At 39.8% G+C, this 230,686-nt stretch carries 200 protein-coding genes, 4 tRNA genes, 1 pseudogene and 1 riboswitch (1 of these 206 cut by a window edge); of the genes and pseudogenes, 117 read left to right on the forward strand and 88 right to left on the reverse strand.

What is annotated here, in order from left to right:
• Positions 1-86 precede the first annotated feature (86 nt).
• The 4 genes from OSH00_RS07110 to OSH00_RS07125 all read left to right on the forward strand — a co-directional run bounded on the left by OSH00_RS07110 (position 87) and on the right by OSH00_RS07125 (position 4,210).
• Positions 87-659 carry a hypothetical protein gene (locus tag OSH00_RS07110; RefSeq protein ID WP_266129860.1) on the forward strand — a complete coding sequence of 191 codons (573 nt, stop codon included), beginning with the start codon at positions 87-89 and terminating at the stop codon, positions 657-659.
• Between the two features lie 474 nt (positions 660-1,133).
• On the forward strand, positions 1,134-2,297 hold the full coding sequence (locus tag OSH00_RS07115) for a PQQ-dependent sugar dehydrogenase (protein ID WP_266129861.1): 1,164 nt from the start codon (positions 1,134-1,136) through the stop codon (positions 2,295-2,297).
• 168 nt (positions 2,298-2,465) lie between these two features.
• Positions 2,466-2,861 (forward strand): tautomerase family protein, encoded by a 396-nt coding sequence (locus OSH00_RS07120; RefSeq protein WP_266129862.1) that lies wholly within the window; start codon positions 2,466-2,468, stop codon positions 2,859-2,861.
• A 104-nt stretch (positions 2,862-2,965) separates the two neighbouring features.
• Positions 2,966-4,210, forward strand: a complete 1,245-nt coding sequence (locus OSH00_RS07125) for an esterase-like activity of phytase family protein (protein ID WP_266129863.1) — start codon at positions 2,966-2,968, stop codon at positions 4,208-4,210.
• 88 nt (positions 4,211-4,298) lie between these two features.
• On the opposite strand, the gene OSH00_RS07130 is transcribed toward OSH00_RS07125, so the two are convergent.
• Both OSH00_RS07130 and OSH00_RS07135 read right to left on the reverse strand, forming a co-directional pair.
• Positions 4,299-5,066 (reverse strand): hypothetical protein, encoded by a 768-nt coding sequence (locus OSH00_RS07130; protein ID WP_196077274.1) that lies wholly within the window; start codon positions 5,064-5,066, stop codon positions 4,299-4,301.
• 427 nt (positions 5,067-5,493) lie between these two features.
• Positions 5,494-8,985, reverse strand: coding sequence for a hybrid sensor histidine kinase/response regulator (locus tag OSH00_RS07135; RefSeq protein ID WP_266129864.1), 3,492 nt, complete (start codon positions 8,983-8,985; stop codon positions 5,494-5,496).
• Positions 8,986-9,171: 186 nt separating this feature from the next.
• Here OSH00_RS07135 and OSH00_RS07140 point away from each other — a divergent pair, with 186 nt between their 5' ends.
• The 4 genes from OSH00_RS07140 (at position 9,172) to OSH00_RS07155 (ending at position 14,308) form a co-directional block, all read left to right on the forward strand.
• The gene (locus OSH00_RS07140; protein ID WP_004825640.1) at positions 9,172-9,504 is read left to right on the forward strand and encodes a DUF485 domain-containing protein; all 333 of its coding nucleotides are present in this window, start codon (positions 9,172-9,174) and stop codon (positions 9,502-9,504) included.
• A 1-nt stretch (position 9,505) separates the two neighbouring features.
• Positions 9,506-11,221 carry a cation acetate symporter gene (locus OSH00_RS07145; RefSeq protein ID WP_266129865.1) on the forward strand — a complete coding sequence of 572 codons (1,716 nt, stop codon included), beginning with the start codon at positions 9,506-9,508 and terminating at the stop codon, positions 11,219-11,221.
• Positions 11,222-11,493: 272 nt separating this feature from the next.
• Positions 11,494-12,171: an ion channel gene (locus OSH00_RS07150; RefSeq protein WP_266129866.1), complete on the forward strand. Its 678-nt coding sequence runs from the start codon at positions 11,494-11,496 to the stop codon at positions 12,169-12,171.
• A gap of 169 nt (positions 12,172-12,340) precedes the next feature.
• Positions 12,341-14,308, forward strand: coding sequence for a BCCT family transporter (locus OSH00_RS07155; RefSeq protein WP_266129867.1), 1,968 nt, complete (start codon positions 12,341-12,343; stop codon positions 14,306-14,308).
• 388 nt (positions 14,309-14,696) lie between these two features.
• Here the strand turns inward: OSH00_RS07155 and omp33-36 are convergent, their stop codons facing one another.
• Entirely contained in the window at positions 14,697-15,581 is an 885-nt protein-coding gene (omp33-36, locus tag OSH00_RS07160; RefSeq protein ID WP_196077268.1) for a porin Omp33-36, read from the reverse strand.
• A gap of 907 nt (positions 15,582-16,488) precedes the next feature.
• Between omp33-36 and blaOXA the strand changes: the two genes are divergently transcribed.
• Together blaOXA and OSH00_RS07170 are read left to right on the forward strand one after the other, a co-directional pair.
• Positions 16,489-17,307, forward strand: a complete 819-nt coding sequence (gene blaOXA, locus OSH00_RS07165; RefSeq protein ID WP_266129868.1) for a class D beta-lactamase — start codon at positions 16,489-16,491, stop codon at positions 17,305-17,307.
• 281 nt (positions 17,308-17,588) lie between these two features.
• The gene (locus OSH00_RS07170; RefSeq protein WP_266129869.1) at positions 17,589-19,301 is read left to right on the forward strand and encodes a GGDEF domain-containing protein; all 1,713 of its coding nucleotides are present in this window, start codon (positions 17,589-17,591) and stop codon (positions 19,299-19,301) included.
• 271 nt (positions 19,302-19,572) lie between these two features.
• Here the strand turns inward: OSH00_RS07170 and uvrA are convergent, their stop codons facing one another.
• On the reverse strand, positions 19,573-22,404 hold the full coding sequence (uvrA, locus tag OSH00_RS07175) for an excinuclease ABC subunit UvrA (RefSeq protein WP_266129870.1): 2,832 nt from the start codon (positions 22,402-22,404) through the stop codon (positions 19,573-19,575).
• Between the two features lie 454 nt (positions 22,405-22,858).
• Between uvrA and OSH00_RS07180 the strand changes: the two genes are divergently transcribed.
• Together OSH00_RS07180 and OSH00_RS07185 are read left to right on the forward strand one after the other, a co-directional pair.
• The gene (locus tag OSH00_RS07180; protein ID WP_266129871.1) at positions 22,859-23,626 is read left to right on the forward strand and encodes a hypothetical protein; all 768 of its coding nucleotides are present in this window, start codon (positions 22,859-22,861) and stop codon (positions 23,624-23,626) included.
• 109 nt (positions 23,627-23,735) lie between these two features.
• Positions 23,736-24,077, forward strand: a complete 342-nt coding sequence (locus OSH00_RS07185; RefSeq protein ID WP_266129872.1) for a GlpM family protein — start codon at positions 23,736-23,738, stop codon at positions 24,075-24,077.
• A 154-nt stretch (positions 24,078-24,231) separates the two neighbouring features.
• On the opposite strand, the gene OSH00_RS07190 is transcribed toward OSH00_RS07185, so the two are convergent.
• Entirely contained in the window at positions 24,232-24,864 is a 633-nt protein-coding gene (locus OSH00_RS07190; protein ID WP_266130149.1) for an LOG family protein, read from the reverse strand.
• 440 nt (positions 24,865-25,304) lie between these two features.
• Between OSH00_RS07190 and OSH00_RS07195 the strand changes: the two genes are divergently transcribed.
• From OSH00_RS07195 to OSH00_RS07225, 7 genes are all read left to right on the forward strand, one after another.
• The gene (locus tag OSH00_RS07195; RefSeq protein ID WP_266129873.1) at positions 25,305-26,885 is read left to right on the forward strand and encodes a TerC family protein; all 1,581 of its coding nucleotides are present in this window, start codon (positions 25,305-25,307) and stop codon (positions 26,883-26,885) included.
• Between the two features lie 341 nt (positions 26,886-27,226).
• Positions 27,227-27,694, forward strand: coding sequence for a YchJ family protein (locus OSH00_RS07200; protein ID WP_266129874.1), 468 nt, complete (start codon positions 27,227-27,229; stop codon positions 27,692-27,694).
• A gap of 61 nt (positions 27,695-27,755) precedes the next feature.
• Entirely contained in the window at positions 27,756-28,400 is a 645-nt protein-coding gene (locus OSH00_RS07205; protein WP_009583997.1) for a trimeric intracellular cation channel family protein, read from the forward strand.
• Between the two features lie 209 nt (positions 28,401-28,609).
• Positions 28,610-29,929, forward strand: a complete 1,320-nt coding sequence (gene niaP, locus OSH00_RS07210; protein WP_266129875.1) for a niacin transporter NiaP — start codon at positions 28,610-28,612, stop codon at positions 29,927-29,929.
• Between the two features lie 179 nt (positions 29,930-30,108).
• Complete coding sequence (locus OSH00_RS07215; RefSeq protein ID WP_266129876.1) at positions 30,109-30,411, forward strand: hypothetical protein; 303 nt, start codon at positions 30,109-30,111, stop codon at positions 30,409-30,411.
• Positions 30,412-30,655: 244 nt separating this feature from the next.
• Entirely contained in the window at positions 30,656-32,875 is a 2,220-nt protein-coding gene (gene parC / locus OSH00_RS07220) for a DNA topoisomerase IV subunit A (RefSeq protein ID WP_266129877.1), read from the forward strand.
• A gap of 149 nt (positions 32,876-33,024) precedes the next feature.
• On the forward strand, positions 33,025-34,698 hold the full coding sequence (locus tag OSH00_RS07225) for a long-chain-fatty-acid--CoA ligase (RefSeq protein ID WP_266129878.1): 1,674 nt from the start codon (positions 33,025-33,027) through the stop codon (positions 34,696-34,698).
• A gap of 77 nt (positions 34,699-34,775) precedes the next feature.
• On the opposite strand, the gene OSH00_RS07230 is transcribed toward OSH00_RS07225, so the two are convergent.
• Complete coding sequence (locus OSH00_RS07230) at positions 34,776-35,204, reverse strand: hypothetical protein (RefSeq protein ID WP_266129879.1); 429 nt, start codon at positions 35,202-35,204, stop codon at positions 34,776-34,778.
• 67 nt (positions 35,205-35,271) lie between these two features.
• On the opposite strand from OSH00_RS07230, the gene OSH00_RS07235 reads away from it, so the two are divergent.
• Positions 35,272-35,670: an MAPEG family protein gene (locus OSH00_RS07235; protein ID WP_266129880.1), complete on the forward strand. Its 399-nt coding sequence runs from the start codon at positions 35,272-35,274 to the stop codon at positions 35,668-35,670.
• 121 nt (positions 35,671-35,791) lie between these two features.
• Entirely contained in the window at positions 35,792-36,316 is a 525-nt protein-coding gene (gene ppa / locus OSH00_RS07240; RefSeq protein WP_004825594.1) for an inorganic diphosphatase, read from the forward strand.
• A 96-nt stretch (positions 36,317-36,412) separates the two neighbouring features.
• Here ppa and OSH00_RS07245 read toward each other — a convergent pair whose 3' ends face one another.
• On the reverse strand, positions 36,413-37,714 hold the full coding sequence (locus OSH00_RS07245; protein ID WP_266129881.1) for an OprD family outer membrane porin: 1,302 nt from the start codon (positions 37,712-37,714) through the stop codon (positions 36,413-36,415).
• 310 nt (positions 37,715-38,024) lie between these two features.
• Between OSH00_RS07245 and OSH00_RS07250 the strand changes: the two genes are divergently transcribed.
• Together OSH00_RS07250 and OSH00_RS07255 are read left to right on the forward strand one after the other, a co-directional pair.
• Positions 38,025-38,795: a TorF family putative porin gene (locus tag OSH00_RS07250; protein ID WP_266129882.1), complete on the forward strand. Its 771-nt coding sequence runs from the start codon at positions 38,025-38,027 to the stop codon at positions 38,793-38,795.
• Positions 38,796-39,293: 498 nt separating this feature from the next.
• Positions 39,294-40,064: a TorF family putative porin gene (locus OSH00_RS07255; RefSeq protein ID WP_266129883.1), complete on the forward strand. Its 771-nt coding sequence runs from the start codon at positions 39,294-39,296 to the stop codon at positions 40,062-40,064.
• A gap of 58 nt (positions 40,065-40,122) precedes the next feature.
• Here the strand turns inward: OSH00_RS07255 and OSH00_RS07260 are convergent, their stop codons facing one another.
• The 4 genes from OSH00_RS07260 to OSH00_RS07275 form a co-directional block, all read right to left on the reverse strand.
• Positions 40,123-40,638 (reverse strand): GNAT family N-acetyltransferase, encoded by a 516-nt coding sequence (locus tag OSH00_RS07260; RefSeq protein WP_266129884.1) that lies wholly within the window; start codon positions 40,636-40,638, stop codon positions 40,123-40,125.
• 71 nt (positions 40,639-40,709) lie between these two features.
• The gene (locus OSH00_RS07265) at positions 40,710-41,426 is read right to left on the reverse strand and encodes a hypothetical protein (protein ID WP_266129885.1); all 717 of its coding nucleotides are present in this window, start codon (positions 41,424-41,426) and stop codon (positions 40,710-40,712) included.
• Between the two features lie 96 nt (positions 41,427-41,522).
• A complete protein-coding gene (locus tag OSH00_RS07270; protein ID WP_266129886.1) occupies positions 41,523-43,010 on the reverse strand; it encodes a YifB family Mg chelatase-like AAA ATPase in 1,488 nt (495 codons plus the stop codon).
• Between the two features lie 71 nt (positions 43,011-43,081).
• Entirely contained in the window at positions 43,082-43,309 is a 228-nt protein-coding gene (locus tag OSH00_RS07275) for an accessory factor UbiK family protein (protein WP_196075604.1), read from the reverse strand.
• 291 nt (positions 43,310-43,600) lie between these two features.
• Here OSH00_RS07275 and glnK point away from each other — a divergent pair, with 291 nt between their 5' ends.
• From glnK to ftsW, 9 genes are all read left to right on the forward strand, one after another.
• Positions 43,601-43,939 (forward strand): P-II family nitrogen regulator, encoded by a 339-nt coding sequence (gene glnK, locus OSH00_RS07280; RefSeq protein WP_004725283.1) that lies wholly within the window; start codon positions 43,601-43,603, stop codon positions 43,937-43,939.
• A gap of 67 nt (positions 43,940-44,006) precedes the next feature.
• Positions 44,007-45,407: an ammonium transporter gene (locus tag OSH00_RS07285; RefSeq protein ID WP_266129887.1), complete on the forward strand. Its 1,401-nt coding sequence runs from the start codon at positions 44,007-44,009 to the stop codon at positions 45,405-45,407.
• 159 nt (positions 45,408-45,566) lie between these two features.
• On the forward strand, positions 45,567-46,031 hold the full coding sequence (gene nrdR, locus OSH00_RS07290) for a transcriptional regulator NrdR (RefSeq protein WP_004825545.1): 465 nt from the start codon (positions 45,567-45,569) through the stop codon (positions 46,029-46,031).
• Positions 46,032-46,063: 32 nt separating this feature from the next.
• Positions 46,064-47,176, forward strand: coding sequence for a bifunctional diaminohydroxyphosphoribosylaminopyrimidine deaminase/5-amino-6-(5-phosphoribosylamino)uracil reductase RibD (gene ribD / locus OSH00_RS07295; protein WP_420909509.1), 1,113 nt, complete (start codon positions 46,064-46,066; stop codon positions 47,174-47,176).
• Positions 47,173-48,477: a DNA adenine methylase gene (locus OSH00_RS07300; protein ID WP_266129888.1), complete on the forward strand. Its 1,305-nt coding sequence runs from the start codon at positions 47,173-47,175 to the stop codon at positions 48,475-48,477. Before ribD ends, OSH00_RS07300 begins: the two co-directional genes overlap by 4 nt.
• A gap of 90 nt (positions 48,478-48,567) precedes the next feature.
• On the forward strand, positions 48,568-49,227 hold the full coding sequence (locus OSH00_RS07305; RefSeq protein ID WP_004825536.1) for a riboflavin synthase: 660 nt from the start codon (positions 48,568-48,570) through the stop codon (positions 49,225-49,227).
• A 110-nt stretch (positions 49,228-49,337) separates the two neighbouring features.
• Complete coding sequence (locus OSH00_RS07310) at positions 49,338-49,883, forward strand: VTT domain-containing protein (RefSeq protein WP_004825534.1); 546 nt, start codon at positions 49,338-49,340, stop codon at positions 49,881-49,883.
• Positions 49,884-50,131: 248 nt separating this feature from the next.
• Positions 50,132-51,478, forward strand: coding sequence for a UDP-N-acetylmuramoyl-L-alanine--D-glutamate ligase (murD, locus tag OSH00_RS07315; RefSeq protein ID WP_266129889.1), 1,347 nt, complete (start codon positions 50,132-50,134; stop codon positions 51,476-51,478).
• 23 nt (positions 51,479-51,501) lie between these two features.
• The gene (gene ftsW / locus OSH00_RS07320; RefSeq protein ID WP_196075601.1) at positions 51,502-52,698 is read left to right on the forward strand and encodes a putative lipid II flippase FtsW; all 1,197 of its coding nucleotides are present in this window, start codon (positions 51,502-51,504) and stop codon (positions 52,696-52,698) included.
• Between the two features lie 109 nt (positions 52,699-52,807).
• On the opposite strand, the gene gluQRS is transcribed toward ftsW, so the two are convergent.
• From gluQRS to OSH00_RS07355, 7 genes are all read right to left on the reverse strand, one after another.
• The gene (gene gluQRS, locus OSH00_RS07325; protein ID WP_266129890.1) at positions 52,808-53,725 is read right to left on the reverse strand and encodes a tRNA glutamyl-Q(34) synthetase GluQRS; all 918 of its coding nucleotides are present in this window, start codon (positions 53,723-53,725) and stop codon (positions 52,808-52,810) included.
• A 5-nt stretch (positions 53,726-53,730) separates the two neighbouring features.
• Positions 53,731-54,258, reverse strand: coding sequence for an RNA polymerase-binding protein DksA (gene dksA, locus OSH00_RS07330; protein ID WP_196075599.1), 528 nt, complete (start codon positions 54,256-54,258; stop codon positions 53,731-53,733).
• A 208-nt stretch (positions 54,259-54,466) separates the two neighbouring features.
• Positions 54,467-55,276: a 3',5'-cyclic-AMP phosphodiesterase gene (gene cpdA / locus OSH00_RS07335; RefSeq protein ID WP_266129891.1), complete on the reverse strand. Its 810-nt coding sequence runs from the start codon at positions 55,274-55,276 to the stop codon at positions 54,467-54,469.
• Positions 55,277-55,285: 9 nt separating this feature from the next.
• Entirely contained in the window at positions 55,286-55,906 is a 621-nt protein-coding gene (locus OSH00_RS07340; protein WP_266129892.1) for an NUDIX domain-containing protein, read from the reverse strand.
• Between the two features lie 74 nt (positions 55,907-55,980).
• Positions 55,981-57,876 (reverse strand): phosphomethylpyrimidine synthase ThiC, encoded by a 1,896-nt coding sequence (thiC, locus tag OSH00_RS07345; protein ID WP_266129893.1) that lies wholly within the window; start codon positions 57,874-57,876, stop codon positions 55,981-55,983.
• A 136-nt stretch (positions 57,877-58,012) separates the two neighbouring features.
• Positions 58,013-58,146, reverse strand: a riboswitch (TPP riboswitch).
• 47 nt (positions 58,147-58,193) lie between these two features.
• On the reverse strand, positions 58,194-59,255 hold the full coding sequence (locus tag OSH00_RS07350) for a hypothetical protein (RefSeq protein ID WP_266129894.1): 1,062 nt from the start codon (positions 59,253-59,255) through the stop codon (positions 58,194-58,196).
• Between the two features lie 66 nt (positions 59,256-59,321).
• The gene (locus OSH00_RS07355) at positions 59,322-60,401 is read right to left on the reverse strand and encodes a hypothetical protein (protein WP_266129895.1); all 1,080 of its coding nucleotides are present in this window, start codon (positions 60,399-60,401) and stop codon (positions 59,322-59,324) included.
• 387 nt (positions 60,402-60,788) lie between these two features.
• Here OSH00_RS07355 and phoU point away from each other — a divergent pair, with 387 nt between their 5' ends.
• On the forward strand, positions 60,789-61,511 hold the full coding sequence (phoU, locus tag OSH00_RS07360) for a phosphate signaling complex protein PhoU (protein ID WP_009584000.1): 723 nt from the start codon (positions 60,789-60,791) through the stop codon (positions 61,509-61,511).
• A gap of 94 nt (positions 61,512-61,605) precedes the next feature.
• On the opposite strand, the gene OSH00_RS07365 is transcribed toward phoU, so the two are convergent.
• Positions 61,606-62,883: an O-acetylhomoserine aminocarboxypropyltransferase/cysteine synthase family protein gene (locus OSH00_RS07365; RefSeq protein WP_266129896.1), complete on the reverse strand. Its 1,278-nt coding sequence runs from the start codon at positions 62,881-62,883 to the stop codon at positions 61,606-61,608.
• Between the two features lie 236 nt (positions 62,884-63,119).
• Between OSH00_RS07365 and OSH00_RS07370 the strand changes: the two genes are divergently transcribed.
• From OSH00_RS07370 to ettA, 3 genes are all read left to right on the forward strand, one after another.
• Positions 63,120-64,691 (forward strand): esterase-like activity of phytase family protein, encoded by a 1,572-nt coding sequence (locus OSH00_RS07370; protein ID WP_266129897.1) that lies wholly within the window; start codon positions 63,120-63,122, stop codon positions 64,689-64,691.
• Between the two features lie 70 nt (positions 64,692-64,761).
• Entirely contained in the window at positions 64,762-65,634 is an 873-nt protein-coding gene (locus tag OSH00_RS07375; RefSeq protein WP_266129898.1) for a hypothetical protein, read from the forward strand.
• Between the two features lie 177 nt (positions 65,635-65,811).
• Entirely contained in the window at positions 65,812-67,473 is a 1,662-nt protein-coding gene (gene ettA, locus OSH00_RS07380) for an energy-dependent translational throttle protein EttA (protein ID WP_196075590.1), read from the forward strand.
• Positions 67,474-67,515: 42 nt separating this feature from the next.
• On the opposite strand, the gene OSH00_RS07385 is transcribed toward ettA, so the two are convergent.
• Both OSH00_RS07385 and hisF read right to left on the reverse strand, forming a co-directional pair.
• Positions 67,516-67,875, reverse strand: a complete 360-nt coding sequence (locus tag OSH00_RS07385) for a tetratricopeptide repeat protein (protein WP_266129899.1) — start codon at positions 67,873-67,875, stop codon at positions 67,516-67,518.
• A 568-nt stretch (positions 67,876-68,443) separates the two neighbouring features.
• The gene (hisF, locus tag OSH00_RS07390) at positions 68,444-69,202 is read right to left on the reverse strand and encodes an imidazole glycerol phosphate synthase subunit HisF (RefSeq protein WP_196075588.1); all 759 of its coding nucleotides are present in this window, start codon (positions 69,200-69,202) and stop codon (positions 68,444-68,446) included.
• Between the two features lie 113 nt (positions 69,203-69,315).
• On the opposite strand from hisF, the gene OSH00_RS07395 reads away from it, so the two are divergent.
• The 3 genes from OSH00_RS07395 to OSH00_RS07405 are packed head-to-tail and all read left to right on the forward strand — an operon-like array spanning position 69,316 to position 71,348.
• Positions 69,316-70,266 (forward strand): homoserine kinase, encoded by a 951-nt coding sequence (locus OSH00_RS07395; RefSeq protein WP_266129900.1) that lies wholly within the window; start codon positions 69,316-69,318, stop codon positions 70,264-70,266.
• Between the two features lie 19 nt (positions 70,267-70,285).
• Positions 70,286-70,921: a DUF1294 domain-containing protein gene (locus OSH00_RS07400; RefSeq protein ID WP_266129901.1), complete on the forward strand. Its 636-nt coding sequence runs from the start codon at positions 70,286-70,288 to the stop codon at positions 70,919-70,921.
• A 34-nt stretch (positions 70,922-70,955) separates the two neighbouring features.
• A complete protein-coding gene (locus OSH00_RS07405) occupies positions 70,956-71,348 on the forward strand; it encodes a DUF4870 family protein (protein ID WP_196075585.1) in 393 nt (130 codons plus the stop codon).
• A 62-nt stretch (positions 71,349-71,410) separates the two neighbouring features.
• Here the strand turns inward: OSH00_RS07405 and OSH00_RS07410 are convergent, their stop codons facing one another.
• Positions 71,411-72,334: a DMT family transporter gene (locus tag OSH00_RS07410; protein WP_266129902.1), complete on the reverse strand. Its 924-nt coding sequence runs from the start codon at positions 72,332-72,334 to the stop codon at positions 71,411-71,413.
• A gap of 155 nt (positions 72,335-72,489) precedes the next feature.
• On the opposite strand from OSH00_RS07410, the gene OSH00_RS07415 reads away from it, so the two are divergent.
• Positions 72,490-72,783, forward strand: coding sequence for an antibiotic biosynthesis monooxygenase family protein (locus OSH00_RS07415; RefSeq protein ID WP_266129903.1), 294 nt, complete (start codon positions 72,490-72,492; stop codon positions 72,781-72,783).
• A 71-nt stretch (positions 72,784-72,854) separates the two neighbouring features.
• On the opposite strand, the gene hisA is transcribed toward OSH00_RS07415, so the two are convergent.
• Both hisA and OSH00_RS07425 read right to left on the reverse strand, forming a co-directional pair.
• Complete coding sequence (hisA, locus tag OSH00_RS07420) at positions 72,855-73,586, reverse strand: 1-(5-phosphoribosyl)-5-[(5-phosphoribosylamino)methylideneamino]imidazole-4-carboxamide isomerase (protein WP_266129904.1); 732 nt, start codon at positions 73,584-73,586, stop codon at positions 72,855-72,857.
• A gap of 102 nt (positions 73,587-73,688) precedes the next feature.
• Positions 73,689-74,324, reverse strand: a complete 636-nt coding sequence (locus tag OSH00_RS07425; protein ID WP_266129905.1) for a 3'-5' exonuclease — start codon at positions 74,322-74,324, stop codon at positions 73,689-73,691.
• 167 nt (positions 74,325-74,491) lie between these two features.
• On the opposite strand from OSH00_RS07425, the gene OSH00_RS07430 reads away from it, so the two are divergent.
• A complete protein-coding gene (locus tag OSH00_RS07430; RefSeq protein WP_266129906.1) occupies positions 74,492-74,893 on the forward strand; it encodes a helix-turn-helix domain-containing protein in 402 nt (133 codons plus the stop codon).
• A 2-nt stretch (positions 74,894-74,895) separates the two neighbouring features.
• On the opposite strand, the gene OSH00_RS07435 is transcribed toward OSH00_RS07430, so the two are convergent.
• From OSH00_RS07435 to hisB, 3 genes are all read right to left on the reverse strand, one after another.
• Positions 74,896-75,423 carry a DUF805 domain-containing protein gene (locus OSH00_RS07435; protein WP_266129907.1) on the reverse strand — a complete coding sequence of 176 codons (528 nt, stop codon included), beginning with the start codon at positions 75,421-75,423 and terminating at the stop codon, positions 74,896-74,898.
• 150 nt (positions 75,424-75,573) lie between these two features.
• Complete coding sequence (hisH, locus tag OSH00_RS07440) at positions 75,574-76,191, reverse strand: imidazole glycerol phosphate synthase subunit HisH (RefSeq protein ID WP_266129908.1); 618 nt, start codon at positions 76,189-76,191, stop codon at positions 75,574-75,576.
• Positions 76,191-76,784 (reverse strand): imidazoleglycerol-phosphate dehydratase HisB, encoded by a 594-nt coding sequence (hisB, locus tag OSH00_RS07445; RefSeq protein ID WP_004825477.1) that lies wholly within the window; start codon positions 76,782-76,784, stop codon positions 76,191-76,193. The genes hisH and hisB overlap by 1 nt, the downstream gene beginning before the upstream one ends.
• Before the next feature lie 102 nt (positions 76,785-76,886).
• Here hisB and OSH00_RS07450 point away from each other — a divergent pair, with 102 nt between their 5' ends.
• The 5 genes from OSH00_RS07450 (at position 76,887) to OSH00_RS07470 (ending at position 79,028) form a co-directional block, all read left to right on the forward strand.
• Positions 76,887-77,264: a GNAT family N-acetyltransferase gene (locus tag OSH00_RS07450; protein ID WP_005034402.1), complete on the forward strand. Its 378-nt coding sequence runs from the start codon at positions 76,887-76,889 to the stop codon at positions 77,262-77,264.
• 301 nt (positions 77,265-77,565) lie between these two features.
• A tRNA-Phe gene (locus tag OSH00_RS07455) sits at positions 77,566-77,641 on the forward strand.
• Positions 77,642-77,773: 132 nt separating this feature from the next.
• Positions 77,774-77,849 (forward strand) — tRNA-Phe (locus OSH00_RS07460).
• Positions 77,850-78,042: 193 nt separating this feature from the next.
• Positions 78,043-78,804, forward strand: coding sequence for a class I SAM-dependent methyltransferase (locus OSH00_RS07465; protein ID WP_266129909.1), 762 nt, complete (start codon positions 78,043-78,045; stop codon positions 78,802-78,804).
• An 86-nt stretch (positions 78,805-78,890) separates the two neighbouring features.
• Positions 78,891-79,028, forward strand: a complete 138-nt coding sequence (locus OSH00_RS07470; RefSeq protein ID WP_266129910.1) for a hypothetical protein — start codon at positions 78,891-78,893, stop codon at positions 79,026-79,028.
• Between the two features lie 139 nt (positions 79,029-79,167).
• On the opposite strand, the gene OSH00_RS07475 is transcribed toward OSH00_RS07470, so the two are convergent.
• Entirely contained in the window at positions 79,168-79,587 is a 420-nt protein-coding gene (locus tag OSH00_RS07475) for a GNAT family acetyltransferase (RefSeq protein WP_266129911.1), read from the reverse strand.
• Between the two features lie 208 nt (positions 79,588-79,795).
• On the opposite strand from OSH00_RS07475, the gene OSH00_RS07480 reads away from it, so the two are divergent.
• Positions 79,796-81,442: a GMC family oxidoreductase gene (locus OSH00_RS07480; protein WP_266129912.1), complete on the forward strand. Its 1,647-nt coding sequence runs from the start codon at positions 79,796-79,798 to the stop codon at positions 81,440-81,442.
• A 129-nt stretch (positions 81,443-81,571) separates the two neighbouring features.
• On the opposite strand, the gene OSH00_RS07485 is transcribed toward OSH00_RS07480, so the two are convergent.
• The 3 genes from OSH00_RS07485 to ompR form a co-directional block, all read right to left on the reverse strand.
• On the reverse strand, positions 81,572-83,092 hold the full coding sequence (locus tag OSH00_RS07485; protein ID WP_266129913.1) for an acetyl-CoA hydrolase/transferase family protein: 1,521 nt from the start codon (positions 83,090-83,092) through the stop codon (positions 81,572-81,574).
• Between the two features lie 205 nt (positions 83,093-83,297).
• On the reverse strand, positions 83,298-84,758 hold the full coding sequence (locus OSH00_RS07490; protein ID WP_266129914.1) for an ATP-binding protein: 1,461 nt from the start codon (positions 84,756-84,758) through the stop codon (positions 83,298-83,300).
• Positions 84,759-85,092: 334 nt separating this feature from the next.
• Positions 85,093-85,857, reverse strand: coding sequence for an osmolarity response regulator transcription factor OmpR (gene ompR, locus OSH00_RS07495; protein WP_004825449.1), 765 nt, complete (start codon positions 85,855-85,857; stop codon positions 85,093-85,095).
• A 156-nt stretch (positions 85,858-86,013) separates the two neighbouring features.
• Here ompR and OSH00_RS07500 point away from each other — a divergent pair, with 156 nt between their 5' ends.
• The gene (locus tag OSH00_RS07500; RefSeq protein WP_266129915.1) at positions 86,014-86,460 is read left to right on the forward strand and encodes a carboxypeptidase-like regulatory domain-containing protein; all 447 of its coding nucleotides are present in this window, start codon (positions 86,014-86,016) and stop codon (positions 86,458-86,460) included.
• 108 nt (positions 86,461-86,568) lie between these two features.
• Entirely contained in the window at positions 86,569-88,938 is a 2,370-nt protein-coding gene (locus tag OSH00_RS07505; protein ID WP_266129916.1) for a Tex family protein, read from the forward strand.
• A 42-nt stretch (positions 88,939-88,980) separates the two neighbouring features.
• Here the strand turns inward: OSH00_RS07505 and OSH00_RS07510 are convergent, their stop codons facing one another.
• The 4 genes from OSH00_RS07510 to OSH00_RS07525 all read right to left on the reverse strand — a co-directional run bounded on the left by OSH00_RS07510 (position 88,981) and on the right by OSH00_RS07525 (position 92,245).
• A complete protein-coding gene (locus OSH00_RS07510; RefSeq protein WP_266129917.1) occupies positions 88,981-90,027 on the reverse strand; it encodes an RES family NAD+ phosphorylase in 1,047 nt (348 codons plus the stop codon).
• A 2-nt stretch (positions 90,028-90,029) separates the two neighbouring features.
• The gene (locus OSH00_RS07515) at positions 90,030-90,938 is read right to left on the reverse strand and encodes a sce7725 family protein (protein ID WP_266129918.1); all 909 of its coding nucleotides are present in this window, start codon (positions 90,936-90,938) and stop codon (positions 90,030-90,032) included.
• Positions 90,904-91,773 (reverse strand): sce7726 family protein, encoded by an 870-nt coding sequence (locus OSH00_RS07520; RefSeq protein ID WP_266129919.1) that lies wholly within the window; start codon positions 91,771-91,773, stop codon positions 90,904-90,906. The genes OSH00_RS07515 and OSH00_RS07520 overlap by 35 nt, the downstream gene beginning before the upstream one ends.
• 94 nt (positions 91,774-91,867) lie before the next feature.
• Positions 91,868-92,245, reverse strand: coding sequence for a MerR family transcriptional regulator (locus OSH00_RS07525; protein ID WP_266129920.1), 378 nt, complete (start codon positions 92,243-92,245; stop codon positions 91,868-91,870).
• Positions 92,246-92,343: 98 nt separating this feature from the next.
• Between OSH00_RS07525 and OSH00_RS07530 the strand changes: the two genes are divergently transcribed.
• Positions 92,344-93,426, forward strand: coding sequence for an SDR family oxidoreductase (locus tag OSH00_RS07530; protein ID WP_266129921.1), 1,083 nt, complete (start codon positions 92,344-92,346; stop codon positions 93,424-93,426).
• 54 nt (positions 93,427-93,480) lie between these two features.
• Here OSH00_RS07530 and OSH00_RS07535 read toward each other — a convergent pair whose 3' ends face one another.
• Complete coding sequence (locus tag OSH00_RS07535) at positions 93,481-94,236, reverse strand: SDR family oxidoreductase (RefSeq protein ID WP_266129922.1); 756 nt, start codon at positions 94,234-94,236, stop codon at positions 93,481-93,483.
• A 104-nt stretch (positions 94,237-94,340) separates the two neighbouring features.
• Between OSH00_RS07535 and OSH00_RS07540 the strand changes: the two genes are divergently transcribed.
• Entirely contained in the window at positions 94,341-95,237 is an 897-nt protein-coding gene (locus OSH00_RS07540; RefSeq protein WP_266129923.1) for a LysR family transcriptional regulator, read from the forward strand.
• A 2-nt stretch (positions 95,238-95,239) separates the two neighbouring features.
• On the opposite strand, the gene OSH00_RS07545 is transcribed toward OSH00_RS07540, so the two are convergent.
• Positions 95,240-96,127, reverse strand: a complete 888-nt coding sequence (locus OSH00_RS07545) for an SDR family NAD(P)-dependent oxidoreductase (protein WP_266129924.1) — start codon at positions 96,125-96,127, stop codon at positions 95,240-95,242.
• Positions 96,128-96,485: 358 nt separating this feature from the next.
• On the reverse strand, positions 96,486-96,839 hold the full coding sequence (locus OSH00_RS07550; RefSeq protein WP_266129925.1) for an SEL1-like repeat protein: 354 nt from the start codon (positions 96,837-96,839) through the stop codon (positions 96,486-96,488).
• A 308-nt stretch (positions 96,840-97,147) separates the two neighbouring features.
• Between OSH00_RS07550 and OSH00_RS07555 the strand changes: the two genes are divergently transcribed.
• Genes OSH00_RS07555 through OSH00_RS07570 form a run of 4 tightly spaced genes read left to right on the forward strand, consistent with a single transcriptional unit; the run spans position 97,148 to position 103,446 of the window.
• Positions 97,148-97,576, forward strand: a complete 429-nt coding sequence (locus OSH00_RS07555) for a cation transporter (RefSeq protein ID WP_266129926.1) — start codon at positions 97,148-97,150, stop codon at positions 97,574-97,576.
• 57 nt (positions 97,577-97,633) lie between these two features.
• The gene (locus tag OSH00_RS07560) at positions 97,634-98,998 is read left to right on the forward strand and encodes a TolC family protein (RefSeq protein ID WP_266129927.1); all 1,365 of its coding nucleotides are present in this window, start codon (positions 97,634-97,636) and stop codon (positions 98,996-98,998) included.
• 1 nt (position 98,999) lies between these two features.
• The gene (locus OSH00_RS07565) at positions 99,000-100,277 is read left to right on the forward strand and encodes an efflux RND transporter periplasmic adaptor subunit (protein WP_266129928.1); all 1,278 of its coding nucleotides are present in this window, start codon (positions 99,000-99,002) and stop codon (positions 100,275-100,277) included.
• On the forward strand, positions 100,267-103,446 hold the full coding sequence (locus OSH00_RS07570) for an efflux RND transporter permease subunit (RefSeq protein WP_266129929.1): 3,180 nt from the start codon (positions 100,267-100,269) through the stop codon (positions 103,444-103,446). The genes OSH00_RS07565 and OSH00_RS07570 overlap by 11 nt, the downstream gene beginning before the upstream one ends.
• Positions 103,447-103,528: 82 nt before the next feature.
• On the opposite strand, the gene OSH00_RS07575 is transcribed toward OSH00_RS07570, so the two are convergent.
• Entirely contained in the window at positions 103,529-104,329 is an 801-nt protein-coding gene (locus OSH00_RS07575) for a DUF4198 domain-containing protein (protein WP_266129930.1), read from the reverse strand.
• A gap of 145 nt (positions 104,330-104,474) precedes the next feature.
• Between OSH00_RS07575 and OSH00_RS07580 the strand changes: the two genes are divergently transcribed.
• Positions 104,475-105,428 (forward strand): cation diffusion facilitator family transporter, encoded by a 954-nt coding sequence (locus OSH00_RS07580; protein ID WP_266129931.1) that lies wholly within the window; start codon positions 104,475-104,477, stop codon positions 105,426-105,428.
• Between the two features lie 39 nt (positions 105,429-105,467).
• Here OSH00_RS07580 and OSH00_RS07585 read toward each other — a convergent pair whose 3' ends face one another.
• The 5 genes from OSH00_RS07585 to OSH00_RS07605 all read right to left on the reverse strand — a co-directional run bounded on the left by OSH00_RS07585 (position 105,468) and on the right by OSH00_RS07605 (position 108,157).
• Positions 105,468-105,809, reverse strand: coding sequence for a hypothetical protein (locus OSH00_RS07585; protein WP_004825419.1), 342 nt, complete (start codon positions 105,807-105,809; stop codon positions 105,468-105,470).
• A gap of 153 nt (positions 105,810-105,962) precedes the next feature.
• Positions 105,963-106,038, reverse strand: a tRNA-Glu gene (locus OSH00_RS07590).
• A 26-nt stretch (positions 106,039-106,064) separates the two neighbouring features.
• Positions 106,065-106,140 (reverse strand) — tRNA-Ala (locus OSH00_RS07595).
• Between the two features lie 58 nt (positions 106,141-106,198).
• Positions 106,199-107,707 (reverse strand): glutamate--tRNA ligase, encoded by a 1,509-nt coding sequence (gltX, locus tag OSH00_RS07600; RefSeq protein ID WP_266129932.1) that lies wholly within the window; start codon positions 107,705-107,707, stop codon positions 106,199-106,201.
• A 138-nt stretch (positions 107,708-107,845) separates the two neighbouring features.
• Positions 107,846-108,157 (reverse strand): DUF4179 domain-containing protein, encoded by a 312-nt coding sequence (locus tag OSH00_RS07605; RefSeq protein ID WP_266129933.1) that lies wholly within the window; start codon positions 108,155-108,157, stop codon positions 107,846-107,848.
• A gap of 377 nt (positions 108,158-108,534) precedes the next feature.
• Between OSH00_RS07605 and OSH00_RS07610 the strand changes: the two genes are divergently transcribed.
• From OSH00_RS07610 to OSH00_RS07655, 10 genes are all read left to right on the forward strand, one after another.
• Complete coding sequence (locus tag OSH00_RS07610) at positions 108,535-109,527, forward strand: sulfate ABC transporter substrate-binding protein (protein WP_266129934.1); 993 nt, start codon at positions 108,535-108,537, stop codon at positions 109,525-109,527.
• Positions 109,528-109,904: 377 nt separating this feature from the next.
• Positions 109,905-110,921, forward strand: a complete 1,017-nt coding sequence (locus OSH00_RS07615) for a sulfate ABC transporter substrate-binding protein (protein WP_266129935.1) — start codon at positions 109,905-109,907, stop codon at positions 110,919-110,921.
• Between the two features lie 331 nt (positions 110,922-111,252).
• Positions 111,253-111,435, forward strand: a complete 183-nt coding sequence (locus OSH00_RS07620) for a hypothetical protein (RefSeq protein ID WP_266129936.1) — start codon at positions 111,253-111,255, stop codon at positions 111,433-111,435.
• Positions 111,436-111,628: 193 nt separating this feature from the next.
• The gene (gene rsmH, locus OSH00_RS07625) at positions 111,629-112,555 is read left to right on the forward strand and encodes a 16S rRNA (cytosine(1402)-N(4))-methyltransferase RsmH (RefSeq protein WP_266129937.1); all 927 of its coding nucleotides are present in this window, start codon (positions 111,629-111,631) and stop codon (positions 112,553-112,555) included.
• Positions 112,552-112,884 carry a cell division protein FtsL gene (gene ftsL, locus OSH00_RS07630; RefSeq protein ID WP_266129938.1) on the forward strand — a complete coding sequence of 111 codons (333 nt, stop codon included), beginning with the start codon at positions 112,552-112,554 and terminating at the stop codon, positions 112,882-112,884. The genes rsmH and ftsL overlap by 4 nt, the downstream gene beginning before the upstream one ends.
• A gap of 9 nt (positions 112,885-112,893) precedes the next feature.
• The gene (gene ftsI, locus OSH00_RS07635) at positions 112,894-114,729 is read left to right on the forward strand and encodes a penicillin-binding protein PBP3 (protein WP_266129939.1); all 1,836 of its coding nucleotides are present in this window, start codon (positions 112,894-112,896) and stop codon (positions 114,727-114,729) included.
• A gap of 7 nt (positions 114,730-114,736) precedes the next feature.
• Positions 114,737-116,245, forward strand: coding sequence for a UDP-N-acetylmuramoyl-L-alanyl-D-glutamate--2,6-diaminopimelate ligase (locus OSH00_RS07640; protein ID WP_266129940.1), 1,509 nt, complete (start codon positions 114,737-114,739; stop codon positions 116,243-116,245).
• A gap of 9 nt (positions 116,246-116,254) precedes the next feature.
• Positions 116,255-117,664: a UDP-N-acetylmuramoyl-tripeptide--D-alanyl-D-alanine ligase gene (locus tag OSH00_RS07645; protein ID WP_266129941.1), complete on the forward strand. Its 1,410-nt coding sequence runs from the start codon at positions 116,255-116,257 to the stop codon at positions 117,662-117,664.
• Entirely contained in the window at positions 117,664-118,782 is a 1,119-nt protein-coding gene (gene mraY / locus OSH00_RS07650; protein ID WP_266129942.1) for a phospho-N-acetylmuramoyl-pentapeptide-transferase, read from the forward strand. The genes OSH00_RS07645 and mraY overlap by 1 nt, the downstream gene beginning before the upstream one ends.
• 73 nt (positions 118,783-118,855) lie before the next feature.
• Positions 118,856-119,659, forward strand: coding sequence for a putative RNA methyltransferase (locus tag OSH00_RS07655; protein WP_266129943.1), 804 nt, complete (start codon positions 118,856-118,858; stop codon positions 119,657-119,659).
• Between the two features lie 59 nt (positions 119,660-119,718).
• Here the strand turns inward: OSH00_RS07655 and ponA are convergent, their stop codons facing one another.
• Positions 119,719-122,259: a penicillin-binding protein PBP1a gene (gene ponA, locus OSH00_RS07660; protein ID WP_266129944.1), complete on the reverse strand. Its 2,541-nt coding sequence runs from the start codon at positions 122,257-122,259 to the stop codon at positions 119,719-119,721.
• Positions 122,260-122,422: 163 nt separating this feature from the next.
• Between ponA and OSH00_RS07665 the strand changes: the two genes are divergently transcribed.
• The 11 genes from OSH00_RS07665 to OSH00_RS07715 all read left to right on the forward strand — a co-directional run bounded on the left by OSH00_RS07665 (position 122,423) and on the right by OSH00_RS07715 (position 137,778).
• Positions 122,423-123,481 carry a pilus assembly protein PilM gene (locus OSH00_RS07665; protein WP_009587163.1) on the forward strand — a complete coding sequence of 353 codons (1,059 nt, stop codon included), beginning with the start codon at positions 122,423-122,425 and terminating at the stop codon, positions 123,479-123,481.
• Complete coding sequence (locus OSH00_RS07670; protein ID WP_266129945.1) at positions 123,481-124,122, forward strand: PilN domain-containing protein; 642 nt, start codon at positions 123,481-123,483, stop codon at positions 124,120-124,122. Before OSH00_RS07665 ends, OSH00_RS07670 begins: the two co-directional genes overlap by 1 nt.
• Positions 124,119-124,871, forward strand: a complete 753-nt coding sequence (locus OSH00_RS07675; protein ID WP_266129946.1) for a type IV pilus inner membrane component PilO — start codon at positions 124,119-124,121, stop codon at positions 124,869-124,871. The genes OSH00_RS07670 and OSH00_RS07675 overlap by 4 nt, the downstream gene beginning before the upstream one ends.
• A complete protein-coding gene (locus tag OSH00_RS07680; RefSeq protein ID WP_266129947.1) occupies positions 124,868-125,398 on the forward strand; it encodes a pilus assembly protein PilP in 531 nt (176 codons plus the stop codon). The genes OSH00_RS07675 and OSH00_RS07680 overlap by 4 nt, the downstream gene beginning before the upstream one ends.
• 20 nt (positions 125,399-125,418) lie before the next feature.
• Complete coding sequence (locus OSH00_RS07685; protein ID WP_266129948.1) at positions 125,419-127,596, forward strand: type IV pilus secretin PilQ; 2,178 nt, start codon at positions 125,419-125,421, stop codon at positions 127,594-127,596.
• A gap of 36 nt (positions 127,597-127,632) precedes the next feature.
• Positions 127,633-128,175 (forward strand): shikimate kinase AroK, encoded by a 543-nt coding sequence (gene aroK, locus OSH00_RS07690; RefSeq protein WP_004825383.1) that lies wholly within the window; start codon positions 127,633-127,635, stop codon positions 128,173-128,175.
• A 36-nt stretch (positions 128,176-128,211) separates the two neighbouring features.
• Positions 128,212-129,291, forward strand: a complete 1,080-nt coding sequence (gene aroB, locus OSH00_RS07695) for a 3-dehydroquinate synthase (protein ID WP_266129949.1) — start codon at positions 128,212-128,214, stop codon at positions 129,289-129,291.
• Between the two features lie 18 nt (positions 129,292-129,309).
• Positions 129,310-130,179: a hypothetical protein gene (locus OSH00_RS07700; RefSeq protein WP_266129950.1), complete on the forward strand. Its 870-nt coding sequence runs from the start codon at positions 129,310-129,312 to the stop codon at positions 130,177-130,179.
• A 422-nt stretch (positions 130,180-130,601) separates the two neighbouring features.
• On the forward strand, positions 130,602-135,077 hold the full coding sequence (gene gltB, locus OSH00_RS07705; protein ID WP_266129951.1) for a glutamate synthase large subunit: 4,476 nt from the start codon (positions 130,602-130,604) through the stop codon (positions 135,075-135,077).
• A gap of 88 nt (positions 135,078-135,165) precedes the next feature.
• Complete coding sequence (locus OSH00_RS07710; RefSeq protein ID WP_266129952.1) at positions 135,166-136,587, forward strand: FAD-dependent oxidoreductase; 1,422 nt, start codon at positions 135,166-135,168, stop codon at positions 136,585-136,587.
• Between the two features lie 300 nt (positions 136,588-136,887).
• Positions 136,888-137,778 carry a metal-dependent hydrolase gene (locus tag OSH00_RS07715; protein ID WP_196075537.1) on the forward strand — a complete coding sequence of 297 codons (891 nt, stop codon included), beginning with the start codon at positions 136,888-136,890 and terminating at the stop codon, positions 137,776-137,778.
• 43 nt (positions 137,779-137,821) lie between these two features.
• Here the strand turns inward: OSH00_RS07715 and OSH00_RS07720 are convergent, their stop codons facing one another.
• The 9 genes from OSH00_RS07720 to OSH00_RS07760 form a co-directional block, all read right to left on the reverse strand.
• Positions 137,822-138,448, reverse strand: a complete 627-nt coding sequence (locus tag OSH00_RS07720) for a riboflavin synthase subunit alpha (RefSeq protein WP_266129953.1) — start codon at positions 138,446-138,448, stop codon at positions 137,822-137,824.
• Positions 138,449-138,713: 265 nt separating this feature from the next.
• Positions 138,714-139,094: a Na+/H+ antiporter subunit G gene (locus OSH00_RS07725; RefSeq protein WP_196075611.1), complete on the reverse strand. Its 381-nt coding sequence runs from the start codon at positions 139,092-139,094 to the stop codon at positions 138,714-138,716.
• 23 nt (positions 139,095-139,117) lie between these two features.
• Positions 139,118-139,393 carry a monovalent cation/H+ antiporter subunit F gene (locus OSH00_RS07730; RefSeq protein ID WP_004825367.1) on the reverse strand — a complete coding sequence of 92 codons (276 nt, stop codon included), beginning with the start codon at positions 139,391-139,393 and terminating at the stop codon, positions 139,118-139,120.
• Positions 139,390-139,911 (reverse strand): Na+/H+ antiporter subunit E, encoded by a 522-nt coding sequence (locus tag OSH00_RS07735; protein ID WP_266129954.1) that lies wholly within the window; start codon positions 139,909-139,911, stop codon positions 139,390-139,392. The genes OSH00_RS07730 and OSH00_RS07735 overlap by 4 nt, the downstream gene beginning before the upstream one ends.
• The gene (locus OSH00_RS07740; protein ID WP_266129955.1) at positions 139,912-141,711 is read right to left on the reverse strand and encodes a monovalent cation/H+ antiporter subunit D; all 1,800 of its coding nucleotides are present in this window, start codon (positions 141,709-141,711) and stop codon (positions 139,912-139,914) included.
• Positions 141,711-142,076 carry a Na+/H+ antiporter subunit C gene (locus tag OSH00_RS07745; protein WP_004825361.1) on the reverse strand — a complete coding sequence of 122 codons (366 nt, stop codon included), beginning with the start codon at positions 142,074-142,076 and terminating at the stop codon, positions 141,711-141,713. The genes OSH00_RS07740 and OSH00_RS07745 overlap by 1 nt, the downstream gene beginning before the upstream one ends.
• Before the next feature lie 3 nt (positions 142,077-142,079).
• Positions 142,080-144,917 carry a monovalent cation/H+ antiporter subunit A gene (locus OSH00_RS07750; protein ID WP_266129956.1) on the reverse strand — a complete coding sequence of 946 codons (2,838 nt, stop codon included), beginning with the start codon at positions 144,915-144,917 and terminating at the stop codon, positions 142,080-142,082.
• A 447-nt stretch (positions 144,918-145,364) separates the two neighbouring features.
• Entirely contained in the window at positions 145,365-146,738 is a 1,374-nt protein-coding gene (locus OSH00_RS07755; RefSeq protein ID WP_266129957.1) for an AAA family ATPase, read from the reverse strand.
• Positions 146,739-146,830: 92 nt separating this feature from the next.
• Positions 146,831-148,324, reverse strand: coding sequence for a UvrD-helicase domain-containing protein (locus OSH00_RS07760; RefSeq protein ID WP_266129958.1), 1,494 nt, complete (start codon positions 148,322-148,324; stop codon positions 146,831-146,833).
• A 285-nt stretch (positions 148,325-148,609) separates the two neighbouring features.
• Here OSH00_RS07760 and OSH00_RS07765 point away from each other — a divergent pair, with 285 nt between their 5' ends.
• Positions 148,610-150,598 (forward strand): PhoX family protein, encoded by a 1,989-nt coding sequence (locus OSH00_RS07765; protein ID WP_266129959.1) that lies wholly within the window; start codon positions 148,610-148,612, stop codon positions 150,596-150,598.
• A gap of 97 nt (positions 150,599-150,695) precedes the next feature.
• On the opposite strand, the gene hisIE is transcribed toward OSH00_RS07765, so the two are convergent.
• From hisIE to OSH00_RS07800, 7 genes are all read right to left on the reverse strand, one after another.
• Entirely contained in the window at positions 150,696-151,481 is a 786-nt protein-coding gene (gene hisIE, locus OSH00_RS07770; RefSeq protein ID WP_266129960.1) for a bifunctional phosphoribosyl-AMP cyclohydrolase/phosphoribosyl-ATP diphosphatase HisIE, read from the reverse strand.
• Between the two features lie 535 nt (positions 151,482-152,016).
• Positions 152,017-153,309, reverse strand: coding sequence for an FAD-dependent oxidoreductase (locus OSH00_RS07775; protein WP_266129961.1), 1,293 nt, complete (start codon positions 153,307-153,309; stop codon positions 152,017-152,019).
• Positions 153,310-153,418: 109 nt separating this feature from the next.
• A complete protein-coding gene (locus OSH00_RS07780) occupies positions 153,419-154,501 on the reverse strand; it encodes a patatin-like phospholipase domain-containing protein (RefSeq protein ID WP_266129962.1) in 1,083 nt (360 codons plus the stop codon).
• A 130-nt stretch (positions 154,502-154,631) separates the two neighbouring features.
• Positions 154,632-156,251, reverse strand: coding sequence for an ABC1 kinase family protein (locus OSH00_RS07785; RefSeq protein ID WP_266129963.1), 1,620 nt, complete (start codon positions 156,249-156,251; stop codon positions 154,632-154,634).
• A 3-nt stretch (positions 156,252-156,254) separates the two neighbouring features.
• The gene (locus OSH00_RS07790; protein WP_266129964.1) at positions 156,255-156,926 is read right to left on the reverse strand and encodes a ubiquinone biosynthesis accessory factor UbiJ; all 672 of its coding nucleotides are present in this window, start codon (positions 156,924-156,926) and stop codon (positions 156,255-156,257) included.
• 31 nt (positions 156,927-156,957) lie between these two features.
• Positions 156,958-157,902: a bifunctional demethylmenaquinone methyltransferase/2-methoxy-6-polyprenyl-1,4-benzoquinol methylase UbiE gene (ubiE, locus tag OSH00_RS07795; RefSeq protein ID WP_266129965.1), complete on the reverse strand. Its 945-nt coding sequence runs from the start codon at positions 157,900-157,902 to the stop codon at positions 156,958-156,960.
• 153 nt (positions 157,903-158,055) lie between these two features.
• Positions 158,056-158,763, reverse strand: coding sequence for a DUF8198 family protein (locus OSH00_RS07800; protein ID WP_266129966.1), 708 nt, complete (start codon positions 158,761-158,763; stop codon positions 158,056-158,058).
• Between the two features lie 201 nt (positions 158,764-158,964).
• On the opposite strand from OSH00_RS07800, the gene pap reads away from it, so the two are divergent.
• A complete protein-coding gene (gene pap, locus OSH00_RS07805) occupies positions 158,965-160,383 on the forward strand; it encodes a polyphosphate:AMP phosphotransferase (protein WP_196075521.1) in 1,419 nt (472 codons plus the stop codon).
• An 89-nt stretch (positions 160,384-160,472) separates the two neighbouring features.
• Here pap and OSH00_RS07810 read toward each other — a convergent pair whose 3' ends face one another.
• Entirely contained in the window at positions 160,473-160,985 is a 513-nt protein-coding gene (locus tag OSH00_RS07810; RefSeq protein WP_266129967.1) for a hypothetical protein, read from the reverse strand.
• Positions 160,986-161,169: 184 nt separating this feature from the next.
• On the opposite strand from OSH00_RS07810, the gene OSH00_RS07815 reads away from it, so the two are divergent.
• The 3 genes from OSH00_RS07815 (at position 161,170) to recD (ending at position 170,528) form a co-directional block, all read left to right on the forward strand.
• Positions 161,170-164,898 (forward strand): exodeoxyribonuclease V subunit gamma, encoded by a 3,729-nt coding sequence (locus OSH00_RS07815; RefSeq protein ID WP_266129968.1) that lies wholly within the window; start codon positions 161,170-161,172, stop codon positions 164,896-164,898.
• A 2-nt stretch (positions 164,899-164,900) separates the two neighbouring features.
• Entirely contained in the window at positions 164,901-168,695 is a 3,795-nt protein-coding gene (locus OSH00_RS07820) for a UvrD-helicase domain-containing protein (RefSeq protein WP_266129969.1), read from the forward strand.
• Positions 168,696-168,782: 87 nt separating this feature from the next.
• Complete coding sequence (gene recD / locus OSH00_RS07825) at positions 168,783-170,528, forward strand: exodeoxyribonuclease V subunit alpha (protein WP_266129970.1); 1,746 nt, start codon at positions 168,783-168,785, stop codon at positions 170,526-170,528.
• Between the two features lie 670 nt (positions 170,529-171,198).
• Here the strand turns inward: recD and OSH00_RS07830 are convergent.
• On the reverse strand, positions 171,199-172,497 hold the full coding sequence (locus tag OSH00_RS07830; protein WP_266129971.1) for a serine hydrolase domain-containing protein: 1,299 nt from the start codon (positions 172,495-172,497) through the stop codon (positions 171,199-171,201).
• A gap of 387 nt (positions 172,498-172,884) precedes the next feature.
• On the opposite strand from OSH00_RS07830, the gene rpsO reads away from it, so the two are divergent.
• From rpsO to OSH00_RS07845, 3 genes are all read left to right on the forward strand, one after another.
• Positions 172,885-173,154, forward strand: coding sequence for a 30S ribosomal protein S15 (rpsO, locus tag OSH00_RS07835; RefSeq protein ID WP_004725514.1), 270 nt, complete (start codon positions 172,885-172,887; stop codon positions 173,152-173,154).
• A 255-nt stretch (positions 173,155-173,409) separates the two neighbouring features.
• Positions 173,410-175,497 (forward strand): polyribonucleotide nucleotidyltransferase, encoded by a 2,088-nt coding sequence (pnp, locus tag OSH00_RS07840; protein WP_266130151.1) that lies wholly within the window; start codon positions 173,410-173,412, stop codon positions 175,495-175,497.
• Positions 175,498-175,618: 121 nt separating this feature from the next.
• Positions 175,619-176,842: a magnesium transporter CorA family protein gene (locus OSH00_RS07845; RefSeq protein ID WP_266129972.1), complete on the forward strand. Its 1,224-nt coding sequence runs from the start codon at positions 175,619-175,621 to the stop codon at positions 176,840-176,842.
• 7 nt (positions 176,843-176,849) lie between these two features.
• On the opposite strand, the gene OSH00_RS07850 is transcribed toward OSH00_RS07845, so the two are convergent.
• From OSH00_RS07850 to OSH00_RS07880, 7 genes are all read right to left on the reverse strand, one after another.
• Complete coding sequence (locus OSH00_RS07850) at positions 176,850-177,119, reverse strand: HP1242/YdcH family protein (protein WP_196075514.1); 270 nt, start codon at positions 177,117-177,119, stop codon at positions 176,850-176,852.
• 119 nt (positions 177,120-177,238) lie between these two features.
• Entirely contained in the window at positions 177,239-177,577 is a 339-nt protein-coding gene (locus OSH00_RS07855; RefSeq protein ID WP_009587211.1) for a chaperone modulator CbpM, read from the reverse strand.
• A gap of 40 nt (positions 177,578-177,617) precedes the next feature.
• Positions 177,618-178,586 carry a DnaJ C-terminal domain-containing protein gene (locus OSH00_RS07860; protein ID WP_266129973.1) on the reverse strand — a complete coding sequence of 323 codons (969 nt, stop codon included), beginning with the start codon at positions 178,584-178,586 and terminating at the stop codon, positions 177,618-177,620.
• A 287-nt stretch (positions 178,587-178,873) separates the two neighbouring features.
• Positions 178,874-179,323 carry a DUF2147 domain-containing protein gene (locus tag OSH00_RS07865; RefSeq protein WP_196075512.1) on the reverse strand — a complete coding sequence of 150 codons (450 nt, stop codon included), beginning with the start codon at positions 179,321-179,323 and terminating at the stop codon, positions 178,874-178,876.
• Between the two features lie 125 nt (positions 179,324-179,448).
• Positions 179,449-180,324 carry an Hsp33 family molecular chaperone HslO gene (gene hslO / locus OSH00_RS07870; RefSeq protein ID WP_196075511.1) on the reverse strand — a complete coding sequence of 292 codons (876 nt, stop codon included), beginning with the start codon at positions 180,322-180,324 and terminating at the stop codon, positions 179,449-179,451.
• A gap of 83 nt (positions 180,325-180,407) precedes the next feature.
• A complete protein-coding gene (locus OSH00_RS07875; RefSeq protein WP_266129974.1) occupies positions 180,408-182,303 on the reverse strand; it encodes a monovalent cation:proton antiporter-2 (CPA2) family protein in 1,896 nt (631 codons plus the stop codon).
• 629 nt (positions 182,304-182,932) lie between these two features.
• Positions 182,933-185,158 carry a primosomal protein N' gene (locus OSH00_RS07880; protein ID WP_266129975.1) on the reverse strand — a complete coding sequence of 742 codons (2,226 nt, stop codon included), beginning with the start codon at positions 185,156-185,158 and terminating at the stop codon, positions 182,933-182,935.
• 168 nt (positions 185,159-185,326) lie between these two features.
• Here OSH00_RS07880 and gspF point away from each other — a divergent pair, with 168 nt between their 5' ends.
• From gspF to OSH00_RS07895, 3 genes are all read left to right on the forward strand, one after another.
• Positions 185,327-186,532, forward strand: coding sequence for a type II secretion system inner membrane protein GspF (gene gspF, locus OSH00_RS07885; protein WP_266129976.1), 1,206 nt, complete (start codon positions 185,327-185,329; stop codon positions 186,530-186,532).
• A 35-nt stretch (positions 186,533-186,567) separates the two neighbouring features.
• On the forward strand, positions 186,568-187,005 hold the full coding sequence (gene gspG / locus OSH00_RS07890; RefSeq protein WP_266129977.1) for a type II secretion system major pseudopilin GspG: 438 nt from the start codon (positions 186,568-186,570) through the stop codon (positions 187,003-187,005).
• 287 nt (positions 187,006-187,292) lie between these two features.
• Positions 187,293-187,634, forward strand: coding sequence for a hypothetical protein (locus OSH00_RS07895; protein ID WP_266129978.1), 342 nt, complete (start codon positions 187,293-187,295; stop codon positions 187,632-187,634).
• Positions 187,635-187,720: 86 nt separating this feature from the next.
• Here OSH00_RS07895 and OSH00_RS07900 read toward each other — a convergent pair whose 3' ends face one another.
• The gene (locus OSH00_RS07900; RefSeq protein WP_266129979.1) at positions 187,721-187,984 is read right to left on the reverse strand and encodes a DUF2798 domain-containing protein; all 264 of its coding nucleotides are present in this window, start codon (positions 187,982-187,984) and stop codon (positions 187,721-187,723) included.
• A gap of 358 nt (positions 187,985-188,342) precedes the next feature.
• Between OSH00_RS07900 and OSH00_RS07905 the strand changes: the two genes are divergently transcribed.
• Positions 188,343-188,681, forward strand: a complete 339-nt coding sequence (locus OSH00_RS07905; protein WP_196076991.1) for a tRNA-binding protein — start codon at positions 188,343-188,345, stop codon at positions 188,679-188,681.
• Positions 188,682-188,756: 75 nt separating this feature from the next.
• On the opposite strand, the gene lnt is transcribed toward OSH00_RS07905, so the two are convergent.
• Complete coding sequence (gene lnt, locus OSH00_RS07910) at positions 188,757-190,316, reverse strand: apolipoprotein N-acyltransferase (RefSeq protein WP_266129980.1); 1,560 nt, start codon at positions 190,314-190,316, stop codon at positions 188,757-188,759.
• Positions 190,313-191,152: an HlyC/CorC family transporter gene (locus OSH00_RS07915; RefSeq protein WP_266129981.1), complete on the reverse strand. Its 840-nt coding sequence runs from the start codon at positions 191,150-191,152 to the stop codon at positions 190,313-190,315. The genes lnt and OSH00_RS07915 overlap by 4 nt, the downstream gene beginning before the upstream one ends.
• Positions 191,153-191,343: 191 nt before the next feature.
• Here OSH00_RS07915 and tusA point away from each other — a divergent pair, with 191 nt between their 5' ends.
• From tusA to OSH00_RS07935, 4 genes are all read left to right on the forward strand, one after another.
• Positions 191,344-191,601, forward strand: coding sequence for a sulfurtransferase TusA (tusA, locus tag OSH00_RS07920; protein WP_266129982.1), 258 nt, complete (start codon positions 191,344-191,346; stop codon positions 191,599-191,601).
• A gap of 400 nt (positions 191,602-192,001) precedes the next feature.
• Positions 192,002-194,773 carry a type VI secretion system Vgr family protein gene (locus OSH00_RS07925; protein WP_266129983.1) on the forward strand — a complete coding sequence of 924 codons (2,772 nt, stop codon included), beginning with the start codon at positions 192,002-192,004 and terminating at the stop codon, positions 194,771-194,773.
• 2 nt (positions 194,774-194,775) lie between these two features.
• Complete coding sequence (locus OSH00_RS07930; RefSeq protein WP_266129984.1) at positions 194,776-195,651, forward strand: hypothetical protein; 876 nt, start codon at positions 194,776-194,778, stop codon at positions 195,649-195,651.
• A gap of 84 nt (positions 195,652-195,735) precedes the next feature.
• Positions 195,736-196,233 (forward strand): hypothetical protein, encoded by a 498-nt coding sequence (locus OSH00_RS07935; RefSeq protein WP_266129985.1) that lies wholly within the window; start codon positions 195,736-195,738, stop codon positions 196,231-196,233.
• Between the two features lie 24 nt (positions 196,234-196,257).
• Here the strand turns inward: OSH00_RS07935 and OSH00_RS07940 are convergent.
• Positions 196,258-196,519: pseudogene (locus OSH00_RS07940) on the reverse strand (4Fe-4S dicluster domain-containing protein); the annotation flags it as partial.
• A gap of 45 nt (positions 196,520-196,564) precedes the next feature.
• Positions 196,565-196,978: a hypothetical protein gene (locus tag OSH00_RS07945; RefSeq protein ID WP_266129986.1), complete on the reverse strand. Its 414-nt coding sequence runs from the start codon at positions 196,976-196,978 to the stop codon at positions 196,565-196,567.
• 246 nt (positions 196,979-197,224) lie between these two features.
• Here OSH00_RS07945 and OSH00_RS07950 point away from each other — a divergent pair, with 246 nt between their 5' ends.
• Entirely contained in the window at positions 197,225-197,665 is a 441-nt protein-coding gene (locus OSH00_RS07950) for a hypothetical protein (RefSeq protein ID WP_266129987.1), read from the forward strand.
• Between the two features lie 44 nt (positions 197,666-197,709).
• Here the strand turns inward: OSH00_RS07950 and OSH00_RS07955 are convergent, their stop codons facing one another.
• Entirely contained in the window at positions 197,710-199,422 is a 1,713-nt protein-coding gene (locus OSH00_RS07955; RefSeq protein WP_266129988.1) for an electron transfer flavoprotein-ubiquinone oxidoreductase, read from the reverse strand.
• Positions 199,423-199,625: 203 nt separating this feature from the next.
• On the opposite strand from OSH00_RS07955, the gene OSH00_RS07960 reads away from it, so the two are divergent.
• The 5 genes from OSH00_RS07960 to OSH00_RS07980 all read left to right on the forward strand — a co-directional run bounded on the left by OSH00_RS07960 (position 199,626) and on the right by OSH00_RS07980 (position 204,145).
• Entirely contained in the window at positions 199,626-200,237 is a 612-nt protein-coding gene (locus tag OSH00_RS07960) for a DUF1285 domain-containing protein (protein WP_266129989.1), read from the forward strand.
• A gap of 47 nt (positions 200,238-200,284) precedes the next feature.
• The gene (gene murI, locus OSH00_RS07965; RefSeq protein WP_266129990.1) at positions 200,285-201,163 is read left to right on the forward strand and encodes a glutamate racemase; all 879 of its coding nucleotides are present in this window, start codon (positions 200,285-200,287) and stop codon (positions 201,161-201,163) included.
• A gap of 107 nt (positions 201,164-201,270) precedes the next feature.
• Positions 201,271-202,287 carry a DUF4062 domain-containing protein gene (locus OSH00_RS07970; protein ID WP_266129991.1) on the forward strand — a complete coding sequence of 339 codons (1,017 nt, stop codon included), beginning with the start codon at positions 201,271-201,273 and terminating at the stop codon, positions 202,285-202,287.
• 98 nt (positions 202,288-202,385) lie between these two features.
• Positions 202,386-203,396 (forward strand): ferrochelatase, encoded by a 1,011-nt coding sequence (gene hemH / locus OSH00_RS07975; RefSeq protein WP_266129992.1) that lies wholly within the window; start codon positions 202,386-202,388, stop codon positions 203,394-203,396.
• Positions 203,397-203,500: 104 nt separating this feature from the next.
• On the forward strand, positions 203,501-204,145 hold the full coding sequence (locus tag OSH00_RS07980) for an MBL fold metallo-hydrolase (RefSeq protein WP_266129993.1): 645 nt from the start codon (positions 203,501-203,503) through the stop codon (positions 204,143-204,145).
• A gap of 107 nt (positions 204,146-204,252) precedes the next feature.
• Here the strand turns inward: OSH00_RS07980 and OSH00_RS07985 are convergent, their stop codons facing one another.
• Complete coding sequence (locus tag OSH00_RS07985; protein WP_266129994.1) at positions 204,253-204,435, reverse strand: hypothetical protein; 183 nt, start codon at positions 204,433-204,435, stop codon at positions 204,253-204,255.
• A gap of 446 nt (positions 204,436-204,881) precedes the next feature.
• On the opposite strand from OSH00_RS07985, the gene pqqA reads away from it, so the two are divergent.
• The 6 genes from pqqA (at position 204,882) to OSH00_RS08015 (ending at position 209,214) form a co-directional block, all read left to right on the forward strand.
• Positions 204,882-204,956 (forward strand): pyrroloquinoline quinone precursor peptide PqqA, encoded by a 75-nt coding sequence (gene pqqA / locus OSH00_RS07990; protein WP_009584944.1) that lies wholly within the window; start codon positions 204,882-204,884, stop codon positions 204,954-204,956.
• A gap of 75 nt (positions 204,957-205,031) precedes the next feature.
• Positions 205,032-205,943: a pyrroloquinoline quinone biosynthesis protein PqqB gene (gene pqqB, locus OSH00_RS07995; RefSeq protein WP_266129995.1), complete on the forward strand. Its 912-nt coding sequence runs from the start codon at positions 205,032-205,034 to the stop codon at positions 205,941-205,943.
• An 11-nt stretch (positions 205,944-205,954) separates the two neighbouring features.
• Positions 205,955-206,713: a pyrroloquinoline-quinone synthase PqqC gene (gene pqqC / locus OSH00_RS08000; RefSeq protein WP_266129996.1), complete on the forward strand. Its 759-nt coding sequence runs from the start codon at positions 205,955-205,957 to the stop codon at positions 206,711-206,713.
• A complete protein-coding gene (gene pqqD / locus OSH00_RS08005; RefSeq protein WP_266129997.1) occupies positions 206,710-206,994 on the forward strand; it encodes a pyrroloquinoline quinone biosynthesis peptide chaperone PqqD in 285 nt (94 codons plus the stop codon). Before pqqC ends, pqqD begins: the two co-directional genes overlap by 4 nt.
• Positions 206,991-208,136, forward strand: a complete 1,146-nt coding sequence (gene pqqE / locus OSH00_RS08010; RefSeq protein ID WP_266129998.1) for a pyrroloquinoline quinone biosynthesis protein PqqE — start codon at positions 206,991-206,993, stop codon at positions 208,134-208,136. The genes pqqD and pqqE overlap by 4 nt, the downstream gene beginning before the upstream one ends.
• Before the next feature lie 22 nt (positions 208,137-208,158).
• A complete protein-coding gene (locus OSH00_RS08015; protein ID WP_266129999.1) occupies positions 208,159-209,214 on the forward strand; it encodes a dipeptidase in 1,056 nt (351 codons plus the stop codon).
• Between the two features lie 4 nt (positions 209,215-209,218).
• Here OSH00_RS08015 and OSH00_RS08020 read toward each other — a convergent pair whose 3' ends face one another.
• Entirely contained in the window at positions 209,219-209,410 is a 192-nt protein-coding gene (locus OSH00_RS08020; RefSeq protein ID WP_196074441.1) for a DNA gyrase inhibitor YacG, read from the reverse strand.
• Positions 209,411-209,484: 74 nt separating this feature from the next.
• Here OSH00_RS08020 and OSH00_RS08025 point away from each other — a divergent pair, with 74 nt between their 5' ends.
• From OSH00_RS08025 to OSH00_RS08035, 3 genes are all read left to right on the forward strand, one after another.
• Entirely contained in the window at positions 209,485-210,147 is a 663-nt protein-coding gene (locus OSH00_RS08025) for a class I SAM-dependent methyltransferase (RefSeq protein WP_266130152.1), read from the forward strand.
• Positions 210,137-211,345, forward strand: coding sequence for a TIGR03862 family flavoprotein (locus OSH00_RS08030; RefSeq protein ID WP_266130000.1), 1,209 nt, complete (start codon positions 210,137-210,139; stop codon positions 211,343-211,345). Before OSH00_RS08025 ends, OSH00_RS08030 begins: the two co-directional genes overlap by 11 nt.
• A gap of 88 nt (positions 211,346-211,433) precedes the next feature.
• A complete protein-coding gene (locus tag OSH00_RS08035) occupies positions 211,434-211,844 on the forward strand; it encodes a GFA family protein (RefSeq protein WP_266130001.1) in 411 nt (136 codons plus the stop codon).
• Positions 211,845-211,949: 105 nt separating this feature from the next.
• Here OSH00_RS08035 and OSH00_RS08040 read toward each other — a convergent pair whose 3' ends face one another.
• A complete protein-coding gene (locus tag OSH00_RS08040; RefSeq protein ID WP_266130002.1) occupies positions 211,950-212,282 on the reverse strand; it encodes a HopJ type III effector protein in 333 nt (110 codons plus the stop codon).
• 146 nt (positions 212,283-212,428) lie between these two features.
• On the opposite strand from OSH00_RS08040, the gene OSH00_RS08045 reads away from it, so the two are divergent.
• Both OSH00_RS08045 and crcB read left to right on the forward strand, forming a co-directional pair.
• On the forward strand, positions 212,429-213,301 hold the full coding sequence (locus OSH00_RS08045; protein ID WP_266130003.1) for a DUF2071 domain-containing protein: 873 nt from the start codon (positions 212,429-212,431) through the stop codon (positions 213,299-213,301).
• Between the two features lie 84 nt (positions 213,302-213,385).
• A complete protein-coding gene (crcB, locus tag OSH00_RS08050; RefSeq protein WP_196074437.1) occupies positions 213,386-213,766 on the forward strand; it encodes a fluoride efflux transporter CrcB in 381 nt (126 codons plus the stop codon).
• 59 nt (positions 213,767-213,825) lie between these two features.
• Here crcB and OSH00_RS08055 read toward each other — a convergent pair whose 3' ends face one another.
• Both OSH00_RS08055 and OSH00_RS08060 read right to left on the reverse strand, forming a co-directional pair.
• The gene (locus tag OSH00_RS08055; protein ID WP_266130004.1) at positions 213,826-214,074 is read right to left on the reverse strand and encodes a type B 50S ribosomal protein L31; all 249 of its coding nucleotides are present in this window, start codon (positions 214,072-214,074) and stop codon (positions 213,826-213,828) included.
• Positions 214,075-214,395: 321 nt separating this feature from the next.
• Positions 214,396-215,694 carry an ABC1 kinase family protein gene (locus OSH00_RS08060; protein ID WP_266130005.1) on the reverse strand — a complete coding sequence of 433 codons (1,299 nt, stop codon included), beginning with the start codon at positions 215,692-215,694 and terminating at the stop codon, positions 214,396-214,398.
• Between the two features lie 199 nt (positions 215,695-215,893).
• Here OSH00_RS08060 and OSH00_RS08065 point away from each other — a divergent pair, with 199 nt between their 5' ends.
• Positions 215,894-216,109 (forward strand): DUF1737 domain-containing protein, encoded by a 216-nt coding sequence (locus OSH00_RS08065; RefSeq protein ID WP_266130006.1) that lies wholly within the window; start codon positions 215,894-215,896, stop codon positions 216,107-216,109.
• A gap of 159 nt (positions 216,110-216,268) precedes the next feature.
• On the opposite strand, the gene OSH00_RS08070 is transcribed toward OSH00_RS08065, so the two are convergent.
• Both OSH00_RS08070 and OSH00_RS08075 read right to left on the reverse strand, forming a co-directional pair.
• Positions 216,269-217,627 carry an MATE family efflux transporter gene (locus tag OSH00_RS08070; RefSeq protein WP_338150153.1) on the reverse strand — a complete coding sequence of 453 codons (1,359 nt, stop codon included), beginning with the start codon at positions 217,625-217,627 and terminating at the stop codon, positions 216,269-216,271.
• Positions 217,628-217,668: 41 nt separating this feature from the next.
• Positions 217,669-218,130 carry a DMT family transporter gene (locus tag OSH00_RS08075; RefSeq protein WP_046760855.1) on the reverse strand — a complete coding sequence of 154 codons (462 nt, stop codon included), beginning with the start codon at positions 218,128-218,130 and terminating at the stop codon, positions 217,669-217,671.
• 78 nt (positions 218,131-218,208) lie between these two features.
• On the opposite strand from OSH00_RS08075, the gene hemW reads away from it, so the two are divergent.
• Positions 218,209-219,405, forward strand: coding sequence for a radical SAM family heme chaperone HemW (gene hemW / locus OSH00_RS08080; protein ID WP_420909510.1), 1,197 nt, complete (start codon positions 218,209-218,211; stop codon positions 219,403-219,405).
• A 92-nt stretch (positions 219,406-219,497) separates the two neighbouring features.
• Positions 219,498-219,986: a hypothetical protein gene (locus tag OSH00_RS08085; protein ID WP_266130007.1), complete on the forward strand. Its 489-nt coding sequence runs from the start codon at positions 219,498-219,500 to the stop codon at positions 219,984-219,986.
• Between the two features lie 71 nt (positions 219,987-220,057).
• Here OSH00_RS08085 and OSH00_RS08090 read toward each other — a convergent pair whose 3' ends face one another.
• Positions 220,058-220,945: a LysR family transcriptional regulator gene (locus OSH00_RS08090; RefSeq protein ID WP_266130008.1), complete on the reverse strand. Its 888-nt coding sequence runs from the start codon at positions 220,943-220,945 to the stop codon at positions 220,058-220,060.
• 109 nt (positions 220,946-221,054) lie between these two features.
• On the opposite strand from OSH00_RS08090, the gene OSH00_RS08095 reads away from it, so the two are divergent.
• Positions 221,055-221,975 carry an alpha/beta hydrolase gene (locus OSH00_RS08095; RefSeq protein WP_266130009.1) on the forward strand — a complete coding sequence of 307 codons (921 nt, stop codon included), beginning with the start codon at positions 221,055-221,057 and terminating at the stop codon, positions 221,973-221,975.
• Between the two features lie 21 nt (positions 221,976-221,996).
• Positions 221,997-222,119, forward strand: a complete 123-nt coding sequence (locus tag OSH00_RS08100; RefSeq protein WP_266130010.1) for a hypothetical protein — start codon at positions 221,997-221,999, stop codon at positions 222,117-222,119.
• A gap of 277 nt (positions 222,120-222,396) precedes the next feature.
• Here the strand turns inward: OSH00_RS08100 and OSH00_RS08105 are convergent, their stop codons facing one another.
• Positions 222,397-224,220 (reverse strand): acyl-CoA dehydrogenase C-terminal domain-containing protein, encoded by a 1,824-nt coding sequence (locus tag OSH00_RS08105; RefSeq protein ID WP_266130011.1) that lies wholly within the window; start codon positions 224,218-224,220, stop codon positions 222,397-222,399.
• Between the two features lie 231 nt (positions 224,221-224,451).
• Here OSH00_RS08105 and OSH00_RS08110 point away from each other — a divergent pair, with 231 nt between their 5' ends.
• Positions 224,452-226,857 (forward strand): hypothetical protein, encoded by a 2,406-nt coding sequence (locus tag OSH00_RS08110; RefSeq protein ID WP_266130012.1) that lies wholly within the window; start codon positions 224,452-224,454, stop codon positions 226,855-226,857.
• Between the two features lie 85 nt (positions 226,858-226,942).
• Here OSH00_RS08110 and aroE read toward each other — a convergent pair whose 3' ends face one another.
• The 3 genes from aroE to hemF all read right to left on the reverse strand — a co-directional run bounded on the left by aroE (position 226,943) and on the right by hemF (position 229,285).
• Positions 226,943-227,731, reverse strand: coding sequence for a shikimate dehydrogenase (aroE, locus tag OSH00_RS08115; protein ID WP_266130013.1), 789 nt, complete (start codon positions 227,729-227,731; stop codon positions 226,943-226,945).
• Between the two features lie 155 nt (positions 227,732-227,886).
• Positions 227,887-228,093, reverse strand: a complete 207-nt coding sequence (locus OSH00_RS08120) for a hypothetical protein (protein ID WP_004825243.1) — start codon at positions 228,091-228,093, stop codon at positions 227,887-227,889.
• A gap of 250 nt (positions 228,094-228,343) precedes the next feature.
• Positions 228,344-229,285 (reverse strand): oxygen-dependent coproporphyrinogen oxidase, encoded by a 942-nt coding sequence (gene hemF, locus OSH00_RS08125; RefSeq protein ID WP_266130014.1) that lies wholly within the window; start codon positions 229,283-229,285, stop codon positions 228,344-228,346.
• Positions 229,286-229,560: 275 nt separating this feature from the next.
• Between hemF and hemN the strand changes: the two genes are divergently transcribed.
• Positions 229,561-230,686, forward strand: the 5' portion of a protein-coding gene (gene hemN, locus OSH00_RS08130) for an oxygen-independent coproporphyrinogen III oxidase (RefSeq protein ID WP_266130015.1). 239 nt of this gene lie beyond the right edge of the window; 1,126 of the gene's 1,365 nt are visible here — the first part of the coding sequence; it begins with the start codon at positions 229,561-229,563; its stop codon lies off the right edge, out of view.

Below are 230,686 nucleotides of genomic sequence, written 5' to 3' on the forward strand. Positions count from 1 at the left end.
ATCTCTCTAGAGAACGGGGTGTTTTTTTATGTCTTTAAAAAAAATGATGTTGATAATCAGCTCAATACAAGAACAGAGGTATTAAAATGGAAAAAGAAATATATATACTTTTAGGCGCTACGATAACTGCTTTGTTCGGTTATATCATTGCGCGTTATACTAGTGGAATTCAATTAAAAATAGCTCAAAAAAATTCCGAGAAAGACATTAAACTTCAATCAGATCGTTTAGCTAATGATCGATTAAAGGATGAAGTTTCTCTAGAACGAGAAAAATTAGAGAAATTGCATAGAATTCTCTCAATCATTTCTTTTGAAAATTCACAAACCATGAGCTATATCAAATTAGCAGAAACTGAACTTACAGATTTCCGTAAAAGATATATTGCAAACTGTAATCGTCTTCATGATGCACATGCAATAACGGATTTATATTATCCAGAGATGTCGGATTCAATAAGAAAAATATTTGGTCAAGCAAACTGTTTCTGGGGTTATCAGGAAAGTGTCATGCGAATTGATATGAAAGCAAATAACCGAGGATGGCATGAAAATCTATCCAAAGTTTTAGAGGCTGGTCAGGAGATTAATCAACTCGTACAAAATCTACAATATAGGATTGCTGAAAGAGGCAGAGAGCTTAACAAAGCTTTAAGATAGGTAGACTTTTAAAAATGTTCAATTTTAATTTTCATAAATATTTAGTGATTATGGATAGTCCTTCATCCTAACTTTTTCACAACAGTAAAGGGGATTTTCAACATGAATATGATGGTGATTCATTCTCATTCATGATCTATGAAAGATGATTAATAAGTAATTGAATATAAAAGAAAACCCCATCATCCTGATGGGGTTTTCTTCGTATTGGTTGGTTAGATCTGACTCCTGTCTAATCTCACGTTCCTGATGCTAAGACAATTTGTTATTGTTGTTTTGTCTGGGAAACTTCCTGTTCCCTATGAGTATAGAATAGGTGAATTTTGATCAGTCGTATATTCGCTAATTTCGGCAGGTGCTGTAGGCAAATGCTTACATTGATCTGTTCAGAACATTGCTGTTAACAATATAAAATAGTACAACACAGTCTTTTCTTTACAATAAATAAAACACCTAAGTATTGAGGAACAAGAAATGGAAGGATTACGACAGAAATTTTTTTATTTACCTCTACTCATCAGCTGTACATTGCTCAGTGCATGCAATGCTCAAAGCAATTCATCATCCGAAGTAAAACAAGCCACAGAAAATAAAACGGCATTGATTCATCAAAGCTACCGTGTTGAAAAAGTCGCTCATTTTGATGAACCTTGGGCAATGGCTGAGTTGGCAGATGGACGATTATTGATTACAGAGAAAAGAGGGAAATTAAAGCTCTATAATCCTTCTTCCTCGCAAAGCATTGATATTTTAGGTGTTCCGCCAGTAGCCTATGGGGGGCAAGGTGGCTTAGGTGATATTGCCTTGCATCCTGACTATAAAAATAATCATCAAATCTATTTGAGTTATGCTGAAAAAGGCAATGGTGGTTATGGTGCAGTGGTGGTTCGTGGTGAATTAAACCTGCAAGAAAAAAATCCTCAAATCCGCAATATAAAAAGAATATGGGAGCAGGTTCCAAAGGTTTCAGGACAAGGACATTATGCGCATCGCATGTTGTTTGGGAAAGACGGAAAACTTTGGATCAGCTCAGGAGAACGTCAGAAATTTGATCCTGCACAAGATATGAATTCAAATTTGGGTAAAGTCATCAGACTGAATGATGATGGTACTGTTGTTGTAGATAATCCATTCACCCAACAAGGAGAAATCGCAAAACAAGTCTGGTCTTTGGGGCATCGTAATCCCTTAGGTATCGCTTTTGATCATAAAGATCAACTCTGGGTTGTTGAAATGGGCCCTAAAGGAGGTGATGAATTAAATCTGATTCATAAAGGTGAGAACTATGGTTATCCCATTGTTTCCAATGGGAATCATTATTCAGGAAAAGAGATTCCTGATCATGTCACCCGTCCTGAATTCAAAGCACCTGAGATCAGTTGGACACCTGTTATTTCTCCATCAAGTTTGATGTTTTATCAAAAACAATTGTTCCCTCAATGGACGAACAAGGCGCTCATTGGTGGATTGTCTTCAGAAGCAGTTATTGTGGTCGATACTGAGTCAAAGCCAGTTCGTGAAGTACAGCGTTTGAACATGAAACAGCGGATTCGAGCTATTTATCCAGCCCATGATGGTTCGATTTGGGTATTGGAAGATGGAAAAAACGCTGGACTATTAAGACTGTTACCGAAATAAAAAAACTGTTTAATTCAATATATTGTTATATCTTAAGCATCTGTGAGCGAGCGAACTCGTATGTTGAGAAGATGTTAAAGCCCTTTAATCGATGTGAGGTTAATTGGTATAGCCCTATATAAATCATGTTATGCTTTCGATTTAAAATAATATAAATCGAGAACAAAAGTGCCAGCAACGACAATTGATGTTCGATATCAATATTCCATTGAGCAAGAAGTGGAATTAATTGGAGCTGTTCAAAATGCTTTAGTCAGTGCATTTAAAATTCCTGATGATGATTGTGATATTTGTTTAATCGTACATGAACCGCATCGCTTCTTGTGTCCTCCGAATAAGCTTCATCCCGAAAAGTTTACTCGCATTACCATTGATTGCTTTGTTGGTCGCACGTTGGACACAAAAAGAAATTTATATCTTAAAATTGTAGACAACCTTTCTGTATTCGGAATTCCTAAAGATCATATTAAAATTATAGTAAGAGAGATCTCAACGGAAAATTGGGGAGTGCGTGGTGGTCAAGCTGCTTGTGATATTGATTTGGGATTTGATATTCAAATCTGATCCAAAATCAAATTTACTTGACTCCGTATTGTCATTGAACTGACTTAAAGGCGTCATGCTGATTGGTTTAAATAAGGGACATTTAAATCAATAAAAAGACCTTTATGAAAAAATTAGCCTACTCACTTTTAACTTTCAGTATATTGGGTTTGACAGCGTGTAATGATGATGACAGCGATTTCTCGTTCGAGCCATCTGTTACAGTGCCGACATTGGTCTCATTTGCAAAACTTGATGTTGAAACTTATGCTGCTGGTCCAAACTCAGGTGCCTTTGTCAAAGGTGCAAATGGTATATTTCCCCCATTTAAAGGACAGCCAGTACAAGGTTTTTCTGGTGCCTTAAAAAATAATGACGGTACTTATATCGTCATGGCAGACAACGGCTTTGGTACTCAAGACAATTCATCAGATTTCTTATTGCGTTTATATCAGATCAAACCTGACTTTCGAACCAAGTCCTCTGGAACAGCGAAAGTTCAAGTGATGAGCTTTGTTCAACTTCGTGATCCCAACAAATTAATTCCCTTTAATATCATCAATCAAAATACCACCGATCGTTTGCTCACTGGGGCTGATTTTGATCCTGAATCTATACAGCGTACTGCGGATGGGACATATTGGATCGGTGATGAGTTTGGACCTTATTTACTGCATTTTGATAAAGATGGAATTCTTTTGGATGCGCCCATTCCATTGCCTAATCCATTAAAAGCAGGCTCTGAATTACGCTCACCACAAAATCAGTTCAACAAAATGAATATGAACTATGTGGAACCATTGGTTCAGCAAAGTGGTGGGTTCGAAGGCATGGCATTGTCTAAAGATGGACAATATCTATACCCATTGCTAGAGAAACCATTAAAAGGCGAGACCACGCAACAATTACTGATTTCTCAATTTGACGTGAAGAAAAAAGCCTATACTGGGCGTTATTATTATTTCACTTTAAATACTAAAGCGACCAATATTGGTGACTTCCAGATGTACGATGACAAGTCCGGTATTATTATCGAACGTGATGCGAGTCAGAATAAGCTTGATGGTTATAAAAAGCTGATTCAAATTGAATTTGGAGATTCTGGTAAAGCAGTAAAACGCTCGGATCTGGTCGATTTAATGAATGTTGCCAACCCAAATAATTTATATGGTGCACCACGTGATGGTGATATCGGTACAGGAACTACATTCGCTTTTCCATTTGAAACAATTGAAGATATTATTATTGAAAACAAAAATACTTTGACGGTTTTCAACGACAATAATTTTCCGGGCTCTTCAGGACGAAATGCAAAGCGTGCAGATGACAATGAAATCATTCAGGTTAAGTTGCCTAAATCTTTATATTAATCGTTATGAAAGTTTCTAATTACGATGCTTTAATCTGATTAAAAAAGCCAGTCCCATGACTGGCTTTTTTATCTTCTTAGTTTAGGAATTAGGCCAAGCAATCTTGTTTAGAGACTTGATCTGGACAACCCAGTGGGTTTAAAGCACATTTTAAATCTTCGATCTGATCATGGGTGACATAGCCTTTTGATTTGAGGTAATCTGCAACACGATCATCACGTAAACTTAAAAATGCAGCATCATACACCCCTAAGTCAACAAAGAGCGCTGCTGTTTCTAAACTATTAAAACGATCTAGGAACACATCATTGCCATACATCAAGAACACATGATCATAGTCTGCATGAGCATCTACTTTTAATCGCTGTGCCAAGGTGGTTGGCGAGGTTTTGATGAATAGTAGATCCGATAGCTCATCGAATTGGGTCATGTCTAAACTGTTTTCCCCAGTTTTGACTTTACCTAGCCATGCTTTAAATACCAGTACAGCACCCCCACGAAGTAACATGCTCCAGACTTGATGGCGGACCTCATCATTCAGGCACTCGCATTCATCTTCCAAGCGTTGAACCAGTTTTTCTTCTTGTTGTGCCAGTTTATCAAACAGGCCTAAACCTTGTGGATGAAATGCAACAGGTGCAAATACATCAAATTTTAATTCTTCAAACACCTGTAAAGCTAAAGGTACAGCAGCTTGATAGATTGTATTTAATGCTTGAATTTGAGCATCTTGAAGTTTGCTATGTTTAAAAATCGCTTGCCAATCAATTTCAGGCAGGATCGCATTAACACCATATTGACGATGGAATTGTTGAGCTTGGTGTAGCCCATGTGGAACAGTTTCTGAAATATTCATAGCTAAAATCCTATTTAAAATTGAATTCAAACGCTGTTTTTGTTTCCCTGAACATGAGCGCGATTTTGTCTTGAATTAATTTTTGATTTATCTGAGATGCAATAGGAATACGACTAAAGTTGTAGGTGTGGTAGAAAGTAGTTTTTTATTATTTAAAATCATATAAATATAAAATTGTAACTAACTATACAAGTGTATATTTACTATTTTGATGTTATTTGCCATAGAAAATAAAGCTTTGGAATCTTTCGCCAATAAACAGGGGAGTCTTTGGGTACATTTTGAATGCTTTTGCACAATCTTTAAAAAAAATTGCTATTTCTCTTAAAAAAATATGTAACACACGCGCTAAAACACAAAGCTTTAGAGCGTGTAAATGTTTCAAAACATTAAAGAAGAATATTCTATATTCATCATATAGGCAGCACTATTTTGAAATTTTCAATCCAGATAACCATGCACGCAGTGAGGCAGGTTTAAGTGGTTTCTTTAAAAGCACTACATTTAAATCTTTGACACGTTGTGGTAATTCAGGATCGGAATCCGCGGTAATCAATGCTGCAGGAACATTCTCCTGACGATTTTCAATAATGAAATCCAACCCAATTTTGCCATTGTTTAAATGTTGATCCACTAACCAGACTTGAATGTTTTCTCTTTGAATGATGTCCAGCGCCTGTTCAGGTTCTGTGGCTTTAAAGACTTGATAACCCCATTTGGTCAGCAGGGTGGTCATGCCTTCCAAAATTGTATCGTCATTGTCTAAACATAAAATCTTATATGCTTTTGCTTTTAAAGGAACAGCTTGCACTGGTGTAGCAATAATTTTTGGTGCTTCTACCACAGGAACATCAATCATAAAGCAGGAGCCTTTACCGAGCTCTGAATAGACATGTACAGGATAATCTAACAGGCTGGTCATTCGTTGCACGATTGCAAGACCAAGCCCTAAACCTTGTTCACCCCATGGTGATGTATGCCCACAACGCTCAAATTCCTGAAATAGTTTAATGCGTTGTTCTTCTGCAATCCCTGGACCTGTATCCCAAACCCCAATACGAATATGCTGTGGAAGATGCGAAGCACGCAGTACTCCCACTACTACACGTCCACGTGCTGTATAGCGTAAGGCATTGCTGACAAAGTTTTGAATGATGCGACGAATCCATTGTGGATCAGTGTCAATCCAGAATTGGGCATCATGGACATGTAATTGGATCTCACGTTGTGCAGCAATGGATTTAAACTGCAGTTCCAAATCACTGAGTAAATCATGTAATGGATAGGCTTGGCGTTTGGGTTGAATTGAGCCACCTTCCAAGCGTGCAATATCCAAAAGTGCAGATAACATGCTTTCTGCACCATGCAAAGCGCGATCAAGCTGTTGTAATGTTTTACGATCCTCATCCGACTGAACGCTTTGTTCCAAGGCGGTGCTGAATAGACGTGCGGCATGCATGGGCTGTAGCAAATCATGACTGGCGGCAGCAATAAAACGACTTTTTGACATATTCGCCTTATCGGCTTGTTCACGTGCAAGCTGTTGTTCTTCAAGTGCATCAGCCAACTGTTGGGTACGATCAGAGACACGGGCTTCAAGTACAGCTTCATTTTCACGGAATGCAGTAATATCAGCAAACGTTGTGACGAAACCGCCGCCTTCAATTGGATTCCCACGCATTTGAATGACACGGCCATCTTTACGGATTCGTTCAAACTCATGCGCACTTCCCACTTTCATCCAGTGAATTCGTTTGCGCACATGTTCTTCTACAGAACCAGGGCCACATTCACCACGCTCAGCGTTATAACGAATCAAGTCTGCAATTGGGCAACCGACATAAACCAAATCTTTGGGATAATCAAAAAGTTTGAGGTATTGATTGTTCCATGCCACCAGACACATATTTTCATCCACCACACTGACCCCTTGGGTCATATGGTCGATCATGGTCATGATAAGATTTTGATTAAAACGCTGCCATTGAGAAGCTTGGTCAAGAATGTTGGCAACCTGCCCTAAGGCTAAGCCGTTATTTACCATTGCGGTGGTTAATAAGGTACGTGCGGATGCTGCACCAATCGTTCCAGCAAGATATTGTTCAGTAAAACGCCACCACATCCCATTAGCACTGCTATTTTCGTTTAAAACCACATTATTCATGGCACAGAACTGCTGAAATGCGTGTGTTGCAGGCCCTTCCCCAGTAATACGTTTAGCCAGTGCGATTAAATCGCCAACTTTGAGCTTGGCAACATCGTGGTGCAAATAGTTAATATCAGTTGAAGTATTTTGCGCAGGTAAAGGTTTGGTTTCGTAATAGAAAAAGCTTTCTGCCTGAATTTGTTCTGCAATGCTTGGACGATAAATTCGAGATACCCAGATATACAAGGTAATGTTTAAACCGAGTGCCCAAATCACACCATGTGTTAATGGTGCAAATGATTCAAAACCAAACAATGCTTCAGGTCTTAACCATTCGATATTCAAAGGACCAAACATCAAAAATTGATGGGCAAATTGGCTATATTCAACGGGGAGACTACGCAAAATCGTTGGCAGCAGCAGCGTATATGACCACAGGATAAAACCCACCACTAAACCGGAGTAAACCCCTTGGCGACTCCCGCCACGCCAATATAAACCACCGATCAATGCAGGGGAAAACTGTGCAACCGCGCTGAATGCTAAAAGACCAAAGGTTGACAGTTGGTCAATATCATTAAAGAAGTGGAAGAATAAAAAGCCAAGTAGCATCACCGCTAAAATACACACGCGACGCGTGAACTTGAGCACTTGTGGCAAGCGTTTATCATGGCGGGAAAGAATCCCAAACTTCCATAAGGCAGGCATGATCAAGTCGTTGCTCAGCATGATGGATAATGCTACAGAGGAGACTAAAAGCATACCTGTAGATGCAGAAAAGCCCCCTAAAAATGCCAGTAAAGATAACCAGTCTTGGTTATAACTAATCGGTAAAGAAAGTACGGCAACATCAGGAATGGTTAAATATTTCGGTGCTGCGTGAAGTGCCCAGCTGGCAATTGGAATAATGGCAATAATGGTAAGAATTAAATAAGCAGCAAACCAGCGTCTAGCGCCTCGAATATGCTTTTCATCCCGTAACTCAACCACAGCCACATGAAACTGGCGGGGTAAACAAATAATAGCTAAAGATGCCAGTAAAGTTTGAATCCAAAAAGTTTCTGGGACGCCAAATAGTTGTACCTCATGAAATGTTTTTTGTACATCATGTGAGATTTGTACAATATTTTGAGGATGGTCAAAAATAAAAAAGAAGGCAACACAGAGCAGGGCAAACAGTTTAACAAAAGATTCAAACGCAACTGCAAGCATTAAACCGCCATGCTGTTCAGTATTGGCGATTTGCCGAGTACCAAACATCATTGCCAAGATTGCAAGCACTGCTGTGAGTCCGAGTACACCATTGGTTGTGGTCGAGACGACTTGTGTATTGTGATCCAGCATGACCGATGCACTGAGTGCAATTGCACGTAACTGCAAAGCCAAATAAGGAATAATCGCAATGACTGCCAAGATCGTGACTAAAGAAGCAAGTGTTCCACTTTTACCATAGCGAGCAGCGACAAAGTCGGCAATCGATGAAATGGCATGATGTTGCCGCACACGACCTAAGCGACGCCAAATGTCATACCCCAACCAGACAAATAATAAAGGCCCCAAATAAATCGGGAGGAAAATAATCCCTTCTCTTACTGCTGCTCCTGTTGCGCCATAAAAAGTCCAAGATGAACAATAAACACCCAATGTTAGACTAAAGAGAAGCATGCGGCCACGAGTGCTTAATCGACTGGCATGCTTCTCTCCAAAGAAGGCACAAACGAAGAGAATGAGGATGTAAAGGGCCAGAACCCCTATAATTAACCAACTGTTCATAAGGACTACAGTATCAAAATCTACCCCCTATCATACCGCATCCATGAATTGACTCGCGCACTTTGCTCAAAATTTAACGACCAAAGTCTAAGTTACGAGAACCCCACAATATTGTTAATTTTGACCATGTAAAAAAAGATTAAAAAAAGCAACCAGGGTTCTGGTCGCTTATCAAGGAGCATGGTTATGGATGAGAGACAAGTAGAGGCGATTCTACAAAATCCAAAATTCAAAGAAATGGTTGCTAAAAAAAGTAGATTGAGCTGGACATTAACTGCAATTATGTTGTTCGTTTATGTTGGATTTATGCTTTTAGTTGGCTATAACAAAGAATTTTTGATGACTTCATTTAGTGGTGGAGTCACCACTTGGGGTATTCCTTTGGGTCTAGGCATTATTGTTTTATCTTTCATTTTGTGTGGTGTGTATTCATATATTGCCAACAATAAATTGGATCAATTGAATGAAGATGCAATGAGAGAAGTAGAAGCTATTGCTCATGAAAAAGGACTTCACTAAGATGAAATGGAACTCTTTAAAGATTAAAGCAGCACTTGCATCTACTGCACTGCTTTCTACTGTTGCACAAGCTGGTCCAGATTTAGGTGAAGCTCAGCAACAAGCGACCAATTGGCATGCGATTATCATGTTCGCAATTTTCGTTGGTCTTACCTTGTTCATCACTAAATGGGCTGCAAAACAAACCACCAATACAGCAGACTTCTATACCGCTGGTGGTGGCATCTCAGGTTTCCAAAATGGTTTGGCGATTGCTGGTGACTATATGTCCGCAGCATCGTTCTTGGGTATTTCTGCAATGGTGTTTAGCTCAGGTTTTGATGGCCTGCTTTATTCACTAGGTTTCATGGTTGGTTGGCCAGTTGTACTGTTCTTGGTTGCTGAACGTCTGCGTAACTTAGGTAAATATAACCTTTCTGATGTGGTTTCATTCCGCTTAGAAGAAAAGCCGGTACGTACACTTGCTGCGATCAGTTCTTTGGTTGTTGTTGCATTCTATTTGATTGCACAGATGGTGGGTGCAGGTCAGCTGATCAAACTTCTTTTTGGTTTGAACTATAACATTGCAGTGGTGATCGTTGGTCTTCTGATGATGGCTTATGTGATCTTTGGTGGCATGTTGGCAACGACTTGGGTACAGATCATTAAAGCAGTGATGTTACTTTCAGGTGCAACATTCATGGCGTTCATGGTGATGCATTCTGTAGGCTATAGCTTCTCTGAAATGTTTAAACAATCTATCGATGTATTTGCAAAAGTGCATGATGTGAGTCTTGAAGATGCCACCAAGATCATGGGTCCAGGTAGCTTGGCGAAAAACCCATTAGATGCATTATCGCTTGGTTTAGCATTAATGTTTGGTACCGCAGGCTTACCACATATCTTGATGCGTTTCTTTACTGTTAAGGATGCAAAAGAGGCACGTAAATCAGTTGTTGTGGCAACAGGCTTCATTGGTTACTTCTACTTATTAACCTTCATTATCGGCTTCGGTGCGATTCTGTTCGTATCAAACAACCCACAATTCATTGATGTCGCAAAAATGGCTGTAACTGGCAAACTAGAATTGGTTGGCGGTAACAACATGGCAGCGGTACACCTTGCTGATGCAGTGGGTGGCGATCTGTTCATGGGCTTTATTTCAGCAGTAGCGTTCGCAACTATTCTTGCGGTAGTTGCAGGTTTGACACTTTCAGGTGCTTCTGCAATTTCACATGACTTATATGCAAACGTAATCAAAAAAGGTCAAACTACACCTGAGTCTGAATTACGTATGTCTAAGATCGCAACTTTAGGCCTAGCAATTTTCGCAATGATCTTAGGTATTTTGTTCGAAAAACAAAACGTTGCATTCATGGTTGGTTTGGCATTCTCTGTAGCGGCGTGTGCAAACTTCCCAGTGTTGGTACTTTCTATGTTCTGGAAAGGCTTAACTACACGTGGTGCCGTAATCGGTGGTGTGGTTGGACTGGTAACCGCAGTGACTTTGATTATCTTATCTAAAGCAGTTTGGGTGGATACATTAAAAATTTCTGATACCCCAATCAACTCATTCAACGGTCCTGCAATCTTCGCTATGCCGTTAGCATTCATTTGCTGCTGGTTATTCTCTGTGACTGATAAATCAGCACGTGCGCAAGCTGAACGCAAAGCATTTGATGCGCAGTTTGTACGTTCACAAACTGGTATCGGTATCTCAGGTGCTTCGGATCACTAATTGATTTCGGGGCAATCAAAAAAAACACCTTTTCGAAGGTGTTTTTTTATGGGTTTTCAATATGAAAGCCTTAATGTGTCTTTTATAACAGGATTCAGCATTTGAATAATTTAGAGTCGCGATAAAGCTTGAAAAGTGCATAATTAAGCATGCTGTAAATAGAATGAATTACCTCAATTTAAGAATTGAACAATAAGGTAAAATTTAAACAATTTATCAAATTGAATGAATATGTTAATTTGAAGTTTTAAAACAATAACCAGAAATTATTTATGCAATCAATCGTCGAATTTTGGAAAGGTTTCAAGCAACTGCCTTCGGCATGGCTATTGTTGGTGCAATTGCTGATTTTGGTTTTGTCTGTGTACACCAATGCCAGTAGAAGCTATCAAATTCTGACATGGTTATTGGGTGTTTCTGCATTATTGATTATTGCTAAAGTCATTCGACAAACGCCTACTTTTACAGTGTTGGGGCTGAGTTTTGTGCTGGGTGCTTTCTCGTTATCATTTCTCATGCTGCTCGGTTTTCATTCGGTGACTTTGCAAATTTTTGCCCATGCTTTTGAGGCCGCTGCTTATTTCTGTGCAGCATATGGATTAATCCGTTATATGTTTGCAGATCGTTATCTTACCAAAGATGAACTGTTTGCGGCAGGAGCCGTCTTTACTCTGATCGCATGGGGATTTGCTTTTCTCTATAGTATTTGCCAGTTATTGGTTCCACAAAGCTTTCAAAACCCTAATCATGTTGCAGATTATCAGTCTTGGCTGGATTTGCTGTTTATCAGTTTTAGTTTGCAATCGGCAACAGGATTATCGGATTTAATTCCTGTAGCTCCTGCTGCTCGTGTGCTTTCAATGTTGCAAATGTTTTGTGGTGTGATGTATTTTGCACTGATCGTTTCACGTATGATTGCACTGCAATACATTGAAAATAAACCAAAATAACGTGAAAACTATCTTGTTACATTTACTAAATTGTTGAAAATATTAATTTAAATTATAATAAATACCGAATCTAATCGCTGTTCTACAGGGTTCGTCTTTTTTCACATTTGTGAATGCCTTTTTTGACCTTGAAAGGTCTGTCCATTGAATATAAAAACCTGGGGGAAATATGCCTTCCAAAAAAATCACTTGGTTTGATAATATCAATCCAAATGTTTTCTTGAGCACTGTTGGAATAATTGCGCTTTTTTTAGCGGTGGTTATCTTTGCACCAAATGCCTTCGAACTGATGACCAAAGAGATGAATAAATGGATCACGGATTCATTTAGTTGGTTCTATGTGCTGTCAGTGGCAATATTTTTAATTGTGCTGATCTTTATTGCCTTTTCTGACATGGGCAAAATCAAACTGGGACCCGACCACAGTCAACCTGAATATAGCAATGGATCATGGTTTGCCATGCTGTTTACTGCAGGGATGGGAATTGGTTTAATGTTCTTTAGTGTGGCTGAACCAGTCATGCATTATGTCAATCCACCTACGGGAGATCCTCAAAGCATTGACGCTGCCCAACAAGCGATGAGAATTACTTTCTTTCATTGGGGCTTACATGCTTGGGCGATTTATGCTGTGGTTGGTTTAACGCTGGCTTATTTCGCTTTCCGTTATCATTTGCCGCTCAAAGTCCGTTCAGGTCTATATCCAATTATTGGACGAAGAATCTATGGACCGCTTGGAGATGCAGTAGATACTTTTGCCACCATTGGTACAGTATTTGGTGTTGCCACGACTTTAGGCTTTGGGGTCACCCAAATTAATTCTGGCTTGAATTATTTATTCGGCTGGGAAAGTAATATTACCACGCAAATTATATTGATCATCATCGTCAGTACACTTGCTTCATTGTCCGTGTTTTTAGGCTTGGATAAAGGGATCAAAAGGCTTTCCGAGTTGAATCTCGTTCTGGCTTTGCTATTGCTTGGTTTTATTTTTTTAGCCAGTTCAAGTATTTATATTTTACAGGCCACCATTCAAAATGCTGGACAGTACATTTCCAATTTGTTCACCATGACCTTTAATCTATATGCCTATCAATCCAATGGCTGGATCGGTGGGTGGACCATTGTGTATTGGGCGTGGTGGATTTCATGGTCGCCATTTGTGGGAATGTTTATTGCACGGGTCTCGAAGGGACGTACGATTCGAGAGTTTATCGTGGGCGTGTTGCTGATTCCGACAGGTTTTACCCTGATTTGGATGGGTTTTATTGGTAATGCCGCATTGTTCAGTATTTTACAACAGGGTCAAGACAGTTTAATTGCTGCTGTGCAACAAGACTCCTCAGTTGCATTGTTTGAGTTTCTCGCTCATTTACCTTTTGCAGGAATTTCAAGTCTAATCGCAACAGTGCTGGTGGTTCTGTTTTTTGTCACCTCAGCAGATTCTGGTGCATTAGTGACCGATTATTTGACTGCAAAATCGGATAACTCACCGACATGGCAACGTTTGTTTTGGACCGTTTTAATGGCAGTACTCTCGATTATTTTATTAATGGTCGGTGGGCTTAGTGCATTACAATCTGCGACTATGATGAGTGCATTGCCATTCACATTTATTATGCTCTTGCTATGCTGGGGCTTGGTGAAAGCGCTTCGTGTGGATGTCACCAAAATGCAGGCTTTACAAGTTGCTAGAATTACCCCAAGAGCTGTACAAAATCCACGAAGCTGGCAACAGCGTCTAGGCTTGATTATGCATTATCCACATACTCAAGCTGAGGTGCGTGAATATATTCAATCTCATGTGATTAAAGCTTTTGAAAGCATTCGCTATGAATTCAAACGCCGTAATTTGAATGTTGTTATCAAAGAGTTGGAAGATGGTGTTCAGTTGAGTGTAGACCATCATGACGAACTCAACTTTATTTATAAGGTGATGGTGCGTGAAATGGTTGCCCCAAGCTTTATGATGAATGAACAGCATCAAGAAACAGATGACTTCTATCAAGCCGAAGTGTTTTTAAGAGAGGGTGGTCAAAACTATGATGTGATGGAGTGGACACAGGAAGACTTGATTCAGGACATCATTGATCAATATGAACGTCACTTGCATTTTTTAAATGTACTGAGAAGCTAAGTTATTTATTTTAAGTAACGTGAGTTCGACGCAATCACTGATTTAACTTATTGAAAAAAATAAACTGTGCGGAGTCATACTGAGTTTTCACCCAATTTCAGGATCAGCCTGGGGCTAGCCCTACTTTTCTTTCGGGATGAGGTGCGAAGCTCCGCAAGGGCAACCATCTTGCACAGCGGTATCGCTGCTCACCGCAAAACTCGTCAGCTACCAGCAACATATTTAATCAGTCGCAGAAACAATGCATTATAGAAGTGGTCCTGCCTCAGACAGTTGCGGATGACGTTTCCGAGTATCATATTTTATCAAGATTTTTATATTGAACTCAGGTTGAGCAATAAAAAAGGACTCTGATGAGTCCTTTTTTATTCATTCGATTTCTTAGAACTTAGAAACGGAATTTAGCATTTAAGCCAACAGTTTGCGTATCACCAACATAAGCGATTGCTTGACCTTTATTCGCTTCGTAGTTTGCATTTACGTAGCTTGCACCAACTGCAATTGCAGGAGTGATGAAGTAGTTTACGTTCGCGCCCCAAGCTGAATCTGGAGTACCTTCGTAGCTAGAAGCTGCGTAAGAAGCACCAACGCTTAATTGTGGGTTCAAATAGAAATCAGTTTTGAATTGGTAAGCAGTCGCATCACCATACACAATACCTGATTCAAAAGCTAAAGACATGTTCGTACCGTCAATACCGCCAACGTATTTAGCACGTGCAGTGATTGCGTCTTGGTCTTCGTTAATTGTTGCAGCTTCAGCAGTTGCTTTAGCAACGCCGTTACCCATTACATTGAATGCATCTAAAGCAACTTGGTCAGCAACGTTTGTATAACCTACAGCAACCAAGAAGTTTTGAGTAGGTAAAGCACCTAATTCTAAAGCAAAACGGTCGCCTTGATCGTTAGATAAGCCGTGTTTGCCGTCTAGAATTGTGTGGCTATAAGATACACTTGCATAAGCAGGTACATATGGTGTTGGAACATAAGCTTCAGCTTTAGCGCCATAGTTGTGTGCAGTTACGCCAGCATCTAATTCGCCATAGTTGTACGCTAAAGATACGTTAGAAGCTTGGTTTAAGAACGCTGCTTCAGCCAAAGGACCTTTAGAAGAGTCAACATTTTTGAAGTAGAAAGTACCTTGAAGACCACCAGTGAAGTCTTTGTCATTTTCAGTTGTATCGATATACTCTGATTGACCTTGAACTTCAAATTGGTATGCTTGTGCGCCGGTCATGGCTAATAATAGAGCAGTGGCTAAACCGAGTTTTTTCATAATCTTTTCCAATAGGAGAAATTGGTGAAACACACGGCATTGTATTGTAACAAGATATTAAGTCAATGATGTTTAAGACGTATGTTTACAAAGCAGATACATGAAAAAAACACTGTTTAAAAAACGAACATTTGTTTAACTTCAAGTCAACCTGAAAAAAAGTTTAATCAGAACAAGTAAATAAAACTAAAGAGCAGGGATATTCACAAAAAAAAGAATGCTAAAACACGAATTTTATTTATTTATTTTTTCTATTGTATTTTGTTATTAATTTGTATTTTCGATGGTATTTTTGCAATCCATGTCAAGAAAATGTCATTAAAATCTGTTTAGTGAGCTAAAAATATGTGATCTGATATTCATTTTATTTTAAAAAATGTTGAATGTGGCGCAATTATTAGTAAAAACGATAATATCTCTATATCCGATCAATTTAATAGGTTTTACAAAGTGTGATGGATTTTGGATAATAAGTCTATAAAGTTCATTGCTAATCAATGAGTTTTTTTAAATTCGCAGTTTATATGCCCAGCTTTCCCCAAGGTTGGGCTTTTTTTTGTTTAAAAAACAATAAACTTAATTATTGAATAAAGTAGGTTTAAAATTATGCACCACTATGATGCATATAATGCTGCTTTGATAGAATGTTGGCATAATTTTTGCCAAAAAAAATCCCAATTTTCAAAGAAAATTGGGATTTTTCGCCAAAATCTGGAGCAAAGCTAAAGTTTCTGCTGAGGAAAACTCAATTTTTGCCCTAATGAGGTGCATTATGCACCAATATATGGCACTTGTAAATATTTACTTACATTCTTGGCACAATATATATTTTTTAACCCTCTACACGATTTCAATTTTGCAACATGTTAGAGTGGTATTTAAGGTTATCAATATCATGAAGTTTAAAATGAAGGGTTTGTTTTGGGTCATCCTCAGTAGTTTGCTATTTTCAGGTTGCGTTTATGATTCAAAACTGCAACGTCCAGTCCTATCAGAACGAGAAAGTGAAATTCCTTTATTGTTTAATCAGGCACAAACTCAGGCTGTGTTTGTCACTTATGATGGGATTCATCTAAAAAGTTATGGTAATGATCTAAACCGAGCAAAGACAGAATATATCCCTGCTTCAACATTTAAGATGCTGAATGCTTTAATAGGTTTGCAAAATGCCAAGGCGACCAACACTGAAGTATTTCAGTGGAATGGCGAAAAGCGCGCTTTTTCAGCATGGGAAAAAGATATGACTTTGGCAGAAGCGATGCAAGCTTCTGCTGTTCCCGTATATCAAGAGCTTGCTCGACGTATTGGCTTAGATCTTATGCGTAAAGAAGTTAAGCGTGTAGGTTTTGGCAATATGAATATCGGTCAGCAGGTTGATAATTTCTGGTTGGTCGGTCCTTTAAAAATTACCCCTGAACATGAAGCCCAATTTGCCTATCAACTGGCTCAAAAGCAGTTGGCTTTTGATCAAACCGTACAGCAACAAGTCAAAGATATGCTTTATATCGAGAGACGTGGTGACACTAAACTGTATGCTAAAAGTGGTTGGGGAATGGATCTTGAACCTCAAGTAGGTTGGTATACTGGATGGGTTGAACAGCCTGATGGGAGGGTGACTGCATTTGCGTTAAATATGAACATGCAGACAGGTGATGACCCAAATGAACGTAAACAATTGACCTTGAGTGTTTTGGATAAATTAGGTCTGTTTTTTTATCTAAGATAAATGCACTAGATAAAAAAATGCCCAGTTTATTGGGGGTAACTGGGCATTGAAAAGGGAATATTTTCAAAATGTGATAATTCACTTGATTTTTATATTTTATGGATATTCTATTTATATGTAAAATGTTAATTTTCAATATAACTTATCTATAAAAACGATAGTATAGCGAATGCAGTAAGTAAACTGAGGTTTAAATACTTGGGTAGAATTGCTTCAGATGCCCTATAATATAGCCAAATTTTTTAGATTCATTCGACATTACTTCCCATAGGGTCATGACGATGGTGCAGGAACTCCGATCAGAACAAATAAGCACCCGTTTGCTTATCCTCATGTCAGTCATCATTTTGTCTGTTTTATTGATCGCTGTTCCTCAAATTATCAGTAATTATCAAGAATACGTTCGTTCAAAAAGAATTCTGGTCGATATTCAAACCCTACAAATATTTGCAGAAACATCCAATAAAATATCTCGAGAAAGAGCGCCAACCAATAAGGCTATGTCGAGTTCAGCACAAGATTTTTCTGAAAATATGAAAGCCTTGCGAGATTATCGTAAGGGTGTGGATCGGCAGATTGATCTAACCGTTGAATCTTTAAAACAGACAGGCTTCAATGCTTTAGCGGATCAGGTGGATGTCCAATTAAGACATGATTTAGCTGTCGCACGGGGGCAGGTAGATGCTTATTTGGCATTACCCGCAAAAGAACGAACTTCTGTCCAAATGGATCAAGCAATTCAAGGTATGTTTGCTGCATGGGACAGCGGTAGAGCCATGTTGCAGCGATTGATCAATGACTCTAAAAAAATAAATAGTGATGTGACGGATTATGCATCCATCGTATTGATCTTGGCTGATTTACGTGATCAATCAGGTCGTGTGGCTTCTAATATTATGGCACCACTGAGTTTTTCGGAGCCTATTCCTGAATATAACAAAGCGCGCTCACTACAAACTCAAGAGCAAGTAAAATACTTATGGCGTTTAATAGATACCATGCAAATGGAGACTTTAAAAACGCCAGTATATCTGCATCTATATGCTCAAGTAAAAAGCCAATTTATTGATCAAGGATTACCGACAGTCAATCGTCTGATTGAGGAAAGTTCACATCAGCAAGCTTATTTTCTAACTGCAAACCAACTGACCGATGTAGTTGTGGGTAAATTTCATTCAGTGATTGATTTACAAAAGTACTTGCTTGAAACGCATGCATTGAGTGCTCAAGCACAAATGGAATCGGAGCAACGTCAGTTTTTGATCAACTTATTTATCTCATTTCTGTCATTGGCTGTGGCGATTTTTACTATGGTGTATACCAGAAAAAAACTCTTTGAACCTTTGATCTATGCCAGAAATATGATTTTAGAGTTGTCACAGGTTCAAGAGCGAGATTATATGGGGGCTGTTTCTGTGCAAAACAAAGAAGTGCGCACATTGACAGATGCGATTGAGAAATTAAAAGAGATGTTAAAACAGCGTGATGCCTTTGAATTTCAATTACAAAACAGTGCAAATACCGACATTTTAACCGGAGTTTCTAATCGCCTGGCATTAGAAGATTATTTAAAAAATATTGCCAATCAAACAGAACGTTTTGAAAAACTTACTCTCATTATGGTGGATATTGATAACTTTAAATATGTAAATGATCAATTTGGGCATATCTTAGGCGATTCCGTCATTGTTGAAATTGCTCAATGCCTGAAAGCCAATATTGCCCAGTCAAATTTAATTGTACGTTTTGGGGGAGACGAGTTTCTGATTTTAATTGATCAGGTGGAGTGGGATTGGGCGTTGCAAATTGCTGAAAGTATTTTGGCCGATGTTTCACAATTAAAATTTAATCATGCGCCTTCAACAGATCACTTGAATGTTTCCGTGAGTATTGGCGTGGCAACTGGAGCGAAGAATTGGGAAGATTTGTTTGCTCAAGCGGATGCATCTTTATTCAAGGCAAAAGCACAAGGTCGCAATAAAGTCGTAGGATAGTACAATCAAGCGGCTATTTGAGATACACTTTTTTGATTCTCGATTTATACAGATAAATTGGATAACAAATGGAATCGCTTTAAAAGATCTTCTCTGGATACATGAGAGGTTGATCGAAATAGATGAAGAGAAAGGACAGGAATCTGAGTTTTATAAAAATTATATGAATGATTTAATTTCAAGATGAGATGATGAATCTCCTTCTAAGCTCTGTCGTATCAAGAAAGAAACTCCCCCCTTATCTAAAGGAGGGAGGATAAGAGGTAGTCACTTACTTTAACAGCGGTTTTAAGAATTTCGCTGTATGTGAAACTTTCGATTTAACCACATCTTCTGGTGTGCCTTCAGCAATAATTTGACCGCCGCCTGAACCACCCTCAGGACCTAAGTCAATCACCCAGTCTGCAGTTTTAATCACGTCCAGATTATGCTCAATGACCACAATAGTATTGCCCTTATTACGCAGCTCATGCAGGATGTCTAAAAGTTTGGCAATGTCATGGAAATGCAAGCCAGTGGTGGGTTCATCAAGCACGTACAAGGTTTTACCTGTATCTCGTTTGGCGAGTTCACGTGCTAATTTAACACGCTGTGCTTCACCACCCGACAAGGTGGTTGCTGACTGACCTAAACGAATATAGCCCAAACCGACTTGATTTAAGGTTTCTAAGCGACGGTGAATCACAGGAATCGCATCAAAGAAATGCATAGCATCTTCAACTGTCATTTCCAACACATCAGAAATATTTTTACCTTTATAACCTACTTCCAATGTTTCACGATTATAACGTTGACCATGGCAGGCATCACAAGGGACATACATATCAGGCAAGAAGTGCATGGCTACTTTGATCATGCCATCACCTTCACAGGCTTCACAGCGACCGCCTTTGACGTTGAAAGAGAAACGACCTGCGGCATAACCACGCGCCTTGGCTTCAGGGGTTTGGGCAAACAATTCACGAATCGGGGTGAATAAACCGGTATAGGTTGCGGGATTGGATCGAGGTGTGCGTCCAATCGGGCTTTGATCAATATCTACCACTTTATCGAGGAATTGCAAGCCGTCAATGGAGTCAAACTTCTCTGCCGTTAAGGTGGTTGCACCATTCAGTTGAGTTGCAGCCAAAGGCAATAGTGTACGGTTGATCAGTGTGGATTTACCTGAACCTGAAACCCCTGTCACACACGTCATCACACCCAAAGGAATCGTCAGATCAACATTTTTAAGATTATGACCTGCTGCACCTATCAGTTTAATTTGCTCTTCAGGTTTTGGCGGAGTTACACGTTGTTTAGGCACTTCGATTTTTAATTTTCCAGATAAGTATTTACCTGTTAAAGAATTTTCATTGCCTGCCAACTCGTCATAAGTTCCTTCGGCAATGACATGTCCACCATGTACACCAGCACCTGGACCAATATCAATAATATGATCAGCTGCCCGAATAGCATCTTCATCATGTTCAACCACCAATACCGTATTGCCCAGATCACGTAAGCGAACCAATGTCTCAAGCAAACGGTCATTATCACGTTGATGTAAACCAATAGACGGCTCATCTAAAACGTACATCACGCCCATTAAACCTGCACCAATTTGTGAAGCAAGGCGAATACGCTGTGCTTCACCTCCAGAAAGGGTCTCGGCAGAACGTGAAAGGCTTAAATAATTTAAACCAACGGAAACAAGGAAATGTAAACGCTCACGAATTTCTTTAAAAATTTTATCTGCGATTTCACCTTTTGCACCTTCAAGGTTTAAATCTTGATAATAACTCTCTGCGTCACCAATCGACATTTTGGTAATTTCAGCAATGGTTTTATCTTTGACACGAACATGGCGTGAAATCTCATTTAAACGTGAACCACCACAAGCATCACAAGCGGCATTTGATAAATATTGTGCCAAATCATCACGAACATAGTTCGATTCAGTTTCTCGATAGCGACGCTCTAAATGTGGCAAAATTCCTTCAAAAGGTTGCACACGATTGTGTTTACGCCCACGTTCATCGATATAGCTTAAATCAACTTTTTCCTTGCCTGTTCCATATAGAAATTTCTTTTTGGTCTCTGCATCCAGCTCATTCCAAGGAGTGTCCAGAGAGAAACCAAAATGATCTGCAACTTTTTGAATCATGCTGTAGTAGTAGGGGCGTTGTCTATCCCAGCCACGTATCGCACCTTGGCTAATCGAGACATCTGGGCTAGGAATTAATTTTTCAGCACTAAAATGGCTACGCGTCCCTAAGCCATCGCAGACAGGACAGGCACCAAAAGGATTATTGAACGAAAACAGGCGGGGTTCGAGTTCTGCTACTGCACGATCACATTCAGGGCATGAGTGCTTGGCGGAAAATACACGATCAGGTTGTTCACCACTCATCCACGATAAAATTGCAATGTCACCGCCTAGACGTAGTGCTGTTTCAAAGCTTTCAGCAATACGGTTGCCCAAATCATCACGTACTTTAAAGCGATCTACTACCACTTCGATGGTGTGTTTTTTCTTTTTATCCAGCTCAGGTGGAGTATCAATATCAATCACTTCACCATCTACACGCGCACGGACAAAACCTTGACTCTGCAATTGTTCAAAGAGATTGGTATATTCTCCTTTACGCTCCCGAACTACAGGCGCAAGTAGCATTAATGCAGTACCTTCTTCCAAGGCTTTTACTGCATCCACCATTTCTGAAACAGTTTGTGCAACCATCGGTAAGTCATGTTCAGGGCAATAGGGTGTCCCTACACGCGCATAGAGTAGACGCAAATAGTCGTAAATCTCAGTGATGGTTCCGACTGTTGAACGCGGATTATGGCTGGTTGACTTTTGTTCGATGGCAATTGCAGGGCTTAAACCTTCAATTGAATCAACTTCAGGCTTTTCCATTTGTGAAAGGAATTGACGTGCATAGGCAGAGAGGGATTCAACATAACGACGTTGACCTTCAGCATATAAGGTATCAAAAGCCAGTGAGGATTTTCCTGAGCCTGAAAGTCCCGTGATCACCACAAACTTATCACGTGGAATATCGAGTGACACATTTTTTAAATTATGGGTGCGTGCGCCTCGAATACGGATATGACTTTGACTCATAAAACTTTCTCGAAATTATGCGAATTAAAGTGCTATATGATAGCGATTTAATTTTGTTCAAGCTGTAAAAAATAGTTTTTAAGCGACAAATTGTGTCATCTAACTGACTATTTTTAAAAAGTTACGACAATCAATGTTTTATATAAAACAATAAGATTCATAGCATTAGGCTGATTATGATTTATTTTCATGGTCTAATTTTTATACTTTCAATATGACAATATAATTTATTTAAAATGAACTGTTTATGAAACAACTAGTTTCACCTATGAAAAATTTAGTCTGCATTTTTTATCAAACGGCTGGGGCTGTTTTGAATGTTTGATTATGACAACTGAATTGGCTGAAAAACCATTTATCTAAAAACTGAGATTGTAAGACAACTATTCTGAGATTGGTTGTTATTTTTACTGTAAAATATGTGATGTGGATCGCATTTACAGGGGGCTTGAAAATGAATATACATAAACTCATATGTGTCCTTTGTTTGGTATTTTCGTGCAATGTTTTTGCAGAAGATGCTACGCCCGTCCTCTTTGACCAAGTTATACAGCTTAAACCGAATCAACTGTATGAGTTGGAATTAGACGATGTTCAACCTGGTGATCAGATTTGGACCGCTGTATATCTGGTTGGGCGTCAGAACTACCCTGGATTGACTTCAAAGGCAGTTTTCATACTGCAAAATCAGGGCTTATTAAATAAAGCGAAGCCAAGCGAACATTCCACACAACAGACCTTGATTGCCGAACAACTCACGCAAACCCATCAGTATTCATTTCATCAATTTAAAGCGTTAACCGCATTGCTGGATGAAAGTGTTGTTCAACTGATTCAAGACCCAAAATTAGAAAAGACCGATACAATTCGTATTTATAGTCAGCTGAATGATTGGATTCCTGAATACAATACTTATGAACCGATTAAAGTCAAATTTGGCATTCAAAATGCAGTCGATTTTGATGTTGTTGCTGCTTATGTTTTGGTGGGGAAAGGTGAAAAACCAGCTGCGCTGACTGAATTAAATTTTAAAAATAGCAAACGCTCTGATCTGATGACAACTATCCCTCCTGTACAAGCCGATTTTACCCAGACGGAAACCAATAAATCTGAATACCATTTGAATCGAAGTGAAATTAAATTCATTTTTTTCTTCGGTGCATTGGCAGTAATGGCTTTTTTTGCTTTTATTCATCGTGGCAAATTGAAACGTGCATTTTAATTCAACATTGTGCTGAGTTTGGAAGAAAAAGCTGATTTTTTAGATTTCAAATAGATGATGTTGGCGTAAAATCTTGCGCAGATCAGCTATTTTGTTTGAGTGGTATTCAATGTTGTCTCTATTTTTGAAATGCAGTATTGGTGCGGCAGTCGTTTTACTGATCTCAGTTCTTTCAAAAAGCAAGGCATTTTATATTGCGGGATTGGTTCCGCTGTTTCCGACCTTTGCCCTGATTGCGCATGTGATTGTGTTGCAAGAACAAGGCGCAGAAGCACTAAAACAAACCGCTTTATTTGGAATATGGTCACTCGTTCCTTATTTTATTTATTTGTTGGTGGTTTATTTATTGGCAACAAAACTTTCCATGTGGTCTTGTTTTGGCATTGCCACATTATGCTGGATTGTGGCTGCCGCAGGATTGATTTATGGATGGCAGATATTTCATCAGTAATGTCAATGCGGGGTTCTGATTTGAAAGATTTTCATCTGTATTCATGTGATTGATTCAAGCTAAACCGCTTGATCAAAAGTTGAATTTGATCAGACTGAATAAGAGGAGCTTTGTAAGCTCCTCTTATTCATTCGATACCTTGACGATGTAAAATTTAGACTACGAATTGCTTCGGTGCTTCTAAGTTTTTAATTGCATTGTAGATTTGATCAGCATGGTTGCACACAATCAGTTTGGCACGATGCTGTGGCGGTAAAAAGCCCTCAAGCACAGCATGATCTAATTGAGCAATCAAATGGTCATAAAAGCCATTCACGTTATAGAGCATCATAGGTTTTTGATGTTGGTTGAGCTGTCCCCATGTGGCGACTTCTAAGATTTCTTCAAAGGTTCCAAAACCACCCGGAAGGGCCACAAAGGCGCTGGCACGATCTGCCATCATGGCTTTTCGTTCATGCATACTTTGGACAATATGCAGTTCTGTCAGTTGATTATGTGCAATTTCATAATCCAGCATAAATTCGGGGATCACCCCTACCACATCACCGCCGTGCTCAGTTACGGTATCTGCAACTTGTCCCATCAAACCAATACTGGCACCACCATAGACAATACCAAAGCCATGCTCTGCTATGCCTTGAGCCAATTGAATTGCTTTTTCTCTATAGGTCGGATTATTTCCAGGTCGGGAGCCACAATACAGTGCAATTAAACATTGAGTTGCTTTATGCGCTTGCTGATCTAATTCTAACGATTCATTTATCATTACAGACAATACACTATTCATCATTTATTTTTTCACCTTAACTTATCATGTTCTTATGTATTTCGACTACCTTAAGCAAGAAATATGACAGAAACATGTTGTGTTATAGGCACTTTTGCAATGTTTTGTAGCGTTGAAGGATTACTTTTGATGGAAGAGTGATCAAATCGTAAAAATCACCAATCTCCCATGCTATAACAATAAAGTGATTTACAATCCATCATTGAAGCAAATAAAAACCCATACAAATAAGATGAAATTTTTATCAAAACTGCCTATAATTGAAGCCTGTTTATCAACAAATGAATCATCATGGGTAGTGGTTGTAGTCGCTCCGAAAATGCACAATCTTTAGACAAAAAAATATTTCAAAATAAACTAAAGTTTTCTTCTCAGTTTCGAAATTTACAGTTATCAAATGCTGAAAATATCAATTGCACACCTGCAATGGAGCAAGATCAATGATACTTGAATGGATGTCCGATCCTTCGGCATGGGTTGGTCTGGCGACTTTGGTTGTTTTGGAAATAGTTTTAGGTATTGATAACCTCGTCTTTATTGCAATTTTGGCAGAAAAGCTTCCTCCTGAACAACGCAATAAAGCACGAATTCTAGGTTTATTGCTCGCGCTGTGTATGCGTATGGTGTTATTGGCCTCCATTGCATGGGTGGTTACGCTCACCGCACCGTTATTCCATATTTTTGATCATCCGTTCTCTGGGCGTGACCTGATTCTGTTGTTTGGTGGGGTATTCCTGCTCTTTAAAGGCACAATGGAACTACATGAACGTCTGGAAGGTGGGCCGGATTTAAAAGAAGAAAATCCTGTTCATGCGGCTTTTTGGATGGTGATTGTTCAGATCGTCATTCTAGATGCCGTATTCTCCTTAGACAGTGTGATTACTGCTGTCGGTATGGTGAAAGAGCTCTCAGTGATGATGATCGCAGTAGTGATTGCTGTCGGGATTATGTTGTGGGCATCTAAACCTTTGATGGATTTTGTCAACAAACATCCAACGGTCGTCATTTTATGTCTGGGCTTCCTGATGATGATTGGTTTCTCACTGATCGTTGAAGGCTTTGGCTATCATATTCCGAAAGGCTACCTCTATGCTGCGATTGGTTTCTCTGTATTGATTGAATTCATGAACCAAACCATGCGTAAAAATCAAGAGAAAATGGTGACTACTACCGATCTGCGTTTCCGTACAGCTTCAGCAGTATTGAAAATGCTTGGAGGCAAAAGTACGGATAGTCAGAATAGTAAAGCGGATGATGTGATTGCTACTCAGGCTTTAGCCGATGAAATCTTTGATGATGAGAATGGTGCCTATCACAGTGTCATGGTACAAGGCGTATTGGGTTTATCTGAACGTCCAGTGAAATCGGTGATGACACCACGACCTGAATTAGAATGGTTGGACTTGGATGAAGATGAAGCCACCATCAAAGAAAATTTAATGGCAATGTCGCACTCAAGACTGATCTTGGCACATGGTGAATTAGACAATATTGCAGGTATTGTGCTCACCCATAAAGTGCTCAATGATTATATTGAAACCGGTGTTTTAAATTTTGATAAACATTTACGTGAACCCGTCATTGTCCATGAAAATGCACAAGTATTGATGGTGATGGAACAACTTCGTCAGGCACCATTGCAGATGGCGATTGTGCTCAACGAATATGGTTCAATTGAAGGGATTGCCACACCGATTGACGTACTTGAAGCGATTGCAGGTGAATTCCCAGATGAAGATGAGTTGGAAGCTGCTGCTGAAAGTTTGGAAGATGGCTCATTGATGTTGGAAGGTTCAACCGATATTCGCCATGTTTCATTGCTGCTAGGTCGAGACCTGGTCGATGAATCCGAGCAATATTCAACGCTTTCGGGTTATATCTTGTTCCATCTTGGTCGCTTGCCTGAAAATGGTCAGAAACTACAAGCAGATGGTTATGAGTTTGAAGTGGTGACGATGGATGGTCACAAGATTGAAAAAGTCCATATTGTGGCATTATCACAAGCTAAAGATTCAGAATAAGCGATGTTTTATCCAGTGACATTGAAAACAAGCCAGTTGAAAAACTGGCTTGTTTATTTTCTATTATAAAAAGTAGTCTTCATTCGTTTTAAAGAAATGTCTGAACTCAGCAACCCGTCTACGATTGATCAACAATCAGCTTGATTCAAAATAACCCAGGTGAAAGAGGGAGCAACTGCGCAATTCAAAAATGAGAATGAAGAAGGGGTTTATGCAGATGAATGCTTCTGGGATCTGATTGAATAGGATGCTGCGACTGGCATATCTGATTCAAAGAATAAATTTCGATTTCAAGCAGGCTTGCATTATCATTTAAGTCTATTTAGATGTTGAGTTTTTTCATGTCCAGTCAATCTTGTCCATGTGGTTCTGCACAATATAGTCAATGTTGTCAGCCCTTGCATTCGGGGCAAAAAAAAGCCCTGACAGCCGAGCAATTAATGAAGTCTCGCTATAGTGCATTTGCCAAACAGGAGATCACTTATATTGTAGCAACTACTGCATTGGGGCAGCAGCAGGCATTGGATGTACAGGCTATTGCGGAATGGAGCAAGTCCAATCAATGGTTAAAGTTGGATGTGATTCAAGCCAACGAAAAGCTCGATAAAAATCATGCACAGGTTGAATTCAAAGCATATTTTCATGACGGTCAGCAAGCACAGATTCATCATGAAATTTCACATTTTGCCTATCATGCAGGTCAGTGGTATTTTTTAGATCCAACCACAGATCAGCAGGTTACAATGAAACAGCCTTGTATTTGTGGATCAACCAAAAAATTTAAGCAATGTTGTGCGCAATACTTGTAGATTTTAGCTCGTTTTGACTTAAAATAGCGCGCATCTTTTACCCATCAGTGGATGAAGGGCAATGTTACTCACCATTATTTATATTATTGCAATTACAGCCGAAGCCATGACGGGGGCGTTGTCAGCAGGACGACGTAGTATGGACTGGTTTGGTGTGGTGCTGATTGCCTGTGTAACCGCACTCGGCGGTGGTTCTGTCCGTGATGTCTTGTTGGGACATTATCCGCTGACTTGGGTGAAACATCCTGAATATCTTGTACTCACATGCTGTGCAGCTTTTGTTACGATTCTTATCGCCAAATGGATGAAGCATTTACATTCTATTTTCCTGTTGTTAGACGCTCTGGGCTTAATTGGTTTTACCATTATTGGCTGTCAGATTGCATTGCAGATGGGGCATGGTTTTGTTGTTTCGGCAGTTGCGGGTGTTCTGACAGGTGTGTCAGGTGGTATTTTACGGGATATTTTATGTAATGATGTTCCGTTGGTATTCCGTCGAGAGTTGTATGCCTCAATTTCCTTTGTCGCTGTTATTTTCTACTGGTTCTGTATAGACTTTGGTTTATCGTTGGAAATCACCGTAATTTCGACATTGGTTTTTGGTTTTGCACTACGTTGTATTGCCATTTATTTTGGTTTGGAAATGCCAAAATTCATTTATAAAGATGATGATGAGCAATCGGCATCCTCTAAAGATGAAAGCTGAATTCCAGAAAATGATGTGGTTTTATCAAACTTGATGAATTACCACATATTTGAACTTCCATAATTCAGAGAAGAGCAACAGCAAGTAGATTGCTGTTGCTTTCACCGGTAATTTGTCTTTTTAGTCAAAGGATCGACCGATAATAATTCAAATCAACATCCCGATTGTGCTCGCCGCATGATAATTTTCACCTTATTCGAGACATTATTATGGATTTAGTATCACGTGTACAACGTCTACCCATTGGAAAGTTTCATTATACTTTGCTGTGGGTGATCGGACTGGGGTGGATGTTCGACGCGATGGATACAGGTCTGATTTCATTTATTTTGACCAAGATGGCAGACGAGTGGCAGATGACACCTGCGGAAAAGGGCTGGGTGGTTTCGATCGGCTTTGTCGGTATGGCGATTGGTGCTGTCTTTTCAGGGGCTTTGGCTGATCGGATGGGGCGAAGAACCGTATTCGCCATGACCTTAGTAACTTATAGTGTTGCAACAGCTTTATGTGCAATTGCGCCCAATTTGACATGGCTGTTGATTTTCCGTTTTATTGTCGGTTTAGGTTTAGGTGGACAATTGCCTGTTGCGGTGACGCTTGTCAGTGAATATATCCCGGCTCAGGTTCGAGGTCGGTTCATTGTTTTGCTTGAGAGTTTCTGGGGTTTAGGTTGGTTAGTTGCAGCACTGATTTCATATTTTGTGATTCCTGATTATGGTTGGCATATTGCATTTTTGATGGGTGGATTGCCGGCTGTTTATGTCTTTATGATTCTGAAAAAAGTTCCGGAATCGGTGCCTTATCTGATTAATCGGGGACGTATTGATGAAGCACATGCATTGGTACAAAAACTTGAGCGTCAATGCGGTGTAGAAGTTATCACCACAATTGAAGTCAAACCTGTTGCTGCGAAACAGAACCTTTCATTCACCCAACTGTGGTCAAGCACTTTTGCTCGCCGTACCCTGATGTTGTGGTTGATTTGGTTTGGTATTGTCTATTCTTATTATGGCATTTTTACCTGGTTGCCAAGTTTACTGGTTAAACAGGGCTATACCATTGTGCAGTCCTTTGAATATGTCTTGGGCATGATTTTGGCGCAGTTGCCGGGTTATGTTGCTGCCGCTTGGTTGGTTGAAAAGTTGGGGCGTAAAGCGACTCTGGCTGGCTTTATTGCGATGTGTGCTGTATCTGCATATTTTTTTGGTCAAGCCACTTCAGTCAATACGATCATGTTTTGGGGCTGTTTAATGTCTTTCTTTAATCTGGGTGCATGGGGGGTATTATATACCTATACGCCTGAACAATATCCAACCAATATTCGCGCTTTTGGCTCAGGTTGGGCATCTGCGATTGGGCGTATTGGAGGAATTGTTGCACCACTGGTCGTTACGCATATGATGGTGGCAAGCAATGGTTTTAGTTCAGTCTTTATGATGTTTACAGCCGTACTTTTAACAGTGGCAGCTGTTGTACTGGTCTTAGGTGAAGAAACCAAAGGCAAGACCTTAGAAGAGATTGGGTTATAGCCGTTAAATGGAAAATATTGAAAGTAACGTGCAGGAAAAGCCATAACAAGGAAAAAGTATGCAATGGTGGCTATAGCGTTAATCTTGCTGATCATCCATATTAATTTCTAGAACGTCGAATTAAAAAAACAACAATTCACAGCGATATGATGAAATAGAACAGTAACGAGGGCAAAATAATGAAAAGTAAAATAGGATTAAGCTTTTGTATTATTTATCTTTTGCTTACCGCATTTTGTCTTTATATTGCGTTAGATCCAATGACGGATAACAAAGGAAACTTTGTTTTCTTACAGTTACCCATAAGTGTTCAAATCTCGGCATTGAATGTAATTGGGTTAGGTCCTGTATTCGATCAGCTGTCTTGGACGGCAGCGTATAGCTTGGTGGTTCCTGCTACTTTGCTGTTTTTATATGGGATCGGATGGTTATTGAGTTCAAGCATCCATTGTATAAAAGCACGAATTGGACCACGCCAATAAGTTTCCGTATCTATAAAATGTATTTGAAACAAAGTACATATCTCAATTTAAAAATAGCCGTTTAAATAAAAGTTGCTCATTTCTTAAAAAATGGATAATTTTACGTCATTAGAAACAACTAAAGACGCAATTTGTCGTTGTGGCGTACACTTGTGCTTGTGTCGTCAGACGCTGCGACTTAGCATAAGAATGTAGATACATCAGCATTTATTTAGAACGAATTTAATTAGGATAAAAGGTTGTTATGACAAGCCTTGCGCATCATGCGACAGAAAACCGTTCCGTAGCAGAATTTACTGAACAAGCTTACCTGAACTATGCCATGTACGTGATCATGGATCGTGCATTACCTCATATCAGTGATGGTTTAAAACCCGTACAGCGCCGTATCGTCTATGCGATGAGCGAGTTGGGATTAAAGCCTAGTGGTAAGCCAAAGAAATCTGCACGTACAGTCGGTGACGTACTGGGTAAATATCATCCTCATGGTGATTCTGCTTGTTATGAAGCGATGGTGCTGATGGCTCAGCCATTCAGTTATCGTTATCCATTTATTGAAGGTCAAGGCAACTGGGGGTCACCAGATGACCCTAAATCTTTCGCTGCAATGCGTTATACTGAAGCTAAACTTTCATCTTATAGCGATTTGTTACTTTCTGAATTAGGACAGGGGACTTGTGATTGGCAAGATAACTTTGATGGCTCAATGAAAGAGCCAGTGAGTTTACCTGCGCGTGTACCGAATATTTTGCTGAATGGTACAACAGGTATTGCTGTCGGGATGGCGACCGATATTCCACCGCATAATTTGCGTGAAGTTGTGAAAGGCACCATTGCTTTAATTCGAAACCCTAATTTAACCGATGAAAAAGTTGCAGAATATATTCCTGCACCTGATTTGCCAACCAAAGCAGAAATTATTACCTCGCGTGAGGAATTACTTAAGCTTCAAACCACAGGGCGGGGAAGTTACAGAACACGGGCAATTTATCATATTGAAAAAAATGAAATTGTCATTACGGAACTTCCTTATCAAGTTTCAGGTTCAAAGGTCATCACTCAAATTGCAGATCAGATGCAAGCCAAAAAACTGCCTTTGGTGAGTGATTTACGTGATGAATCCGATCATCAAAATCCAACACGTTTGGTGATTGTACTGCGATCAAACCGCATTGATGCAGAAGCAGTAATGAGCCATTTGTTTGCGACGACAGACTTGGAATCCAGTTATCGTGTCAATATGAACATGATTGGTGCGGATGGTCGCCCACAAGTTAAATCAATCCGCAGAATATTATTAGAATGGATTGAAATTCGTAAACATACTGTCACACGTCGTCTGCAATATCATCTCAACAAGATTGAAAAACGCCTACATATTCTCGGCGGTTTGATCATTGCTTATTTAAACATAGACGAAGTAATCAAAATCATTCGTGAAGAAGATCAACCGAAACCTGTGTTGATGATGCGTTTCAATATTGATGAAATCCAAGCGGAAGCGATTCTGGAACTCAAGTTACGCCATTTGGCAAAACTTGAAGAAATGGAAATGCGCCGTGAACAAGAAGAGCTTGAGGCAAGAGCAGCAGTGATTCGAGAGCAACTTGCAAATCCTGAATCTTTAAAATCTTTGATTATTGAAGAGCTTAAAGATGATGCTAAAAAGTTTGGTGATGATCGTCGTTCACCCATCGTGCAACGTGAAGAATCACAAGCGATGAGCGAGCAAGATTTGATTCCTGCTGAAGCAGTGACTGTTGTTCTTTCAGAAGCAGGTTGGATTCGTTCTGCCAAAGGTCATGAAATCGATGTTGAAAAATTGAATTTCCGTGCAGGTGATCAGTATCTAAGTTCTGCACAGGGCAAGTCGAATCAGAAAGTCTATATTCTGGATGAAACTGGGCGAAGTTATGCTTTGTCAATAAGTACTTTACCGTCTGCTCGTGGTTCGGGAGAACCGTTGAGTTCAAAACTTTCACCAGCCAATGGTGTGAGCTTTATTCAGGTGCTCGTGGAAGATGAAGATAAAGAAATTATTGCTGTAAGTTCAAATGGTTATGGTTTTAAGTCTCAGGCCAAGCAATTGGACACCAATGCTAAAGCAGGCAAAACATTCCTGACAGTTGCAGAGGGTGCCAAGGCAATGCCGATAGAGGTCGTTGAAAACCATACTCATTTGGCTATACTCAGTTCAGTAGGGCGTTTACTTTTAATTGATTTATTAGATTTGCCTACTTTAAATAAAGGTAAAGGAAACAAGTTGATACAACTTGAAGCTGATGAGTATATTCAGTTTATGTTAACTTTGAATTTAGATGAAGTAATACAAGTGATTGCAGGGCAGCAACAATTAAAATTAAAAGGTGATGATTTACAAAAATATATGGGTAAACGAGCATCGAAAGGTCAACTCTTACCCCGTGGATATCAAAAAGCAAATAAACTATTGATTCAAAGATAAAACTAGCATCCTTGAATCGAAATACGTTATATATGCAATGTATTCGTGGAAATGGATGCAATATTGAGCACAAAGAAGCCAAAAAATTATGTTCAATATTGAAAAAAACAGTGTGAAACTAAGGATTACTGATTGGAGATTATGGCATTATGGAAAAAGTTTGGTTCGCTGAATACCAAAAAACTGGGATTCCAGAGACAGTAGAATTGCCACAGGAAAATACCTCTCTTATTGATATTTTTGAGCGTAATTTCCAAAAGTTTGGTTCGCGTGATGCCTTTATCTTTATGGATAAAGTCATGTCATTCAGTGATCTTGAATTGGCAAGCCGTAAATTTGCAACTTATTTACAAAGTTTGGGTTTAGCAAAAGGCGCACGTGTAGCAGTCATGATGCCAAACGTCCTTCAGTATCCAGTGGTTGCTTTAGCTGTATTCCGTGCAGGCTTAGTGTTGGTCAATGTAAACCCACTTTATACTGCGCGTGAGCTGGAGCATCAACTCAATGATTCAGGCGCAGAAGCACTGGTGATTGTTGAAAACTTTGCTACTGTTTATCAAGCGATTAATGGTAAAACCCCCGTCAAACATGTCGTTGTGGCTTCAGTAGGCGATATGTTAGGTACCTTAAAAGGGACTCTGGTAAACTTTGTTCTACGTAAAGTACGTAAGCAAATTCCTGACTGGAATATTCCGGGACACATAAAGTTTAATGCTGCACTCGCAAAAGTTAATCCGAGTAATTATAAGCGTCCGAGCATGACTCTAAGTGATACCGCAGTATTGCAATATACGGGTGGTACAACAGGTGTTTCAAAAGGTGCTGAACTGACTCATCGCAATTTAGTGGCTAACTTATTGCAATGTGATGGTATTTTCCAAAGTAAGTTTGGTCAAGGTGACGGTGCTAAAGATGATCGTATCTTCTGTGCATTGCCGCTTTACCATATCTTTGCATTTATGGTGTGCGCACTATATGGCATGTACAAAGGTCAAGCGAATATCCTTATTCCTAACCCGCGTGACTTACCTGCCGTGATTAAAGAATTACGCAAATACCAACCTGGCTTTTTCCCTGCAGTCAATACATTATTCAATGCATTGGTACACAATGAAGAATTTAGACAGCTCGATTTCAGCAATTTAAAAATGGCGATGGGCGGGGGTATGGCAGTATTGCCATCGACTGCTGAGGAGTGGAAAAAAGTCACAGGTACGATCATCATCGAGGGATATGGTTTATCTGAAACTTCTCCAGTTGCAACAGCAAATCCACCAGCAACAACTGAATTCAGTGGCACAATTGGTGTTCCATTACCATTGACTGATGTTGCGATCCTTGACGACGACGGCAATCACTTACCACAAGGTGAGCAGGGTGAAATTTCGATTCGCGGACCGCAAGTGATGAAGGGTTACTGGAACCGTCCCGATGAAACTGCAAAAGTGATGACAGCCGATGGTTATTTCCGTACCGGTGATATCGGTATCATGGATGCACGTGGCTACTTTAAAATCGTAGACCGTAAAAAAGACATGATCTTGGTGTCTGGTTTCAACGTGTACCCATCCGAAATTGAAGAAGTGATTGCACAACATCCAAAAGTGCTTGAAGTTGCAGCAATTGGTGTACCTGATGAGAAATCTGGTGAAGTGCCGAAACTGTTTGTTGTGAAAAAAGATCCTTCTTTGACCACTGAAGAAGTGCTTGAATTTGCGAAAGAAAACTTAACAGGCTATAAACGTCCACGTTATGTGGAGTTTATGGATGATTTACCAAAATCCAATGTTGGTAAAATCTTGCGTAAAGATTTACGTAAATAAGCATAATCCAAATTTAAAAAAAGCGCCAAGAGAGGCGCTTTTTTTTTCAAAGTTGAACAGTGCAAGAGTGAATTGAATTAGACATTTTGTTTGGAGCGGCTATACCATCCATCAATATAGGGGCGGCTTAAGCCCACAATTGCAGTAAAGGTCAACATCGTTCCCATTTGACGACCTAAAGCAGACGGAACAATGCTGCCGTAACTCAAATAAATATCAATCAAACAATAGATGACAATAATCGCAAGCCACAAATATAGGTTCATACGTTTGATTGCAACTGCAAAAAAAGCCACAATTAAAATGATAAGCGTGCCTAAAGTTGACTGCCAGTTATAATTGGCACAGATCACGCACAACAAAAACGCCAAGATAGGCAGTACAATTTTAAGAATACGATCAATCTCGGCATGTTGTTGGCGTTGTTTCTCTAAAACCTCAAACAATTCATTTTGGTCTGATTGCACGACACTGTCCTCACTACACAATTTTGCAAAACTCTGCATTTAACAAAAAATATTCTGTTGCTGCCATGCTATGATAACCTGCATTAGCACTTCATGAGAAACAATCATGTCTGGGATAGATGGCATCATATATTTAATTCTAATTGCCTGTTTACTTCCTTATGTTTTTACCATTATTGCGAAAGTATCCGGGGGCTTTAATGTTACCGATAATCAGAATCCTCGTGAGTTTTTAGCCAAGACCACGGGCTTGTCGGCACGTGCAAATGCGGTACAGCAAAATAGTTTTGAAAGCTTACCATTATTTATTGCTGCTGTGCTCATGGCTGAGTATATGGTGGTTTCACAACATCTGATCATGATGCTGGGGATTGCTTATATTATTCTGCGCATTATTTATGGGATTTGTTATCTCGCCAATATTTCAGCATTACGCTCAATCATTTGGTTTCTATCGATGGCTTGCCCCATCATTTTATTATTATTGATTATTCGAATTGTCTGAGTGGATTTAGACGAAACCCATTCATTTTGATGATGCAAAATGTATAATCCGCATGTGTTCGCGTATTTTAGCGTTATAATCGTCAAGATTTTCTATAAGACCTCACTTGAAAGAGTATCCTATGAGCTATAGCAATATTCCTGCTGGTAAAGATGCACCTAATGACATCTATGTAATTATTGAAATCCCAGCCAATGCTGCACCAATTAAATATGAAGTAGATAAAGATTCAGATGCTTTATTTGTTGACCGTTTCATGGGTACTGCAATGTTCTACCCAGCGAACTATGGTTATGTGCCAAATACGTTGTCTGAAGATGGTGACCCATTAGACGTTTTGGTTGTAACTCCACATCCATTGGTACATGGTTCTGTGATTCGTTGTCGTCCTGTTGGTAAATTAAACATGGAAGATGATGGTGGTATTGATGCGAAACTGATCGCTGTTCCACATGACAAATTAACTCCACTTTATAAAGATGTGAAAGAATATTCTGATCTTCCAGCTTTATTGTTGAACCAGATTGAACACTTCTTTGCACATTACAAAGATTTAGAGCCTGGTAAATGGGTTAAATTGACAGGTTGGGAAGGTTCTGAAGTTGCTAAAGCTGAAGTATTAAAAGCAATCGAAGCAGCGAAGTAAGTCTGACCTGAGTATGATTTGAGTTGTAGTTTTATTCAGATCAAAAAAACCTGCATCAAGATGCAGGTTTTTTATTGTTGATTTTTCTAATTTAAATTAGAAAAATTTCACAGGGATATCAAGGAAAATACGCCATTCGTTGGTATCCCCGATATAAACAGGGTTATACGCTTCGCTTGCACGATAGTAAGAGTGGCGAACACGTAAGCTTGCATCTTTTGCAAAACCGCTTTGCATGGTGTATTTCACCTGGTTGAAGAATTCACGCTCTTGAGCATTGTCAGTCACATTGCGAACTTTAATATCCCAGCCATAAACAAATGCAGTCGTCCAGTTTAATCCTGGAACACCATAATCGCCAAAGTCTAGGTTATATTGAACTTGTGCAGATTTTTCATGGTTACCAATAAAGTCAGACAAGTAAGAGTTTGGTAGATAAACACTTTGGAAACCATCAGCATTTTGACCATAGTCATAACCAACATCACCTGTGTTTTGTTGGTAAGCCAACATGACACTGTGGGGACCTTGATTATAAGTTGAAGACAAAGCCCAAATGTTATTGGTTTTTTCTACACCAGCTTTACCTGTTGCTGCATAGCCTGCATCCACAGGTCCAGTAGCCGAGTAGGTATTGGCATTTTTATCAAACTTAGTGTGATAACCGCTGAAATCAAAAGTTAAAGAACTTTGATTTGCTAACGGATATTTATAATTTGCATTGATGTAATGGCGTTCTAATGCATTTTTAGAATCCAAACCATAATAAGATGCACTCAGCTGGTCATCAAACTTGTATTTAGCACCCCAAACAATTGCATCATCAAGACGATTGCCATCGGTGTTGATCTGATCAGACATTTGATCTTTGGTAAATTTACCGGCTACAAGCTCTAAGTTCTTTATTTCACGGCTGGTTAATAATGTCCCCGTAAAGTATTCAGGAACCAGACGTGTTGTATTACTTGCAAGTACAGGTAAGTCTAAAACTTGGGTACCATAACGGACAGTTGTATTTGAGAAACGTGCTTTAACGTTTGCACCACCACGCGCCCAATGATCATAAGGATTACCCTGATCATCACGTGGGATCATGTTGTTGCCTGAATGTTGGTTGTCCCCAATTTTAAAAGAACCATCACCCACAACACCCACACCAAAACCGACAACGCCTTGTGTGAAACCTGAATCTAAGTCAACAATTGCAGTTTGAGCAAATGAACTTTGGTCTTCGATGCCATGTTTTTTATCGCGAAGGATGTAACCAGTACGAAACAATACAGAACCTTTGGCATCTTCAACAAAACCTTTTGCATCACTTTGTTCGCTAGCAAATGTAGGTGTAATTAAAGCAGCATTAATTAATATAGCTAAAGTAAGTTTTGGAGCATTCAACATGAATTGCCTCGTGAACGAGAATAAATGGTACTGACTGATTGAATTCAGAGCAGATAATGGATGAATTGTATATTTAATCTATAAAAAGGGAATGACCTTTGATTAAAAATATTACATTTTTGTAATTTTCTACTCAATATTAATTTATTTCATTATGAAAAAAAAATCTAAAGTTACCTAAAAATAATTAAATTGATTGAAATATCAATTAATTTAATAGATTTGATTGTTTTATAGCCATCACTTTTACCAACAATTCAAAAAAACAGTAAAATTTCAGCAAATTTTTTCCTTCTACTTGTTTAATTTCATGAATTCAATTTTTTCCCAAATTTTATGGGCTTTCCCTCTATGTATTGTATCGTGTTCTGTAATTGCTGATCAGACAGATCATTCTCCTGAAAATAGTCCAATGTCTGGAAATATAGGGGTGGTATCTCAGTATATCTATCGGGGTGGTGAGGAAAATCAAGATCTTGCAATGCAAGGCGGTTTAGCCTATGCACATCAAAGTGGCATAACCTTCGGCTATTGGGGTTCGACTTTAGGCTATGATCCATCAGATGACAGACAAGATCATGGCTTTGAACATAACTTTTATGTTTCATATGGGCAGGAAATTGATCAAAATTGGCGCTATAACCTCAAAACCACTGCCTATGTGTACCATCATGGCGGAACGGTCTATGCTGAGGAGGGGGATCATCGTAAAACTGATGATGTAGATATTCTCGCTGAGATTGTTTATAAAAATTTAACAGTCGGTGCAGCAGTGATGTTGGCAGATTCATCCTATGCCAATGCAGGTGATGTCTATTTAAGCGCTGCTTATAGTTATCCATTAGCGTATGAATTTGTGTTCAATACATCTATGGGAGGCTCTTTCTACAATACCCACCATGATAATCAAATTGTGCAATCAAAAAAGAATTTTACTTTTAATGAAGCACGTGTAGGTGTCAGTAAATCAATTTTAAATAGTGGACTATCTGCATCTTTTGATTATGTTATAGGTGGTCAAAGTCGTGTCGGAGATGACTATGATGATCATTTGGTTTTTGGTCTGACTTATAACTTTTAGATCCTATTCAAGACAAATTTTTGTGCTCAATAAATTAACAAAGTGCATGACCTAAGATTGGGCATGCACTTTTTTTAAGCATTTTTTAAGCCAAAGTCTATTTTTGATCAAAAATAGTACATTTTGTTGCAGGATTGTGACATTTACACTTTAAAAAAGATTTATGAGGTTTTTACGGCACAAATCACCTCAATGATAGAAAATTTATGCAGGGGTTTTACATACTCATCAGCAGTTAAAATCACGCTGAAAGTAGGTAAATATGAAGCATCATCATTTTCTGTTCAATGATCCAATGATCCGTACGCAAGCAAGAAAAAGAAAAACCAGTCAACAACAAAAAATAATAATTATATTTTTTATCAATATCTTATCGTGTTTAAATCAGAGCTGTAAAAATATAAAAAACATTCTTGGCATGGCAATTGCTAAATGCTTAGGGAGTTCATCAAATTTTAGCATAACAAATAAACATCGTATGATGGGGGAGCACTCAAGATGAAATTCTCAACTAAAGCACTAGCATTGGCAGTTTTGTCGTCTACAGCAACTATGGCAATGGCGGAAGATAACGCACTGTCAAAATTAGGTTTAAGTTTCTCAGGGAGTGCTGCCATAACGAATGACTATCGTTTTCGTGGTATGACTCAAACAATGAGTGATCCAGCAGTACAAGCAGGTTTCACTTTATCACATACTTCCGGTCTATATGTCGGTCTTTGGGGGTCCAATGTGAATTTTGGGGGATCAGATCCTCATTTAGAATTAGACCCATCAATCGGTTTTACAACACCCTTAGAACTCTCGCCAACATTCAAGCCAACTTTAGATGTTGGTGTAGTTGAATATAATTATCCAAGTGCAAGCAGTGACTTTAACTGGACTGAATTCTATGCAAAATTAATATTTGCAGATGTGTTTGTGAAAGGTGGAAGTTTATTAACAAACGTGAACTATACCAATGACTGGGCTGCAGTCGGTGGAAATAGCTGGAATTTTAACCTGGGTTATTCTGCACCATTTGGGGATACTGGTTTTGGTGGCGTTGCCAATGTCGGTTATACCACGATGGATGAAAAAGCATTGCCAGATGGTAAAGACAACTATGTAGATTGGAAAGTTGGAGTCAACTACAGTGTTAAATCAATTCCGGGGGTTACTGCAGAGCTTGCAGCTGTAGGTACCAATATTGATACAGACGGTTTTACAAATTCAGGAAAACGTGCTGTTGAAACTGGTGCTGTGTTTACTTTAACCAAAGCATTCTAAGCGCTGATTAAATGAATAAAGGTGACTTTAAGTTACCTTTATTTTTGTATAGACATGACTAAGGTGAAGCTGTCACCTCAAATGCGGAATGATATTTAACTGTCCCGTGAGGAATGACAGGAGTAAACGCAAGAGTTTGAAAGTATTCAGCAGGGACATTTTCAAGGATCAAATTCGGATAAGGCTTAAAGCCAAATTTTGAGTAGTAAGCAGGATCACCTAGCACCACACAGCCAGCAGCTCCTTGTTGTTTGAGTTGGTGTAAGGATTGTTGTATTAACGCCTTACCCACGCCTTGTTGTTGGTATGCTGGAACAACGGAAACTGGACCTAAGCCATACCAGTTTTGCTCTCCAGAAGAAATGACAACAGGTGAAATCGCAATATGTCCAATAATCTTATCGTCCAATTCAGCAACAATCGAAATGCTTAATTGATTCGCTTTCCTGAGTGCATTTACGATCAACTGTTCAGTGTGATCTGTATGTGCTGCATGTTCAAAAGCCGATTGTGTAATATTGAAAATGCTTTCAATATCATCTGCTTGTTCGTTGCGTAAGGTTAAATTTAGCATCTTGACCACATCGTACCTGTTCTTTAGCTCATTCTAAGAGTGCTTTCCTTATTCTTTTAATAAGTATGCTGTTAAGATTCACTGTTTTTTTTAATATTGATAGTATAGTCAAGTGTGTCGACCATATTTGAAAGTTTGAGTGATGTAAAATTATTAAACATTGAAATTATTTGAAAAAAGGTAACTATAAATATGATGGCGTAAAAATAAAACTGAAAATTTGGATTCAGTTTTAAAAAGTTTTGGACATTAATGTTACTTAGTTGGTTTAGAATAAGTACCAGGGTAGCTAAAATTGTTGGAAAAATCCCTATCTTATCGATGGTACCAGTGATTATTGAGGTTCTTCTATCAAAGTGTTCTTTTTCATAAATTATTTCCCTTTTTGACAGTTCAAGATCATCTTCATTAAATTTGATTAGTTCGGGTAAGAATTTAATTTTTGATCTAGCATTTATATCAGCATTACGTAATAGCAAGGAGGATGGGCTTTTAAAAAATAGGAATAGACTTTTACGTGAGTTATAAATTTCAACCAATGTGCTTACTAATAAAAATATCTCAGAAACTAAAAGTAATATTAGTGAAGTTAAAATAATACTTTGATTTTTAGAATATGCACCTATTCCGATTAAAATTAAGGAAAAAATAAAAGAAATGGCACATATAGATATCGTGCCATAATAGACTCCATTATTTTTTTTGTTTGATTTTTTTCTTAGCAAAGATTGATAATTTTCTATTTTTAACAGAATCTCTTTAATTTTTCTCTGATTTGAATTTAACAAAATAATCTCCTTACACGACATGGTGAAGAGTTGGAAATAGGCGTGGTGCAATTTACCTATTTCACAAAGTTAGATTTAGTATTTATAGGTGAGATTCTAAGATTGTGTTCCCCGATAAGACAAAGCTTCGGTCAGGTGTGTGCTTTGGATTTGCTCACTTTGTGCCAAATCTGCAATGGTTCTTGAAACGCGCAAAATACGGTGATATGCCCGTGCAGATAAGTTTAAGCGTTGTTGTGCCACCTCTATCATCTTTCTGGATGTTTCATCCAAAACCACATGCTTTTCCAGTTGTTTAGGAGATAAAGCGTGGTTTAATCCACCTTGTCGTTGAATTTGAAAATGAAAAGCGTGAAGTACACGTTCTCGTACTGTTGCTGAATCTTCAACAGGCGTTGTATCCTGTAATTCCTGAGCTTTCAGTGGCGGGACATCGATATGTAAATCAATACGATCCAATAAAGGACCAGAGATTCTACTTTGATAACGCTTGATTGATTCAGCCGAGCATTGGCAACGGCTATCTTGGTTAAATGCATAACCACATGGACAGGGATTCATTGCAGCAATAAGTTGAAAGTTTGCAGGAAAGGTAATTTGTCGAGATGCTCTTGAAATAATGATTTCCTTAGACTCAAGGGGTTGCCTTAAAACCTCTAGGACTTTTTTGTCAAACTCAGGTAATTCATCCAAGAAAAGTACCCCTAAATGCGCAAGCGTGATTTCTCCTGGTTTTGGATTTGATCCCCCTCCCACTAAAGCAATTGCCGAAGCAGTATGGTGGGGTGCCCGAAAAGGACGCTGTCCAAAATGATGTTGAGTATTGGCGATCGAGTAAATACTGGCAACTTCGAGATTTTGTTGCGGGTTTAATGCAGGCAAAATGCTCGGTAAACGTGAGGCTAAAAGTGTTTTACCTGTTCCTGGCGGTCCTTTAAATAAAAGTGAGTGTCCACCTGCTGCGGCAATTTCTAAAGCTCTTCGAGGGCGTAACTGACCTTTTACATCAACCAAATCAAATTTGTATTGATTGTCCAAAATCGATTTTTGTGTGGAGGTGACTTCGATTTTTTGGGTATTTAAAAAATGATCACATACTTGTTTTAAATGATGTGCAGCAAAAACTTTGAATTCAGGTAATTGTGCTGCTTCATCGGCATTTTCCTGAGGGAGCATCACTTGGTGCTTTGCCAATTGACAGGCCATTGCAATGGTTAATGTCCCTGTAACAGGTCGTAAATGACCATCCAGTGCTAACTCACCAATAAATTCGAAATCGTCTGTGACATTTTCAGGGAGTTGACCTGTTGCAATCAAAATCCCCAATGCAATTGGAAGGTCTAAGCGAGAACCATCTTTGGGTAGATCTGCAGGTGCGAGATTGATGGTTAAGCGTTTGGTCGGAAACTGAAAACCACTATTGATGATTGCAGAGCGAACACGATCCTTACTTTCCCGAACAGCTGCTTCTGCCAGACCGACAATCGTTAAGGAGGGAAGCCCTGCACTAACATGGACCTCTACTTCAATTAAAGGTGCATGTAATCCAAGTAGACCCCGTGTATAAATTTTGGCTAAAGACATTGTTGTTTTCCAAGGTTGCTTTATTTTTAATCATTATTATAATTTTTGCACCACTTTTGTGCAAATTTAGTTTATTTTTTATCCTGAATAAGTACTTCAAGCGCTTTTACTTGTGCTTGTAATTCGGTCAATCTTAAATTGGCGTTATTTAGTGCAGTTTTTTGACGTTCGATTTCATCTTTAGACACAATGTCCAATTTGCTGATGGCTTCGTTTAATAAGGCACGTAGGTTATGTTCGATATCTTTTTTAGGTTGATCGACTTGTTCCAAAATTGCTTGTAGTAATGTTTCAATCATGAGGAATCCAAAATGTTGATATTCTTTGCCTAGTGTAACATCGTGTATGGATTTTTACTTGAGTAATTTTTATCGGTTTATCAAGGCATCAAGGTTAAGAAAATCGCGGGTTAATTTTAAAAAAATTGATCATTATTGTGAGTTTTTTCAAGTTGAAACTTCACCTAAGGATATACAATAGGTTATAAAGGCAATACGTGTTGATCAAATTAACCACCCCAACCGTTAATAAGATTGGCACGAAAATTGAACATAAAACCTTACTGGTGAAATAAGCCGAAGGAAAACAATATGAAGCTCGTAACTGCAATTGTAAAACCGTTTAAATTAGATGACGTGCGTGAAGCCTTGTCTGATATAGGCGTTCAAGGGATTACCGTAACTGAGGTGAAAGGTTTTGGTCGTCAAAAAGGACATACAGAACTTTACCGTGGTGCTGAGTATGTCGTGGATTTCTTGCCGAAAGTGAAAATTGAAATCGCGATCAGTGATGACATGGTGGATTCAGTCATTGAATCGATTACACGTGTGGCGAGCACTGGGAAAATTGGTGACGGAAAAATTTTCGTGACGAATTTAGAGCAAGTGATTCGTATTCGTACAGGTGAAACAGGTCCAGACGCTGTTTAATTTGGCACGAAGATTGCTGGTTATGTTGATGAAGACATAACTCACAAAATTAGGTTGGGGGATACGAATGAAAAAAATGCTATTAGCGCTCAGCCTGTCTGGCGCACTTCTTGGCGGATCAGTTGCGTGGGCAGAAGAAAACGTAACTGAGCCTGCATCTACAGCTGTGGCGACTGCAAGCGATGTCAGTACAGCAACAGACACTACCGCAAGCGTTGTGCCTGAAGTAACTGCAACAGCTGCGCCTGCTCCGGTGGCAGAAAAACCGACACTCAATACTGGCGATACGGCTTGGATTTTAGTATCTACGGCATTGGTATTGCTGATGACAATTCCAGGTTTGGCGCTGTTTTACGGTGGTATGGTTCGTAAGAAAAACGTATTGGCAACCATGGCACAAAGTTTTACTGCAGCAGCAATTGTCAGCATTGTATGGGTGGTTGTGGGGTATTCGTTGGCTTTTGGTTCTGGCAATGCCTTTATTGGTGGGCTGGACAAGGCCATGTTGTCAGGAATCACCACGGATGCTTTGAGCGGTAGTATTCCAGAGATTCTCTTCGTTATTTTCCAAATGACCTTTGCGATTATCACAGTTGCCATCATTAGTGGTTCTGTGGCGGATCGTATGAAATTTAGTGCTTGGATCAGCTTTATCACAATTTGGGTGATTGTTGTTTATGCGCCTATTGCACATTGGGTATGGGGTGGTGGTTGGTTAATGAATGATGGTGCGCTTGATTTTGCAGGCGGTACAGTGGTTCATATCAACTCGGGGGTTGCAGGTCTAGTTGCTGCATATTTACTCGGTAAGCGTATGGGCTTGGGTAAAGAATCTATGGCACCACATAATTTAACTTTGACTGTATTGGGTGCGAGCCTTGTATGGGTTGGTTGGTTCGGTTTCAACGGCGGTTCAGCTTTGGGTGCAAATGGTTCAGCAGCATATGCCTTAGTGACAACTCAAGTTGCAGCAGCAGCAGCGGCAATCGCTTGGTTAGTGGTTGAGAAAATTGTTCGTGGTAAAGGTTCTGTATTGGGTGCTGCATCAGGTGCGGTAGCAGGTCTTGTGGTGATTACACCAGCTGCAGGTTTTGTGACTGTGAGTGGTGCATTGATCATGGGCTTGATTGGTGGTGTGGTATGTTTCTGGGGTATTTCCGGTCTTAAACGTATCCTTAAAGCCGATGATTCGCTAGATGCATTTGGTCTACATGGTGTGGGTGGTATTGTTGGTGCAATTTTAACAGCAGTCTTTGCAAGCTCATTTATCATGGGTGACAAAGCGCCGACCAATATGATGCATCAATTGTGGGTTCAAGTAGAGGGCGTGTTGGCCACAATTGCTTATTCGGCAGTGGTGACATTCATTCTGCTTAAAATTATCGATGTGGTGATTGGAATCCGTGTTGAATCTGATGATGAACGCATGGGTCTTGATTTGAGTCAGCATGGTGAACGCATCGAATAATGTAACTGACTAGAAAAAATCAATTTAGAATAATAACTATATATAGTATAAAACAGCCCGAGAGGGCTGTTTTTTTTCCATATCTTGCGAAACCCTCAACAAAATCTAGTTTTTTTGCTACACTAGCTGAAATTATGAATTTTGCTTAATTAAACCACTATGCATTGTCCATTTTGCAACGCTGCAGATAGTAAAGTGATCGATTCTCGTTTGGCTGCTGAAGGTAGCCAGATTCGCCGTCGTCGTGAATGTATCAGTTGTGGCGAACGTTTTACTACTTTTGAAAGTTATGAAGTGGTAATGCCACGTGTCACCAAGTCTGATGGTAAAAATGAACCATTCGATGAAGCAAAGTTGCGCCGTTCACTGATGCATGCTTTACAAAAAAGACCCGTGACTCAAGAGCAAATTGAAACGGTGATTAGCGATATTCAACTGCAAATTCGTCGTTTAGGAGAACGTGATGTGCGTTCTCGTACTATTGGTGAGATTGTCATGAAATCTTTGTTTGCATTGGATCATGTGGCATATGTTCGTTTTGCATCGGTTTATCAAGATTTCCAAGATATTGATGCATTTCGCCATCAGATTGAGCAAATGCAAGCACGTGGTCAAGACCACTGATTTATTTTTCAAAGGATTAAATTAGGAATTTTATGTCTGAGTTGGATTCAAACTCCAAGCCTGAAGATGCTGTCAATATGGATCAGGTCTGGATGCAGAAAGCGATTGAGCTCGCCAAGCTTGGACAGTATTCCACACGACCGAACCCGAATGTTGGTTGCGTTATTGTCAAAGATGGAACCCTTGTTGGAGAGGGTTTTCATCCACAAGCGGGACAACCTCATGCCGAAGTCTTTGCAATGCGCCAAGCTGGAGAATCTGCAAAAGGTGCAACCGCTTATGTGACTTTGGAGCCTTGTGCGCATTATGGTCGTACACCCCCTTGTGCAAAAGGTTTAGTTGAAGCGGGTGTAGCAAAAGTTGTTGTTGCATGTGCAGACCCAAATCCACTTGTGTCGGGTAAAGGTGTGGATATTTTACGACAAGCTGGAATTGTTGTAGAAACAGGTGTGTGTGAACAACAAGCCGCCCAACTTAATTTAGGTTTCCTGAAAGCAATGGCAATAGGCATTCCTTATGTGCGTTTGAAAGTTGCTTCAAGTCTGGATGGACGTACCGCTATGGCATCCGGTGAGTCGAAATGGATTACAGGCACTGAATCACGTCAGGATGTGCAACATTGGCGTGCCATTTCAGGTGCTGTGATTACCGGAATTGAAACCATTTTGGCGGATGATCCCCAACTCAATGTTCGAAGTTTAGCCCATGTGGATCTGGAAAAAGTGGTACAGCCCAAACGTGTGATCCTAGATCGGAAAGGTCGTTTACCCTTGACAGCACAAGTGCTTAAACATCCTGAAACCGTAATGATAATGGGACCATTCCGTGAGGAGCTGGCAGAGCTTGGTGTGGTACAACTTGAAATTCAGCCATTAAAAGATTTACTACGGACTTTAAAAGATTTCCAAATTTATGATGTATTGGTTGAAGCCGGTGCAACTTTATCCACGGCATTTTTACAGGAAAAACTGGTTGATGAATTAATCAGTTATGTTGCTCCGACTTTTTTAGGTCAGTCAGCACGACCAATGTTTAATGCTGAATTTGAAAAGATGGCACAACAATTACGTTTTATGCTTAAAGATGTTCATCAATTTGGTGATGATATTCGTTTAAGACTTCTCCCTGCGCAAGAGTCAGTATGAATTCAGAGTTAACATCATCGGTTTATCACAAACGTCGTCATGCTGCGCGTACAACAGATGAATATCTTTTTCATCAGTTGGTTCCTTATTTGGGAAATAAACGTCGTTTGTTGCATCTGATTCTTGAAGCGCTTGAAATTACCGGAACATTGAATCCCAAAGGTAAACGTGCGCCTATTTTTGCAGATTTTTTTGCAGGTAGCGGGGTTGTTTCACGTTTGGCCCGGCAAAATGGCTATCGTGTAATTGCCAATGACTGGGAACCTTACAGTCATGCATTGAATCATGCCATTCTTGCATGTACAGATGCGCCAGCATTTAAAGAGTTGGGCGGTTATCAAAAAGCCATTGATTATTTAAATCGTTTACCTGAAGTCAAAGGTTGGGTGACGCATAATCTATGCCCGCGCAATGATGAAATTTATGACCCGGCGCGTGACCGTCTGTTCTTTAAGCGTCGTAACGGTATGCGGATTGACGCGATTCGCCAGCAGATTGCGACATGGCAGGCACAAGGTGCTATTGATGATGTGGAAATGAGTGCCTTACTTGCACCTTTACTCTACTCAGCCAGTTTTGTCAGTAATACCAGTGGTGTATTTAAAAGTTTCCATCATGGCTGGGGTGGAAAGACCCAAACGGCATTGGAACGAATTGAATCACTCTTATGGTTAACACCAAGCCGTTTTAGTGAGGTCGGTGATAATAAACAGAAAACACCGATGGCAGAGATGTGGTGTGTGGATGCACAGCATTTGGCAAACCAGATGAGTGGTTTTGAAGTGGATGTGGCGTATTTAGATCCTCCTTATAACCAGCATGCCTATAGCAGTAATTACCATGTTCTCAATTCATTAACGCTTTGGGATCAAGTTGATCTGCCGACACCTGATACCAAAGGTTTTAAAAGTGGAATTGACCGCGCATGGCGAAAAGAGCGCCCAAGCCCCTATAATTCCTCTAAGCATGCTCAAGAAGCTTATGAGGGCTTATTGGAAACCATTAATGCACGTTATATCCTCACCAGTTACTCCACTGATGGCAATATTGAAGCCAAAGATTTATTGGCGGCCAATCTAAAACGTGGCAAAGTCACCTTATTGACACAGGATGTTCCGCGTTATCGCGTGAGTAAACAGCGTCAGTCTGAGCGTGCCCGTGTACTTGAGTTTATTGTCATTACCGATACGCATGCCAAATCTGGACCGCCGTTACGTCAGCTGCTTGGTCAACTCTATCATTTTGCCGAGTTGGGCGGTGTGGACACATCGGGTGTAAGTACGCAATTGGCTTTATGGTAAGCTTGATCTCCTTTTCTTCAAATGGAAAAAAGGATGATGCAATAAAAATAGATATTTATCAGTCCTTAGATTGAGGCAGTAGGTTGTATTATGTTCACAGGCATTGTTGAGAGTTTAGGTAAAGTTGACAGCTTACAAAGTGTAGGTGGTGATGTACGTTTACGTATTCAGACTGACCTAGATATGTCTGATGTACATTTGGGTGATTCTATTGCCACCAACGGTATTTGTTTAACTGTAATTGACTGGGGTGAAAACTGGTATGCTGCCGATGTTTCACGCGAAAGTTTAAATCGTTCAACTTTGGCGAGTTGGAACGTTGGACAAGTGGTGAATGTTGAAAAAGCAATGTTACCCACCACACGCTTTGGAGGTCATATTGTGAGCGGGCATGTGGATGCGGTCGGTGAAATTACCGTAGTCCGTTCAGATGCGCGTTCGCTTTATTTTGAGGTGACTGCACCTGTTGAAATTGCCAAATATCTGGCAGAAAAAGGCTCGATTACTGTGGATGGAATCAGCTTAACCATCAATCATTTACGTGGTAATATTCTGAGTCTCAATCTGATTCCGCATACTGCGGAGCGCACCAATATTGGCACATGGAAAGTGGGTGCCAAGGTGAACTTGGAAGTGGATGTGCTGGCACGTTATATCGAGCGTTTACTGCTCGGTGATAAAGCCGCTGAGGTTAAAGCTGAATCAAAACTGAGCATGGAATTTCTAGCTAAAAATGGTTTTTTAAAATAATAAAAATAAGAAAACAACATCGAAAAGCCTAATTAATTTAGGCTTTTTAATATTTACATGGTTAAATTAGATTAATATATTGTGGAAACTTCTTTAAAGAGAGTTGAGTATTGCTTGATTTTTTATTGCATTTAGAACAATTATTGCCCACTTTCTTAGAAAATTATGGGCTATGGATTTATGCCATTTTGTTTTTGATTATTTTTGCAGAAACAGGCTCAATCTTTATGTTTTTTCTCCCTGGTGATAGCTTATTGATCGCTGTTGGTGCCTTGTGCTCGACCGCTGAATCAGTTCATCTTCATTATATGGGCGTGTTGCTGATTATTGCTTCTATTTTAGGTTATATCGTCAATTACTATACTGGGCGAGCATTGGGTTTCAAATATTTTCATGCACATTCGCGTTGGTTTAAACCTGAATATATCAAGAAAACCAATCATTATTTTGAGCGTCATGGAGGTAAAACGATTCTTGTTGCGCGTTTTGTGCCTTTTGTACGTTCTTTTGCCCCATTCGCAGCGGGTGCGGGGCATATGAAAATGCCTGTATTTATGCTGTATAACGTGTTAGGTGGTTGGATCTGGATTGCACTGTTATTGGGTGCAGGCTATGGTGCAGGCAATCTACTGTCGTTATTGATCGATTCATTTTAGACACGCTAGACATCGATACAGATCAGCCGAATGTTGAATTTAACATTCGGCTGATCTGTATCGATCGCAGGATAAAAAGCCATGGTCTGAGAAATTTAAAAAGTCATAACAATGAATCATAATAATATGACGATATTTTTACGCACTGACACAAAAAAAACTTCAGAAACTGCAAACAGAAAAAGCTTTCAAATCGCCAAAGTGCTAACATTTTGCAAGTTTTAAAATCTTAATGCTGGTGAGCAAAAATGTTGATACAACGTGGTGGTTTAAAAGTTGTGGCTGGACTTGGTATTTCAGGTGTTTCAGCTGTAAATTTTCTACATGAAAATGGCTACCGTGTTGCTGTCACTGATTCACGTCAGGTTCCACCGGGACATGATCAAATTCCTGCAGAAGTCAAAACCAGCTTTGGTCAACTCGATCAGGAGTTATTGTTACAAGCTGAAGAAATCGTGATCAGCCCAGGTTTAGACCTTAAACTTCCAGAGATTCAAGCGGCGATTACCAAGGGAATCCCAGTGGTGAGCGAGATTCAAATCCTGCGTCGTGCTACAGATAAACCGATTGTGGCCATTACTGGCTCAAATGCCAAGAGTACGGTAACTACCTTGATAGGTTTAATGGCGCAGGATGCAGGCGTTAAAGTCGCTGTTGGAGGCAATCTTGGACGCCCGGCATTGGATCTAACACGTGATGATCCAGATGTTTATATTCTTGAACTGTCAAGCTTCCAGCTTGAAACCACTTCAAATTTAAATGCTGAAGTGGCTGTGGTCTTAAATATGAGTGAAGACCATCTAGACCGTCATGGTGACATGGCCAGTTATCATGCTGCAAAACATCGCATTTTCCAAGGCGCGAAAAAAGTGGTGTTTAACCGTGATGATTCATTGACACGCCCTTTGGTTCCCGATGTAACGCCAATGCAAAGCTTTGGCTTAAATGCACCTGATTTAAAACAATACGGTATTCTCAGAGAAGACAATGGTACGATCTGGTTGGCACGCGGTCGGGAACGATTGCTGAAAAGTTCAGAGATGTATATCCAAGGCACGCATAATGTTGCAAATGCATTGGCATGTCTGGCTTTAGGTGAGGCGATTGGTTTACCGATAGACAAAATGTTGGAAACACTCAAGACCTTTAAAGGGTTAGAGCATCGCTGTGAATTTGTTAAAGAAGTGGCGGGTGTTCGCTATTATAATGATTCTAAAGGAACCAATATTGGAGCAACTTTGGCTGCTTTAGATGGTTTAGGTGCTGCAATTGAAGCGCAGGGTGGAAAGGTGGCGATTATTCTAGGAGGGCAAGGTAAGGGGCAAGATTTTACTGCTTTACGCCAGTCCCTGGAAAAATATGCCAAACTTGCGGTGTTGATCGGTGAGGATCGCCCTGTGATTGAAAAAGCCATTGAAGGTACAACTGAGCTATTGCATGCTGAAACCTTGCAGGAAGCCGTAGAGCTGTGTCAGCAACATACGCTGGCACAGGATGTGGTGTTATTATCACCTGCATGTGCCAGCTTTGATATGTTTACAGGTTATCCGCAACGCGGTCATCGCTTTGTTGAATATGTAAATGCGCTAAACTAAAAGAATCATAAGGAAAATAAAGTATGGCTGGGTTAGCTCAGACGACGATAAGTAAACTTCATCAAGCGTATGAACGTTGGATGCCAAAGTTACCTGCAGAGATTACCCCTCGCAATGTATTGCTGTTTTGTGTCATTTCACTATTGTGCATCGGTACCGTGATGGTGGCTTCAGCGTCAATGCCGTATGCAGAGCGGATGCATGAAAATGAATTCCACTATGTCATTCGCCATGCAATTTCGATTGTGGTGGCTTTTCTAGCTGCTGTAGTAACCTATCGAATTTCGCTCAATCTGTGGTTTAAAAATACTTTTCCTCTGTGGTTGATCACTATTCTGCTGTTACTTGCCGTTTTGCTTGTAGGTACGGAAGTGAATGGCTCAACACGTTGGATTCGTGTCGGCGGCTTTACCCTACAGGCGACAGAAGTTGCCAAAGTAATGATGGCAATATTTACTGCTGATTACGTGGTTCGCCGTGCCGAAGAGGTTCGCAACAACATTAAAGGCTTGGTTCGACTCGGTGTCGTAATGTTGCTGACGGTAGGGTTAATTATTGCTGAGCCTGATCTAGGTGCAACAGTGGTTATTGCAGTATCCATGTTAGGGGTATTTTTCCTTGCCGGTGCGCCGATGATTCAGTTTGGTTTTGCTTTTGGTGCCATTCTGGTTGCATTTGTTTCCTTGATTGTATTTGAACCTTACCGTTATGAGCGTTTGATGTCATTCTCTAATCCTTGGGCTGATCCCTTAGGTTCAGGCTATCAATTGTCTAATGCCTTGATGGCGTTTGGGCGAGGTGAATGGTTTGGTGTCGGTCTAGGACACAGTATTCAAAAGATGTCTTATTTACCTGAGGCGCATACAGACTTCATGTTGGCAATCTTGGGTGAAGAGTTTGGTTTCTTTGGGATTGCGACGGTATTGTTGCTTTCATTTGTGATGCTGATTTGTTGTATCAGAATTGGTCAGCGTGCATTAAATCACCAATATTTGCGTGCAGGCTATTTGGCCTATGGAATCAGTATTATTTTCCTACTGCAAATTTTGGTGAATGCAGGCATGAATATGGGAATGTTGCCGACCAAAGGTTTGACCCTTCCATTCATCAGTTATGGTGGTTCATCCTTGATTATGTGTGCAGTCATGATCAGCTTGATTTTAAAAATTGATGCGACGACGAAAGAAGCCAATCCTGCAAGGGAAGAGTCTAGTTTCTGAGGAATTTTCTTAAATTCAAAGATTAAAAAGCCATTTGATCATAAATGGCTTTTTTTTTGTGGGATATGCTGTCAGTTTGATGGTGTTTTATTGTTTATGGGCTTTGGGGCTATTGATAGATGCCTGTTAAATGGATGCCTTGGGGAATACGCGAAATATTCCATTGAGCGACTGCTTGAGCCAACATCCGAGCAGGTCGGTCTAGCTCTACAGATGGCTGCCCCAGTGCGAGAATTGCCTGTGAAAGTAGAGGGGCTGCATTTTCAATATTCAGTGCATGCGCAAGATTTTGCTTTGATAGCTTTTGACCTTGTTCATTCATGGCGAGAGGAAGATGCATATACTTAATTGTCGGATAGCCAAGAAGTTGTCCCAGCCATATTTGACGTTCAGTATTATCCAACAAGTCTGAACCACGCACGATATGGTTAATTCCTTGTAAATAGTCATCTACAACGACTGCCAGTTGATAGTTAATGATGCCATCACGGCGCTTCAGGACAAAGTCACCCAGATCATATTGTAAATTAGAGCAGTGTCTTCCTTGCAAACGGTCATGAAAGCAGATGTTTTGATCTGTGACTTTTACGCGAATGGCTTGGTCTTTAAACTCAAGCTGTTTATTGCGGCATGTGCCTGTATAGATATGGTTTGAACCTAGAATTTTTCGAGTACACGAACAGGCATATACCCAATCATGTTGTTTGAGTTGGTCGATGGCAGATTCATAAATCGCAATGCGCTGTCTTTGATAAATGATTTCAGCATCAGATTCAAATCCAAAAGCATCTAAACATTGTAAGATGTGTTGTTCGCTATCAGGATAAATGCGAGGAATATCCGTATCTTCTATACGGACGATCCATTGCCCTGCATGTGCTTTTGCATCGCAATAACTGGCAACAGCAGTGATTAATGACCCGAAGTGTAAAGGACCTGTAGGTGAAGGTGCAAATCGTCCTTTATAAGAGGCATGCTTCCCCCCTTCCTCAACATCAGGAAGGGTCGGGGAGGAATGTACAGACACAGTTTTTAACCGTTGTTTTGTTTCTCTTTGATCTCTGCAAGTGTTTTACAGTCGATACATAAAGTTGCCGTAGGACGCGCTTCCAAGCGACGCAAACCGATTTCGATACCACACGTTTCACAGAAACCATAGTCATCGTTTTTAATTGCTTCGATAGACTGTTCGATTTTGCGAATCAATTTACGTTCACGATCACGGGTACGCAATTCAATCGCAAACTCTTCTTCCTGTGTTGCGCGGTCGTTTACATCAGGTAAAGAAGAAGATTCATCTTGCATCGTATTTAAAGTACGATCCACTTCTGACATCAATTCAGCCTTCCAAGCCAGCAAAATTTGACGGAAATGTTCGAGCTGCCCCTCAGACATATATTCTTCATTTTTCTTTGGCTGATAAGGCTCGATACCGAATAGACTTGCTGTAGTACCGTTTTCATTAGTCTTTGGCTTGGTTTTGCGTACACGTTTTGCAGATTTGTCATCTGTAATTGCTGTTTGCTCATCCAAGACTTGATTTTGGTTGTCATTCGCCATAAAGGGCATTCCTCATCATATACGTACTATCTATACGCAAAAAATATGGTGATATGCAAGTATTTTTATCACTACCAACAGAATGAATCTATCGGGGGCGTCATCATATAGATTTTTTTACAAAGATGAAAGCCACCTCGCCCTGAATTCGACTTTCTGCATATCTTGTTGGACGAATAACTTAATGGAAAAAAAACAAAATGAAAAGCTAGTAACCTGAAATTTCTTCATTAATTGTAACATTAACGTGGTCAAGTCGATGTACAAAGGTATCAAACTCACCATTGGCTTTTAAATGTAAGCAACGGTAACCAGGTGCAATTGGGTCGAATGAAAACTCTTGGCTAAGCGGTTTAAATTGGACACAGGTGGCTGGTGTAGAAATAAACTGGATGCCATTCCACTCATTATAAGATTCTTGATGTACATGCCCATGTAACAGTAGCTTGATATTGTCAAATGGTTCGAGCACTGCTTTTAATTCATCGGCATTTTTTAATTTATGCTGATCCAACCACTTTGAATGCATTTCAAACGGATTGTGATGACAGGCAACAATGATAAATTTGTCTTTAAGGTGCTCTAGGCGTTGTTGTAGGCGAACCAATTGTTCAGGTTGAATTTTTCCATCTGTACGGCCGCTCACTGTACTGTTAAGCAGAATAATGCACCACTGATCCAGTTCAATCACTGTGGGTTCTGGTTCAGGTACATGAAAGGGAAAAAAACTCAGGTTGTCATGATTTCCTGGGATATGATAAAAATCAATGCCAAAGCCTCGCATATAATTTAAATAGCGTGCATAGGTTTCAGGATAGGCGGCCTGAGCTAAATCCCCAGTATGTAGAATCAGTTCAGCATGTGGAAAGCGTTGCTGAATATCCTCCATAACGGCATGAAAGCTTTCTTCAGGGTTGATCCCGACGAACTTTGCATCAGGCTTATCCATTAAATGTGTATCTGTGATTTGTATGATCACTTTGTCTTTATCGATTTGCTGCAATATCTTTGATTGCATGTCTTTCCCCTAGACATTTTCAAGTGTACGCAAGTGTTGTTGTAGCCATTGTAGAGCCATTATCACTGGTGCATTTTTTAAACGATTACTTTGTAATAATATACTAAGATCTGCGTAGTCGATGATATGAAGTTGAATATTTTCACCTTCATCTGGCATTCCAAAAATGCCTCCTTCGGCAGGTAACTCGGCTTGAGCAGTATAGAGATGGAAAATTTCATCACATGCACCAGCCGATGGATAGAAACTAAAAAGAGCTTGAAGATGTTCAAGCTCACAGCCAGACTCTTCAAGACTTTCTCGGCGAATGCAGGTCTCTGGCGACTCATCACCATCCAATACTCCTGCAATTATTTCTAACTGCCAAGGTGAAACCGGGTCATCAATGGCTCCAACCCGGAATTGTTCGATCAATGCGAATTTTTGTTGTTGATCATTATAAATCAAAACACCCGCAGCTTCTTTGCGGCGAATTAACTCACGCTGGATGTTTGATGTGTATCCAGTTTGGTTGAATAATCTGTGTTGCAAGCTGACTTTTTCGACTTGAACAAAGCCCTGAAAAGCATATTCTCTAGATTGAATTTTTACATCGTTATGTGTGTAAGTTGCTTGCTGAATGATGTTCATGTGTGTAGTTAGGATGAAACATATTCACTTCATCCTAACTGAGAAATAGGCAAAGACAAAAGTTTTTTTTAACTTTACACTTTGTGGTACAACTTTTGTCCTTGCTCATGATAGACAGATTTCATGGTTTTTAGACCATCTTCTATCTCGCTTTGGCTTGAAGTCGTTTGTTCAGCATGTTGCTGATTTTGTGCATAATCACGAACATTTTGGGTGATTTTCATTGAACAGAACTTCGGTCCACACATTGAGCAGAAGTGCGCTGATTTATGCGCTTCTTTTGGCATCGTTTCATCATGCATAGAACGGGCAGTGTCAGGGTCGAGACTAAGATTGAATTGGTCCTCCCAACGGAATTCAAAACGTGCTTTAGAGAGTGCATTGTCACGGACCTGTGCGCCTGGGTGTCCCTTGGCCAGATCTGCTGCATGTGCGGCGATTTTATATGTGATGATGCCGTCTTTGACATCTTTTTTGTTCGGCAATCCCAAATGCTCTTTTGGCGTGACATAACACAGCATTGCTGTACCATACCAACCAATCATTGCCGCTCCAATCGCCGAGGTAATGTGGTCATAACCCGGGGCAATATCCGTCGTTAGTGGCCCAAGTGTATAGAACGGTGCTTCCTGGCAAACTTCAAGTTGCAAGTCCATATTTTCTTTGACCATATGCATTGGAACATGCCCTGGACCTTCAATCATGACTTGAACATCATGCTGCCATGCACGATGGGTAAGTTCGCCCAAGGTACGTAATTCTGAAAACTGTGCTTCATCATTGGCATCTTGGATACAGCCTGGACGTAAACCATCACCTAGACTGAAAGATACATCATAGGCTTTCATGATTTCACAGATTTCATCAAAATGCGTATAAAGAAAATTTTCCTCATGATGGGCCAAGCACCATTGCGCCATAATTGAACCACCGCGTGACACAATGCCTGTCAAACGATTGGCCGTTAATGGGACATAGCGCAACAACACGCCAGCGTGAATGGTAAAGTAATCCACACCTTGTTCGGCTTGTTCAATCAGGGTGTCTTTGAAAATTTCCCATGTAAGGTCTTCTGCTACCCCATCTACTTTTTCAAGTGCTTGATAAATCGGAACAGTACCAATTGGCACAGGGGAGTTGCGAATAATCCATTCACGCGTTTCATGGATATTTTTACCCGTTGACAGATCCATAATGGTATCTGCGCCCCAACGTGTTGCCCATGTCATTTTCGCAACTTCTTCATCAATCGATGAACCCAGGGCAGAGTTACCGATATTGGCATTGATTTTCACCAAGAAATTACGCCCGATGATCATCGGTTCGCACTCTGGATGATTGATGTTTGCAGGAATGATGGCACGACCTTCAGCCACTTCTTTACGGACAAATTCAGGCGTGATTTCCATCAAATTATGGGCACCAAAATTTTGTCCGGCATGTTGACGCATATCAACGCCTTCACGCTGACGCTGATTTTCACGAATTGCAATATATTCCATTTCAGGGGTAATGATCCCTTGCTTGGCATAATGCATTTGGGTGACATTATGTCCTGCTTTGGCTCGACGAGGTTTTTGTATATGTGCAAAACGGATTTCAGCTGTACGAATATCTTTGAGGCGCTCTTGTCCAAACTGCGAGGTGAGGGTATTTAAGCGTTCAGTATCGTTACGTTCAGCAATCCATGTTTCACGGATGTTGGGCAAACCTTGATTCAGGTCGATCTTGACATTGGGGTCGGTATAGACGCCAGAGGTGTCATAAACCATCACAGGCGGATTTTTCTCGCCACCTAAACCTGTAGGGGTATCTGTGAGTTCAATTTCGCGCATGGGAACCTGAATATCAGGGCGTGAACCTTGAATATAGACTTTTTTAGATGCGGGTAAAATTCGAGTGAGATCTTTGGCTTCTTGCTCATGTTGGGCCAATTGATCAGCAGGGGATAGATTCGTTAATTGGTTCATTACAATGATCCTTATGAATGACATCAACGAATCAAGCACGACCAAAAACGGTGGCAGATTTAGTCTACTTTATTGAATACCATGACCACTAGAATTGTGTGGTATTTCTATAAAAATAGATAAACTTTGGGCTGTCAGTTTTTAGATGCTTGATTCCTACGCAGGTCTTAACCTGATCAGGTTCAACGGTACTTTAGTTTAAGTTTTGGCAAGGAGATGCAAAACTGACTAAATCTCAGCGAGGAATTACTCGCGCTCCGTCAAGCGATGTTTAAATACTAGCATGTTCTCATCGGGAATGTGATGACATGCCGATATCAATTTGAATTATTTTTTTGAGCAAGCATCTCTTCAACCTGCTTTCTTATTTTCTGCTCAAACGCTGTGCGTTGCTCTTGAATGCCTTGTTGTTCAGGGCTCTCATCCTGCGTATTTTCTCTGGACGGTTTTGGCATTTGTTGCCAAAGCGTTTCACTTTTATTGATTAAATTTAGGAAGTTTTGCGCAGTCTGACGGCTTGCAGTCTGGCTCTTGGCAATTTTCTCAATGGCTTTCAGAGCTTCTTCATCTGCAATTTTGTCATCATCAAACCATAGGGTACGGGTATTGTCATCACCTTGAAAAAGAGCACTGCGATATTGTTCAATGTTTGCTGAAACTTGTCGTTTAAAGTGATTGTTTGGATAGTCTTTATTGAATTTTTCCCAGAATAATAATCGGTTGGCGACTTCATCAAAGCTAATTGCCAACCCTGCGTCCAGAATATAGTCTGCCCCAGTGTACTCCTTACGGATTTGTTTAAAATAGACTTGATCTGATTTTTCTAAATAGGGTGCAAAAATATCCAGATCATATTGGGGATGCTGGGTAAAGGTATATTCGCCTTCTCCCACATAAAATTTCTCTATATATAAGTCTTTTGCATGGTCTACCAAGTATTTCTCACTCGGTTTTAATTGCTTATACAGTTCTTGTTTCTGCTTTGCTGTCATAGACTGACCTTCCGGAAGAGTGTCAGTCAGATATTGAAATACCTGAGGTGAGGCATCGCTCACCAGCTTCTGATATATATCTTCAGATTTTGCTTGCCATTGATAACGGGTTTTTAAGGGTACTGTTGAGAGACAGTTTTTAAACCATTGATTGAGAGCATGTAAATCCTCAGCAACGACTGTTTTTTCTAATTTTTGAATACTTGAATCGATCTGGCTACAGTCCTGAGCAGATATTTGAGGAGTAGCGGCTTCAGTGGTATTAGCCTCCGATGCAGCAGTTTTTGATGCTTCAATTTTGGGGTTATTTTCATGTTTTTGACAAGCACTGAGCAAGGTAAAAATAAAAATAGCAGCCAATGGAATGTTTTTTTGTAGAAAGTTCATGGTATGACAATTGTTGTGGCTTTTTTGAATAGCGAAAGGATAATAAAAATTGAACTGAAAAGAAATCTATGTATTAGAACAAACTGCATCACTAAAGCAGTCTTTTTTGACATGTTTAAAATCAATTGGACTCAAATTCAGATATTGATTGAGTTGTGAAAGCGCCAATAATTGAGGGTGATTTTCTAGTTTCGATCGTTCTTTTTCACTGATTTGAATTTTTTGCTGGCGTTGTTCAGGCGTCATTTGTACAAATTGTATAAATTTCTTGGCTTGAGCTGACAGCTCTCCTTCATTTGTTTTAGACAAATGTTCGATGACCAACCAACTTGAGGAATCTATATCATTTGGACTTTCAAAATTCATCGAAATTGGCGAGCCTTCTGAGCCTAAAAATAACAAGCTGCTGTAGGCATTTTTTAAAAAGCGCGCGTCATGTAGAAAAACAGTATTTGGATAAGTCACAAGATATTCTTGCCAAAATTTAGCTCTTTTTGCAATTTCTTCAGGTTCAAGATTTAATTTATTATTTTTGAAAAGCGGTTGCGCATTTTGCTCTGCTAGATTTTCGATAAATACTTGCTCGGGTGCTTGTAGATAAGGCGCAAAAACTTTTGCCAAATACTGAGGACTGCGGCGATAGGTAATTGCGTCTTCAGTTTGATCTGTCAACTCAATATAAGCCTGTCCTTTATGGCGTAATAAATATTGATCGCGCAAATTGAGTTGTTCGAATTTACTTTGCTGAATAGTTGGATATGCCGCTTGATCGAGAACATAGTTTTCAAATGCTTGCTGCTGTTCTGAGGTTCGATCTATTTGTAAAAATTGTTGGTACATCTTTTTCGATTGATGCATGAGTTCCATTTGTTCAGGAGATTTTAACAAGGGTAAACACATGCGAATGTCTTGATTCACCTGTTCGATTGCCAAGGTTGTCCTCTGCGGATTAATCGCCAACATCTCATTTTTTAGATTTTGACAAATTAGGGTCAGATCAGGAACAGGATTTTCTGTTTTTGGTGCTTCCTTTGACTCTTGTACGATATCCGTTGTCGGTTTTTGACACGCGACCACCACCAAGCCACTCAAAACTACGAGTATGCTCGAAATGAGATAGTGAATAGGATTGCGAGGAAATTTCATTAGACCGATATAACAAGACAGCTCAATGTAGGACGTTGCTATTGTCGCTGAATCAAAGCTAAATAAATGAAATATTTTGTAGTTTTGTGATAATGAAACGTTACGGTTTTAACGGGAATAGCCAATTTTTTCAGGTCAATACAGTGCTTATTCATCCAATAATTGGCTTGAAAATAAGCCTATCGTTGATCTTAAATTAAATCTCAGTATATATAAATTATATAAAGTGAATGCTATGATTTGAGCTAAATCTTGCAGATGAAAAATCAACATTGCTGGAACGGAAGTTCATCTAAAAGAAAAATACTTGTCATAAAATGTTCATCATTGCTATGGTTTAATATTAAGTCTAAAAAGTCGCTTTTGCTGCCCGTGGAGTATCAAACTTTGAGCCCAAGTAATCCTGTGTTAAATCATCACATTTCTTCACAATTCAATGAAGATCTACAGGATGTAAATACCAAATTTATGACCATGGGTGGTTTGGTGGAGCAACAAGTGGCAAATGCAGTACATGCTTTGCTAGACACCAACGCCAATATGGCAATAGATGTACAGTTTCAAGACAATACCGTTAACCGTTATGAGCGTGAAATCGATGAAGCACTGACATTGATTTTAGCCCGTCGTCATCCCGCTGCAATTGATTTGCGTATGGTAATTGCGATGAGTAAGGCAAACACGGATTTAGAACGGATTGGCGATGAAGCGGCAAAAATCGCCCGTATTGCACAGACACTGTGTGAGGAAGGTGAGTCACCACGTGGCTATATGGAAACACGTCATATTGGTAATCAAGTTCGTGTCATGATCCATGATGCTTTGGATGCTTTTGCCCGAGTAGATGCTGAACAGGCATTAAAAGTATTGTTGGCGGATGCAGACATTGACCGGGAGTACCAGTCGGCAACACGTACACTGATGACGTATATGATTGAAGATCCTCGACATATTAGTCGTGTCATTAATGTGATGTGGGTATTGCGCTCATTGGAGCGTATTGGTGATCATGCACGTAATATTTCAGAGCAAGTGATTTACATGGCGAAAGGTTTTGATGTGCGTCATACCAATATTGAAGAAATTGAACAAAAAGTCCAAGGGAAATAATTTAACTCAACCTAACGACTTCAAATAAAAAGACCTGAATCATTCAGGTCTTTTTATTTGGGTACTCTATTTTGATAAACATCAATTCAATTGATTAGACCTGTGCTAAGGCTTGCTCTAAATCTGCAATCAAATCATCAATATGCTCAATACCTACAGATAAGCGAACCATATCAATACTGACCCCAGCTGCTTTTAATTCTTCTTCATTGAGTTGGCGATGAGTCGTGGTTGCGGGATGACATGCCAGGCTTTTTGCATCACCAATATTCACTAAACGAGTAAAGAGTTGTAAGGCATCAATAAAACGAGTTCCGCCTTCACGTCCGTCCTGCACTCCAAATGAAAGGATGGCAGATGGTTTACCTTTGACATACTTTTGAGCCAAGGCGTGTTGGGGGTGATCTTTTAAACCTGCATAGTTGACCCATTGCACTTTAGGATGTGCCTGTAGGTATTCTGCAACTTTTTGTGCATTTTCAGTATGGCGTTCCATACGTAAACTGAGTGTTTCTAAACCCTGTAAAATTAAGAATACACTGAGTGGACTAATCGCAGCACCCGTGTTACGTAAAGGCACAACCCGCGCTCGCGCTATATATGCTGCTTCGCCTAAGGCTTCTACATAATTGACACCATGATAACTTGGATCCGGTGTATTCAAAACTTTAAAACGTTCAGGATATTTACCCCAAGGGAATTTTCCGCTGTCTACAATGGCGCCGCCAATCGAGTTGCCATGACCACCAATGTATTTCGTCAAAGAATGTACAACAATATCAGCCCCATGTTCGAAAGGCTTGAGTAAGGCAGGTGTAGCAACGGTATTATCAACAATCACCGGTACGCCATATTCATGGGCGATTTTGGCAATCGCATCAAGATCGATAATATTGCCCAAGGGGTTACCGATGGATTCAACAAAAACCAGTTTGGTTTTTTCATCAATCAGGTTTCGCAGGGCTTCAGGATTTTGGTAATCAAAAAAACGTACTTCAATCCCTTGTTTCGGCAAAGTATGTGCAAATAAGTTGTATGTTCCACCATATAATGTCGATACAGAGGCGATATTATCGCCAGCTTCAGCAATAGTTTGAATCGAATAGGTAATTGCAGACATTCCGGAAGCCAACGCCAAAGCACCGATTCCACCTTCAAGTGCAGCCAGACGTTGTTCAAGCACAGCCGTGGTTGGATTCATGATACGGGTATAAATATTGCCTTGAACTTTGAGATCAAATAGATCTGCACCATGCTGGGTATTATCAAAGGCATAGGATGTCGTTTGATAAATTGGTACAGCGACAGCTTTGGTCGTTGCTTCTGGTTCATAGCCTGCGTGAATGGCAAGTGTTTCGTCTTTATAAGTCATATTCCGTCAACTTTTTATTAAAATTCAATAGAGTGTAACAAATAAATATATGAAGTAAACAAGGGTTTCTATATTTTGAAATCATAAAAAAAGATAAAGATGAAGTGATCGCTATTGATCGTTTAATTTTAAATATACCCATAGATACCGGCGATCGTTTAGTTTGTCGATTGTCATTAGGATGTCATTTGTCAAAATTAGCATAAGAAACTCCATGAGTTCAGTTATTAATCACAATGAAAAATACGAATAAACGAATAAGCAATAAAACCACTTTAACTTTAGTTTTGTGTAGTTTAATGGCATTCACTGCGTGTTCAGATGACGATAATAATGATACAGCTCACAAAAAAACACTGACCCAAAACGTGAGTTTGGCTTTCGGTGATGAAGCGTGTGTCATGGGAGGAACGCGTGTCCAAAGTGGTGTAGATACTAATCGCAATGGCAAACTTGAAGCCGGTGAAGTGACTAAAAGTGAGGACAGTTGTAAACCGAACTTATTTGCCCAGGGGGGCGCCTTACCATTTACTGTACTTGAACGACATCAAGCCAATGGCACAACAATTGACAGTAGCTTTGATATTCGTCAAGGTGGTTATGGCTCAGATGTGGCAGCACATCCAACCAATAAAAGACAATTTTATGCGTTAACGGATCGAGGTCCCAATGCTGACTTTACTGACAAACGCTATGGTGCAGGTAAAGTTTTTGCGATTCCAGATTATGTACCGAAAATCGGTTTATTTGAAGTTCAGGACAACGGGACGGTTAAGTTAATCAAGACCATTAATTTGAAAAATCCTAGTGGTCAGGATATTTCTGGTTTACCGAATACTTCTGCTTTGGGGGGCACAGGCGAAACGCCTTATGATGTGAATGGTAAAGTGATTACTGTAGATCCAACCCAACCTTATGATGCGGTAAATAATCCGATGAAACTCGACGATTATGGTCTGGACAGTGAAGGAATCGCAGCATTGAACGATGGAACATTCTGGATCAGTGATGAGTATGGACCTCATATTGTTCATTTCGATGCCAACGGGAAGGAAATTGGCAGGATTAATCCATTTAAGGCAGATCAACGCAATCAATGGACTCTGCCGAATGAATTCAGCTATCGTCGTGCCAATCGAGGCATGGAAGGTCTAACCATCACACCAGATCAAAAAACTCTGGTGGGTATTATGCAGTCGACCATGAGTTTACCGAATAAAAATGTCAATAAATCCACATTGACACGTATTGTGACGATTAATCTTGAAACAGGTAAGGTTGCGCAATATCTCTATCAACAAGAAATAAATGAAAATTCGAATTCTGCAATCATTGCATTAAGTGCAACGCAATTCCTGGTTTTAGAGCGAGATGGTCTGTTTTATAAAGACACGGCAAATGTGATGAAACATGTTTATCGTATCGATCTGAGTAAAGCGACCAACTTGGAAGATGTTAAAGATCAAAACGAATTGAAACAAGATGAAAAACTAGGCTTAACCATCGCGGGTAAAACATTGGAAGAATACCAATTGGACAAGGGCTGGGATGGCTTGAAAGCTTTGAATATCGTTCCAGCACCGAAAACATTGGTGTTGGATATGGGGAAAGCCGTGAAATATTCTCACGACAAAATGGAAGGTTTATGGTTGATCAACAACACGACTTTAGGCGTGTTAAATGATGATGATATGGGGCTGTGGAATAATGCAAAAGGTATGGAACCGAAATATCTCGATGCAGCGCGTACACGTGTTGATGTGAATACCTTATACATCATGGATAAGTTGAATTTAAAAGGTCAGTAGCCGTATTCAAAAAGCCGCCAATTAGGCGGCTTTTTGTTTCTCAATAGGTGATTAAACTGTAGGTTGTGAAATGAAAAAAATATCAATGATTATCATGTTGATGAGCTTGGTTGCCACACATGTCTGGGCTGTACCACAAGTGACTTCTCGTGAATATAAATTATTGCTACAGGCAGATAAATTTAGTTATGCCAATGAGTCAGCTGATGTAAATACCTATATGCAGCAAGCAAAAAATATCATTGCTCAGCAGATTAACCGTACTGTATCCGGCAGTATGGTGCTGGATAAACAGCGGCAGATTCGCTTCTATGACTCAGCAAGCAGCTGCTTACTGAATAATATGGGCTATAGTTTTCGTGAACGTATTGAAAATGGTGCATCTGAAGTCACCCTTAAATTTAGAAGCTTTGATCATTATCTTTCTAATTTTGCTGATTTAAGTAGCCCGACTACAGGTGCGAAAACCAAGCTTGAAGACGATATCACTCAGACAGCAACCCAGGGTTTTTTGGTGGGTTCCAGTAAATCGACGACCGTACCCAATACACGTACTATCAATAAATTTTTAGATATTCATACCCATTTCCCAAAATTTAAGGAGACTTTTGGCATAAGTGATAATCAGGTGTTATCTCAAGTGGGTGGGCTGACAATTTATGAACGAAGTTATCGTGGGGTGAGCATTGATTTGGGCGAATTTGATGCCGATGTTGATATGAGTTTATGGTATACCCAAGTGCCCTCTACAGGATTAAAGCCTGCAGTAGTTGAGGTGTCCTTCAAATATCAAGATCCGAATGCAAATTACACCAATAAAGTTGTACAACGCGCAGCGATTAGCTTTAGTGCTTTGAAATCATTGTCCAATTACAATGCACCAAGTTCAACCCAAACCAAAACACAATTTGTATATCAATATCAGTCTAATTTTTGCTCTTGATCTGATCTAAAAAAATAGAAGATAGGAGGATTTTTATGCTCAGCTTCACAGTAGCGCGATGAAAATATCTCCATGAAATTGGACAAATCTAAACAAAAATAGATAAATTCAGCGTATAATTAATGACATTTATTTGTTCGCATTTGCGAATTTCTATCCATTATAGAGGAGTCCTACGTGGCCCAATATATTTACACGATGAACCGTGTGTCGAAGATGGTTCCGCCTAAACGCGAAATCCTAAAAGACATCTCTTTATCATTTTTCCCAGGCGCCAAAATTGGTGTGCTTGGTTTAAACGGTGCTGGTAAATCTACTTTGCTCCGTATTATGGCTGGCGTAGATAAAGATTTCTCAGGTGAAGCTCGTGCACAACCAGGTATTAAAATCGGTTATCTAGAGCAAGAACCACCATTAGACCCAAATAAAGACGTGCGCGGTAACGTTGAAGATGGTTTGCGTGAGCCATTAGATGCACTGGCACGTTTAGATGAAGTTTTTGCTGAATATGCAGCAGAAGATGCTGATTTTGATGCACTTGCAAAAGAGCAAGAAAAATTAGAAGCAATCATTCATTCATGGGATGCTCATAATCTGAGTAATCAAATGGATCAGGCTGCGGCTGCATTAAATCTTCCTGCTTGGGATGCAGATGTAACATTGCTTTCAGGTGGTGAACGTCGTCGTGTTGCACTATGTCGTTTATTGCTGTCTAAGCCAGATATGTTGTTGCTGGACGAACCGACGAACCATTTAGATGCAGAATCTGTATCATGGTTGGAACGTTTCTTGAAAGATTTCCCTGGCACAATCGTTGCGATTACCCATGACCGCTATTTCTTGGATAATGTCGCGGAGTGGATTCTTGAACTTGACCGTGGGCATGGTATTCCTTACCAAGGCAACTATTCTTCTTGGTTGGAACAAAAGAATGCACGTTTAGAGCAGGAACAGAAACAAGAGGAATCTTTTGCTAAAGCATTGAAAAAAGAACTTGAATGGGTTCGTTCAAATGCGAAAGGTCAACAAAAGAAAAACAAAGCACGTATGGAGCGCTTTGAAGAGCTTAATTCGCGTGAATTCCAGCAACGTAATGAAACTTCAGAAATTTATATTCCACCTGGTCCGCGCCTAGGAAATAAAGTGGTTGAAGTTGAAGGCATCAGTAAATCTTTTGATGGTCGTTTATTGTACGAAAATCTAAGCTTTACAGTCCCACCTACAGCGATTGTGGGTATTGTGGGTCCAAACGGCGCCGGTAAGACGACATTATTCCGTATGATGACGGGTGAGCAGCAACCTGATACAGGGACTGTGACTCTGGGTGAATCTGTTAAAGTTGCATATGTCGGTCAGATCCGTGACACTTTAGATAACAATAAAACAGTTTGGGAAGAAGTTTCTGGCGGTTTAGATATCTTAAGAATCGGTGAGTATGAGATCGCTTCTCGTGCCTATATCGGTCGCTTTAACTTTAAAGGTCAAGATCAGCAAAAACGTGTTGGAGAATTATCTGGTGGTGAACGTAACCGTTTACAACTTGCGAAGATTCTTCAAATGGGCGCTAACGTGATCTTACTGGATGAGCCATCAAACGATTTGGATATCGAGACTCTACGTGCGCTAGAAGATGCAATTTTAGTCTTCCCTGGTACGGTTATGGTCGTATCGCATGACCGTTGGTTCCTCGACCGTATTGCGACACATATCTTGTCATTTGAAAATGAACAACCTGAATTCTACGAAGGTAACTATGCTGAATATGAAGCATACCGTTTAGCACGTTTGGGTGAAGATGCCGTTCAAAAACGAACCAAGTATAAAAAGATTGGTGGATAAACCTTCCCCTGATGATTAAAAACCAGCTTTCGAGCTGGTTTTTTATTGTAGATAAACATGGTGAAGCTGGTTTTGTGCTTCGATATGCCCTTGATTTGCAGCCAGTAATAACCATTTTCTTGCTTTAGATTGGTCAGGAGATAGCCCCAATTGGCCCTGTAGATAAATCATTCCGAGTTTGTATTGTGCTTTACTATAACCTTTCAATGCTGCATGTAAAAAATACCAAATCGCATTACGCTGATAGGTATGAACGCGTTCATGACGATGTAAATCATAATGCACACTATAGTGATTATTCAGGGCGAGATGTTCATAACTGGTGGCGCGATGATAAATATGCATGGATTCAGACATACCAAATAAAGCATATCGATGTGTATAATCATATGAATAAGTCATGAGCTGGTTAATCCTCCCTGTTTATTTTTATTAACTCCATCAACAACTACAAAATGTGAGGCTTATTTCAATCAAGATTAAATGAAATAAAATGAATATGAAATACCCCAGTTTCATGATTTTTTTGAATAGTAAAAACAGTAGAAAAATATAGTGATTTCAGTAAATAGGGATAATCCCCTGATTTATATTGAAGGATGTGCTTATTTTAAGGCGCTGATATTAAAATTGGAAATGTGACTGCTTTCATTCATTTTATCATTACTGAGTGAACGCTCCATTTAAAAATCATGACAAATAAATTGTAAAATTTTATTTGAAAATAAATATTATTAATTGATTTCTTTATGTTGCTTTAACTTAGGCTTAATAAAGGCAATATAAAACCTTAAATAACGCATTGCCTGGGATTGTTTCTATTATCTTTCTAAAGGCAGAATTCAACACAAAATAATCAGTCAATGTAACCTTCTCCGCTAGGGAGAAGGTATTTTTCAACATCATTCAGTTTATTGAGTACAGCATGAGATTATCTATATGGCTTGTAGTCTGGGTAAAATGCCATTCATTAAAGACGCATTTCAATCCCTTGTTCTGCGAGATACTGTTTTGCTTCAGGAATCGTATATTGACCAAAATGGAAGATGGATGCTGCTAATACCGCATCTGCGCCACCTTTTAAAATGCCATCAGCAAGATGCTGTAAATTACCTACACCACCAGAAGCAATCGTTGGAATGCTGACACGATCATTGATTTGACGCATAAGACCGATATCATAACCTGCTTTGGTGCCATCAGCATCCATAGACGTGACCAACAGTTCACCTGCACCGTATTCCGCCATTTTTACTGCCCACTCAATGGCATCAATCCCTGTAGGTTTACGTCCACCATGGGTGAAAATTTCCCACTTATGTTCTGCAGTTTTTTTTGCATCAATGGCCACAACAATACATTGTGCGCCAAAACGTTGAGATGCTTCTTGAACAAATTCTGGATTAAATACGGCAGCTGAGTTAATACTGACTTTATCGGCACCTGCATTTAATAATAAGCGAATATCTTCAACTTTACGTACGCCACCACCGACAGTTAAAGGCACAAATACACTTTCTGCCATACGCTCTACTGTACGATAAGTCGTATCACGACCATTTGAGGTTGCAGTAATGTCTAGAAAGGTAATCTCATCTGCACCTTGCTCATTATATCGTCGGGCTACTTCTACAGGATCGCCTGCGTCTCGGATATCAAGAAACTGAACACCTTTCACCACACGACCATTATCTACGTCTAGGCAAGGAATAATACGTTTAGCGAGCATAATTTTTTCCAAAAATAACAGTCGATGATGAAACTTCGTGACTTAGCTATAGCACCGCAATAGCCGAAGCGGTTATTCTATCAAACTTATGTAAGTTTTTTCGCAGGTTTTCTATGTCGGTTTATACCACTTTGAGTTTACAAGAAGTTCAGGTGTTTGCAGCACCCTATGGATTAGAGGTGGTTGAGCTGAACCCAATTCAAGGCGGTATCCAAAATACCAACTATTTTATCATTTGTCGTGATGGAACACAGTTTGTTTTAACCCTATTTGAAAATATGGATGCACAAGCTGCTGGTGAATTGGTACCTGTGTTAGAGCATTTAGGTAAACATGGCGTGGCTGTACCCGTACCGCTCAAATATGAGGGTCAATCCATTCATATACTGAAGGATAAACCTGCACAGATTGCACCACGCATGATCGGTAAACATCCAATGCCATCAAGCATTGCTCAAGTTGAACAGATTGCGATGGCTCAGGCAAAGATGCATATCGCATTAAAAGATTTTCCATTACAGCGTAAAATCGCCCGTGATCATGACTATTGGTACAATGTGGCTAAACAAATCAAACCCACTTTAAGTCCAGCCGATAAAGCACTACTTGATAATCTCTTGGGATTGTATCAAGCATTAACACAGATGTATCCAAACAGACCTAAAGGTTGGATTCATTCCGATTTATTCCGCGACAATACCTTGTTTGAAGGAGATAATCTTAAAGGAATCCTTGATTTTTATGAAATGAATCAAGATGAATTATTATTTGATATCGCCATTACATTAAATGATTTCTGTACCGAATATCCTGAAGTTACCTTAAATGAAGCCAAGGCAATGGCATTTTTAAATGCTTATAGCTCGGTTCGTCCACTGACTGAAGATGAAAAGGCGTGCCTGGAATTATATTTGGCAATGGCGGCAGGACGCTTTTGGATGATGCGTTTGCAGATTGCACACATCAATGCTGAATCAGATCGAACTGGGGATGATATCTTGCAGAAAAATCCACAAGAAATGCGTAATATGTTGATTGAAAGATTGAAATTTGTAACAGCTTAATCAGTGTGTGGGATAAAAAATGCGTGATCAAGGTCGTTTAGTTGAGTGGTTTGATGACAAAGGCTATGGCTTTATTCAACCCAATGATGGACTAAAAGAGCGTGTATTCCTGCACATCAAAGATTTTGCACAAAAAGGTCCACGGCCCATAGTGGGCTGTGCACTTGAGTATGTGGTGCAGTTGGATGGACAGGGGCGTTATAAAGCCAAGCAAGTGACTTATTTGAAAGCAACTCAAACTGTTCATGCCAAAACGAATCAAGTCAATCACAACAAACTGAAAGCCCAGAAAGACTCTTCATTACAACCGATGCAAATCATATGTATCGTTTATATAGTGGCTCTGGCAATTTTAAACATAAGTGGTTGGTTAAATGGCGTGGTTGTGCTTTTTATCAGTATTATCAATGTGATGACTTATTGGTTCTATTCACAGGACAAAGAAGCTGCACAATTCAATCGACGTCGTGTGCCTGAAAATACCTTACATATTTTAGCCTTTTTAGGTGGCTGGCCCGCTGCATGGCTAGCACAACAACGCTTACGACATAAAACACAAAAACAACCTTTTAGAAATATCTATTTCTGTACCATCATCTTTAATATTTTATTGATTTTATGGTTAATTTCACCTTTAAATGTATTCCACATTTAGAGTGAAATCGCCAAGTTTTAAACAGGGGCGTGCGATGAGTAATTATGTCGATTCAAACAATAGTAAATCTCTTACCTTAATCTTATACATTCTTTACATTATTGCGATTTTCTCCGCTGGAATTCTAGCAATTGTTGCATTGATTATTAATTACGTAAAACTAGACGCTGTACGAGGTACGATTTTTGAAAGCCATTTTAAGTGGCAAATCAGGACATTCTGGTGGTACTTGATCTGGACCATCGTTGCATTTATTCCATTTCTTTTCCTCTTTTTCACTATGGATAATGTCAACGCATTTGCAGGTGTGGCCTTGGGTGCTACAGTGTTTTGTGGAGTAACTTTATTTGTTTCTTGGATATGGATTGTTTATCGAGCAATACGAGGAATTATTGTTTTGAATGATGATCAAGCTTTACCGTTATAAATGTTAACATGAATTGAAACAATCACTTCATTAAAAACAGCGTTTAGTTTGAAACGCTGTTTTTATATAGCGATTGAGCCCTTTCTGAACGCTATTTTCTTTTTAAAAAACCGAGGTCTCCATTCGCTGACGATGACCCCCAAAACCACAAGTAATCCGCCAAAAAGTGCAACCAAGGGCAGGCGTTCACCTGCAATTCTGCCAAACAATGCTGCCCACACGGGTTCACCTGCATAGATCACCGCAGCCTGAGATGGATCAACTGAGCGTTGTGCCCAGTTCATGGTCAACTGTAGTATTGAACTGGTCAGCCCTAATCCTACAGCAAGTATAAGCAGTTCCCATGAAAAAGCGGGGATATGGTGTTCTCCAACAAAAGGCATTGATGCAAAAGATAAAACTGAAGCAAAAGCCAGCTGGATTACAGTCACCCGCTGAAGATTTACTTTCCCTGCAAAGTAGCCAATGAAAATAATTTCCATTGCAATTGCAAAAGAGCCGAGTAGGGTCACAATTTGCCCTGTATTTAGATTGATCTGGTTAAAGCCATTGCCTGTTAAGAAAATTAACCCGATAAATGCCAGTAAAACGCCGAACCATGTCATCATGTGAGGCCGTTTGCGGAAAATCAACCAAATCAGAACAGGCACCAAAGGGACATACAACGCCGTTAAAAACGCAGATTCACTACTACTGATCGTTTGCATTCCCACAGTTTGTGAGCCATAACCTCCAGTAATCATGCTGCCTATCAGTGCGCCTGCAATGATTTCTTTTAGATTAATGCCTCTGAGGTATCTATATGACAATAATCCGACAGCGATTGTTGCCGCTGCAAAACGGCAACCCACAAAGAACATTGGAGAACTGTAATTCAAGGCCAGATGCACAACAACAAAGGTACCTCCCCAGATCATGGTCATGATGATCAGGGCAATTTGAGGTATTTTCGATTTTAAAAATAAAGTGAAAGGAGAGGACGACATAAAAACAACAGGGAGAAAGAAAGCACCGCTATTTTACGCGAAAGTACAGAATTATGCTGAGGTTAAGTTTGATAAAAAATGAGCTGCAATCATTAAATTGTCACCTGAAAGCGTTATAATTTAAACATTAAAATATGCATAAAGAGAAATAAGCCATGGTGATTGAACAAGCTTTATTTCATATTATTGAGGGTCAGCAATCGGCTTTCGAAAAGAAATTCTATGAGTTATCCGACATTTTTAGAAATGCACAAGGTTGTGAAAAATTTAAATTGATTCGTGGAATAGAGAATAATCAGCAATATATTCTACAAATTCACTGGACTGATTTAAAAGCACACACTGACATTTTTATGAAAACAGAAGAATTCAAACATTGGTTTATGGCATTAAAACCTTTTTTGGCACAAAAAATAGAAATGCAGCATTTTGAGAATACATTGGTCTAATCGTGAGCCTGCGATTGAGCAAGCCATAAAAAAGAGAATCTTGAGATTCTCTTTTTTCATCTACTTTGTACTTAGAGCGCTTGTTCATCCAATAATAATTGAGCTTCACGCAGATTGAGTGTGCCTTCATAAATTGCACGACCCGTAATTGCGCCTAAAATACCTGGTTTACCCTTTAAGTTACGCACATCGTCTAAGTTGGTCACCCCACCCGAAGCAATGACAGGAAGACCTGAGTATTGCGCTAGATTGACGGTCTGCTCAACATTGACGCCTTGCATCATGCCATCGCGTGCGATGTCTGTATAAACAATACTTGATACACCTGCATCAGCAAAACGTTTTGCAAGATCAGTCGCTTTTACATCCGTTACATTTGCCCAGCCATCTGTAGCAACCATACCGTTCATTGCATCAATACCAACAATGATGTGACCTGCAAATTTTTGACATGCTTCTTCAACAAACTCAGGGTTTTGAACCGCTTTTGTTCCAATGATCACAAAAGACACGCCTGCATCCAGGTAATGTTCAATCGTCTCTAAAGAGCGGATCCCCCCACCAATCTGAATAGGGAGTTCAGGCTGTGCTTTGGCAATTGCTTCAACCACAGGTTTATGGATTGGCGTACCAGCGAAAGCACCGTTTAGATCAACCAGATGTAAACGACGAGCACCTTCATTTACCCAGTGTTGTGCAGTTGCAACCGGATCATCAGAAAATACAGTATCGTCTTCCATACGACCTTGTTTTAAACGTACACATTTACCATCTTTCAGGTCTATTGCAGGGATGATCAGCATGCTTTCGCTCCTTGCCTAATCTCATAGAAATTGATTGGCGTTCATCTTAGCAAAAACTTGATCAATTTCTAAGTATCAGTTAGGGCTTTTATTTTCATTCTTCTACAATTCAGTCACGATTTTGGCGATATCAATGGGGATTAAATTTAAATCGAGCAGCGCCTTGAAAATAAGAACAGGCGCATAAGCATCTGCTGCTGCGTACTGAATTTGTGGAATGGTCAGATTTTTTTTTGCCCAGTTAGAAGTGCTGACTGATTTGCTTTTTGGAAAATGAACCTGAAACAGGAGTGCCATAGCATTTTTAATGCCTAATGGGCTACTGATACCGAAACTAGAGAAACGCTTGGAAAGCTCAATCACACTATGTAGCTCTATACCTTTTTTACGAAATAAATGTAAGTCATTTTTTAGACCAAAGCCGACTTTGAGCTGATTTGTGTTTTCTAAAAAGGGTTTTAAAAAGTTTAGAATGTCAGGTGAAACCTGAAATAAATAAGCTTTCTCAGCGGTCGCAAGTTGAATGAGATGAGGCCCCGTCTGAACTTCACCTTTAGTAAAAGTCGGCTTTGACTCTGTATCAAAGCCGAGTAAAGTCACTTTTGATAATTCTTCTGAAATTTTATGACACTGTTCTAAGGTATTGATCACAATAATTTTATTTAAGGGTAAATTTTGAAAACGTGGAAAGCTTAGAATCTGTTCCTTGCTTGGGAGTTGTTGGCTCTGATCATTCACAAATTTTAGCTCTCAGATTTAAGGGGTAGCTGAAATTCCATAATTTGCTTGCTGTATTGAATAAAATTGAGCAGGCAAGACATAAAAAAATTTAACGATATTGTGTTATAACAAACTTTGAATAAAAGATGATAGTTTTGTGAGATGAAATTACAGGAATCAAGCAGATGGTAGAAAAAGAAGATGATCTTTTTATGGAAGGTGCAAAACGTTTAAAGCAATTGATTCAAGATAAAAATATAAAGGCCAGTGATATTGTCAATGTGCTGGAAACCTCAAAAGGCACAATGAGTAAATGGCTGCATAACTCAACACCTGCAAGTGCGCAAAGCTTAATTGAACTGGCACGTTTAGTGGGTATGACTGAACGCTGGAATATGGAAGCCAAACAGCAAGATAAAACGGATCTTGTGAGTAAGGCTTATGCTGAATCTGAACTGGATTTAAGTCATGTCAGTATGGAGCAGTTAATCAATGAGATTAAAGATCGTTATGCGGCGCTAAACTTAAAAGCAGAGATAAAAATCAGTGTTGAACCGTTAGAAGGTGGTTTTGTTACTAAAGATTAACGTTACGGTGGCATCATGTGATGTGATCCTTCAAATTTGATTTGCGGATCAGTATTCAATTTGGGCGAGACTGCCAAAATATAGATGACCACGAGCGTTAAAATGGGTGTACAAATGATTGAGACCAGTGCAACAGTTTTCTCCCAAACAGGTGTCAGTCTACTGCTACCGTAGTGATTGTCATGAAAAGAGCCAGGTGCGACAAATATCAAAAATAAAAAAAGCACTTGCACGATCGGGATTAGAATCAACACAGACCACCAACCTGAACGATTAAGATCATGTAGTCTACGAATGATGAATATAAAAAATGTATAGATACACGAGATGTGTAAGGTCGCCCATAAAAAGAACGCCAAAGGTTCAATCTGATTAAAATCTTCGTTGGTATTCAGCATCTGGAATGAGATATAAAGATTGAGTGAGCATAGAATAATGGCGAGAATCGTTAACCATGCAATCAATGATAATCGTCCAAAACGTCCACTGGGATGAAGCAGTGCATCTTTGCTTAGATTGTTATTTTTCATTTATAAGCCATTGAATCAATAGGTGTTAAATTTTTTATTGGCATCTGTCTGAAACACAGGATAATGAAGTTTTAAGACTTTGTTTTCTCTAGTAATTTGGATAATCAGAGCCAATTTAAATTGACTCTGATTTTTCTTGATCTTGAGGTGTTAAATCTTCCATTCCACAAAGTTTTTCAGCAATTGCAAACCTGCTGTATGGCTCTTTTCTGGATGGAATTGTGTAGCAAAAAGATTTTCTTTATGAATCGCAGTACAGAACTGCAAACCATAATCACATGTTGCTGCAATGAGTGTTGAATCTTTAGGTTCAACATAATAGCTATGCACAAAGTAGAAACGTGAATCTTGTTCAATATTTTTCCACATTGGATGACTTGGATCAGCTTGGTGGACTTGGTTCCAGCCCATATGAGGAACTTTTAAGCCCTCCATATCTGGAAAATGTTTGACCATGCCATCAAAAATCCCCAACGCTTGAGTACCACCATTTTCTTCAGATGATTCAAGCAAAGCCTGCATACCGACACAAATTGCCAGCACAGGTTTATTGAAGGCAGCTTGACGTACAACTTCATCGATTCCTGCTTCATGCATGCCTTGAATGCAGTCGCGCATTGCTCCTACACCTGGAAATACAATTTTATCTGCTTGAGCAATCAGCTTTGGTTCATTGGTGACATCTACAGTTGCACCCACATGTTCGAGCGCTTTAGCTGCCGAATGAAGGTTTCCCATGCCATAATCAAGAAGGGCAATACGGGTCATTACAAGGTTCCTTTGGTAGAAGCAACAGTATTTTCAGCACGAGGATCAACTTCGCATGCCATACGTAGTGCGCGAGCAAATGCTTTGAACACACTTTCAATTTGGTGATGGCTGTTTTTACCTTTTAAGTTGTCAATGTGTAGTGTCATCAAGGCATGATTGACAAAGCCTTGGAAAAACTCTGAAAATAAATCAACATCAAAGCTACCAATTCGTGCGCGAGTAAAGGGAATATCCATCCACAACCCTGGACGACCTGATAGATCGACAACGACCCGGCTTAAAGACTCATCCAGTGGTGCATAAAAATGACCATAACGTTTTAGGCCTTTTTTATCACCCAGCGCTTGTGCAAAAGCTTGCCCTAGGGTAATCCCACAGTCTTCTACCGTGTGGTGATCATCGATTTCCAAGTCGCCGTCACAATGAATATCAATATCAAATAAACCATGACGCTTGATTTGATCAATCATATGGTCTAAAAAGGGTACACCTGTATTGAGCGTGCCTTGACCAGTACCGTCAAGATTCACACGAACTCGAATTTTAGTTTCGTTGGTGTTTCTTACCACTTCACTGATACGTTGCGCCATAGACACGTTCCTCAAAAAACGTCAAAAATTAAAAGTTTGATGTAAAGATGTTTCGCTTTGACGAAAGTCACAGCATATTAGATTGCTCAGGAGGGTTAATCAATGCCTATTACCGTACATGCTAAAACTTCACTAGAAAATGAAGAAGTTCGCGATCAGCTTGAGCGATTATATGACACCAGTCCCGAATTTGGGGATGGTCATGATGCCATAGAACAACTTGAGCAAAACTTGGCTCATTATACCCTACTTTATGTCGCAGAATTTAATACGAAGATTATTGGGGCATTATGGTGTACCGGACAAGGTGAAAGCAGAACTTTAGAAAATATTGTGGTGCATCCAGCCAATCGAGGGCGCGGGGTTGCTGAACGTTTGGTTGAGGAAGTTTGTCGAATTGAAGAAGAAAAGGGTGTAAAGAACTTTGAACCAGGCTGCGGTGCAATACATCGTTGTTTAGCACACCTTGGTAAAATCTAAGCGATTTGCGTTTACTGAATGAACAAAAGCAGCCGGAGTGATTGCTTTTGTTCTCTTTATTTAAAAATTGAATTGTAAATCGTTATTTTTAACTGCATTTCGAAAAGATTCAAAAAACCAGCACGGGCAAATTGTTTACGCCAATCGACAGCATGAAAGCAATTTCTTGCTCAAATATGTGTAAAAAAGCATCTATTCGTGCATAAATAGGCTGATTTTGTTGTAAAAATAGACTGTTGAGTGATTTTAATGCTTTCTATGCTTGACGGCTTGTGGATTAAATTGTTTAATACGCCCCATCGGCGTGATAGCTCAGTAGGTAGAGCAACGGATTGAAAATCCGTGTGTCCCCAGTTCGATCCTGGGTCTCGCCACCATATTTAAAAATCTTAAGATTTCAATCCCTGATCCCATCAGGGATTTTTTTTGGGTAAAAAATATTCGCTTGAATAAAAAAGTCATGATTTTTATTGACTATTGAATGCAGATACGGCTTAATACACCGCATCGGCGTGATAGCTCAGTAGGTAGAGCAACGGATTGAAAATCCGTGTGTCCCCAGTTCGATCCTGGGTCTCGCCACCATATTTGAAAAACCTCAAACAGTGTTTGGGGTTTTTTATTGTCTGCTATTTTGTGTCTAGGGTCATCGTGAGTGTTCTAGAAAATATGCTTATTGAAAACAGCAATGACTTTATTGTCTTACAAAATGTCTTGAGCTGGTGTGGAAATGACGTAAAATAAATTTTTATAAAACGAAAAGATTGTTATAAAAACAATGAAAGATTTATTTTCATCAGGCAGTGCGCTTTATCAACAAGCACGACCCAGTTACCCACAGGATGTGGTTCAGGAAATTTTAAACTATGTTCCTGAGCGTAGTTTTGCATGGGATTGCGGGGCGGGTTCAGGGCAATTCACTCAACTGCTGACGCCTTATTTTGATCATATTGTTGCCACTGATTTGAGCGAAAAACAACTACAGCTTGCGCCTTATTTTGATAATGTCAGCTATCAGGTTCAAGCGGCTGAACATACATCATTTGCGACTCACAGTTTTGATTTGATTTCTGTAGCACAGGCAATCCACTGGTTTGATTTTGATGGATTTTATAAAGAGGTTCAAAGAACACTTAAACCACAGGGAATACTTGCTGTAATCGGATATGGCTTAATTCAAGTTGAAAATGCAACCATTCACTCAATGATTCAAGATGTATATTTTAAAAAATTAAATGGTTACTGGGATGCAGAGCGACATTATATTGATGAAGAATATCAGACGATTCCATTCCCATTTGAAGAAATAACGGTCGCGAACTTTAAAATGCAGTATCAGTGGTCATCAGCGCAACTGTTAAAATACTTATCGACATGGTCTGCCATACAGCACTATTGTGAAAAAAATCAAGATCATCCCTTGCTAGAACTGGCTGAACAGTTAAGCAATCAACACCAAGATTTAAAAATAGAATTTCCTGTATTCTTGCGTCTGGGGCGAGTGAAGCAGGTGAAGAAAAAGTGTTTTATGAAAAAATAGAATAATGATTTCATTTTATCTTGGATTAAAGGATATATGGCTAACAATATACTTAGTTATATATTATTTAAAAATAAACTGATTCAATGAAATTTATATCTCAAGTCATGAGTCTGGCGATTGCTGATAGTGTATATAGCTCTAATCCTTCAGCAACAACAGGCTATTTTATGCATGCCTATGGTGTAAATGCTCAAGGCATTGCGGGTATACCTGTCGCTTAATTTCAATATGCACTCAGCATCGCCAACAACCCCGCAGATTTAAGTTGGGTTGGAAACTGAAAACCGTATTGATATTCATGACTCATTTTCCCAACTTACCCGAAAGGTCTAATCCTGAGATTAGCTTGATGAGGCTGTTTTAATCCTGAATCAGTCGCTTACCTAAGCAAATCACTTCAATCTCTTCATAGCCCAATTGTTCATAAAAGCTTTGTACATCAATATTGTCTTTGCGGATCAGCAGCTGAAGCTTTGGACAACCCAATGCAACTAAGCGTTTTTCAAGCTGCTGTATGAGGGCAGTTGCCACGCCATTACGCTGATCATGCGGATGTACGGCAAGATAATTTACCCAGCCCCGATGTCCGTCATAGCCACCCATAACAGTAGCAATCAACTGTTCATCTTTGACTGCCAATAAAAATAACCCATCTTTTTGAGCAACTTTCCGAAAAATATCAATTTCTGGGCTATTCCATGGACGTGTTAAATCACAGGTCTCCCAAAGTGCAATGACATCTTCCAAGTCGGTTTCCTGAAACTGCCGAATGATAAACATAGCTTTCTTTTATCTCTTGTTTTTAAAAGAATGTTTGCATCAGATTAATATAAAAAGTGAGTCTTGATAAGTTGATTTTTTAGACAATGCGTAAATGTTTGATACATATTCTCAATCTCGAATGGTAGGGTTACGAATGATTATTTTTTATTGTTTAAAAATATGCATAATGATTGAGGAATAATTTAAAACAAAAAAGGAATTTCATATGAATAAACAGGAATTTGATTATATTATTGTTGGTGGTGGAAGCTCAGGTTGTGTTTTGGCGGGTCGTTTATCTGAAAATCCACAGGTTTCTGTTTGTTTGCTTGAGGCAGGTGGTACTGGAGATGGCTGGAAAGTCGAGGTTCCCTGCGCAGCGGTCATCAGCATTCCAACAAAAATTAATAACTGGGCATTTGAAACCGTTCCTCAGAAGGGGTTGAATGGTCGCAGAGGTTACCAACCTCGTGGTAAGTGTCTGGGCGGATCCTCTGCAATCAATGCAATGGTCTATATCCGAGGGCATCGACAGGATTATGATGATTGGTCAGCTTTAGGGAATACAGGCTGGTCATATGATGAAGTTTTACCTTATTTTATTCAATCAGAGAATAATCAACGAATTAAAAATCAATATCATGGTAATGATGGTCCATTGTCCGTGATAGATTTGCACAGTGATAATCCACTTCAGCAAAAATATATCGCAGCTGCAAAAGAGCAGGGGTATCGAATTCTGGATGACTTCAATGGAGAGGAGCAGGAAGGCTTAGGTGTTTATCAAGTCACCCATATCAATGGCGAGCGTTGTAGTTCAGCAAGGGTCTATCTCTTTCCACATCTTGAGCGAAAAAATTTAACAGTCGAGACTTCGGCACAAACACAGCGGATTTTGATCGAAAATGGTGTGGCTGTGGGTGTGGAATATAAGCAGAATGGGCAATTGAAGCAAATTCGTGCGCGACGTGAAGTTTTGCTCAGTGCAGGTGCAATGCAGTCACCTCAAATCCTGATGTTATCTGGAATCGGTGACCAACATGAGTTAATGGAACATGGGATTGAGGTGAAAAAGCACTTACCTGGTGTGGGGAAGAATTTTCATGATCATCCTGATTTTATCTTTGGCTATAAAGTACGTGAAATACAGGGAACTTTTGGGCTGTCCATACCTGGATCCATTGATCTTATTAAACAAATCGGCCGTTATCGAAAAGAGCGGCGTGGTTTGCTTACCACAAATTTTGCTGAATGTGGTGGTTTTATTAAAAGCTCATCAGAGCAGAAAGTACCGAATTTACAATTGCATTTTGTGATTGCATTGGTCGATAACCATGCTCGGACTTTGCATACAGGGCATGGTATTTCTTGCCATGTGTGCTTATTGAACCCGAAAAGTCGTGGCACGATCAAGATCAGTGGTCCGAGTATCGATGATCCACTATTGATTGATCCAAATTTCTATGGAGAAGAATCTGATTTAGAGGAAATGGTTAAAGGCTTTAAGCTCACTCAGACTTTAATGCAGTCTGAAGCATTTAAAAGCATGATCAAAGAAGATTTGTTTACTGCAAATGTATGTACCGATGAGGAGATACGGCAGGTTTTACGAGATCGCTCAGATACAGTCTACCATCCCGTAGGCAGCTGTAAAATGGGCGTAGACGAAATGGCTGTAGTTGATCCGCGCTTGCGTGTTTATGGTATTCAGAACTTACGTGTGGTGGATGCATCTATTATGCCTAAAGTGGTCAATGGAAACACCAACGCACCTGCGATTATGATTGCTGAGAAAGCCGTAGATATGATTCATCAGGATCAGTCAGGTCTAGCATTTGTCGAGAAAAAAGATCCTTTAAGCGTGGCAATTTAAACTTTGTGAAAACATGGATATGCCTGAATATTCGAGTAGATTGTCATTTTATGCAGTAAACATCTTAATGTGTTAACACAATAGACAATAAAAAAACGCCATGAATGGCGTTTTTTTTCGGCTAAAACCTTATGCAGATTTTTTAGCTTGGTCTTGTGTTGTTAACATATGACCTGTTTCTTCAAAGTTGCAGTGCCAAGAAAGCGCTTCACGAAGAATATGAGGTGTTTGACCACCTTTTTCACACGCACGATCAAAGTAGTCATTTAAGGCATCACGGTACATTGGATGAGCACAGTTGTCGATTACGGCACGTGCACGTTCACGTGGTGCCAAGCCACGCAAGTCTGCAAGCCCCTGTTCAGTGACCAGAATATCCACATCATGTTCAGCATGGTCGATATGTGATGCAAATGGTACAACAGAAGAGATATCACCGCCTTTTGCAATTGATTTGGTCACAAAAATAGCCAAATGCGCATTACGTGCGAAGTCACCTGAACCACCAATACCATTCATCATCTTGGTACCACAAACGTGCGTTGAGTTGACGTTGCCGTAAATATCGAACTCAAGTGCAGTGTTGATTCCAATGATACCTAAACGACGAACGAGCTCAGGATGGTTTGAAATTTCTTGTGGACGTAAAACCAATTTATCTTTGTATTGCTCAAGGTTATTAAATACTTTTTCGCCATACTTCGCAGAAAGGGTAATTGAAGAACCTGAAGCAAATTTCATTTTACCTGCATCAATCAATTCAAAGGTACAGTCTTGAAGTACTTCTGAGTACATCACCAAATCTTCAAAGTTTGATTCTTTAAGACCCGTTAATACTGCATTGGCAATAGACCCGATTCCTGCTTGTAAAGGACCAAGATTCGCAGGCAAACGGCCTTCTTCAACTTCTTTCTCAAAGAATGCGATCAAATGGTTTGCAATCGATTGCGTTTCATCATCAGGTAAAGTAACTGTTGATGGGGAGTCATGGAATTCGCTGTTAATCACGATACCGACGATTTTTGCAGGATCGATATTGATTGCAGGCGTACCGATACGTTGATCAACCTGTGTTAATGGAATCGGTTGGCGAGTAGGACGATAAGTTGGGATATAGATATCATGCAAGCCTTCGAAAGCGGGGCTTAAATTGGTATTGATTTCAACAATCACTTTTTCAGCAAAAATTGCAAAACTTGCAGAGTTACCTACAGAAGTGGTTGGAATGATGCCGCCATCTTCAGTAATCGCAATGGCTTCAATCACAGCTACATCAGGTTTTTTTAATTGAAGGTTACGCATCTGTTCAACAGTTTCAGACAAATGCTGATCAATAAACATGACTTCGCCTTTATTGATGGCTTTACGTAATGTGTTGTCTACTTGGAACGGTAAACGACGAGCAAGTACACCTGCTTCAGTCAATTGTTTGTCTAGATCATTACCTAAACTCGCACCTGTGATCAATGTAATCTTGAGAGGATTTACTTTGGCTTGTTTAACAAGTGCTAAAGGTACAGCTTTTGCTTCACCTGCACGAGTAAAGCCACTCATCCCCACAGTCATACCATCTTGGATAAAAGTTGCAGCTTGTTCTGCGCTCATGACTTTGTCATGGAGAGATGCTAAACGGATACGATCTAAAGACATGGTTTACGCTCAATTCTTGTTCAAAACTAGACGGATTGTACCGCCCTCAAACTAAATTGTGCATGCCTCTAATGCTAAGGTCTAATTTTTTCAATAAATGTAGGTATAAATTTATGTGATGGTTTTTAAGTTGTTATTTATTAATAAAATAATGTTGTCTGTGTGATAAATAAACAAAACTGTTTGCTTAATTATTGAGCGATCATTAAAAGTGATCACTCAAACTCTGCTTAATTTTTTGAATCGGGTTTGTAGGTGTCGGTTCTTCCTCAACTTTTATAGAAACGGGCAAGGAAATGATGGCTTGTAAACCACCTTCAGGACGGTTGGAGATAGACAGTTCACCTTGATGAATATCGACAATCCGCTTCACAATTGCCAGCCCTAAACCACTGCCTTGAACTGTACGTGCGGCATTTCCACGTACAAAGGGTTGCATCAAACCTTCAATTTGGTCTTCGGGAATTCCCTCACCATTGTCGGCAACACAGATCTTAATATGATCGTCTTCAAAAGAAGCACTGAGCTCAATAGGTTCGGCACCGTAACGTTTTGAGTTGTTGATCAGATTACCAATCAAACGTTTGAGAGAAAGGGAGCGTGCAGTGATGATGGGCAATTCTTGAGGTGTAAAGCGAATATCTAAAGGCTTAAATTGAATCACCAGTTCTTGTAATAAGCTATTGATATTGGTGTCTTGTAACTCTTCATCTGAACCATCGCGCATATAGGAGATGAATTGGCTCAAAATGGCGTCCATATCATCGACATCATAAATCAGTCCTTCTTTTAAGAAGTCATCATCTGACATCATTTCTGCACTTAAACGAATCCGAGTCAGTGGTGTTCTTAAATCATGTGAAATTCCAGCCAACATGATTTGGCGATCTCGTTCAGTTTGCTCAAGCGTATAGATCATCTGGTTAAAAGCTTGGTTAACTTCACGAATTTCTTGAGGTCCATGGTTGGTTTCAAGATAAGGCGCTTTACCTGTTTTACTGTAATTATTTGCGGCATGTTGCAAGCGACGTAATGGGCGATTCAACTGTCTCACCAGTGTCAAAATAATCGCTGCGGCAATTAAAGGAATACCCAATAGCCAAGCTAAAATCAGTTCTGGGCTATAGTTGGCATAAGTATTTAAAGGTTCACGGACCCAATTTCCATTCATCTCAGGCGTTTGCACCCATATGCGTGGGCTGGGTTTAAACTGAAAGTAAACGGTCACATCTTTGATTTTTAATTCTTCTGTCAATTGTTTTTCAATGCGATTGGTAAAGAAATCAGCAATAATTTTATCTTTAACATTCGGATAATCTTTAGGATCTGTGACATATTCCACCCCCACACGCTGTTTTAACCATTCATCAATATCTAACTGAATATCGTCATGGTAGATCTGTAAGCGAGGATTGTTGACCATCTCAAGTTCAACTGCCAGAAAACGTGCATGCTGTTGAATTTCAGGGAGGTAGAGTGTTTTCCAGAAAAACCAGAGCGACATAAATAAGCTAAAAAACACCACAAATATCACCAAAACCGTGGTTCGCATTGCTGCAGAACGTGGCTTGATTTTATCGAGAAAGCGTTCCCAAGGTGTACGTTTGCGTTCCTTGTAAGCGACAAAGTCAGTAAATTCTTGTGGGTCTATAGGTTCTAATTTCACAGATTGATCCTGTTACTTGATGATATCGTGTGATGTCTTGATTTTAGTTTAATCAATGAGGGATTTATAGCAACAGTAAAACAGTGAATTTATTCATTTTCGAGGGAGTACTTCAGGGTGAAAGAAAAATAAATTCATTCAATTAAATAGAGCCAAATAGCAGTGTTCTATTGTATAGGCAAGTCTGGTCTTTAGACGAATTCATTGATTTGATTATTTTTAGCAGCCAACTCTGACTTAGTACCATAAAATATGGGTGACATTTCTATTAAAAATGTCACCCATAAGTCAGTATCTCCTTGTTTCACAAATAGAGATACCTTCTCTCGCTTTATTATTCCGCACCATCTGGAACGAAAACATAACCCACGCCCCATACAGTTTGGATATAACGTGCACGTGCAGGATTTTCTTCGATCAGTCGACGCAAACGTGAAACTTGAACATCAATTGAACGTTCCATTGCGCCCCATTCACGACCGCGTGCAAGATTCATCAATTTGTCACGGGTCAATGGTTCGCGTGGATGCTGTACCAACGCTTTTAACACGGCAAACTCACCTGTGGTTAAGGTGACAACTTGCCCTTCACGAGTCAACGTACGTGTTGAAAGGTCTAAAGACCATGGACCAAACGAAACCACTTCTACGTTTTGGCTTGGTGCACCTGGAACTTCACGGACTTGGCGACGTAAAACAGCACGAATACGTGCCAATAATTCATTTGGATTAAATGGCTTTGGCAAATAATCATCTGCGCCAGCCTCTAAACCTGCAATACGGTCAGAGTCACTGCCTCGTGCTGTAAGCATGATGACAGGTGTATCAATATTGGATGCGCGTAAGCGTCTGCAAATGCTTAAACCATCTTCTACAGGAAGCATGAAGTCTAAAACGATGAGCGAAAATAACTCACGTTGTAATAGACGGTCCATTTGTGTTGCATCGTGGGCTGTCTTAACAACGAAGCCTTTATCTTCAAGGAAACGCTGTAAAAGGGTACGTAAACGCACATCATCATCGACCACTAGGATACGTTCGACACGGTCAGTTTCGTTTTGTACGACATCTGTATTTTCAGCAGGTACAACCAAACTCATGATGTACTCCCTTAATGTTGTAAATTATAAATATTCATCAATCTCAGTATAATGCCTAAGCGCTTGTTAAGACTATGTATCAAATTGCTCAAAAATACAATTTTCCGGCTGTTTTGAAACCAAAAGACAACATCTATAAATATTTGAGATCGTTCTATGTTTATAAATAAAAAAACATACCATTTGCAAATGAAACTTTTATGTATTTTAGCAATAAGCTGTTGTTTAAGTGCATGTATTAGCCGATTATCTCGACCAGAGATTTCTGGACAAGTGATTGATGGTCATGGGCAACCGATTGCGTATGCTCAAGTCGGAGAAACTCAATCCAACCAAAATGGGAATTTTCAGTTAAAAGAGCAACGCTATTCTGCTTTTTTGTTGAAAGAAATCATGTATATGGAAGCACCACCTGTGTTTGTTCAAGAGACGGTCAGTAAACCAGGATATCAATCGTGTTCTTTACAATTTTTCAACCGTTTTGGAGGCGGTCAGAGAAAAGGAGCAAAATGGCAGCTTGGAAAAATTATTTTACAAAGCAATTTGAACGTAGCAAGTCAGGATGAAATACCCGAATGCACGATAAAAATTCAGGAAAAATGAACTTTTATCACTTTTTTCATTACTAATTTGCAAAACAATTGTGGATTTTATGGTCTCGGTCTTTATAATCACTAACTTTTAGTCCTTATCCTTGTGGAATTAAACACGATGACTGACTTAGTTCAGCAGTTGGCAAGTGAGCTTGCCGTACGTCCAAACCAAGTAGAAGCTGCCATTAAACTGATTGATGAAGGCTCTAGTGTTCCATTTATTGCACGTTACCGTAAAGAAGTAACACAGGGTTTAGACGATATACAATTACGCCAACTCGATACGCGCCTTGTTTATTTACGTGATTTATTTGAACGCCGTGAAAAAGTAATCGAATCTTTAAAAGAACAAAATAAACTTTCAGATGATTTGCTTGCTCGTGTAAATGCCGCTGAAACAAAAAATGCCTTAGAAGAGCTTTACGCACCATATCGTCCAAAACGTACCAGTAAATCTTTTAAAGCAAAAGAAGCGGGTCTTGGTGTTATTGCAGAAAAAATTATTGCAGAGCAAATTGATCCTACTGAAGCTTTGGTTGGTTTTAGCCATGAAGAATACCCAGATGTTGAAAGTCAACTGGACGCGATTCAACACATTATTATTGATGATTGGGCACAGAATATTCCTTTGACAACAGAGTTGAAGGCGACTTTTGCGAAAACTGCTGTGTTGAAGAGTTTAGTCGCATCTGAAGAGAAAAAAGAAGTCGGTAAAAAATTCCGTGATTACTTTGATTTCTCTGAAAACCTAAATAAAGTACCTTCACACCGCTTATTGGCGATGTTGCGTGGTCGTCAAGAAAATGTGCTGGGTCTTAAAGTTGATGGCGAAGATCATGTTCCACTTTCACGTATTGAAACTGAATATAATCTTGAGACAGTTCAACCACAATCACGACAAGACTTTCTAAAACAAACTGCAAAGCTGTTTTGGTTAGGCAAGGTCCGTCCGACCATCGAGCATTCACTATTAACGGAAAAACGCCTTGCTGCTGAATCAGAAGCAATGAATGTGTTTGCTGAAAACTTACGTCATTTGCTACTTTCTGCGCCAGCGGGTTCTCGCACCACACTGGGTGTTGACCCTGGTATCCGTACGGGTGTCAAACTTGCTGTGGTTTCAGATTCGGGCGATGTTTTGGCGCACAGCACCATTTATCCTTTTGCGCCTAAAGAAGATAAAGCTGGTTCAATTGCTGAACTGGCGAGACTGTGCCGTGAATTCAATGTAGACCTCATTGCGATTGGTAATGGAACTGCCAGCCGTGAAACTGAAGCCGTTGTCGCGGAAATGATGGCAGAAAATACGGATCTTAACTTAACCCGTGTTTCAGTCAGTGAAGCTGGTGCATCCGTCTATTCTGCATCAGAGCTGGCTTCTGCCGAGCTTCCTGAACTTGATGTGGCGATTCGTGGTGCAGTGTCGATTGCACGCCGTTTACAAGATCCTTTGGCTGAATTGGTGAAAATTGATCCTAAATCTATTGGTGTAGGTCAATATCAGCATGATGTGAATCAAACCAATCTGGCAAAAACACTGGATGCTGTGGTAGAAGACTGTGTGAATGCCGTGGGTGTGGATGTCAATACTGCTTCTCCTGCAATCTTGGGTTATATTGCTGGTTTAAATAAAGCTATTGCGCAGCAGATTGTTGATTACCGTAAAGAGAACGGTCGCTTTGATAACCGCCAAGCATTAAAGAATGTCCCTCGTTTGGGTGAGCGTACCTTTGAACAAGCTGCAGGTTTCCTGCGTATTCAAGATGGTTCAGAGCCTTTGGATGCATCATCTGTTCATCCAGAGTCTTATGGGCTGGTGAATAAGATTGTCGAAGCCAAAGCCACTACAGTCAAAGATATTATCGGCAATACTGAAATTATCCGTCAGGTTAAAGCAGAAGATTTTGTTGATGATCAATTTGGTTTACCGACCATTCAAGACGTATTAAGTGAACTTGAAAAACCTGGTCGTGATCCACGTCCAGAGTTCCGTACTGCCAAATTCCGCGAAGATATTACTGAAGTGAGCCAGTTAACCGAGGGTATGCAGCTCGAAGGCGTGATTACCAATGTGACCAACTTCGGTGCATTTGTTGATGTTGGTGTACATCAAGACGGTTTAGTCCATATTTCTGAACTTGCCAATGAATTTGTGGCAGATCCGCATAAAGTTGTTAAACCGGGACAAATCGTACAAGTTCGCGTGTTAACGGTAGATGCTGAACGCAATCGTGTCAATTTATCGATGCGTCCTGAGGGAGCAGAGGCACCAGTGAAAGCTCCACGTCAAAAACGTGAGTTTAATAATGAGCAACGTGCTGAACGCAAGCCACAAGGTAAACGTCCACAACAAGGTCGTCCAAATCATGATCATAAGGATAAAGCGCCTCGTCATGACAAAAAGCCTCAAGCAGCAAAACCTCAAGAAAATAAAATTGGTGGTTTAGGTGCATTGTTGTTACAAGCAGGGATTAAGGGATCTAAATAAGCCCTAATTTCTCAAAAATGAAACCGCCGTAAGGCGGTTTTTTTATAAAATATCGTGGGAAAGCTCAATACTATTAACTCGATAATTTTGGACAGCTACAGCTTCAACACAATTCATTAAGTCATCATTAAAAATTACTATATTGAAACCTTTACCGAATGAACTAGTAAACATTAGTCCATTAATTTTCCCTAAATTTTTAAAAAATTCAGTAATGAATTGAGTGGGAATGTAATCTAATCGCGAACGTGTAGGAAGAACTGGTAATGATAACTCTTTTGAAAATTCTTCTAATAGGCAGACTAGTTTTAGAATATTATGAAAATTATCATTCAAGCTTAAAGATAGGAATGAAATATCTCTGCGAGGATTTCTTAAATTAATTACATTAATATCAGAGATACTTTTAAACTGGGCAATAGATACCGTTTGTCCATTACTAGGTCTAACTTCAGTTAAAGCTGTTTCAATATTCTCAGCAATATATAAGTAAGAGATACCATCAGGATTTGCTCGACCAATTGAAACCTTATCCTTAGGTGGTTTTCCCATTTTTTCATGGGTCAAATTTTCATCAGAGATTCTTGCTCGAAAAAAAGTATCGGAAGTGTTAATTTGGTAGTTTAGTTGCTCTATCACTTCAGTAAAAATGGAAAACAAGTTACCACTTTCTAAAAATGCATTTTTATATATCTTAGTTTGCGGAAAAAACCGGTTATTATGAATTAATTCATGTTTAAAAAGATACCATTCATTTACAGTATCTTGAGAAAATTTCTGAAAACGTTTATTTAATAAGATAGGCTTGTCTTGTAGAGCATCATTAATTAATGTATGAGCTTGTGTATTATTATTGAAAAAAACGAAATCTTCTAACAGAATTTCTATGATATTTACACCATTACTATATTCAATATATGAATTTGATATAGCCTCTAACAGCGGCGCAATAAAATCATATAAGTCATTGATATGAATAGCACTTGAATCACTATTTCCACAATAATGGCAACGTGATATTTGACCATTTTGGTTAATTTTTAATTTTAAAGTCTTATCAGTAAAGCAATTACTACAACATTTATGCATTATTATTTCATCCTAGAAGATAGGTAAGAATTAATAGTTTCGATATGGTGCTTAATTGAGTTTTTTTTAACTTGTCCTAATCCTGGAAAATGCTGTAGTTGATACAAATTTTCAAAATCTTCAAGACCTGATGTTTTTATGAAAGGAATTATATTTTTATTATATTCATGAATAAACTTTTTTAATGCTTCTATAAATTTTGCACCAGGATTTGTGGGAGTACCATCATCAGTTGAAGAATAATGCCTGATAAACAGTTCATCAAACCTTTGGGTATCTATATATGAACAATGAATAGTAACTACATAAGCTGGACCTCCACCTTCACTAAAGTCCTCACCAGTAATTGTATAATCTCCAAATCCTATATTAGTTTTGTCATCTAAGTAATAGCTATGTAATGATGAAAAGGGTGATTCTAAGGGATAATCTGCATTTTTCTTTTGTTTTCTAAAGAAATCCTCATAAATTACTTTATTTTTAATTAATCGTTTTACATTGGGACTAATATCATTTTGAATAAAATTGATACGTGATGCTCTAGAAAAATCTATAATTTTATGATCAATACCTTTTTGTATAAACAAACCAAATGAACCTAACTCTAAAAAATCCTGATATTTTTCTGTGTTTTCATTAATTGAATAAAGAATTTCATATTCTATAGACTCAAATTTTTTCAATTCAAAAAATAATTCATTAGGGGATTTAGAATAATCACCAATAGTGGGATTAATGATAATATGTGGAGTGATTCCACTATTATTCAGTGCTTCTATGGTTTTTATTAAGGGCTTAATATCTCTTTTAACAGGTTCAATGACTGGTGTGTAGCATTTAAGTTGTAAGGAAGCTAATTCTCTCAAAGCTAAGAGTTCATTGAGTTTTCCCCTCAGAATTGGGTAATACATAAGAGTTATTCTCCATAAAAATTTTTTTCAAAGATTGGATGTTGTTATTGCTAAATTTAAAGCTAATCAATGCATTAGTCAAAGCAATTGGTAGTGAATTTATTGCTTCAATATTATTCTTTCTAGTCTTTTTGAGAGTCTTTAAGAATAATTTATTAACAAATTCGGGTTCTGCTTTGTTAATAATATTAAAACAATAATCAAAAATTTGTGTATTAGGTACATCAATTTTTAATTTATAAATTTTTTCAGCTATAAATAGATACTCTTCTTTTCTTAAAGATTTCATCATCAATTCTAAATCAATTGAACACTTTTCAATAGGTTCTCTTATAGTTTTTAATTTACAAGTGTCAGTAAATTCTATTATACCAACGTTATCAGGAATTAAATGATGTACATCAACAATCATTTTTGAAGCACAAACAACAAAAACTTTATTAAACAATTGCGTATAAGAGCTTAGTTGATCTTCAAGCCTGATTAATGAATCATATTCAGTTTTTATTTCATAACAAGTAGAACAACCATTAAGAAGTACTAAATCAGCTTTATTTGTTCCAACTCTGAATTCAGATAACAAAACTGAAGATTTTAGGGAGTGTCGCCCCATTAAAATTCTTCTGGCAATCATGTTTTTATAAATATATTCATTTCTATAATTTTTTTCTAAAAAAGAATATGATCTTTCATATAAGTCTAAATAATTAATAGCTTCGAAATATTGAACAATTTCATCAATTTTTAATTTTTCTATAGATGAAAAGTCGTTATTAGCAATTGCATTTAAGCAATTACTAGTAAATAACTTTGCGACTTTTCTTTCAATGTTCATGATTTATATGATTCAATTAGGTTAACTTATTTTATTATTCTATAATGATATATGAATTAATCCTACAAAAAAAAGTATTTTACTGTTTTATAAATTATGCAATCGCAGAAATATCACAATCTTTTTTAAATGGGCATGCTTCGCCAATGACAAGATTTTCAAGTAGATGCTGAATGTTTTGTAGTTGAACGATTTTCTCACGAATGACATTAAGCTTGTCAGTTAAAATCTCATGAAATTGTTCCGCTGGAATTTCATTAACATTGACCAAATCCAGAATCTGTTTAATTTCCGCCAAAGTAAAGCCCAAATTTTTAGCAACTTGAATCAACTGTAATTGTTGTACATCCTGTTCTGAATAATCTTTATATCCATTATTTCGAATCAAAGGACGGATAAGATCCAGCTTTTCATAAAAACGAATCGTATCCCGACTGAGATTGAGTTGTTTTGATAACTCACTGATTAACATCACTGGCTCCAAATTTTAATGAACTTGCAAGAAGGACTTGACTGTGGAGTGTACTCTATCCTTTAGATTAAGTGTGAACATAAGGAGCGTAGCAAGTGATGCAAAATTATCAAAGCACAGAAAAAATTATATTGGTCGCAGGTGCAACAGGGTTTATTGGTAAATTTCTGGTGGCACAGTTACTTCAAGACAATGATCAAGTTTTTGCACTGTGTCGAAAGCGTGAGCAGCAAGAACCAAGTTTGAGAGCTTGGTTGGAAAAGCAGGGGATAAATCATCAAAAATTACAGTGTATACAAGGTGATATAACCTTGCCAGACTTGGGTATTTCAACAGGGGACTGGAAACGGCTTGCAACTGTGACTCATTTGGTGAATACCAGTGCGTTATTTGCATGGAATCTGTCCATGCAACAGGCACGTGAAGTGAATGTTCGGGGAGTTATTAATTTACTTAAAAATATGAATGCCCATTGTCAGTTGAAACGGGTAATTCATCTTTCTGGCTACATGTTGACACTCACTCAAAACCTAGAAGATGCTGGGATTGATCGGAAAAATATAGAAAAAACAGATTGGCAGCACGTGTATCAAAAACTAGGTGCTTACGAGGCTTCTAAAATTGAGGCTCATTTTGCCTGGATCAAATGTGCGCAAGCATTGAAAATTGAGTGGACGGTGATACATCCTGCAACAGTCATAGGAGATGAATACTCTGGAGAAATCACCAAATATCAGCCGATAGAGCATCTGATTACTCAATTGAAACAACGAAAGTTGACTGCAATTCCTGCAACCCCTCAGCATTATTTGCCTTTAGTTTCAGTGAATATGCTGGTTCATGCGATATGTAAAGCCTCACAGGATCAATTGGCAGTAGATCAAGAGATACTGATTGCTAATCCCACCCAGATTTCTTTACAGGCACTGATTCAACATGCGGCAGATCGCTTAAATCTTAAAGCACCACAATATTTTGTTTCTCTCAAAATATTAAAATTAATTTTAAAATGGAAATGGCTTGCTCAAAAGTTAGAGTTATCTGCGGAAATGTTAAATTTTATTCGTACAGAGCAATTGGACATTGATGTATTTTTAAAATTGAATCAAAACTGGAAAATACCTGAAACCAATCTCAAGCAAACGATTGAACGGACGGCTGAATGGGTCAAACAAAATTAAGAGGATTAATAAAAAGTGTCCATTGAATAAAATGGGCACTTTTCTCGAGCAGCATTATCGTGTTGTATAACCACCATTGGCAAAAATAGTTTGTCCTGTAATCCACCAGCCTTCTGTGACCAAAAAACGAACCAAAGGTTCAATGTCTTCAATTTTGGTTAAGCCACCTAGTGCTGAGGCAGATTTATGATACGCCACAGCTTCAGGTGCTTCTTGACCATAGAAAAATGGTGTATCCATTGGACCTGGTGCAACTGCCGTGACGGAAATACCCCGCTCTCCGTATTCCTTTGATGCAGCGCGAGTATAGTGTTCAACTGGTGCTTTTAAGCCTTCATAAGTTGAATACAAACCGGTATAAGCAGCCAAAAGACTGGTCACGATTGAACAAATTTTTCCACCATTGTTGAGATGTTTCCCCGCAGATTGAATGAAGAAATAAGCAATTTTGTTGTTAATCTCATTCATTGAATCGAACTCTTGTTCTGTTGTTTCAATCAATGGTTTTTTAAGTACTCGACCGACTGTATTAATAGCAATATCCACACCCCCAAAAGTTTCTTTAGCTTTGACGAACAATGCTTCGATATTTTGAATATCGGTGAGATCTGCTTGAATTAAAGTCGCATGAGCGCCAAGTTGCTCAACAGCTTTAAGTGTTTCTTCCGCATCCTTTTGTGTTTCAGGGCTGTTGTAATGAATGACAAGATTTGCTCCGTGTTGTGCGAATTTACGAGAAATCAAACCACCTAAATTTTTTGCTCCACCCGTAATAATCACAGTTTTATCTCTTAAGTCATGTGAACTCATTATATTTTCCAATCTTCACCAGTAATATTGAAATTCTAGAAGCTATTTTTTATTCTACATAGTGAGTAGAATCGAATAGATTGTTTGAAAAAATTGAATAATAGATGGATAAAATAGAGCGGTTTAAAATTTTTTGTCTTGTTGCAGAAAAGCATTCATTTGCACAAGTGGCAAAAGAGTTAGACTTACCACGTTCCACAATTACCTATGCCGTACAAGCTCTAGAAAAAGAATATGAAATTTTGCTGTTTAATCGAACTACTCGAAAAGTCAATTTAACCAATGATGGAATGCAGTTTTTTCTAGAGGTCAAACATTTAATTCTACAATCTGAAAAATTAGATCATTTCAAATTAAAAAATCGTGAGCACATAGGAAAAATTAAAATTGGTTTGCCTTTGCGTATAGCAACACAATATCTTATTCCTTATCTTAATGAATTTTATGAAAAATATCCAAATGTTAAAATTTCGATTTATAGCCATGATCGCTATTCAGATTTAATTGAAGAGCGTTTGGATTGTGTGGTTCGTGTGGGTAAGGTGGAAGATGAAAATTTAATTATAAGACCGATTGCCCATGTTGATTTATATACTTTGGCTTCACCTGATTATCTAAATAGGCTGCAACGGCCATTGAGCTTGGCACATTTGCAAGAACATTTTTTGATCGGATATCAAATCAAAAATTTAGATACAGATTTTGAGCGCTTGTGTTTTAAAAATATTCAGATCAATCTCCCCTACAAACTGTGTGTAGAAGATACGGAAAGCTATTTACATGCGGCCTTACAAGGATTGGGGATCATTCAGATTCCAGCATTTGATGCACTGACTTTTATTGCACAAAATAGGTTGATTCAAATTTTTGAACAAGAGCCTTGCCTCAGGATTCCTGTTAATTTTTTATTTTTAGAGAGAAAATACAGACCAGTTTATTTTCAATTTTTTATTGAGTGGCTAGAAAGCTTACTTAAAAATAAGCTTTCTAGGGTGTCTTAAACTTACCAATGTTCGCCAGGGAATAAACGTGCATATGCACGTTGAACAAGATTTAATTTTTCTTGCTTTCCTACAGATGCTGTAGAGCTTGGGAATAGGTTAAATCCAATCGACATTAATTTATTGTTGATTCCCGGTGCAATCGAGTAGGTAATCGATGCTAGACGTCCTAAGTTTGTTGCGACTTTCTTCGGACGTTTGACAATTGCATAAGCCACCAGATCAGCAGCTTGTTCTGGTGAGAGCGTTGGAACGTATTTATAGATTTTTGTAGGTGCAATCATAGGCGTGCGTACTAAAGGCATATATACCGATGTGATCGCAATTTTATGTGAGTGAACTTCGGCAGATAAGCAACGGCTAAAGGCATCTAAAGCTGCTTTTGAAGCCACATAAGCAGAGAAACGTGTCGCGTTTGCCAATACACCAATAGAGCTAATATTGATGATGTGACCATCTTTACGGCTCATCATTTGCGGTAAAATGTTGAGGACTAAGCGCACTGCACCAAAATAATTAAGTTGCATGGTACGTTCAAAGTCATGGAAACGGTCGACAGACTCATGGACTGCACGGCGAATTGAACGGCCTGCGTTATTGATTAAAATATCAATATGATCCACAGAAGCGATAATTTGCTTAGAAACGTAATCAATCGCATCCATATCATTTAAGTCGCAGGGGAAAATATCCGCTTTTCCACCTTCTGCCTGAATTTCTGCTTGAACTTCTTTCAATGTTTCTTCTGTACGAGATACTAAAAGTACGTGAGCACCTGCCGAAGCAAGCTTTTTTGCAACCGTTAAACCAATACCACTAGATGCACCAGTGATTAATGCAATTTTACCTTGAACCTTTTCTTGAAAAAGTTGCTCCAATTTTTGATTCATAGCTATTTTCCTGATTTTGCTAAAATGAATATATGAGCTGTATTTTTGTTTCTGGGTGAAGCTATCCTTGTATAAAAGATAGTCAGTTTTATTGGGGGCAATAATATACAAAAAAAATAAAATTACTAGTGGTAAACCTCTGAATTTAAAAAATATTTTAGAGTAAATACTCTATAGTTTTTTTATTTATTTTGTGATTTTTACCATATTGAAATTAATTTTAAAAGTTAAAACTATCGATGTTTGAGTGAAAAATAAACAAATGAATTCAGTTGGATAATCAACTATAACTGATCAATAAACAGAGCCTGTTCTAGCCCTGTTTATACGAGAATATATACATTACTATTAACATAATTTATGAAAATGCAAGTTCGTCATAGGCTTTCTTTAACTGTTCTTTTGCATGCAGATGACCTTGATGCGCAGCTTGTTCAAGCCACTTCTCAGCATGACTATAACTACGATCTAAACCCAGTTGTCCGTTGAGATAACTTAGCCCCATTTTATACTGGGCTTCCTGATCTCCGCGTAAAGCGGCTCTGAGATAACACCACATCGCATTACGATTTGCGATTTCATCTGAATTCAAATGTTGATCTTCAAAATCATGGGCTTGCGCTTTTTCGAGCGTCGCTTCAGACGCATTTTGTTCAAATGCTTGGCGAGATGTGGAATCTCCTAAAAAACGGTTAAAAATATGCACCAACATATAAAACCTCCTTGCTAATCCATTAACAAAGTAAAAGAGATTGCTAATCATAAAAAATTGATTAGATATCAATAAATCTAGCTGATTTTGTAAACTTTGCAAATAATTTTATGTAAGTTTGTCAATTGTCTTTTATATACTTTTGTTTATATTAATCTGGATTAATAACGGTTTTAGAATTTTTAAAAATTACCTTTCTGTAATTTGAATAGCGCAACAAAGTTGCTATATTCATCATGTATTTTGATTTTGAGTCTCAATCTGTGAAACGTTCAGGTGTTTTCATCACAGTCTTGCTAAGTTTGTTCATGTTCCAGAGTCTTTGGAATGTGGCGGCAGCTTTTTGTGATCATGAAAAAAGCACTGGACTCTATCAGAAATCCGCCAGTCAGCATTTTGGTCATCATAGCGCGCCTGATTGTGCGCAAGATCAATTACAGCATCCTCAATTCAAAGCGAATCATGTATCTGAAGCGCAAACCGATCATGGCTCTTCTCAACAGCAAACAGCGCATCAGCATGATGTACACGCTAACGATTATCTGAGTCATCTCAATGATGATCATAGCGATCATTTGCCTTCTTTAGTTCACTTTATGGTCGTGGATGATCAGCAACATGCTGAGCAACCCAAATTCGTAGCTTATTTAGAAGCGCTTTTTATTTACTGGAACAACTTGTACCAGTCACCTGATCTATATTTTCCTAACCCGCCGCCTCTTTTATCCCCGCTATAAGGTGGGGTAGCCGAAAAATCACTCACCGCTAATATTTGAATTTAGTGGAGCATTTCTATGCCTAAAAAAACATGTAAAACCGTACAAAAGTCTAGATTTCGCTTTAGATTGTGTGTGCTTGGAACACTAATGGTGGGTATTGTAACTTCTACCGCTTGGGCGAATGATTCAAAACAGTCATTGACTCTGCAGCAGGCAATCGCGAAAACAGAGCAGTACCAGCAAACACAAAATATCTGGCAAACTCAACAACAGATTGCGGATGCGAATATAAAACAAGCAAAACTGTGGACAAATCCAGAGATATCCATACAGCAAACAGGCTTCGGTGCAAATGAAGATAGAGAGCTTGCGCTAGGTATTTCTCAACGCCTGGATCTTTTTGGTGAACGCAAATCAGTTCAAAAATTGGCACAACTTTCTAAAGATCAAAGCAATCTAAATCAGCGGATATACCAAGCTCAGCTCGAACTTGCTGTTAAATATTTATGGTCGCAACTGGCCATTTTTGAACTGGAACGTAGTGTGGTTCAAGAGCAGCTTAAAGTCAGTGAAGAAAATTTGAATGCCATCCAGAAGCGTTATCAGGCAGGTGGTGTTGCACAGGTTGATGTGGATCGGGTGCGATTGAGCCATGCTGAAAATGCACGCTTGTATCGCCAAGCTGATCTGCAAGTTCAGGTTGCGAGACAGCAATTATCAAATTTATGGGGAGATGCAGATAAATCGATCAGCATCAACCTGAGTCCACAATCATTGTGGCCATCCTCTTCCCATCAACAAGTACAAGAATATTTATCGGATAATTTATTTGAAAAATCACGTCGTTTACAAGTGTTGCAGGCAAAAGCGACAGTCGATCAGCTCAAGGCCTCGGCACGTCCAAATCCTACAGTAAATTTTGGCGTAAACCGCACACGATCACCTCAAGCTCAAACGGATAATGCACTTGTGGTGGGGGTATCGATTCCATTGAATATTTTTAACCGCCAACAATACGGTGTGCAGATTGCACGTGCTAAAGAAGATTTATTAAACAAACAGCAAGAATTCTATCTTCGTCAAAATGCTTTGCAGGTCGGCACATTGTTGACCGAACTCCAAGGGTTGGAAGTGCAATTCAATGCTGTGGATCAGTCTCAGATTCCACTTGCTGCTCAAGTGCAACGTAAAACTTTAATGGGTTTTACCGTGGGTAAGTTTGCTGTAACGGATGTACAGCAGGCAACTTTACAATTGCAAGATGTACGTTTACGCAAAGTGCAATTACTCAAAGAGGGATGGCAACGTGCCATTGAGGCAGAAAGTTTGAGTCTAGGCATTGAACCGAGTCAAATCATGGCGAAAGATGCGATCGCACAAATCAATCAAAACTTATGGCAAGAGACTCAAGCACTACCAGTGATTGGTGGGGGAAATTAATATGCTAAATCAATTTAAATCGTTTCAGCATCAGCAGGGCAAAATTTCTCAACGCCTACTGATCATTGTTGCTATTGCCCTGACAGCCCTTATTGCAATGGCTTTACTTTTTTCATCGAAGAAAAGCTCATCAAAAGAAGAAGGGCATGCAGAGGAAGGTCATGCCCATGGTGAAGAAGGTGCTGCGGCATCGGCTCAGGGAGGAGCAAATGAAGCTGGGCACAGTGAAGAAGAGGAAAAAGAAACAATTAGTCTGACTGCACAGCAAATCACTGAACAAGGCATACAACTTGCCAAAGCAGAAATGGGTGCTGTTTTAAAGTCAGCTTCTTATCCTGCAAAAATCATGGTCAATACGGATCGACAGGCGCATGTCTCTCCTGCTTTTAGTGGGCAAGTGATTTCTGTAAATGTTGAGCTGGGGCAACGTGTGCAAAAAGGTCAAGCATTGGCAACGCTTGTTGTTCCAGATTTAGTTGACCAACAAGCGAACTTACAGATTGCACAAACAGCAATGGAACTGGCGCGTCAAGATTATGAACGTGAACGTCAATTGTGGTCACAGGGCATCTCTGCAAAGCAAGATTATCAGCGTGCATACAATGCCTATAAACAGGCTCAAATACAGGTGCAAGCAACAAAATCTCGTTTGTCTGCTTTAGGGGCTTCTTCTGGAAGTCAGGGGCGTTATGTCATGACAGCGCCAATTGCAGGTATTATTAGTAAAAAAGACTTAGTCATGGGGGAGAATGTTCAGCTTGCCAGTCAATTGTTTGTGATTGATCAGTTAGATCAATTGTGGCTTGAATTTATTGTCCCAAGTTCCGAGTTTTCATCTATTGCACCGAATCAACAGATTGAGTTTAAGTCTTTACAAACAGGTAATACTTTCAGGGCTCAGATTCAAAGTTTAAATACTGAAGCTGATGCTCAAACTGGACGTTTGCAAGTGCGTGCCAAAGTATTATCCAATGCTGCTGAATTACGTCCAAACTTAATGGTGAATGTCCAACTTCAACAGCCAGGCTCTGCTCAGGCATTACGTGTATTGAAAAGTGCCATACAAAAGATAGAGGATAAAGATGTTGTATTTATTGCCAGCGAGCATGACAAAAAGGTTGAATTTAAAGCACAAGCTGTAGTCTTGGGGCAGGTATCCAGTGATGGACAATGGATTGAAATTCAGTCAGGGCTAAAGCAAGGGCAACAATACGCGGCGCAAGGCAGTTTCTTACTCAAATCTGAACTGGAAAAAGGAGAAGCGAGCCATGACCATTAAGGATTCTCCAGACGCTCAATTAGATTTAGAAAAAGACCGGGAATTACCTCAGGCAGAGGGATTATTTGATCGACTCATTCAGTTCTCCATTAAAAATGCGATATGGGTGATACTGTTTGTCGTGGCGTGGATTGGTGTTGGTGTCTACAGCTATCAAAAATTACCGATTGATGCAGTACCTGATATTACCAATGTCCAAGTACAAGTGAACACGCAGGCAGCTGGATTTACGGCATTGGAAGTCGAGCAGCGAATCACCTATCCCATCGAAACTGCGATGGCAGGGCTGCCCAAGCTTGAGATGACCCGTTCAATTTCTCGCTATGGTCTATCACAAGTCACCATTATTTTTAAAGATGGTACAGACATTTATTGGGCGCGCCAACAAATTAATCAGCGTATACAAGAAGCTCAAACAGCACTACCTGATGATATTTCACCCACGATGTCGCCAGTGTCGACAGGTCTGGGAGAAATTTATCAATGGGTGGTTAAAGCTAAACCCGATGCCAAGAAAGCTGATGGAACTCCCTACAGCGCCATGGATTTACGTGAAATTCAGGATTGGATTGTTAGACCACAATTACAACGAGTACCCGGGGTAGCTGAGGTTAACTCCATTGGTGGCTTTAATAAAACGTATGTGGTCACCCCTGATCTCAATCGTCTGCAACAACTGCAAATACCGCTCAGTGATTTGCAGAATGCTTTGACTTTAAATAACGAAAACCGTGGTGCTGGTTTTATCGAAACCAATGGTCAGCAATTGACTGTGCGTGTTCCTGGAATGCTCAGCAGTATTGAAGATATTCAAAATGTCAGCATTGGCAATAAAAATGGTTTTCCAATCCGTGTTGCTGATGTTGCCAGCGTGGCGATTGGACATGATCTTCGAACTGGTGGTGCAACTTATAACAGCCAAGAAACCGTGCTTGGTATTGCCATGATGATGATGGGGGAAAATAGCCGTACAGTCGCACGTGCTGTGGATGCCAAAGTCAAAGAAGTTCAGCAGTCTTTACCTAAAGGTATCGTCATTGAAACGGTTTATGACCGTACTGATCTGGTTGAAAGAGCAATTAAAACGGTACAGAAAAACCTGGTTGAAGGGGCGATTCTGGTCATTGTTATTTTGTTCTTGTTTTTAGGTAATTTCCGTGCAGCTTTAATTACTGCCTGTGTAATTCCATTGTCCATGCTATTCACTTTAGCGGGTATGGTGGAACAAAAAATCAGTGCGAACTTGATGAGTCTGGGTGCATTGGATTTCGGGATTATTGTGGATGGTGCAGTGGTGATCGTGGAAAACTGTATTCGCCGCTTAGCAGAAGCTCAACATGCTAAAGGGCGATTATTGTCACGATCAGAGCGCTTCAAAGAAGTTTTCCTTGCAGCAAAACAGGCACGTCGTCCATTGATTTTTGGTCAATTGATTATTTTAGTGGTGTATTTGCCTATTTTTGCTTTGTCAGGGGTTGAAGCTAAACTGTTCCATCCTATGGCAATGACGGTTGTATTGGCGCTTCTGGGTGCGATTATTCTTTCCGTGACGTTTATTCCAGCCGCGGTGGCGCTGTTTGTAAATGGTGAAGTCAAGGAAACAGAAAGTCGCTGGATGCTTTGGTTAAAGCGTAAATATGAAGCGGTGTTGAACTTAGCCTATCATTTCAAAGTGTTCGTCATCACGCTTGCACTATGTATTTTATTTTTGACAGGTCTACTTGCAACGCAGATTGGAAGTGAATTTGCACCGACGCTGAGTGAAGGAGATTTTGCAGTACAGCAAATGCGTTCCCCGAGTACCAGTTTGGAACAATCTTTAAGAATGCAAGAAAATACTGAAAAATTGTTACTTAAAGAATTTCCGGAAATTAAAGCCATATTTGCCCGCACAGGTACCGCAGAAGTGGCAACGGATGTAATGCCACCGAATATTTCAGATGCAGTGGTCTTGTTAAAACCGCAGAAGGAATGGAAAAATCCGAAAGAAAGCATAGATGAATTACGTCAACGCATGATTGCTTTTCTTGCAACATTGCCGGGTAACAACAGTGAGTTTTCGCAACCGATTGAACTACGTTTCAATGAATTGATTTCAGGTGTGCGCAGTGATGTCGGAATCAAAATATTTGGCGATGACATGGATATATTGAACCAGCAGGCGAGTAAAATTGCCCAACAGGTTCAAAGTATTTCAGGTGCATCTGCGGTTAAGATCGAGCAGACATCAGGGCTACCTTTGCTGAATGTTGAAGTCAATAAACCAGCAGCAGCGCAATATGGATTATCTGTAAGAGCCATTCAGGATTTGGTTGCAACAAGTGTGGGCGGGCAGAATGTTGGACAGATTTTACAAGGGGATCGCCGTTTTGACTTTGTGATCCGTCTAGATGATGCGCAACGTACCCCAGAACATTTAGCTGTCTTGCCGATTCAAACACCGAATGGTGGCTTAATTCAGTTACAAGACGTCGCTAAAGTTGAAAATATTTTAGGTATCAATCAGGTGAGTCGTGAAAATGGTAAACGTCGGGTTGTTGTCACCACAAATGTAGAAGGTCGTGATTTGGGATCTTTTGTTTCTGAACTGCAATCTACGTTAGCGAAACAGGAAATGCCGGCAGGTTATTGGCTAAGTTATGGAGGGCAGTTTGAAAACCTCACTTCAGCCAAAGCCAGAATGCAGCTGGTGGTTCCATTGGCTTTGATTACGATCTTTATTTTGTTAATGGCAGTTTTCCATAACTTTAAAGAAAGCTTATTGGTCTTTACAGGTGTTCCATTTGCGCTATGTGGTGGCTTGATTGCGTTATGGCTGCGAGAAATACCGCTGTCTATGTCTGCCGGAGTCGGCTTTATTGCACTCTCTGGCGTGGCGGTGCTGAATGGTCTGGTCATGTTGACATTTATTAAGGAATTGCGTCAGCAACTCGATATTTATCATGCCACTTGGCAAGGTGCAATTTTGCGTTTAAGACCTGTATTGATGACTGCCTGTGTTGCATCTCTAGGTTTTGTTCCAATGGCATTGGCGACAGGAACAGGAGCTGAAGTACAGCGTCCACTGGCAACTGTGGTGATTGGTGGAATTATGTCGTCTACGTTGTTGACCTTGGTGATTTTGCCTGTGATATATCGCTGGATGAATGAGCGTAAAGAAAGAAGTTAGCAAGCTGCGGTTTATCTGTGAAAACAAAACCCTCTTTCTTGGGTAAAACAAGGAGAGGGTCTCTGTATTTTGTGAGGTTTTATTATTTGTCTGCGGGTAATATGCCCAAGCTAATGATGGTGTAATTTTGATTTACTGGTTTTGCGGTTGAATTGAAGGCTTCACTGACTTCAACCAGATATTGTCCAGAATTTGGGAAAGTGAGTGTGGCAGAGCCATCCGTAGCGACAGGAACTTTTAACGCTTGTTTATCGGTTTGACCTTGAGCTCGAACCAGTAACTCCGCATTTTTGAGTGCTTGCCCTGATTTTTTAATCAGAATCTGTACAGGTTGTTGTGCAGTGATGTCATTGGGATGGGTTTTAAACTCAATCTGTATAACTGCATTAGTTTTGTTTTGAAATGCAGAGGATTTATCTTTTGAAATATAGCTTTGGATTGACCATTCACGCTGAATACTGACTGGTACAGGGGCTTTTTTGAAATCAGACGGGACTACATAGTCACGTTCAGAAATATTTCCTGCTTTATCTGCGGCAACATCAAAAAGCATTTTCCATTCTTTATGATGTTGTACATATTTGAGAGGAAACGAAACTTGAGTAGCCAGTTGATAAGTACCTGACTGTGGTAAGGCCAGATCAAAAACAGTTGCAGATTTTAAAGTACCCGCCGATTGAATGTGTAATTGACGTTGATCAGGTTGAATGACTGTTAAAGCTGCTTGTTTAAGTGCATGTTCAGCATTGAGAGCTTCTTCTGCATAAGCTCCAATCACTGGAATTTGTGAATTTGTAGTGATGTAACTTAGCGGTGCAATATAAGGTTCATGTGCATGGCCATAAGAACAAAACAGTAGGGCAAGTGCAAGATATTTATTCATTGTAGACATCCTGTTGAGAGGTGTAGTGTCAAATCAAAAAAAAGCTGTGCAGGTATTATATAGAGAAAAATCATTATTGATAATAATAATTATTATCAATAAAAAGAAATGAACTCCCCATTTATAAAATAAAGAGAGGTGTGAAATGAGTGAACAACAAGGGCATGATCATAGTCACGCCATGGTCATCGAGGGCAATGTCAAAAAACTAAGCTTTGCTTTGGCGATGACCAGTACATTTTTAATTGTTGAAGTGATTGCAGGCTTTATGACGCAAAGTTTAGCGTTATTGTCTGATGCTGCGCATATGTTTACCGATGCAGCTGCACTCGCAATTGCATTGGTCGCGATAAAAATTGGAAAATTACCTGCGGACAATAAGCGTACCTTTGGTTATCAACGTTTTGAAATTTTGGCGGCATTGTTTAATGCGCTGATGTTGTTTGTGGTCGCGATTTATATTCTTTATGAAGCTTATCAACGCTTTAGCCAACCTCCTGAAATTCAAAGTGTAGGCATGATGATTGTCGCCGTTATTGGTTTGGTGATTAATCTGATTTCGATGAAGATTTTATTTTCAAGTTCCCAAGAAAGTTTAAATATCAAGGGAGCTTATTTGGAAGTCTTGAGTGATGCGCTTGGTTCAGTGGGTGTTATCGTCGGTGGCGCAATTATTTATTTCACGGGTTGGATGTGGGTTGATACAGTCATTGCTGTGCTTATCGGGTTTTGGGTCTTGCCAAGAACATGGATTCTACTCAAACAAAGTATCAATATTCTCTTAGAGGGTGTGCCTGAGGAAATTGATATTGAGAAGTTACGGAATGACCTGTTATCAATCAAAGGCGTGGAAAGTATTCACCAACTCAAAGTCTGGGCAATTACTTCCAAAAATGTTCATTTAACCGTCCATTTGTATGCACCTGAAGCAGATCGCAACCAGCTGTATCAACAAGCCATGGAAATGCTGAGTCATCAGCATGGGATCACTGAAATGACCCTGCAAATCGAGGATGATGCAGATATGGTGGATTCACATACAGCACCAGAGCATGTTCAGGGTTCACCTATAGCTCAAGAAAAAAACCATTCACATTAATGTGAATGGTTTAGTTTCTAAATCTGTTGAGTGATGTTTCTAGATTTGCCATTCATGGTTACAGTCGCGACACTTCCAGTTTTTATTGGCTTGCATAAAAGATTGCATGGAAATTTTAAAATCAGGAAGATCACGCCAAAAAAGCACACCGGCAATCACTGTTGCAATAAAAACCACAACTGTTGCAATCTGCAATGTCTGACCTGCACCGTTACTGAAAATCCACATCACAATACTGATGACAACCAAAAGCAATAAAATAAAGAGTAGTGGAATCAAGAATACCAAGCTTTTAGGTACAACTGGGCGAGCTGCAGGTGTGTTGCCATTTGCAACTGGGAGAATTTTCCGGCTTTGACACTTTGGACATTGGTATTGCATGGTGACTCCATATTAATCATCTTGCTATTATTCTAATCGTTCTCATTCAGAATGCAAAAAAGACTGGATGAGTATAATCACTTAAAATTTAGAGAATAAAAAACCCAAGTCATTATGCTTGGGTTTTTTACAAAGATGTCGCCATCTTGAATATGGCGTCCCTACGGGGATTCGAACCCCGGTTACCGCCGTGAAAGGGCGATGTCCTAGGCCTCTAGACGATAGGGACAGATGAGGCAACACAGGTAAAACTTTTGGTGGAGTCAAGGAGGATCGAACTCCTGACCTCTACAATGCCATTGTAGCGCTCTACCAACTGAGCTATGACCCCCAGTCTGTGTGAGCGCAATATTAGGGATATTGCGCCTTCACGTCAACAGAAAAATGAATTAAGCTTCGTCGATTGCATCATTTTTCGGCAATTTGATGCTTTCGTTTAGTTTTTCCCAAACTTTTGCTTCTTTTTTACTCGGACCACCCACAATTTCAAGTGCATGGCGTAAACGTGCAAACGTTAAGTCTGGACCAATCGTCACCATTGATTGCATAACAGGGGTCGATGAAGTCGAACCCGCAATCGCGATAAAGAATGCAGGCATGAAATCACGGAGTTTGATTTCCATTTGATTCGCCAAATCCATGAGCGTTTGGCTCACGGTATCGTTGTTCCAAGTAAATAGGCTTTCTAAACGCCAGATGGCAAACTGCAAACTTTGACGAACTTGTTCTTCACTGAGTTTTTTACTTTCGAACTGTTCTTTTGACAGAGTAGGGAATTGATTGAAATAGAAACCTGCCCAGTTAACAGCCTCAGAAAGTAAATTAATACGTGGCTGAATGGCTGCAGCAATGTCTTCGAGGGTTTTACGGTCTGCTTTCCAAGCAAGCAAAGTATTGAGCAACTCGGCAGGTGTAAGCGCTTTGATCCATTGACCATTTAACCAATTGAGTTTTTCAACATCGAAAATGGGACCGCCCAAAGAGACACGTTGAATGTCAAAATGCTCAATCATTTCAGCTAAAGTAAACTTTTCGCTTTCATCTGGCATTGACCATCCCATACGACCTAAATAATTGAGTAATGCTTCAGGAAGTACGCCGATATCTTTGTAATAATTGATCGAGGTTGGGTTTTTACGCTTCGACAATTTTGATTTATCTGGATTACGCAACAATGGCATGTGACATAATGTTGGCATTTCCCAACCAAAATATTGGTAGAGTAACTGGTGTTTTGGCGCAGATGGTATCCATTCTTCACCACGAATCACATGGGTAATTTCCATTAAATGATCGTCGACCACATTGGCCAAATGGTAAGTTGGCAAACCATCCGTTTTCAGCAAAATTTGCATGTCTACTTGAGACCATGGAATTTCAACTTCGCCGCGTAATAAGTCATTGAATTGGCAAATCCCTTGTTCTGGAACTTTCATGCGAATCACATGCGCTTCACCAGCAGCAAGACGTTGTTGTACTTCTTCTTGAGAAAGTTTTAAACCACGCCCATCATAACGCGGTGTTTCACCACGAGCCTGTTGCTCGGCACGCATTTGATCAAGCTCTTCAGCCGTCGCAAAACAATAGAAGGCATGCCCTTTTTCAACCAGTTCTAAAGCATATTGTTTATAAATTCCCATACGCTCAGATTGGCGATAAGGTGCGTGTGGACCACCGACATCTGGACCTTCTGACCAATTTAACCCTAACCAACGCAATGAGTCTAAAATCATTTGTTCAGATTCAGGTGTAGAGCGAAGTTGGTCTGTATCTTCAATACGAAGAATAAATTCACCACCATGTTTTTTGGCAAAACATAAGTTAAACAGAGCGATATAGGCAGTCCCTACATGTGGGAAACCTGTTGGAGAGGGTGCAATACGAGTACGGACTTTCATAACCAAATATTATTCAGAATGTAAATTGAAACTATTATAACGAAAAAGCCCAATCGCTTAAGGGTTAATTCACCAATAAAGGACTGGGCTTCTAAATTCTTTTGAGGAGTAAAGAATTTATTTTCTCAAATCAAGCAACTATGAGGTGTGTGGTTGGAAAATTGCTTGTACAAAACGCGAAAACTTTTGATGTTGTTCAGCTAAAAAGTTTTGCGATGGTGTCGTTTTTAGTGAAGTTAAAACTTTGATTTGATCTTTGTCAGAAATCAGTTTGCTTTCACCACGTTTTTGCTGATTGAGCGCTTTTTCAATCGGTGACTGTTTGTCGGATACCACAATCATAGATTGTACTGGTCGAGTGGTGTCTTTAATAACTGCACTGTGACCTGTTTGTGCCATGATTGTTAGTCCTAAGCTGATAGCTAACAATTTAAAATATGGATACTTCATTCCATCTACTCCCCCGGATGGTCGATTTTTTTTCTTTAACAAGGTGTGTTTAACACGGTTATTGTAGCAAAATAAGTTACAAAAAGCTTAACTACGTCACATTTTTTAATAATACTACACAAAAAATGTTTAAAAAACAACCATTGAAACGAAATGTAATAATTAAATTAATATCATATAAATATGGATGAATCGTGAAGAGTTCAAGTATACAATAAACTGTTTAGAAAAGATTCGAAATTATTGAGCTGTTTATTGCATGATTTTGAATATCTTTAAATATGATAAGAATAGAGTTTATATTTATAAGTAATTGATTGTTAAATCAAAATAATAAAAATATAGTGAATTCTAGTCACTGAAAAACCGAGAAACTAATGAAAAGACTACTGCTTTTAAGTGCAATCAGTTTGATTGCGATTGGGAATACATATGCGGCAAAAGAATTCTTAAATGTATCGTATGATCCTACCCGAGAATTTTATCAAGAATATAACAAAAGTTTTGGACAGTTCTGGAAATCGAAAACGGGGCAAGATGTCGAGTTTAAACAATCTCACGGGGGGTCAGGCAAACAAGCACGCTCTGTGGTCGATGGTTTGCAGGCCGATGTGGTGACTCTGGCATTGGCAAATGATATTGATGAAATTGTAAATGCAGGTTTGATTGAAAAAGGTTGGCAGAAAGAGTTTCCAAATAACTCAGCACCTTATACCTCAACAGTGGTGTTTCTGGTCCGAAAGGGCAATCCAAAAGGCATCAAGGATTGGAATGATCTTGTAAAACCAGGTGTTGAAATTATTACCCCTAACCCTAAAACGGGTGGGGCACCGCGTTGGATCTATTTATCCGCTTGGGGCTATGCTTTAAAACAGCCAGGTGGTAATGATGCCAAAGCACGTGAATTGGTGAAAAAGATTTATAAAAATGTCAAAGTTTTAGACTCTGGTGCCCGAGGTTCTCTGACCACTTTTGCTGACCGTGGTATTGGTGATGTATTGCTGTCTTGGGAAAATGAAGCAATTTTGGCAACCTCTGGTCCAGATAAAGACAAATATCAGATTGTTTATCCGTCAATTTCCATTCTCGCTGAACCTTCGGTTGCCGTTGTTGACAAAGTTGTCGATAAAGATGGCAACCGAAATCTAGCCAAGGGTTATTTAAATTATCTCTATTCACCTGTAGGGCAAGATCTTGCAGCAAAATACAATTTCCGCCCCCGTGACCTAAAAGCCGCTGCCAAATATGCTGCTAAATTTCCAAAAATCAAATTGTTTACCGTTGATCAAGTTTTTGGTGGTTGGGCAAAAGCACAGAAGGTGCATTTTGCCAATGGTGGGGTATACGATCAATTTACAGCTGAAAAGTAATCTTTTAGAAAGCAAGGCCTTTGATTTAAATAGGCTTTGCTTTTTTTTTGTTTAACATGATGCTTTTTCAATTTTCGTTTCTAATCATTTATCAGATTGTTGTGGTAATCGTCTTGATGTGCACATGATTGACCATTCTTTTTATGAAAGTTGTTGTCGCTCCAACATGAAGATTTTCAGTTTTCGATCTTTTATCTGATGTGATCAATATAAAAAATAACTCAGCAATAACAGCGTAGAGACTCGGAAATATTCATCAAGATCAAGCATGGTTTATCTGTGTTCAGTTTTAAATTTTATATCCTTGCGCTTTTGATTGAAGTTTATTGGCTTATTTCATATATTTAGAATAATTTTAAATTTGCTGCGGCGCTCATATGAAAAACAATTTTAAAGCACTTTTAAGTGCTGTGATCATTGCGACTGGATTTACAGGAACAACTCAAATCACTCATGCGGCTGATCGTGAATTTTTAAATGTGTCTTATGATGCAACGCGTGAGTTCTATGATGAGTTTAATAAATCATTTGGAGCATACTGGAAAGCTCGAACAGGAAAAACTGTAGATTTTAAACAATCACATGGCGGGTCTGGAAAGCAAGCGCGTGCTGTGGTCGATGGCTTGAAAGGAGATGTAGTCACTTTGGCTTTAGCCAATGACATCAACGAAATTGTGAAGTCGGGTCAAATTCATCCGGGTTGGGAAAAGGAATTCCCAAATAACTCTGCACCTTATACTTCAACAGTTGTATTTTTAGTGCGTAAGGGCAATCCTAAAGGCATCAAAGATTGGACAGATTTGACCAAGCCGGGCGTGCAAATCATTACGCCGAATCCGAAAACGGGTGGATTGCCAAGATGGATTTATCTTTCAGCTTGGGGATATGCGCTTAAACAACCCGGCGGAAATGATGCAAAAGCACGTGAATTTGTCTCTAAGATGTACCATAACGTGAAAGTGATGGATCCTGCTGCACGTGCGTCCATGACCACATTTGCTGAACGTGGCATTGGTGACGTTTTATTGACTTGGGAAAATGAAGCCATGGTGAGTAAAAAAGCCACAGGCAATAAGTTTGATATTGTCTATCCTTCCATGTCGATTCTGACGGAGCCTTCTGTTGCGATTGTAGATAAGACAGTTGAGAAGAATGGCAATAAATGGCTGGCTACAGGCTATATCAATTATTTATATTCACCGATTGGACAGGATATGGCAGCACGTCATTTTTATCGTCCACGTAATGCAAAGATTTTAGCAAAATATGCCAAACAATTTCCTGAGTTAAAAACTTTTACCATTGATGAAGTATTTGGTGGCTGGGCAAAAGCGCAGCAAACACATTTTGCAAATGGCGGTGTTTTTGATCAGATTTATAATACCAAACGTTAAGTTATGATGGATTGGATAAAGAAGCCTCCTTTTAAGGAGGCTTCTTTTATTTATGATTGAATGCGTTAGACTGGTTTTAAATTAAACAATAATTTGAAACGATATGCATCCAAATCAGACCAGCTACAGTCAATGGCATTAAGACAATTTTTGATATTCGAACCTCAGTGAAAGAAAATCATGATTACGGGCACAGTTGACGGAGTTGGGTATTACTACGAAACCATATCTGACAGTAATTCAATGTTGTTCCTGTGTTTGGGGCGCTGAGTTGAATGATCAGATATGTGGATTTACATGAGTAGAGCAAGATGAAGGACGCATTTTTGCCATGTTTGTTTATTCTGACTTTGAAGCGAAGGAAATTGGCAGCGCATGGCTTAAAAAAGCTGAGGATTTTTTATTTCAATATTTCAGGAAATTTGCTTGGAAACTGATGCAAGAAGCTATGCTTGTGAATTCTATACTCGACACGGATGGCATGTCGTCAAACACCTTGAAAATCATGATGTGAAAATGATTAAGCAATTAGGGGCATTTTATAGTGCTGGTTGTGTTTGTTTTTTACACTGTTTTTAGATTCAAGCACTGGAAAAACGGTTTTCTCCATAAAAAGTAATATTTCCCTACAAAAAGTCGTTTGGAGCTTTAACAAAACAAGGTAATAATGTGCAGTTACTTTTTTTGCTTAAACTGAAACTCTAATTATGTCTCATATTTCTGTATTACTACGTGAAACTGTCGATGCTTTACTTGCAGGGCGCAATACAGGAATTTACGTGGATGGGACGTTTGGACGTGGCGGGCATACGCGTTTATTACTCTCTAAGTTAGATGAACATTCAAAAGTATATGCTTTTGATAAAGACCCTCAGGCACTCGAAGTGGCCTATCAGCTTGAAAAAGAAGATTCGCGCTTTAAAATTATTCATGCCAGTTTTGCAGATTTACAACAAGAATTGAATCAATTGGATATTTATCAAGTTGATGGCATTATGGCAGATTTAGGGGTGTCATCACCTCAGTTAGATCAAGCTGAACGTGGTTTTAGTTTCATGAATGATGGACCACTTGATATGCGTATGGATAATTCACAAGGGCAAACCGCGGCTGAATGGTTGCTGGATGTTGAAGAAGAACATTTGGCGAATATCATTTTTCAATATGGTGAAGAACGCTATAGTCGCCGTATTGCCAAAGCGATCAAACAAGCCGGTTATATTGAAACTACTGGAAAATTAGCAGAAATTGTTAAGGTTGCGCATCCAAAGTGGGAAAAGAATAAACATGCTGCAACACGAACTTTCCAAGCCATTCGTATAGAAATCAACAAAGAGCTGGATGATGTACATACCTTTTTACCTCAAGCCGTAGATTTGTTAAAATCAAATGCACGTTTAGCTGTGATTAGTTTTCATTCACTTGAAGACCGGATTATTAAACAATTTATTCAAAAAGAATCAACTTTAGCAGAAGATAATGGTTGGGGATTACCGCAAAAAGTACAAGATACTCGTCGACTGAAAAAAGTAGACCGAATTCGTGCCAGTGAGGAAGAAGTCAAAGCTAATCCGCGTTCGCGTAGTGCTTGGCTTCGGGTTGCAGAGCGATTAGAACAAAAAGGCGCACAATGAAACAAGAAATTATAGAAGAATCAAGTCGTAAACTCGCTGTCAAAAAAGCAATTGTTTATGGTCTTTTGGTTGCCGCAGTACTGATTAGCGCTTTCATGGTCGTGTTACAGGTTTTTGCTTATCGTCATGATTTCCGTGACTTAAATAGCTATATGCGTGAGCGCGAAGATATCAATGCAGAGTGGGGGAGGTTGCTCATTGAACAACAGACATTTGGTGCGACAGCACAAATTGGTACGCGTGCAGTAACGCAACTCCGTATGTATTCACCGCCAGCTGGACAAACAGTTGTCATTTCATTACCAAGTGAATCAGAGCAGAAGAAGTAAGGCATCTGTATGGTAGATAAGCAAACTAAACAGACTCGGCAGCCGCGTAAAAAGCAGCCGTCCATTACCCAGAAAAGTACCGCATCTATTGATATGTGGCGGTTTTATCTTATGTGGGGTGTGGTTCTTCTCTGCTTCGTTGGTCTGGTTGGGCGTGCATTTTATGTGCAGGTGATTAATAAAGACTTTTTGCAGAATAAAGCCAATGCCAATATTTTGCGTACAGAAACCTTAAAAGCCATGCGTGGTGTAATTAGTGATCGCCACGGTGTACCTTTGGCAATCAGTTCTCCAATCATGAAGGTGGTGATTGATCCTAGAGAGTATTTTGAGACCAAAAAACAATTTGACACCATCACAGCTGAATTACAAAAAACGCCAAACAGCAGAAAATTGAAACGTCAGTTACCTGATGAAAATTTAAATTTAGATGAATTGGCCGATGCAGTCGGGATTGATCGTGCAGATTTAAAGAAGCGTTTGAATGAACGTCCTCGCTCACGCTATTTGGTGTTAAAAAAAGAAGTTCCACCCCCTCAGGCAGACTTCATCACTCAGCATAAATTTGCCGGTGTGTATGCTGAAAAAACCTATAAACGTTATTATCCGCAACCTCAACCGAATGCTCAAATTATTGGTTTAACCAATAGTGAAGGGACAGGGATTGAAGGCTTGGAAATGCAATTAAATTCGCGTCTTGCCGGTGAGGATGGTGAGCAGAAAATTTCACGCGATAAGCATGGTAACCGTATCAGCACGCCAGAAGTCGTGAAAGAAGTCAAAGCGGGTGAAAATATTACTTTAAGTATAGATTCACGTTTGCAATATATTATGTATCGTGAGTTGACTGCTGTCGGTGTGGCAAACAATGCACGTTCGGCATCTTCAATTGCTGTAGATGTCAAAACGGGTGAAATTCTGGCAATGGCAAGTTGGCCCTCTTATAATCCCAATGACAAGAATGGGTTAAATAATAAAGATGCCATGCGTAACCGAGGGGCGATTGACATGTTCGAACCTGGTTCGACCATGAAACCCTTTACAATTGCTGCAGGCTTAGAAAGTGGTCAATACACGCCAAATACAATAGTCAATACCAGTCCGGGTTCAATGCGTCTAGGTTCGCATACGATTCGTGATACGCATAATTATGGATCATTGACTGTAACGGGTGTGATTATCAAGTCATCTAACGTTGGCTCTGCAAAAATTGCCCTGTCTTTGCCGAAAGAAACGTTGCCGAGTTTCTTTAGAAAGGTTGGTTTTGGTCAGCGTTCAGCGGTGAAATTCCCAGGTGAAAGTGGTGGTTTAGTACTTCCTCCTGAAAAATTAAATTCATCTCAAATTGGAACCATGGCATATGGTTATGGTCTGAATGCAACGATTTTACAATTGGCTCAAGGCTATGCCATGTTAGCCAATCATGGTGTGGAATATCCGTTAAGCCTGTATAAGCTCAATGAACAGCCTAAAGGGAAGCAGGTCCTTGATCCTAAAATTGCTGACTCAGTTTTATTGATGTTAGAGCAAGTGACCATGCCAGGGGGTACCGCGAAACAGGCCAATATTCCGGGTTATCGCGTTGGAGGTAAAACAGGAACGGCACATAAGCTACGTGCTGATCATCGAGGGTATTCAAATACAGAATATCGTGCATTATTTGCAGGCGTTGCGCCGATCAGTGATCCTCGTTTAGCGATTATTGTGGTCGTGGAGAATCCTCGTGGTCAATATTATGGTGGTCTGGTTGCAGCACCAGTTTTTGCCCGTATTATGCAAGAATCTTTACGTTTAATGAATGTGCCTTTGGACAAGCCGCTTGAAACGGCAAAGGCGACGCGATAGGTAAATCATGATGATTAATTTTCAGGACATTTATCACGATGGTCGTGATCAAGACCATACACAAAGTTGGATGTCTGAGCCATTTAAAGGTTTCTCTCTGGATAGTCGCTATGTTCAGCACGGACAGATTTTTATTGCATTAACCAGTTATTCTCAACCTGAAAAAACACAACAGTTTGCTCAGGCGGCTTTGGATAAAGGGGCATTGGCCATTATTAGCGAAACGGATCTAGGTATTGTACCAGCTTTGGTCTGTCCTCAAGTTCGCAGATTGATGGGGCAGTGGCAAAAACAATATTTACAAGCCACAACACCTGTGCAAACGGTACGTGTTTTGGCTGTCACTGGAACCAATGGTAAAACCACGATTTCTCGTTTGGTTGCGGAATTATTGGCATTACAAAATAAAAAATGTGCGGTTATGGGGACAACAGGTAATGGTATCTTACCGCACTTGGAAGCGTCCTCTCATACCACATTAGATGCTTTGCATTTACAAAATCTAATGCATGATTTTGCCCTGCAAGGTGCTGAATTTGCCTCAATTGAAGCAAGTTCCCATGGTTTAGAGCAAGGTCGTTTAAATGGTTGTGATATTGAAATTGCTGCCTATAGCAATTTAAGCCGTGATCATTTGGATTATCATGGGACACTTGAAGCCTATGCGGAAGCAAAATCATTATTGTTTAAATGGGCTTCGTTAAAAGTTGCCATCATTAATATTGATGATGCGCATGCTGATTTGATGATGAATGCGGCAAGCAGTAATTTATCTCATCCTAAGGTATTGACCTATTCGACTTCTAAAGCTGCTGATTATCAAGTATTTGGAATTAAATACAGCTTGGATGGCGCAGTTTTTCATTTAAAAACAGCCAAAGGCGAATTTACTGTACATAGCCCATTGCTTGGGCATTTTAATATTGAAAACCTTGTGGCAAGTTTAATTATGGCTGAGCAAGCAGGTTTTGATTTAAAACAGTTGATCGCACAAGTACCAAAATTAAAAGGTGCGCCAGGACGTATGCAGGTGATTCGTGATCAGGATCGATTATTTGTTGTCGACTATGCCCACACACCGGACGCATTAACCCAGGTATTAAAAACTTTAAAGCGTCATGTTGAAAATCAGCTTTGGGCGGTATTTGGTTGTGGCGGTGATCGTGATCGTGGTAAACGACCTTTAATGACCAAAGCTGCATTGGAACAAGCCAATCCTGTGCTGATTACCTCAGATAATCCGCGTACTGAAAATCCTGAACAAATTTTTGCCGATATGAAACAAGATATCGATTTTAGCCAACACGAGATTCATGAAATACGTGATCGTCGTGAAGCGATTAAATATGCAGTCAAACATGCCCAAGCAGGCGATATTGTGGTGATTGCCGGCAAAGGACATGAAAACTATCAAGAAATAGATGGAGTGCGTCATTGGTTTGATGATGTCGTTGAAGTGCAATCTGCTATAGATGCACAACACCATAAAACCAATTCAGCCTATCCAGCTCAGTAGGAATAAACGATGCATACCTCGACGACGAGTACTGTGCCTTTAGAGCCATGGTCAGCAACAGAACTTGCTGAAGCCACTCAAGGGTATTGGTATTTAGACCAAGTGCCGCAAGGTGAAATTAAACGTATTTTAACTGATTCCCGTTATGCTGAACTCGGTGATGCATTTTTAGCGCTCAAGGGTGAGCGTTTTGACGCACACGAATTTGTCGCACAAGTCGCTGAAAAGGGCTGTCAAATTGCGATTGTCAGTCATCCAGTTGAAGCCAATATCTGTCAGTTGGTCGTTGATGATACACGTTTGGCATTGGGGCATTTGGGGGCGTATCGTCGTGCACAGCACCCTCAATTAAAAGTGATTGCACTGACAGGCAGCAGTGGTAAAACCACCACCAAAGAAATGTTGGGCAGTATTCTTACGCGTTTAGCCCCTGCTTTGATTACACGGGGCAATTTAAATAATGATCTTGGTGTTCCAATGATGCTCTTGGAGCTTCGTTCAGAACATCAGTATGCAGTCATGGAACTGGGTGCGAGCCATCAAGGTGAAATTGACTATACCTCAAGCTTGGTACAACCTCAGGTGGCGGGGATTCTCAATATTGGAACTGCGCATTTAGGTGAGTTTGGCGGTCGTGATGGGATTTGCCGTGCTAAATCTGAAATTTACCACCATATTGATCCGGCTGGCACATCGATTGTTCCTGCTGCAGATGATTTTACTGATACGATTCGCCTAGCTGTACGGACAGAACATTGTTTAAGTTTTGGGCAAGGTGGGGAAGTCTTTGCCACAGATGTTGAGTTGTTGGCACAATCTGCAGTATTTACCCTCAATACGCCGCAGGGTTCTAGAGTGGTCAATTTGCCTTTTGCAGGAGAGCACAATGTGCATAATGCTGAGGCTGCGACAGCATTCGCTTTAGCCATGGGTATTGCTTTAGAGGATATTGTTGCGGGTTTGGAGTTGGCACAAGGTGCTAAAGGGCGGCTTAACTTTATTCAAAAGAATAATCATCTATTGATTGATGATACCTACAACGCCAATCCAACTTCCATGCGTGCTGCGGCTCAGGTACTTGCACAGCAGCAGGGAATTAAAGTCATGGTGATTGGTGATATTGGTGAACTGGGGGATACTGCTGCTCAACAGCATTATATGCTAGGACGTGATCTTGTTTCAGTGAGTGGTATTGATTTCGTGGTCGCAGTAGGTGAGTTTGCTCCTGCAACACAAGAAGGTGCTCGAAGCACTCAATATGGTAAAAAATTACAAGCTTTTCTGAATCAAGAACAAGCTTTGCCTTTATTATTAAGTTTAATAAAAACACATCAACCCCAGTCCATGAGTTTCTTATTTAAAGGTTCTCGTTATACCCATATGGAAACGTTGATGGCTGATTTGATGGAGAAAGTTTAATGCTGTTTTGGTTATTTCAACACTTGGCAGGTTATGAAAATGCGTTCCAAGTTGTTCGATACCTATCGTTGCGCGCATTGCTCAGTGTATTGACTGCACTTGCGATTGGTTGGGCTTTGGGTCCATTGATGATTCGTAAACTACAAGCGCTCAAATATGGTCAAGCAGTCAGTTCTTTTGCACCTGAAAATCATGCCAAGAAAATGGGTACACCAACCATGGGCGGGATTTTAATCCTACTCTCCATTGGAATCAGTACTTTACTTTGGGCAGACTTATCCAATCCCTATGTGTGGATTGTCTTAATGGTGATGGTGATCTTTGGTGCGGTTGGATGGGCAGATGACTGGATTAAAGTTCGTTATAAAGATAATGCAGGGTTACCTGCCAAGAAAAAATTCTTTTGGACATCGGTAGGTTCACTGGGTGCAGGTATTGCATTGTATGTGATTGCAATACAGCAGGACAATCCTATCCATACAGCCAATATGTTAGATTTGTTGATCCCATTCTTTAAAAACTTGAGTATTCCATTATCTGCGATTCCCTTAGGAATCGGGTTTATTATTTTTACCTATTTGGTCATTAATGGTGGTTCAAATGCGGTGAACTTGACGGACGGTTTGGATGGTTTGGCGATTATGCCAATTGTCTTGGTTGCAGCAGGTTTAGGTGTTTTTGCTTATTTGGCTGGTGATATTCGCTTTGCCAATTATTTGCATATTCCTTATGTGAAATATACTTCTGAATTGGTGATTATCTGTGCTGCGATGATTGGTGCGGGTTTAGCTTTCTTATGGTACAACGCGCATCCGGCACAAGTCTTTATGGGCGATGTAGGTGCGTTGTCCCTAGGCGCGATGTTGGGCACAATCGCAGTAATGGTTCGCCAAGAAATTGTGTTTGCGATCATGGGTGGAGTGTTTGTTGTTGAAGCGATTTCTGTTTTCCTGCAAATCGGATCGCTGCGTATGCGTAATAAACGTGTATTCCTGATGGCACCTTTGCATCATCATTATGAAAAGAAAGGCTGGCGTGAGACTCAAGTGGTGATCCGTTTCTGGATTATTACAATTATGCTGGTAGTTTTAGGTCTAATGACATTAAAATTACGATAAGCCAAAGTCAGTTGAAGGAGTCGGCATTTGCCGGCTTTTTTATTGCCTTTTACAATATCCTGTGGAGAATACGATGAATTTATTGATGTGCCCTGTATGCCGTGAGGGGTTAAGCCTATCAGGTCGAACTTGGCGCTGTGTAAATCATCATAGTTATGATGTCGCAAAGCAAGGCTATGTCAATTTACATGTGGTACAGCACAAACACAGTAAGAATCCAGGTGATACTGTTGAATCCGTACAAGCACGACGGGCTTTTCTCAGTGATGGGTTTTATGCACCTTTACAGCAAGCCATCGTAAAAAAGATTCGCGATTTGCGTATTGAAAACCTGTTGGATATCGGTTGTGGCGAAGGTTACTATACCAATGCAATGCAACATGAAGTGATGCAATGTGTTGGGGTAGATATTGCGAAAAATGCAGTTCAGGTGGCTGCAAAGCTGAATAAAAACGTGACTTGGATTGTGGGAACGGGGGCAACATTACCCGTTTTAGATCAAACGATAGATTTATGTACCAGTTTGTTTAGTCCCATCCCTATCGAGGAAATCTTGAGAGTGCTTAAATCTCAGGCTTATCTGATCGTGGTGACACCTGCTCCCGAGCATTTGTATGCAATGCGTGAAGGTCTGTTTGATGAAGTGAAGGTACATGACCCTCATAAGTTTGTTGAGCAACTACAAACACATTTTGATTTGATTGAACAACCGATTGTGGAAACGACTTTTGAGTTAAATCAAACACAATTAAAAAATCTAATCGCCATGACACCTTATGCATATAAAGCTAAATCTGAAAAGCGTATGGTTTTAGAGCAACAACTACAAACTGAATTAAAGGCGGCATTTCAAATTTATGTTTTTCAGAAAAAATAACCAGTTACTCGCCATAAAAAATGCCATCAGTCGATGGCATTTTTTATGGCATAATTTAATTATTGAACTTCATTAATCAAATTTTCAAGTGAGTCTTGTTCCCGTTTTGCAGCGCCTTGATTCATCGCAGGCGGGGTTGCTTTATTCGGTTTTAACGGCTGATCATTGCCTTCTTCTGGTAAATCATCAAAATCATTGGACGCATTACGTGTTGGAACAACAGGTGCTGGTCTAAAAATTGGACGAGCTAAAGGTGGAGATGAACCATAGCTTTCGTTTTGAGTTTGGTCATCAATTTGAGTTTGATGGCGTTGCTCGCGAGAAACGGGTGCTTTGGCATCTTTGTCAAAATGTACCCAAGCTGATGGCGTACCTTTTAAAGCTTTACCCATAAAGTTAGTCCAAACAGGAAGAGCTGCAATACCACCAAATTCACGTCGACCTAATGTGGTAGGTTGGTCAAAGCCAACCCAAGCTATCGCAACCAATTTACCATTAAAGCCTGCAAACCAAGCATCTTTGGCATCGTTGGTTGTTCCTGTTTTACCACCAATGTCATCACGACCAATTTTAAGTGCAGCACGCCCAGTACCATGAACAATCACATCATGAAGAATGTTGGCCATATCAAATGCAGATTGCGATTTTAAAATACGCTGAGCTTGGCGATACTTACTTTGCTCTTCTTTGGTGAGGGGGGCTGGAGTGTCAGCAACAGTAAGATTGGCACCTTCAATGACTTCATCGTCAGGAGTGACTTCTGCATCTACAGTTTGGTCTTTTTGATTGATACATGGAATACACGCATATTCAGGAGTTGCTTCATAGATTGTTTTACCATAGGCATCTTCAATACGACTGATGAAATGCGGTTGAATGCGATAACCTCCGTTGGCAATAGCTGCATAGCCTGTTGCCATTTGTACAGGAAGTACTTGTGGTGTCCCTAAAGCAATCGTAAAGTTACGTGGAATCTGATCTTCTTGGAGACCAAAATCCATTAATAATTGTCGTGCACGTTCCACACCAACACTCTGCAATAAGCGTACAGATACTGTATTACGAGATAAGTACAAGGCACGACGCAAAGGGATCATACCCAAATAACGACCATCGGAGTTTCTCGGTGACCAACGACCAATGGTAATCGGACTGTCATTCACCATGGTATAAGGCGTCATACCGCGTTCGAGTGCCAGTGCATATACAAATGGCTTAATGGTTGAACCAGGCTGACGCCAACCTTGTAATGCGCGGTTAAATTTAGACTGATAGAAGTTGTAACCCCCAACGACTGCCTCAATCGAACCATCATTTGGATTGATGGCGATAAGCTGACCTTGGACTTTTGGAGTTTGCACCAATGACCATGCGGTTTTATTGTCATTGGGGCGTAAACGAATAATATCTTTCACTGACACAATTTGTGAGGCACGACTTGGTGCACCACCAACGGCATTGGCATTGATATATTTTCTTGCCCAAGACATTCCTGACCAAGGGACAGTTACCGTCGAACCATCTTGCATTTTGGCTTCAAAGGTGTTGCTACCGACTTTAATGACTTCGGCAGGATACGTATTGGCATAAGGAATAAAATCTTTGAGGGGCTTGTCATGTGCCTCAGCACCACGCCAACCATGACGACGGTCGTAATCTTCCAAACCCTTTTGAACAGCATCTTCAGCATATTGTTGACGTTGGCTGTTGACCGTTGTATAGACTTTATAACCCGAATCAATTGCTTGTTCACCAAACTTTTCTACCAGTTCAGCACGAACCATTTCACCAACATAAGGAAATTTATTGCTTAAACCACGATCCGGCATACTCAAATTAATCGGTTCAGCCACGGCTTTTTCATATTCAGCCTGTTTCAAATAACCTAATTGGAGCATGCGTCCCAAAATCCAGTTGCGACGTTCCAGTGCACGTTCAGGATTTACAACAGGATTGTATTTAGACGGTGCTTTGGGTAAACCGGCAATCATTGCCATTTGTGCAATACTGAGTTGATCTAAGCTTCTGTCATAATAAATTTTTGCTGCAGCAGCAATACCATAAGCATTTTTACCTAAGAATATTTTATTGACATACAACGATAAGATTTCTTCTTTAGATAGGTTTTGTTCTATTTTTCGAGCTAAAAATACTTCAGTCAATTTGCGCTTCAAAGTACGTTCAGGAGAGAGATAATAGTTTTTGGCAACCTGCATCGTGATTGTTGAGCCACCTGTCTGTACATTTGATCCGGTCACACTTTCACTCAATGCACGTCCTAAGCCCTTAAAGCTGATTCCACTGTGTTCAAAAAATGATGAATCTTCAGCAGCAAGAAAAGCATGAATGAAATGCGGCGGAATCTGATCGTATTCCACAGGCACAGAAAGCTTGCCACCATATTCAGCAATTAATTGATTGTCAGCCGAGTAAACTTGTAAAGGTTTGAGCAATGGCGCTTTTTTTAAAGAGCTCATTTCTGGCAGAGATGGGGCAATATATAGGTACATTCCATAAAAGCCCATCGGAATTGCGACTAAGATAATAATAATCAGCAAAAAAAAGGGATGAATATGACCTGAACAAGATAGCTTTTTCATAACAAGTAAGTTTTAATAATAGCTAATGGCAAACTAATTGTGGTCAGTATAGCTTCTCATGTGATGGATTGTTAGATGGGATATTGTATCTGTAAAAAATTAAGACCAAATACAGCTAGTTTGTGTTATTTGTTGGGGATAAAAAAATAATAGGAAATGTATCGTGCTTAGACTATATCGTAAGCAAAATAAGGGGTTGGTAGGAGTAGATATTAGTTCTACTACTGTAAAAATTTTAGAGCTCTCTGTTAAGAACGGTCGTTACTGGGTTGAAAGTTATGGATTAAGTCCGCTGATTGATGGGAGTGTGGTTGAAAAAAACATTCTTAATCCAGAAGCAGTTGCAGATGCATTAGAGCGAGCAGTGAATCTTGCTAACCCTCAATCGCAAAATGTGGCTGTTGCAGTGCCTACCTCTATGGTGATTCATAAAATCATAGAAATGGACGCCGATATGTCCGATGAGGAAAGAGAAGTTCAGATTCGTATGGATGCTGAACAATATATTCCTTTTCCTTTGGATGAAGTCAGCTTAGATTTTGAAGTATTGAATGATAAGTTAGCCAATCCGAATCGAGTGAATGTGCTTTTGGTGGCGACACGTGCTGAAAATATTGAGTCTCGTGTTGAAGTTCTGGAAATTGCAGGTTTATCTCCTAAAATTGCAGATGTAGAAAGCTATGCCATAGAACGTGCATTTGATGTCTTCTCCGATACTTTACCCATCGGGGTGAATCTTGTTGGGATCTTAGATATTGGTCATACCATGACCACATTATCTGTGATGCAAAAGGGCAAGATTATTTACACACGTGAACAGGTGTTTGGGGGGAAACAGCTTACACAAGATGTGCAAAATCGTTATGGTTTATCTTATGAGGAAGCAGGTCGTGCCAAAAAAGACCGAACCTTACCCGATGATTTTGAAACTGAAGTGTTGATGCCATTTTTAGAAGCAGTGGTCCAGCAAGCGGCACGTTCATTACAGTTCTTCTTCTCCTCTTCACAATTTAATGAGATTGATCATATTTTGCTGGCAGGTGGAAATGCAAATATTCCGGGTTTGGCAAAATTATTACAACAAAAATTAGGCTATCGAGTCACCATTGCAAATCCATTTTTACAAATGGGTTTTTCACCACAAATTGACTTAAGAAAAATAGAAAATGATGCACCGTCACTCATGGTTGCATGTGGCTTAGCGTTGAGGAGTTTTGATTAATGGCAAAGATTAACCTACTCCCTTGGCGTGACGAGCTAAGAGAACAGAAAAAGAAACAATTTGTGGCAATCTGTGTGGGGGTTGCATTGATTGGATTGGCAACTGTGTTATTAGCATGGTTTTATTTTGATCATAAGCTTGAAGATCAAGAGCAAGCAAATCAGTTGGTGACCAGTACCAATCAAAACCTGGATATGCAATTAAAAACCCTGGATGGTTTGCAAGAGCGTCGTAATGCCATCATTGAGCGAATGAAGCTCATTCAAGGCTTGCAAGGTCAGCGTCCAGTAATTGTACGTTTAGTTGATGAGTTGGTGCGTGTGGTACCAGCACAAATGTACATCACGAAATTCAGCCGTGTCGGGGATAAATTTACCATTGAAGGTAAGGCTGAAAGTCCAAATACTGTTGCAGAATTATTACGGGGTTTAGAAGCTTCGGAATGGTATAGAAATGCCTTTATGAATTCATTCTTGGCTGCGGAAGAAGATAAAAATCAAGCACAAACATCTGTGATTCCTCGGGTAGAAGAGTCTTATGGAAGTTTTGTTGTCACTGTAGATATAGGGGAAATCGCTTCTGTAGCAGATGATCATGCGACAAAGGCTGAACAAGTTCCAGCTGCTGGGGGTGCCAAATGAGTCGTGAAGATTTTGAGCAATTAGATTCATCGGTGAATGATGCTCCAAAAAAGAATAAAATGACAGTTGAGAAATTTTTTCAACAATTCAATACGTTGGATATGAATAACTACGGTAGTTGGCCGTTATCGGTGAAAATTACCTGTTGGATATTTCTGTTCTTTTTGGTTTGTGCGATTGGCTATTTTCTTGCAGTCAGACCTAAGCTGGATGCAATTGATCAGGCACGTACAGTTGAACAGAATCTACTGAATGAATTTAAGGAAAAAGATTCTAAGTTAAGAAATCTGCAGCAATATCAAGCCCAGTTACAACAGATGGAAGCAAATTTCAATCAACAACTTGAGCAGTTGCCTAAAGAGACTGAAATTCCAAGTTTAGTTGAAGATATTAACGTGACAGGAGTGAGTTCAGGGTTAAAATTTAAAAACATCAGACTTGAACCTGAAGTGAAACAAGAGTTCTTTATTGAACAGCCTATTTCCATTGATGCGACAGGGGATTATCACTCATTTGGGAGTTTTGTGAGTAGTGTTGCGGCTTTACCACGTATTGTTACTTTGCATGATTTCACAATCACAGGAACAGCCAGTCAAGACAAAAAATCAGATGTTCCTGTGATTGATTATACGATTAAGGCGAAAACCTATCGTTATATTGGTGCTGATGAACAGAAAGCACAAAAAACTGTGAATCAGGCAAATCCAGCTGCACCTTCAACACCACAGCAAGGAGGAACACCACAATGAAAAAGCACAATAAAATAATCTGTGGAATTTCCTTTGCAATGGTATTGGTGGGTTGTGATTCAAGAATTGATGCAGTCAATCAAGAAATGGCAAATATTCGCAGTCAACCTCCATTGCCGATTGAACCTGCACCTGTATTTAATCCTGTGCCAAGTTTTAATTACTCTGCACAACAATTGCGTAGCCCATTTTTACCAAGTTCATTGGCAAATGAATTAAAGGTGATGTCAGGAAAACGAGTTTATCCAAATTTCTCTAGACAGCCACAGCCATTGGAAAGTTATCCTTTAGAGTCATTAACTCTGAAAGGAAGTATGAAGGGCAATGCAGGGCAAACAGTGGGATTAATCCAGACACCAGATGGGGAAATTGAACGTGTTCAACTGGGCAATTACATGGGGATGAATCAGGGTCGAATTATTGAAATTACGCCGATCCGTATTGATTTATTAGAAATTGTTCCAGATGGTCGAGACGGTTATATAGAAAGACCGCGGAGTCTAGTTCTCATTGGTCCAGTGGATTAAAACGGTATAAAGGAATAAAAATGAAAAAGATTTTGAAAAATATCTTGATTGGGGATGGTAAGTTTATGAATAGTCAACTTCGTCAATTTACTATGGCGACGGTAGCAATTGCGATTACACAAGTTGCGGCAGCACAGACCACAATGACCAACATTGTTCCGATGAAAATACCGGGACAAGGTACAGAAATCCGCGTCATGTTTAATGGTCTTCCTCCGCAGCCACAGGCCTATCAATTGGATAATCCTTCTCGATTGATTTTGGATTTTGACAATGCCAAGCAAAATATTAGTCAGGCATCCATTCCCGTGAGCAGCGATGAGGCTTCAACAGTTGATGTGGCTGCCGATGATCAACGCTCTCGATTAACAGTGAATTTAAAAAATAGTGGTGCTTTTACAACACGTGTTGAAGGCAATACTTTTATTTTAAAAATTAATAATGCTAATCAGGCACCGAGCTTACCAAGTTATGTCTCTCCTGTAGTCAATAAACAAAATCAGGGAATTGCTGACATTGGTTTTCAACGTGGAAATGCTGGCGAAGGACAGGTGATCGTCAGCCTTTCGGGTGCAAATACTCCTGTGGATGTTCAACAGCAAGGCAGTAAAGTTGTTATTCGAACTTTGGGAAATAAAATTCCTGCACATTTATTGCGTCGTTTAAATGTCAATGATTTTGCAACGCCTGTTTCTAGCGTAGACGCTTATAACGATGGTTCCAATGGTGTCATTACCATTCAATCATCGGGTAGCTATGAATATATGGCTTTCCAAGCTGAGAATAAATTAACCGTCAGCTTGAAACGACCTGCAGAAAATAAATTGGCTCACCCAAGTGCAAACCAATCTTATACAGGTAAGAAAATTTCTTTAGATTTCCAAGATATTGAAGTTCGTCGGGTGTTACAGTTGTTGGCTGACTTTACCGGAATCAATATGGTGGCTGCTGATTCGGTACAAGGCAATATTACCTTGCGTTTGAAAGATGTGCCTTGGGATCAAGCTTTAGACATTATCCTTAAAACAAAGAATTTGGATAAACGCCGTAATGGGAGTGTAATTTGGATTGCGCCTGTAACTGAGTTAATTAAAGCTGAAGAAGATGAAGCAAAAGCATTAGCTCAAAGTGTTAAATTAGCACCTATTCAGACTGAATATATTCAGTTGAATTACACAAAAGTCGCAGACGTTCTAAAATTATTGGAAGACTCTCGAAATCCGAAAGGGGCAGAAGCAAATCGAACCACCAATACAGAATCTTTAGCACTGGAGAGCCTTTTAAGTTTAAGAGGGAGTGCAGTAGCTGATACACGAACAAATACGTTAATCATTAATGATACTGCGAATAATATTGATAAAATTCGTAAGATGATTGATTTGCTTGATGTTTCTATTAAGCAAGTGATGGTTGAAGCACGAATTGTACGTGCAACAACAGACTTTACTAAAGAAATGGGCGTGAAGTGGGGGATCTTATCTCAAGGGATTAATAAAAATAATGACCTCTTGGTAGGAGGGAGTGAGCAAACGCTTTGGGATTTAAGAACACCAGATGATGATGGTAAGTATACGATTGACAGAACCAATGGTAATAACCTGAATGTAGACCTTGGTGTAACCACAGCTGGTGCAAGTAAAATTGCTTTTGGTTTAATCAGTATGTCTGATTTTATGCTAGATCTAGAGCTATCGGCGCTACAATCAGATGGTTATGGTGAAATAATTTCAACGCCAAAAGTCATGACCGCAGACAAGCAAAAAGCCAAAGTTTCATCAGGTCAACAGATTCCTTATCAAACAACACAAACAGCGGGTGGTGCTGCGACAGCCACTACGGAATTTAAAGATGCCTTATTAAGTTTGGATGTGACACCAAGTATCACACCAGACGGCAAGGTGCAAATGCAGTTGAATATTACCAGTGATACTCGTGGTGGAGTTGCCCCGAATGGTGAGATTATTCTCAATAAGAACCAAATCAATACCAATGTATTGGTGGATAATGGCGAAACAGTAGTCTTGGGTGGGATTTTTGAACAAGAAACTACATCTAGTCAAACCAAAGTTCCGTTCTTGGGGGATATTCCTTATTTAGGGCGATTATTTAGAAAAGACGTAAAATCTGATAATAAACGTGAGCTGTTAATCTTTGTGACACCAAGAATTGTTAATGACAGTCGTACGAGAAATCATTAATATAGTTTCAATGAAAGCAATTCGATAGGTGACTCCTTGCCAAGCAAAGAGTTTGAAACCCTACCAAATATCTATTTGGTAGGGCCCATGGGAGCGGGTAAAACAACAGTCGGTCGGCATCTGGCGGAACTGTTAGGTCGTGATTTTTTAGATAGCGATCATGAAATAGAAAGAAAAACAGGTGCATCCATCCCTTGGATTTTTGAGAAAGAGGGTGAACAAGGTTTCCGCACCAGAGAAACCATCGTCATTGATGATTTGACCTCCAAAAAAAATTTAGTTGTTGCGACAGGTGGTGGAGCGGTAACGCAAGCCATGAATCGTGAATATCTCAAGCATCGTGGTATTGTGATTTATTTATATACACCTGTTGAAATTCAATTATTGCGTACACACCGAGATAAAAATCGTCCCTTGTTACAAGTAGAAAATCCCGAAAAAAAATTAAGAGATTTGCTTAAAATTCGTGATCCATTGTATCGAGATGTCGCGCATTATATTATTGAAACCAATCAGGGTGCTGCACGAGATTTGGCACTTAAAATATTGCAGTTGATTGTTTCAAAAGAAATTGTTTAATCGGTAAATTATTATTCATTGTTATTTGGCAGGATCATGCAAACTTTACATGTTGAACTGGGTGAACGTCGCTATCCAATTTTTATTGGCAGTCATTTAAATCCGCAAGCGTTACTTGAACCTTATATTAAAGGGCGTCAAGTGATGGTGGTGACCAATAGTACTGTTCAACCTCTATATTTATCGCATTATGTTGAAGCGATTCAACAATTGGGTAAGAAAGTTGCAACATGTGTCCTGCCAGATGGTGAAAAATATAAGAATATTGAACATCTTAACCTGATTTTTGATGCTTTACTCGAGGCAGGATTTAACCGTGACTGTACGGTTTTGGCTTTGGGGGGCGGTGTGATTGGAGATATGGCTGGATTTGCCTCAGCATGTTTTCAACGGGGTGTTTATTTTATTCAAGTCCCAACAACGCTATTGTCTCAAGTGGATTCAAGTGTGGGGGGGAAAACTGGAATCAATCATCCACTGGGTAAAAATATGATTGGTGCATTTCAGCAACCCCAAGTGGTGTTAGCAGATATGGCGCAATTGAAAACCTTAGCTCCACGAGAACTTTCAGCGGGTTTGGCAGAAGTCATTAAATACGCGCTGTTGGGAGATGTGGAATTCCTTGTTTGGCTGGAAGCACATATGGAAGGTTTAGTTGCTCAAGATCCTGAATTATTGGCTGAAGCCGTATATCGTTCCTGTGCACATAAAGCCCGTATTGTCGCCAATGATGAAAAAGAACAAGGTGAGCGAGCACTGTTAAATCTCGGGCATACTTTTGGACATGCCATTGAGTCTTATCTCGGTTATGGGGTGTGGTTGCATGGTGAAGCAGTTGCAACAGGAATGGTGATGGCTGCGGATTTATCTCATCGTATGGGGTGGATTTCATTTGATGATTTGGCACGTACAAAAAAAATCATACAACGCGCACAATTACCTGTAGCATGTCCTCAAATTCCATTAGATGAATTTTTGGCTTATATGTCACACGACAAGAAAGTGTTAAATGGTCAACTTCGTTTAATATTGATGAAACAACTGGGGCAAGCTGTCATTACCAATGACTTTGACGTCGAGTTGATGAAACAAGCGATTTTAGCAAATCAAATATAGAAAAAGGTTCATGTTCAAATGGCAGCAATTCGTACAAATTGGCAAAATATTCGACAATATATTTGGTTGGTTGGTGGATTGCTATGTCTAGTGATTGCCGTGATTTTTTGGGCGGTCACAGATACTAAAGCATTGGTCACTGTGGAAAATCCGATAGAAGAGACTCAAGTCCAGATTCAACCGGAAAAAGTAGCGGCGACAACACATTTGGGCGCTTTAATGGATGAAGTGCGTCCACTTGAAATGACGACTCGTGTAGTAACCGCAGGCAATCATGATGCTGAATTTCGAGGAACAAAGTTTTTTCAAGAAAATAAAAAGGCGTGGACAATCGAATTGTTCAAAGCTTCGAATGAAGATGTCATTCAAAGTTTTTTGCAAAAACAAGCCGATCGTAAAAATTTTATCTATTTCCGTTTAAGTGGTGAAAATCAAACAGAACAGTATGTTTTGGCTTATGGATTATTTAAAACTGATGATCAGGCGAAAGTCCAATTACAACAGCTGAACCTCAAATTGCCAGCATCGATACATCCCCAATCAATTCAATTTGAGAAATATATCTCTTTGGTGAATGATTTAGGTGCCGATGAAATGACAAGTGCCAATAAACTTTATGAAGTTAAATTGAAGTCAGCACCTCTGCCAGTTGTAGATGAAACCGTATTGGCTCAAGCTAAATCAGCTTTATCATCATTAACGAATTCTTCTGGTACCGGCAGTGAAACGACCAAGACCACGATAACCCGCCGCGATGCTTCAGGCAAGGTTGTGGATGTGCAAAAATCACACTCAACCACCCAAGCACCATCAGGTACGAAAGAATCGAGTGCTGCTGCAACTGAAAAGAAACCTGTAGAACATGAAGTGAGTGATCCATTTAATTAAATGAGCGCTAAAATGAAGCAAAATAGATCGTGAGATTTATAATTTGCACAAAAATGGTGCTAAAAATGTATTTATAAGAAACGGCACTTTTTAATCAAGATCTTTATTTCACTGTATTTTAGCGATTTGGTGAACAAAAATAAAAACTGGCATATTTTTTGCTTTATTGTTGCGCTAATTGAGTTGATTGTCCCTATTTTGGAGCGAAATGATTTAGTTGGTGTGCGATTTTAAGTCAGGGCTGGTGCTTTATTTCAGTGCGAAAGCTGTAAAACAATTTTGCAATTAAAGTAAAAACAGACTGGTATTCAATTTAGACTAAGTGTTTACTTGGTATACGAAAATACTTAAAAATCGTAATTTAGTGTTTGAATGTTTTTCGCCCTCAAGGGCCTATGTAGAAAGAAGGGTACGCTATGCACATGCCATCGCCTAATACTGTAGCTCCCGCTCAAGGTTTATACCAACCGGATGAGTTTAAAGATAACTGTGGTTTCGGCTTGATTGCCCATATGCAGGGTGATGCGAGTCATGATTTAGTCAAGACCGCGATTCATAGTCTAAGTTGTATGACGCACCGAGGTGGTATTGCCGCAGATGGTAAGACCGGAGATGGATGTGGTTTACTCTTGGCTATGCCGAAAGCATTCTTCCGTGAAGAAGCAAAGAAAATCAGTGACATTACATTGAGTGAAGTCTTTGCAGTCGGTACAGTATTTTTAAACTTAGATCCTGCTCTTGCAGTGCATGCGAAAAAAATTCTCACTAAAGAAATTGAGGAGGAAGGCTGTCGTGTAATTGGTTGGCGCGTAATTCCCACCAACAATGAGGCACTGGGTTCAATTGCGATGCAGTCCTTGCCTGCTTTCGAACAAATTTTTGTCAACTGCCCAATGGGAGTAACTGAGGTTGAGTTTAACCGCAAGTTATTGATGGCGCGTCGTCGTGCTGAACAACAGTTGACGGCTGATCCATATTTTTATGTCACTACATTGTGTTCTACCGTCATCAGCTATAAAGGTTTGATGATGCCTGCATATATTGCAGAATTCTATACAGATCTTGCGGATGAACGTTTGGATTCACATATTGTGGTTTTCCATCAGCGTTTCTCAACCAATACACTGCCACGTTGGCCACTGGCGCAGCCATTTCGTTACTTGGCACATAATGGTGAGATCAACACCATTACGGCAAACCGTAACTGGGCAATAGCACGTACACCTAAGTTTGAAAACCCATTATTACCCGGTATTACTGAGCTTAACCCGATTGTAAACCGTACAGGTTCAGACTCTTCAAGTATGGACAACATGCTGGAGCTTCTGGTGGGTGGAGGCATGGATTTATTCCGTGCATTGCGTATGCTGGTACCGCCTGCTTGGCAAAACGTTGAGACTTTAGATGCTGACTTGCGTGCATTTTATGAGTTCAACTCAAAGCACATGGAAGCATGGGATGGTCCAGCAGGTCTGGTGATTCAAGATGGTCGCCATGCGATTTGTATGCTTGACCGTAATGGTTTACGTCCTGCGCGTTGGGTAATCACTAAAAATGGTTACATTACTTTGGCATCAGAAATTGGTGTTTGGGGTTATGAGCCAGAAGATGTTGTTTCAAAGGGTCGTGTAGGACCTGGACAAATTCTGGTGATTGATACATTCACAGGTAAAATGCTGGATACTAAAGATGTCAGTAACCATCTGAAAAAAATGCGTCCATATCGTGAATGGTTACGTGAAAATTCAGTTCGTGTACAAGGCAGCCCAGAACTTGAAGAATATTTATGTGATCAAGGCTTAAAAGGTGATGACCTAAAAGCGGCACAGAAAATGTTTATGGTGACCTTTGAAGAACGTGACCAACTATTACGCCCAATCGCGGAAAGTGGTCAAGAAGCTGTAGGTTCAATGGGTGATGATACCCCTATGGCGGTACTGTCACGTCAAGTTCGTCATGTGACCGACTATTTCCGTCAACAATTTGCTCAAGTTACAAACCCACCGATCGACCCATTACGTGAATCTATTGTGATGTCACTCGAGACCTGTATGGGACGTGAGCAAAATGTATTTGAGCAAGGACCTGAACATGCAGATCGTTTGATTATTTCAAGTCCTGTATTGTCCAATTCAAAAATGCATCAAATCCGTACCTTGGGTCGTAAAGGTTATGAAATTGCTGACATTGATTTGAACTATCCTGAAACGGAAGGTCTTGAAGCTGCCATCAGCAGAATCTGTGAAGAATCTGCACAGGCGATTCGTGATGGCAAAACTTTATTGGTAATTTCAGACAAGAAAATCCGTCAGGGTTATCTGCCTGCCAATTCTGCCATGGTAACAGGTGCAATCCATCATTTCCTGATTAATGCAGGTTTGCGTACCGATGCCAACATTATTGTTGAAACTGCTTTAGCACGCGATCCACATCAATTTGCAGTTATTCTTGGTTTTGGTGCGACTGCGATCTACCCATATCTTGCATATGATGTAATCAATGACTTGATTGCAAAAGGTGAGTTATTGGGCGATCCAATCCATGCACAGGCAAATTTCCGTAAAGGCATTGAGAAAGGCTTACTTAAAGTTTTGTCTAAGATGGGGATTTCTACAGTTGCCTCTTACCGTGGTGGTCAGCTGTTTGAAGCCGTTGGTTTGTCTGATGAAGTTGTGAATAAGTGTTTCACAGGTGTACCAAGCCGTATTAAAGGTGCAACATTCACTGATCTTGAAAATGATCAGAAAAAATTAGCGGAAACAGCTTGGAAATCTCGTAAACCGATCGACCAAGGTGGCTTACTCAAATTTGTATTCGACAAGGAATACCATGCATTTAACCCCGATGTGATTAATGCTTTGCATAAAGCGGTACGCTCTGGTAACTATGCTGACTTTAAAGAATATGCTGAATTGGTCAATACACGTCCGATAGCGACAATCCGTGACTTGTTAAAGCTGAAAACCGAGCATTCTATCCCATTGGAAGCAGTTGAATCGGTTGAAGAAATTTTACCGCGATTTGACTCGGCAGGTATGTCTCTAGGTGCATTGTCACCTGAAGCGCATGAAGCGATTGCAATCGCAATGAACACCATCGGTGGGCGTTCTAACTCTGGTGAGGGCGGTGAAGATCCGGCACGTTATGGCACAATCCGTAATTCGAAGATTAAACAAATCGCTTCAGGTCGTTTTGGGGTCACACCTGCATATTTAACATCGGCTGAAGTTTTACAGATTAAAGTTGCGCAAGGTGCGAAGCCGGGCGAAGGTGGTCAGTTACCTGGCGGTAAAGTGAATGGTCTAATTGCCCGTTTACGTTACTCAGTACCGGGGGTAACACTGATTTCTCCACCACCACACCATGATATCTATTCTATTGAAGATTTATCACAATTGATTTTTGACTTAAAGCAAGTCAATCCTCAAGCGATGGTTTCGGTGAAGCTGGTTTCTGAACCTGGTGTAGGTACGATTGCAGCCGGTGTTGCTAAGGCATATGCGGACTTCATTACGATTTCCGGTTATGACGGTGGTACAGCTGCTTCACCATTATCTTCAATTCATCATGCAGGTTCACCATGGGAATTGGGGCTTTCTGAAGCGCACCAAGCACTTCGTGTCAATGATTTGCGTGGCAAAGTACGTGTACAGACAGATGGCGGTTTGAAAACGGGTCTGGATGTTGTCAAAGCAGCAATTTTGGGTGCGGAAAGCTTCGGTTTTGGTTCAACGCCAATGATTGCTTTGGGTTGTAAATACCTGCGTATTTGTCACTTGAATAACTGTGCAACGGGTGTCGCAACACAGCAAGATCATTTACGCCAAGAGCATTATATTGGTGAGCCAGAAATGCTGATTAATTTCTTCCATTTTATTGCGGAAGAAACACGTGAATGGCTTGCAGCGCTAGGCGTAGCATCATTAAAAGACTTGATCGGTCGTACTGATCTATTGGAAATGCTGCCAGGTGAAACAGAAAAACATGCCCACTTAGATCTGAGTGCGTTGTTGGAATCACATCCGTCAGCGGAAGGTAAAGCACAATATTGCCAAGTACAAGGCAACGAGCCATTTGATAAAGGTATTCTTGCTGAGAAAATGGTGGCCGAAATGCTGCCTGCAATTGAAGCAAGTACAGGTGGTGTATTCCATTTTACTGTGGGTAACTGTGACCGTTCGATTGGTGCGCGTCTGTCTGGTGAAATCGCAAAACGTTATGGTAACTTGGGTATGGAAGCACATCCAGTTAAAGTGAATTTAACCGGTACGGCAGGACAATCGCTAGGTGTTTGGAATGCGGGTGGTTTGCATATCAGCCTTGAAGGTGATGCGAACGATTACGTGGGTAAAGGTATGGCAGGCGGTCGAGTTTCGATTTTCCCACCAAAAGGCTCACCATTCCAAACTCAGGAAACAGCAATTATTGGTAATACATGTTTGTACGGCGCCACAGGTGGTAAATTATTTGCAGCAGGTACGGCAGGTGAGCGTTTCGCGGTTCGTAACTCTGGCGCATTTGCCGTAATTGAAGGTGCGGGCGACCATTGCTGTGAATATATGACTGGCGGTATTGTGACTGTACTCGGTAAAGTAGGTCACAACTTTGGTGCGGGTATGACCGGTGGTTTTGCTTATGTACTTGACTTGGATAATGACTTTGTCGATTACTACAACCATGAATTGATTGAGTTAAACCGTATTTCTACAGAAGCGATGGAAGAACATCAAGAATTCCTACTTCGCATCTTAGATGAACATATTGCTGAAACAGGTAGTGCTTGGGCGTACAAGATCCGCAACGAGTTTGATTTCTACAGCCGTAAATTCTGGCTTGTGAAACCAAAAGCTGCTAATTTGCAAACGCTTTTGAAGACAACTCAAGCAGATCCACAATAATTCCACTACTCATATTTTAGGTAGGTGTGGATAACTTCACAGATATACACAAGTGAAAAGTTATCCACGCTCACCCACGGAGAGAGACATGGCAGAGCGCCTAAATAATGACTTTCAATTTCTGGATGTAGCACGCCAAGATCCAGAGAAAAAAGATATTAATGTCCGCAAAGCAGAGTTTGTGGAAATTTATAAACCTTTTACAGCGGAAGTGGCAGCAAACCAAACCCACCGTTGTTTAGGTTGTGGTAACCCATATTGTGAATGGAAATGTCCAGTACATAACTATATTCCAAACTGGTTGAAGCTGATTGCAGAAGGACGTATTTTCCAGGCAGCAGAGCTTTGTCATCAAACCAATACCTTGCCTGAAGTCTGTGGTCGTGTTTGCCCACAAGATCGTTTATGTGAGGGGGCATGTACTCTAAACGATGGTTTTGGCGCTGTAACGATTGGTAATGCGGAAAAATATATTAATGATACTGCCTTTGCTTTAGGCTGGCGTCCAGATATGTCCTCGGTAAAATGGACAGACAAAAAAGTGGCAATTATCGGTGCAGGTCCAGCAGGTTTAGGTTGTGCGGATATTTTGGTACGCAATGGGGTCAAACCTGTTGTTTTTGACAAACGTCCTGAAATTGGTGGTTTGCTGACTTTTGGTATTCCAGAATTTAAAATGGAAAAAGACGTGATGAAACGCCGCCGTGAAATTTTCACTGGCATGGGCGTTGAATTCCGCTTAAATACTGAAATTGGTACTGATATTGCCATTGATCAATTACTTGCAGACTATGACGCTGTATTCATGGGGATGGGAACATATACCTATATGAAAGGTGGCTTTGCCGGTGAAGATCTTGAGGGTGTTTATGATGCGCTGGATTTCTTGATCGCCAATGTGAATCGTTGCCAGGGTTGGGAAAAAGATCCATCAGAATATATCAGTGTTGAAGGCAAAAAAGTTATCGTGCTAGGCGGTGGAGACACGGCGATGGACTGTAACCGTACTTCAATTCGTCAAGGTGCTGAATCGGTTACCTGTGCTTACCGTCGTGATGAAGAAAACATGCCAGGTTCACGTCGTGAAGTGAAGAATGCACGCGAGGAAGGTGTGGAATTCCAATTCAATCGTCAACCGATTGAAATCGTAGGCGAAAATGGTAAAGTGACGGGTGTTAAATTTGTAACTACTCAACTCAGCCAGCCAGATAGCCGCGGTCGTCGTAGCCCTGAGCCTATTCCCGGTTCAGAAGAAGTTTTACCGGCAGATGCGGTATTGCTGGCTTTTGGTTTCAGAACATCTCCGGCTGATTGGTTTGCAGGTGCAAACATAGATTTAGACGGCTCTGGTCGTGTACTCGCTGCTGAAAAGCAAGAATTTAAATTCCAGACCTCTAATCCGAAAATCTTTGCAGGTGGTGATATGGTGCGCGGTTCTGACTTGGTTGTGACTGCAATCTGGGAAGGGCGAGAAGCAGCAGAAGGTATTTTGGATTACCTTGATGTTTGACTTTAAACGCTAAATATCCAAAGACCCATTTCCAAAGCCTGCATCATTGCAGGCTTTGTTTTTTGTCGGAACTTTGTTGGTTTTAGTGACAAAATACAAATGATTGAAAAGAATGAAATCTATATATAAGTTATTTATTTTTAAACAATAAAATATTTAATTTAACATGATATTTTTCATATCTATCTGACTGTTCTGACAATCTGAGCATTTTTGCTATTCTATGAATGATTATGCAATATACAAATATTGAGATTATGCCAATATAGATTGAATTCAGACAAATGTAGGATTAGACCGATGTCAACAGTTCAAGTGACGGCAGAAAAATCATATTTAAATCGTCCTAAAGCTATTGGTATTAAAGTCCGTAAACCAAGCTTTAACCCTAAAGCGATTCGCAGACATTTTTTTGCGAATTCACCCGTGATGTCGCACTTACTTACCGCATTGTCTTCAACTTTTCCGATTGGTGAACAATTCTTCGTGCATAGTGTGCGTAATGTACGAGACAAAATTACAGACGAAAAATTGCAAGCACAAATTGCGGCGTTCATTGGGCAAGAAGCCATGCATTCCAAAGCACATACAGAATTTAATGATGCATGGCGCCGTGATGACTATAACCTTGACAGTTTCCAAGCGTGGTTGGCACGTCGAGATGCATTTATCAAAAGTGTTCATCCCAAATTGCAACTTGCGGTCACTGCGGCATTTGAACACTTCACCGCTTTATTGGGTGGTTATATTCTGCGACATCCTGAAGTATTAAGTACTTTGGATGATGATGCTGTTAAACTGTGGGTATGGCATGCAATTGAAGAGATTGAGCATCGTGCAGTGGCTTTTGATGTATATCAGGCAATATATAAGGATGATCGTACACGTCGTACAGTGATGCGTAATGTGACTACAGGTTTTGCAAGTCTCACATTTTATTCTGCAACACGTTTGTTTATGCAGGATTGGAAAAAAAGTTTACCGAAAGTCCCACAAAACATTTTTGGAATTTATATGATTTCCAAAATGCTGATTTCATTGATTCCAGAATATTTGTCTTATTATAAAGCTGATTTTCATCCAGATGAAATTGATTATTCAAAGATTGTTGCTTATTGGAAGGAAAAATTGGCGGATGAGTATGGAATGGAAAGTTTCCAAGAAGAAGTTCATCCACCGCTTTATAGTTAATTCAAATAAGTACCCAAAAAGGCCATTGTAAATACTGGCTTTTTTAGTTTTCATGGAGACGCTGATGGATACTTTCTAAAGTATCCACCATGGTACGGGTCATTTGGTCGATTTCATAATTGAGCTTTCCACCGACTTGAGCATGTTTAAACGTGGTCAATCGCAAGGTTTCTGGAATTAAATCCACTGATATTTCATTATTTTTTCGATCAACCCGATTGACCGTCAGACTGCAACCTTGCAGTCCAATAAAACCTTTCTTAAAGAAGTATTTGATATTTTCGTCAGGGATGACAAGATCAATATGTACCGTCTCACCTGTATGGATAAGATCCCGAATGGTTGCCATACCTTCAATATGTCCATAAAGATTGTGTCCACCATTTTCCATTCCGGCTTTAATTGACCTTTCTACATTGACCTGATCACCAATATTCAAAAATTGTAGTGTGGTCAATGACATGGTGAGTGCGGAGACATCAAATGATACCGTATCTAACACGCTATCATAACCTGTTGCTGTTAAGCATGTTCCATCAATTGCAACACTTGCACCTATAAAAATATCGTCAAAAAAGTGATTTTCATTGGAAATATAAAGGGTTGTAAAGTGATCGCTATGTCGGATGTTGACCACTTTTTCTAAGCCTTGAACAATGCCAGTATACATACTCAATCTCATTTATTAAGCTGATTTTATTGTACAGGTTTCAATGAATTGGCATAGCCTCGAATTTTAAAATTATGCTGAGGCGTGTGCTAATTTTTTAGCCATGTTTTTGTAGAAAAATCAGAGAAGAGGCGCTGGGATGTTTAAAAGAATCCACTAAGTATTTGTTTTTTTAAATTACTCGAATGGGTTTGATTGGGTGTTTAACCTAAAGCAGTGCTAAAAATTTCTTGTTTTCTAACACTGCTGTTAAGCTCAAGATGAATTAAATATCATCCTTAAATTGTTTGATAATTTTCTGACGTTGCCAGGGTAAAGGTCGATTGATTGCTTCAGGAACATCCCCAGACGTAGAACGGAGTCGTAAATGAATTGCCGCTTGAGCAATTAAGTTTGCAGATACAGGCGCCGTAATAAAAGCCAATAAGGTAATCAGGAGTTCTGCAAAACCCAAACGACTGTTAAATGCGGCATAAATCATGCCTGCAAGTAGAAAGCTGCCTAAACCTAAAGTACTCGATTTGGTTGGTGCATGGAGTCGCATAAATAAGTCAGGTAGTTTAACCATCCCGATCCCGCCAACTAAAGTAAAAAATGCACCGATAATGAGAAAAAAGGAAACGGTTATTTCCATGATAAGTTGCATATTATTTTCCATGGCAGCCCTCCTTAATCAATCACATGACCTGTTGTGAAATAACGGGCAAGTGCAGCAGTTGAAACAAAACCAAGCATTGCGACCAAAAGCGCACCTTCAAACATTGACGTACTTGCCCAATAAATACCCAGAATCACGATTAAGCAAGTCGCATTTAAAAATAAGGTATCAAGCGCAAGTAGTCGATCTACAATCGAAGGTCCCATCACCAAACGAATCAAACACAGCAACATGGAGAGCGTGACGGCAACTAAACAAATGCCTAACGCATAAGGCAGAATACTCATGAGCGGTCTCCTGATTGAAGGTCAAATATCTCAATTAGTGGAACTTCATAGCGGGCTTTAATGGCTTGGATTTCAGCATCGACATCATCGCAACTCAAGGCATGAACCAAAATATCCCCACGCTCTTGATCGATTCCGGCACTGACAGTACCGGGGGTGGTGGTAATGATCATCGCTAACAGTGTATTCACGTGTTCATGGTCTGTGTCCAAAGGGATTCGAAACCATTTGGGTTGAAGATTTTTGGTGGGACCCAAAACCTGTTTTGCGACTTTAATATTACTGATAATGATGTCCCACAGCACCACTAAGAATAATTGAATGGCACTTTTCCAATGAATATTCGGGGTGCAAACAATAAAGGGCTGTATCAATTTGGGAATAATCAGACCTAGCGTGATTGCCACCACAATATCAAAACTTTCAGCGCTATGATTCAGCATCAGCCAACTCATTGCCACAATCACAGATACAAAGGGATGCGGCACAATACGGGTCAATAATGATTGATTCTGCATTTATTGCTCCATTGGCTTCAGTTGATTATTTTCCGTATGCTGCTGTTCCTGTCCTTTGATTTGACGCTGCTTATACTCAGAGATATGTTCGCCCTGTAAAGTATCTGGGCTAATAATATAGGGAATATAATGCGCGTTTGGATCGATCATTTCACCATTGTATTTGGTTTCAGGAACATAGTTCGGATCGAACGGCTGGACACTAATGGTTTGTCCTTGTTCATCAGTTTTTAAAATACCGTGCTGATACACGGATGCATCAGTAATTTGTGCGGCTGTTTTTTCAATATAGTTTAAAATGGGGGCGGCACAGACAACATAGGCAATTAAAGCCACCAGCAATAGATAAATTGTTTTATCGTTGCGTGCCGGTGCTTGATTTGGCAAAGCTTGATAAGCAGCATAAGCTTGCTCTTTAGGATTATTTTCAGGTGCAGTTGCACGCCAAAAGAGAATGAATCCGACTCGAGTAAAAGCAATAATACTCAATAGGCTGACGAGTAGAATCACCGCAATAATCCAGCCTTGCGCCGGAATATTTGCAGTGGCTTGCAAAATTAAAACCTTACCCAAAAAGCCACTAAATGGCGGTAAGCCTGCCATCATCAATGCAATCAGAAAGAACGTCATTGCCAGCACTTTGTCTTGCTTCATTTTAGGCGCAACTTTGAGGTGATCTTTCATTTCACCACGTTGTGACGTAATCCAGCCACATACTAAGTAAAACGATGCTGCAATTACAGTACTATGGACCAGGTAATATAAACCTGCCGACCATGCTTGTGTATTGAGCATTGAAATGGCAACTAAAATTGTGCCAATCGAAGACAGCACCATAAAGCCGACAAAACGACGCAAACGCTCTGCTGCCAGTGCTCCAATGACCCCATAAAGTGAAGTGAGCAAACCGATAGGCAATAACCATGTCTGAAGAAAATGGGCGCCTAAAGCATCATTAAATACTGTGCCGTTAACACGTAAAATCGCATACACACCGACTTTGGTCATGATCGTGAAAATGGCAGCAACTGGTGTTGTTGCGACAGCATAAGTTTTTGGTAGCCAAAATCCGACAGGTAACATGGCTGCCTTGATCCCAAATACCACGAACAGCAGTAAACCGCCCGCAATCGCAAGTCGATGTTGATCGTTGTCTAAAGTAGGTAACAATCGCCCCACATCTGCCATATTTAAACTACCCACACTGCCATAAATCATGCCTAATCCAATCAAGAACAGGGCTGAAGCCAGTAAGTTAATGGTGACGTAATGTATACCCAGTTGAAAACGGGCTTTGCCTTGACCATGTAATAGCAATACGTATGATGCCATTAACAATATTTCAAAGAAAACAAATAGATTGAACAAATCGCCTGTTAGAAATGCACCACTCAATCCCATCAGCAACAGATGGAACATGGCATGGAAGTAGCGACCACGCTCATCCCATTCCTTACTGGCAAACCATAAAATTGGGGTTGCAAGTGCGTAGGTAAGCACCAACATTAATGCTGATAAACGATCCAGCACCAAAACGATACCAAATGGTGCTGACCATTCAGCCAATTGATAAACAAATATTTTTCCAGTATTGGCTTGGAGCAGATAAGCAATTGCTGTCGCAAGTCCGAGAACAATCGAAACTAAACTTAGACCACGACGCCATGGCTGTCGCCAATCATGTTTTAAAGCCCCAGAACCAGGATTGCCCAGTAAAATGAGTAAGAAACCAGTAAATGCCGGAATCAGGATACTCATAATTGGAGAGTGAGCATACCAAAAATCTAAAAAGCTGCTCATTATGGCTCATCCTCACGTGGGTCAAAACTGCTGGGTTCCTCTTTTGCATCAACATGGTCGGTACCCGATTCATATCGGCTGCGTAATGCCAACTGCACGATAAAAGCGGTGGTTGCAAAGCCAATCACAATTGCTGTGAGTACCAAAGCTTGCGGTAAAGGATCGGTGACTTTTGTCGCCTGAATGAGAATGGCGGGTGAACTGATTTGTATTCTTCCCATCGCGAATAGAAAAATATTCACGGCATAGCCAATCATCGCCAATCCCAGAACAACAGGAAAGGTACGAGCTCGAAGAATAAGATAGATACCAGAAGCAACCAATAATCCAATCGCAGATGCAATTAAAAATTCTAAACTGATCATGCATTACTCCTTGGGTACTGGACCAGACATACTGGAATGTCTAGAGTCGCCTAAAACAGAAATGAGTAACATTGTCGCACCCACTACAGTGCCATATACACCAAGATCGAATGCTGCCGCAGAAGCGAGATGGAATGTTCCAAATAGGCTGGATTCAACATAGACATGCGCACTGGTGAGGAAAGGACGAGCCCACAACCATGAAGCAATGCCTGACAGCCCTGCAATCAATAATCCTAATCCAATCCAAATTTCGTAGAGACGACCTGATTTCGCTCGCAGCATTTTTTCCGCTTGGTCTTGTCCGAGTGCGATATATTGAATCACCAGTGCCATTGAGGTGATTAAACCCGCAATAAAGCCACCACCTGGATAATTATGTCCACGTAAGAAAATATATAAACTGACCACTAAAGCAACAGGGAGTACCCATGAGGCAGTCATACGGAACATCAAAGGTGATGGGTTAAAGCGATAGCTTAATCCTTTTGTCATGGTGGTACCGTGTGTACGCATCCCATCCATCATGCAGAGTGCACCAATCGCTGCAATACCCAATACAGCAATTTCACCAAAGGTATCGAAACCACGGAAATCGACTAGAATGACATTGACGATATTTGAACCACCACCCAATGGAAGTGACTGTTGTACAAAGAACCATGAAATTGAATGATGATCACGTGTCATGATGAGCCATGCAATCCAACCGATTCCGATACCTCCACCAATGGCAATCACAGCATCACGCCAGCGACGTGTACGGCTCGATTCATAAGGTGTCAGTTGAGGAAGGAGTGACAGACTCATCAACAAGAGTACGGTGGTAACCACATCTACAGTAATTTGAGTCAGTGCCAGATCAGGGGCTGAAAGCGTCACAAAAATCATGGTGACGACCAGACCTATTGCACCACTAATTAGCACTGCCTTGATCCGTTCATGATGGAACCACAGCATCATCCAACATGCCGAGAACAGCAATAACCAAAGGACGATTGCTGTGAATGGTGCATGGGTAAGTTCACGTGTCCCTGTAGTCAGGTTTTGGTTGAGTAGCGGTGCGGCAACTAAAGCAATACTCAACGCAAGAATGAGCAATAAATAGTTTTGCAGTGAACCCGTTTCGGTATTTTTCTTTATCTTGCGAGATAGTGATAACAGATTTTTCAGGAAATCTTCAAATAATAATTTTCCTTGTAAACGCCCTAAGCTTGGGTCAAGGTCTATTTCACGAATTCGTCCACCTTTGGCTAAGGCAAAGTAGAAAACTACACCGCCGATGAGGGCAACAGCACTCATGAGTAAAGGCAGATTAAAACCATGCCAAATGGCTAAATGAACACCTTCAAAGTTTAAGTATTGTGTAGATGCACGTGTTCCTGCATTGACGATATTTTCCACCAAAAGGGCAGGAAGAATACCCACCAGAATACATAGCGTTGCCAATACAATTGCGGGTAGGCGCATCCCAAGCGGCGGTTCATGCGCATTTTTATTGGGCACATCACGTCCTAGATCACCATCAAAAAATACACCATGTACCAGACGTACCGAATAGGCAACTGCAAATAGCCCAGCCAAGGTTGCAACAATTGCGGCTAGGACAACATAGCCACCAGATAAGTTTGCCAATAATTCCGTAAAGAACATTTCTTTAGAAATAAAGCCATTGGTGAGGGGTACACCAGCCATACTTGCAGCGGTAATCATGGTTAATGTTGCAGTAAAAGGAAGCAGTTGCCATAGTCCACTGAGTTTTCTTAAGTCACGTGTACCTGATTCATGATCAATGATTCCTGCAATCATGAACAAAGCGGCTTTAAATGTGGCATGGTTAATGATATGGAAAATCGCTGCTGCAACGGCTAATGGAGAACCTATGCCCAAGAGACACATGATCAGACCTAAATGACTAATCGTCGAGTAAGCCAGTAAACCTTTTAAATCTTCTTTGAAAATGGCAAAGAATGCTGCCATACATAAGGTAAACAATCCAATGGTGGTCACAATGTTATGAAACAACGCTGAACCCACAAAAATGGGAAGTAAGCGAGCAACAAGGAAAATCCCCGCTTTGACCATGGTCGCTGAATGTAGATAGGCTGATACAGGCGTTGGGGCTGCCATCGCATTTGGAAGCCAAAAGTGAAAAGGAAATTGCGCACTTTTGGTAAATGCACCCAATAAAATCAATAATAAGGCTGGGACAAATAAACCACTGCTTTGAATTGTTGTTGTCATTGTGGTGAGTTGGTCAATTTGATAGGTACCTGCAATATGACCAATCAAAATAAATCCACCCAGCATGGCTAAGCCACCCATTCCTGTGATGGTCAGTGCCATACGTGCGCCACGTTGCGCCGCTTCGTAATTGCTCCAGTAACCCACGAGCAAGAACGATGAAATACTGGTCAGTTCCCAGAACACCAATAATATGATGAGGTTGTTCGATAGAGAAATACCCAGCATCGCTGCCATGAATAGCATCAATAATGAATAGAGTTTGCTGAGAGAGTTTTTAGGATTTAGATAGTAGTAGGCATAGATATAAATCAGGGTGCCAATACCGGTGATCAGCAATGAAAAAATTAAACTTAATGCATCTAGACGAAAGCTAAAATCAATCCCAATTTGGGGTAACCATTGCCACTGTTCTAAAATGGCATTGCCGCTCAATACTGTTTTTGCCTGAGTCAGTAACAGTATAAAACTGCTTAAACTGACCCCGATTGCCCCTAAAGCTGTTACCCCACGAGAGAATTGCTTCAGCCACAGGACAAGGGTAGTGCCAAGTATTAACGGTAATAGAATAATAATCGGAAGCACACGCGTATCCATTATCGTGAATAGGTCGTGAAACCTATGTGAATCTTATCTTTCAAGGATTTGAGGAATGCAAGGAACAGTCCAATAACTTAAATCTTGAAAGCCGAGTTAAATTAATGAGTAAAAATCAGTTGTGTTGCGCAACATGAGAAAACGATTAGAAAATCAATTAAGATTGAAAAATCTAATTTGAATTGATTTTTTCATAGTATTACATGAGCAGAATAACATCAATTTATTTTGTCAGTTTTTGCGCAAACATTTGTAATTATACGCTTATGATCGCATTTGGCTGTTTAATCTTTAAGCCATGCGTCGTAATCTATGATTTTGATCAGCTTTGACAAAAAATCAATTCAAAATAAGCATCGTCACGATTTGAGAATGTTAAAAAAGCAGAGGTTGGCCATTTCTCAACATTTATCATGTTGGCAGAAAAACTTTCCGACTAAGTTCTTTTTAAAGCAATGATTTATGCGAAGACTGATCATCACCTGACTGAATTAAACGCTTCAATTCAGCTTGTTGCTCTTCATTGAGCTGTTGAAATTGCTGAAATAATTGTTGTGCATTGAGACTCTGCATACTGGGTTCAAGTAAAGGCTGTTCGTTATCTTTAGGGATTTCTTTCAACAAATTTTCATAGATGTATTGATATTCATCCCATACATCATTGTTTTTAATTTCATAAAGTTGTTTATTTTCAAGTTTAAAACATTGATATTCATCCGCTTGTTCCAACAGGGATTCATGGCTGGCTGTTGCAATGATTTGCAGACGAGGAAATGCCATATTTAAGCGATCCAGAATGAACTGTAATCCGAGTTGATCTAAATCGACATCAATTTGATCGATCAGCAAGATGCCTTCACCCTCTTCACAAGGATAAAGGCTCAATGGATTGAGCAAACACAGGCGACGTACAATATCCCCCACCAATGCCAACCAATTTTTGACGGTATTGGACAATTGTTGATAACTAAAATTGTGGTCCTTATAAGTGACCATGAGTTGTAGCTTGGGTTGGTATTCCAGATAGATATCGGTGATTTCAGGAAGAATGATATTCAGGCTTTTCTTTAGTGCTTGTAAGCTGGGTGCATGCAATTGCGAATGTGCCTGAAATAAAATATGTTGAAAGTCTTGATCGAGCTGAGCAGCTGGCTGTTTTTTTTCTAGAACATTTTGAAATAATTGTGCAAGTTGTGCATTTTCAATATCACTCATTTCCCTGAACCATTCGAAAAATCGAGCAAAGGTTGTATAGGGAATTGGTACCAATTCATAGGCATTATGTGCTTGTAAAACAATCGGATTATTTTTATTGAGAATATTAACCTCATTGACAAAACGTTCAGCGGGATAGTAAGCCAGCATAGGTAATCCTTGTAGGGGATCATTTTTAATCACTTGCTGATAACGCTCCACCAACTGTTCGAGTTGCTGTAGTTCAACTTTGCTGATTCCTATCCCTGAGCTATTAATGGTTTTATAAAGCTGCCAATGACAGCTTTGAGGATCAGCTTCAGTTGTTGCATTACTTTCTGTCAATTGTCCCATTTCTGCTGGGAAATGGATATGAACATCAATTTTAGACTGAATGCGGTCCTGCATGATGTCCTGATCAAGCATCACAATACCAGGCGTTCTTAAATCTTTCAGACGAGCTGGAAACCAACTCAACGCTTGATAAATATTCTTAATGATGGCGGTTTTACCGCTGGCTTGATCACCCACAATGAGGGTAATCGATTTATTATTTTTATTATCGAAATTTATTTTTAAATCAGCAAAATGGTATGTATGCCGAAAATGAATTGCTTCTAGTTTCATAAGATACCTGACATTTAACGGGCAACATGAAAGTCTATGACGATTCATCTTTTGACTATGCGATTTTACATATTGATGAAGGGATCAAAACCTTATGCTGTTGCCTGATTTTTAAATGGAGTTTTTACTTTCAGTTGTTGTACCAGATCATAAATGTGATGAATATTTAGACTGGCTTTTGCTCGGGTACAAGCAACATATAAAAGTCTCAATTCTTCATCACTGATTTTATGTTCCAAACCGTTTATTTTAAATTGGTAATCATCTTCGATATGAACTCGATTCCACTCAAGTCCCTTGGCTTTATGTGCAGTAGAAATCACATAATCAGCTTGCTCTATTGGGGTAATTTTAGCAAGTGCTTTTTTGAGTGGGTCTGTACCATGGTCATCAACCAGTTTAACTAAAGGCTTGATATCACTTCCGTCATTGGTTTCACAATATTCATGCACGTCATGCCAAGAATTAAACCATGCTAATTCAGGAACATCGACTACACGTTTGCCCTGTTTTAATAAACTGGCGGCATCGACAAAACGATTGAGTTTGGCATGATCGGCCTGCAAACTGACTTTATCTCCCTGAACCAGACCTGAAAGAAGCAATTCCATTGCTCGGGCATTGGTACGGCATAAAATTGCATCACGCATTTTGGTATGGGGTTTGTTAACCACAGTAGATTTCATTTCTGGATTCCCCAACAGAGGGACAGTTTCCTCCAAAGCACTGAGTAGACGATTTGCGACATCTGCAATCGCATCGCCAAAACGAAATGAGGTGGTTAAACGAGATTCAGGAAGTGGCATTTGCTGCATGGCATTGACTGCACCACGCCATGCGTAAATTTGTTGGTGTGCATCGCCGACATAAATGACTTGGGTGTTGCGTTGACGTAGTAAAATGCCGAGCATCAATGGATCAGCATCTTGTGCCTCATCAAACAAGACATAATCTGCGGGAATAAATGGGTCTGAAAGCGCCCATAATTTGAGATAAATATCATGACCGATTCCCGCTTGATGGTTTGGGTCAATCGACTCTAACCAACGACGCTCTACCGCTTTATAAAGGTGTGTTTGCAAAGATTCGACATCATCGGGATGCAACCAGCTGGGTGCTTGTATATGACGTGGTGCAGGATATTGAGAACTTGTTGAGCAGAAATAACTGACTGCGTTGGCCACCAGACTGGCTAAACGACTGGGCATCAACACGTATTTTTCATAACGTCCCCCCATTAAGCGTCTCAATGTAATCGGTTCAAGTCGATATTCTTTTGCAATAAAACTTGGGCTTAAACGGGGCAGGCGTAATTTATCGGTTACTCCACGAGGCACACTACGGAAAGCAAGGGAATGAAAGGTTCTGCAATCTACATTTTGATGAAATTTATTCTGTGCTTCTGTTGCGATGGCTTTATTAAACGCCAGATACATTCCACGTCGATCAGTCATGGCATCGCTGATTAACTGTAAAGTAGTCGTTTTACCTGTACCAGCATAGGCAATCACTTTAAAGGATTGTCCTTTTCTTGCTTCTGCAATTGCAAAACTTTGCTCGGAGGTTGGCGTAAAAGAATAAGGCACAGTCGTTATGAAATCTTATTGGGTTGAAATTCAGTATGCGCTGAGTATAGCAAAGAATGCTGAGTGCTAGGATTAAATCTATGCAGTTGTTGTAGAATGATGATGCAGGGAAAAAGAAGACAGGTTGAGAAGAAAAACTTAAAACATCAAACTTGAGCTTTTTTATCATCATACGAATATTTATATAAGTTTGTCTTTAAAATGACTTAAAAGTGAAACTAGATTGTCATAACTGCTTTCTAAACTAGGCTCGGGAAAAATTCTATAATATGTTTGGATAAAGTTATGACAAATTCAGCCAGCCAACACACACGCCGTGAAGTGCTTACATGGTTAGCCAGCATTCCGTTTCTTCCACTTGGGGCAATGGCAACTTCTGCGACTCTTGCAGGTTGCAACGATGATGACAAAGACAGCGTTCAACCGATCAATCCAGCCAAACTTAAGACCGCAACATTTACCCCGATGGATGCCCCAACTTTGGCAAATCCAGCAGCGATGGCTACAACCACAGTCGCATCAGGTCTTGCTGTTACTTGGGATGATAATAGTAAAACTGACTACAAACTTGCTTATAAAACCTTTTTCCAGACAGGTGATATGGTTAGTGATGGAAAGGGCGGTAAAATCTTGGCGGGTGGCTATTACGATATTAATAATAAGCCAATCATGGACAACTCTACAGGTTCACCACGTCAATTCTTTTCAGATTGCCCAGATGGAACATCTTTATTGACTGTTAAAGATGCCAAGATTGATGGTGTAAAAGGTAATCCTGTGTTTGCAGTGGTGCAGTTTGAATATACCACACGTGATTTAGCAGGTAATGACATGTATGGCAAATTGCCATCGCCAATTGGGGTGATTTCACTTGATCAAGATCCGAAAACTGGTCATTTGTCATTTGTGAAATATCACAATGTTGATATGTCTAAAGCGCATGGCTTATGGATTACTTGTGGTGCAAGTTTGTCACCATGGGGGACACATCTTTCAAGCGAAGAATATGAACCAGATGCATTTGGTCAGGGCTTAGGTACTGATATGACCACCATGAAGGCTTATAGTAAAAATGTCTATGGTGATGAAACCTCAGCAAAACCTTATAACTACGGTCACTTACCTGAAGTGACTGTGAATAAAGATGGTACAGGATCAGTGAAAAAGCACTATTGCTTGGGTCGTATCTCGCATGAGTTGATTCAAGTGATGCCAGACAATCGTACTGCACTGATGGGTGATGATTATACCAATGGTGGTTTGTTTATGTTTGTTGCGGATAAAGAGAAAGATTTATCTGCTGGAACATTATATGTGGCGAAGTATTTAAATGAGTTGAATGAAACCTCAACAGCACAGATTCAATGGATTAAGCTAGGTCATGCAACCAGTCAAGAAATTGAAGATTTGGTGAATGTTCAAAATATTCAACCTAGTCAAATCATGGAAAGCTTAGACAAAGATCCACAAGATGCAAGCTATACCAAAATCATTCTGCAAAAGAAAACAGTTTGGGTGAAAGTTAAACCGGGTATGGAAAAAGCAGCTGCATTCTTGGAAACGCATCGCTATGCAGCATTGATGGGGGGGAGTATGGCATTTACAAAAATGGAAGGAACCACCGTCAATGCTAAAGACAAAGTTGCTTATTCTGCTCTTGCCAATATCCAAGATTCTATGGTGAGAGGAAATGCAGCTTGGGTCGAAACGCATAATGTAGCATTTGCGAAAAAGATTTCTGCTGGTGGTATCGTTGCACATGATATGGCAGGTTCGAAGAGCGATAAATCAGGTAGTCCAATTCAAAGTGACTGGGTACCCTACCAATCACACATGCTTTTAATAGGCAAAGATATTGATGCTTCTGCTGATCCTTTGAATATTGGAAATACTTCTGATCCAAATACCATTGCAAGTGCTGATAACTTAAAATTTTCTGAAGCGCTGCGTACCCTATTTATTGGTGAAGACAGTGGTAATCATGTGAATAATTACTTATGGGCATATAACGTAGATTCGAAGAAATTAGATCGTATTCTTTCTTGCCCAGCAGGTGCTGAATCAACAGGTTTGCATGCAGTAGATTCAATTAATGGTTGGACTTATATCATGAGTAACTTCCAACATGCTGGGGATTGGGGTTCTTTACACAGCAAGGTTCAAGCAACTCTAGATCCATTGATTCGTAGCAATTATAAAGATCGCTATGCGGCTGCTGTCGGTTATTTGACTGCTGATCCAATTGCGCCATCTATTGAAAAGAAATCTTCTTAATCTAAAACTGTAATAAAAAAGCAGCGAATATTCGCTGCTTTTTTATGGCTGATATGCATTGAAGACCATAAGAATATTATCAATGCCGATTTCTTAATCAATGCTCACGATTGGCTTTTTCAACTAAACCAGAGAGCCCTTGACGACGAGCAAGTTCATTTAATACCACTTGAACATCCAAATCAAAATAGCCAAGCATCACAATGGTATGGAACCAGAGGTCTGCAACTTCATAGATTAAATCATTTTTATGATTTTCATTGGCTTCCGATTGAAAGTCTTTTGCAGCAATGATTGTTTCAACACTTTCTTCACCAATTTTTTCTAAGATTTTATTCAAACCTTTATGGTAAAGCTTGGCAACATAAGATGATTCAGGGTCCGCAGCTTTGCGCTCAGCCATCATTTTGCCTAGATAATCTAAAACTTCGACCTGTTCAGCCTGAGCATTGGATGCATTCATGGCAATTGTATGTGCATTGGCTGAAGTATTTTCGCCATAAATTGCTTGAGGGTCTTTCAGTTGCGCATCAACAATTTCCCAGCCATTAGGTGTTAACTTACGATAAAAACAAGACTCACGACCTGTATGGCAGGCAATGCCCCCATGTTGTTCGATTTGTAAAACGATGACATCCGCATCACAATCTAAACGAATCTCATAAACGGTTTGGAAATGCCCAGACTCTTCACCTTTAAACCATAATTTATTGCGTGAGCGGGAGAAGTAAACGCCACGCATTTTTTCAGCGGTGAGTTGAAGTGTTTCACGGTTCATCCATGCCACCATCAAAATACGCCCAGTTTGATGATGTTGTGCAATAGCAGGAATAAGTCCTTGTTCGTTAAATTTTACTTCATCGAGCCATTGCAGATTGTTCATAGGATTTCACCAAGTTAATCAATATAAGAGAGTTGCTTTAAACACACGCTGTAGACAGTATAGTGCTTGTATAGTGTACGTTATTTCCAACGTTTTAGGAAAATATTGATCATGCATTTAGTGGAGATTAAAAAAGTCTTGTACAGACATGATTGAAAACTTACATACTATTTAAGTTATTTTCCCAAGTTTATATTTTGTCAAAAATTTCAATCCATTTGCCTAGCGGGCGCTTTACTTTTCAGCGAGATTACAACGCTTGTACTGCACACATAGCAGTGTTTTGTCTGTGCTATGCATCTATCTTTGGTCAACGGCGACCTTGCATGCCTTCAAACGGGGGCAGGGTGTCACATAAAATTGTCAGATATAAACAGCAAAAATTATTTTATCTGCAACCTGAGTCCTTGATAAAATTTTGATGAAATGTAATGAATTTGCATTCATGTTAATTTATCTGAGTGAGCGGAATGCCAGTATTTTATCGAGCAAGATCAGCTTTAGGGCTGTTGCATATATGGTCTTGTCATGCTGTTCAGTATTTTTTTCTGTTCACTGAGGATTGCGCAATATCCTGATACTTCATTTGGCTAAACATACCTGACTTTAAGCCTGTTACTGTAATGGCCATCTCTTTGCGAAAATAGGGAATTCGATACATCCATGAAAAGCTGAAATCTCGCAAAGCACCTGCCCACCAAAGATCAGATTGATACAGTGGGGTGAGCAAGCGACTTAGAAATTGATAAAAATCTGTTGAGCTTTTCCGATGCTGATGGTAATTTTGCCAAAGCTTTGCATAATTGATCCCTTGATTGTCTCTTGCATGTTGAGCAGCTTGTCCCAAAGCCCATGCATCTAAAAGTGCCATATTCGCACCTTGACCAAGCTGTGGACTCATTGCATGTGCAGCATCACCCATCACACCAATACGTCCCTCACCGAACTTGGAAAGTACTACATCACGGTAATTGGCTGAGAGCCATTGCTGTTTTTCTTCTGGATTGGCGATGACTTGCTCTAACCAATCCGCTGCAGGTTTCCAGCGTTTGGAAATTTCTTTGAGCCATTCAGAACGTGCATGTTGGTCGGGTAAAAAACTCTCTAGCCGATTGCTGGGTAGACTCCAAAAAATACTGGAAAGTCGTTGCTGTGGTTGATTTGGAATAGCGCCTGTGGGCAGAATTCCCATCATGATTTTAGCGCGGTCATAAAATTGATGCAGGATCTGTGTATCCAATGCTAAACATTCGGGCACAATGGTCCATTTGGCTCCCCAAGGATAAGCTTGGTCAACTTTAACCCATTGACCGGGTCTTAACTGACTTCGTGCACCATTGGCAATTATGACGGTATCAAAAACATCGTCAAAGTATTCATGTTGATGGGTGCCGATGACTCGAATTTCATCTGTATATTCTTCAAGCCGATGAATATCGGTATTCATTTGCCATGTGATCCATTCAGCATATGCCTGGCATTTTTTTTCCAATACGTGGCACAAGGTTGCCCGATGAATACCTAGACCATAAAAATCGGGGTGAGCCTGTGCATAATGACTATCCACCAATTTAAACCCATTGGCGAGTTGTCCTTCTAAACCTGTGACCCATGCGCCAAGTTTTAAAGCATCCTCTAAAACACCTAGGTGTTCAAAAACAGCCAGTCCTGAGGGTTGTAGTAGCAGACCTGCACCAACAGGTTCAAGTGCAGCAGCTTTCTCAAAAATGGTGACATGAATATTCTGTTGCGCAAGTAAAATTGCAGCTGCAAGCCCAGCCGTTCCTGCTCCAACGATGGCAAATTTTGGAATTTTATTTTGAGTCATTATTAGCATAAGCCTGTTGAATGATTTAAATTTAACAAAAAATCAGTCATCAACATACTTTATTTTGTACAACGTCCTTGTTGTTTCAATTGTAAATAGAAATCAGTGACTATAAATCCTGTATTCGCTCAGCCCAATTCTGCTTTTCAGTCAATTCTAGAAACTCATCCCCGAGTCGATGGCTTTCTGCGACGGATTGCTTCCACCATGCAATTCGTTTTTGATCATCTAAACCCTTCATTACAAAATCCTTACGGTCAGGCAAACGACCTAGAGGCAATGATTGTAAATAGGCCTGAGAAGGCGAGATCAGTAAAGTTCGTGCTTGATTTCGAGGATTGGCTGTACGCGACTTAAACATTTTATCGAACCAACCCGGAATAATACTGTCGCTAAAATGTGGATATAAAACAATTCCTTTGCTTTCAAAAGGCAGGTCGATGTGATAATCAATCAAACCACCATCGCGGTATGCCCCCTGAGGTGCATTGGCAATATTTTTGACAGCGGGTGTCACTGCTGGAATTGAACCTGATGCCATCAGCCAGTCAGCAACATTGTCTTGATCAAAGTTTAAATAATGCGTTTTAAATGCATCATCCCGAATTTTAAATTGTGGAAATTGTGCGGGTTGACAAATCACCCGCTGCATAAACTTACTCAGATGTTGTCTTGAAATCGCATTACTGCCGATAATGCCCAATAAGGAACCATATAGGGCAAGCTTTTGATCACTCTGAAATAAATGTTCGGCTTTGGCTGAAATAATGGTGAGATGGTAATCAGGGTGTTCGACCAGTTTTCTGGATTGTTGGTCGAGTATGCTATACAGCATTTCTCGAGAAATTTTCTCAATCTCCGCAATATTCATTTTTTTATGAAAAGGCAAATGAATATATAACTCAGCTAAACGTTCTGGTCCAAGTTGTTCGCCTTGTGCCAAAATCCCTGCAAAACGCCATGCCCCGACAGATGAGCCGATTAAGAAACGTCGTTGTTTTGCACGTCGTAGAAAATCACCAAAAATAGCTTGATCAAGCCCCATAAGGCCGATACCTTTTGGACCTCCTGCTGCACCAGGAATCATGTCGACCTGTTGTGGCTGCAAGCCTTCTTTTTCGATAAGTTGTTTTGCGAGTGAGCCTGCACGGAGGGTTAAAGCAGAAGGATGTTTCTGTAAAATCTGAATCATTATGACACTCACTCAAACGGATTTTTTTATTTTAAGTTCAGCGAATTGTTCAACAATGGCGAGAGGTGTCAGTAGATGACTTTGCAGTCATTCAAACAAAAAGCCTATTCTTAGAATAGGCGTGTTCATCTTATTTGGCGATCCGCCAGATGGCTAAAATACTGGCCAAGATGATTAAAATAATCGAAATATACCAAGGCGCAATGATGGCTATTGATAGTAAAATCGCCATGAGGCTACCAAAAATCCAACTTCGTTTTTGTTGATGCTCAACTTCCAAGCGCATCATCTGCAATTCATGCAATTGTTTGGCATGCCAAGCAGACTGGTTTTTTAAACCATTTAAACTATCAATCATCAATGTTGGAAAATCCTGAGCACCTAACAGTAAATCAGGAATTTTTTGCCCCAGCTCTTTTAGATTCTTTTGTGGATTCATTTGGGATTTGACCCATTCTGTCAGAATAGGTTTTGCCAACTTCCAAATATCTAACTCAGGGTATAAGTCTGTACCTAAGCCTTCCACGTGTACCAAAGTCTTCAGTAAGAGCATCAATTGTGGGGGGATTTCTAAATGGAAACGACGAGCGATATCCATGACCTGAATTAAAATGCCAGCAAAATCTAATTCATGCATCGGTTTAGACACCATTGGTCCAACGGTGCGACGCATTTCCCGAGCCAAGGCATCTTGATCTGTGCCTGGTGGAATCCAACCCGCTTGATGCACAATTTGAATCAACTGCATGAAGTCGCTGTTCATGACTGCGAGCAACATACGGGCAACGGTCATCTGATCTTGTTTAGACAATTCACCCATAATGGCACAATCCAGCGCAATATAGCGGGGATGACTTGGGTTTAAGGTTTCAACAAAGACATTTCCGGGGTGCATATCTGCATGGAAAAAATTATCTCGGAACACCTGCGTAAAGAAGATGGTTAAACCTTTTTCGGCAAGATCCTTACGATCCATACCCAAACGCTCGAAGGTTTCTACATCTGAAATCGGAACCCCTGTAATGCGTTCAGCCACCATGACATCTTTGCTGTCCATATAGACTTCAGGCACGTACATCATGCTTGAGCCTGTAAAGTAATGGCGCATACGGCGGGTGTTGTCTGCTTCCAGTGTCAGATCAAGTTCATTTAAGATAACTTGGCGATAATTTTGAATAATTTCAGATAAATGCACTGCACGTGCCGCTTCAAGACGCTTTTCCAAGCTTGCACCGAGCCACTGCAAAATTTCAAAGTCTTGTAGAATCTGACTGCGAATATCTGGACGAGTCACTTTGACGACGACTTCACGACCATCATGAAAAGCTGCCGTATGCACTTGTGCAATTGAAGCCGCAGCTAGAGGTTGTTCATCGAATCGTGCAAAGATGCTTGAAATATTGGCTTTCAGTGATTGTTCAATGCGTGTCTTAGCTACATCCTGGCCAAAAGGTTTCACTCGATCTTGCAATAAAACCAATTGCTGTAGAATTTCAGGTGGAATTAAGTCACGTCGTGTTGATAGCAACTGCCCTAATTTAATTGCAAGCGGTCCCATCTCTTCTAAAGCTTCTTTAAGCTTAAGCGGATTTTTACGTTCTTTACTTGACCATGCGGCAGGGTGCAGGCGAATTAAAGACAGCGCATGGCGGACTTTTTCAGGTAACTCTTCCGCAGGAACCAGTGTGTCGAGTCTATAGTGCGCTGCGATACGCCAAAGTTCGAATAAACGGGCAATATGCGGAATCATAAATTAAATTACCTGATCTTGGTGTGAGTTAAGTAGAGCTTTGAGTTGTTGGATTTTTGCTTCTATGCGATCAATATTTTGATTCAGCTGACGCGTATCGTGTTGCAGATCATCCATTTTCCAGCGGGGAGCTAGAATGCCACTGTCTTCTTTTAAAAAGTCTTCAGCAAAAAATAAATGGCTTTGTAAAGAACGTTTTAAATGCTGAGGCGCAAATTGAATCTTACCGATCTCATGCGCAAGTGCTGGACCAATCCATGGGCTTAAGTGTGAGGCTAAATCAGGTTCCATCTGTTGAATAATCTTCTGGATGTCCTGCAAAAGATGATAATCACCCTGTAACGGAATATTGCCAACTTCATCAGCAACAAATAACTTGGCCAATTCAACTACATTTTTAACATGCAATGTTGCTGTGGCTTCTGAAATATGGCTAGTTTGATCGAAAGGACGCTGTTCAAAAATAGAAGATGTTTGGCTTTTACCTGTTACAGTCGGTTCAAGACGAACTTTATGTTCATCAAAAAAGACATCAACAGAAAGCTGGGGTGCATCAATGACGACACGTAGCAGCTTGCCTTGTAATTGATTGAATTGAATGCGAGTAATCGCATCCAAATTAATCCCATGATTGATGAATCGTTCAACTGCACCGAGTGCCAGAATTGACCACATAACCCAACCTTGCTTGTGCTATTTTGGAAAATTACAGTTTGAAACCACGGTGTACCGCAACGATACCACCCGTTAGATTGTGATAATCACAGTTTTGGAAGCCCGCATTTTCCATCATGCCTTTCAGTGTGCGTTGATCTGGATGCATACGGATTGATTCTGCTAAATACTTATAACTTTCAGCATCATTCGCCACAATTTTACCCATGATCGGTAATGCGGTAAATGAATAGAGGTCATATAGCTTTGAAAAAGGTTCAAACACAGGTTTAGAAAACTCAAGGATCAATAAACGACCGCCTGGTTTTAAAACACGATACATCGCCTGTAGTGCAGCATCTTTATCCGTGACATTACGCAAGCCAAAACTGATGGTAAGCAAGTCAAAACTGTTGTCTGCAAAAGGTTCTAAAGTTTCAGCATTGGCTAAAACAAAGTCAACATTGGTACAGCCCGCATCGATTAAACGATCACGACCAACATTCAACATGGACTCATTGATATCTGACAATACCACATGACCTGTAGGACCAACTTCACGACTGAAAACCTTGGCTAAATCACCGGTTCCACCTGCAATATCGAGGACATGCTGTCCACGGCGCACGCCAGACATGTTAATTGCAAAACGTTTCCATAAACGATGGATACCAAATGACATCAGGTCATTCATGATGTCGTATTTGCTTGCAACAGAGTGAAAAACCTCTGCAACTTTCTGTGCTTTTTCTTCGCTATTGACAGTTTTGTAGCCAAAGTGGGTGGTTGCACCGACATTGCCTGTGTTTGCACCACGTGGCAGATTATATTTAGGGACTTGACCTGACACAGGGGTATCCATCATCTGCTGTTGTAAGGATTGTTGTTGTCCCTGAGGGGCACCTTGCGGTAATGGTTCACTTAGAAATGGACTCACTTTGTCTGTATTTGTTGCCGTTTCAGCTGATGCTGTTGGCTTTTGGTTTTCATTCGACATTTGAGTCACTCCTGAACACAAAAATAGGAAATTTTATATTGCACTGCATAATGACAGATTCTGCAAAATTTTGCAGTCCTCATGATGCAATTGTTATGAATAATATACAAAAAACCGATCCTAAAGATCGGTCTGAGAGCATCATTGAATAGATCAAATCTGGAAAGGGTTTGGATCGCCACGATGAACTTTTTCAACAATTTCTCTTTCTTTCAGCGTAAATTCATGGATAAATTTAGCCGCAGATTTCATTGGTTTCATGGCAACAAAGCCTTCGCCAATAAAGTCATACATCAATTCAAACTTATACTTTGTTGCCGTACCCTTACACATTTTGAAGGCGGTATGCATGATAAATGAGCGCATATATTTATCCAGTGCGCCACCTAAATCATCCAATAAACTCAACTGTTTTTGGCGAGCCTCGGCTTGATCGAGTTTTAACAGCGTCAGTCGCATCATGTCATCATCAATCGCCTGATGTACAGGGTAGTCTTTAAGTAATTGCGCGGCGACCTGCTCATCCAGCTGCATGGCAAGTACAGCCAAACCAACAGATTTCAATCCAGTTTTGATGGCATTTTCAGGAATGATTTTCTCAGCTTTATGGGCATATTTAAGCAAACGTTCAATTTGCACAGCCAAATCATCAAACTCAGGACCACCGTACAGGCGATGAATGAAATATTTCGCCATCAGCTGATTTTCTTTTTGATTAAACAAATCATGGTGAGTGTTTTGAATACGGGCTTTTAGCCAATCCTGTGCTTCATGCAGGCGTTGCTTTAAAACGGGGTCAGTATGATAACTGAATTGTTGATATTGTTCTAAAAGCTGATCAAGTGCAGCAAGTTTTGACATACAAAAACTCTAAACTTCTTTTATTTACAGGATAAAGCGAGTTGAAGCACAGGACTATGACAAAAGTGAAAAAACAATCAAGAAATATGGTCAGTGGAGTTTTAAATAGACAAAACCTTGTGTTTTTGTACAGAAAATATATAACGCCACTGTGGGGGAATGGGTATACTCGAAAAGACCTTCAGATAAGTAGAGAAGCAGATGATCGAACAACAATTACCGTTTGCGTTGCGTGATGAAGAAGAATTATCCGTTGATTTGATCGAAGCGCAGTATGCCTTAAAAAACTCAAAAGACAAAAACAATGCAAAAAGTTTAGTCATTCTAGTCAGTGGAATTGAGTTGGCGGGGAAAGGCGAAGCGGTTAAACAATTACGTGAATGGGTTGATCCTCGTTATTTACGTGTCAAAGCAGATCCACCGTGTTTATTCACGACAAAACAAAGTTTTTGGCAACCTTATGCCCGTCATATTCCCTCTGAAGGACAGATCCAGATTTTTTTTGGAAATTGGTACAGTGACTTACTGTCAACTGCCATGCATGTGTCAAAACCTTTAGATGAAACCATGTTTGATACCTATGTTGAAAATATGCGTACTTTTGAACAGGACCTTAAAAACAATCATGTCGATGTGATTAAAGTTTGGTTTGATTTGCCATGGAAAAGCTTGCAAAAACGTTTGGATTCGATGGATTCATCGGAGCAGCGTTGGCATAAACTGATGGGTTTGGATTGGCGCAATAAAAAACAATACGATACTGTACAAAAGCTGCGACAACGTTTTACCGATGATTGGTATGTGATTGACTGTGATGATGCTGTTGCGCGAGATCAACAGTTTGCGCAGTATGTTTTACAGGCATTGAAAAAGTTACCGAAGCATAAAACAAGTGTCAGAACGAAATGGAAACAGGCTGCTGTTCCTGAAGCCTTGCAGCAACCTGCAACAGATGAGTTAGATAAAGACCAGTACAAAGATGAATTAAAAAAACTCACCAAAAAAGTATCTGAAGCCCTGCGTAACGATTCAAGAAATGTCGTGATCACCTTTGAAGGTATGGATGCAGCGGGCAAAGGTGGGGCAATCAAACGCATTGTCAAAAATCTTGATCCCCGTGAATATGAAATTTATACCATCGCAGCGCCTGAACAATACGAATTACGCCGACCCTATTTATGGCGTTTTTGGACTAAGCTGCAACCAGAAGAAAAAATCAGTATTTTTGATCGAACGTGGTATGGGCGGGTATTGGTTGAACGAATTGAAGGATTTGCCAAGCCAGCTGAGTGGCAACGTGCATACGACGAAATCAATCGGTTTGAAAAGGATTTGGTTGACAACCAGACGGTGTTGGTCAAGTTCTGGTTGGCGATAAGCAAGGAAGAACAGGAAGCCCGTTTTAAAGCACGTGAGCAAACACCGCACAAGCGTTTTAAAATTACGCCTGAAGATTGGCGAAATCGTGGGCATTGGGATGAATATTTAAATGCGGCAGCAGATATGTTTGAACGAACTGATACTGAATACGCGCCCTGGCATATTGTGGCAACCAATGACAAATATTCAGCGCGGATTCAGGTATTGAAGGCTATTCTCAAACAGTTAAAAGCGGACTAAAACGGCTGTTGATTGAGTAAACTATTCTTCTTTGGCTGATTGATATAAAGCGGGATTAAGCCCGCTTTATTTGCTTTTATATTTTTAGACTAAGAATATTTAACCACACTGGCCTGTTGTTTTTGCTGAATGCCTTTTGCGAGCTTATAACATTCATCAACATGCGTTTCAGCTACTTTTTTCATGACAATATAGCCTAAACTTGCAGCAATAATTGAACCACCTAACGGAATGAATTTGGTCACTTGTTTGGTGATGATTTTTGCAGCCATGTTGTTGAAGGATGCTTTAACAGCAGTACGTGCCACGACTAAACCTGAAAACTCAAAACCACGTTTACGGAGTTCATTCCAATGGATTTTCTTGGTGGCAGGATCATAAATGCTGATTTGATCTGGTGCTAAACCAAAACGTGCATTGATTTCAGGGATGAGGAAAGACAACATACCGACATCAATGACCACATCAAAAAAAGGCACGGGTACTACAGCTGCACCGGCAGAAACATAAGAACGCTTTTTAACCAGTTCCAAGCATTCTTCACGAATCTGTTCTAGATTCAAGGTAGGATCAATCGAGTCTGGAATTTTATCAATTTTCATAAATCAAATACCTATGTTTCAAGCTTTTTGTCATATTTCTGGAAACTCATGTTTGAGCTTGAAATTGTGAAGTTATTTCCAAATAATGTTTTAAAAATGCCATAGTATATTGTTGTTGTATAGTGGCGAATGTTTATGTTTTGTGCATGAACATAGACAATAGAATATTGATAGTTGAGGAATTATGGCAATACATGTGATTCAAAGCCAACGCATTGATGTCTTGGTGCAAGGGCTTTTGCAAAATACCATTCGGCCATCCAAAAATCCTTTTGCAGTTTTGCAAACGCAACATTTTATTGTCCCTAGTGCAGCAGTACAGGAATGGTTGAGTCAACGTATTGCAGAACAACAGGGCATTAGCGCCAATAACCAATTTCATCAGCGTATTCGTGGATTTCAATGGTTTGCTTATCAGCAGGTGCTTGATGATAAAGATAAAGTGCGTAAGGCAAATATTCCACGACTAATTATGAAGTGGCGGATTTATCAGACTTTAAAAAGCTTTATTGAACATGATGAAAATAGTCTGGCTGAGGATCATCCACTGCATTCTATTGTTCAACGGATCTATGATGCTGCTTCACAATTAGAGCAAGGCTTGGACAAACAGCTCAAAAAGCAAAATATGTTGTATTGGGTGTCTGAGCAAGTTTCAAAACTGTTTAGCCACTATATGTTATACCGTGCTGATTGTGTAGGGGGTTGTCCACAGAATCAGGCGTGTCAGTGTCCAAGTAATTGGTTGGCACAATGGGGGCGTGGAGAAGCATTAAATTTAGAGCAGCAATTTTTTAAGACCAATCAACAGATTTCAGCCTTTACACTGAATCAGGCACAAGAACTGGAAAATTGGCAACGTTGGTTATGGCAACATACATTTCATGATGATTTTATTGAAATGCAAAGTATTGATGCTGATTTTTGGCGTGTCTTGGACGATGATCAACAACATTCCCAAGCTTTAAAAAAATTGCCAAGTCAACTGATTGTTTTTACCTTATTGGATTTGCCACCCAGCCAATTACAGTTTTTGAGACGACTTGGACAATACTTGGATGTGGTGATCTTACATTACAACCCATCACAAGAATATTGGGCAGACAGTGTCGATCCAAATTGGAAAAAACAATACGATTTAAGAGTAAAAGAACGCTTTATTGGCAAAAATCCCAATGCAACTGATGCAGATATTCAAAAGTTTTTTGATGAGTTTACCTTAAATTTCAATGCTGAAATCCGCGAATCACGTCATCCTTTATTGACACGTTTCGGCAAACAGGCGCGTGATCATTTTTCGATTCTCTCCAATTTATCTTCTGGAGAAGAAGGACAATGGGTAGATGCTTTTGTCGATGAAGAACCGATTAATTTATTAACTAAACTCCAGTCAGATATCCTGTATCTGGTTGAGCCAGAAGCACATGCTTATCCAATTGCACAAATGGATGATTCGATCCAGATCCATGTATGTCACTCTGCATTAAGACAACTTGAAGTATTGAGAGATCAACTGATTGCTTGGTTAGCCAAAAGCACGCTAGATCAACCTCGCCGTCCAAATGATATTCTCGTTTTAGTTCCAGATTTAAAACAGATCGAGTCATTGATCCGCAGTGTATTCCCTCATACACCGAATCAGGACAGTGTTTATTTGCCTGTGAAAATTGCAGGCGTGACGGCATTGGATGCCCATAATGCGTGGCGTGCTGTGTTGGGGCGCATCCAGCTGACTGAAAGTCGTTTTAGCATAGAAGATTTTGCAGATTGGTTAAGTTTAACCGCCACTCAGGTACGTTATGGTTTAGATATTCCAAATACAGAACGTATGATTGAACTGCTGATCAATGCAGGATTTAAACGGGGGTTAGATGCGCAGCATTTACAGTGTTCATTGAGCCAAGGCGATGATGATTTTCGTTTTAGTTTTAAATTTGCATTGGATCGTTTGGTGTTGGGCGTCGCAATTCCAGAGCATCGCTTGTTTGAAAATGTGTTGAGTTTTGCACAGGTCTTGACAGGTGATTTTGAACTGATCACGACCTTGGTACAGATTTATCAAGACTTTGACCATCGTAGAGATTGGATGATAGCACATGAGCTAGGCAAGCGGACCCCATTAAAATGTAATGTGGAAGCGTGGTTGAAATTGCTGATGCAGGATATTGCCGAATTTGAACAGGCAGGTGTCGAATCTTTAAAAACGATACGTGAGATCGTTAAAAAGCAAGAACGTATGCTGACTTTGGCGAGTTTTTATGACGAGCAGGAACAATCTATTCTCCAAGATATTAATTTGCCTTTGACTTATTTACTCAATGAAATTCAAAACTTACTCGAGGGGCAAATTGATCAGGCTTTACCGACAGGGCAGATTACGTTCAGTCAGATCGGACAAATTCGCCCGCTGCCTTATAAGCTGATCGTGCTGTTAAATTTGGATAGCGGTAAATTCCCAGATCGTGATGTACAGGTGCCATTTGATTTAATGCATATTCTTAAACCTCAGCTAGGTGATCGTTCTCGTTTGGATGATGATCAGGGCGCATTTTTAGATGCTTTATTGTTGGCACAAGAAAATCTCTGGTTATTTTATAATGGTTTTGATGTCAGCGATGGTGAGGTTCGAGACCCATCGAGTGTGTTACAGGAGTTGATCAATCATATTGCCTTTATTGGTCAAGCCGATCATCTGCAATCGGTCACTATATCCGATACGGCCCCTGAGAATTTGACTGCCGGGGCTGTAGCACAAACAGTATTATTAGATGGGATTGAAGTGCCTGAACATATTCAAACTTTATATCATGTGCATACCTTACAGCCTTTTGAGCCACGTGGTTTTGAATCGCAACAGTCCATCCGTTATCAGGATCAATGGTTTCAAGTCGCCCAACAGATACGTCAAACTGAGGTATTGGCGCAACGCGATGCTTGGGTGAATACTGCTTATCCATCAGTTCAAGACGATATGACAGTATTGGATGCAGGACAGTGGATTCAAGATATGACATACCCTGCACGATTATATTTAAAAACTCTGGGCGTTGAAAATCTAGGCGCAGATGATATGCCGGCATCGAATGAACCGTTGATTTTGGATGGCTTGGCACGCTATCAAATCCGAGATTTTTTACAAAAGGCAGTGCTTCATTCTGCAGATGATGCTGCACTCAAGGATATGAGACTCTTACAGCATCAATTACCGATTGGCAAAGTTCAGCTCAGTGCGTGGCAAATTGGCTTGGCTGAACAAGACCGTTTAAAAGATCGATTAAAACGTTATGCGTCTGAAGTGACTGCGACAACACAACGTCAGTGGCGGATTGAATCTGGTTTGGTCATGAACATCACATTACCTCAACAGCAGCTCGCAGATTGGGTCAGTTTAGATGCCTCGAGTGGTCGTGCTAAACGTCGTACTAAAGTTTGGTTAGAGTATCTGTTGTGGCTGAGTTATATAAATCTGGAGGCAGAACAGTCGAAATCTCTGCAACGGATTGCGATATTCAGTGATGTGACAATCATCAATACAGGCTTAAGTTCAGCACAAGCCAAACAATATTTATCGGCATGGTTTAAAGCCTTTACTTATGGGCAGTCAGAACCGTTGGTACTGCCTGCTGCATTATTGTTGAAGCCCGCTGAAAATAATAAAACATTGACCTGGATGGTTGGGGACTCTGGACATTTCGTGATTGAAGATTTCAGCATAATTCTCAATGAATGGAACAAAGGTGATGCATTTTTGCCCTATGATCTGACTGAAATGGAATGGAGCAAAAGGCATCGGGATTGGCAGTTTATTTTGCAGGAACAAGATGCATCTGCACTGCTCAAACATGCCTGTGATCAATTTGCCCATGATCTGTATCAACCCATTTATCAGCATCAAACCGTTGCGGAGGAATAAGCATGACTTCCGTAAATTTATCCCTCGTGAGCACACCCCCTACCCACCAAAAGCGGGTCTCGATTCAGCCCATTGAGGATATGCATTTTGCAGGTTTACATTGGATCGAAGCTTCCGCGGGCACTGGTAAAACCTATACCTTGTCTAGTTTAATGGTGCGGATTTTCTTAGAAAAATACTTACCGGGTCAAGTGATTGCGACCACGTTTACCCGCAAAGCTGCCGCAGAGTTGAAAAGTCGGATTCGTTCACGTTTACAAGATACTTTCCACTATTTTGAATCATGTCGGGAACTGACTGAAGCGCAGGTCTTAAGCAAAGCCCAACAGGAAACAGATCCTTTATTTGCTAAACTATTAAAAACATTTGCATCGCAGGTGGCTTATGCCTGTGAGCGTCTGAAACTGGTGATTGACCAACTTGATGAATTGTTTGTGGGGACTTTAGACAGTTTTAGCCAAAAATTATTACGTGAATTTGCTTTTGAAAGTGGCAAGATTGAACGTGCAGAAATTACTGATGATGCAAAAAGCTATACTTATCAGTTGGTTCATGATGTTTTAAGGGGTTGGATTCAAAAGCAACCGCAAGACATTATTGATAGCCTGATGTTTGCAGGGGAGCTGCATGGCGTCGACTACTACCTAACAACAGTTGAGCAAAGTTTAAGTTTTGCATCGGCAAAATTTATTGAGCCTCAATTTTCAACAGCCGATGCCCAATCTTTTCAGCAGGCAATAGAACAACTGTCACAAGTCCAATTGGAACAGTTACAAACACTGGAAGCCTATTATTTATTGGATGGTGATTATTATAAGTTTTGTAATGGAACAAAATTCAGGAGTGATCGTTTTCATCGTATTTTTGCCAAGAGTTTGCCACACATTATTCAAACTACACAACTGCAGGGTTATAAGTATTATCTAAGTACTGGTTTGGCAGTGGAAAAGTCTGATTTTTCCACTTTGATCAAAGTGCTTCGTGAACAACAGATCTTTAAGAAAGCCACCCCTGAAAATATACAGTCGGATTTTTATCAACATCCCCTTGTTCAGCAACTGCTGAATATCTATGGGCAAATCGAAGTATTTGAAAATCAGCTACTCGGAACCAATACTTTTCTTAAATATTATTTGGCGCAAGAAGTGAAGCAGCGCTTGCCGCAAGTATTGCAACAAAAAGGTGAAACTACCTTTGCCCAACAGATTCGAACACTTGCAGAAGCTTTACAAGGCGAACAAGGACAACGTTTTGCCACTTTTGTGCATGCACGGTATCCCTTAATTCTGGTTGATGAGTTTCAGGATACCAACCAAGATCAAGACGATATGTTGGCGCAAATTTGGCGGCATCCGAGTCGAGTCAAACAGGGCTGTATGATCATGGTGGGTGATCGTAAACAGGCCATTTATGGTTTTCGTGGTGGGGACATGCTGACTTTTTTAAAAGCACATCAGGATGTATTTGGCAAGGATGGCAATGAATATAACTTGATCTATAACCACCGTTCGGTAAAACCCTTGGTTGAAGTGGTTGATGCCTTATTTCAAAGGCAAATGGATTTTGGTGAGCAGGTGATCTATACCCCTGTACAGGCAGGAAATCGGCCACATCCGGATTTAATGGATCAGGGACAGATAAATCCTCAACCCTTAAGATGGCTCAAGCTCGAAGATAAACAGCTTGAAGCAGAACAAGTGGCGTGGAAAATCCGTGATTTGCTCAATCGAGGTGTTCAAGGCAGTTTATTTTTTAAGGAGAAATCCGCCCAGCGTCCGATAGATGAAAATGATATTGCCATTTTATCGAAAAACCATGATGGACTGGATAAGGCACAAGCTGCTCTAGAGTTTCTGGGTATTCGCACCAATCGACCTTCGAAGAAAAGTGTTTTTGAAAGTCAGATTGCCCGTGATGTCGGTGCTGTATTGACTGCAATTTTGCATCCTTATCATGAAGCAAAAGTAAAACGTGCTGTATTAAGCCGTATGATGGGTTTGGACTTAAAAGCTTTGATTGCTTTAGAACAGCATGCAGATGGTTTAAGTGAATACATTGAGTTGTTTGATCAGGTCCGTGAAATGTGGCTGACTCAAGGTTTTTTAACGGCTTGGCAATATCTACTCAATCAATGTGCGGTCTGGGAAAAACTGGTGGAAAAACGTAGTCGGGATAATGAACGTGTGGTGGTGAATTTACGTCATTTAACTGAACTGCTGAGCCAGCACAGTGAAGCGTATCAGGGTGCACAGAATCTTTATCATTGGTATATGAAACAGCTGACTGCACCGATGGAGCGGGAATGGGAAATGGAACGTAAACTGTCTAATGAGGCAGGCGTGCAACTGATGACCATTCACCAGTCGAAAGGCCTAGAGTTCAAATTTGTCTTCTTACTGGGCGCAGACAAAGAGTTTAAAGAAATCAATAAGACTTTGAACTTTTCAACAGCAGCCCAGTTGAACAGCCAAACAGGGCAGGCTGAACAACAGCGTGTGGTGGCTGTGAATGACAGCAATCTACTGGATAAAAAAGATATCGAACAACATAATGAGCGTGCTTTAGCCGAACATCATCGCTTGTGGTATGTGGCATTGACCCGTGCCAGTTATCGTGTTTATGCCATGTTAAGTGATGTCAAAGAAAAGTCGACTACAGGACTGGCATTTTGGCGAGGACAAGGTGCTGATGTTTTTCAGCATATCGGCAGTTGTATGGAAAGCTTATTGACTGAGCGTCCTATCGCACTGGAAAAACCTAAGTCTGAAAATCATTTACCATTACTTGCGCAAATATTTCCAACACAGCGTTTTTATCCGCGAGGAAAAACCAGTTTTAGTGCGTTGGCCCAGCATTTAACGCGACAACAGATTCAAGATGCACTGGCAGTTTCTGAACAAAAACAAGAGCGTGCCGAGGATGAGATCCAACCCCCGATGATCGCAATTACTCAGCAAATACAGTCTGAGCAACCGATTGCATGGATCAAAGCCAATTTTCCAATGGGAACCATTGCGGGAAATTTCTTGCATGAAATCTTTGAACATATTGATTTTCAGGATACACGATATTGGCATCTTGAAATTCGTCGACGTTTTAAAAATGACTACTCCAGTTTATGGACGGAGTTGCTTGAAAAATACCGACTGGCTTTTTCAAATCAGACACTGGAGGAGAATGCTCCAGCTCAATCCAATGCTGAAGAAACGTTACTGACCTGGGTTGCTGAATGGCTGGCTGAGGTATTATCCACACCAATCCTCAAGGATTTCCAATTAAAACAGCTTGAACCTCATCAACATTTGGCTGAGTTTCCATTCTATTTATCGCTCTCAGATCGTGTTTTGGCAATTCAACGGATTTATCAGTTGTTTGACGAGTATGCAATAAAGATGCCTGCATTTAATGATGCTCATTCAGCTCGTTATCTCAATGGTTCGATTGATTTGGTTTTTTTTGATGGTCAGCAATATCATATCGCGGATTATAAAAGTAATTTTCTGGGTGTTGAGCAACACAACTATATCTCTGAAGCCGTTCAAGAGAGTATGTCACATGCTAGTTATTGGTTACAGGCATCGTTATATTTAGTGGCTTTACACCGCTATTTAAAAATCCAGCTTCAAGATTACCAAATTGAGCGGGATTTAGGTGGCGCAACCTATCTGTATTTACGAGGCATGAATGGTCAAGTCGGACAAGGCTATTGTTTCTGGCGCCCCACCACAGAATTCATTTTGAGACTAGATGCGATATTGGGTTATTTTATTGAGGATAAATCCAGTCAAATTATGTGAATTGTTATTTAAAAAACTGTATAAACAATAGGTTGTCATGTGGATAACTGTGTTGAAAACCTTGTAGATAACTCTGAGGATAACTGTGTGGAAAATCAACAGGATTTAGAAAGCCAAGTCCCACAATGGATCGAGACATGGAGTAAATATGTTTTAGCACAGTATTCCACAGGCTCTAAATTAGATGAATATGCACTTGAACTGGCACAGGAAATACTTTTGGCGGGCATTCAGGGGGATAGCTGTATTTCCGCAAAAGATAAAAATACAACAGGATTAAAGCCCCTGATGATTGAGGTAGGGCACACAGAAAGTGCAGTTGCGCCGTTTGTGCTAGATCATGAGTACCTGTATCTCTATCGTTATTGGCAACTCGAGAGCCGTCTAGCGCAGCAAATTAAACGTCTGAGTATGCAATCTATTGCTCAGGTGGATGTTTCAGCATTTAATGAACTCTTGACTGATGCTCATCAAAAAGCCGCTTTGACTATGGTGGCGAAATCCGCCTTGAGTATGATTACGGGTGGGCCGGGCACGGGTAAAACCTATACCTTGGCAAGAATCATTGCGGTATTACATCAAGCAACTCCTGATATTCGGATCGCGATGGCAGCGCCTACAGGAAAAGCTGCACAACGTATGGGAGAAGCTTTACAGAAGTCCCTGTCTGATCCCAAATTACAAAATTTTGGTTTAAGTCAAAATTTATTTAACCCGATGACCTTGCATCGCCTGTTGGGATTAGGTTATCAACAGACACCGCGCTTCAATCAACGGCAACCGCTGCCTTATGATGTTGTGGTGGTCGATGAAGCTTCGATGCTGGATTTAAATTTGGCAACCATGCTTTTTGAGGCGATTCCTGAACATGGACGTTTGATCCTGCTAGGTGATGCAAATCAATTGGCTTCAGTGGATGTTGGTGCAGTCCTTGCTGATTTGCAGCAGATGGAAATTTTATCTGATCATCGGGTCAATTTGATGACCAGCCAACGTTTTAAAGAAGGTGCATTGATCGGGAAAATGGCAAAGTTTATTCAAATGCAAAGCAGTCAGCATATTGCCCCATCGCAACTTTTAGCAGACTTTGAACAAGAGATTGTGGCTGCTGGCGTACTTAAACAAGTTGCTTTAGTGCCAGAGATGCAAGATGTTGTCCAGCTTGAGTATCTACCTGAAAAAATTGCACAGTCAGATTTAGCGGGCTACTACAATAAATTAAGTTTAGGTTTCCATATTTATTTTGAAAGCCTTCAGGTTTATTTGAATACCGACACAACCCATGATCAAGTTGCGACGATCATACACGCTTTTGACAGTTACCGGATTCTCACCGCCATACGTCATGGGGTAATGGGGGTAAACAGTTTGAATACTGAAATGGAAAAAGCTTTATTTGAATATATTCCGACCTTATCCAAACAAGGAGATTGGTATGTGGGGCGTCCTGTGATGATGACCTACAATGATTATCAATTGGGGCTCTCTAATGGTGATATTGGGATCTGTCTGAAACACCGTCAACAGCAGGGACAGTTTGAAGTCTATTTCCCTAGCTTGGATAAATGGTTTCCTGCAACCCGTTTGCCTAAAGCAATGCAGACTGCTTTTGCACTGACGATTCATAAATCGCAAGGCTCGGAATTTACCCATACTGCAGTGGTTTTAGATTCAGCAGCAACTCGGTTGTTAAGTCAAGAGTTGATTTATACAGCAATTACACGAGCCAAGTCTGCGGTCAGTCTATTGGTGGATCAAAGCGCATTTGTACAATCTTTGAATATAACCACAACACGTACCAGTGGATTGGTTAGGATGGTTAATGCGCTATAATTATTTTGTAGTTTAAGTTGATAATTTGCCTATTGTACGAAATTGCTTACATGAATTCGAGAGATTTGCGCATAGAGCTTCATGTCAGTTTTTGAGATGATGAAGCCATAAAGAGCTCAGCAAGGATCGTTGAGTAAAATCGCAAAATAAGAACAACTTGAAGTCGTGAGACTGCGAACTTACAAGAAAGTAAGTAATAAAAGAGGAAACTTACAGCCGCTAAGCCTTGTAGTTTTGGGAGAGACTACAGGGCTTTTTTATTGCCAAGGAATCTCCAATTTAGTTTTCAAATCATGATAGGTTCATCTTCTATTTTTGTTAGTTTAGATTAAAAATTATACTTAAAATTCATATTTAATTTGTCATATATCACATTTTAAAAGGCTTTTTATGAAACTCACCACGGTCATTTTTCTGTACGCAATTTCTCACATAAAGATGAGTTAAATACGACTTTTGTCTTACATATTTGACATGCATAATAAGTCATATATGGACATAATTGGTCACATGGTCGTGAAAATGAATGTCAGTGATAAAACAATAAGTGTCGAGAGCACAATAAAGATTATAAATAAGATACCGACAATAACTAAACAAGAAACTACAGCGCAACGGAAAAGCCCTAAGAGTAATCTTAGGGCTTTTTCATATATCCAGCTTTCTGATATTAAACCAATTCTGTTTCAGTACGATCTGTACCAAATAAAGCACGGCGCTGTGCTTTCGGGATTTTGGGACAATTAGTGGAAATTTGATAAAGTGTTTGCGCCAATGCAGGAATATGAGTGCCCATGACCGCTTTTCCTGTATTTAAAATACTGACACTAATATCGCGTTGTGGATCAGCCCAGCATAAGATATTGGAAAATCCAAGATGACCAAATGCTTGTCCTGTCATTGGACCAAAAATACCCAAAGGATTACTGCCGAGCATTGGACCTAATGCATAGCGCATAGGTGCCAGTAGTGTTCGATCAATATTGGTGGTGGATGTTGGTAGCGTTGCCCGGAAAACGGTCTCAGGGCTCATGATTTGTTTGCCTTGATATTCGCCACCATTTAACAGCATTTCAAAAAATCGATTGGCTTGTTCTGCACTGGTATAAATGTTGCCAGCAGGGCAGACCGTATCCATAAAGCGTGGATCATTGGTCACATCTACAGCAAGTTGTAATCCACCACCTAAAACATGGTTTAAATATAAATCGGTTCCAAGTTTAGGGTGTACACCTGTCGGATAATTCAGCGCAACTTGATCACGATATTCAGGTCTTAAACCATAATTGAAAAACTGCATATCCATCGGTTTTTCAATGTGTTCGTGTAAGAATTGACGGATATCTTGTCCAGTCACACGCTCAATCAACTCGCCTAGGATATAACCTGCTGTGACTGCATGATAAGCTAAATGTGAGCCTGCAGGCGAAATCGGCTGGGCAGCATAGAGATACTGCAAAATTTGATCTTTATCAAATAACAATTCTGGTGTGACTTCCATTTCTATGCGTGGAATGCCACCACGATGCGACAGTAAATGAAAGATTGTGGCACGACGTTTGCCATTTTGTGCATATTCAGGAATGTAATAACTGATCGGGTCCAATAAGTTGATCTCACCTGTCTCATCCAACATGTGAATCAATATTGCGGTAATCATTTTAGAGGCCGAAAATAGGCAGATCGGTGTATCTGGATTGGCAATGACCGCATTTTTTGCCAGACCGTCTGCCGAGTTTCCCGAAGCGTGCCCCAAACTGCGGTTCAGCATGATTTGCCCTTTGCGTCTTAAACACATACTGATTAGGGGGTGATTACCTGTTTGATAAAGGTGTTCAATACTCTGCCAGATTTTATCGACTTGTTTTGCTGTCATTCCCCCCAGTTCAGGATGAACTTCATTTTTACTGCTGGTGATACTGCCCAAATCCTTGGGAACAAAACAGGTATTGGTCGAAAATAGCTTCACAATCTTTTTCCATGCTTATTTTTATTCAGAACAAGTGTGAACTGAGTCGAGATAAATGTCTGTGTCCGAATTGCCATGTGCTGTGTAAAAAAAGTGCAATATATTTTTAAGCAAGTCAGGATCAATTGATAAGGCAGGCAAAGCTCAGTCATGTTCCGCCAAGATCATTGTTTTGTAATATGTTAAAGAGATGATTTCATGGAATCTCAGCTGATTGATATTCAGTGAATAAGATTGCTTGGTATGAAATGCACGATATTTTTGCAATCTCAACATACTTCCTTTAAAATAAGCGACTGCTGTAGTGATGCACGGCAGTTGAATTGATTTTGAAGAATCAATTTGATTTGTATCAAATATTTAAATTAAGCATCTCGGAGAAATCGAATGGCTTTAACAAACGCAGATCGCGCAGAGATCGTTGCAAAATTCGCTCGTGCTGAAAATGACACTGGTTCACCAGAAGTACAAGTTGCTTTATTGACTGCTCAAATCAATGATTTGCAAGGTCACTTTAAAGAACACAAACATGACCATCACAGCCGTCGTGGTTTGATCCGTATGGTTAACCAACGTCGTAAGCTTCTTGACTATCTTAAAGGTAAAGATGCTACTCGTTATAGCGATTTGATTGCTGCTTTAGGTTTACGTCGTTAATTCGATTTAAACTTTTATTTTCGGATTATTGCATGCTGAATGCTGTATTGATGAAAACTAAAGTCTATCCAGTATTTACTGGATAAAAGGGAAGGGGCGAATATTCGCTCCTTCTTCGTGTTTAAAATTAGTCTAAATAAAGATTTATTGTCTAGTGAGGTCGGCTTCTAAGCTTTGTCATTTATGTAATTGATATGAATGCCAAACCTTAGGGGTCTCCACTAGAATAAAATTAGGAAACAAAAATACATGTCAATGTTTAATGTTATTCGTAAAGAATTTCAATATGGTCAACATCAAGTTGTATTAGAAACAGGTCGTGTTGCTCGTCAAGCAAACACTGTTCTGATCACAATGGGTGGCGTAACAGTACTGGTTGCTGTTGTTGCACAACCTACTGCTAAAGCGGGACAAGACTTCTTCCCACTAACAGTAAACTATCAAGAAAAACAATATGCTGCAGGCCGTATCCCAGGTGGTTATGGTAAGCGTGAAGGCCGTGCTTCAGAGTCAGAAACTTTAATTTCTCGTCTTATTGACCGCCCGATTCGTCCATTGTTCCCTGAAGGTTACTATAACGAAATCCAAGTCACTGCTACGGTTGTTTCTTCTGATAAAACAATGGAAGCGGATATCGCAGCCATGTTGGGTACTTCAGCAGCTTTAGCCATTGCAGGTACACCATTCCGTGGTCCAATCGGTGGTGCACGCGTGGGTTTAATCAACGGTGAATATGTACTTAACCCGAACTTGGAACAACTTGCTCAATCTGATCTTGATCTTGTTGTTGCGGGTACAGAATCTGCGGTATTGATGGTTGAATCTGAAGCGAAAGAGCTTTCAGAAGACCAAATGCTGGGTGCTGTGCTTTTCGGTCATGACGAAATGCAAATTGCAATCCAAGCAATCAAAGAGTTTGCAGCAGCAGCGGGTGCAACTGAGTCTACATGGGTAGCACCAGTTAAAAATGAAGATCTTCGTGCAAAATTAAAAGACGCATTTGAAGCGAAAATTTCTGAAGCATATACCATTGCGGTTAAACATGACCGTTATGCGGCATTAGATGCTTTACAAGTTGAGGCTGTTGCGCAGTTTGTTCCAGAAGAAGATGTGGATGGTATCGCTGACGACTTAAATGAACTTTTTGAAGATCTAAAATACCGTACAGTGCGTGACAATATCCTTTCTGGTAAACCACGTATCGACGGTCGAGATACCAAAACTGTCCGTGCATTGGATGTACAGGTAGGTGTGCTGGATCGTGCTCATGGTTCAGCATTGTTTACACGTGGTGAAACTCAGGCGTTGGTAACAACAACTTTGGGTAATACACGTGACGCGTTGATGGTGGATACTTTAGCGGGTACAAAAACTGACAACTTCATGTTGCACTATAACTTCCCTGCATACTCTGTAGGTGAAACAGGTCGTGAATCGGGCCCTAAACGTCGTGAAATTGGTCATGGTCGTTTAGCACGCCGTGGTGTTCAAGCTGTACTTCCGCCAGTAGATCGTTTCCCATATGTGATTCGCATTGTATCTGACATTACTGAGTCAAACGGTTCATCTTCAATGGCTTCTGTTTGTGGTGCTTCTTTATCACTTATGGATGCAGGTGTTCCACTTAAGGCGCCAGTTGCAGGTATTGCAATGGGACTTGTAAAAGAAGGTGAGCGTTTTGCTGTACTTTCTGACATCTTGGGTGATGAAGACCATTTAGGTGATATGGACTTTAAAGTCGCAGGTTCTGCGAACGGTATTACTGCACTTCAAATGGACATTAAAATTGAAGGCATCACTGAAGAAATCATGGAAGTTGCATTGAATCAGGCATATGCAGGTCGTATGCACATTTTGAATGCAATGAACCAAGTGATTTCACGTGCTCGTCCTGAAATTTCAATGCATGCGCCAACATTCCAGGTAATCAACATCAATCCTGACAAGATTCGTGATGTTATCGGTAAAGGTGGTGCGACAATTCGTCAAATTACTGAAGAAACCAAAGCTGCAATTGATATTGAAGACAACGGTACAGTACGTGTATTTGGTGAAACTAAAGCAGCTGCTCAAGCCGCGATTGCTAAAATCCAAGCACTTACAGCTGAAGTTGAACCAGGTAAAATCTACCCGGGTAAAGTCATTCGTATCGTTGAATTCGGTGCATTTGTCAATATTATGCCTGGTACCGATGGTTTGCTTCACATTTCACAAATTTCAAATGAACGTGTTGCCAATGTGACTGACATTTTGAGTGAAGGCCAAGATGTTAAAGTTCAGGTTGCTGATGTAGACAATCGTGGTCGTATTAAATTGACCATGAAAGATGTAGACCAAGCATAATCTGGCTAAAATTTAATAAAAAAAGTCCGCCTTGCGCTTTGCCAAAGTAACAACTTTGGCTTGCTCAGGGCGTTTTTTATGGCATGATGCATAACAATAAAGATCAATAATCACTGTAAATATGCAAAGCTTTTATTTTTTCCAACATACTGATGAACCTTATACCTGTATACAGAAAGAGCCTATTTTCAATGCGGAACAGCAGTTTGTTTGGGTAGACTGTACACGCGAAGATGTGGTCAATCGTGCTGATCAGTGGCAAAAAGAAATTTATAGTGATACAGAAATCCACCTCAATGAATATCATATTCGAGATATTTTAAACATTGAGCATCCATGTGCTTTTGATGCGATGGAGGATTATGATTTATTGATTTTTCGTAAACTGATTACACCTGATGATCAGATTAACAGTGGAGACACTGCATTAGAACAACATGATCGTGTTTTTGGTCTTGCGACATCTCCAGTCAGTTTTATTATTACTCCACAAGCTTTAATCACAGTCCATGAACAGGGGAATCATGCTTTTGAAAGTTATTTGGCGCGTATTCTGAATATCATGAATAAGGACTTAGATGAGCAAAATAAGCCACGTAAGCTTCCAACAACACCTCTTGATCTAGCCCTGCGTTTACTCAATAGCATGATTGACGGTTATTTGGATCTGCGTAATCCACTTTCCCGTCGTGTAGAGTTTTGGCAACAAGAACTTTTACAGGGTAATCGACGCTTTACCAAGTGGCACCAGCTCTTTCAAGAGAATATGGTATTTCAGCAAATTGAAAACCTATGTGAAGAGCAAATAGATTCTTTACAGGAGCTTCGAGATGAGATCGTTGAAAATTATGCACATTTAAAAGGAAAAAAACGTACCGAAAAGCAGGATATTATTCTGGTTCGGGTCGATGATTTGGTGAGCCATGTTGAACGTATTCAAAAGTATACTGTACGATTGAGTACCGCGATTCAAACTGCAATTGATCTGCATTTTTCAGCCATTGCCAATCAAACCAATGAGAATATGCGAATCCTCGCCATTATTACTGCCGTATTTGCACCACTCACCTTATTAACTGGCGTTTATGGGATGAATTTTGAATTCATCCCGGGTTTACGAAGTCCGATGGGATTCTGGATCATGCTCGGGGTTATGTTGGCGTGTACGATTGGTCTATTGGTCTACTTTTACCGCCGTCATCTGGTGGGACGTGGTGAAAGAAGTGTGATTGATATGTTGGCACAGCAGCATAAAAATCAACATGTGAATTTATTGTGGTTTCTGGATTATGAACCCATCAAGCAAACCATGAAAGAAGTTGAAAAAATCACAAAACTGAAATAATCCCGCATTATTCTGGTTGAGGATTGACCTGCGATGTTTTTTGTAAAATCAAATAGAGCTGATCTTTTAATCTTAGTTTTTTGCGTTTAAGTTGTTCAATGTTTTCATGAATATGATTGAGGGGATCAAGCTCAAGATGACTGATTTCTCGATCCAGTTCATCATGATCCAATAACAGTTTGGCAAAATGTGGATCTTCTTGTTTTAGTGTACACATGAGATCACGATATTCTGGGAACATGTGTTTCAACTTTTTATTCATTACTTTCGAATTCATTAGCGCCTGTAACCTCTTGCAAAAAAATTCTAACAATCAAACAAAAACGGAAAGACAAGTTATGCATCATGACAGGTTAAATATTAACCTGTCACTAGGTATTAACAAATTGAAATGAATTAGTGAGCATGCAGGTGAAGGTGTTTAACTTGTTTGCGTAATTGTTGAACCTCGTCAAGTAAATCCATCATCATCGCGACAGCAGAGAGGCTGGCTTCAAAATCGCGTTGTAAACGATACGCCCGACGTGCACGTGAAATATCTTCTCCAAAAAATTGATGAATACGATTTTCCGGACGTGCAGGTAAGATCTCATATTCCAATAATTGCAAAATCCATTCAGGGCTTTGACCACAGGCTTCGGCAAAATGTTTGAGATCCAGATTTATATTTTCATCTACGATTTCCGCGTCATGGAAACCGTCATAGACAATTTCACGATATTGAATGGTTGTCATGATTGCTCTCCTTTAGCATCGTTATATATGCAGTGATAAACTATGAACGTGGGTGAAAGTCATTAAAAGCATCTGCAAAATCTTGATATGCTTTTTGCTGTTGGTCTGTCGTGACTTTGGGGTAAACAATATTGATCACCAAATAAAGATGCCCTGGTGTCTTATTGGGTATTCCTTTGTCTTTTAGACGTAACTGTTGATCATTTTTGGCATTTTTAGGCACCGTCACTTTGACTTTACCAGCAGGGGTATCAATTTCAATACTTTGACCAAGTGCTGCTTCCCAAGGCGTGATATCAACCGTGTAGTAAACATCTGCCCCTTCAACGCGAATGCGGTCTGTGTCTTGATATTGAATTTCAATATACAGATCACCATTTTCACCACCATTGATACCCGCTTGACCTTGTTTGGACAGACGAATTTGCTGTCCTTCTTTCATACCTTTCGGGATTTTAACCTGTAGTGTTTTACGCTGTACTTCAGGCTCACCATAAGCATTGTAAGTGGGAATCTGCAGGGTAATGCTTTGGGTTGCACCTTCATAACCAATATTTACAGGAATTTGAATGCTGGCATGTTGATCTTCGCCACGATAACTGCGTTGCTGTTGAGCGCCTCTTTGACCAAAATCCTGTGAGCGACCACCACCGAAGCCACTGCCAAATCGACCAAACAGGTCCTCAAATCCACTGAAATCCTGTCCACCACTTTGACTATAACTGCGATGGAACTGGCTGCCATCAAAACCACCCTGTCCTGAGGATTGTCCACCAAAGCCACCGGCATTTGCATAGGGATTGTCTAGCTCAAAATCATACTGTTTTTTCTTTTCTTCATTGCTTAAAGTGTCGTAAGCCACATTGATGGCTTGCATTTTTGCTTCAGCATCCGCTTCTTTGCTCACATCAGGATGATATTTGCGAGCCAACTTTCGATATGCCTTTTTTATTTCATCTGGTGTCGCAGTTCGAGAAACACCTAAATCTTCGTAATAGTTTTTTGCCATAGTTCAGGTCATTATTTTGTTTAACTTTATTCTATTTTTATGCCTTTTTTTAGACAGATGGAAGAGCAACTTAGTGTGGTTATTGTTTCAAAACTTATTTTTGAGTCATCTAGGCATCATAGTGAGTAAAAATGTTTTTAGGATAAAAAGGGCATAAGACGTGATAAGGCTTTATGTCAATCTAATATTCATCGAAAAATAAATACCTTTAAAAAAATATTGAACATGTAGGTTTTATTGGGGAGATTGTAAAAAGCACCGAAGCGCTTTTTACAAATTCAAAGCAATTATTCAATTCTGACCCAAGTTTGAGATCGGCCCAATAATGAAATTCCAATATATCCACGCAGCGTTAATCGGTTGCCCTTAGGATTAATTTTAATTTTGCCTGAATAGACATTGCCTGATAGTGGATCGAGAACATGCCCTGCAACGTATTCACTTGGATTATCTGGGCTTTGTTTAAAGTCATCAATAATTTTCAAGCCAACGATGGGCGCATCTTTAAGATTGCCCTTGCATTTATGACAATAACCCACTAAAGGGCTGTTGGGTAAAGGGCGGGTATTATAAATTTTACCGCTATAAGTACCATTTGGATTTTTACTGATTTCAACGTCTGCACGAGAGTAGCCAGTTTTATCATCAATCGCTTTCCATTTACCAGTAAGATCTGCTGCTTGGGTTAAACCTGTAAAGAGTAGGCAACTGAGCATGACGTGTGCTTTTATTTTCATTGAACATCCTTGTGATGAATTGAGATAGAATAAAAAAAGAGCAAAATATTTTGCTCTTTTTTAAATTAAAATCAATAGGTTAAAGGATTAAAAAATCAAATATAAATCCATGGAATGTCGATCAATTAACTTAAATGCTCACCAAAGAGATTCAATGCTTCTTTTGCCGTGAACTGATATTTTTTATTGCAGAATTGGCAATCCATTTCGATTGGATTTTGGATTTCCAAAGTTTCCTTCACTGCATCCAAACCAATTTGAATCAATGCATTTTTACATTTATCACGTGAACAAGTGCAGTTAAATTGAAGCTGTTCAACATCAGGTAGACGCACTTCTTCTTCATTATATAAACGGTAAAGGATTTCTTGTGCCGTTAAGTCGGTCAACTCTTCAGGTTTAAGGGTTTGGGTCAACATAATCAAACGTGGCCACAAATCTTCATCTACACGTTGTTGTTCTTCTTCATTATTACGTGGTAATAACTGAATCAGTAATCCCCCCGCATTGTGATGCGTACTTGCCAATACAATACGTGTTGGAATTTGTGCAGAAAGGTCATAGTACTGCATCAAGCAACCGGCAAGGGTAGGTTGATCCAGAGGAACAATCCCCTGATAGCGTTCACCGAATTCAGGTTCAATGTTGATAAATAAAACAGGCTGTTGCAGTGTGCTCAACACTGTACTGCTGTCTTCACTCAACATAAAGTGTGGATCTTCTTCATAATCTGCAAGTGCACGTACATCACCTAAATGATTACACTCCGCCATTGCCCATTTAAATGTACCTTGAGCTTGGATTTGTAAGCTAATACGTCCTTTTATTTTTAATGTGCTTGCCAACAATGCAGTAGCACTCAACATTTCACCGAGTAAGATGCGCACAGCAGGCGCATAATTACGTTGTGACAAAATGGTTTGTAGAGCAGTATCCAAATGCACAATCTCACCACGCACAGGGCTATCTTCAATATAAAAACGTTGACGTAAATCAGACATAAAATTCTCCAAATCCCTGTTTAGATGGTGACGATATTATAAATCACAAGTTCATTTCACCCTAAAAACGCTGCTTCTTAAAGTTAATTTTCGTCATCACGGGCAATATTGATACGATCATACTGAGGAGATGCTTTTTCAGCTTGAGTTGCAGGTCGTTCTAGACCTGATTCATCCAGATCCGGCATATCTTTATATTTTTCTAAATTTTGATGTTCTACTTGAGCATCACTTTCAAATAGGTGTTCAAGTTCGGAAATGAAATCACGGTAACTTTCAAAAACTTTTTGCTCATCAGTATAAATGCGCTGTTGGCGTGCCAAAAGTTCTTCATCATAGTTTCTAAACAATTCTACACTTTTATAGGCTTCTTCTTTACTCATGCCTAATTCACAGAGTGTTCGATAGCCCATACCCAAAGAGGTTAAATACGTTTCGCGCCATATATGTTTTACACCCACATCTCGAAGCAGGTGCATATGATAACGGTCACGAGCACGCACTAATAATGTCAGATGAGGGTAGTTCAATAGAATATGGCGCGAAACATTCATTGAGTCCTCAACATCGTCAATTGCCAAAACAAAAACTTTGGCCTGTTCTATCCCAGCTGAACGTAATAAATCAGGTTGTGTTACATCACCATAATATAAGGTACCGCCATAACGTCGAACAAAGTCAATTTGCTGTAGATTGTTGTCAATTGCGGTAAACGTAAAATGACGAATACGTGCCAAACGTGCGACGATTTGTCCAACCCGACCAAATCCCGCAATAATTAAGGCAGGATGCTCATTAGGAATATCATCATATTTAGGTACAGTATTCTTATTGATCAAAGGCAATAGCCAACTGCTTACCAGCCAAAATACAATGGGTGTGAAAATCATAGACAACGTTACAATCAAGGTGATCGGTTCCAAGATTGCTTCAGTAAGTACTTTTTCACTCTTGGCGACATTCAAAACCACAAATGCAAATTCACCACCTTGAGCCAAACAGGTTGCAACCATCAAGCTGTTGGTCCAAGTCATTTTTTTATAGCGTGCAATGGCAAGCATGGTCAGCAATTTGATCAGGATTAAACCAATTGCCCCGCCAACGATCAACAGTGGCATGTCTAGAATTAATGAGATCTGTGTAGTCATGCCCACCGTCATAAAGAAAAGACCGAGCAATAAGCCTTTAAATGGCGCAATACTGGCTTCAAGTTCGTGACGGAATTCTGAGTCTGCCAGCAATACCCCTGTTAAAAATGCACCTAATGTTGTGCTGATCCCCAAAGTATCCATTAATAAAACCACACCCAGAACGATAAACAATCCTACTGCGGTGATGAGTTCTGTAGCCCCACTTTTTGCCACAAAACGGAAAAATGGACGCATGACATAACGGCTAAATAGAAATAAACCTGTGAATGTTGCCACTATTGCAGCAAAGTAAGCTACACCATGATGACTGGATTCACTGCCTGCCAAAAGCGGAATGATCGCAAGCAGAGGAATAGCAGCTATGTCCTGAAAAAGCAAAATAGAGAAAGACTGTTGACCGTGAGTGGTGTTGAGTTGTTGTTTTTCTTCCAAAAGCTGTAAAACAAAAGCAGTTGATGACAAAGCTAGAGCAAAGCCGATAACAAAACTGGCTGGAAGTGATTGTTGAAAGAGCAAAAAGAGAGTGCCCATCAGCACCACACCTGTCAAAATGACCTGTAAACTCCCCATCACAAAAATCGACTGACGCATTTCCCATAAGCGCTGCGGACGAAGTTCCAAACCAATCAGAAACATCAGCAGAATCACGCCAAACTCAGCGAGATGCATGATTTCTTCTGGGTCATTGGCAATATTCAGTGCGCTTGGACCGAGCAATATTCCTGTAAATAAATAACCCAGCACAGTTGCAATGCCGAATTTTTTCCCAAGGGGAACAAGGATTAGAGCTGCACCAAGAAAAATGGTGATTTGGAGTAACAATGACATTCACGTGCCTTACATTATTTTCTTTCTCAGGAAATTGTAGCTTGATTTTGTGACTGACTTGGAGATATTTATTGAGAAAATGCTTTTTATATTAACCAAAAATAAAAGATCTGAAATCTCAGGAATAAATATAAAGTTTTGAACTGAATGTTCAAACAGCGCAAATCAGTCATTTTCTAAAATAATTCAAGCCATATGAGCAAATTAAAGATTTCATGATATTTCTTATTGAGATTAAAGCACTTGATTGGCTTTCAATGGAGCAACTTTCTCAATATGAATGCAAATTTTTGAAGAACATAATCAGTAAACATCTTTGGCAAGCGTATCGATACTGGATATTTTAGAGGACTTTGACTTTACTGATTTTTATACTCCGTTGAATCAAGAGCATTCTGCTTACAAATACGAGCAACAGCCAGATTATCTTCAGTCATCAAAAGTTAATTCATTGTATCTTATAGATATATAAATGAATTTTCATAAAAATTTCAAATGGGTTTGTTTAAGTACGATTTGAAAAAAAAAGTGTAAGTTGGACAATTCTTCATATTTGATTGAAGAATCAGATTGACATAAGTTTAAGTCTGTTAAGCCTATCATTATACAAAACTTTCTTCTTCAATCATTTAACTCAATTCCTGCGGATCAACATCTATCGTTACTTTCATTGTAGAAGGTTTTTGCTGTAGCAATACTGGCCACCATTGATGGATATAAAAATGCATCTTTGCTCGATCCTGTGAAAGCAATACCACATGTGCTTGGTAACGACCTGCTTTACGTTCCATTGGGGCTGGAATCGGTCCCCAAATATCAATTAAATGATCTTCTGACATTTGACGAAGCAATTGCGTCATTTCAGTGAGAAACTTTAAATTTTCTTCCTGATGCTTGGATTCACACCGAATCAAGCTGGCATAACGAAAAGGAGGAAGCAAAGCCGCTTGACGATCTTTTAAAGTTTGCTTGGCAAAGGTTCGATAGTCATGGTGAATCAAAGTATTTAATAAAGGATGATCAGGTCGAAGTGTCTGTAAATAGACCTCACCTTTGTTTTCTCCACGACCTGCCCGACCTGCAACTTGAATAATCAATTGAGCTGTACGCTCTGTTGCTCGAAAGTCGACACTGAGTAAACCTGCATCAATGTCCAATATCGCAACCAAGGTGACATAAGGGAAATGATGTCCTTTGGCGAGCATCTGGGTGCCAAGTAAAATCGTAGGTTCGCTTTTTTGAATTTGATCATAGATTTTCTGCCAACTGCCGACACGGCTGGTTGAATCCCGATCAACCCGAAGAACGGGAAAATGAGGGAATAATTCAGTTAAGGTTTCTTCAACCTTTGCTGTTCCCATACCGATGGGTTTTAATTGTTGTTGGTTGCATTGTGGGCAGGCATCGGTCAGACGATTAATCGTCCCACAGTGATGGCAGTGTAAATGCTGATAAGGTTTCACATGTAAGGTAAAGTGTGCATCACAATTTGGGCAGTTGGCTTGCCATCCACAACTTTCACAGATCAATACAGGTGCATAACCGCGACGATTTAAAAAGATTAAGACCTGTTCTTTTTTCTCTAAACGTTTTTTTATCTCGCTGATGAGAACATCGCTTAAGCCATGCTGCTTTTTTGCAACTTTTAAATCAATCAAGTGCATTTTCGGCATAATCGCGGCGCCTGCACGCTGATTTAATTCAATACGCGTCAGCTTTTCTTGACGAGCCAGATAATAACTTTCAATACTGGGTGTGGCAGATCCTAAAACGATCGGACAATTTTCTAGATGAGCACGATATAACGCAACATCACGGGCATGGTAGCGGAAGCCTTCTTGTTGCTTAAATGAAAGATCATGCTCCTCGTCCAGAATGATTAAACCGAGGTTCGGCAAAGGCGTATAAATCGCAGAACGCGTACCCAAAATAATGGAGGCTTTACCTGTTTGAGCATGTTGCCACGCTTGTAAACGTTTGCTGTCATTTAAACCGGAGTGAAGTAATGCAATATTACAATGAAAGCGTGACTGAAAACGGCTGATGGTTTGCGGGGTTAAGCCTATTTCAGGAACTAAAACAAGCACTTGTTTGCCTTGTTTTAAAATTTCATGCATTACTTGTAAATAAACTTCGGTTTTACCACTTCCCGTTAAACCATCCAACAAAAATGCCTGATATTTCTTTTGGGCTTTTAGAATAGTTTGAATGGCTTTCTTTTGGTCTTCATTGGGTGTAAGTGGCATCTGTGCCAATTGAACTGGCTCAGGCTCAATATTTTGTGGTTCAAGAGCAAATTGAATAATTGCTTTTTTCTCAAGCACTTTTAATGTTGCTGTTTCAATACCACTCAGATTCAGAATATTTTCCTGTGTCCCTTTCGGATGCAGTTTAAGAATTTTATAAGCATCTTGTTGTTTTTCGGAACGCTTTACTTTGTCTTCAGCATTTAAATCAACCACTTTCCAAATACGTGCCAGTAAATCATAAGGTTTACCTTGGCGTAATAGTGTGGGGAGGGCAGTTTGAATCACTTCACCAATTGGAAATTGGTAATATTGTGATGACCATGTCAATAAATTTAAAACTTTACTGTCTAGAATGGCGTGATCATCTAATAGTTCAGTAATTGTTTTGAGTTTAAAATGCGAATCTACAGGTTCATCAACAGATATTTTTTTTACAATCACGCCAACAAGGTTTTGTCGTCCGAAAGACACTGCTACACGTGCACCGACTTCCGCTTGTGCATACTGTTCAGCACTCACTTGATAGTCAAAACAGTCATTCAAATATACTGGAACAGCAACTTGAACACGATAAATAATTTGTGTTGTGGCAATGGTATTCGGCATTTTAAATTCAGTGGCTCATTAATTTAGTGAGGCTGTGATGAAATTGTTTCATGTCCATATTCGGCTTGTGTTAGAGTGTAACCGTCATTGATAGACATGAATATGAATGATTTATAGGGTATGACGCAACAGCGTAATCAAAAAATTTGGGAAAATTAGAGCATAACAATGCCAGCATATCAATTTACTGCGCTTGATGCTTCAGGAAAGCAGCATAAAGGCGTGTTAGAAGGCGATTCAGCACGTCAGATCCGTCAACAATTACGGGATAAAGAATGGATTCCCGTAAGCGTAGATGCTGTGGAACAAAAAGACAAAAATAAAAGTTCGGGTTTGTTTCAACGTAAATTCTCAGCCTATGATTTGGCACTCATGACACGCCAGCTTTCTGTTTTGGTTGCTGCTGCAATTCCACTTGAGGAAGCTTTACGTGCCGTTGCCAAACAAAGTGAAAAAGTGTACGTGCAAAATCTTTTACTTTCTGTACGTTCCAAAGTTCTAGAAGGGCATTCCTTGGCACAAGCGATGCAACAAATAGGGCGTTTCCCTGATTTATATATTGCGACAATTGCTGCGGGTGAACGTTCAGGACATTTAGACTTAATTCTAGACCAACTTGCAGACTACACGGAAAACCGTTTTGCGATGCAAAAGAAAATTCAAGGTGCAATGATCTATCCGATTATTCTGATGTTTATGTCTTTTGCAATCGTTATGGGCTTGATGACTTATGTTGTTCCAGACATCGTCAAAACATTTGACCAAAGCAAACAGGCTTTACCTTGGATTACGGTGGCTTTGATGAAAGCCAGTGAAATTATCCGACAGGCTTGGCCATTTATGTTGGTGACCAGTGTGGTGGGAATCTTCTTATTGATTCGTTTCTTGCGAACATCTGCAGGGCATTATGCTTTTGATCGTTTAACACTCAAACTGCCATTAATTGGTAAATTATCTCGTGGTATAAATGCCGCACGTTTTGCCAGTACCTTATCCATTCTCACTCAATCAGGCGTGCCGTTGGTCGATGCTTTAAAAATTGGTGCAGCTGTGAGCAGTAATTGGGTCATTCGTGATGCAGTCAATGTTGCTGCTGAGAAAGTGACAGAAGGTGGGAATTTAGCAACGCAATTGGAGCGCTGTGGTTATTTCCCCCCAATGATGGTACAAATGATTAAAAGCGGTGAGGCTTCTGGTGAGTTGGATCGAATGTTAAGTCGTGCATCGGATATGCAGGATCGAGAAGTATCTTCATTTATTTCAACTTTATTGGCCTTATTGGAACCGTTAATGTTGGTATTTATGGCGGGTATTGTTTTAGTGATTGTAATTGCGGTCATGTTGCCAATCGTCAATATGAACAATATGATTTAAGCCAATTATTTTTATAAAGAATAGAGAGTAAGTAGATGCTACGTAAGATGAAAGGGACTCGTCAGTCTGGTTTTACCTTAATTGAAGTGATGGTTGTGATTGTGATTTTAGGTGTGCTTGCCGCTTTAATCGTGCCGAATGTGATGGGACGTGGAGAAAAAGCCAAAGTTGATACCACAAAGATTACTTTAAAAGGTGTGGCAGGCGCGCTTGATCAATATAAACTGGACAATGGTCATTATCCGAACAGCCAAGAAGGTGGTTTAGATGCCTTGGTCAACCAACCTGCAACAGCAAAGAACTGGTTGCCAGGTGGTTATGTTAAAGGTGGTTATCCGAAAGACAGCTGGGAAAATGATATTCAATATGTCATTCCAGGTTCAGAAGGTCGTAAGTTTGATTTATATTCTTTTGGGGCCGACGGTAAACAGGGTGGCGAAGGAAACGATGCTGATATTTATTACCAGCCATAATTAAAATTAAAAAGTATTTTCGAAATACTTTATGGAATTAATCACTTCACTTTATCGAGTTAATAAATGTGGAGTGAAGTGATAATATTTCTTATTTGATAAAATATTTTTAAGTTGTTGAAATTTAATAATTACATAAAATAATTGATGTTTGAGATTTATAATAAGAATTATTCCCATATTTGATAGTTACAAGAATGTTAAATTGTGAATAAAAATAGACTTTTTATTTAGTTAAAAGCTTGCATAATAGTTCTCAAGGCAATTTAAATTGCTTGGAGGATGAGATGAAAGCATTATTATTATCAGATGAAATTAGCCAATTTCATTGGACGGTGCTCAAATCTGTTCTTTTAATTTTGAGCTTATTGCCCATTAGCCAGTTTTTTTTAAATCTTTGGCAAAATGCCGATGCCAGCAGTCAAATCATGATTGGGTTTATGGCGATTAGCGTATTTAGTGCATTATCTATTATCAGTTTTTATAATGCTTTAAATTTAACGGTGATTCAGTTAAAAACTGAATTCTCATCATTATTAGAACAATATTTAGTACGTTCATACCGTTATGTTCCAATGCTGTTTCTAGCAGCTATGTTGTCATATTTAGTTTTAGTGGCTCAAATTTAATGAGTGCGTTAAAACCGAGGAAATATCCTCGGTTTTTTTGTTTCTGTGTTTTAACAATTTTGATAAAAAACTAAAATTTTATTCAATCAAGATGGTTGAACAATAAGCGTGGTAATTTTACGCACAATCGGTAAAACCAGAAGCAATACTGGAAAGGCAATCAGCCATGAGATTCCCCACGCTGAAATCCAGGTCTGTGCGGAAAAATTGTCGAAACCCATGCTTCTCAACGTACTAATACATGACACGATAAAGGTCATAATAATAGACAGAAAAAAAGGCAGAACAATTGAGGCGTAACGATTTGGAATTTTTCTTAAATGAAAAGAAGTAGATTGAGATTTTTGCATTTACTACTCCGTAAACCAACAAACGCCAGTGCCGTCTCAAAATATTCAAATTTTGATAAAAATAGCTCCAAGCATTGTTGGAGGTATGTTGGCACGTTGATTGACGTAAACGTTTACGGCTTTATGATCAGCACAGTGAATGTAGCACAAAATGAGAAACTGTAGAAAGAAAAATCAGTGAATGGCTGATCAGATATAGAGACATATAATTGAATCAGATTCGCCTTTTAAACATTTTATGAATTGAATAATTGTCCCTTTTAAATGATTGATTGTCTGTTTTATATAAGATTGTTGGATTTGAATCTATTTAAGATAGGGGGTATTTACAGCAAAGAATAGAAAGAGGGAAAAACGAATGCAACAAATTGAATGGAATGACTTTGTAAAAGTGGAATTACGTGTAGGAAAAATTATTCAAGCAGAGGTGTTTGAGAAAGCGCGCAATCCTGCCTATATTTTACATGTCGATTTTGGAGTAGAGATCGGTGTTAAAAAATCCAGTGCGCAGATTACCCAACTTTATCAGCCTGAAAACTTAATTGGAAAGTTGGTGGTTGCTGTGATTAATTTCCCAAAGAAACAAATTGGTCCTATTCAATCTGAGTGTTTAGTGACAGGTTTTCATAATCAAGATGGGCATGTTGCCTTGTGTGTCCCAGATTTAGATGTGCCTTTGGGGACCAAGTTACTTTAATTATGATATATCCGTACCAAAAACACCTCCTTTATGATGCATAGAGAAGGTGTTTTGATGCGATTGAGGACTGTTTTAGCGTCGTGCTTTAAAACTGATATCAACTGCTTTAGGACGATAAAACCAACCTAAAATTAACAATAAAAGTGATAAAATCAGAATCGGGTAATCACTAAAACGGGTATACCAAGTTTCACCTTGCATTGCGGGTAAATCCCCACGTAGAACGGCTTTCTGATCTACAGGTGCTTGTTTAACAATATGTCCATTGTGGTCAATAAACGCGGTTACGCCTGTGTTGGTGGCACGAATAAACCAGCGTCCATTCTCTTTGGCACGCATTTGCACCATTTGCAAATGTTGTAATGGTCCTGCTGTTCCTGTAAACCACGCATCATTCGAAACCGTCACTAAAAAGTCACTGTTGATCGCATTGCGACGGGTGAGGTTCGGGTAGGCCACTTCATAGCAAATTGCAGCGGCTAAATCATGTCCTTTGATATTAAAAGGCTTTTGATTCGATGCACCTTGAGAAAAGCCACTCATCGATGGATCGTTCTGCAAAGCAGGTAAGACCCAAGAGAGTAGTCCAGAAAGTGGAATGTACTCACCAAAAGGCACTAAACGCTGTTTTTTGTATAACCCTGAAGAATCTGCACCAGACGCCATCATGCTGTTGTAATACATTGGATAGCCATTCTTTTGTGATTCTTTCAAATCCCAATAAGGAATCCCTGTTACCCATGCTGTACCCGAGCTTTTGGCTTGCTGATCCATCAAACCCAAAAATTGTTCAATATCTGTTTGAAACAAGGGAATGGATGATTCCGGCCAAACAATAAGGTCTCTACCCCATTCAGTACGACTTAAGTTGACATAGATTTCTAGAGTTTTGACTTGGTACTCGGTTAACCATTTTAAATCTTGAGGAATATTACCCTGAATGAGCGATACAGAGAGTGGTTTTTCAGCTTTCGGTTGTACAAAAGTGATAAAAGAAGCTCCCCAAGCGCCAAGTAAAACAACAAGCGCTGGAACAACCCAAAACACTTTCCTATTCAGGATTTCGACCACGGCACAGGCAAGAAGAATAACGGCAAAAGACACCGCAAATACACCAAATAAAGGCGCATAACTATCTAAGAATCGTTCAGTGAATGCATATCCGGCAAATAACCATGGAAAACCGGTGAACACCCATGTTTTAGACCATTCAAAGATAATCCAAAGCGGTGTAAATGTTAATGGTGTTTCAGGGAAAAATCTGCGATAAACCCATGTCTGAACCGCTGTAAACAGCCCCATCACGAAAGCCATCACAGCAATCATCAGTACACTCAGTACAGCGTTGGTATCGCCATAAACGTGGATGGAGGTATAAAGCCAAAATGCACCGACAAACCAGAGCCCAAAGCCGTAACTCAATCCAATCGCAAAGGCCTGCCGAGGAGAGCGACCTTTTAAGCAGGCATACAGCAAAGCAGGTGATAAAATCGCCAGCCACCACCAATAATAAGGTGCAAGAGCTAAGCTAAACACTGCACCTGAGATTAATGAGATGGCTAAGGGGAAAATAAGAGGCAATTGTTTTTGTTGTTGTGATGAATTTAACAGTTTGTCAAAATATGCTCTCATTTACGTACAGCTCGAATCAGATGAATAGTGCGGGCATCTGCTTCAACAATGGTAAATTGCCAATCTTCAAGTTCGACCACTTGACCTTGAAGATCACTCACTAATCCAATTTCCTGAAGCAGCAATCCGCCCATAGTTTCTACTTCATCATCAGAAAATTCAGCATCTAAAACATTGTTAAAGTGTTCAATTGGTGTAAGTGCTTGCACAATCCATGCATTGGCGATGCTATGGGTGGTATCAGGAATGATAAATTGTGCTTCTTCATCGGCATTGTCATGCTCATCTTCAATTTCGCCAACAATTTCTTCAAGAATATCTTCCAAAGTCACCAAACCAGCAGTTGAACCATATTCATCAATGACAATCGCAATATGAGTCTGGGTATTTTTTAACATTCTCAAAACTTGATCTGATCGCGCACTTTCAGGGACGAATAAAGGCTGGCGCATTAATGCATGAACATCTACACCAGAACTACGATTGGTTAAAAATGGCAATAGATCTTTGGCCAATAAAATCCCGACCACGTTTTCAGGTTGATCAGAGGAGAAAACTGGAAAACGTGAATGTGCGGACTCAATCAGCACATCTAAAATATCAAGAAGTTGGTCGTCTTCTTGCAAGCTCACCATCGCTGTGCGAGGGGTCATCACTTCACGAATTTTTGTGGCAGGAAGGTCTAACACGCCCTCTAACATTGCCACAGTATCGGGTTCTAAAAAACGACGTGAATCTTGTACTAATTTTAGCAGTTCATCGCGGGTTTCTGGTGCTGTACCTAACCATTTGCGTAAGCCACGCATTCCCCACGACGGGCCTGATTCCTCGTGCATGATCTTTCCTAAAGACTCTTAATATCTAGTAAATGTTTTTTTATCATACCGAAGAAAATACAGATGTCTATCTATTAAATAAGGTAAATAGATGAATGCATGCGTCATTTTTACAGAGATATAACAAGCCTTATTGATTATTTGAGTTTGTGTTAAAATCTTGGACTGATTTAGCTTTTTTGAGATGAGATATGTCTGAACCATTGCCTACAGCAAACATTCAATTAAATACTCGTGGCTTGCGTTGTCCTGAGCCTGTAATGATGTTGCATCAAGCAATTCGGAAATCTAAATCTGGCGATGTCGTAGAAGTTTTTGCGACAGATAATTCAACCTCTTGGGATATTCCTAAGTTTTGTATGCATTTAGGACATGAGTTGATACTACAGGAAGAAATTTTGGATGATGCAGGCAATAAAGAATTTCATTATCTCGTCAAAAAAGGTTAATTCTTAAACAATAGTGAAATCATAGAACCTTCGTTGAGGCAGATGCATAAACATAATTTTATTGTTTTTATCAAGTGCATCTGGCTAGCTATATTCAACAGCTCATCAATGTTTAAAAGCCAATTAACAAGTAAACATCTATATAAAGTTGAATACAAAAATGAGAGATAAAGCTTTTAAAAATAATTGATAATTGTGACAGAGATTTTGATAAATTCTTTCTAAAATCAATTACAAATGAGAGCATCTAGAAAGCTGGATAATTTTTGCACTTGGTTTTAGTTATTTTATATATTTGATAAATATAAGAAAATATTAAATTTTACAAATTTTCAATGGCAGTTTTTTGACTTTTGAGTATAATCTAAACACATTTTTTAATAATAATTAAATCATTCTAATGAATAGTTTAGTCAATAGTATTTATAAAGTATTGGATCAGTTCGGATTAACCGCTCAAAAAAGAGCTTTGCACATTCAGTTTAGCAATCCTGATCTGACCGCCCAAGTGTTTCTGCAACGCATCGATGGACAACATGCCATCAATCAAGGCGTGTCTGTGGAATTGATCTGTCTTGCGACCTCCGCAAATATTCCTCTCAAACAATTTATCGGTTGCCAAGCTGCAATCGACCAAGTCACCGACCGAGGGCAACTGTTCCGTACTACAGGCATCATTACCGAAGCTGCGCAGGGGCAGAGTGATGGTGCATTGACGGTCTATAAGCTTAAGCTTGAAGATGCGACTTCACTGTGGCACAAACGCCGTAATAGCAGAGTGTTTATGAATAAGTCAGTGATTCAAGTCATTGAAACAATTCATAAAGAATGGCAGCAAAAAAGTCCGCTGTTTGCTGCGAGCCTGAGTTTAGACAAAACTGGGCTAAGCAAAGACTACGATGTTCGTCCCTTGATTATACAGATGAACGAAAGCGACCACGATCTACTCACTCGTTTGATGAGAAGTGAAAATTTAAGCTGGTTGATTGATGAAGCAAAACTTAATGTTGCCAATATTTCAGCACCGATCCAAGCCCAAAAACTACGTTTAATTGATGACAACAGCCAATATACTGCGCTAGAACGCAGAAACATCCGCTTCCACCGCAGCAGTGCAGTAGAAACCCTAGACACGATTACATCATTTACAGGTATACGTTCACTCCAACCGACTTCAGTACATATTCACCGTTGGCAAGCCGATATTCTTGAAACCGAAGAAGGTGCAGGCAATGTACAAAGCAAGCATCAGCACAGTGACCAGTACGACAATGCCAGTCTAGGCTTAGAACAAGTCTGGCACTTTAGCCCTGCATGGATTCCTGATCTGAATGGGGAAGATGGTGCAACCCCATCAGGCAACTGTCAGATCGAACGCTTTAACCAAAACCTCAGCAACTACTACGATGCCCAAGCCAAACAATTCACGGCAATATCGACGGTACGAGATGCACAAGTTGGCTATTACCTTGAGCTAAAAGGGCATCCTCAAATCGATCAAAAAGATTCTGCCGATCAGCAGTTCTTGATCATCTCCAAAACCTTTTATAACCAAAATAATTTACCCAAAGACCTCAACGAACAAATTAATCGTTTAGTTGAACAAAGCCATTGGCAGCTTACCAATATCACCACAAACAACAGTGAAGAACGCCAAGCCAATCAACTGATCTTACAACGCAGAAACATCAGCACAGCACCAGAATACAACCCACTCAAACACCGTCCAGTGGCGTATCCACAACGCGCCAAAGTGGTTGGTCCGAGTGGAGAAGAAATCCATGTGGATGAATGGGGACGCATCAAGGTTCGCTTCCTGTTTACCCGCAATGAAGACCACAGTCACGATGGTGGTGCAGGCTCGAATGACAATGATACCGACTCAGCTTGGGTTGATGTATTGACCCCCTGGGCAGGCGAAGGTTATGGAGCTCGCTTCCTACCGAGGATTGGGGAGATTGTTGTTATCGACTTCTTTGATGGCAACATTGACAGACCATTTGTGGTGGGTCGAATCCATGAAGCACAACGCAGCCCGAGCAAGTTTGATGACCAAGGCAAGTTGCCCGATACCAAGAAATTGGCAGGGATTAAAAGCAAGGAATATCAGGGTAGTGGCTATAACCAACTGAGATTTGATGATACTACCAACCAGATCAGCAGTCAGTTGCACAGTAGTCATAGCGCAAGCCAACTCAATCTCGGCAATCTCAGCCATCCAAAAGAAACAGAGAGTAGTGACGGGCGAGGAGAAGGCTTTGAGCTGAGGACGGACCAATGGGGTGCTATACGCGCAGGGCAAGGTTTACTGCTGAGTACCCATGCACAAGATGGCGCATCAGGCAATCATCTTGATGCGACAGAAGCTAAAAGTCAGCTAGAAAGTAATCTGAACAATGCCAAAGCCTTAAGTGAAGTTGCCAAGAACCAACAGACGGATCCTTTGGAAAATTTAGATTATTTGAAGTCATTTATTTCAGATTTGGAAAAAGAACAGTCTGATGAATCCAAAGATCAAGCCGATTCATTTAAGCAAGCCTTGATGGTTTTAGCATCTCCAAACTCAATTGCATTATCAAGCAATGAAGACATTCATCTTTCTGCTGATAAACAAATCAGTCATAGTGCAGGTGATAGCATCAATCTGAGCACACAAAAGAATTTGTTGGTGCATGCACAAAACAAGATCAGTATGTTTGCGGCACAGGAAGGCGCAAGGCTTTATGCAGGAAAGGGAAAAGTAGAGATCCAAGCACAAGGGGATGGTGCAGATTTGATCGCCCGAAAAGGCATTCAGATTATTTCGACTGAAGATCGTATTGAATTTATCGCCAGTAAGAAAATTGTGTTAATTGCTGATGGTACAAAAATTGAGATTGGTGGTGCAGGTGTTTTACCAACCACGTCAGGTAAGTTTGAAGTCAAAGCTGGACAACATAAGTTTTTGGGTGGGCAGAGCGTTAACTTTGAGATTCCTTTTCTGCCAAATACAAATATATATTCTCATCAATTTATTTTAAAGAATAACAGAGGTGAGATAATGCCAAATACTAAGTATGTATTGAAAGGTGAAAATGGGAAATTAATTAAAGGCATAACAGATAAAGATGGTAAAACAAATAGATTTTACACATCTGAAAAGGAAAATTTTAGTTTAGATCTGGAATTATAATAGTGAGTGATAAAAAATATACTACGGACATAGATAAACCTATAACAGAAGTTGAAATTAATAAGTATTATCTTGTTATAGGTACGGAGGCAAATGCTACATATGCATATCAAAATGCAAAAGTTACCTTTTCTTCAAAAATAGCTAAACATCAATACTTAACAGGCCCTAATTTAGATTGGGGGCATGCATTTTTTTATGTTGTTGAAAATGATGATGTTTTTAGTTTTTTTAGCTTTGGACCAAGTGCTGGGAAAAAGCTTGGAGACAATAAAATTATGGGAAATGCCTCAACATGTCAATATCCTATTGGTGAAGTTGCTCAATTATATGTTTTAGATATTAATGTAGATGAAGCAAAAAAAATCAGAAATGAAGTGAAAAAAATGTATGAGAAGACAAATAATCAATTTTATAATCATGAAACAAGTGAATGGGAGCAAAAAGTAGTAAATGATAAAAAATATCGTGCGATGACTAATGAAACCTGCGCAAAAGAAGCTTATAGAATTCTTTCAAGTATTTTAAATGATAAAATTCCTAATGCTTATGGTTATGTAAAAATGTATGGTATATCCAAAAAAGCTATATGTCCTTTTGCTTGGAATGAGCATTTATCCAATTCTAATTTAAAACATTATAGTTATCCTGAATATCCAAATGTAGGAAAGGCAAAAGAGCTATTAGCTGCTTTTAAGTTAGATAATGATAAAGAGAATGAAAATTTGAAATATACATATTTTTTAAGAACACCTTCAGCTAATAGTATGGGCTATGGTGTTATGGTTCCTGAATTTGATCCAGTAAATACTACGGATTGGTTCTTAATCGAGGGGGATGAAGACCCTCTAAAAATTTATTCATATTTTAATGGTTAGATAATGAATTATTTAAAACTTATTAGCCTCTTATTTTTTTTAATTTTCAGTTCTGTAGTAAACTCTAGACCGATGGATAATATTATGATTGATAATACTATTGTTTTGATAAATGAAATCACAAGAGTGGGTGAAACAGAAAAATGGAATAGTAGTCTTTTTTTTGAAGGACCTTTAAAAGTACATGTGCTAAAAGATGGAACTTTAACTGACCACGGAGTATATGTTTTATCTAAAAATAAGTTTGGCTATCCAGCTAAAATTCAGGTTCTCAATTTAAATGATAGGAATAATAAATATGAATTTATTTTCTCGCCATCAAATCAGCCAGTATTTAAAAAAGCCATAAATGTAGATGTTAATTTACTTAGAGATAATAATATTATTTTTAAATATTCTGAGTCTGTAAAAGAAGGATCTTCACTTTATTCTAGTCCATATAGTCCAAATTTATTATATAAGCATGTTTTTGTTAATCAAAAAAAACCATTTATTACTTATGAATTTTACTCCACAATGAATAAAATTGAAGATCAAATAAGCTATGTTAGATTAGTAGTTGTTTTTAATCAGCATAAATAAACCTGCCGAAGTGGGTTTATTGACTTACATATTTGGATAGTTAGGACCATCACCACACCTCAAGTGTTACCAAAGTGATGTTTTGAGAAAGATCTTTAATATCAAAAGTCTTACAGTGAACGCAGTTTGCTGCGTTAATCTGGAAGTGTTTAGAACCACCATCATTTTCCATGATTTCATATACACCAGCAGGGCAGTAAGGCTGAGCAGGTTCATCCCATTTTGGCAAGTTGACATTGACTGGAATTGTTGAATCAGTCAATTTACCATCTGGTTTTGGATAGTCGTTCAAATAATCAGGTTTTTTTAAATGATCGGCTTTTAGGTAGATCTAATAATCTTGTAATGTAACCTTATTGTTGGTCATTTTAAAACTGTCCAAGACCACCTTATGTGGTGGTTTATTATTTGGATTATGTGAATAACCGATAAGGCTGTCATACGAGGGTTTTTCTACATTTCCCTTGGGGTTTTTAACAGCCATGCTATCAGGAACGGTACGCTCAAGTTCACGTGTAATCATGGCAAAATCTCCCATAATGAAAGAACCACCTTGGATCGTGACGATATTTTTTTGGTTTCGTTCAATAAGCTGTTTGATTTCAGTTTTAAGATTTGGCTCACTGCTTGGTGAAGTATGCGTTTGTTGTGCTGTATCCTCTGTGGGTTTGGATTCAGAGGGTGTTTTTGCACAAGCGGATAAGGCTAAACTAGAAAGTAAAAGGGCGATTAGGTTTGTTTGCATTATATCTTTTTGAATCATAATGTTATTTGAATATGGTTTAAGCATAGCTTAAATTTTATTCCATAGGAAGATCGTTGTGTTAACACGAGTATAAATAAAAAAATTATTGATATATAAAAGTAATACGTTTCACGAGACTAAATTTAGTCATGCATGGTTGAGTAAAATGATGAGTGAAACTATACCAAGCATTTCTAAATCTCCAGAACAAATATTGCAAGCAGAATTAAATAAGGTTCAAGTAAAATGAAATTACTATATGTGTGGATAATTTTATTAACTGGTTGTTCTTCTCAAAATATTGAATATCAAACTACAAATATTAATTTTGGAAAGTTTAAATATTCTCAATCTATGTATAGTGGAGAAAAAACTTATCAAGGTTTTATTACAAGTTCTTCTTCTTTGAAAGAAATTTCTGAAAAAAATGCATGCCCTGTTTCTAAATTAAGTTGTGTAGAAAATCAACTCACTGTGAAAGGTGGGCTAGATATCGGCTCAGAAGAAGTTAACGGACAATTATATAAATATACCGCTCATGTTGAAATATGTAAAAATGGTGATTGCTCAGTTGATATTAAAAAAGAAAAAATTGATACGGAGTGCAGAATTGAATTAAGTAAAAATTACTCAAATAATATTTATCAATCTAATCAGTCAAAGCTAACCAACGCTAATTTCGAATAACTCAAATCAAATAATAATAAACCCGCCGAAGCGGGTTTATTGATTTACATATTTGGATAGTTAGGACCACCACCACCCTCAGGTGTTACCCAAGTGATGTTTTGAGAAGGGTCTTTAATATCACACGTCTTACAGTGAACACAGTTTGCTGCATTAATCTGGAAGCGCTTAGAACCATCATCATTTTCCATGATTTCATAAACACCAGCAGGGCAGTAACGCTGAGCAGGTTCATCCCATTTTGGTAAGTTGACATTGACAGGAATCGTCGGGTCAGTCAGTTTTAAATGTGCTGGCTGATTCTCTTCATGTACCGTATTAGAAACGAATACAGAAGACAAACGGTCAAAAGTCAATTTACCATCTGGCTTTGGATAGTTTGGTTTAAAAGTAGAAGCATCTACAGTTTTCAATGCGCTAAAGTCAGGCACAAGATCGTGTAAAGTAAATGGAACTTTAAAGATATTCTGGTCGATAAAGTTAAATGCGCCACCCATCCATAAACCAAATTTATGCATTGCAGGGCCAAAGTTACGAGAACGATGTAACTCTTCTTTTAACCAACTGTTGTTGAATTTGTCTGTATAGGCAGTCAACTCTTTCGCAAAGAAGTCTTCACCCTCAGTCACACGAGCAATGGCTAAATCACCACCTTTTGCATGACCTGCTTGGATTGCTTCAAATACAGCTTCACCACACAACATACCTGATTTCATTGCGGTATGAGAGCCTTTGATTTTAGCAAAGTTTAAGAAACCAGCATCATCACCAATCAGGCATCCACCCGGGAAAGTCAATTTCGGCAGTGAGTTTAGACCACCTTTTACAACAGCACGTGCGCCATAAGAAATACGTTTGCCACCCTCAAGATATTGCTTGATCAGTGGATGGGTTTTCCAACGTTGCATTTCAGCAAATGGATACATATGTGGATTTTCATAAGATAAATCGACAATCATACCCAAAGTCACTTGGTTGTTTTCAGCGTGATATAACCACCACCCCCCTGACGAACCAGTTTCAGCAAGCGGCCAACCTGAACCATGCATCACCAAACCTGGTTTATGTTTTGCAGGATCGATTTCCCAAAGTTCTTTAATCCCGATACCGTAATGTTGCGGATCGGCATCTTGATCTAAGTTGTATTTTGCAATTAAACGTTTACCGAGATGTCCACGGCAACCTTCTGCAAAAATCGTATATTTGGCATGAAGTTCATAACCAGGCGTGAAGTTATGCGTCGGTTCACCATCTTTACCAACGCCCATATCACCGGTTTGAATCCCTTTTACAGAACCATCTTCATGATAAAGAATTTCTGAAGCAGCAAAGCCCGGGAAAATAGAAACTTCTAATTCCTCAGCTTTTTGACCCAACCAACGAACCACATTACCCAATGAAATGACATAGTTGCCATCGTTGTGCATGGTTTTAGGAACCATCCAATGCGGTGCTTCTTGAGACTTTTCAGCAGACATCAGGAAATAAGTCTTGTCTTCAGTCACAGGCACGTTTAAAGGTGCACCTTCCTCTTTCCAGTTGGGGAAAAGTTCATTGATTGCACGAGGTTCAAGTACAGCACCAGAAAGGATATGCGCACCAACTTCAGAGCCTTTTTCAACCACACAGACAGAAAGATCTGAAAGGTTGTTTTCAATAGCCAATTGACGAATTTTAATCGCAGCAGAAAGACCCGCAGGACCTGCGCCTACGATCACTACGTCAAACTCCATCGATTCGCGTTCGATGTGTTCCATGTAGGACTCCTCATATTTCTAAGGGTGGCAACCGTGAGCATTTATTGGGAATTAATAAATCGGTGCTGCCATGAGTGTTCTAAAAATTCCGTGATACGAATTAACGCTCGTACCAATAATATATTTTGCGCTAGTATAGTTATAAACCTTAATCTAGCCAATTGGCTGAGTCGTATTATTTTTTAGTCAGCAAGGCATAAACCATGGTAAATCAAAATAATTCAACATCAGCGGCTCAAAATCAGCCTGATTCTGATAATAAAAACTTAATGTCTATTGCACAATACTTAAAAGGTGTACAGGTGGGTCACAAAAGGTCAATACCTCCTTTAGAGCAATGGCAACCAAAGCATTGTGGCAAAATGGATTTGAGGGTAAAAGCCAATGGCGAATGGTGGCATGAAGGTCAATTGATTAAGCGTCAAGCGCTATTGGATCTGTTTACAAAAGTGCTTTGGAAAGAACAGGGAAAATTCTATTTAAAAACGCCGGTTGAGCAGATTGAAATCGAGGTTGAAGACGAACCCTTATTGGTGAATCAGGTTGACCAAGTCGTGATTGATGGGCAGACTTATTTACAGGTCACAACCACCAATCAAGACATATGCTTGGTGGATGCGGAACATGCTATTTTTATGCGCGAATATCAAGGTGAGCTGAGACCTTATGTACATATTCGTTTTGGTATAAATGCTTTGATTCAACGCAATGCTTTTTTTCACTTGATTGAGTACGGAACCTTACTTGAAAATGATCAAGGAGATACCATTTTGTCTTTACAAAGTGGTGATTTTCACTTGCAATTAGGCACTTGAGGTTTAAGCTAGTTAATTATTTTCAACACCTATCCATAGTGGATCAAATGAGCGCTATTCTTCCTCTGTATCCTTTAGAAAATCCCATGCCAAAAGCTTTGGCAAATGCACCTATTGGGATTTTTGATTCAGGAATTGGCGGGCTTTCAATTGCACAAGAGATTGCCAATTATCTGCCGAATGAACGTATTGTTTACTATGCAGATACAGCGCATGTCCCTTACGGTCCACGAACCGATCAAAATATTCGCGAATTAACAGCGCATGCGATTGAATGGCTGTATCGCCAAGGCTGTAAAATTGCGGTTGTCGCTTGCAATACGGCATCTGCTTTTAGTCTCGATTATTTACGTGATCATTATGGTGAAAACTTTCCTATTGTGGGATTGGTTCCCGCATTAAAACCAGCAGTTTTACAAAGCCAGTCTAAAGTGGTTTCAGTGTTGGCAACACCTGCAACTTTTCGAGGGCAACTGATTAAAGATGTGATTCAACGCTTTGCAGAGCCTGCCAAAGTGGAGGTACTCACCATTACCAATTTAGACTTGGTTCCGCTGGTTGAATCTGGACGTTATAACACACTAGAGTGTAAGCAAAGCTTACAAAAGGTTTTGGATCCTGCGGTTGCGAAAGGTGCAGATTATTTGGTTTTGGGATGTACTCATTACCCGTATTTAAAGCAAAGTATTCAAGAGCTTTACGGTGCTCAATTAAGCTTAATTGATTCAGGCTTGGCAGTTGCGCGACAAACGGCACGTATATTATTGAAAAATGAGTTAATATCGACTGATTCGCAAGGAGCAGCTGTTCGGTTACAGTGTTTTGTGAGTGGACAGAATGCCAAAGAATTAGAAAATGTCCTCAAGCATCTCATACAGCCGGAAATTACATGGTCTATCGAAAATATTGTTGAAAAACTCGGCTAATTCTTTCAATATTAGAAAGATTTAATATTTTTTAATAAGTGTAGGGCATATTCTACTTAAAGCTCAAGGATGGACTTAAGTTGAGTATGACAAGAATGGGTTAACCTATGCTCGATAAACGTTATCAAGTTTTTATTACAACATCTGGCAAAGAAATGCAGCCAGAACGAATGGTTGTGTCTCAAACATTGATTGGGATGGGGTTCTTTTCCTGGGGGTTAGAGCAACGTACACCTTTAAGTACTGCTTTTGCTCGTCGTCAGATTGATGATTGTGACTATGTGCTGTTGTTATTGGGTAGCCAATATGGTGAGCAGTCTGTTTCAGGGGTAAGTTATTTACATTTGGAATATATTTACGCAGTGACCAAGCAGAAGCCAATTATTGTGTTTATGCATGAAAATCCAGAGTCACGTGAATCACATTTGAAAGAAGAAAGTGCAATCTTAAAAGACAAATTTAATGAATTCCGCCATCAACTGCAAAAAGAAGTTGAGCAAGTGGTGACTTACCGAACCTTGAGAGATTTAGAGTTAGCCGTGCGTTCCTATATGCCTCAAATGCTGGAGCGTTATCCTGTTGTAGGTTGGGTAAGACCTCAAAATATTCAGGTTTTGCAAGATGAGATAGATCGTTTAAAATCAAAATTGGCGCAGGTTTCAGTTGAGCAAGGACAGAAAGCAGCAGATCCATTTTTAACCTTACCAAAAGTTTCACTGCATGAAGTGTTTAACTTTGATTACCGCATGCATGCTTATCAAGATGGTAATTTTAGGGAGCTTTCTCCGGCACGTGAAATGACTTGGGCGGAGTTGTTAAAAATATTATCTGTTGAATTCAGGAAACCGACACCTGAGGATTTTTTCTCCAAAGTACTCAATGACTATTTAAATAATACAGGTCTGACAGACGCACAAGTGGTCATGCCGCGTGCGCATGCCGTATCTAGAGCACAGATTAATATACGTTCTTTACATACGATTAAGCAACAAGTCCGTCAAAATGAATGGATTGTTCCTGTCGGACGAGATGACCGTCAGCGCATGTTATGGCAAATGACTGACAAATGTGTCAAATTACTGGAAAATTCACAACGTATCAGTCATCGTTCCTCTATTTTTTAAGTGTACGCAGTGTCAATATACAGATAAAAATTCTGTTTATAGATTGACTCTGTTAAGCTGATATTTAGAGATCATGGTATTGTGCAAACAGAGTAAAAATGTCTTTATCCAAACCTAAAGTCCTGATTGTTATTGCCAATCTAGGGACACCAGATGCACCAACAGCGCCTGCGGTTCGGGCTTTTTTAAAGCAGTTTTTATCGGATCAGCGTGTAATCGAAATTCCCAAGCTGTTGTGGGCAATTATCTTAAATGCTTTTGTTCTGCCGTTTCGTCCCAAGCGTGTAGCGGAAGCTTATGCGCAGGTATGGGCTGGTGATTCACCGATGCGGGAAATCTTATTTGAACAAGTTCGAGGGCTTCAACAGAAATTGAGCCCATTCAATACTGATTTTGATTTAACCATTGTTCCTGCAATGACATATGGTCGTCCGGGTATTGATCTTGTGCTACGTGAAGCTGAGACACAGCTTTATGACCATATTATTCTTTTTCCTTTATTTCCGCAGTATTCCGCAACCTCCACAGCTCCGTTGTACGATGTCGTTGCAAAGTGGCTGCTCAGGCAACGAAATATTCCGGGTCTAAGCTTTATCCGGGATTATTATCAACATCCTTTATATATTCAGGCCTTAGCCAACAGTGTTCGTGATTATCGGCAGCAACATGGTCAAGCGACAAAATTATTGATGTCTTTCCATGGTATTCCACAGCCGTATGCTGATAAAGGTGATCCATATGCAGACCGTTGTCGAGTTACGGCACAAAAGGTTGCTCAAGCACTTCAGCTCAATGATGATGAGTGGGCGATAAGCTTTCAATCTCGTTTTGGCAAACAGGAATGGGTGAAACCCTATACGGATCAATTGTTGCAACAATGGGCGGAGCAAGGGGTGGAATCTGTACAAATCCTTAGTCCGGCATTTTCAGCAGATTGTTTAGAAACATTGGAAGAATTGGCCATTCAAAATGCTGAATTATTTTTGCAAGCGGGTGGCAAGCACTATGCCTATATTCCTGCATTGAATACTCGTGCCGATCATATTGATCTATTGGGGCATTTGTTAGAGGCGCAACTGGATGCTTTAAAGGTACAGTTGCAGGCTTAGAGTCTGTTGATACTTCATCATTGTCTGCCTAGTTTATGTTGTGAACAGATAATCTAATGCATGGTTGAAATGTCAATAAATTCTACTCTTTTAGGAAAATTATTATGCTACAAGTTAAAATTGTACCCGTAACGGCATTTGCCCAAAACTGTTCGATTGTTTGGGACTCAGAAACAAAAGAAGCGGTATTGATCGATGCAGGCGGTGAACCTGAAAAATTAAAACAAGAGGTTGAAGCGCTGGGTTTAACAGTAAAAGCATTATGGTTAACGCATGGGCATTTGGATCATGCTGGGGCTGTGGGGGCACTGGTTAAAGTATGGAATGTGCCCGTGATTGGTCCCCATAAAGAAGATCAATTTTGGTTAGAGATGATTCAAGACGTATCTGCTCGTTATGGCTTTCCTATTCCTGAACCAGTGAACGTTGATCAGTGGCTTGAGGGTGGTGAAACGCTGAAATTAGGGCAGGAGGAATTTGAGGTTCGTTTTGCACCGGGTCATACACCGGGTCATGTCATCTTTTACAATGCCAAACATGCGGTTCTGTGGACGGGTGATGTGTTGTTCAAAGGTTCAATTGGCCGCACAGACTTTCCAAAAGGCAATCATCAGCAATTACTTGATTCAATTCAGCGTGAATGCTTTAGTTTGCCCGACAACACCCAATTTATTTCAGGGCATGGTCCTATGAGTACAATTGGTTTTGAAAAACAATATAATCCATTTGTGGCAAGTCAAGCAGGCTAAGTGTCTATCTAAGCTTGCTATCACATAAAATAAAGCTCAGTCAGTGTTGGATAACGCAATGAATGGGCTCAAGTTCTTTCATTTTCTATTTATGAGACGATGAAGTATCAACGTTTTATAAAAGGATTGGCTGATCGGTTTTGTGCTTCTAAGACAATCAGTAGAATTGAAGCCGCAAAGAGGACTCCAATAAGAATCAGTGATGCATCCAGTGCATAAATGCCTAGCGTGGTAAAAAACACACATAAAATGGCTAACATCGCAACAAAAACTTTTAAACCTATATACATCTTGTGATACTCCAGTTGAGTTTCAATGAAACTATTTTTTAATTTTTTATATGGAAAAATGTGACATTAAACACGCAATGATCATATAACTAAGCGTGTGTTAAAAAGTAGGCGTTTATTGTGAAATATATATGTCTATTGTGTTTAAATTATAAAAAACTGTTTAATCAGAACAAGGGCGTTACATTCACTCAAAAATATAAAATAAAAACTGTCTTAATTTCGGATTTTGATTTGCCCCATCGGGCATGATAAATAGTTTCTGCTCATTTTTAACGATAACGACTATCGAACAAAATATTAACTAAACAGGGTCTACAAGGGTAGCATTTTTATTTAGAATAAAATTTAAACACTGCTGTTGCACTGAATCAGGTGTTATTTTTTTAAATAAGAGAATCAGGTGTTATTTTTTTAAATAAGAATTGAATTTGGAGAAAAATTTTATGCAATGGATAAAACCAGCTTTTACTGACTTACGAATTGGTTTTGAAGTGACCATGTACTTTGAAGCCCGTTGATTATTTTATCTTCAAACCAAAATAAGCCCTAGCCTTGATCTGGGGCTTATATCTTTATCATCAGATCTTACTGCTATGTATATTTATATATTGGGTTCAGCTGCAGGTGGCGGATTTCCACAATGGAATTGCAATTGTGTCAATTGTGATGGTATCCGTAAAGGCACGATTCAAGCCAAAGCTCGAACACAATCTTCGATTGCCATTTCTGAAAATGGCGCGGACTGGGTATTGTTAAACGCTTCCCCCGATATTCGCCAGCAATTATTCGATTTTAAGGCTGCCCAACCAGCGCGTAAATTACGTGATACTGGTATTAGCGATGTCATTCTGATGGACAGTCAACTTGACCATACATTAGGGCTTCTTAGTTTACGTGAAGGATGTCCAATCTCTGTATGGTGTACTGAAATGGTCTATCAAGACCTCAGTACGGGTTTCCCTGTATTTAATATATTGAAGCATTGGAATGGTGGACTGCAATATCACCAGATTGACCCGAAACATGCTTTTCGAATGGATCGCTTCAAGCATTTGCAATTCATTCCCTTGCTGATTCAAAGTGCGGCTCCGCCATACTCACCCCATCGCCATGATCCGCATGAGGGGGACAATATTGCTTTAATTATTAAAGACCAAAAAACAAAAAAGCAGTTATTTTACGCGCCTGGTCTTGGGAAAATTGATGACATGATTATGGAGACGATGAGGAACTCAGATTGTGTGATGATTGATGGGACGCTTTGGACAGATGATGAGATGCAAAAATGCGGTGTAGGTGTTAAAACTGGAAAGGAAATGGGACACCTATACATCAGTGGTGAAGGTGGATCATTGTCTTATTTGAATCAGCTTTCAGCCGTAAAAAAAGTACTGATTCATATTAATAATACCAATCCGATTTTAAATGAGAACTCCATTCAATTTGCTGAACTTCAAGCAAATGGAGTAGATGTTGCTTATGACGGAATGTACATTGAACTTTAATAAGATGCCCTATGAATCAAATACCAAAAGCGTTGACACCAGAAGAATTTAAACAAGCGATTGTAGATAAAGGACAGTATTACCATATTCATCATCCGTTTCATGTCATGATGGAAGAAGGAAAGGCCAATCAACAGCAAATTCAGGCGTGGGTTGCAAATCGTTTCTATTATCAAATTAATATTCCTCTTAAAGATGCCGCGATCATGGCAAATTGTCCAGATCAACGGGTACGTCAGGAGTGGATTCAACGAATGATTGATCAAGATGGTGAGTATCCAGATGGTGGGGGACGAGAGGCTTGGTTGTGTTTGGCTGAAGCTGTAGGTCTTCGACGTGAACAGGTGATTTCTGAAGAGCTAGTTCTCCCAGGGGTACGTTTTGCTGTAGATGCTTATGTCAACTTTGCACGTAGAGCGTCATGGCGGGAAGCCGCGAGCAGTTCATTAACTGAATTATTTGCCCCTAAAATACATCAATCGCGGTTAGATTCATGGCCAAAACATTATCCTTGGATTGATGATAAGGGATATCAATATTTTCGCGCTCGATTAGGTCAAGCTCGACGAGATGTCGAGCATGGGTTAACGATTACACTGGATTCATTCACCAGTGATCAACAACAGCAACGAATGCTGGAAATACTACAGTTTAAACTGGATGTTTTATGGAGCATTTTAGATGCTTTAACTTTGGCTTATATACACAATCAAGCCCCTTATCATACTGTGACTAAAGAACCAGCCTGGCATAAAGGATTATTTCGATGAGCAGTAAACAACTTGATCAAAACCTTATTCCTATTTGGCGCTCTGGCTATCGTTTTCAATTTGAACCGGCACAAAATAGTTTTGTTATTTTATATCCTGAAGGCATGATCAAGTTAAATGAAAGTGCTGGCGCAATTGGGCAGTGTATTGATGGACAAAATAGCATTTTAGACATTACTGCTTATTTAAAACAACAATTTGGTGATGTTGCTGAAATAGACAGTGATGTTGTTGATTTTATGTTGGTTGCTCAACAACAATACTGGATTGATTTTAAATGACGGCGGATATTGGACTACCTTTATGGTTATTGGCGGAGTTAACCTATCGTTGTCCATTACAGTGCCCATATTGTTCCAATCCTTTAGACTATACACAACATAAAAATGAACTGACCACAAAAGAATGGTGTGATGTTTTTGATCAGGCTCGTCAACTGGGTGCTGTGCAACTGGGCTTTTCTGGTGGAGAGCCTTTGGTTCGTCAAGATTTAGATCAATTAGTTGCACATGCGCATCAACAAGGTTTTTATACCAATCTCATCACTTCGGGGATGGGTTTGACGGAACAACGAGTGAGTCGTTTAAAACAAGCGGGTCTTGATCATATACAGGTGAGTTTTCAGGCAAGTGATCCACTGGTAAATGATGCATTGGCAGGTTCAAAAGATGCTTTTGAACAAAAATACAACATGTGCCGTATCATAAAAAAATATGCATATCCCATGGTGCTAAATTTTGTCATTCATCGGCATAACATCGATCAGATCGAACAGATGATTGAGCTGTGTCTAGAGTTGAATGCGGATACAGTTGAATTAGCAATCTGTCAGTTTTATGGATGGGCTTTTTTAAATCGTCAGTATTTATTACCCACTCAGGCACAATTGATACGTGCTGAAAAAATTACCAATGTATATCGAGAAAAATTACGTCTGCAAAATCATCCCTGTAAACTTATTTTTGTGGTACCTGACTATTATGAAGAGCGCCCAAAAGCATGTATGAACGGTTGGGGGAAAATATTCTTGACGATAGCACCAGATGGTCTGGCGCTACCCTGTCATGCGGCTCGTCAGTTACCGATGACTTTTCCGAATATCCGTCAACAATCTTTAGCAAAAATTTGGTATGAATCCATGGCTTTTAACCAATATCGTGGAGATGCTTGGATGCCTGAAGGTTGTCGCACATGTCCTGATAAAGACCGTGACTTTGGTGGCTGTCGCTGCCAAGCCTATATGTTAACGGGCAATACATCTGATGCTGATCCAGTCTGTGCTAAGTCGCCATATCATCATTTGATTGAACAAGCACGGGCAGACAGTGAACAGGATGTTTCCCTCAGTAATTTGATTTTTCGCAATAGTAAAAATTCTAAACGAATGAATAATCAGCTTTCTGTTCTAAATATTTCAGATTGATGATTTTAGCGAGATGTTCAGTATGTACATTGATACAATGCCAATTTTTGATGGTCACAATGATGCTTTAACACGACTGTGGTTATCTGATGATCATGATCCTGTCGATGCTTTTATCCATCAACAATTGCCTGGACATCTGGATTTAAACCGCTGTCAAAAAGTGGGTTTTGCAGGCGGCTTTTTTGCTATTTTTCTGCCACCATTCGACTATCTCAAGCAACATCATCCGAATAAGCTTTTAGATCAAGGTGTTGATAACTTTACCCAGCAACAAATTGAACAGATTTGTTTGCAACAGCTTGATTTAGCTCAACAGTTGACTCAACGTTCGTCCAATATTCAAATCTGTACTTCTGTTGAAGACATTGAACACTGTATCACTGAAAGAAAGCTGGCGATCGTCCTGCACATGGAGGGTGCAGAAGCTTTACAACACGATCCTGAACTCTTGGATGTCTTTTATGATGCAGGGCTACGTAGTATAGGACCGCTATGGAATAGGCCAAGTCAATTCGGACATGGTTTAAATGCTGGATTTCCTCATTCTCCCAATACAGGTCCTGGTCTTACAGCTGAAGGTAAAGCTTTAATTGCACGTTGTGCTGATAAAAAGCTGCTTGTTGATGTGTCTCATATGAATGAGCGTGCTTTTTGGGATACCGCAGAGATTTTAGCGCAACCGATTGTTGCAACCCACTCCAATGCTTATCGATTGTGTCCACAAGCAAGGAACTTAACCGACACTCAATTAAAAGCGATATATGATAGTCAAGGTTTGGTTGGGGTGAATTTTGATGTAGCGTTTTTACGTTCAGACGGGCAGCGAAATACCGATACACCCATTGAGGTGATTTTAGATCATTTGGAATATCTCATTCTGTATTTAGGTGAAGAGCATGTAGGCTTTGGTTCTGATTTTGATGGTGCACTGATCAGTAATGAACTCAATGATATTATGGGCATGTCCAAACTCATCAGTGCAATGCAACAACGTAATTATTCAGATCAATTGATTGAAAAAATATGCTTTAAAAATTGGCTCAAGGTGCTTCAACGAATATGGGCAGCCACATGAGGGGTTAATCCTCATAATCATCCTCATGGCGTCTTTGGTCCATTTGAGGCGCATCTTGAGTTGGAAGTTTATATTCTTCATTTGCCCAGGCACCGAGGTCAATCAATTTGCATCGATCAGAACAAAATGGGCGAAATTCATTTGCTTCCCATGTTGAGGGTTGACCGCATCGTGGACAAGGAAATGTTTTAGGCATACAGAAATTCTCATTTAAAAAAAGCAAAACCTGCAAAGAATTGTTAAACTTGCAGCGATTTTTCTTAGTTTGATCTGATTATGCCGATTCGTCAATTTCAAGCACAGCGTATGCATGCTCCTCGTGATTTTCAACGTATTGAAAATACTCCTATTTGTGTTGAAATCGGGGCAGGAAAAGGCAAACATGCATTATTATTTTCGGAGCAACATCCGGACTTGAGCTTGATTGCAATTGAGCGAACGCGCGAAAAATTTTTGGCGATGCAAAAACAGCATCAATCAGAAGGACAAACGAATTTAACCCCAATTCATGCCGATGCATTGCCCTGGGTTGTACACGCATTGTATCCAGCGCAGGTGCAGCAGTTCTTTATTCTCTATCCAAATCCTGAACCACATAATCCGGCGCAACGCTGGTTAAATATGCCTTTTTTTGAGTTTTTGATTTCCAGACTACAACCAAATGGCAATATTACATTGGCCAGTAATATTCCTGAATATATCGCTGAAGCTGAACAACAGTTGCAAGAGGTTTGGAAACTTCCTTATGAGAAACAAATTATTGCATCAGATTCAGCACGAACACATTTTGAAATTAAATACTTAGAACGTGGTGAGTTGTGTCAGCAATTGATTATTCGTAAGCCTGAACATTATTCAACTCGTTTTGATGAGATGCAGCCTCGTCAAGGTCAGGCTGTTGAAACGCTGTCAGAGCAAGCGCATGTTGATTAAACGAGTTGCAATTGTTGGCGCAGGTCCAGCAGGCTTAATGGCTGCTGATGTGTTGAGTCAATATAAAAATTATGAGATTCATATTTTTGAACAAAAGCCATCGGCTGCCCGCAAATTCTTGATGGCTGGAAAAACGGGACTGAATATCTCACATGCCGAAGCGTTTGAACAATTTATTCAACGCTATGATCAAGTGGAATGGTTAAAACCCTGGATTCAAAAATGGGATGCAGCATGGATTCAACAGTGGATGAAAGGTTTAGGCGTCGAATCCTATGTCGGCAGTTCTGGACGGATTTTCCCTGTAGAAATGAAAGCTGCACCACTGTTAAGAGCATGGTTGAAGCATTTACTTGAGCAGCAGATTCAATTTCATTATCGTCATCAAGTGATTGACCTGAAACATCAGCAACTCAAGATGATTGATTTAAAAAGTAATCAAATCAATGAGCAGAAATTTGATGCGATTATTTTGGCATGTGGTGCTGTGTCATGGTCTCGTTTAGGCAGTGATGGCGCATGGCAAAAATGGTTGTCCTCATCTGAAATTGAAACTTTTCAACCCAGTAATGCGGGTGTAGTTTATCCATGGTCAGACTATATGCAGTCTGTTTTGGGTCAGCCTTTAAAGCGAGTAGATGCTTGGGTTGAGCCTTCGGTTAAAACTCAAGGTGATATCGTTATTACCCAGTATGGCTTGGAAAGTGGACTCATCTATAAGCAAGGACGCTCATTGCGTCACCTGATTCATCAAAGTCAACCACTAGTCATGTATCTGGATTTGTTACCCGATCAATCTGTTCAACAATTGGTACAAAAATTACAGCCATCTAAAAAACAGTCGACTGCCAATATCTGGCGCAAAGCAGGCTTGGACACAGCAAAATCCAGTTTATTACGTGAATTGGTCGACAAAGCACTCTGGAGCGATCCAGAACGATTGGCACAGCAGATCAAACATTTAAAAATTGAATTACAGGGATTTCGTCCTATCGAAGAAGCGATTAGTTGTGCAGGCGGTGTAAAAGAACAAGCATTGATGCAGGATTTACAGCTCAAATCTCTTGCATCAGTATTTTGCTGTGGTGAAATGCTGGATTGGGATGCGCCTACAGGTGGCTATCTGTTAACAGCTTGTTTTGCTACCGGTCGAGCAGCAGGTGAAGGCGTGCATCAATATCTTTCTGAATCGTCATAAAAAAGGATTTATTTCCGCTAAAAGCAGATATTTTATGCTAGTTTTATCGTGTAACTAATCATTTTTTCACATGGTGAGATTTTCAAAAATGTCTGCTGAAAAATTATATACAGGAAGTTGTTTGTGTGGTGGGATTCATTATGAAGTTCATGGTGAAATAGGTCCAGTCATCCAATGTCATTGTAAACGTTGCCGAAAAGCCAATGGTACGGCATTTGCGACCAATGCACCCATTCAAAAAGCAGACTTTAAAATCGTAAAGGGTGAGGAATTGCTCAAACAGTTTGCATCCACTCCGACAACGACGCGATGTTTTTGTCAGGAGTGTGGCTCGCCGATTATGAGCATCAAAGCCGAAGCCCCAGATACCTATCGTTTAAGAATTGGAACACTCGACACGGCATTGGAACATCAACCCACCATGCATATTTATGCAGCCTACAAAGCAGAGTGGGATACGATTTGCGATGGTTTACCTCAATATGATGAACGACCATAAGTAGTAATAAAGGGATCAATTTGATCCCTTTGATTTTTCTATTACGATGAGAGCATCTGGCCATTTCACTAAGGTTTATCACACTGAATGAAATGCCAATAGATCTTATTTCTCTGTTAAAGCAACATCATCAAATTGAATGCCATCCCATCCGTTTTGCATAAATTGACGGATATTTTGATGGTCTGATGCATCAGGTGTAGCCAAAACAGAAGCATAATGTTCTGCGAACAAGCTCAAGGTTTGCGCTTGATCAAGTTGATTTAACTGAGCAAAACAAAAAACTTTTGCACTGCCTTGGTTTTCTGTTGCAGCATTACATTGTTGACCGTTTTGAAATGCAGTTGGACTATGGGTATAACGCGCTTCGATATAACTGATCACATCAGCAAATTTTGCTTCGCCAGCTTGAAGTTGTTTCAATAAATCTTGAACCATGATTTGAGAATTCCATATTCAATCGTGCATATAGCATAACCGATCGTTCATGGATCAGTAATGTCCTTGTGTGTTTTGCTCGATAAATTATTTTTTAATTGTATTTGTTAGAATCGAATGCTTGAAGGAAATAATCATCGTGCCTTATGAACCGACATCGTTTAAAAAAACCGACCAATGGCGTTACTTTTAAATGTATTGCTTTTTTTGCGCAATGCTCATTTTTACTTGGTTTGCGCCGTATTTTGATGCGTCTTGTTCCTTTCTTGCAACTACACAGCCAAGTGAAAAATATTGTTTATTTGTCTTGGTGGGTTGATATAGAGCAGGTGCGTTCACGTTATCCAAGTCATGTGCAGTTATTAGAAAAGCAAGGCAAAACGATTTTTACCATTTTGACTTATCAACACCAACACTTTGGTTTTTCTTTCTTAGGTCCTTTACGCCAGTTCATGCCATCACCTCAACAAAGCAATTGGCGGTTTTATATCGCACCCGAACAACAAGCCAAAACAGTGATTTTTGAACAGGTCGTGATTGATCAGAAACTTTATGTACTGAGTGGACGTTTGGCGAGTGATGTGATGCCCGCACAATATGCCCAGCAATTTGTCCATGAAAGAGAGGATGATATAATTCAGACGCAGATTGAGCTTGATGCACTTTATCGACTCTCCTGTTCAGTTCAGATCAATACAGATCAGCATTTACCTCAAACGTGGAAAACGTTTTTTTCTTCGTGGCGTGAGGCCATTACTTATCTGGTAGACCAAGATCATGCATGGGTAGAATGGGTTGATCAGCCGGAGCGATTATCACAAGGTGATATTGAAATGCCTTTTGATTTTAATCAAATTCAAGCGGCTCAAGTGTCCAATATCGATTGTCCACTGCTCCATCAGTGGGGAGTTAGAGAACAAGATGTCTTTGCATTTGTGGTTCCAGCTTTGAATTTTTATGTAAAGAATGAGACCCCTATCGATGAGAATACTTCGGATTGTTGTGAAAAATGTGGATAACTTTGGGCTTATACACAAACACAGTGGTAGCGGCTTATTGTTGTTACAAGACGTTATTTAAACAAAATTTAAGGAATTCTGAACATGAATTGGCTTTTGGTCGCATGTGGTGGTGCAATTGGTGCAAGCTTACGTTATGGAGCAGGTTTTGTGATTTCTAAACCCCATAGCCTTTTTCCTTGGACAACATGGTCAATCAATATTTTAGGTTGTTTCCTTGCAGGCATTTTCTTTGCTTTTACTCAACGTTATCCGATTTTACAACAAGAAACGCGTTTGTTTCTCATGGTGGGAATCCTGGGTGGCTTTACGACTTTTTCAAGTTTTGGTTTAGAGACGTTTCAACTCATTCGACAAGGTCAATTTCCCATTGCTTTGGCCTATACGGTATCCAGTGTTATTGTCGGGGTGATTTTTTTAGCGATCGGTTTTTATATTTTCCAAATGATCTTATCAACAAAATAGTATAAATAAAAAAAGCCTAAGTTTAGAGGGGTAACTTAGGCTTGAACAACAGTTAAGGTTTAACGTTTAAAGCGTGCAAAACGCTTATTAAAGTTAGCTATACGACCTTCATTGCTCGCTTGACGGATTTCACCCGTGTAGAACGGATGAGAAGCACTGGATATATCTAATGTTACATAAGGATATACTTTACCTTCATGTTCTTTGGTATTTGCTGTCTTGATCGTACTGCCAATCACGAAGAATGCATTGGCATTGGTGTCATGGAACAGCACTTCGCGATATTCTGGATGGATACCTGGGCGCATGATTTGATCCTCTGGTTATTTTGATTTAATGAAATATTATAACATAACATTTAATTTGTAAAGTCTATTCACATTTGGATTGAATGCATCGGATGAATTGGTTTGGTATTACAGGAAATAAAAAAGAAATCTAAGCAGGAGGAGGATGCTTAGATTTCAAATATGCTTTTAATTTAGATTGCTTAGCTTAAAATAAGATGAATCCATCTAGACGCTGATCATTATGATGTTGATCCTCCGCATCTTGAGCTTAAATGATCAGCTTTTGGAATTTACGCTTTCATCATTTTTTAATTCCACAATTTTAATGTCTACATCTTCTCAATCTTGCAGTGGAACCAGTTCTTCGAAAAGATCGTTTAAATTATCATGAACCTTCAGTTGAATCAGATTCCAATATTGTCCTGAAATGGTACGATTTACCATTAAAGTATCTGGGGAAGGCTTAAATACATCCCAATATTTCAATGATTTTTTCACCAGCTTGATTCCATCATGGTGGGCTGAGTTTTCAGCGAAATCATAATGTGTCGTAAGTGGGCGTAATAAAACTTCCAGCCATGCTTTATAAAGTTCTTCAGGGAATTTGCCTGTTTCAGCCAATGCATCTAAATCAGTTAAATGCTGCTCTATTGCGGTGATATCTTGCTTTCTTGCAGCTCTGACTAAGGCTTTAAAATGGGTGATAATTTCATTGGATAAGGTTTTTACCCCTCCAAAATCATAAATAATCACACTCCCATCTTCACGGAAAGCAAAGTTTCCAGGATGTGGGTCGCAATGAAAACGTTTCAAGAAAAAGATCTGTTGACCAAGTGCCAAAATTAAACGTCGCCCAATTTCATTTCGAATATCTAAGTCCCAAGTGCTGGCTGTTTCGATACTTTCACCTTTTTCTAGACTCAAGGTTAAGATACGTCGGCTTGAATATTCATTGAAAACTTTGGGAATAATAATTTTTGTATCCAAGGCCTGATGAAAAGTTCTAAACACTTGGAGGTTTTGAGCCTCAATTTCGTAATTCAATTCTTCATGCAAACTGTCCTGAATTTCTTTAAAAAGACGATCTTGTAATTTTTTATCCACTTTCAATACGCCCATAAGACGCAAGGCAAGCCGGACTTGTTTTAAATCACTTTCACAGGCTTCATCTACTCCAGGATATTGAACTTTGACCACCACTTCGGTGCCATTTTTCATTGTTGCCTTATGAACCTGACCAATTGAAGCTGCGGCAAAAGGCTGTTCATCAAAATACAAAAATGCTTGGTCAATGGGTTTACCGAGTTCTTTTTCTACTTGTTGTTTAATTTCAATAAAGGGCATCGCAGGTGCCTGGCGTTGCAGTTTAGCAATCGCGCGTGCAACTTCAGGTGGGAAAATATCTTTGTATTGAGAGGCGATTTGCCCGACTTTCATCACGGCACCTTTCATTTCACCTAAGGTATCTGCGATTTGTATGCCAATATCTTGAAATAGCTTGCTGCGCGCTTCATTTTTTTGATCTTCATCTGCATTGAAGTTACGAATTGAATTCGATACCGTTTTTGTCGCAATACTTGCAGTCATGCTGGCAAGTTTCATAAAGCGGCGACCGGGTGTACTGGTACTTTTCGACATTCGTAATCATCCTTCAGTTTAGATTAGATGTTTGATTTATTTTGATCATAGGCGACTATTGTTAAGCTGCCTACTCTAATTTGTTAAGTATTTGTTTATACTTTGATTTTTTCGATATTTAAATACGTTGGACAGTATAAGCCTGTTTTTGTGTATTTTGGATTAAAATGTTTTCATCTATTTATATAGTTGTAACTGAATGAAAGTTTATCGATATTTAACCGGCAAAGATGATGTTCATTTCTGTGCAAGGGTGAGTAAAGCACTCAATGAGGGTTATGCACTGTATGGTGCTCCAACCATGACGTTTAACGGTACTGATGTCATTGTTGGGCAAGCCATCGTCAAGGAAGTTGCAGATGTATCAAAGATGTCTGAGAAATTTCAACATGCATATCAACTACAATCTGAATAAATAGGTAAATATACATTCCTGATAAACATTGTGTTATCTGTTCAAAGTGTCTGATTATTGAGACAGCTGATGTATGGTGCAGAGTATAAAGATCAGTTTGATTTTACTTTTCTTAGAAAAATAATGCCGTTAAAGCAACAGCATTATTTAAAAATTTAATCATGAGTTTTGTGCCAAGCGTTTGTTATTGGTATATAAGCGCATAAGTAACAAGATGCAAGCAACTGTTAATCCAATAATCAGACCTGTCCATACACCTGCAGCACCCATATCGGTATAACGTGCCAAATAGATTCCAATCGGGAAGGCGATGATCCAATAAGCCAGCATCGTGATCCACATGGGACCTTTGGTATCTTGCATACCACGTAAACATCCCGCAGCACTGACTTGCCAAGCATCCATAAGTTGGTAAGCGATTGCAAATAAAATTAAATAGATCGCAGCTTGAGATACATCATAATCACGAGTATAAACAGAAACGATTTCTGGACGTAATACCAAGAGCAACAGCATAGTTGTACAGGCAAATAGGGTACTGGTCATCAAACCAACTTTTTGTACTTTACGCATGGCAAACCAATTCTTTTCACCATAATAAGTTCCTGTGCGTATCGTCAACGCCAAAGCGAGTGACATTGGGATCATAAACAGTTGAGAAGTGACCGATAAGGCGATTTGATGTGCAGCAACAGTAATCTCACCCAAAGGGCTGAGTACAATTGCACCCGTACTAAAAATACTGACTTCGAAGAAAATCGCTAAGCCAATCGGTAAACCCAGTTTGAGAATACGCTTGATGAGTACACTGTCCACTTTCTCAAATTTATTTAAGGGTTGAGTCGCCTGATAGCGTTTTGCTTTAAAAATATAAGTACTGATTGTAATGAACATGAGCCATTGCAGTAATGCTGTGGCGAAACCACAACCTGCACTACCCAAGTGGGGAATAGGACCAATACCGTACATAAAAATAAAGTTGAGTGGGATTTGTACGACCAATGCGACAAGGCTGATCACGGTGACAGGGCGGGGGTAGCCCAAGGCTTCGGAATAACCCCGTAATGTCGAATACATGGTAAATGCTGGCATACCGAAAGCAATTGCATGAAGAAACAGACTGGCTTTAGGCAGCAGTGACTCTGGAACACCGACGAGTGGCAATAACAATGGAATGATTTGTAAAACCATCATTCCGATTAATCCCAGTAAGAAGGCAACCCATAACGATTGGCGTACGATAGACGGTATTTTTTCAGGTGTACGTGCGCCATTGGCTTCAGCCACCAAAGGTGTCGTTGCAATCATGATTCCGCTGAACAGCAGCATCACTGGAATCCATAAACCGACGCCCACGGCAATTGCGGCAAGATCTTCGGCAGACATATGCCCAGCCATGATCGTATCAATTAATCCAAAACCTGCCGCAGCAAATTGAGTGATTAAAATCGGGAGCATCAAATGAAACAGTTGCTTTAATTCAAAGCGGGTAGTCGTGGCTTTTACTGATACAGACACTGGAAATACTCGTTTTAAAGGTGCTTAGAAAAATAAATTGGTTAGCGTTGTAGAGTGAGAAGCACACCTATAAAAATCACCACGCCACCTAAAAGACGTTGCCAGTTGACTGGCACCTTATCTGTACCCAATACACCAAAGTGATCAATGATCATCGATGTGGCTATTTGTCCAAAAATAATTAAGCCTGACAGCGTTAAAAAGCCAAGTTTTGGTGCAGTATAAATGCTGATACTGATGGCATAAACCCCAAGACAACCACCTAGCCAAAGATACCAAGGAATCACAGCTAAACTGTGGAGGGTTGGTTTTTGTTCAGACTGGAAGATTACCAAAACTACGAGCAATAGTGTACCCACCAAAAAAGATAAAAGAGCTGCTTGTAAGGGGGAGTAGAGATATTCACGCAGCTGTGTATTAATGGCAGTCTGGAAAGCCATCGCAATACCAATGCCCATAGTCAGTGGTAAAAGAAACAACAATTGACTGGATAATTTCATCATTCTTCTTCATCTACTTTTTATTACGCATATCCAGTCTAAAGCAATTTGATGACTTGTTCTAATCAGAAGCGAGAAGTCATGTTAAAATTAACCATTCTCTTACTTGCTTTGAGCTTTTCTTTGACTGCTTTAATCCCTCAAAATATTCCATTATCCCTTTATATTCATATGCCGTGGTGTGTGCGTAAGTGTCCGTATTGTGATTTTAATTCGCATGCTGTACCCGATGGAAAATTGTCTTTAGATTTAGAACAACAATATCTACAGGCATTGGTTGAAGACTTCAAAACGCAAATTGAATTTGCCCAAGGGCGAGAAATTCATAGTGTATTTATTGGTGGAGGGACGCCGTCACTGATTTCAGCCCAAGGTTATCAATGGTTATTCTCACAGTTAAAAGCATTACTGCCGTTTGAACTGGATTGTGAAATTACTTTAGAAGCGAATCCGGGAACGGTTGAGCATGATCCTTTTGCAGGCTATCTAGCGGCAGGTATTAACCGACTATCAATCGGCGTGCAGAGTTTTAATACTGAACATTTAAAAAAATTGGGTCGTATTCATTCCAATGATGATGCTGTATTCGCGATTCGAAATGCAAGAGAAGCAGGCTTTCAACGCGTCAATGTTGACTTGATGCATGGATTACCAGAACAGACCTTGGAACAGGCATTATACGACTTAAAACTGGCTGTTGAAAATGGTGCGACACATATTTCATGGTATCAATTGACCATTGAACCCAATACTGTTTTTTTTCGCACTCAACCGGTCTTACCTGTGGATGATGTTCTTGAGGAAATTCAGGAACAGGGGGAACAATATTTAAAAGAACAGGGTTTTATCAATTATGAAGTATCCGCCTGGCGCAAAGAACAACCATCAACGCATAACTTAAATTACTGGCAGTTCGGAGATTATCTAGCCATTGGTGCAGGCGCACATGGTAAGGTGACCCAGACCGATGGTGTATATCGTTTTCAAAAGACCCGTTTGCCCAAAGACTATTTAGCAAAAGTGCCTGCTGAACATTTGCAGTTTAAACGTATTGAAGATGTGGAGATGCCTTTTGAATTTATGATGAATGCTTTGCGTTTGAATGAGGGGGTGAATGCTCAACTTTATTCAGAACGTACAGGCTTGAATCTTGTGGATTTAAATGAGCGAATCAGCCCATTAAAACAGCGTCATTTAATGGTCAATGATGCAGCACGCTTGTCCTGTACAGCACAAGGACATATATTTTTAAACTCTGTTTTAGAGGTATTTTTATAAATATGCGGATTGATTAAAATAAACAGCATGAGATATCCAGTTTTGTTATGATGTGGCTGAAAATAAATATTTTAAATCCTCGGGTCATAACAATGAATAAATATCTCATCATTCTGTTTTCTGCCTTGATAGCTATCCCAATTGCTCACGCGAAAAATACGGTTCCCCAGTTTAGTGATTATCCTGTGAAATCGGTATATAAGGGCAAGACAGCTCAACTGGATATTTCTGATCCGAGTGCCAATATGTTTCGTACCCGACTTCGAGATGCATTAAAAGAAAAACCGGATTTTGCTGGTGAATATGTCACAACCATGTGGGGATGTGGTGCAAGTTGTAGAATGTATTCTTTCGTCAATAAGCGTACAGGGCAACTTTTAGCTGATGGTTTTGGGGGAGAGGCACGCACAGAAGATGTCGTAGCAACACGTGTGAATAGTCGTTTGTTGGTCACGCAAGAAGAACATATGGATCAAAACTACGAGGTTGATCAGGTCACTACTCGTTTTTATGTGCTCGAAAAGAACCGCTTGAGGCTGATAAAAACCATGGTTCGACCGGCAGTTAAAACTCAGCAGTAAAATCAACAGACTTTTATTCAATTAATTTCAATAACCATCGCTTGCTTGAAAAAATCTGGCTATTGCTATTATCAGGATTGTTTGAGTACGTCTTTAATAATTGAAAATGCAGGGGAAATATGTTTTCTGCTGGTATAAAATAAATAAAATGGCGGATGGGTAATTGCATATTCAGGGAGAATTTCACTGAGCTTGCCCTGATTGATATGAGGCATTGCAAGATTTTGAGGAATATAAGAAATTCCATAGCCGCATAAAGTTGCTTCTAAAATTTGATCGACATTGGTAAATATCAATTGACCTTCACCTTTGAAGCTTAAGGATTGTCCGTTTTCCACAAAAGTCCATGATAAAAGTGAATGATCTGTCAATATTCGAACATGAAGGCAAATATGTTGTTTTAGATCGTGAATTGACACAGGTCTGCCATATTTTGAAATATAATCTGGTGAAGCGACTAGGCACATTTTGATACTGGAACTGATTGGAATTGCCACCATATCTTTTTCGATTAAATTGCCAAGCCGAACACCTGCATCATAACCTTCTTTAGCAATATCAATACGTCTATTTTCGGAGATTAGCTCGATTTGAATGTCTGGATAATCTTTGAGTGCATTTTGAAGTTTTGGCCATAGATGATATTTGATGGCATAGTCATCAGCAGAGATTTTGACTTTTCCAACAGGTTTGTTGTGCATTGAACTGAGCAGCTCTAAACCTAAATTGATTTCTTCTATATTTTTTCCAACCAGTTCAAATAAGCGTTGGCCAGCATCAGTTACGGTTAAACTTCGAGTGGTACGATTAAACAGTTTTAATCCAATCTGTTCTTCTAAATGACAAATACTTTGACTGACCGCAGACTGTGTAACCCCCAGCTGAGCTGCTGTTTTAGTGAAATTTTTATTGTGAATGACCGCAGTAAATGTGCAGAGATCATTTAAGTTTATTTTCATTATTCATAAGAAATACTAATGGCTTCAATCTGATTATAGCATCTAATCAGGGTAACATACCTTTGTTAAGATGATTCTCATTGAAATCAAGGATAAATGAGGTCCTACAATGAAAAATGTAAAAATCAAAGCACCTTATTGGGAAATTGCTGCAAATATATATTTCCCAGAAAATTTTAATCCAGCACAAACATACCCTGCAATCATCAGTGGACACCCGATCGGAAGTTGCAAAGAACAAACGTCCGGTCAGGTGTATGGAGAGGCAATAGCAAAAGCCGGATTCATTGTGATCGCCTTCGATGCCAGTTTTCAAGGTGAAAGCGGAGGGGAACCGCGTTCAATTGAGAATCCTGCATTACGTGTTGAAGATTTTCGACTGGTTATAGATTATTTGGTGACCTTGGAGTATGTCGATGAAAATAGAATCGGTGTTTTAGGAATTTGCGGCGGAGGTGGCTATGCTTTGAATGTCGCAATGACTGAAAAACGTATTAAGGCCGTTGCGACTGTAGATGCGGTGAATTTCGGTCGTTTATCTCGAGAAGGCTTCAGTCAATGGAATCCACTCGAAAAGTTAGAAATGATTGCCAAGCAACGCACAGCAGAAGCACGTGGTGGAGCCAAACGGGTGGATAGTTTATTGCCTAATTCTGTCGCCGAAGCAGAATCTGCAGGTTTAACGGATATTGATGTGTTGGAAGCAACCGAATATTACAAGACACAACGCGGTCAACATCTTCGTGGAGAGTCTAAAGCTTTATTTTCGCATTCAGCAGTTTCAATAGGTTGGGATGCCTTCCATTTGGCTGAGGTATTGTTGACACAACCGCTTTTATTGATTGCAGGTGATAAAGTGGGAGGGTTTGGAGCATACCGTGACAGTTTAGAGATTTATGGTCGTGCAGCGTCTAGACAAAAAGAGTTGCTGATTGTTGAAGGGTGGTCTCATTATGATCTGTATGACAAACCAGAACCTGTGGCGCAGGCATTGGCGAAATTGATTCCTTTCTATCAGACACATCTTTAACTGAAATATTGAGAAAATACATTGAAAACAGTCAGCTTCATCAAACACAATGCTGAGGATACGATCATTGCTGCAAATATTCATTATCCTGAAAAAGTTGATGAAAACGATCAATATCCAACAATCGCCATTGTTCATTCTTGAGATGCTGTAAAAACTACAATTGCATACGCTTCAGAGCTTGCACAGCAGGGCTTTGTGAGCTTGTTAAAAAGCAGAAGTATTTTTCACTCATTCTTTGCAGGCTATTGCAGGTAGTCAATGGATGCTAGAAGATTTGGTAAATCGTGCTGCGAGTGCAGTTGAAGTAATACATCAATTCAGTCAGTTCTTTAACGCTCATTGAGTGTGATTCGCGATAAAAAAGAGCGCCTGGGCGCTCTTTTTTATCAGTCTATCTGTGATTGGTTGTTACAGCATCTCAGTAATCAAAACTAAAATGTTCCGCTTCAAGTGACATCATGGTCTTAGATGGATTGACCATCGACTCAGCATGACCTTGTGCGCGCGGTAACAACTGTTCGAAGTAGAAATCAGCAACTTTGATTTTTGCTTTATAGAACTCTGGAACTTCAGCACCATTTCCTGACGCCAGTTTTTCAGAAGCGACGGCTGCTTGTTGAGCCCAGTAATAAGCCATCATTGCATAGCCGGAGAACATCAAGAAATCTACAGAAGCAGAGGATACGATGTCACGGTCTTTACGCGCTGCAAGCATGATGCGTACAGTTAAAGCATTCCACTGCGCACAGATTTTGGTTAAATCCCATGCAAAGCGCCGCATGTATTTGTTACGTGCATGTTGACCACAGAATTTTAAGATCTCCGCAGTGTATTCACGAACGACTTTACCTTTAGAAGAAAGTAGAACTTTACGCCCGATCAAATCAAGTGCCTGTACGCCCGTTGTACCTTCATACAAGGTTGAAATACGTGCATCACGTGCAATTTGTTCCATGCCATGTTCTTTGATATAACCATGACCACCAAAAACCTGCATGCCATGATTTGAAGCTTCCAAGCCCATTTCTGTTAAGAAACCTTTGAGAATCGGGGTGTAGAAACCAAGTTTATCGTCATACTCATCAAATTTCGCTTGATCGCCTTGAGCCAAAGCATCAGTCATTTTATCAGCAAGTTGAGCGGCATGATAAATCATTGAACGACCACCCTCAGCAATTGCCTTTTGGGTCAACAGCATACGACGAACGTCAGCGTGGTGAATAATGGCATCTGCAACTTTCTCTGGATCTTTTTTACCTGATAGCGCACGCATAGACATACGATCTTTGGCATAAGGCAGCGCACCTTGGAATGCTAACTCAGCATGTGCAAGACCTTGAACCGCAGTGCCGATACGTGCAGTGTTCATAAAGGTAAACATGGCATGTAAGCCTTTGTTGACCTCACCAATCAGATAGCCTGTTGCTGCATCAAAGTTCAACACAGCTGTTGCTGAAGCACGAATCCCCATTTTGTGTTCGATTGAACCACATGTCACAGGGTTGCGCTCACCCACACCGCCATCAGCAGTTGGGATAAATTTAGGAACGATAAATAATGAAATGCCTTTGGTACCTGCAGGTGCATCCGGTAGGCGAGCCAAAACGATATGAATGATATTTTCAGTTAAATCATGTTCACCCGCAGAAATGAAAATTTTTGTACCAGTGATGGCATAGGTACCATCTTCTTTAGGCTCCGCTTTGGTTTTAACTTGTCCTAAGTCGGTACCACATTGAGGTTCAGTCAAACACATTGTACCTGACCAAGTTCCAGCAGTAAGGTGTGGCATGTAGGTTGCTTTTTGTTCATCTGTACCAAACTGCATAATGGTGTTCATACAGCCCATACTTAAACCTGGGTACATGGTGAATGACCAGTTTGCAGTTCCCATCATTTCTGATTTGATCAGATTTAAAGACATCGGTAGGCCTTGACCACCAAATTCTTCTGGGTAGGACAAACCTTGCCAACCACCCTGAACGAATTGATCATAAGCTTCTTTAAAGCCTTTTGGCGTTGTTACTTCACCATCTTTAAAATGACAGCCTTCTTCATCACCTGATTGGTTCAGTGGAGAAAGTACATTTTCACAAAAATCTGCTGCACCTTCCAAAATCATATCAATGGTGTCTGCATCGGCATTTTCGCCAATAGACAGAGTTTTATAGTGTGCTGAATAGTCAAAAACTTCGTTAATTAAAAAACGAATATCACGGAGCGGCGCTTTATATGCTGGCATGTATTTAATCCTAATTTAAAAATAGTTTTGGATCTTCAATCGATAGTTTCATTATTCATAATCATATGAGAAATACATTGATAAAACTCCCTAAAAGAATTGTCAGAAATGCGAATTTGGTAGAAAAAGTACATGCTAATCTGTTGCTTTTTTGATAGCATTAAACAGTTTGTTTTTGTAGTTTCATTGCTATTTTAGTGTCTTTATAATATTCAAGTGAGTAAATCTCTCATGCATTTAAAAAAATTAACATTGTGTCTTTTGGGTTTGAGTTTGTCTGCATGTTCCACACATGTGATTAAAAGTAATGCTTTAAACGCAGATCAAGACGCTCCTCAACGTGCAATTCAAGGGTTTAATGCGCTGTATGAATATCCTAATTTTGATTATCGTGGACAATTCCAAGTTCATTTAGATCGTCCACAGAAAGATCACAATATAAAGAGCACGGATTCAAAACAACTAGATCCTGCAATTGAAAAAAAGGTCAATCAGTATTTAAAAGATCAAAAGATTAAACTGACGGATACCCAGAAAAAAGAACTTTATCAGGCGATTGCGAAACAGGATTCAAATTACATCAGTCGTTTTGTCGGCATGGGTGCAGATGTTGTGCAAAATATTGTCAATGATTTGCAAGTTCAATATGACGGAACCGTGAATTATCGTCAAAAAATGGCATCGTTCAATTTGGAAACTCGATACAAAAAGCCAAACTTGTCTGTGGAAATGCGTATTCCTACAGTTTTGGATATGAATGATTATAAATTCTATACCCATATTTTTTCGATCATGCCTTATTTGGCTAATTCTCAAGATCAAGATAAATATGCGTATTATGATTTTTCAAAATATAAAGACGATATTCGCAAGGTGAATGGCAAGGCATTGGTTGAGTTGTTGAAACAATCGGGTGCAACTTCATATTTAATTGCTTCACCTCATCAAATTGAAAATCTTGCGGTGAGTTCAGCGGAAAAACAAGCAGGAATCGTTGAAAAAATTCGTTTAAACACGACCATTGAAGAAATGTTTTTACAAGGTCAATTGTATTCTACAGTGAACCGCCAATATCTGATGAATTCTGTACTGGGATTGAGTCAGTCCAATATGGAAAAAATTTTAGGATCTGGTGGAGAAGATCAGACAAGCGATGAGGCTTATCAAGCAGCACAAGAAGCAACGAAAGCTGCTGAGGAAGCAGCATCTGGAATTACATCAAGTGATGATAGCGCCAGTGATGCATCCAGTGCAATGTATCAACTTTACAATGCCGTCAATCGTAAGTCACATGAAGACTTGGAGGAAGAGGTGGAAGCTGGGGATGCAACACCAGCAGCTTATGAGGTAGAACAAGCCGCAAGTGAGGCTGTCGAAGATAATGAAGATTATGCTACAGCTGCTCAAGATCAAGAACGTGACTCTGAATATGATGATGTTGAGGCTGCAGCAGACAGCAATACAACAAAAATCTTAACTGAGCAGCAATGTGAAGATTTGACCAAAGCCAAAGCAAATCCTCGGTTTGGTGATGTGGAATATTGTCAATATCATTATGAAATAGACGTCTTGAAAGGCGAGCAACAAAAAGAATCTTCATCAGAGAGTGCGTTAAGAGAAAAAAATAAGACGACATTGGTCAGCACATTCAATAGCTATGCCAAAGATCAGTTGGTAGATGCGCAGCAATTTAAACAGTTGTGGAATCAACATCTCACTGAGATTGAAAGCAGTTTACCAGCTCCAAACAAGCGTAATCCACTGATCGTCGACTTGTCATTGGACAATAAAGGACGAGCAGTTAAAGCTGATTATGATATGGGCTTGGATTTAGAAACTTTAAATCGTAAGTTAAACATTAAAATGGATATGCAATTCCTCAATTATGGCAATGCAAGCAAAATTGACCAGAGTGTTCTCAAGCAGGCGAAACCTTTTAAAGAGATCTTTAAAGGCAGCATCATGGAACAAGCGGTGGGTGGCATATCGGGTTCAGAACGCAGCGATGAGCAAAAATACCTAAGTTTAGATGAGCGTTTAGCGCTGTTGGCTGAACAAGTATTTGCGCAAACGGGATCTTATGAAAAAACCTATAAGGCAGTATTTATTGCAAAATTGACTGCGCAAAAACCTGAATTGATCAAACAGTATTCTGCCCAAGACTTACAAGAAATTGCTGCGATTTATGCATATGCCTATTCAGATGAAGAAATCTACAATCCGAAAGGTCAGGCTTTAAAACACATCCAAGCCCTACAGAAAAAGCATCACTTAGAAGACGATCATCAGTACGATGATGAACTTGGAAATGATGTTGATGAGATTGTTGCTAAGATTTGGAAAGCCAAACAGAGTACTTTGGAGGTGCAGGGTTTGGTTAAAAAATATAAAACGACTGAAGCTGTGTTTGTGCAATATTACATGCAGAAGTTTGAAGCCGAAAATGAGATTGAAAAGTCTCAGCGTGGAGAATTTGTAAAAACAGCAAAAGTTTTAGCAAAGTCGTATGTTGCATTTAAAAATAATAAGTTTAGTGATCAAGTCGTATCAACATTAAATGCTGATTCTACGGAATTTATTGACTATGACTTATTTAAGCAAGCCTATCAGGCATTGAGTGATGCTAAATTAAAGTAATTCATCTGCATAGCGACAAAAAAAGAACCTCAATAGGGGTTCTTTTTTTGTCGACCAGATAAATATTCTGCCCATCTGTAGCCATCTAGAGAAAATCTTTTAGATTGGGGCGAATGCCATTCCAGATATAAAATGCCTCTATTGCTTGTCCAACCAGCATGCCGAAACCCTCTGAGGTTGGAACTTGACGTGCTTTGGCCTGTTCTATAAAGCTGGATGCTTTGCCATATGCCATTTCATATGCATGATCAAATGTTAATGTTGCAGGGAGTATAAGGGCATCACCACTTAGACTTGCTGATGTGGCATTGATGACAATATCAAACTGCCCCTGTAATGCTGTGAGGTTACAGGCCATCAATTGTGCTTCAGGCACGCTGTCTGTCAAGTCGGCAACCAATTGCTCGGCACGAGCAAGTGTACGGTTGGCGATCACGATTTTTTTTACACCGGCTTTCACCAAGGGGTAGATGACACCTCGAGTTGCACCACCTGCACCAATAATCAGTATATCTGTGTCTGTTAATTTCCAATCCAAAGCTTTAATGGCGTCAACCAGACCTTGACCATCGGTATTGTCTCCATGTAACTCACCATTTTCCATCCATAAAGTATTTACAGCTTTGGCGATTTTTGCGCGTTCAGTGAGCTGCGTGCACAAGGCGAAGGCCTGTTCTTTAAAAGGAACGGTCACATTCATTCCTACACCATTTTGGGAAAAGAACTCATGCACACTGTTCTCAAAACCATCCAGTGGAGCAAGACGTTTGCTGTAATTCAGATCAATACCTGTTTGCTTTGCAAAAGCATGATGTAATTCAGGAGAACGAGAATGTTCAATCGGATTTCCAATGACTGCGAATTGTTTGCTCATGTCCAATGTCCAAGTATTGAGAATATTGATTTTTAAGGCGTGGCAACAATATACGGGAAAATGTTGAAGACAACAAAAAGTATCTTGGTGTACTTTTGGATTAAATATTTATCTTCTGATTTTTGATGTTTAAGAAAAAAGAAATTATTTTTGAATTATGGATTACATACTGACTCTAAAAAGTCGAGAAAAATCATTGCAAAAACCACAACGAAACCAATCGATAAAACAACACTGGAGGTAATTGAAATGCTATCTGATAAATCATTGGTAGAGATGATGGTGGTTGAAACTGAGCACACCAGTAAAAACAGAATGCCTACTGAAAGTGTAAGTTTATGATTTTCTAATAAATTCCTCATATCAACCTCTCGCGTTAACTGCTATAATCTTCTGATATTCAATATAAATTTATCGGAAAAATTAAGGAAATTTTAAGTCTGCTATAGTAGCCGAGTTTAAGGTTAATTTAAATTAAAAAAGTTGCGTTATTGTGAATAATTCTCATCTTAATTGTGAGTAAATCTTTCAGCGTTTGTTTTTAGTGCAATATAAAAAAAGCCACCTCATGTCACAGGGTAGCTTTTTAAAATGATTTTTGATTGTTTTAGATCATTTGAGTACAGACAACCAATCATGAGGTTTTAAATAATAATCGGTTAATTGTTTTTCTGGGCTCTGTTCATCCCATTCAGGGCGGTACGACCATGCTGCAAGCGGTGGCATACTGACCAAAATAGATTCAATCCGCCCACCCGTTTGTAAGCCAAATAATGTACCCCGGTCATAGACGAGATTGTACTCCACATAACGACCACGACGATACAATTGGAAATCCCGTTGGGCTTCAGTGTAGGGTTTATTCTGATTGCGTTGGAAAATAGGTAAGATGGCATTTAAATAACCGTTACCCACGGCTTGTATATATTCAAAGCATTTTTCAAAATCCCATTGATTCAAATCATCAAAAAACAGACCACCAATACCACGCTGTTCATCTCGATGTTTTAAATAGAAATAATCATCACACCATTTTTTATGCTCTGTATAGACCTCTTCTCCAAAGGGTTTGCATAAATCAAAAGCGGTTTGATGCCAACTGAACACGTCTTCTTGATTGGGATAAAACGGGGTAAGATCGAAACCGCCCCCAAACCACCAAATTGGCTCTTGACCTTCGGGTTCAGCAACGAATAAGCGAACATTGGCATGAGAGGTCGGAACATTTGGATTTTTCGGATGAATGACCAGCGACACCCCTAAAGCCTGAGCTTTAGCACCTGCAATAGCGGGATGGCGTTCAGTTGCAGAAGCGGGAAGTTTTGAAATATTGATATGTGAGAACATTACACCCCCTTTTTCAATCACTGTCCCGTTTTGTAAAACGCGGGAACGACCACCGCCTCCCTCAGGTCGTTGCCAGTCATCCACTTCAAATTTTGCAGTCCCTTGACCTAATTGTTCTTGTTGTTCTAAAGCTGAACAAATTCGCGCTTGTAAATCGACAAGAAACGTACGAACACGTTGAATATCAGCAGAGGTTGGGTTTTGCATGACGATCCTCAAATGCGCACAAAAAGATTTTATACATCAAAGCATAAAACCATTAAAAAAGAAAACCATTGGAAAATGAAGGTGTTTTTTTGAATACTTTTGCTACGGGTTCAGCACATAAGCGTGTTCGTGACGATTTAAAGTTTTTTACAAAAAATCCCGAGCAATTCGCTAGGTTGAAATCTATGTTGAAGCTCAGCACAATGGATTGAAGATAAAAGCATGGGTGTGCGTTTATTGGTTTGTGAATCTTAATTCGGTACTGAGCAGTGAATATGAGTTGTTCTTTAATTCAGAAATACAATGTGGCAGGTCCACGTTATACCAGTTATCCAACAGTTCCGTATTGGGATGAAAGCTCTTTTTCGCTGCAGCAATGGAAGCATACGTTAAAACGCTCCTTTGATGAGTCTAATCAAAGTGAGGGGATCAGCTTATACATCCATTTACCTTTTTGTGAAAGTCTATGTACCTTCTGTGGATGTCATAAGAAAGTGACCAAGCGGCATGAAATGGAGCAACCCTATATCCAAGCGGTTTTAAAAGAATGGGACCTGTATTGTCGATTACTACAAGACAAACCCAAGATTAAAGAAATTCACTTGGGGGGTGGTACACCGACTTTTTTTTCAGTTGAACATTTACAGCAGCTTATTCAGGGGATTCTAGCCAAAGCGGATATTGCAGAAGGTCATGAATTTAGCTTTGAAGGGCATCCAAATAACACCACGAAAGCACATTTACAAGCATTGTATGATCTAGGATTCCGTCGTGTGAGTTATGGTGTGCAGGATTATAATGATACGGTGCAACAAGCCATTCACCGTATTCAACCTTTTGAACATGTTGCCAATGTCACGAAATGGGCACGTGAGATTGGCTATAGTTCGATTTCACATGATTTGGTTTTTGGTTTGCCTTTTCAAAATCTAACTGATGTGTTGAAAACCATTGATTTAACCAACAGTCTCATGCCAGACCGTTTAGCTTTTTATAGTTATGCGCACGTTCCTTGGATCAAGGGCAATGGACAACGTGGTTTCAAAGACCACGATGTACCGAAAGATGAGGTGAAGCGAACTTTATATGAAGTGGGGAAAAAGCAACTTTTGGCGCATGGTTATCATGAAATTGGCATGGATCATTTCGCATTAGCGAAAGATGGGATGTATCAATCTTTTCAGGCTGGAACATTGCATCGTAACTTTATGGGCTATACCTCCTCAAAAACGCAGGTCATGATCGGTCTTGGAGTCTCTTCGATCAGCGACAGTTGGTATAGCTTTGCACAAAATGAAAAAGATATAGCGGCATACTATGCTTGTTTAGAGCGTGATGAAATTCCTGTCGTAAAAGGTCATGTACTGAGTGCAGAAGATTTGAAAATCCGTCGGCATATTT

Source organism: Acinetobacter nematophilus, from assembly GCF_026344175.1.
GTDB lineage: Bacteria > Pseudomonadota > Gammaproteobacteria > Pseudomonadales > Moraxellaceae > Acinetobacter > Acinetobacter nematophilus.

What these genes read in the sequence shown, in the direction of transcription:
- OSH00_RS07110 (WP_266129860.1), top strand. Translation starts at nt 87, where the DNA reads ATGGAAAAAGAAATATATATACTTTTAGGCGCTACGATAACTGCTTTG.
- OSH00_RS07115 (WP_266129861.1), top strand. Translation starts at nt 1,134, where the DNA reads ATGGAAGGATTACGACAGAAATTTTTTTATTTACCTCTACTCATCAGC.
- OSH00_RS07125 (WP_266129863.1), top strand. Translation starts at nt 2,966, where the DNA reads ATGAAAAAATTAGCCTACTCACTTTTAACTTTCAGTATATTGGGTTTG.
- OSH00_RS07130 (WP_196077274.1), bottom strand. Translation starts at nt 5,066, where the DNA reads ATGAATATTTCAGAAACTGTTCCACATGGGCTACACCAAGCTCAACAA.
- OSH00_RS07135 (WP_266129864.1), bottom strand. Translation starts at nt 8,985, where the DNA reads ATGAACAGTTGGTTAATTATAGGGGTTCTGGCCCTTTACATCCTCATT.
- OSH00_RS07140 (WP_004825640.1), top strand. Translation starts at nt 9,172, where the DNA reads ATGGATGAGAGACAAGTAGAGGCGATTCTACAAAATCCAAAATTCAAA.
- OSH00_RS07145 (WP_266129865.1), top strand. Translation starts at nt 9,506, where the DNA reads ATGAAATGGAACTCTTTAAAGATTAAAGCAGCACTTGCATCTACTGCA.
- OSH00_RS07150 (WP_266129866.1), top strand. Translation starts at nt 11,494, where the DNA reads ATGCAATCAATCGTCGAATTTTGGAAAGGTTTCAAGCAACTGCCTTCG.
- OSH00_RS07155 (WP_266129867.1), top strand. Translation starts at nt 12,341, where the DNA reads ATGCCTTCCAAAAAAATCACTTGGTTTGATAATATCAATCCAAATGTT.
- omp33-36 (WP_196077268.1), bottom strand. Translation starts at nt 15,581, where the DNA reads ATGAAAAAACTCGGTTTAGCCACTGCTCTATTATTAGCCATGACCGGC.
- blaOXA (WP_266129868.1), top strand. Translation starts at nt 16,489, where the DNA reads ATGAAGGGTTTGTTTTGGGTCATCCTCAGTAGTTTGCTATTTTCAGGT.
- OSH00_RS07170 (WP_266129869.1), top strand. Translation starts at nt 17,589, where the DNA reads ATGGTGCAGGAACTCCGATCAGAACAAATAAGCACCCGTTTGCTTATC.
- uvrA (WP_266129870.1), bottom strand. Translation starts at nt 22,404, where the DNA reads ATGAGTCAAAGTCATATCCGTATTCGAGGCGCACGCACCCATAATTTA.
- OSH00_RS07180 (WP_266129871.1), top strand. Translation starts at nt 22,859, where the DNA reads ATGAATATACATAAACTCATATGTGTCCTTTGTTTGGTATTTTCGTGC.
- OSH00_RS07185 (WP_266129872.1), top strand. Translation starts at nt 23,736, where the DNA reads ATGTTGTCTCTATTTTTGAAATGCAGTATTGGTGCGGCAGTCGTTTTA.
- OSH00_RS07190 (WP_266130149.1), bottom strand. Translation starts at nt 24,864, where the DNA reads ATGAATAGTGTATTGTCTGTAATGATAAATGAATCGTTAGAATTAGAT.
- OSH00_RS07195 (WP_266129873.1), top strand. Translation starts at nt 25,305, where the DNA reads ATGATACTTGAATGGATGTCCGATCCTTCGGCATGGGTTGGTCTGGCG.
- OSH00_RS07200 (WP_266129874.1), top strand. Translation starts at nt 27,227, where the DNA reads ATGTCCAGTCAATCTTGTCCATGTGGTTCTGCACAATATAGTCAATGT.
- OSH00_RS07205 (WP_009583997.1), top strand. Translation starts at nt 27,756, where the DNA reads ATGTTACTCACCATTATTTATATTATTGCAATTACAGCCGAAGCCATG.
- niaP (WP_266129875.1), top strand. Translation starts at nt 28,610, where the DNA reads ATGGATTTAGTATCACGTGTACAACGTCTACCCATTGGAAAGTTTCAT.
- OSH00_RS07215 (WP_266129876.1), top strand. Translation starts at nt 30,109, where the DNA reads ATGAAAAGTAAAATAGGATTAAGCTTTTGTATTATTTATCTTTTGCTT.
- parC (WP_266129877.1), top strand. Translation starts at nt 30,656, where the DNA reads ATGACAAGCCTTGCGCATCATGCGACAGAAAACCGTTCCGTAGCAGAA.
- OSH00_RS07225 (WP_266129878.1), top strand. Translation starts at nt 33,025, where the DNA reads ATGGAAAAAGTTTGGTTCGCTGAATACCAAAAAACTGGGATTCCAGAG.
- OSH00_RS07230 (WP_266129879.1), bottom strand. Translation starts at nt 35,204, where the DNA reads ATGCAGAGTTTTGCAAAATTGTGTAGTGAGGACAGTGTCGTGCAATCA.
- OSH00_RS07235 (WP_266129880.1), top strand. Translation starts at nt 35,272, where the DNA reads ATGTCTGGGATAGATGGCATCATATATTTAATTCTAATTGCCTGTTTA.
- ppa (WP_004825594.1), top strand. Translation starts at nt 35,792, where the DNA reads ATGAGCTATAGCAATATTCCTGCTGGTAAAGATGCACCTAATGACATC.
- OSH00_RS07245 (WP_266129881.1), bottom strand. Translation starts at nt 37,714, where the DNA reads ATGTTGAATGCTCCAAAACTTACTTTAGCTATATTAATTAATGCTGCT.
- OSH00_RS07250 (WP_266129882.1), top strand. Translation starts at nt 38,025, where the DNA reads ATGAATTCAATTTTTTCCCAAATTTTATGGGCTTTCCCTCTATGTATT.
- OSH00_RS07255 (WP_266129883.1), top strand. Translation starts at nt 39,294, where the DNA reads ATGAAATTCTCAACTAAAGCACTAGCATTGGCAGTTTTGTCGTCTACA.
- OSH00_RS07260 (WP_266129884.1), bottom strand. Translation starts at nt 40,638, where the DNA reads ATGCTAAATTTAACCTTACGCAACGAACAAGCAGATGATATTGAAAGC.
- OSH00_RS07270 (WP_266129886.1), bottom strand. Translation starts at nt 43,010, where the DNA reads ATGTCTTTAGCCAAAATTTATACACGGGGTCTACTTGGATTACATGCA.
- OSH00_RS07275 (WP_196075604.1), bottom strand. Translation starts at nt 43,309, where the DNA reads ATGATTGAAACATTACTACAAGCAATTTTGGAACAAGTCGATCAACCT.
- glnK (WP_004725283.1), top strand. Translation starts at nt 43,601, where the DNA reads ATGAAGCTCGTAACTGCAATTGTAAAACCGTTTAAATTAGATGACGTG.
- OSH00_RS07285 (WP_266129887.1), top strand. Translation starts at nt 44,007, where the DNA reads ATGAAAAAAATGCTATTAGCGCTCAGCCTGTCTGGCGCACTTCTTGGC.
- nrdR (WP_004825545.1), top strand. Translation starts at nt 45,567, where the DNA reads ATGCATTGTCCATTTTGCAACGCTGCAGATAGTAAAGTGATCGATTCT.
- ribD (WP_420909509.1), top strand. Translation starts at nt 46,064, where the DNA reads ATGTCTGAGTTGGATTCAAACTCCAAGCCTGAAGATGCTGTCAATATG.
- OSH00_RS07300 (WP_266129888.1), top strand. Translation starts at nt 47,173, where the DNA reads ATGAATTCAGAGTTAACATCATCGGTTTATCACAAACGTCGTCATGCT.
- OSH00_RS07305 (WP_004825536.1), top strand. Translation starts at nt 48,568, where the DNA reads ATGTTCACAGGCATTGTTGAGAGTTTAGGTAAAGTTGACAGCTTACAA.
- murD (WP_266129889.1), top strand. Translation starts at nt 50,132, where the DNA reads ATGTTGATACAACGTGGTGGTTTAAAAGTTGTGGCTGGACTTGGTATT.
- ftsW (WP_196075601.1), top strand. Translation starts at nt 51,502, where the DNA reads ATGGCTGGGTTAGCTCAGACGACGATAAGTAAACTTCATCAAGCGTAT.
- dksA (WP_196075599.1), bottom strand. Translation starts at nt 54,258, where the DNA reads ATGGCGAATGACAACCAAAATCAAGTCTTGGATGAGCAAACAGCAATT.
- cpdA (WP_266129891.1), bottom strand. Translation starts at nt 55,276, where the DNA reads ATGCAATCAAAGATATTGCAGCAAATCGATAAAGACAAAGTGATCATA.
- OSH00_RS07340 (WP_266129892.1), bottom strand. Translation starts at nt 55,906, where the DNA reads ATGAACATCATTCAGCAAGCAACTTACACACATAACGATGTAAAAATT.
- thiC (WP_266129893.1), bottom strand. Translation starts at nt 57,876, where the DNA reads ATGAACCAATTAACGAATCTATCCCCTGCTGATCAATTGGCCCAACAT.
- OSH00_RS07350 (WP_266129894.1), bottom strand. Translation starts at nt 59,255, where the DNA reads ATGAACTTTCTACAAAAAAACATTCCATTGGCTGCTATTTTTATTTTT.
- OSH00_RS07355 (WP_266129895.1), bottom strand. Translation starts at nt 60,401, where the DNA reads ATGAAATTTCCTCGCAATCCTATTCACTATCTCATTTCGAGCATACTC.
- OSH00_RS07365 (WP_266129896.1), bottom strand. Translation starts at nt 62,883, where the DNA reads ATGACTTATAAAGACGAAACACTTGCCATTCACGCAGGCTATGAACCA.
- OSH00_RS07370 (WP_266129897.1), top strand. Translation starts at nt 63,120, where the DNA reads ATGAAAAATACGAATAAACGAATAAGCAATAAAACCACTTTAACTTTA.
- OSH00_RS07375 (WP_266129898.1), top strand. Translation starts at nt 64,762, where the DNA reads ATGAAAAAAATATCAATGATTATCATGTTGATGAGCTTGGTTGCCACA.
- OSH00_RS07385 (WP_266129899.1), bottom strand. Translation starts at nt 67,875, where the DNA reads ATGACTTATTCATATGATTATACACATCGATATGCTTTATTTGGTATG.
- hisF (WP_196075588.1), bottom strand. Translation starts at nt 69,202, where the DNA reads ATGCTCGCTAAACGTATTATTCCTTGCCTAGACGTAGATAATGGTCGT.
- OSH00_RS07395 (WP_266129900.1), top strand. Translation starts at nt 69,316, where the DNA reads ATGTCGGTTTATACCACTTTGAGTTTACAAGAAGTTCAGGTGTTTGCA.
- OSH00_RS07400 (WP_266129901.1), top strand. Translation starts at nt 70,286, where the DNA reads ATGCGTGATCAAGGTCGTTTAGTTGAGTGGTTTGATGACAAAGGCTAT.
- OSH00_RS07405 (WP_196075585.1), top strand. Translation starts at nt 70,956, where the DNA reads ATGAGTAATTATGTCGATTCAAACAATAGTAAATCTCTTACCTTAATC.
- OSH00_RS07410 (WP_266129902.1), bottom strand. Translation starts at nt 72,334, where the DNA reads ATGTCGTCCTCTCCTTTCACTTTATTTTTAAAATCGAAAATACCTCAA.
- OSH00_RS07415 (WP_266129903.1), top strand. Translation starts at nt 72,490, where the DNA reads ATGGTGATTGAACAAGCTTTATTTCATATTATTGAGGGTCAGCAATCG.
- hisA (WP_266129904.1), bottom strand. Translation starts at nt 73,586, where the DNA reads ATGCTGATCATCCCTGCAATAGACCTGAAAGATGGTAAATGTGTACGT.
- OSH00_RS07430 (WP_266129906.1), top strand. Translation starts at nt 74,492, where the DNA reads ATGGTAGAAAAAGAAGATGATCTTTTTATGGAAGGTGCAAAACGTTTA.
- OSH00_RS07435 (WP_266129907.1), bottom strand. Translation starts at nt 75,423, where the DNA reads ATGAAAAATAACAATCTAAGCAAAGATGCACTGCTTCATCCCAGTGGA.
- hisH (WP_266129908.1), bottom strand. Translation starts at nt 76,191, where the DNA reads ATGACCCGTATTGCCCTTCTTGATTATGGCATGGGAAACCTTCATTCG.
- hisB (WP_004825477.1), bottom strand. Translation starts at nt 76,784, where the DNA reads ATGGCGCAACGTATCAGTGAAGTGGTAAGAAACACCAACGAAACTAAA.
- OSH00_RS07450 (WP_005034402.1), top strand. Translation starts at nt 76,887, where the DNA reads ATGCCTATTACCGTACATGCTAAAACTTCACTAGAAAATGAAGAAGTT.
- OSH00_RS07465 (WP_266129909.1), top strand. Translation starts at nt 78,043, where the DNA reads ATGAAAGATTTATTTTCATCAGGCAGTGCGCTTTATCAACAAGCACGA.
- OSH00_RS07470 (WP_266129910.1), top strand. Translation starts at nt 78,891, where the DNA reads ATGAAATTTATATCTCAAGTCATGAGTCTGGCGATTGCTGATAGTGTA.
- OSH00_RS07475 (WP_266129911.1), bottom strand. Translation starts at nt 79,587, where the DNA reads ATGTTTATCATTCGGCAGTTTCAGGAAACCGACTTGGAAGATGTCATT.
- OSH00_RS07480 (WP_266129912.1), top strand. Translation starts at nt 79,796, where the DNA reads ATGAATAAACAGGAATTTGATTATATTATTGTTGGTGGTGGAAGCTCA.
- OSH00_RS07485 (WP_266129913.1), bottom strand. Translation starts at nt 83,092, where the DNA reads ATGTCTTTAGATCGTATCCGTTTAGCATCTCTCCATGACAAAGTCATG.
- ompR (WP_004825449.1), bottom strand. Translation starts at nt 85,857, where the DNA reads ATGAGTTTGGTTGTACCTGCTGAAAATACAGATGTCGTACAAAACGAA.
- OSH00_RS07500 (WP_266129915.1), top strand. Translation starts at nt 86,014, where the DNA reads ATGTTTATAAATAAAAAAACATACCATTTGCAAATGAAACTTTTATGT.
- OSH00_RS07505 (WP_266129916.1), top strand. Translation starts at nt 86,569, where the DNA reads ATGACTGACTTAGTTCAGCAGTTGGCAAGTGAGCTTGCCGTACGTCCA.
- OSH00_RS07510 (WP_266129917.1), bottom strand. Translation starts at nt 90,027, where the DNA reads ATGCATAAATGTTGTAGTAATTGCTTTACTGATAAGACTTTAAAATTA.
- OSH00_RS07515 (WP_266129918.1), bottom strand. Translation starts at nt 90,938, where the DNA reads ATGTATTACCCAATTCTGAGGGGAAAACTCAATGAACTCTTAGCTTTG.
- OSH00_RS07520 (WP_266129919.1), bottom strand. Translation starts at nt 91,773, where the DNA reads ATGAACATTGAAAGAAAAGTCGCAAAGTTATTTACTAGTAATTGCTTA.
- OSH00_RS07525 (WP_266129920.1), bottom strand. Translation starts at nt 92,245, where the DNA reads ATGTTAATCAGTGAGTTATCAAAACAACTCAATCTCAGTCGGGATACG.
- OSH00_RS07530 (WP_266129921.1), top strand. Translation starts at nt 92,344, where the DNA reads ATGCAAAATTATCAAAGCACAGAAAAAATTATATTGGTCGCAGGTGCA.
- OSH00_RS07535 (WP_266129922.1), bottom strand. Translation starts at nt 94,236, where the DNA reads ATGAGTTCACATGACTTAAGAGATAAAACTGTGATTATTACGGGTGGA.
- OSH00_RS07540 (WP_266129923.1), top strand. Translation starts at nt 94,341, where the DNA reads ATGGATAAAATAGAGCGGTTTAAAATTTTTTGTCTTGTTGCAGAAAAG.
- OSH00_RS07545 (WP_266129924.1), bottom strand. Translation starts at nt 96,127, where the DNA reads ATGAATCAAAAATTGGAGCAACTTTTTCAAGAAAAGGTTCAAGGTAAA.
- OSH00_RS07550 (WP_266129925.1), bottom strand. Translation starts at nt 96,839, where the DNA reads ATGTTGGTGCATATTTTTAACCGTTTTTTAGGAGATTCCACATCTCGC.
- OSH00_RS07555 (WP_266129926.1), top strand. Translation starts at nt 97,148, where the DNA reads ATGTTCCAGAGTCTTTGGAATGTGGCGGCAGCTTTTTGTGATCATGAA.
- OSH00_RS07560 (WP_266129927.1), top strand. Translation starts at nt 97,634, where the DNA reads ATGCCTAAAAAAACATGTAAAACCGTACAAAAGTCTAGATTTCGCTTT.
- OSH00_RS07565 (WP_266129928.1), top strand. Translation starts at nt 99,000, where the DNA reads ATGCTAAATCAATTTAAATCGTTTCAGCATCAGCAGGGCAAAATTTCT.
- OSH00_RS07570 (WP_266129929.1), top strand. Translation starts at nt 100,267, where the DNA reads ATGACCATTAAGGATTCTCCAGACGCTCAATTAGATTTAGAAAAAGAC.
- OSH00_RS07575 (WP_266129930.1), bottom strand. Translation starts at nt 104,329, where the DNA reads ATGAATAAATATCTTGCACTTGCCCTACTGTTTTGTTCTTATGGCCAT.
- OSH00_RS07580 (WP_266129931.1), top strand. Translation starts at nt 104,475, where the DNA reads ATGAGTGAACAACAAGGGCATGATCATAGTCACGCCATGGTCATCGAG.
- OSH00_RS07585 (WP_004825419.1), bottom strand. Translation starts at nt 105,809, where the DNA reads ATGCAATACCAATGTCCAAAGTGTCAAAGCCGGAAAATTCTCCCAGTT.
- gltX (WP_266129932.1), bottom strand. Translation starts at nt 107,707, where the DNA reads ATGAAAGTCCGTACTCGTATTGCACCCTCTCCAACAGGTTTCCCACAT.
- OSH00_RS07605 (WP_266129933.1), bottom strand. Translation starts at nt 108,157, where the DNA reads ATGAAGTATCCATATTTTAAATTGTTAGCTATCAGCTTAGGACTAACA.
- OSH00_RS07610 (WP_266129934.1), top strand. Translation starts at nt 108,535, where the DNA reads ATGAAAAGACTACTGCTTTTAAGTGCAATCAGTTTGATTGCGATTGGG.
- OSH00_RS07615 (WP_266129935.1), top strand. Translation starts at nt 109,905, where the DNA reads ATGAAAAACAATTTTAAAGCACTTTTAAGTGCTGTGATCATTGCGACT.
- OSH00_RS07620 (WP_266129936.1), top strand. Translation starts at nt 111,253, where the DNA reads ATGTTTGTTTATTCTGACTTTGAAGCGAAGGAAATTGGCAGCGCATGG.
- rsmH (WP_266129937.1), top strand. Translation starts at nt 111,629, where the DNA reads ATGTCTCATATTTCTGTATTACTACGTGAAACTGTCGATGCTTTACTT.
- ftsL (WP_266129938.1), top strand. Translation starts at nt 112,552, where the DNA reads ATGAAACAAGAAATTATAGAAGAATCAAGTCGTAAACTCGCTGTCAAA.
- ftsI (WP_266129939.1), top strand. Translation starts at nt 112,894, where the DNA reads ATGGTAGATAAGCAAACTAAACAGACTCGGCAGCCGCGTAAAAAGCAG.
- OSH00_RS07640 (WP_266129940.1), top strand. Translation starts at nt 114,737, where the DNA reads ATGATGATTAATTTTCAGGACATTTATCACGATGGTCGTGATCAAGAC.
- OSH00_RS07645 (WP_266129941.1), top strand. Translation starts at nt 116,255, where the DNA reads ATGCATACCTCGACGACGAGTACTGTGCCTTTAGAGCCATGGTCAGCA.
- mraY (WP_266129942.1), top strand. Translation starts at nt 117,664, where the DNA reads ATGCTGTTTTGGTTATTTCAACACTTGGCAGGTTATGAAAATGCGTTC.
- OSH00_RS07655 (WP_266129943.1), top strand. Translation starts at nt 118,856, where the DNA reads ATGAATTTATTGATGTGCCCTGTATGCCGTGAGGGGTTAAGCCTATCA.
- ponA (WP_266129944.1), bottom strand. Translation starts at nt 122,259, where the DNA reads ATGAAAAAGCTATCTTGTTCAGGTCATATTCATCCCTTTTTTTTGCTG.
- OSH00_RS07670 (WP_266129945.1), top strand. Translation starts at nt 123,481, where the DNA reads ATGGCAAAGATTAACCTACTCCCTTGGCGTGACGAGCTAAGAGAACAG.
- OSH00_RS07675 (WP_266129946.1), top strand. Translation starts at nt 124,119, where the DNA reads ATGAGTCGTGAAGATTTTGAGCAATTAGATTCATCGGTGAATGATGCT.
- OSH00_RS07680 (WP_266129947.1), top strand. Translation starts at nt 124,868, where the DNA reads ATGAAAAAGCACAATAAAATAATCTGTGGAATTTCCTTTGCAATGGTA.
- OSH00_RS07685 (WP_266129948.1), top strand. Translation starts at nt 125,419, where the DNA reads ATGAAAAAGATTTTGAAAAATATCTTGATTGGGGATGGTAAGTTTATG.
- aroB (WP_266129949.1), top strand. Translation starts at nt 128,212, where the DNA reads ATGCAAACTTTACATGTTGAACTGGGTGAACGTCGCTATCCAATTTTT.
- OSH00_RS07700 (WP_266129950.1), top strand. Translation starts at nt 129,310, where the DNA reads ATGGCAGCAATTCGTACAAATTGGCAAAATATTCGACAATATATTTGG.
- gltB (WP_266129951.1), top strand. Translation starts at nt 130,602, where the DNA reads ATGCCATCGCCTAATACTGTAGCTCCCGCTCAAGGTTTATACCAACCG.
- OSH00_RS07710 (WP_266129952.1), top strand. Translation starts at nt 135,166, where the DNA reads ATGGCAGAGCGCCTAAATAATGACTTTCAATTTCTGGATGTAGCACGC.
- OSH00_RS07715 (WP_196075537.1), top strand. Translation starts at nt 136,888, where the DNA reads ATGTCAACAGTTCAAGTGACGGCAGAAAAATCATATTTAAATCGTCCT.
- OSH00_RS07720 (WP_266129953.1), bottom strand. Translation starts at nt 138,448, where the DNA reads ATGTATACTGGCATTGTTCAAGGCTTAGAAAAAGTGGTCAACATCCGA.
- OSH00_RS07725 (WP_196075611.1), bottom strand. Translation starts at nt 139,094, where the DNA reads ATGCAACTTATCATGGAAATAACCGTTTCCTTTTTTCTCATTATCGGT.
- OSH00_RS07730 (WP_004825367.1), bottom strand. Translation starts at nt 139,393, where the DNA reads ATGAGTATTCTGCCTTATGCGTTAGGCATTTGTTTAGTTGCCGTCACG.
- OSH00_RS07735 (WP_266129954.1), bottom strand. Translation starts at nt 139,911, where the DNA reads ATGCAGAATCAATCATTATTGACCCGTATTGTGCCGCATCCCTTTGTA.
- OSH00_RS07740 (WP_266129955.1), bottom strand. Translation starts at nt 141,711, where the DNA reads ATGAGCAGCTTTTTAGATTTTTGGTATGCTCACTCTCCAATTATGAGT.
- OSH00_RS07745 (WP_004825361.1), bottom strand. Translation starts at nt 142,076, where the DNA reads ATGATCAGTTTAGAATTTTTAATTGCATCTGCGATTGGATTATTGGTT.
- OSH00_RS07750 (WP_266129956.1), bottom strand. Translation starts at nt 144,917, where the DNA reads ATGGATACGCGTGTGCTTCCGATTATTATTCTATTACCGTTAATACTT.
- OSH00_RS07755 (WP_266129957.1), bottom strand. Translation starts at nt 146,738, where the DNA reads ATGAAACTAGAAGCAATTCATTTTCGGCATACATACCATTTTGCTGAT.
- OSH00_RS07765 (WP_266129959.1), top strand. Translation starts at nt 148,610, where the DNA reads ATGACAAATTCAGCCAGCCAACACACACGCCGTGAAGTGCTTACATGG.
- hisIE (WP_266129960.1), bottom strand. Translation starts at nt 151,481, where the DNA reads ATGAACAATCTGCAATGGCTCGATGAAGTAAAATTTAACGAACAAGGA.
- OSH00_RS07775 (WP_266129961.1), bottom strand. Translation starts at nt 153,309, where the DNA reads ATGACTCAAAATAAAATTCCAAAATTTGCCATCGTTGGAGCAGGAACG.
- OSH00_RS07780 (WP_266129962.1), bottom strand. Translation starts at nt 154,501, where the DNA reads ATGATTCAGATTTTACAGAAACATCCTTCTGCTTTAACCCTCCGTGCA.
- OSH00_RS07785 (WP_266129963.1), bottom strand. Translation starts at nt 156,251, where the DNA reads ATGATTCCGCATATTGCCCGTTTATTCGAACTTTGGCGTATCGCAGCG.
- OSH00_RS07790 (WP_266129964.1), bottom strand. Translation starts at nt 156,926, where the DNA reads ATGTGGTCAATTCTGGCACTCGGTGCAGTTGAACGATTCATCAATCAT.
- ubiE (WP_266129965.1), bottom strand. Translation starts at nt 157,902, where the DNA reads ATGTCGAATGAAAACCAAAAGCCAACAGCATCAGCTGAAACGGCAACA.
- OSH00_RS07800 (WP_266129966.1), bottom strand. Translation starts at nt 158,763, where the DNA reads ATGTCAAAACTTGCTGCACTTGATCAGCTTTTAGAACAATATCAACAA.
- pap (WP_196075521.1), top strand. Translation starts at nt 158,965, where the DNA reads ATGATCGAACAACAATTACCGTTTGCGTTGCGTGATGAAGAAGAATTA.
- OSH00_RS07810 (WP_266129967.1), bottom strand. Translation starts at nt 160,985, where the DNA reads ATGAAAATTGATAAAATTCCAGACTCGATTGATCCTACCTTGAATCTA.
- OSH00_RS07815 (WP_266129968.1), top strand. Translation starts at nt 161,170, where the DNA reads ATGGCAATACATGTGATTCAAAGCCAACGCATTGATGTCTTGGTGCAA.
- OSH00_RS07820 (WP_266129969.1), top strand. Translation starts at nt 164,901, where the DNA reads ATGACTTCCGTAAATTTATCCCTCGTGAGCACACCCCCTACCCACCAA.
- rpsO (WP_004725514.1), top strand. Translation starts at nt 172,885, where the DNA reads ATGGCTTTAACAAACGCAGATCGCGCAGAGATCGTTGCAAAATTCGCT.
- pnp (WP_266130151.1), top strand. Translation starts at nt 173,410, where the DNA reads ATGTTTAATGTTATTCGTAAAGAATTTCAATATGGTCAACATCAAGTT.
- OSH00_RS07845 (WP_266129972.1), top strand. Translation starts at nt 175,619, where the DNA reads ATGCAAAGCTTTTATTTTTTCCAACATACTGATGAACCTTATACCTGT.
- OSH00_RS07850 (WP_196075514.1), bottom strand. Translation starts at nt 177,119, where the DNA reads ATGAATTCGAAAGTAATGAATAAAAAGTTGAAACACATGTTCCCAGAA.
- OSH00_RS07855 (WP_009587211.1), bottom strand. Translation starts at nt 177,577, where the DNA reads ATGACAACCATTCAATATCGTGAAATTGTCTATGACGGTTTCCATGAC.
- OSH00_RS07860 (WP_266129973.1), bottom strand. Translation starts at nt 178,586, where the DNA reads ATGGCAAAAAACTATTACGAAGATTTAGGTGTTTCTCGAACTGCGACA.
- OSH00_RS07865 (WP_196075512.1), bottom strand. Translation starts at nt 179,323, where the DNA reads ATGAAAATAAAAGCACACGTCATGCTCAGTTGCCTACTCTTTACAGGT.
- hslO (WP_196075511.1), bottom strand. Translation starts at nt 180,324, where the DNA reads ATGTCTGATTTACGTCAACGTTTTTATATTGAAGATAGCCCTGTGCGT.
- OSH00_RS07875 (WP_266129974.1), bottom strand. Translation starts at nt 182,303, where the DNA reads ATGTCATTGTTACTCCAAATCACCATTTTTCTTGGTGCAGCTCTAATC.
- OSH00_RS07880 (WP_266129975.1), bottom strand. Translation starts at nt 185,158, where the DNA reads ATGCCGAATACCATTGCCACAACACAAATTATTTATCGTGTTCAAGTT.
- gspF (WP_266129976.1), top strand. Translation starts at nt 185,327, where the DNA reads ATGCCAGCATATCAATTTACTGCGCTTGATGCTTCAGGAAAGCAGCAT.
- gspG (WP_266129977.1), top strand. Translation starts at nt 186,568, where the DNA reads ATGCTACGTAAGATGAAAGGGACTCGTCAGTCTGGTTTTACCTTAATT.
- OSH00_RS07895 (WP_266129978.1), top strand. Translation starts at nt 187,293, where the DNA reads ATGAAAGCATTATTATTATCAGATGAAATTAGCCAATTTCATTGGACG.
- OSH00_RS07900 (WP_266129979.1), bottom strand. Translation starts at nt 187,984, where the DNA reads ATGCAAAAATCTCAATCTACTTCTTTTCATTTAAGAAAAATTCCAAAT.
- OSH00_RS07905 (WP_196076991.1), top strand. Translation starts at nt 188,343, where the DNA reads ATGCAACAAATTGAATGGAATGACTTTGTAAAAGTGGAATTACGTGTA.
- lnt (WP_266129980.1), bottom strand. Translation starts at nt 190,316, where the DNA reads ATGAGAGCATATTTTGACAAACTGTTAAATTCATCACAACAACAAAAA.
- OSH00_RS07915 (WP_266129981.1), bottom strand. Translation starts at nt 191,152, where the DNA reads ATGCACGAGGAATCAGGCCCGTCGTGGGGAATGCGTGGCTTACGCAAA.
- tusA (WP_266129982.1), top strand. Translation starts at nt 191,344, where the DNA reads ATGTCTGAACCATTGCCTACAGCAAACATTCAATTAAATACTCGTGGC.
- OSH00_RS07925 (WP_266129983.1), top strand. Translation starts at nt 192,002, where the DNA reads ATGAATAGTTTAGTCAATAGTATTTATAAAGTATTGGATCAGTTCGGA.
- OSH00_RS07935 (WP_266129985.1), top strand. Translation starts at nt 195,736, where the DNA reads ATGATTGATAATACTATTGTTTTGATAAATGAAATCACAAGAGTGGGT.
- OSH00_RS07945 (WP_266129986.1), bottom strand. Translation starts at nt 196,978, where the DNA reads ATGCAAACAAACCTAATCGCCCTTTTACTTTCTAGTTTAGCCTTATCC.
- OSH00_RS07950 (WP_266129987.1), top strand. Translation starts at nt 197,225, where the DNA reads ATGAAATTACTATATGTGTGGATAATTTTATTAACTGGTTGTTCTTCT.
- OSH00_RS07955 (WP_266129988.1), bottom strand. Translation starts at nt 199,422, where the DNA reads ATGGAACACATCGAACGCGAATCGATGGAGTTTGACGTAGTGATCGTA.
- OSH00_RS07960 (WP_266129989.1), top strand. Translation starts at nt 199,626, where the DNA reads ATGGTAAATCAAAATAATTCAACATCAGCGGCTCAAAATCAGCCTGAT.
- murI (WP_266129990.1), top strand. Translation starts at nt 200,285, where the DNA reads ATGAGCGCTATTCTTCCTCTGTATCCTTTAGAAAATCCCATGCCAAAA.
- OSH00_RS07970 (WP_266129991.1), top strand. Translation starts at nt 201,271, where the DNA reads ATGCTCGATAAACGTTATCAAGTTTTTATTACAACATCTGGCAAAGAA.
- hemH (WP_266129992.1), top strand. Translation starts at nt 202,386, where the DNA reads ATGTCTTTATCCAAACCTAAAGTCCTGATTGTTATTGCCAATCTAGGG.
- OSH00_RS07980 (WP_266129993.1), top strand. Translation starts at nt 203,501, where the DNA reads ATGCTACAAGTTAAAATTGTACCCGTAACGGCATTTGCCCAAAACTGT.
- OSH00_RS07985 (WP_266129994.1), bottom strand. Translation starts at nt 204,435, where the DNA reads ATGTATATAGGTTTAAAAGTTTTTGTTGCGATGTTAGCCATTTTATGT.
- pqqB (WP_266129995.1), top strand. Translation starts at nt 205,032, where the DNA reads ATGTATATTTATATATTGGGTTCAGCTGCAGGTGGCGGATTTCCACAA.
- pqqC (WP_266129996.1), top strand. Translation starts at nt 205,955, where the DNA reads ATGAATCAAATACCAAAAGCGTTGACACCAGAAGAATTTAAACAAGCG.
- pqqD (WP_266129997.1), top strand. Translation starts at nt 206,710, where the DNA reads ATGAGCAGTAAACAACTTGATCAAAACCTTATTCCTATTTGGCGCTCT.
- pqqE (WP_266129998.1), top strand. Translation starts at nt 206,991, where the DNA reads ATGACGGCGGATATTGGACTACCTTTATGGTTATTGGCGGAGTTAACC.
- OSH00_RS08015 (WP_266129999.1), top strand. Translation starts at nt 208,159, where the DNA reads ATGTACATTGATACAATGCCAATTTTTGATGGTCACAATGATGCTTTA.
- OSH00_RS08020 (WP_196074441.1), bottom strand. Translation starts at nt 209,410, where the DNA reads ATGCCTAAAACATTTCCTTGTCCACGATGCGGTCAACCCTCAACATGG.
- OSH00_RS08030 (WP_266130000.1), top strand. Translation starts at nt 210,137, where the DNA reads ATGTTGATTAAACGAGTTGCAATTGTTGGCGCAGGTCCAGCAGGCTTA.
- OSH00_RS08035 (WP_266130001.1), top strand. Translation starts at nt 211,434, where the DNA reads ATGTCTGCTGAAAAATTATATACAGGAAGTTGTTTGTGTGGTGGGATT.
- OSH00_RS08040 (WP_266130002.1), bottom strand. Translation starts at nt 212,282, where the DNA reads ATGGTTCAAGATTTATTGAAACAACTTCAAGCTGGCGAAGCAAAATTT.
- OSH00_RS08045 (WP_266130003.1), top strand. Translation starts at nt 212,429, where the DNA reads ATGAACCGACATCGTTTAAAAAAACCGACCAATGGCGTTACTTTTAAA.
- crcB (WP_196074437.1), top strand. Translation starts at nt 213,386, where the DNA reads ATGAATTGGCTTTTGGTCGCATGTGGTGGTGCAATTGGTGCAAGCTTA.
- OSH00_RS08055 (WP_266130004.1), bottom strand. Translation starts at nt 214,074, where the DNA reads ATGCGCCCAGGTATCCATCCAGAATATCGCGAAGTGCTGTTCCATGAC.
- OSH00_RS08060 (WP_266130005.1), bottom strand. Translation starts at nt 215,694, where the DNA reads ATGTCGAAAAGTACCAGTACACCCGGTCGCCGCTTTATGAAACTTGCC.
- OSH00_RS08065 (WP_266130006.1), top strand. Translation starts at nt 215,894, where the DNA reads ATGAAAGTTTATCGATATTTAACCGGCAAAGATGATGTTCATTTCTGT.
- OSH00_RS08075 (WP_046760855.1), bottom strand. Translation starts at nt 218,130, where the DNA reads ATGATGAAATTATCCAGTCAATTGTTGTTTCTTTTACCACTGACTATG.
- hemW (WP_420909510.1), top strand. Translation starts at nt 218,209, where the DNA reads ATGTTAAAATTAACCATTCTCTTACTTGCTTTGAGCTTTTCTTTGACT.
- OSH00_RS08085 (WP_266130007.1), top strand. Translation starts at nt 219,498, where the DNA reads ATGAATAAATATCTCATCATTCTGTTTTCTGCCTTGATAGCTATCCCA.
- OSH00_RS08090 (WP_266130008.1), bottom strand. Translation starts at nt 220,945, where the DNA reads ATGAAAATAAACTTAAATGATCTCTGCACATTTACTGCGGTCATTCAC.
- OSH00_RS08095 (WP_266130009.1), top strand. Translation starts at nt 221,055, where the DNA reads ATGAAAAATGTAAAAATCAAAGCACCTTATTGGGAAATTGCTGCAAAT.
- OSH00_RS08105 (WP_266130011.1), bottom strand. Translation starts at nt 224,220, where the DNA reads ATGCCAGCATATAAAGCGCCGCTCCGTGATATTCGTTTTTTAATTAAC.
- OSH00_RS08110 (WP_266130012.1), top strand. Translation starts at nt 224,452, where the DNA reads ATGCATTTAAAAAAATTAACATTGTGTCTTTTGGGTTTGAGTTTGTCT.
- aroE (WP_266130013.1), bottom strand. Translation starts at nt 227,731, where the DNA reads ATGAGCAAACAATTCGCAGTCATTGGAAATCCGATTGAACATTCTCGT.
- OSH00_RS08120 (WP_004825243.1), bottom strand. Translation starts at nt 228,093, where the DNA reads ATGAGGAATTTATTAGAAAATCATAAACTTACACTTTCAGTAGGCATT.
- hemF (WP_266130014.1), bottom strand. Translation starts at nt 229,285, where the DNA reads ATGCAAAACCCAACCTCTGCTGATATTCAACGTGTTCGTACGTTTCTT.